Source organism: Bacillus sp. ES1-5 (genome assembly GCF_022487605.1).
Classification (GTDB): Bacteria; Bacillota; Bacilli; order Bacillales; family Bacillaceae_G; genus Bacillus_A; species Bacillus_A wiedmannii.
The window spans coordinates 246,999-477,684 of sequence record NZ_JAKVPU010000003.1 but is presented as its reverse complement, the minus strand read 5'-3'; the positions used below and the strand labels follow the sequence as shown (position 1 = coordinate 477,684).

239 protein-coding genes, 7 pseudogenes, 3 riboswitches and 1 other annotated feature (2 of these 250 only partly in view) are annotated in these 230,686 nt (G+C 35.0%); of the genes and pseudogenes, 72 read left to right on the top strand and 174 right to left on the bottom strand.

Translation table 11 applies throughout. The features are described 5' to 3' along the window. The 8 genes from MKO96_RS14700 to MKO96_RS14665 all read right to left on the bottom strand — a co-directional run. On the bottom strand, nt 1-291 hold the 5' portion of the coding sequence (locus MKO96_RS14700; RefSeq protein WP_240587892.1) for a DinB family protein. The gene continues 213 nt to the left of window position 1, outside the view; the window shows 291 of its 504 coding nt (coding positions 1-291); it begins with the start codon at nt 289-291; the stop codon falls past the left edge of the window. A gap of 362 nt (nt 292-653) precedes the next feature. Further along, nucleotides 654-2,030: a sensor histidine kinase gene (locus tag MKO96_RS14695; RefSeq protein WP_240587891.1), complete on the bottom strand. Its 1,377-nt coding sequence runs from the start codon at nt 2,028-2,030 to the stop codon at nt 654-656. Between the two features lies 1 nt (nt 2,031). Then, nucleotides 2,032-2,703: a response regulator transcription factor gene (locus MKO96_RS14690; protein WP_240587890.1), complete on the bottom strand. Its 672-nt coding sequence runs from the start codon at nt 2,701-2,703 to the stop codon at nt 2,032-2,034. Nucleotides 2,704-2,862: 159 nt separating this feature from the next. Then, nucleotides 2,863-3,702, bottom strand: a complete 840-nt coding sequence (locus tag MKO96_RS14685; protein WP_000747488.1) for a YitT family protein — start codon at nt 3,700-3,702, stop codon at nt 2,863-2,865. Nucleotides 3,703-4,207: 505 nt separating this feature from the next. Beyond that, complete coding sequence (locus tag MKO96_RS14680) at nt 4,208-5,563, bottom strand: MFS transporter (RefSeq protein WP_240587921.1); 1,356 nt, start codon at nt 5,561-5,563, stop codon at nt 4,208-4,210. A 40-nt stretch (nt 5,564-5,603) separates the two neighbouring features. Further along, a complete protein-coding gene (locus MKO96_RS14675; protein ID WP_098109942.1) occupies nt 5,604-6,296 on the bottom strand; it encodes a LutC/YkgG family protein in 693 nt (230 codons plus the stop codon). A 1-nt stretch (nt 6,297) separates the two neighbouring features. Further along, entirely contained in the window at nt 6,298-7,710 is a 1,413-nt protein-coding gene (locus MKO96_RS14670; protein ID WP_240587889.1) for a LutB/LldF family L-lactate oxidation iron-sulfur protein, read from the bottom strand. Further along, nucleotides 7,707-8,435, bottom strand: a complete 729-nt coding sequence (locus MKO96_RS14665; RefSeq protein WP_240587888.1) for a (Fe-S)-binding protein — start codon at nt 8,433-8,435, stop codon at nt 7,707-7,709. The genes MKO96_RS14670 and MKO96_RS14665 overlap by 4 nt, the downstream gene beginning before the upstream one ends. Nucleotides 8,436-8,618: 183 nt before the next feature. Between MKO96_RS14665 and MKO96_RS14660 the strand changes: the two genes are divergently transcribed. After that, nucleotides 8,619-9,491, top strand: a complete 873-nt coding sequence (locus MKO96_RS14660) for a LysR family transcriptional regulator (protein ID WP_240587887.1) — start codon at nt 8,619-8,621, stop codon at nt 9,489-9,491. A 345-nt stretch (nt 9,492-9,836) separates the two neighbouring features. Here MKO96_RS14660 and MKO96_RS14655 read toward each other — a convergent pair whose 3' ends face one another. Beyond that, nucleotides 9,837-10,106 (bottom strand): 2TM domain-containing protein, encoded by a 270-nt coding sequence (locus MKO96_RS14655; protein WP_240587886.1) that lies wholly within the window; start codon nt 10,104-10,106, stop codon nt 9,837-9,839. 275 nt (nt 10,107-10,381) lie between these two features. On the opposite strand from MKO96_RS14655, the gene MKO96_RS14650 reads away from it, so the two are divergent. Then, nucleotides 10,382-10,636 (top strand): SunI/YnzG family protein, encoded by a 255-nt coding sequence (locus tag MKO96_RS14650; RefSeq protein WP_240587885.1) that lies wholly within the window; start codon nt 10,382-10,384, stop codon nt 10,634-10,636. Nucleotides 10,637-10,830: 194 nt separating this feature from the next. Here MKO96_RS14650 and MKO96_RS14645 read toward each other — a convergent pair whose 3' ends face one another. Further along, complete coding sequence (locus MKO96_RS14645) at nt 10,831-11,472, bottom strand: hypothetical protein (protein ID WP_240587884.1); 642 nt, start codon at nt 11,470-11,472, stop codon at nt 10,831-10,833. A 467-nt stretch (nt 11,473-11,939) separates the two neighbouring features. Between MKO96_RS14645 and MKO96_RS14640 the strand changes: the two genes are divergently transcribed. From MKO96_RS14640 to MKO96_RS14630, 3 genes are all read left to right on the top strand, one after another. After that, a complete protein-coding gene (locus tag MKO96_RS14640; RefSeq protein ID WP_240587883.1) occupies nt 11,940-12,587 on the top strand; it encodes a hypothetical protein in 648 nt (215 codons plus the stop codon). A gap of 614 nt (nt 12,588-13,201) precedes the next feature. Continuing rightward, nucleotides 13,202-14,233, top strand: coding sequence for a S66 family peptidase (locus tag MKO96_RS14635; RefSeq protein ID WP_240587882.1), 1,032 nt, complete (start codon nt 13,202-13,204; stop codon nt 14,231-14,233). A 44-nt stretch (nt 14,234-14,277) separates the two neighbouring features. Next, a complete protein-coding gene (locus tag MKO96_RS14630) occupies nt 14,278-14,673 on the top strand; it encodes a DUF3224 domain-containing protein (protein ID WP_000454078.1) in 396 nt (131 codons plus the stop codon). A gap of 232 nt (nt 14,674-14,905) precedes the next feature. On the opposite strand, the gene MKO96_RS14625 is transcribed toward MKO96_RS14630, so the two are convergent. The 7 genes from MKO96_RS14625 to MKO96_RS14595 form a co-directional block, all read right to left on the bottom strand. Continuing rightward, nucleotides 14,906-15,283 (bottom strand): hotdog family protein, encoded by a 378-nt coding sequence (locus MKO96_RS14625; protein ID WP_240587881.1) that lies wholly within the window; start codon nt 15,281-15,283, stop codon nt 14,906-14,908. Between the two features lie 86 nt (nt 15,284-15,369). Further along, on the bottom strand, nt 15,370-16,617 hold the full coding sequence (locus MKO96_RS14620) for a DUF1015 domain-containing protein (RefSeq protein ID WP_240587880.1): 1,248 nt from the start codon (nt 16,615-16,617) through the stop codon (nt 15,370-15,372). A 15-nt stretch (nt 16,618-16,632) separates the two neighbouring features. Further along, nucleotides 16,633-17,805, bottom strand: coding sequence for a 3-phosphoglycerate dehydrogenase family protein (locus tag MKO96_RS14615; protein ID WP_240587879.1), 1,173 nt, complete (start codon nt 17,803-17,805; stop codon nt 16,633-16,635). A 12-nt stretch (nt 17,806-17,817) separates the two neighbouring features. Next, nucleotides 17,818-18,900, bottom strand: a complete 1,083-nt coding sequence (serC, locus tag MKO96_RS14610) for a 3-phosphoserine/phosphohydroxythreonine transaminase (protein ID WP_240587878.1) — start codon at nt 18,898-18,900, stop codon at nt 17,818-17,820. A gap of 211 nt (nt 18,901-19,111) precedes the next feature. Beyond that, nucleotides 19,112-19,303 (bottom strand): DUF378 domain-containing protein, encoded by a 192-nt coding sequence (locus MKO96_RS14605; RefSeq protein ID WP_000670802.1) that lies wholly within the window; start codon nt 19,301-19,303, stop codon nt 19,112-19,114. Between the two features lie 89 nt (nt 19,304-19,392). Beyond that, nucleotides 19,393-20,460 (bottom strand): glycoside hydrolase family 113, encoded by a 1,068-nt coding sequence (locus MKO96_RS14600; protein WP_240587877.1) that lies wholly within the window; start codon nt 20,458-20,460, stop codon nt 19,393-19,395. Nucleotides 20,461-20,862: 402 nt separating this feature from the next. Next, a complete protein-coding gene (locus tag MKO96_RS14595; protein WP_240587876.1) occupies nt 20,863-21,750 on the bottom strand; it encodes a CPBP family intramembrane glutamic endopeptidase in 888 nt (295 codons plus the stop codon). A 359-nt stretch (nt 21,751-22,109) separates the two neighbouring features. Here MKO96_RS14595 and MKO96_RS14590 point away from each other — a divergent pair, with 359 nt between their 5' ends. The 3 genes from MKO96_RS14590 (at nt 22,110) to MKO96_RS14580 (ending at nt 26,136) form a co-directional block, all read left to right on the top strand. Next, nucleotides 22,110-23,447, top strand: a complete 1,338-nt coding sequence (locus tag MKO96_RS14590; protein ID WP_240587875.1) for an erythromycin esterase family protein — start codon at nt 22,110-22,112, stop codon at nt 23,445-23,447. 204 nt (nt 23,448-23,651) lie between these two features. Then, entirely contained in the window at nt 23,652-24,230 is a 579-nt protein-coding gene (locus tag MKO96_RS14585) for a sensor domain-containing protein (protein ID WP_240587874.1), read from the top strand. A 115-nt stretch (nt 24,231-24,345) separates the two neighbouring features. Continuing rightward, nucleotides 24,346-26,136: a response regulator gene (locus MKO96_RS14580; RefSeq protein ID WP_240587873.1), complete on the top strand. Its 1,791-nt coding sequence runs from the start codon at nt 24,346-24,348 to the stop codon at nt 26,134-26,136. Nucleotides 26,137-26,395: 259 nt separating this feature from the next. Here MKO96_RS14580 and MKO96_RS14575 read toward each other — a convergent pair whose 3' ends face one another. From MKO96_RS14575 to MKO96_RS14560, 5 genes are all read right to left on the bottom strand, one after another. Beyond that, on the bottom strand, nt 26,396-28,786 hold the full coding sequence (locus MKO96_RS14575; RefSeq protein ID WP_240587872.1) for a penicillin acylase family protein: 2,391 nt from the start codon (nt 28,784-28,786) through the stop codon (nt 26,396-26,398). Between the two features lie 79 nt (nt 28,787-28,865). Continuing rightward, nucleotides 28,866-29,627: a DnaD domain-containing protein gene (locus MKO96_RS14570; protein WP_240587871.1), complete on the bottom strand. Its 762-nt coding sequence runs from the start codon at nt 29,625-29,627 to the stop codon at nt 28,866-28,868. 309 nt (nt 29,628-29,936) lie between these two features. Then, nucleotides 29,937-31,712 (bottom strand): S-layer homology domain-containing protein, encoded by a 1,776-nt coding sequence (locus MKO96_RS14565; RefSeq protein WP_240587870.1) that lies wholly within the window; start codon nt 31,710-31,712, stop codon nt 29,937-29,939. Between the two features lie 79 nt (nt 31,713-31,791). Next, entirely contained in the window at nt 31,792-31,923 is a 132-nt protein-coding gene (locus MKO96_RS29385; RefSeq protein WP_276314177.1) for a hypothetical protein, read from the bottom strand. A 143-nt stretch (nt 31,924-32,066) separates the two neighbouring features. After that, nucleotides 32,067-32,525 (bottom strand): hypothetical protein, encoded by a 459-nt coding sequence (locus MKO96_RS14560; protein WP_240587869.1) that lies wholly within the window; start codon nt 32,523-32,525, stop codon nt 32,067-32,069. 334 nt (nt 32,526-32,859) lie between these two features. Here MKO96_RS14560 and MKO96_RS14555 point away from each other — a divergent pair, with 334 nt between their 5' ends. Beyond that, the gene (locus MKO96_RS14555) at nt 32,860-33,567 is read left to right on the top strand and encodes a DNA alkylation repair protein (RefSeq protein ID WP_240587868.1); all 708 of its coding nucleotides are present in this window, start codon (nt 32,860-32,862) and stop codon (nt 33,565-33,567) included. Nucleotides 33,568-33,645: 78 nt separating this feature from the next. On the opposite strand, the gene MKO96_RS14550 is transcribed toward MKO96_RS14555, so the two are convergent. Continuing rightward, nucleotides 33,646-33,978 carry a DUF3895 domain-containing protein gene (locus MKO96_RS14550; protein WP_240587867.1) on the bottom strand — a complete coding sequence of 111 codons (333 nt, stop codon included), beginning with the start codon at nt 33,976-33,978 and terminating at the stop codon, nt 33,646-33,648. A 338-nt stretch (nt 33,979-34,316) separates the two neighbouring features. On the opposite strand from MKO96_RS14550, the gene MKO96_RS14545 reads away from it, so the two are divergent. Further along, nucleotides 34,317-35,399 carry an S-layer homology domain-containing protein gene (locus tag MKO96_RS14545; protein WP_240587866.1) on the top strand — a complete coding sequence of 361 codons (1,083 nt, stop codon included), beginning with the start codon at nt 34,317-34,319 and terminating at the stop codon, nt 35,397-35,399. A gap of 132 nt (nt 35,400-35,531) precedes the next feature. Here the strand turns inward: MKO96_RS14545 and MKO96_RS14540 are convergent, their stop codons facing one another. Then, nucleotides 35,532-35,990, bottom strand: a complete 459-nt coding sequence (locus tag MKO96_RS14540; protein ID WP_240587865.1) for a VOC family protein — start codon at nt 35,988-35,990, stop codon at nt 35,532-35,534. A gap of 330 nt (nt 35,991-36,320) precedes the next feature. Between MKO96_RS14540 and MKO96_RS14535 the strand changes: the two genes are divergently transcribed. Next, the gene (locus MKO96_RS14535; protein ID WP_000323211.1) at nt 36,321-36,728 is read left to right on the top strand and encodes a DUF4279 domain-containing protein; all 408 of its coding nucleotides are present in this window, start codon (nt 36,321-36,323) and stop codon (nt 36,726-36,728) included. A gap of 104 nt (nt 36,729-36,832) precedes the next feature. On the opposite strand, the gene MKO96_RS14530 is transcribed toward MKO96_RS14535, so the two are convergent. The 4 genes from MKO96_RS14530 to phaZ all read right to left on the bottom strand — a co-directional run bounded on the left by MKO96_RS14530 (nt 36,833) and on the right by phaZ (nt 39,532). Then, a complete protein-coding gene (locus MKO96_RS14530) occupies nt 36,833-37,033 on the bottom strand; it encodes an NETI motif-containing protein (protein WP_000166302.1) in 201 nt (66 codons plus the stop codon). Beyond that, a complete protein-coding gene (locus MKO96_RS14525; protein ID WP_000062792.1) occupies nt 37,017-38,213 on the bottom strand; it encodes an MFS transporter in 1,197 nt (398 codons plus the stop codon). Before MKO96_RS14525 ends, MKO96_RS14530 begins: the two co-directional genes overlap by 17 nt. Nucleotides 38,214-38,325: 112 nt before the next feature. Next, nucleotides 38,326-38,553 carry a hypothetical protein gene (locus MKO96_RS14520; protein ID WP_016091774.1) on the bottom strand — a complete coding sequence of 76 codons (228 nt, stop codon included), beginning with the start codon at nt 38,551-38,553 and terminating at the stop codon, nt 38,326-38,328. 67 nt (nt 38,554-38,620) lie between these two features. Beyond that, complete coding sequence (phaZ, locus tag MKO96_RS14515) at nt 38,621-39,532, bottom strand: intracellular short-chain-length polyhydroxyalkanoate depolymerase (protein ID WP_240587864.1); 912 nt, start codon at nt 39,530-39,532, stop codon at nt 38,621-38,623. Nucleotides 39,533-39,706: 174 nt separating this feature from the next. Between phaZ and MKO96_RS14510 the strand changes: the two genes are divergently transcribed. The 3 genes from MKO96_RS14510 (at nt 39,707) to MKO96_RS14500 (ending at nt 42,698) form a co-directional block, all read left to right on the top strand. Further along, nucleotides 39,707-40,123, top strand: a complete 417-nt coding sequence (locus MKO96_RS14510) for a MarR family winged helix-turn-helix transcriptional regulator (RefSeq protein ID WP_064475837.1) — start codon at nt 39,707-39,709, stop codon at nt 40,121-40,123. Nucleotides 40,124-40,138: 15 nt separating this feature from the next. Continuing rightward, a complete protein-coding gene (locus MKO96_RS14505) occupies nt 40,139-41,338 on the top strand; it encodes an MFS transporter (RefSeq protein WP_240587863.1) in 1,200 nt (399 codons plus the stop codon). A gap of 100 nt (nt 41,339-41,438) precedes the next feature. Then, a complete protein-coding gene (locus MKO96_RS14500; RefSeq protein WP_240587862.1) occupies nt 41,439-42,698 on the top strand; it encodes a serine hydrolase domain-containing protein in 1,260 nt (419 codons plus the stop codon). Between the two features lie 54 nt (nt 42,699-42,752). Here the strand turns inward: MKO96_RS14500 and MKO96_RS14495 are convergent, their stop codons facing one another. The 3 genes from MKO96_RS14495 to MKO96_RS14485 are packed head-to-tail and all read right to left on the bottom strand — an operon-like array spanning nt 42,753 to nt 44,679. Next, entirely contained in the window at nt 42,753-43,541 is a 789-nt protein-coding gene (locus MKO96_RS14495; RefSeq protein WP_240587861.1) for an ABC transporter permease subunit, read from the bottom strand. Then, nucleotides 43,538-44,443 (bottom strand): ABC transporter ATP-binding protein, encoded by a 906-nt coding sequence (locus tag MKO96_RS14490; protein ID WP_240587860.1) that lies wholly within the window; start codon nt 44,441-44,443, stop codon nt 43,538-43,540. Before MKO96_RS14490 ends, MKO96_RS14495 begins: the two co-directional genes overlap by 4 nt. Continuing rightward, entirely contained in the window at nt 44,440-44,679 is a 240-nt protein-coding gene (locus tag MKO96_RS14485; RefSeq protein ID WP_240587859.1) for a PLD nuclease N-terminal domain-containing protein, read from the bottom strand. Before MKO96_RS14485 ends, MKO96_RS14490 begins: the two co-directional genes overlap by 4 nt. A 121-nt stretch (nt 44,680-44,800) precedes the next feature. On the opposite strand from MKO96_RS14485, the gene MKO96_RS14480 reads away from it, so the two are divergent. Next, nucleotides 44,801-45,346 (top strand): transcriptional regulator, encoded by a 546-nt coding sequence (locus MKO96_RS14480; protein WP_240587858.1) that lies wholly within the window; start codon nt 44,801-44,803, stop codon nt 45,344-45,346. Nucleotides 45,347-45,438: 92 nt separating this feature from the next. On the opposite strand, the gene MKO96_RS14475 is transcribed toward MKO96_RS14480, so the two are convergent. After that, the gene (locus MKO96_RS14475) at nt 45,439-45,876 is read right to left on the bottom strand and encodes a hypothetical protein (protein ID WP_483298324.1); all 438 of its coding nucleotides are present in this window, start codon (nt 45,874-45,876) and stop codon (nt 45,439-45,441) included. 483 nt (nt 45,877-46,359) lie between these two features. Here MKO96_RS14475 and MKO96_RS14470 point away from each other — a divergent pair, with 483 nt between their 5' ends. After that, entirely contained in the window at nt 46,360-47,706 is a 1,347-nt protein-coding gene (locus MKO96_RS14470; RefSeq protein ID WP_240587856.1) for a short-chain fatty acid transporter, read from the top strand. A 28-nt stretch (nt 47,707-47,734) separates the two neighbouring features. Here the strand turns inward: MKO96_RS14470 and MKO96_RS14465 are convergent, their stop codons facing one another. From MKO96_RS14465 to MKO96_RS14450, 4 genes are all read right to left on the bottom strand, one after another. Beyond that, the gene (locus MKO96_RS14465) at nt 47,735-48,100 is read right to left on the bottom strand and encodes a group-specific protein (protein WP_240587855.1); all 366 of its coding nucleotides are present in this window, start codon (nt 48,098-48,100) and stop codon (nt 47,735-47,737) included. Then, nucleotides 48,097-48,672 carry an NAD(P)H-dependent oxidoreductase gene (locus MKO96_RS14460; protein ID WP_240587854.1) on the bottom strand — a complete coding sequence of 192 codons (576 nt, stop codon included), beginning with the start codon at nt 48,670-48,672 and terminating at the stop codon, nt 48,097-48,099. Before MKO96_RS14460 ends, MKO96_RS14465 begins: the two co-directional genes overlap by 4 nt. Nucleotides 48,673-48,695: 23 nt before the next feature. After that, nucleotides 48,696-49,085, bottom strand: a complete 390-nt coding sequence (locus tag MKO96_RS14455; protein WP_240587853.1) for an SWIM zinc finger family protein — start codon at nt 49,083-49,085, stop codon at nt 48,696-48,698. A gap of 252 nt (nt 49,086-49,337) precedes the next feature. Beyond that, a complete protein-coding gene (locus tag MKO96_RS14450) occupies nt 49,338-49,655 on the bottom strand; it encodes a hypothetical protein (protein WP_002096439.1) in 318 nt (105 codons plus the stop codon). A gap of 40 nt (nt 49,656-49,695) precedes the next feature. Beyond that, a riboswitch (SAM riboswitch) is annotated at nt 49,696-49,794 on the bottom strand. A gap of 122 nt (nt 49,795-49,916) precedes the next feature. Here MKO96_RS14450 and MKO96_RS14445 point away from each other — a divergent pair. Then, nucleotides 49,917-50,108, top strand: coding sequence for a hypothetical protein (locus tag MKO96_RS14445; RefSeq protein ID WP_000545003.1), 192 nt, complete (start codon nt 49,917-49,919; stop codon nt 50,106-50,108). Between the two features lie 32 nt (nt 50,109-50,140). Here MKO96_RS14445 and MKO96_RS14440 read toward each other — a convergent pair whose 3' ends face one another. From MKO96_RS14440 to rraA, 7 genes are all read right to left on the bottom strand, one after another. Beyond that, nucleotides 50,141-50,863, bottom strand: a complete 723-nt coding sequence (locus MKO96_RS14440) for a YwiC-like family protein (protein WP_240587852.1) — start codon at nt 50,861-50,863, stop codon at nt 50,141-50,143. Nucleotides 50,864-51,047: 184 nt separating this feature from the next. Next, a complete protein-coding gene (locus tag MKO96_RS14435; RefSeq protein WP_240587851.1) occupies nt 51,048-51,749 on the bottom strand; it encodes an ECF transporter S component in 702 nt (233 codons plus the stop codon). Further along, a complete protein-coding gene (locus MKO96_RS14430) occupies nt 51,722-53,383 on the bottom strand; it encodes an ABC transporter ATP-binding protein (protein WP_240587850.1) in 1,662 nt (553 codons plus the stop codon). The genes MKO96_RS14435 and MKO96_RS14430 overlap by 28 nt, the downstream gene beginning before the upstream one ends. Beyond that, nucleotides 53,356-54,234, bottom strand: a complete 879-nt coding sequence (locus tag MKO96_RS14425; RefSeq protein WP_240587849.1) for an energy-coupling factor transporter transmembrane component T — start codon at nt 54,232-54,234, stop codon at nt 53,356-53,358. The genes MKO96_RS14430 and MKO96_RS14425 overlap by 28 nt, the downstream gene beginning before the upstream one ends. A 22-nt stretch (nt 54,235-54,256) precedes the next feature. Continuing rightward, entirely contained in the window at nt 54,257-55,069 is an 813-nt protein-coding gene (locus MKO96_RS14420; RefSeq protein WP_240587848.1) for a DUF4430 domain-containing protein, read from the bottom strand. 57 nt (nt 55,070-55,126) lie between these two features. Then, nucleotides 55,127-56,923, bottom strand: a complete 1,797-nt coding sequence (locus MKO96_RS14415) for a DUF4430 domain-containing protein (RefSeq protein ID WP_240587847.1) — start codon at nt 56,921-56,923, stop codon at nt 55,127-55,129. Between the two features lie 338 nt (nt 56,924-57,261). Then, nucleotides 57,262-57,741 (bottom strand): ribonuclease E activity regulator RraA, encoded by a 480-nt coding sequence (gene rraA, locus MKO96_RS14410; protein WP_240587846.1) that lies wholly within the window; start codon nt 57,739-57,741, stop codon nt 57,262-57,264. Nucleotides 57,742-57,942: 201 nt separating this feature from the next. Here rraA and MKO96_RS14405 point away from each other — a divergent pair, with 201 nt between their 5' ends. Continuing rightward, the gene (locus MKO96_RS14405) at nt 57,943-59,373 is read left to right on the top strand and encodes a YfcC family protein (RefSeq protein WP_087981252.1); all 1,431 of its coding nucleotides are present in this window, start codon (nt 57,943-57,945) and stop codon (nt 59,371-59,373) included. Nucleotides 59,374-59,515: 142 nt separating this feature from the next. Here MKO96_RS14405 and MKO96_RS14400 read toward each other — a convergent pair whose 3' ends face one another. The 6 genes from MKO96_RS14400 to MKO96_RS14375 all read right to left on the bottom strand — a co-directional run bounded on the left by MKO96_RS14400 (nt 59,516) and on the right by MKO96_RS14375 (nt 65,803). Beyond that, complete coding sequence (locus tag MKO96_RS14400) at nt 59,516-60,343, bottom strand: endonuclease I family protein (protein WP_087981253.1); 828 nt, start codon at nt 60,341-60,343, stop codon at nt 59,516-59,518. Between the two features lie 388 nt (nt 60,344-60,731). Further along, nucleotides 60,732-61,088, bottom strand: coding sequence for a hypothetical protein (locus MKO96_RS14395; protein ID WP_016129918.1), 357 nt, complete (start codon nt 61,086-61,088; stop codon nt 60,732-60,734). 212 nt (nt 61,089-61,300) lie between these two features. Beyond that, nucleotides 61,301-62,179: a 5'-methylthioadenosine/S-adenosylhomocysteine nucleosidase gene (locus tag MKO96_RS14390; protein ID WP_240587845.1), complete on the bottom strand. Its 879-nt coding sequence runs from the start codon at nt 62,177-62,179 to the stop codon at nt 61,301-61,303. 165 nt (nt 62,180-62,344) lie between these two features. After that, a riboswitch (purine riboswitch) is annotated at nt 62,345-62,448 on the bottom strand. A 218-nt stretch (nt 62,449-62,666) separates the two neighbouring features. Beyond that, entirely contained in the window at nt 62,667-63,650 is a 984-nt protein-coding gene (locus MKO96_RS14385) for an alpha/beta hydrolase family protein (RefSeq protein ID WP_240587844.1), read from the bottom strand. Nucleotides 63,651-63,665: 15 nt separating this feature from the next. Continuing rightward, nucleotides 63,666-64,790, bottom strand: coding sequence for a helix-turn-helix domain-containing protein (locus tag MKO96_RS14380; RefSeq protein WP_240587843.1), 1,125 nt, complete (start codon nt 64,788-64,790; stop codon nt 63,666-63,668). Between the two features lie 497 nt (nt 64,791-65,287). Beyond that, complete coding sequence (locus MKO96_RS14375) at nt 65,288-65,803, bottom strand: LysR family transcriptional regulator substrate-binding protein (protein WP_240587842.1); 516 nt, start codon at nt 65,801-65,803, stop codon at nt 65,288-65,290. Between the two features lie 227 nt (nt 65,804-66,030). Here MKO96_RS14375 and MKO96_RS14370 point away from each other — a divergent pair, with 227 nt between their 5' ends. Then, complete coding sequence (locus MKO96_RS14370; protein ID WP_240587841.1) at nt 66,031-67,479, top strand: serine hydrolase domain-containing protein; 1,449 nt, start codon at nt 66,031-66,033, stop codon at nt 67,477-67,479. Between the two features lie 809 nt (nt 67,480-68,288). On the opposite strand, the gene ybaK is transcribed toward MKO96_RS14370, so the two are convergent. Then, nucleotides 68,289-68,765 carry a Cys-tRNA(Pro) deacylase gene (gene ybaK / locus MKO96_RS14365; RefSeq protein ID WP_000710865.1) on the bottom strand — a complete coding sequence of 159 codons (477 nt, stop codon included), beginning with the start codon at nt 68,763-68,765 and terminating at the stop codon, nt 68,289-68,291. Between the two features lie 339 nt (nt 68,766-69,104). On the opposite strand from ybaK, the gene MKO96_RS14360 reads away from it, so the two are divergent. Both MKO96_RS14360 and MKO96_RS14355 read left to right on the top strand, forming a co-directional pair. After that, the gene (locus MKO96_RS14360) at nt 69,105-70,382 is read left to right on the top strand and encodes a histidine--tRNA ligase (RefSeq protein ID WP_240587840.1); all 1,278 of its coding nucleotides are present in this window, start codon (nt 69,105-69,107) and stop codon (nt 70,380-70,382) included. Nucleotides 70,383-70,544: 162 nt separating this feature from the next. Continuing rightward, on the top strand, nt 70,545-70,853 hold the full coding sequence (locus MKO96_RS14355) for a hypothetical protein (RefSeq protein ID WP_240587839.1): 309 nt from the start codon (nt 70,545-70,547) through the stop codon (nt 70,851-70,853). A 121-nt stretch (nt 70,854-70,974) separates the two neighbouring features. Here the strand turns inward: MKO96_RS14355 and MKO96_RS14350 are convergent, their stop codons facing one another. After that, nucleotides 70,975-71,355 carry a winged helix-turn-helix transcriptional regulator gene (locus tag MKO96_RS14350; RefSeq protein ID WP_000340656.1) on the bottom strand — a complete coding sequence of 127 codons (381 nt, stop codon included), beginning with the start codon at nt 71,353-71,355 and terminating at the stop codon, nt 70,975-70,977. 129 nt (nt 71,356-71,484) lie between these two features. Here MKO96_RS14350 and MKO96_RS14345 point away from each other — a divergent pair, with 129 nt between their 5' ends. Both MKO96_RS14345 and MKO96_RS14340 read left to right on the top strand, forming a co-directional pair. Continuing rightward, the gene (locus MKO96_RS14345) at nt 71,485-72,168 is read left to right on the top strand and encodes an NAD(P)H-dependent oxidoreductase (RefSeq protein WP_240587838.1); all 684 of its coding nucleotides are present in this window, start codon (nt 71,485-71,487) and stop codon (nt 72,166-72,168) included. 155 nt (nt 72,169-72,323) lie between these two features. After that, nucleotides 72,324-72,605: a DUF1292 domain-containing protein gene (locus MKO96_RS14340; protein ID WP_002008111.1), complete on the top strand. Its 282-nt coding sequence runs from the start codon at nt 72,324-72,326 to the stop codon at nt 72,603-72,605. A 50-nt stretch (nt 72,606-72,655) separates the two neighbouring features. Here the strand turns inward: MKO96_RS14340 and MKO96_RS14335 are convergent, their stop codons facing one another. After that, on the bottom strand, nt 72,656-73,714 hold the full coding sequence (locus tag MKO96_RS14335) for a pyruvate kinase (RefSeq protein ID WP_240587837.1): 1,059 nt from the start codon (nt 73,712-73,714) through the stop codon (nt 72,656-72,658). A gap of 281 nt (nt 73,715-73,995) precedes the next feature. On the opposite strand from MKO96_RS14335, the gene MKO96_RS14330 reads away from it, so the two are divergent. Continuing rightward, on the top strand, nt 73,996-74,472 hold the full coding sequence (locus MKO96_RS14330) for a XoxI protein (protein ID WP_240587836.1): 477 nt from the start codon (nt 73,996-73,998) through the stop codon (nt 74,470-74,472). A 71-nt stretch (nt 74,473-74,543) separates the two neighbouring features. Further along, on the top strand, nt 74,544-75,476 hold the full coding sequence (locus MKO96_RS14325) for a hypothetical protein (protein WP_240587835.1): 933 nt from the start codon (nt 74,544-74,546) through the stop codon (nt 75,474-75,476). 50 nt (nt 75,477-75,526) lie between these two features. On the opposite strand, the gene MKO96_RS14320 is transcribed toward MKO96_RS14325, so the two are convergent. From MKO96_RS14320 to MKO96_RS14300, 5 genes are all read right to left on the bottom strand, one after another. Further along, nucleotides 75,527-76,237 carry a hypothetical protein gene (locus MKO96_RS14320; RefSeq protein WP_240587834.1) on the bottom strand — a complete coding sequence of 237 codons (711 nt, stop codon included), beginning with the start codon at nt 76,235-76,237 and terminating at the stop codon, nt 75,527-75,529. Between the two features lie 338 nt (nt 76,238-76,575). Further along, entirely contained in the window at nt 76,576-77,334 is a 759-nt protein-coding gene (locus MKO96_RS14315) for an SDR family oxidoreductase (protein ID WP_240587833.1), read from the bottom strand. A 56-nt stretch (nt 77,335-77,390) separates the two neighbouring features. After that, complete coding sequence (locus tag MKO96_RS14310; RefSeq protein WP_240587832.1) at nt 77,391-79,049, bottom strand: putative ABC transporter permease subunit; 1,659 nt, start codon at nt 79,047-79,049, stop codon at nt 77,391-77,393. Continuing rightward, nucleotides 79,042-79,767, bottom strand: coding sequence for an ABC transporter ATP-binding protein (locus MKO96_RS14305; RefSeq protein WP_046957932.1), 726 nt, complete (start codon nt 79,765-79,767; stop codon nt 79,042-79,044). Before MKO96_RS14305 ends, MKO96_RS14310 begins: the two co-directional genes overlap by 8 nt. 89 nt (nt 79,768-79,856) lie before the next feature. Beyond that, nucleotides 79,857-80,051 (bottom strand): hypothetical protein, encoded by a 195-nt coding sequence (locus MKO96_RS14300; protein ID WP_000958866.1) that lies wholly within the window; start codon nt 80,049-80,051, stop codon nt 79,857-79,859. A gap of 179 nt (nt 80,052-80,230) precedes the next feature. On the opposite strand from MKO96_RS14300, the gene MKO96_RS14295 reads away from it, so the two are divergent. Together MKO96_RS14295 and MKO96_RS14290 are read left to right on the top strand one after the other, a co-directional pair. Beyond that, nucleotides 80,231-80,590, top strand: a complete 360-nt coding sequence (locus MKO96_RS14295) for a DUF3796 domain-containing protein (protein ID WP_088047139.1) — start codon at nt 80,231-80,233, stop codon at nt 80,588-80,590. Then, nucleotides 80,578-80,778, top strand: coding sequence for a helix-turn-helix transcriptional regulator (locus tag MKO96_RS14290; protein WP_061678929.1), 201 nt, complete (start codon nt 80,578-80,580; stop codon nt 80,776-80,778). Before MKO96_RS14295 ends, MKO96_RS14290 begins: the two co-directional genes overlap by 13 nt. A gap of 68 nt (nt 80,779-80,846) precedes the next feature. On the opposite strand, the gene MKO96_RS14285 is transcribed toward MKO96_RS14290, so the two are convergent. Both MKO96_RS14285 and MKO96_RS14280 read right to left on the bottom strand, forming a co-directional pair. Then, nucleotides 80,847-81,809 (bottom strand): tubby C-terminal domain-like protein, encoded by a 963-nt coding sequence (locus tag MKO96_RS14285; protein ID WP_240587831.1) that lies wholly within the window; start codon nt 81,807-81,809, stop codon nt 80,847-80,849. A gap of 152 nt (nt 81,810-81,961) precedes the next feature. Then, complete coding sequence (locus MKO96_RS14280; protein WP_240587830.1) at nt 81,962-82,672, bottom strand: YjjG family noncanonical pyrimidine nucleotidase; 711 nt, start codon at nt 82,670-82,672, stop codon at nt 81,962-81,964. Nucleotides 82,673-82,992: 320 nt separating this feature from the next. Between MKO96_RS14280 and MKO96_RS14275 the strand changes: the two genes are divergently transcribed. Then, nucleotides 82,993-83,418 carry a DUF1648 domain-containing protein gene (locus tag MKO96_RS14275; protein WP_276314176.1) on the top strand — a complete coding sequence of 142 codons (426 nt, stop codon included), beginning with the start codon at nt 82,993-82,995 and terminating at the stop codon, nt 83,416-83,418. 38 nt (nt 83,419-83,456) lie between these two features. Here MKO96_RS14275 and MKO96_RS14270 read toward each other — a convergent pair whose 3' ends face one another. Both MKO96_RS14270 and MKO96_RS14265 read right to left on the bottom strand, forming a co-directional pair. Next, nucleotides 83,457-84,479: a tyrosine-protein phosphatase gene (locus MKO96_RS14270; protein ID WP_240587829.1), complete on the bottom strand. Its 1,023-nt coding sequence runs from the start codon at nt 84,477-84,479 to the stop codon at nt 83,457-83,459. Nucleotides 84,480-84,654: 175 nt separating this feature from the next. Further along, a complete protein-coding gene (locus MKO96_RS14265) occupies nt 84,655-85,377 on the bottom strand; it encodes a GNAT family N-acetyltransferase (protein WP_240587828.1) in 723 nt (240 codons plus the stop codon). Nucleotides 85,378-85,500: 123 nt separating this feature from the next. Here MKO96_RS14265 and MKO96_RS14260 point away from each other — a divergent pair, with 123 nt between their 5' ends. Together MKO96_RS14260 and MKO96_RS14255 are read left to right on the top strand one after the other, a co-directional pair. Continuing rightward, nucleotides 85,501-86,340 carry a DUF2785 domain-containing protein gene (locus MKO96_RS14260; protein WP_240587827.1) on the top strand — a complete coding sequence of 280 codons (840 nt, stop codon included), beginning with the start codon at nt 85,501-85,503 and terminating at the stop codon, nt 86,338-86,340. Between the two features lie 17 nt (nt 86,341-86,357). Further along, nucleotides 86,358-86,819 (top strand): NUDIX hydrolase, encoded by a 462-nt coding sequence (locus tag MKO96_RS14255; RefSeq protein WP_240587826.1) that lies wholly within the window; start codon nt 86,358-86,360, stop codon nt 86,817-86,819. Between the two features lie 122 nt (nt 86,820-86,941). Here the strand turns inward: MKO96_RS14255 and MKO96_RS14250 are convergent, their stop codons facing one another. The 6 genes from MKO96_RS14250 to MKO96_RS14225 all read right to left on the bottom strand — a co-directional run bounded on the left by MKO96_RS14250 (nt 86,942) and on the right by MKO96_RS14225 (nt 91,963). Next, nucleotides 86,942-87,196, bottom strand: a complete 255-nt coding sequence (locus MKO96_RS14250; protein WP_240587825.1) for a YbeF family protein — start codon at nt 87,194-87,196, stop codon at nt 86,942-86,944. A gap of 97 nt (nt 87,197-87,293) precedes the next feature. Further along, nucleotides 87,294-87,674, bottom strand: coding sequence for a VOC family protein (locus MKO96_RS14245; protein WP_240587824.1), 381 nt, complete (start codon nt 87,672-87,674; stop codon nt 87,294-87,296). 61 nt (nt 87,675-87,735) lie between these two features. After that, nucleotides 87,736-88,764 carry an ROK family transcriptional regulator gene (locus MKO96_RS14240; protein ID WP_240587823.1) on the bottom strand — a complete coding sequence of 343 codons (1,029 nt, stop codon included), beginning with the start codon at nt 88,762-88,764 and terminating at the stop codon, nt 87,736-87,738. A 123-nt stretch (nt 88,765-88,887) separates the two neighbouring features. Next, nucleotides 88,888-90,081: an MFS transporter gene (locus MKO96_RS14235; RefSeq protein WP_240587822.1), complete on the bottom strand. Its 1,194-nt coding sequence runs from the start codon at nt 90,079-90,081 to the stop codon at nt 88,888-88,890. A gap of 69 nt (nt 90,082-90,150) precedes the next feature. Then, nucleotides 90,151-90,714, bottom strand: a complete 564-nt coding sequence (locus MKO96_RS14230; RefSeq protein WP_240587821.1) for a maltose acetyltransferase domain-containing protein — start codon at nt 90,712-90,714, stop codon at nt 90,151-90,153. Nucleotides 90,715-90,925: 211 nt separating this feature from the next. Next, nucleotides 90,926-91,963: a tryptophan--tRNA ligase gene (locus tag MKO96_RS14225; protein WP_240587820.1), complete on the bottom strand. Its 1,038-nt coding sequence runs from the start codon at nt 91,961-91,963 to the stop codon at nt 90,926-90,928. A gap of 5 nt (nt 91,964-91,968) precedes the next feature. Then, nucleotides 91,969-92,177 (bottom strand) — a binding site (T-box leader). Between the two features lie 152 nt (nt 92,178-92,329). Between MKO96_RS14225 and MKO96_RS14220 the strand changes: the two genes are divergently transcribed. After that, nucleotides 92,330-92,644, top strand: coding sequence for a hypothetical protein (locus tag MKO96_RS14220; RefSeq protein WP_088064057.1), 315 nt, complete (start codon nt 92,330-92,332; stop codon nt 92,642-92,644). A gap of 73 nt (nt 92,645-92,717) precedes the next feature. Here the strand turns inward: MKO96_RS14220 and MKO96_RS14215 are convergent, their stop codons facing one another. Both MKO96_RS14215 and MKO96_RS14210 read right to left on the bottom strand, forming a co-directional pair. Then, complete coding sequence (locus tag MKO96_RS14215; protein ID WP_000416918.1) at nt 92,718-93,839, bottom strand: AI-2E family transporter; 1,122 nt, start codon at nt 93,837-93,839, stop codon at nt 92,718-92,720. Nucleotides 93,840-93,902: 63 nt separating this feature from the next. Then, nucleotides 93,903-94,151: a GlsB/YeaQ/YmgE family stress response membrane protein gene (locus MKO96_RS14210; RefSeq protein WP_000539721.1), complete on the bottom strand. Its 249-nt coding sequence runs from the start codon at nt 94,149-94,151 to the stop codon at nt 93,903-93,905. A 137-nt stretch (nt 94,152-94,288) separates the two neighbouring features. Between MKO96_RS14210 and MKO96_RS14205 the strand changes: the two genes are divergently transcribed. Together MKO96_RS14205 and MKO96_RS14200 are read left to right on the top strand one after the other, a co-directional pair. After that, nucleotides 94,289-94,750: a GNAT family N-acetyltransferase gene (locus MKO96_RS14205; RefSeq protein ID WP_240587819.1), complete on the top strand. Its 462-nt coding sequence runs from the start codon at nt 94,289-94,291 to the stop codon at nt 94,748-94,750. A 38-nt stretch (nt 94,751-94,788) separates the two neighbouring features. Next, nucleotides 94,789-94,931: riboswitch (cyclic di-AMP (ydaO/yuaA leader) on the top strand. Nucleotides 94,932-95,027: 96 nt separating this feature from the next. Continuing rightward, nucleotides 95,028-95,171, top strand: a complete 144-nt coding sequence (locus MKO96_RS14200) for a hypothetical protein (RefSeq protein WP_000945246.1) — start codon at nt 95,028-95,030, stop codon at nt 95,169-95,171. Between the two features lie 54 nt (nt 95,172-95,225). Here MKO96_RS14200 and MKO96_RS14195 read toward each other — a convergent pair whose 3' ends face one another. The 4 genes from MKO96_RS14195 to MKO96_RS14180 form a co-directional block, all read right to left on the bottom strand. Further along, entirely contained in the window at nt 95,226-97,739 is a 2,514-nt protein-coding gene (locus MKO96_RS14195) for a BC_3345 family exosporium-associated protein (RefSeq protein WP_240587818.1), read from the bottom strand. 23 nt (nt 97,740-97,762) lie between these two features. Further along, nucleotides 97,763-100,270 carry a collagen-like protein gene (locus tag MKO96_RS14190; RefSeq protein ID WP_240587817.1) on the bottom strand — a complete coding sequence of 836 codons (2,508 nt, stop codon included), beginning with the start codon at nt 100,268-100,270 and terminating at the stop codon, nt 97,763-97,765. Between the two features lie 147 nt (nt 100,271-100,417). Next, nucleotides 100,418-101,173, bottom strand: a complete 756-nt coding sequence (locus MKO96_RS14185; protein ID WP_240587816.1) for a class I SAM-dependent methyltransferase — start codon at nt 101,171-101,173, stop codon at nt 100,418-100,420. A 41-nt stretch (nt 101,174-101,214) separates the two neighbouring features. Beyond that, the gene (locus MKO96_RS14180; protein ID WP_240587815.1) at nt 101,215-101,757 is read right to left on the bottom strand and encodes a CGNR zinc finger domain-containing protein; all 543 of its coding nucleotides are present in this window, start codon (nt 101,755-101,757) and stop codon (nt 101,215-101,217) included. Between the two features lie 112 nt (nt 101,758-101,869). Between MKO96_RS14180 and MKO96_RS14175 the strand changes: the two genes are divergently transcribed. Further along, a complete protein-coding gene (locus tag MKO96_RS14175) occupies nt 101,870-103,066 on the top strand; it encodes an MDR family MFS transporter (RefSeq protein WP_240587814.1) in 1,197 nt (398 codons plus the stop codon). Between the two features lie 82 nt (nt 103,067-103,148). On the opposite strand, the gene MKO96_RS14170 is transcribed toward MKO96_RS14175, so the two are convergent. Further along, on the bottom strand, nt 103,149-104,063 hold the full coding sequence (locus tag MKO96_RS14170) for a tetratricopeptide repeat protein (RefSeq protein WP_240587813.1): 915 nt from the start codon (nt 104,061-104,063) through the stop codon (nt 103,149-103,151). A gap of 298 nt (nt 104,064-104,361) precedes the next feature. On the opposite strand from MKO96_RS14170, the gene MKO96_RS14165 reads away from it, so the two are divergent. After that, nucleotides 104,362-104,742: a hypothetical protein gene (locus tag MKO96_RS14165; protein WP_240587812.1), complete on the top strand. Its 381-nt coding sequence runs from the start codon at nt 104,362-104,364 to the stop codon at nt 104,740-104,742. A 75-nt stretch (nt 104,743-104,817) separates the two neighbouring features. Then, a complete protein-coding gene (locus MKO96_RS14160; RefSeq protein ID WP_240587811.1) occupies nt 104,818-105,045 on the top strand; it encodes a DUF3923 family protein in 228 nt (75 codons plus the stop codon). 95 nt (nt 105,046-105,140) lie between these two features. Here MKO96_RS14160 and MKO96_RS14155 read toward each other — a convergent pair whose 3' ends face one another. The 4 genes from MKO96_RS14155 to MKO96_RS14140 all read right to left on the bottom strand — a co-directional run bounded on the left by MKO96_RS14155 (nt 105,141) and on the right by MKO96_RS14140 (nt 108,212). After that, the gene (locus MKO96_RS14155; RefSeq protein WP_000938441.1) at nt 105,141-105,689 is read right to left on the bottom strand and encodes a DUF2179 domain-containing protein; all 549 of its coding nucleotides are present in this window, start codon (nt 105,687-105,689) and stop codon (nt 105,141-105,143) included. 200 nt (nt 105,690-105,889) lie between these two features. Then, nucleotides 105,890-106,303: an ATP synthase subunit I gene (locus tag MKO96_RS14150; RefSeq protein ID WP_046957915.1), complete on the bottom strand. Its 414-nt coding sequence runs from the start codon at nt 106,301-106,303 to the stop codon at nt 105,890-105,892. A gap of 52 nt (nt 106,304-106,355) precedes the next feature. Next, entirely contained in the window at nt 106,356-107,684 is a 1,329-nt protein-coding gene (locus MKO96_RS14145) for a hemolysin family protein (RefSeq protein WP_240587810.1), read from the bottom strand. A 120-nt stretch (nt 107,685-107,804) separates the two neighbouring features. After that, complete coding sequence (locus MKO96_RS14140; RefSeq protein WP_087958918.1) at nt 107,805-108,212, bottom strand: MerR family transcriptional regulator; 408 nt, start codon at nt 108,210-108,212, stop codon at nt 107,805-107,807. 262 nt (nt 108,213-108,474) lie between these two features. On the opposite strand from MKO96_RS14140, the gene MKO96_RS14135 reads away from it, so the two are divergent. The 5 genes from MKO96_RS14135 to MKO96_RS14115 all read left to right on the top strand — a co-directional run bounded on the left by MKO96_RS14135 (nt 108,475) and on the right by MKO96_RS14115 (nt 113,342). After that, nucleotides 108,475-109,248, top strand: a complete 774-nt coding sequence (locus tag MKO96_RS14135) for a glycosyltransferase family 2 protein (RefSeq protein ID WP_240587809.1) — start codon at nt 108,475-108,477, stop codon at nt 109,246-109,248. A gap of 113 nt (nt 109,249-109,361) precedes the next feature. Continuing rightward, the gene (gene rfbF, locus MKO96_RS14130; protein ID WP_240587808.1) at nt 109,362-110,129 is read left to right on the top strand and encodes a glucose-1-phosphate cytidylyltransferase; all 768 of its coding nucleotides are present in this window, start codon (nt 109,362-109,364) and stop codon (nt 110,127-110,129) included. 1 nt (nt 110,130) lies between these two features. Continuing rightward, a complete protein-coding gene (gene rfbG, locus MKO96_RS14125) occupies nt 110,131-111,186 on the top strand; it encodes a CDP-glucose 4,6-dehydratase (RefSeq protein ID WP_240587807.1) in 1,056 nt (351 codons plus the stop codon). A 12-nt stretch (nt 111,187-111,198) separates the two neighbouring features. Next, the gene (locus tag MKO96_RS14120) at nt 111,199-112,422 is read left to right on the top strand and encodes a methyltransferase domain-containing protein (RefSeq protein WP_240587806.1); all 1,224 of its coding nucleotides are present in this window, start codon (nt 111,199-111,201) and stop codon (nt 112,420-112,422) included. Further along, entirely contained in the window at nt 112,419-113,342 is a 924-nt protein-coding gene (locus tag MKO96_RS14115; protein WP_240587805.1) for an NAD-dependent epimerase/dehydratase family protein, read from the top strand. Before MKO96_RS14120 ends, MKO96_RS14115 begins: the two co-directional genes overlap by 4 nt. On the opposite strand, the gene MKO96_RS14110 is transcribed toward MKO96_RS14115, so the two are convergent. After that, on the bottom strand, nt 113,311-114,096 hold the full coding sequence (locus MKO96_RS14110; protein WP_240587919.1) for a glycosyltransferase family 2 protein: 786 nt from the start codon (nt 114,094-114,096) through the stop codon (nt 113,311-113,313). The genes MKO96_RS14115 and MKO96_RS14110 overlap by 32 nt on opposite strands. Before the next feature lie 332 nt (nt 114,097-114,428). Here MKO96_RS14110 and MKO96_RS14105 point away from each other — a divergent pair, with 332 nt between their 5' ends. Continuing rightward, entirely contained in the window at nt 114,429-115,313 is an 885-nt protein-coding gene (locus tag MKO96_RS14105; protein ID WP_240587804.1) for a DMT family transporter, read from the top strand. Nucleotides 115,314-115,358: 45 nt separating this feature from the next. Here MKO96_RS14105 and MKO96_RS14100 read toward each other — a convergent pair whose 3' ends face one another. Next, nucleotides 115,359-116,180, bottom strand: coding sequence for a pentapeptide repeat-containing protein (locus tag MKO96_RS14100; protein ID WP_240587803.1), 822 nt, complete (start codon nt 116,178-116,180; stop codon nt 115,359-115,361). 195 nt (nt 116,181-116,375) lie between these two features. On the opposite strand from MKO96_RS14100, the gene MKO96_RS14095 reads away from it, so the two are divergent. Further along, complete coding sequence (locus MKO96_RS14095) at nt 116,376-116,549, top strand: DUF1272 domain-containing protein (RefSeq protein ID WP_098705094.1); 174 nt, start codon at nt 116,376-116,378, stop codon at nt 116,547-116,549. A gap of 71 nt (nt 116,550-116,620) precedes the next feature. On the opposite strand, the gene MKO96_RS14090 is transcribed toward MKO96_RS14095, so the two are convergent. From MKO96_RS14090 to MKO96_RS14050, 9 genes are all read right to left on the bottom strand, one after another. Beyond that, the gene (locus MKO96_RS14090) at nt 116,621-117,688 is read right to left on the bottom strand and encodes a lactonase family protein (protein WP_098953991.1); all 1,068 of its coding nucleotides are present in this window, start codon (nt 117,686-117,688) and stop codon (nt 116,621-116,623) included. A gap of 128 nt (nt 117,689-117,816) precedes the next feature. Further along, nucleotides 117,817-119,358: a gluconokinase gene (gene gntK, locus MKO96_RS14085; RefSeq protein WP_240587802.1), complete on the bottom strand. Its 1,542-nt coding sequence runs from the start codon at nt 119,356-119,358 to the stop codon at nt 117,817-117,819. A gap of 264 nt (nt 119,359-119,622) precedes the next feature. Next, nucleotides 119,623-120,291 carry a fructose-6-phosphate aldolase gene (fsa, locus tag MKO96_RS14080; RefSeq protein WP_240587801.1) on the bottom strand — a complete coding sequence of 223 codons (669 nt, stop codon included), beginning with the start codon at nt 120,289-120,291 and terminating at the stop codon, nt 119,623-119,625. Nucleotides 120,292-120,342: 51 nt separating this feature from the next. After that, nucleotides 120,343-121,236, bottom strand: a complete 894-nt coding sequence (gene gnd / locus MKO96_RS14075; protein WP_240587800.1) for a phosphogluconate dehydrogenase (NAD(+)-dependent, decarboxylating) — start codon at nt 121,234-121,236, stop codon at nt 120,343-120,345. 112 nt (nt 121,237-121,348) lie between these two features. After that, a complete protein-coding gene (gene tkt / locus MKO96_RS14070; protein ID WP_240587799.1) occupies nt 121,349-123,343 on the bottom strand; it encodes a transketolase in 1,995 nt (664 codons plus the stop codon). A 39-nt stretch (nt 123,344-123,382) separates the two neighbouring features. Then, nucleotides 123,383-124,867, bottom strand: a complete 1,485-nt coding sequence (gene zwf / locus MKO96_RS14065; protein WP_240587798.1) for a glucose-6-phosphate dehydrogenase — start codon at nt 124,865-124,867, stop codon at nt 123,383-123,385. 348 nt (nt 124,868-125,215) lie between these two features. Next, a complete protein-coding gene (locus tag MKO96_RS14060) occupies nt 125,216-125,764 on the bottom strand; it encodes a glucose-6-phosphate dehydrogenase (protein WP_226545143.1) in 549 nt (182 codons plus the stop codon). 89 nt (nt 125,765-125,853) lie between these two features. Then, nucleotides 125,854-126,807 (bottom strand): NADP-dependent oxidoreductase, encoded by a 954-nt coding sequence (locus MKO96_RS14055; RefSeq protein ID WP_240587797.1) that lies wholly within the window; start codon nt 126,805-126,807, stop codon nt 125,854-125,856. A 13-nt stretch (nt 126,808-126,820) separates the two neighbouring features. Continuing rightward, nucleotides 126,821-127,774 (bottom strand): LLM class oxidoreductase, encoded by a 954-nt coding sequence (locus MKO96_RS14050; protein ID WP_088097106.1) that lies wholly within the window; start codon nt 127,772-127,774, stop codon nt 126,821-126,823. A 329-nt stretch (nt 127,775-128,103) separates the two neighbouring features. On the opposite strand from MKO96_RS14050, the gene MKO96_RS14045 reads away from it, so the two are divergent. Then, on the top strand, nt 128,104-129,099 hold the full coding sequence (locus MKO96_RS14045) for a zinc-dependent alcohol dehydrogenase family protein (RefSeq protein ID WP_240587796.1): 996 nt from the start codon (nt 128,104-128,106) through the stop codon (nt 129,097-129,099). A gap of 210 nt (nt 129,100-129,309) precedes the next feature. Here MKO96_RS14045 and MKO96_RS14040 read toward each other — a convergent pair whose 3' ends face one another. The 12 genes and pseudogenes from MKO96_RS14040 to spxA all read right to left on the bottom strand — a co-directional run bounded on the left by MKO96_RS14040 (nt 129,310) and on the right by spxA (nt 139,928). Then, complete coding sequence (locus tag MKO96_RS14040) at nt 129,310-129,909, bottom strand: nitroreductase family protein (RefSeq protein WP_240587795.1); 600 nt, start codon at nt 129,907-129,909, stop codon at nt 129,310-129,312. Between the two features lie 373 nt (nt 129,910-130,282). After that, the gene (locus MKO96_RS14035; RefSeq protein WP_240587794.1) at nt 130,283-131,356 is read right to left on the bottom strand and encodes a WD40/YVTN/BNR-like repeat-containing protein; all 1,074 of its coding nucleotides are present in this window, start codon (nt 131,354-131,356) and stop codon (nt 130,283-130,285) included. A gap of 404 nt (nt 131,357-131,760) precedes the next feature. Next, complete coding sequence (locus tag MKO96_RS14030; RefSeq protein WP_240587793.1) at nt 131,761-132,600, bottom strand: aldo/keto reductase; 840 nt, start codon at nt 132,598-132,600, stop codon at nt 131,761-131,763. 15 nt (nt 132,601-132,615) lie between these two features. Beyond that, nucleotides 132,616-133,830 (bottom strand): MFS transporter, encoded by a 1,215-nt coding sequence (locus MKO96_RS14025; RefSeq protein WP_240587792.1) that lies wholly within the window; start codon nt 133,828-133,830, stop codon nt 132,616-132,618. Between the two features lie 635 nt (nt 133,831-134,465). Continuing rightward, nucleotides 134,466-134,942, bottom strand: a complete 477-nt coding sequence (locus tag MKO96_RS14020; RefSeq protein WP_240587791.1) for a heme-degrading domain-containing protein — start codon at nt 134,940-134,942, stop codon at nt 134,466-134,468. Nucleotides 134,943-135,185: 243 nt separating this feature from the next. After that, nucleotides 135,186-135,608 (bottom strand): STAS/SEC14 domain-containing protein, encoded by a 423-nt coding sequence (locus tag MKO96_RS14015; protein ID WP_240587918.1) that lies wholly within the window; start codon nt 135,606-135,608, stop codon nt 135,186-135,188. Between the two features lie 112 nt (nt 135,609-135,720). Beyond that, a complete protein-coding gene (locus MKO96_RS14010; RefSeq protein WP_240587790.1) occupies nt 135,721-137,040 on the bottom strand; it encodes an aromatic amino acid transport family protein in 1,320 nt (439 codons plus the stop codon). A gap of 1,055 nt (nt 137,041-138,095) precedes the next feature. Further along, nucleotides 138,096-138,194 (bottom strand): annotated as a pseudogene (locus MKO96_RS29595) (DUF3888 domain-containing protein); the annotation flags it as partial. Nucleotides 138,195-138,281: 87 nt separating this feature from the next. Continuing rightward, nucleotides 138,282-138,617: an IDEAL domain-containing protein gene (locus tag MKO96_RS14000; RefSeq protein WP_240587789.1), complete on the bottom strand. Its 336-nt coding sequence runs from the start codon at nt 138,615-138,617 to the stop codon at nt 138,282-138,284. Nucleotides 138,618-138,742: 125 nt separating this feature from the next. After that, entirely contained in the window at nt 138,743-139,156 is a 414-nt protein-coding gene (gene saiR, locus MKO96_RS13995) for an Rrf2-family transcriptional regulator SaiR (protein WP_240587788.1), read from the bottom strand. A 194-nt stretch (nt 139,157-139,350) separates the two neighbouring features. Beyond that, the gene (locus MKO96_RS13990; protein WP_240587787.1) at nt 139,351-139,485 is read right to left on the bottom strand and encodes a BA3454 family stress response protein; all 135 of its coding nucleotides are present in this window, start codon (nt 139,483-139,485) and stop codon (nt 139,351-139,353) included. A 47-nt stretch (nt 139,486-139,532) separates the two neighbouring features. Next, nucleotides 139,533-139,928, bottom strand: a complete 396-nt coding sequence (gene spxA, locus MKO96_RS13985) for a transcriptional regulator SpxA (RefSeq protein ID WP_088097117.1) — start codon at nt 139,926-139,928, stop codon at nt 139,533-139,535. A 571-nt stretch (nt 139,929-140,499) separates the two neighbouring features. Between spxA and MKO96_RS13980 the strand changes: the two genes are divergently transcribed. Beyond that, nucleotides 140,500-140,844: a winged helix-turn-helix transcriptional regulator gene (locus tag MKO96_RS13980; RefSeq protein WP_240587786.1), complete on the top strand. Its 345-nt coding sequence runs from the start codon at nt 140,500-140,502 to the stop codon at nt 140,842-140,844. Between the two features lie 64 nt (nt 140,845-140,908). Here MKO96_RS13980 and MKO96_RS13975 read toward each other — a convergent pair whose 3' ends face one another. The 5 genes from MKO96_RS13975 to MKO96_RS13955 form a co-directional block, all read right to left on the bottom strand. Further along, complete coding sequence (locus MKO96_RS13975) at nt 140,909-141,646, bottom strand: GntR family transcriptional regulator (protein WP_240587785.1); 738 nt, start codon at nt 141,644-141,646, stop codon at nt 140,909-140,911. A 32-nt stretch (nt 141,647-141,678) separates the two neighbouring features. Further along, nucleotides 141,679-142,740 (bottom strand): oxidoreductase, encoded by a 1,062-nt coding sequence (locus MKO96_RS13970; RefSeq protein WP_240587784.1) that lies wholly within the window; start codon nt 142,738-142,740, stop codon nt 141,679-141,681. A gap of 216 nt (nt 142,741-142,956) precedes the next feature. Further along, entirely contained in the window at nt 142,957-144,129 is a 1,173-nt protein-coding gene (locus MKO96_RS13965; RefSeq protein ID WP_240587783.1) for a cyclopropane-fatty-acyl-phospholipid synthase, read from the bottom strand. A gap of 321 nt (nt 144,130-144,450) precedes the next feature. Beyond that, complete coding sequence (locus tag MKO96_RS13960) at nt 144,451-144,777, bottom strand: winged helix-turn-helix transcriptional regulator (RefSeq protein WP_000816333.1); 327 nt, start codon at nt 144,775-144,777, stop codon at nt 144,451-144,453. 195 nt (nt 144,778-144,972) lie between these two features. Further along, nucleotides 144,973-145,317, bottom strand: coding sequence for a winged helix-turn-helix transcriptional regulator (locus MKO96_RS13955; RefSeq protein ID WP_071771906.1), 345 nt, complete (start codon nt 145,315-145,317; stop codon nt 144,973-144,975). A gap of 549 nt (nt 145,318-145,866) precedes the next feature. On the opposite strand from MKO96_RS13955, the gene MKO96_RS13950 reads away from it, so the two are divergent. Both MKO96_RS13950 and MKO96_RS13945 read left to right on the top strand, forming a co-directional pair. Further along, on the top strand, nt 145,867-146,877 hold the full coding sequence (locus MKO96_RS13950) for an aldo/keto reductase (RefSeq protein WP_240587782.1): 1,011 nt from the start codon (nt 145,867-145,869) through the stop codon (nt 146,875-146,877). A 79-nt stretch (nt 146,878-146,956) separates the two neighbouring features. Beyond that, complete coding sequence (locus MKO96_RS13945; RefSeq protein ID WP_240587781.1) at nt 146,957-147,373, top strand: SRPBCC family protein; 417 nt, start codon at nt 146,957-146,959, stop codon at nt 147,371-147,373. A 205-nt stretch (nt 147,374-147,578) separates the two neighbouring features. Here the strand turns inward: MKO96_RS13945 and MKO96_RS13940 are convergent, their stop codons facing one another. From MKO96_RS13940 to MKO96_RS13930, 3 genes are read right to left on the bottom strand one after another with little or no spacing between them, the layout of a single operon-like run. Then, entirely contained in the window at nt 147,579-148,403 is an 825-nt protein-coding gene (locus tag MKO96_RS13940) for an MBL fold metallo-hydrolase (protein WP_240587780.1), read from the bottom strand. A gap of 28 nt (nt 148,404-148,431) precedes the next feature. Continuing rightward, nucleotides 148,432-148,989 (bottom strand): DUF7010 family protein, encoded by a 558-nt coding sequence (locus MKO96_RS13935; protein ID WP_240587779.1) that lies wholly within the window; start codon nt 148,987-148,989, stop codon nt 148,432-148,434. A gap of 27 nt (nt 148,990-149,016) precedes the next feature. Beyond that, on the bottom strand, nt 149,017-149,865 hold the full coding sequence (locus tag MKO96_RS13930) for a phosphotransferase (RefSeq protein ID WP_240587778.1): 849 nt from the start codon (nt 149,863-149,865) through the stop codon (nt 149,017-149,019). 175 nt (nt 149,866-150,040) lie between these two features. Between MKO96_RS13930 and MKO96_RS13925 the strand changes: the two genes are divergently transcribed. Further along, the gene (locus MKO96_RS13925) at nt 150,041-150,250 is read left to right on the top strand and encodes a hypothetical protein (RefSeq protein ID WP_240587777.1); all 210 of its coding nucleotides are present in this window, start codon (nt 150,041-150,043) and stop codon (nt 150,248-150,250) included. A gap of 31 nt (nt 150,251-150,281) precedes the next feature. Here MKO96_RS13925 and MKO96_RS13920 read toward each other — a convergent pair whose 3' ends face one another. From MKO96_RS13920 to MKO96_RS13905, 4 genes are all read right to left on the bottom strand, one after another. Continuing rightward, complete coding sequence (locus tag MKO96_RS13920; RefSeq protein ID WP_240587776.1) at nt 150,282-151,058, bottom strand: GNAT family N-acetyltransferase; 777 nt, start codon at nt 151,056-151,058, stop codon at nt 150,282-150,284. Between the two features lie 43 nt (nt 151,059-151,101). After that, nucleotides 151,102-151,665, bottom strand: coding sequence for a GNAT family N-acetyltransferase (locus tag MKO96_RS13915; RefSeq protein ID WP_240587775.1), 564 nt, complete (start codon nt 151,663-151,665; stop codon nt 151,102-151,104). Nucleotides 151,666-151,809: 144 nt separating this feature from the next. After that, nucleotides 151,810-153,312, bottom strand: coding sequence for a class I adenylate-forming enzyme family protein (locus MKO96_RS13910; protein WP_139326462.1), 1,503 nt, complete (start codon nt 153,310-153,312; stop codon nt 151,810-151,812). 133 nt (nt 153,313-153,445) lie between these two features. Continuing rightward, nucleotides 153,446-153,979, bottom strand: coding sequence for an NAD(P)H-dependent oxidoreductase (locus tag MKO96_RS13905; protein WP_240587774.1), 534 nt, complete (start codon nt 153,977-153,979; stop codon nt 153,446-153,448). 124 nt (nt 153,980-154,103) lie between these two features. Between MKO96_RS13905 and MKO96_RS13900 the strand changes: the two genes are divergently transcribed. Next, the gene (locus MKO96_RS13900; RefSeq protein WP_001072996.1) at nt 154,104-154,427 is read left to right on the top strand and encodes a winged helix-turn-helix transcriptional regulator; all 324 of its coding nucleotides are present in this window, start codon (nt 154,104-154,106) and stop codon (nt 154,425-154,427) included. A 247-nt stretch (nt 154,428-154,674) separates the two neighbouring features. On the opposite strand, the gene MKO96_RS13895 is transcribed toward MKO96_RS13900, so the two are convergent. The 4 genes from MKO96_RS13895 to MKO96_RS13880 all read right to left on the bottom strand — a co-directional run bounded on the left by MKO96_RS13895 (nt 154,675) and on the right by MKO96_RS13880 (nt 157,465). Further along, complete coding sequence (locus MKO96_RS13895) at nt 154,675-154,938, bottom strand: ArsR/SmtB family transcription factor (protein WP_048546570.1); 264 nt, start codon at nt 154,936-154,938, stop codon at nt 154,675-154,677. 175 nt (nt 154,939-155,113) lie between these two features. Beyond that, nucleotides 155,114-156,463 carry an anti-sigma factor domain-containing protein gene (locus MKO96_RS13890; protein ID WP_276314175.1) on the bottom strand — a complete coding sequence of 450 codons (1,350 nt, stop codon included), beginning with the start codon at nt 156,461-156,463 and terminating at the stop codon, nt 155,114-155,116. Beyond that, on the bottom strand, nt 156,456-157,178 hold the full coding sequence (sigI, locus tag MKO96_RS13885) for an RNA polymerase sigma factor SigI (protein ID WP_087981345.1): 723 nt from the start codon (nt 157,176-157,178) through the stop codon (nt 156,456-156,458). The genes MKO96_RS13890 and sigI overlap by 8 nt, the downstream gene beginning before the upstream one ends. 20 nt (nt 157,179-157,198) lie before the next feature. Beyond that, a complete protein-coding gene (locus tag MKO96_RS13880; RefSeq protein ID WP_087981346.1) occupies nt 157,199-157,465 on the bottom strand; it encodes a hypothetical protein in 267 nt (88 codons plus the stop codon). 215 nt (nt 157,466-157,680) lie between these two features. On the opposite strand from MKO96_RS13880, the gene MKO96_RS13875 reads away from it, so the two are divergent. Continuing rightward, complete coding sequence (locus tag MKO96_RS13875) at nt 157,681-157,887, top strand: hypothetical protein (protein WP_000834521.1); 207 nt, start codon at nt 157,681-157,683, stop codon at nt 157,885-157,887. A gap of 68 nt (nt 157,888-157,955) precedes the next feature. On the opposite strand, the pseudogene MKO96_RS13870 reads toward MKO96_RS13875, so the two are convergent. Beyond that, a pseudogene (locus MKO96_RS13870) lies at nt 157,956-158,232 on the bottom strand (hypothetical protein). Nucleotides 158,233-158,790: 558 nt separating this feature from the next. Between MKO96_RS13870 and MKO96_RS13865 the strand changes: the two are divergent. Further along, entirely contained in the window at nt 158,791-159,087 is a 297-nt protein-coding gene (locus tag MKO96_RS13865) for a hypothetical protein (RefSeq protein WP_240587772.1), read from the top strand. Nucleotides 159,088-159,922: 835 nt separating this feature from the next. Here the strand turns inward: MKO96_RS13865 and MKO96_RS13860 are convergent. Then, on the bottom strand, nt 159,923-160,666 hold the full coding sequence (locus tag MKO96_RS13860; RefSeq protein ID WP_240587917.1) for a M15 family metallopeptidase: 744 nt from the start codon (nt 160,664-160,666) through the stop codon (nt 159,923-159,925). A 244-nt stretch (nt 160,667-160,910) separates the two neighbouring features. On the opposite strand from MKO96_RS13860, the gene MKO96_RS13855 reads away from it, so the two are divergent. Beyond that, a complete protein-coding gene (locus MKO96_RS13855; protein WP_240587771.1) occupies nt 160,911-161,165 on the top strand; it encodes a SunI/YnzG family protein in 255 nt (84 codons plus the stop codon). A 396-nt stretch (nt 161,166-161,561) separates the two neighbouring features. Here the strand turns inward: MKO96_RS13855 and MKO96_RS13850 are convergent, their stop codons facing one another. The 4 genes from MKO96_RS13850 to MKO96_RS13835 form a co-directional block, all read right to left on the bottom strand. Further along, nucleotides 161,562-161,885 carry a hypothetical protein gene (locus MKO96_RS13850; protein WP_240587770.1) on the bottom strand — a complete coding sequence of 108 codons (324 nt, stop codon included), beginning with the start codon at nt 161,883-161,885 and terminating at the stop codon, nt 161,562-161,564. Between the two features lie 65 nt (nt 161,886-161,950). Then, nucleotides 161,951-162,496: a hypothetical protein gene (locus tag MKO96_RS13845; RefSeq protein ID WP_240587769.1), complete on the bottom strand. Its 546-nt coding sequence runs from the start codon at nt 162,494-162,496 to the stop codon at nt 161,951-161,953. Between the two features lie 14 nt (nt 162,497-162,510). Beyond that, entirely contained in the window at nt 162,511-164,673 is a 2,163-nt protein-coding gene (locus MKO96_RS13840) for a colicin E3/pyocin S6 family cytotoxin (protein ID WP_240587768.1), read from the bottom strand. 244 nt (nt 164,674-164,917) lie between these two features. Continuing rightward, on the bottom strand, nt 164,918-165,343 hold the full coding sequence (locus MKO96_RS13835; protein ID WP_240587767.1) for a DUF4879 domain-containing protein: 426 nt from the start codon (nt 165,341-165,343) through the stop codon (nt 164,918-164,920). Between the two features lie 290 nt (nt 165,344-165,633). On the opposite strand from MKO96_RS13835, the pseudogene MKO96_RS13830 reads away from it, so the two are divergent. The 4 genes and pseudogenes from MKO96_RS13830 to MKO96_RS13815 form a co-directional block, all read left to right on the top strand. Continuing rightward, nucleotides 165,634-166,539: pseudogene (locus MKO96_RS13830) on the top strand (tetratricopeptide repeat protein); the annotation flags it as partial. Beyond that, nucleotides 166,536-166,676, top strand: coding sequence for a hypothetical protein (locus tag MKO96_RS13825; RefSeq protein WP_240587766.1), 141 nt, complete (start codon nt 166,536-166,538; stop codon nt 166,674-166,676). The pseudogene MKO96_RS13830 and the gene MKO96_RS13825, both read left to right, overlap by 4 nt. A gap of 417 nt (nt 166,677-167,093) precedes the next feature. Further along, complete coding sequence (locus MKO96_RS13820; RefSeq protein ID WP_142307837.1) at nt 167,094-167,585, top strand: hypothetical protein; 492 nt, start codon at nt 167,094-167,096, stop codon at nt 167,583-167,585. Nucleotides 167,586-167,712: 127 nt separating this feature from the next. Continuing rightward, nucleotides 167,713-168,645 carry a hypothetical protein gene (locus MKO96_RS13815; protein WP_240587765.1) on the top strand — a complete coding sequence of 311 codons (933 nt, stop codon included), beginning with the start codon at nt 167,713-167,715 and terminating at the stop codon, nt 168,643-168,645. 42 nt (nt 168,646-168,687) lie between these two features. On the opposite strand, the gene MKO96_RS29380 is transcribed toward MKO96_RS13815, so the two are convergent. The 14 genes from MKO96_RS29380 to MKO96_RS13750 form a co-directional block, all read right to left on the bottom strand. After that, nucleotides 168,688-168,816, bottom strand: coding sequence for a hypothetical protein (locus tag MKO96_RS29380; RefSeq protein ID WP_276314174.1), 129 nt, complete (start codon nt 168,814-168,816; stop codon nt 168,688-168,690). 348 nt (nt 168,817-169,164) lie between these two features. Further along, entirely contained in the window at nt 169,165-169,815 is a 651-nt protein-coding gene (locus tag MKO96_RS13810) for a hypothetical protein (RefSeq protein ID WP_240587764.1), read from the bottom strand. A gap of 12 nt (nt 169,816-169,827) precedes the next feature. Then, on the bottom strand, nt 169,828-170,496 hold the full coding sequence (gene cysE, locus MKO96_RS13805; protein WP_240587763.1) for a serine O-acetyltransferase: 669 nt from the start codon (nt 170,494-170,496) through the stop codon (nt 169,828-169,830). Nucleotides 170,497-170,671: 175 nt separating this feature from the next. Then, on the bottom strand, nt 170,672-171,826 hold the full coding sequence (locus MKO96_RS13800; protein WP_240587762.1) for an MFS transporter: 1,155 nt from the start codon (nt 171,824-171,826) through the stop codon (nt 170,672-170,674). 1 nt (nt 171,827) lies between these two features. Then, a complete protein-coding gene (locus tag MKO96_RS13795) occupies nt 171,828-173,072 on the bottom strand; it encodes an ATP-grasp domain-containing protein (protein WP_240587761.1) in 1,245 nt (414 codons plus the stop codon). 121 nt (nt 173,073-173,193) lie between these two features. Beyond that, nucleotides 173,194-174,474 (bottom strand): diaminobutyrate--2-oxoglutarate transaminase, encoded by a 1,281-nt coding sequence (gene ectB / locus MKO96_RS13790; protein ID WP_240587760.1) that lies wholly within the window; start codon nt 174,472-174,474, stop codon nt 173,194-173,196. Between the two features lie 32 nt (nt 174,475-174,506). Next, nucleotides 174,507-174,977 carry a hypothetical protein gene (locus tag MKO96_RS13785; RefSeq protein ID WP_240587759.1) on the bottom strand — a complete coding sequence of 157 codons (471 nt, stop codon included), beginning with the start codon at nt 174,975-174,977 and terminating at the stop codon, nt 174,507-174,509. 17 nt (nt 174,978-174,994) lie between these two features. Further along, complete coding sequence (locus MKO96_RS13780; protein WP_240587758.1) at nt 174,995-175,492, bottom strand: GNAT family N-acetyltransferase; 498 nt, start codon at nt 175,490-175,492, stop codon at nt 174,995-174,997. Nucleotides 175,493-175,509: 17 nt separating this feature from the next. Continuing rightward, a complete protein-coding gene (locus MKO96_RS13775; RefSeq protein WP_240587757.1) occupies nt 175,510-176,676 on the bottom strand; it encodes an NAD(P)/FAD-dependent oxidoreductase in 1,167 nt (388 codons plus the stop codon). A gap of 27 nt (nt 176,677-176,703) precedes the next feature. Continuing rightward, a complete protein-coding gene (locus tag MKO96_RS13770; RefSeq protein ID WP_240587756.1) occupies nt 176,704-178,032 on the bottom strand; it encodes a SidA/IucD/PvdA family monooxygenase in 1,329 nt (442 codons plus the stop codon). Between the two features lie 24 nt (nt 178,033-178,056). Then, complete coding sequence (locus MKO96_RS13765) at nt 178,057-179,082, bottom strand: branched-chain amino acid ABC transporter substrate-binding protein (RefSeq protein WP_240587755.1); 1,026 nt, start codon at nt 179,080-179,082, stop codon at nt 178,057-178,059. After that, the gene (locus MKO96_RS13760; protein ID WP_240587754.1) at nt 179,082-180,746 is read right to left on the bottom strand and encodes a methionine--tRNA ligase; all 1,665 of its coding nucleotides are present in this window, start codon (nt 180,744-180,746) and stop codon (nt 179,082-179,084) included. The genes MKO96_RS13765 and MKO96_RS13760 overlap by 1 nt, the downstream gene beginning before the upstream one ends. Nucleotides 180,747-180,765: 19 nt before the next feature. Next, nucleotides 180,766-181,131, bottom strand: coding sequence for a cupin domain-containing protein (locus tag MKO96_RS13755; protein WP_240587753.1), 366 nt, complete (start codon nt 181,129-181,131; stop codon nt 180,766-180,768). Nucleotides 181,132-181,279: 148 nt separating this feature from the next. Next, nucleotides 181,280-181,960, bottom strand: a complete 681-nt coding sequence (locus MKO96_RS13750) for a winged helix-turn-helix domain-containing protein (RefSeq protein WP_240587752.1) — start codon at nt 181,958-181,960, stop codon at nt 181,280-181,282. A gap of 136 nt (nt 181,961-182,096) precedes the next feature. Here MKO96_RS13750 and MKO96_RS13745 point away from each other — a divergent pair, with 136 nt between their 5' ends. Then, complete coding sequence (locus MKO96_RS13745) at nt 182,097-182,543, top strand: Lrp/AsnC family transcriptional regulator (protein ID WP_098190300.1); 447 nt, start codon at nt 182,097-182,099, stop codon at nt 182,541-182,543. Nucleotides 182,544-182,823: 280 nt separating this feature from the next. Continuing rightward, on the top strand, nt 182,824-184,131 hold the full coding sequence (locus MKO96_RS13740) for an APC family permease (RefSeq protein ID WP_240587751.1): 1,308 nt from the start codon (nt 182,824-182,826) through the stop codon (nt 184,129-184,131). A gap of 589 nt (nt 184,132-184,720) precedes the next feature. On the opposite strand, the gene MKO96_RS13735 is transcribed toward MKO96_RS13740, so the two are convergent. From MKO96_RS13735 to MKO96_RS13715, 5 genes are all read right to left on the bottom strand, one after another. Next, the gene (locus MKO96_RS13735) at nt 184,721-184,999 is read right to left on the bottom strand and encodes a transcriptional regulator (protein WP_240587750.1); all 279 of its coding nucleotides are present in this window, start codon (nt 184,997-184,999) and stop codon (nt 184,721-184,723) included. A gap of 83 nt (nt 185,000-185,082) precedes the next feature. After that, on the bottom strand, nt 185,083-185,511 hold the full coding sequence (locus MKO96_RS13730; protein ID WP_240587749.1) for a disulfide oxidoreductase: 429 nt from the start codon (nt 185,509-185,511) through the stop codon (nt 185,083-185,085). 76 nt (nt 185,512-185,587) lie between these two features. Then, complete coding sequence (locus MKO96_RS13725) at nt 185,588-185,875, bottom strand: hypothetical protein (RefSeq protein WP_000081048.1); 288 nt, start codon at nt 185,873-185,875, stop codon at nt 185,588-185,590. Between the two features lie 76 nt (nt 185,876-185,951). Next, nucleotides 185,952-186,152, bottom strand: a complete 201-nt coding sequence (locus MKO96_RS13720) for a hypothetical protein (RefSeq protein ID WP_240587748.1) — start codon at nt 186,150-186,152, stop codon at nt 185,952-185,954. 33 nt (nt 186,153-186,185) lie between these two features. Then, the gene (locus MKO96_RS13715; RefSeq protein WP_240587747.1) at nt 186,186-186,830 is read right to left on the bottom strand and encodes a thermonuclease family protein; all 645 of its coding nucleotides are present in this window, start codon (nt 186,828-186,830) and stop codon (nt 186,186-186,188) included. A 560-nt stretch (nt 186,831-187,390) separates the two neighbouring features. Between MKO96_RS13715 and MKO96_RS13710 the strand changes: the two genes are divergently transcribed. Next, nucleotides 187,391-188,290 (top strand): peptide arginase family protein, encoded by a 900-nt coding sequence (locus MKO96_RS13710; protein WP_240587746.1) that lies wholly within the window; start codon nt 187,391-187,393, stop codon nt 188,288-188,290. A 285-nt stretch (nt 188,291-188,575) separates the two neighbouring features. Here MKO96_RS13710 and MKO96_RS13705 read toward each other — a convergent pair whose 3' ends face one another. Then, complete coding sequence (locus MKO96_RS13705) at nt 188,576-191,857, bottom strand: VaFE repeat-containing surface-anchored protein (protein WP_240587745.1); 3,282 nt, start codon at nt 191,855-191,857, stop codon at nt 188,576-188,578. A 1,032-nt stretch (nt 191,858-192,889) separates the two neighbouring features. Between MKO96_RS13705 and MKO96_RS13700 the strand changes: the two genes are divergently transcribed. Continuing rightward, the gene (locus tag MKO96_RS13700) at nt 192,890-194,146 is read left to right on the top strand and encodes an ATP-binding protein (RefSeq protein WP_000512663.1); all 1,257 of its coding nucleotides are present in this window, start codon (nt 192,890-192,892) and stop codon (nt 194,144-194,146) included. 399 nt (nt 194,147-194,545) lie between these two features. On the opposite strand, the gene MKO96_RS13695 is transcribed toward MKO96_RS13700, so the two are convergent. From MKO96_RS13695 to MKO96_RS13675, 5 genes and pseudogenes are all read right to left on the bottom strand, one after another. After that, a complete protein-coding gene (locus MKO96_RS13695; protein WP_000193667.1) occupies nt 194,546-195,526 on the bottom strand; it encodes an alpha/beta hydrolase in 981 nt (326 codons plus the stop codon). A gap of 180 nt (nt 195,527-195,706) precedes the next feature. After that, on the bottom strand, nt 195,707-197,074 hold the full coding sequence (locus tag MKO96_RS13690) for a sensor histidine kinase (RefSeq protein WP_000621315.1): 1,368 nt from the start codon (nt 197,072-197,074) through the stop codon (nt 195,707-195,709). Continuing rightward, nucleotides 197,071-197,745, bottom strand: a complete 675-nt coding sequence (locus MKO96_RS13685; protein WP_001142154.1) for a response regulator transcription factor — start codon at nt 197,743-197,745, stop codon at nt 197,071-197,073. The genes MKO96_RS13690 and MKO96_RS13685 overlap by 4 nt, the downstream gene beginning before the upstream one ends. Nucleotides 197,746-198,131: 386 nt before the next feature. Continuing rightward, nucleotides 198,132-198,377: pseudogene (locus MKO96_RS13680) on the bottom strand (GNAT family N-acetyltransferase); the annotation flags it as partial. Between the two features lie 147 nt (nt 198,378-198,524). Continuing rightward, nucleotides 198,525-199,412 (bottom strand): annotated as a pseudogene (locus MKO96_RS13675) (LysR family transcriptional regulator). A 142-nt stretch (nt 199,413-199,554) separates the two neighbouring features. On the opposite strand from MKO96_RS13675, the pseudogene MKO96_RS13670 reads away from it, so the two are divergent. Continuing rightward, a pseudogene (locus MKO96_RS13670) lies at nt 199,555-200,314 on the top strand (NAD-dependent epimerase/dehydratase family protein). A gap of 1,049 nt (nt 200,315-201,363) precedes the next feature. On the opposite strand, the gene MKO96_RS13665 reads toward MKO96_RS13670, so the two are convergent. The 3 genes from MKO96_RS13665 to MKO96_RS13655 form a co-directional block, all read right to left on the bottom strand. Next, nucleotides 201,364-202,302 carry an alpha/beta hydrolase gene (locus MKO96_RS13665; RefSeq protein ID WP_098209180.1) on the bottom strand — a complete coding sequence of 313 codons (939 nt, stop codon included), beginning with the start codon at nt 202,300-202,302 and terminating at the stop codon, nt 201,364-201,366. A 51-nt stretch (nt 202,303-202,353) separates the two neighbouring features. After that, nucleotides 202,354-203,427, bottom strand: a complete 1,074-nt coding sequence (locus MKO96_RS13660; RefSeq protein ID WP_240587744.1) for an LLM class flavin-dependent oxidoreductase — start codon at nt 203,425-203,427, stop codon at nt 202,354-202,356. A gap of 100 nt (nt 203,428-203,527) precedes the next feature. Continuing rightward, nucleotides 203,528-204,787 (bottom strand): MFS transporter, encoded by a 1,260-nt coding sequence (locus tag MKO96_RS13655; RefSeq protein ID WP_240587743.1) that lies wholly within the window; start codon nt 204,785-204,787, stop codon nt 203,528-203,530. Between the two features lie 275 nt (nt 204,788-205,062). Between MKO96_RS13655 and MKO96_RS13650 the strand changes: the two genes are divergently transcribed. After that, nucleotides 205,063-205,644: a TetR/AcrR family transcriptional regulator gene (locus MKO96_RS13650; protein ID WP_000124675.1), complete on the top strand. Its 582-nt coding sequence runs from the start codon at nt 205,063-205,065 to the stop codon at nt 205,642-205,644. A 75-nt stretch (nt 205,645-205,719) separates the two neighbouring features. On the opposite strand, the gene MKO96_RS13645 is transcribed toward MKO96_RS13650, so the two are convergent. The 4 genes from MKO96_RS13645 to MKO96_RS13630 all read right to left on the bottom strand — a co-directional run bounded on the left by MKO96_RS13645 (nt 205,720) and on the right by MKO96_RS13630 (nt 207,518). Beyond that, the gene (locus MKO96_RS13645) at nt 205,720-205,878 is read right to left on the bottom strand and encodes a hypothetical protein (RefSeq protein ID WP_000549711.1); all 159 of its coding nucleotides are present in this window, start codon (nt 205,876-205,878) and stop codon (nt 205,720-205,722) included. A 59-nt stretch (nt 205,879-205,937) separates the two neighbouring features. Beyond that, complete coding sequence (locus MKO96_RS13640; protein ID WP_064057410.1) at nt 205,938-206,570, bottom strand: LysE family translocator; 633 nt, start codon at nt 206,568-206,570, stop codon at nt 205,938-205,940. A gap of 65 nt (nt 206,571-206,635) precedes the next feature. Continuing rightward, entirely contained in the window at nt 206,636-206,893 is a 258-nt protein-coding gene (locus tag MKO96_RS13635) for a DUF3963 domain-containing protein (protein WP_098209178.1), read from the bottom strand. A gap of 145 nt (nt 206,894-207,038) precedes the next feature. Further along, nucleotides 207,039-207,518 carry a GyrI-like domain-containing protein gene (locus MKO96_RS13630; RefSeq protein WP_240587742.1) on the bottom strand — a complete coding sequence of 160 codons (480 nt, stop codon included), beginning with the start codon at nt 207,516-207,518 and terminating at the stop codon, nt 207,039-207,041. 110 nt (nt 207,519-207,628) lie between these two features. Between MKO96_RS13630 and MKO96_RS13625 the strand changes: the two genes are divergently transcribed. Then, nucleotides 207,629-208,588: a helix-turn-helix transcriptional regulator gene (locus MKO96_RS13625; protein ID WP_098057276.1), complete on the top strand. Its 960-nt coding sequence runs from the start codon at nt 207,629-207,631 to the stop codon at nt 208,586-208,588. 147 nt (nt 208,589-208,735) lie between these two features. On the opposite strand, the gene MKO96_RS13620 is transcribed toward MKO96_RS13625, so the two are convergent. From MKO96_RS13620 to bla2, 6 genes are all read right to left on the bottom strand, one after another. Then, nucleotides 208,736-209,485 (bottom strand): ABC transporter permease, encoded by a 750-nt coding sequence (locus MKO96_RS13620; protein WP_240587741.1) that lies wholly within the window; start codon nt 209,483-209,485, stop codon nt 208,736-208,738. Next, the gene (locus MKO96_RS13615) at nt 209,486-210,247 is read right to left on the bottom strand and encodes an ABC transporter ATP-binding protein (protein WP_240587740.1); all 762 of its coding nucleotides are present in this window, start codon (nt 210,245-210,247) and stop codon (nt 209,486-209,488) included. A 155-nt stretch (nt 210,248-210,402) separates the two neighbouring features. After that, nucleotides 210,403-210,744, bottom strand: coding sequence for a DUF1048 domain-containing protein (locus MKO96_RS13610; RefSeq protein WP_000891990.1), 342 nt, complete (start codon nt 210,742-210,744; stop codon nt 210,403-210,405). Between the two features lie 75 nt (nt 210,745-210,819). Beyond that, the gene (locus MKO96_RS13605; protein WP_000429486.1) at nt 210,820-211,140 is read right to left on the bottom strand and encodes a PadR family transcriptional regulator; all 321 of its coding nucleotides are present in this window, start codon (nt 211,138-211,140) and stop codon (nt 210,820-210,822) included. Between the two features lie 474 nt (nt 211,141-211,614). Next, nucleotides 211,615-212,901 (bottom strand): hydroxylamine reductase, encoded by a 1,287-nt coding sequence (gene hcp, locus MKO96_RS13600; RefSeq protein ID WP_240587739.1) that lies wholly within the window; start codon nt 212,899-212,901, stop codon nt 211,615-211,617. Nucleotides 212,902-213,544: 643 nt separating this feature from the next. Then, the gene (bla2, locus tag MKO96_RS13595; RefSeq protein WP_240587738.1) at nt 213,545-214,315 is read right to left on the bottom strand and encodes a BcII family subclass B1 metallo-beta-lactamase; all 771 of its coding nucleotides are present in this window, start codon (nt 214,313-214,315) and stop codon (nt 213,545-213,547) included. A gap of 196 nt (nt 214,316-214,511) precedes the next feature. On the opposite strand from bla2, the gene MKO96_RS13590 reads away from it, so the two are divergent. Then, nucleotides 214,512-214,802, top strand: a complete 291-nt coding sequence (locus MKO96_RS13590; RefSeq protein WP_240587737.1) for a DUF3784 domain-containing protein — start codon at nt 214,512-214,514, stop codon at nt 214,800-214,802. A 28-nt stretch (nt 214,803-214,830) separates the two neighbouring features. Here MKO96_RS13590 and MKO96_RS13585 read toward each other — a convergent pair whose 3' ends face one another. Next, nucleotides 214,831-215,112, bottom strand: a complete 282-nt coding sequence (locus MKO96_RS13585; protein WP_240587736.1) for a hypothetical protein — start codon at nt 215,110-215,112, stop codon at nt 214,831-214,833. Nucleotides 215,113-215,245: 133 nt separating this feature from the next. Between MKO96_RS13585 and MKO96_RS13580 the strand changes: the two genes are divergently transcribed. Together MKO96_RS13580 and MKO96_RS13575 are read left to right on the top strand one after the other, a co-directional pair. After that, nucleotides 215,246-215,440, top strand: a complete 195-nt coding sequence (locus tag MKO96_RS13580; RefSeq protein WP_240587735.1) for a hypothetical protein — start codon at nt 215,246-215,248, stop codon at nt 215,438-215,440. A gap of 262 nt (nt 215,441-215,702) precedes the next feature. Further along, nucleotides 215,703-216,740 carry a serine hydrolase domain-containing protein gene (locus tag MKO96_RS13575; protein WP_240587734.1) on the top strand — a complete coding sequence of 346 codons (1,038 nt, stop codon included), beginning with the start codon at nt 215,703-215,705 and terminating at the stop codon, nt 216,738-216,740. Between the two features lie 36 nt (nt 216,741-216,776). On the opposite strand, the gene MKO96_RS13570 is transcribed toward MKO96_RS13575, so the two are convergent. From MKO96_RS13570 to yeiL, 4 genes are all read right to left on the bottom strand, one after another. Beyond that, on the bottom strand, nt 216,777-217,025 hold the full coding sequence (locus tag MKO96_RS13570) for a hypothetical protein (RefSeq protein ID WP_000666939.1): 249 nt from the start codon (nt 217,023-217,025) through the stop codon (nt 216,777-216,779). Between the two features lie 297 nt (nt 217,026-217,322). Continuing rightward, nucleotides 217,323-218,351 (bottom strand): flavin-containing monooxygenase, encoded by a 1,029-nt coding sequence (locus MKO96_RS13565; protein WP_240587733.1) that lies wholly within the window; start codon nt 218,349-218,351, stop codon nt 217,323-217,325. 204 nt (nt 218,352-218,555) lie between these two features. Continuing rightward, nucleotides 218,556-218,909, bottom strand: coding sequence for a glyoxalase superfamily protein (locus MKO96_RS13560; RefSeq protein WP_240587732.1), 354 nt, complete (start codon nt 218,907-218,909; stop codon nt 218,556-218,558). A 12-nt stretch (nt 218,910-218,921) separates the two neighbouring features. After that, the gene (gene yeiL, locus MKO96_RS13555; protein WP_240587731.1) at nt 218,922-219,614 is read right to left on the bottom strand and encodes a transcriptional regulator YeiL; all 693 of its coding nucleotides are present in this window, start codon (nt 219,612-219,614) and stop codon (nt 218,922-218,924) included. Nucleotides 219,615-219,723: 109 nt separating this feature from the next. Here yeiL and MKO96_RS13550 point away from each other — a divergent pair, with 109 nt between their 5' ends. From MKO96_RS13550 to MKO96_RS13540, 3 genes are all read left to right on the top strand, one after another. Then, entirely contained in the window at nt 219,724-220,170 is a 447-nt protein-coding gene (locus MKO96_RS13550; RefSeq protein ID WP_140157144.1) for a DMT family transporter, read from the top strand. Between the two features lie 13 nt (nt 220,171-220,183). Then, entirely contained in the window at nt 220,184-220,648 is a 465-nt protein-coding gene (locus MKO96_RS13545) for a DMT family transporter (protein WP_046954674.1), read from the top strand. Nucleotides 220,649-220,737: 89 nt separating this feature from the next. After that, complete coding sequence (locus MKO96_RS13540; RefSeq protein WP_240587915.1) at nt 220,738-221,232, top strand: hypothetical protein; 495 nt, start codon at nt 220,738-220,740, stop codon at nt 221,230-221,232. Nucleotides 221,233-221,272: 40 nt separating this feature from the next. Here the strand turns inward: MKO96_RS13540 and aiiA are convergent, their stop codons facing one another. From aiiA to MKO96_RS13520, 4 genes are all read right to left on the bottom strand, one after another. Then, entirely contained in the window at nt 221,273-222,025 is a 753-nt protein-coding gene (gene aiiA, locus MKO96_RS13535) for a quorum-quenching N-acyl homoserine lactonase AiiA (protein WP_240587730.1), read from the bottom strand. A 336-nt stretch (nt 222,026-222,361) separates the two neighbouring features. Then, nucleotides 222,362-223,228 (bottom strand): DUF4097 family beta strand repeat-containing protein, encoded by an 867-nt coding sequence (locus tag MKO96_RS13530; protein WP_240587729.1) that lies wholly within the window; start codon nt 223,226-223,228, stop codon nt 222,362-222,364. Continuing rightward, a complete protein-coding gene (locus MKO96_RS13525) occupies nt 223,218-223,781 on the bottom strand; it encodes an HAAS signaling domain-containing protein (RefSeq protein ID WP_087981378.1) in 564 nt (187 codons plus the stop codon). The genes MKO96_RS13530 and MKO96_RS13525 overlap by 11 nt, the downstream gene beginning before the upstream one ends. Then, nucleotides 223,768-224,097: a PadR family transcriptional regulator gene (locus MKO96_RS13520; protein ID WP_073515771.1), complete on the bottom strand. Its 330-nt coding sequence runs from the start codon at nt 224,095-224,097 to the stop codon at nt 223,768-223,770. Before MKO96_RS13520 ends, MKO96_RS13525 begins: the two co-directional genes overlap by 14 nt. 308 nt (nt 224,098-224,405) lie before the next feature. Here MKO96_RS13520 and MKO96_RS13515 point away from each other — a divergent pair, with 308 nt between their 5' ends. Then, nucleotides 224,406-225,425, top strand: coding sequence for a zinc-binding alcohol dehydrogenase family protein (locus MKO96_RS13515; protein ID WP_240587728.1), 1,020 nt, complete (start codon nt 224,406-224,408; stop codon nt 225,423-225,425). 47 nt (nt 225,426-225,472) lie between these two features. On the opposite strand, the gene MKO96_RS13510 is transcribed toward MKO96_RS13515, so the two are convergent. The 3 genes and pseudogenes from MKO96_RS13510 to MKO96_RS13500 form a co-directional block, all read right to left on the bottom strand. Next, nucleotides 225,473-226,864 (bottom strand): amino acid permease, encoded by a 1,392-nt coding sequence (locus MKO96_RS13510; protein WP_001284400.1) that lies wholly within the window; start codon nt 226,862-226,864, stop codon nt 225,473-225,475. A 534-nt stretch (nt 226,865-227,398) separates the two neighbouring features. Next, nucleotides 227,399-227,617 (bottom strand): annotated as a pseudogene (locus tag MKO96_RS13505) (hypothetical protein); the annotation flags it as partial. 67 nt (nt 227,618-227,684) lie between these two features. Beyond that, nucleotides 227,685-228,884: a multidrug effflux MFS transporter gene (locus tag MKO96_RS13500; protein WP_240587727.1), complete on the bottom strand. Its 1,200-nt coding sequence runs from the start codon at nt 228,882-228,884 to the stop codon at nt 227,685-227,687. Between the two features lie 366 nt (nt 228,885-229,250). Here MKO96_RS13500 and MKO96_RS13495 point away from each other — a divergent pair, with 366 nt between their 5' ends. Together MKO96_RS13495 and MKO96_RS13490 are read left to right on the top strand one after the other, a co-directional pair. Beyond that, complete coding sequence (locus MKO96_RS13495) at nt 229,251-229,802, top strand: DUF5823 family protein (protein ID WP_240587726.1); 552 nt, start codon at nt 229,251-229,253, stop codon at nt 229,800-229,802. A 106-nt stretch (nt 229,803-229,908) separates the two neighbouring features. Next, on the top strand, nt 229,909-230,337 hold the full coding sequence (locus MKO96_RS13490) for a cytidine deaminase (RefSeq protein ID WP_240587725.1): 429 nt from the start codon (nt 229,909-229,911) through the stop codon (nt 230,335-230,337). 110 nt (nt 230,338-230,447) lie between these two features. Here the strand turns inward: MKO96_RS13490 and bshB2 are convergent, their stop codons facing one another. Next, a protein-coding gene (gene bshB2, locus MKO96_RS13485; RefSeq protein ID WP_240587724.1) for a bacillithiol biosynthesis deacetylase BshB2 crosses the window boundary here: on the bottom strand, nt 230,448-230,686 show its final stretch. 424 nt of this gene lie beyond the right edge of the window; only the last 239 of its 663 coding nucleotides appear in the window; its start codon lies off the right edge, out of view; its stop codon occupies nt 230,448-230,450.

Sequence of the window (230,686 nt, the reverse complement as noted above, 5' to 3'; positions counted from 1 at the left end):
TCGTTCGGATAAGTCTTGAAATATTTCTTTCATTTCCTCAATATTTTTCGTTTCCACCTGTTCTCTCAATTGGTTTGTAGACACCATTGCTTCATTCATACTTTTACCTAAGATAATGTCAAACCATGCGTAATCTGTAAGATAAATGTGCGACAACACCTTTGATACCGAAGAAAAACCACTCTGAATTTCCTTATGATAAATGTCCTGTGGTAGTTCTTTTAAACGATCAATTATCACTCCATTTGCCCATACGTGGTATTTGTACATTATTAATGCGGGGTGTGTCATATTAAAGTCCCTCATTTCTAATAGTTTTTTCGTATTAAAACAATTGATGCCTAGATAAATAATTTATCTATAAATTCTGTTGTTCAATTTATTTATTATTCCATTTCATTTATAATATTCCTTCCTAAACTAATCTGACCTGTTACCATAAGTACATTCCTTCACACCCCCTATTTATTCACATGGATATCCAAATTAATCACAAATTGTTATTCAAGGATATGGCCCAATTGTGGAATAGAATGAATCACATTTTTTCAAACAACTTTTTGTCACTTTACACATAAGCAAAAATATATCAGCGATCTCCCGAAACAAAATGACAAAAAAGAAGAGGCAGTTTCAAAAACAGCCTCTTCCATCTATTTCGGAAGTTCCACCTGAACAGTAGTCCCTTCCCCTTTCGTACTATACACTGAAACGTTTCCATTATGCAGTTCAACAATCTTCTGCACGATTGATAATCCTAAGCCACTACCTTCAACGTTTCTTGCCCTTGCCGTATCTACTTTATAAAAACGATCAAATATACGATCCATTTCTTCTTTTTCCATACCGATTCCGTTATCAGATATCGAGATTATAACGCTAGATTCTAACTCTTCGACAAAAAACTCAATAGTCCCACCATCGTTTGAAAACTTAATACTATTCGTGAAAACATTACTCCATACTTGATGAAGTAGGTTTTCATCACCTTTTATAGTGATATCCGGCACATCAAATTCAACGGCGATATCTTTTTCCCGCCATTTCCACTCGAGCATAAAAATGACGTCTTTAATTTGTTTCTGCAAATTAAATTCTTTTATTTGCAACACTTTCTCTTCTTTATCTAATGAAGCAAGCGTAAGTAACTGTTTACATAAACTAGACATTCGCTTACTTTCGCCCTCAATAATTTGTAAGTAATGATTTCTTTCTTCTTCACTCATCTTTTCTGTTTGCAACGTCTTCGAAAAACCTTGTATAGAAGAAAGCGGCGACTGGAATTCATGTGAAACGTTTGAAACGAATTCTTGTCTCATTTCATCTAGTTCTTTTATACTTTTCGTCATCTTTTGGAAGCTTGTAGATAACGTTCCTATTTCATCTTTTCGTTTTACGTCTAATTCAATTTCATATTCACCACTCGCAATTTTTTGCGTAGCCTTCGTAAATTTACGAATTGGGCGAACGATATAACCTGCTGCAATCGCTATAAAAATAATACTTAATAACACGATAAACCCAAGTAAAACCGCTAAGAAAATTCGCATCTCGCCAAATTGGTTCTGAATGTCAGGACGAATAAATAATGCGTACTGTTTATCACCGTGTTTTACCGGTACACCGACACTATTAATTAATTCGTTATCGAAAAATCCTGTAATAAAGAGACGCGTTGGATACGTAGAAACACCATTAAACGTTTCCCCTTGCAACACTTTACGGACGGTATCATCACTTATCGTCGTCTTACGAAACGCATTACCGATACGCTTTCCATTCTTTTGATCATCGACAATATAAATTTCATATCCTAACTTTGCGATAGAATGTAAATACGCCTCTTGATTTTCTTCGCTTTGCTTTTCATATAACGATTTTACTTCTTCAGCATACTTTAAAATCTTTTCGCTGTTATACGGTTTTAACTTCACTTGATAATATACGTTCGTTAATAAAAAACCGATAATACTACTAAGCAACATAATACCGACTGTCATAAAAACAAATCTAGAATATAGTGATTTCATTTTATTTCAACTCCAACTTATACCCGAGTCCGCGCACTGTCGTAATTTGAAAATCATCCGTTCGTTTTGAAAAACGATCTCTTAGTCTCTTTACATGAACGTCAACCGTTCGTTCGTCCCCTTCAAAATCCATTCCCCATACTAGCTCAATTAATTCTTCTCTTGAAAATGTTCTTCCAGGATAACTAGCAAGTTGTGATAATAACTCAAATTCCTTTAAAGGAAGCAAAATTGTTTGACCGCTACACTTTACCTCGACACCTTTACGATCAATTGTCGTTCCGTGGAGTGTAATAATGTCAGCACTCAGCATTTGATAACGACGTAATAAGGCTTTCATACGGAAAATGACTTCAGCTGGCTCAAATGGTTTTACAATATAATCATCCGTACCAGAAATAAATCCTTTTTCTTTATCGACTAACTGATCTTTCGCCGTTAATAAAATAACTGGTATATCATGGTACTTCCGTATTTCTTCACATAGCGTATAGCCATCAACGAACGGCATCATAATGTCTACTATCGCAAGATGAATGTTTTCCTTCTCTAATACTTCTTGCGCTACCTTTCCATCTTCCGCCTCAAAAACTTTAAACCCCTCTTTTTGTAAATGGTAATGCAACAATTCTCTAATATGTTTATCATCATCAGCTAATAAAATATGTATCATCTTCGTTAAACCCTCTCTTGTTCATCCTTCTACATTTCTTACATTAAGAAACAATTGGATTTTTTGCAAGAAAAAGAAAAAGAATCTATTTTGAAAAAAGATGATTCAAAATAGATTCTTACGTTTTAGTATTAAGATTATTTTAATGTAAAGTAATTTCTATGCTTTAGAAATATCAACGAATCCTTCTCCAAATACGTCACGAACATCGTGTATAGCGATGAACGCAGCCGGATCTGTAGTTTGAACAATCCTCTTTAGCTTCACTACTTCTTGCTTATTAATAACAACATAAAGAATTTCCTTCGGCGTTTTCGTGTAATAACCATGACCTGAGTACACCGTAACCCCTCTGCCCATTAAGGTAGTCACCTTCCCAGCAATTTCATTTGGGTTATCAGAAATAATCGTAATAGCCTTCTTCGGATTTAAACCTTCAATTACAAACTCCATCACTTTCGTTGCTACATATAGCATAATAATTGTTATCATCAGTTTTTCTGCACCAATGATGAAATAAGATGAAAACGCAACAATTAAATCGAAGAACAGTAAACCATAGCTAATGCTCCATCCTAAATATTTATGCGTCATCCTTGCTAAGATGGTAGTACCTGCTGTTGTTCCGCCAACGCGAATAATAAGACCAATCCCGCACCCAATAAATATTCCTCCGAAAATGGCATTTACAAGCATTTCATCCGAAGCAATCGTCCAGCCTTCTGTTAAATGAAGAAATAGCGAGTTCGTAACTACAGCGATAATCGTATAAATTGTTGTAATCTTATTTAAAAATTTATAACCAGCTATTAACAAAATCGCATTTAAAATTAAGTTAACTAAGCCTGGTGACCATTCAAATAAATAATACGTAATAATCGTGATACCAGTTACTCCACCCTCACCAAACTCGTTCGGGATAACAAACAAATTGACACCTAACGCAAAAAGAAATGCACCAATAATAATAAAAATAATGTCTGTCGTTCTTTTTTTCATACAGTACCTCACTTCTTATGTAAATATTTATTCTGTCATAAACTCTCACCATTATATCGTGGAATATTCAAATCGAACAGTGGTTTATTTTTATTTTAATATAGGGTAATAAATCAACTTTATCCTATATCCACATGTAATTAAAAAAAGATAACAACTGTATTTATTATGTACTGCAAATAAAGTTTTGATTTCACATGCAATTCACGCTAAAAAATGAATAGGAACACTCTCACTCGCACAAACTTCGAATACAAAACAAATAGGCGAAGCTATAGAATAAACTTCGCAGCAAGCATTTGATTACAGAGATTTATATGAAATTTTATACCTCCGTATGTTGTCGATTTTCTTTCGTTGATCATTTCACTTTATTTCTCCCGGGGGAATGAAAAAAACTCCATTAAATTTGCATACTTAGTATGCAAATTCAGGAGTTTTTTCATATACCGCTATTCGAATTCACTTCAAATGCATTCAACTCATTTTGTATACCTTACTTTACTCATTCAAAATTAGCTCGAGGTTCCTCTAGCCTCTTTTTACTTCTCCAGTTAAATAAGCTTTCAGTCTTCGTTTGCTGTCCTGGTTTCACAAACAACATTGCCCCCATTGCAATAGCGGCCAAAATGGCAGCTACGATAAACATAGAAGGATAGCCATAACTTACAACTAAGTATCCAGTTAATGTTGGGGCTAAGATTGTCGCAATATTAGCGATGAAATGCATAATTCCACTATATGTTCCTGCGTAAGCAGGAGCAGCTGTATCGACAATAATTGCCCAAAATAATGAACTTGGTAAAAAAGCACACGCATTTCCAAGCGACATAAGCGCTAATACAGCTACATAATTGTTCATCGCTGGAATGAAACTAAAACAAATCGCTGTAAGTAATAAAGCAATAATTGGTAACCCTGTTCTAGCTAAACGAAGATTCCCTGTTTTATGTAAAATACGATCAGATAGCTTCGCACCTAGTGGTAATGTGATACAAGCTCCAAGCCAAGGAATCATTCCAAGATACCAAAGGGAAGATAATTGAAAATGGAATACATCTTGCAAATATTTCGGTGTCCAAGTTAATATTAAAAAATTGATATATTGGAAGCAAAAATATGCTATCGTAACCATAACGAATGTCGGAACTTTAAAAAAGGAGTACCATGGCTCTTTTTGAATTTCTTTCTCTGCTTTTACTGATTGAAGCACACCTTCCGTACTTCGTATTTCAGCTAGTTCTTCTTTTGTCACTCGCGGATGATCCTCAGGCATATTCGTAAAAGTAAAATACCAAATAATCGCCCATACAATCCCTATTGTACCAAGGATAAAAAACATGATTTTCCAACTTGTAAAAGATAGTAAGAAGACTGCTACAGGTGCAGTTAATACTGCCCCTAACGGAACACCGACAAAACCAAGGGATGTTAGAAAAGCTCTTTCTTTTGGAGCTGCCCAGTTTGCTGCTGTCTTATTCGAAACCGCGAAAGATGGCCCTTCTGTTAATCCAAATAAAACGCGGAAGATAGCAAATCCTATTAAAGCAGACCCTCCAAAAACAGCAATCCCTATTTCTCCAGCAAAAGCAGTCGCAATTTCAAAAATAGACCAAGCGGTTGCTGCTACGATCCATACAAATTTCGGTCCTTTTTTATCTGAAAAAATACCTCCTAATAAAGAACCGATCATGTAACCGTAACCAAAATACCCTAATATAGCTCCCCACTCCTTCGGGTCAAAGCCATATTCTTTTATAATGAAGGACTGCGCATAAGCGATGGCCCCTCGATCAATATAATTCACCATCGTAATAAATGTGAGCATCGTAAAGACATAATAACGAAATTTATTCTTCATCAAAATCCCCACTCCCCCTCGTATTCTTTTGTTTTTCTCTCTAATCCTTTAATAGAATGACATGGACCTTTCCAGGACCATGAACTCCAAAAGCTAATTCCATCTCAATATCACCTGTCCGGCTAGGCCCAGTGATAAAATTGATACAGGCAGGTAATCCGTTCGAAACTTGTTCGTGAATTCTAGTTACTCCTTCTGTTAAACGTCTACAAATTGTATGTTCTGAGAGAACCGCTACATAAACTGCTGGCAAAACGCTAACTAAACGTCCGCGTCCGCCACCATTCCATAAAACAACGGTTCCAGTCTCAGCGAGTCCCATTTCGGCATATGTAATTCCCATATCTACTTGCGCTGCGTAATCCCGTAGTTCTCTTTCCCCTTCTTTACTTTGCCAAATTCGATGAGAAACGAAATTTCCTATTAAATGCTTTCCTATTTCAAGTTGATGTAATCTATCATCATCCCAATACACCGCAGATTGAACATTAAATTTATGTACAACATACTGAAGTGCACTCCCTATTTCTGAACGGTGTATATGACTTACTTCTGTATGTAACGTATACAAGTTTGCAATAAACTGCTCTATTAAACTTTCGTGATCTATCTCATTAGAAAAGTGCCTAAGCGGATTGTTTTTCCACCTGGGAGGAGTGACTCCCGAGCGACGTTCTCGGTTTAATTTCCGTGCGATATTGTTTAAAAAAGACTCTTGTACATCCGTATTCATATTATGAATCCCTCTTTTCTTTTTTCCACCAATCACGGAATGATTGTTTCGCAGGTTTTGGAAAATCTCTACTTTCTGTCCACCCTTTTAATGGGCCTGGTCCATTCGCAATATAGCCATCTTTTGCAAATATCGATAAGCCTGTATGTGCCAGTTTAATTGCTTTCTCATAAACGAATGGATGACTAGCCATAAACGTAAAACCTTTAAAGGCCAGTTGCTCAAATTTCGTTATAAACCCTTGTTCCACCACATCTTTACGATGCTCAATGAGAAGATCATGTAATGGAATTTTCACGGGGCAAACATCTGTACACGCTCCGCACAAACTTGATGCAAAAGGTAATTCTTTTAAATCTTCATATCCTTCTAATAAAGGCGCTAGTACTGCCCCAATTGGCCCGCTATAAACACTTCCATAAGCATGGCCCCCAATATTACGATACACAGGACAAACATTTACACAAGCTCCGCACCTTATGCACTTTAATACTTCTTCATAAGCAGTTCCTAAAATATCAGAACGGCCATTATCTAGAATAATTAAATGAAATTCTTCAGGTCCATCCATATCTTCATGTAAACGTGCCCCATTAATTCCAGTTACATAAGATGTAATCTTTTGGCCTGTAGCACTTCTTGTTAACATTGAAACGACTACATCAAGATCTTTCCACGTGGGAACAAGGCGTTCCATCCCCATAATAACAATATGAACTTTTGGCAATGTCGTAGTAAGGCGAGCATTTCCTTCATTACTTATAAGAACAACTGATCCAGATTCCGCTACCGCAAAGTTACAACCAGAAATACCAATATCAGCTTCTAAAAACTCTTTACGCAATTTCTCCCTTCCAAATTGTAGCAATTGATTCGTATCAACTGGTATCTTTCTTCCTGCTTCCTTAGAAAAAAGCTCTGCTACTTGTTCCTTCGTCTTATGAATAGCCGGGGCGATTAAATGGGATGGAGCTTCTCCAGCTAGTTGAATAATATACTCTCCAAGATCAGACTCTACTACTTTCACCCCTATCTCTTCTAAGCTTTTATTAAGGTGTATTTCTTCTGAAACCATGGACTTTGACTTAATTACTGATTTCGCTCCTTTTTTTCTTGCGATTTCAGAAACGTACGATACGGCACCTTCTGCTTTGAAAGCGAAATGAACATGTCCCCCATTTTTTCGAACATTTGTAGCTAATTGTTCCAAATAACTATCTAAATTTTCAATTGTATGCATTCGAATTTCAGATGCTGCCTCACGCCATTCTTCCATATTCCCTAATTCCTGTGTAGCTTGTTCTCGTCCCATCCGAAGCCGATCTTGTGTAAACGGAACCGCGCTTCTCATCTGCGGATCGTGCAACGCTTTATCTACTCTGTTCAAAAAAGCTTGTTCCCTCGCCACACTCATTTATTCAGCCCCTTCGCCAGTACTTCTGCCACATGTAACACTTGAATATTTTTATTTTTTCTACGCAATCTTCCTCCAATATTCATAAGACATCCCATATCTGCTCCGATTAAGAGATTTGCTTCTGTCGCCTCAATATGTTTTATTTTTTCATCGACCATCGTTTCAGAAATCGAGCTCATTTTTACTGCAAAAGTACCCCCAAACCCGCAGCAATCTTGGCAATATGGTAATTCTTTTACGTCTAGACCTTTTACTTGCGATAATAACTGAAGTGGTTCCTCTATGATCCCGAACGCACGACTCATATGACAAGATTGATGGAAAACAGCTTTCTCAACAAACTTAGATTTCAAATCACTTTTTCCAAGTACATTTACTAAAAAATCCGTCAACTCATACGTTCTATCTGCTAAATGAACCGCTTTTTCATACCATTCACTATCATCTTTAAACATCTCTTTATAATAATGATGGACCATACTAGCACAAGAACCTGAAGGAGTCACAATATATTCACTATGTTCAAATGCTTTGATCATTTGCTTTGCTGCTAGTTTTGCTTCTTCTTGATATCCGCTATTGTAAGCTGGTTGCCCACAACAAGTCTGTCCTTCAGGAAAATCTAGTTCCACTCCACATTGCTTCATAATTTCTACGACACTCTTACCTACTTGAGGAAAAAACACATCTGATAAACAAGTAATGAATAACGAAACTTTCATAAAAATCCCCCCTCAAAGCGATACAATCTATTTTCAAGTTATTACTTTGCTAAATTAAATTTTAAATTTTTAGAATTTTCTATTTTTAAAACTTTTTGTTTATGATATCATGTTGAATATTATATGAAAACTATCTATAAGGTTGTTTTTGTATACAAAAATGGTATAGAAAGGGACTTTGACATGGATATAAGAAAACTTCGTTACTTTATTGTAATTGCTGAGGAAAAACAACTAACTCGTGCTGCCCACCGACTTCATATGGCACAGCCACCTCTAAGTAGACAACTATCGCTACTAGAACAAGAATTATCAGTAAGCTTATTTGAAAGAAACGGTCGAAATATGCATTTGACTGAAGAAGGAAAAATTTTATATACGAAAGCCAAAAACATTATTCAACAATTAGAAGAAACCATTACGGAGATTAAAGATACCGGTGAAGGGCTAAGAGGCAATCTATCTATTGGAGCATTTCATTCTTGCATTCCTTTTCTCTCTGAAAAAATCCGCTATTTTCAAGATAACTATCCAAATGTGAACTTAAAAATATGGGAAGGTGGCCCTTTATACTTAAGTGAGCAATTAGAAAATCGGTATATCGAACTTGCTATCTTGCGTACACCTTTTAATAAAGATGTTTTTTCTAGTATATGTTTATCAAAAGAACCTTTCGTATTAGTCATGCCTGCTAAATGGGAACTATATCATTCTCACCTCCCAATCCCTCTAACCGAATTAAGCCATATTCCCCTTTTACTTTTACATAAAGATAAAGAAAATAGCTATCATCAGCTCGTCATCGATGAATGCAAGCACCTTGGTATAACATTAAATATAGCATGTGAATGTCCTGATTCAGCATTTATTCTTATGCTTATCATGACTGGAATCGGCGCCTCAATCTTGCCGAAAAGTGCTGTATCTCATATCCCGCAAGAATTTATAAAAATAGTAGATTTAATAGATTTCCCTTATGAGTCTGAATCATCAATTATATGGCTGAAAGATCGGAAACTTTCAAAAAGAGCTCAACGATTTATAGCATGTACATGAATAAAACTTAGAAGTGTAGCGATAGATCTCTTCGCTTCTCCATCGCTATTACCTCGTTTATAAAATTATTTCTTCTATTATTATCAGTGAGCATGTTATATTAGCCGCTTATGTGAATACGGGAATGGCTCATTAATCCTTCTAAACAAAAAAACAAAGACGCGAAGTCATAGAAGAGGCTTCGCATCTTTGTTTTTTTAAAGAGATTTATATGAATGGAAATCCTCCGTCAGGTCTTTACCACGAGCGTCACACCTTACTGCTTTGTATCCCATTTTTCTAAACAGACGTAGAACAATACCCCATCCTCAGTATTATTTTGAAAATCGAATGATCAAAATAGATTTACTTATCTTTCTCCATATATTCTTTAATCTTTCGTTCTTCCCACTCTTTTCCGAATATCCCGAATGGAAAAGTTGTCAAACCATGTATAACGATACCGATCCCCCAACCTCCAAGTGGATATAAAAACCATAATTTACTTGAATCAGAGCTTATATTTATAAAAAAAAGCATTAAGTTAACTAGTATATATACCGCTAAATGAATATAAAACGCTTTTAAATTCTCCACTCTTTTTTTAGCTCGTAAATAATTCTCATCTCGCTCCATATATAAACACCTCTTTCATTATTGTATTTTTTAAATTCGCTCCGATCTAAACATCATATTCTAATCGGAAATCCCTTATTCTCAAAAATTCACACAATAAAAAAGATCGTCTTCATTGCAGAAAGATTGCAGATGCCAGTGGATACCCTCTTTTGTTCGTGGTACGATACCTTGTGAAAAAAATTGAAAAATCAAATTTCATAATAGAAATAAAACCTTTAAATCTGTATAATAAAATTAATAGTGACATTTTAATACAGAAAGGTTTTGGTAACATGCTAGGTATCGATGTCAAAAAAACAGATGAAGAATTAATTATTTCATGGCAACTAGCTAAGGTTCAAATCCCATTAAGTGAAATTATTGAAGTTACAGAAGATGAAACCTATGCTGGTGTAGAAGAAAAAAACGTAATCCGCATTGGAACAGCATACGCTACAACAGATCGGATTTTAATCAAAACAGTAAAACAAAATTTTTTATTATTTACAACGAATAGAGTCGCAATTTTGAATAAAATCAATGCATAAGCAGTACGATAAAACACTTGTCTGAATAGTTTTATCTAATTCAACTGTATACCCGAATTTTTAAAATTATTATAGATACAATGATGTACTTTAATCCCGAATATAAAATAAACAAAAAAGTACCCATCAAATAATCATACACATGATCATTTGATGGGTACTGCATGATACATTTGTTATTTACAGAAGTCTAATTAAGACCAAATCCAAACATCATCATTATTTTCAACGTCGCTCTTTACCTTATGAACTTTTTCAATGTTGTCCGTTGTGTTCCAGTTAATAGAACTTCCGCCCCATCCTACATACTTCATATCAATTTTTACTTTCTCACCCGTATGAAATACTTGTCCCTTCGTTAAGAAAACATCAATAATATCTTTTTTCCCGTTTAGCGATGGATACTCAACTACGACATATTTAGTAGAACCGTCTCCCCCATATTCCATCGTTCCTATTTTTGATACTTCCCCAATTACATAATCAGGTGAGCCATCTTCGTTCATGTGCATGCCCAACTTATTTGTTGTATTTTCAACTGCAGTTGCAACCATATATTCTGTAAAATTACGCATCATAGATCCAGTTGCTTTAACTTCATCTCCTACTTTCACATTTGAAAATGAATCCATATATATACTAACAGGTTCTTCGTATTGCTTAGATTTTACGACAATTACACCGTTATCTACTTCTACTACTCGTCCTTCTAATGTTGAGAAATTCGATTCTATAGAAGCAGCACTCGCTTTTGTTAGTTCTAACCCTGGTAAATTCGTTCCTGATAATGCTGCGATCCCTAAAGCACCTGCTAAAATTAATTTTTTCATACCCATTATGAAACATCTCCATTCATGATGATTTTATTTTTGATTGGATACGACCAACCTGTAATCATTATAGTTACAGGTTATAAAAAATAGCAACCATCTTTCTTATGTAATGTTGCATACTGTGATTTTTAAATATACAGCAAGAGGACTACATTCTCGAATTATAATAGTTAATTTATTTCAAAGCTAAAATAACCTTATAAGCACGGTATAAAAAAATTAAGAGTTGCTTTCAGTCCTAAAGTTAGCGAATAGCTTTATAAAAACTCACTCAAAATCTATTCAACGAATTGAAAAATGAACCATGTCGAATTTTATTTTTATAAAATTCAAATTTCAAGGAGGTTTTACAAAATATTACACAGAATTATTCGTATATCGTAATATAATTGGAAATTTTTTACGATTAATTTCATTTTATCTACCACGTTTAGACAAAATGAAAAACATAACAAAAGGAGAGATATAGATTGAAAAGAAAAATTAGTACAGCTGTTGTAGGTTTATCGGTACTTAGCTTTGGTCTTTTTGGTGTAAATATTGGGGATGGCGGCGTTGTAAAAGCTGAGCACGGTGAAACTTTTGCTCCGAAATTAGAAAGCCATGGGGACCACGGTGGCGCTCCTGCTTTCAATGTTGGCGATACTCCTGCTCCGAAATCAGTAAGCATTGGGGATGGCGGCGGCGCTCCTGCTTATGATCATGGCAGACCTCCTATTTCATCATATAATAAAGGGGATACTCCTGCTCCGAAATTAGATTCACATGGAGATTCATGGGCTCCTGCTTATAATAGAGGCGACGGTGGGGGGGCTCCTGCCTACACGAATACTCATGGAGAAGGAATGGCTCCTAAAAAAGAGAGTCACGCTGACTTCTTTGCTCCTACGTTAGAAACGCATGGTCATACTGGTGCCCCTGCTTTAAATGGTGGGGATACTCCTGCTCCGAATTTAGATTCACGTGGCGATACTGGCGGCGCTCCTAAACTTGAAGGGCACGAACATTTCCCTACTCCTAAACAAGAAGGGCATACACATTTCCCTGCTCCAAAAGTTGAATCTCATGGCAATACTGGCGGCGCTCCTGCTAATTCTGAGCATGGTACAGGTATTTAAGTTACCAAAATTGAAATCTATTTTGTTTACCATTTTCATATATTTACAAGGAAACCATTTGATGTAACGAATATTATGTATATACATGATTTCTACCGTGATACACTCTACCCGAGAGAAATTTCCAATACATATGTGGTTTTCAATTCTAAAAAATACACCTAGTAATTAGGTGTATTTTTATTTTACCTCTCTATCTAATAATTAAAGAATACTCCCCTAAAAATCCCAACAAAAAAACCGAAGAAACTACCTATACTTCAGACACTTAAAGTACCACGAACGTTGCGATTTTTAGTGACACTCCGCATCCAATCTCACTTTCATCCCAAGTGCCTAAAGGCGATAGCTTTCTTGTTCAGGAAAAGCTGTAACCTTTCCATTCATGATGATGTTATTTTTCGGATTGAATACGACCAACTTATAATCATTACAGTTACAGATTGCAGAAAATAGCAACCCTCTTTCTCATGCAATTCAACACTAAGACTGAATTCTTGAATACCAGCAGGTAAACGGATTGATGATGAAGAAAATAATGTGATGCATCATATTTTTCAAAGCTACAGTTTGTATAGTCGTAGTCCATTACATTATGTAGGAGCGGAGTTAACATGTTAATAAAACCAAACAGGTTACAAGCAGGAGATATCGTGGCGACAGTAAGTCCTTCATGGGGCGGTGCAGGTGATTCTGAAATAAGATGGCGATATGAGCAAGGAGTAAAAAGATTAGAAGAAGTTTTTGGTCTTACGGTTATTCCCATGCCAAATAGCTTAAAAGGTAGCGAATACCTTTATAACAACCCAGAGGCTCGTGCGGAAGATTTAATGACAGCATTTAAAGATACGCGCGTGAAAGCAATTATTGCGAATATTGGCGGTGAAGATAGCATTCGCTTACTTCCCTATATAGATTTTAATGTAATACGTGAAAACCCGAAAATTTTTATGGGATACTCTGACGTTACCGTTTCACATTTGTTTTGTCATAAAGCAGGAATTTCCTCTTTTTACGGTCCAGCAATTTTAACTGATTTTGCTGAAAATGTAGAGATGAATCCTTATACAATTGAAATGGTAAATCGGACTCTCTTTTCAAATGAGACAATTGGCGAGATTCAACCAGCTCATGAATGGACGAGTGAGCGTTTAGAATGGATAGAGGTAAATAAAGATACAAGGCGTACGATGAAACAAAACAATGGCTATGAGGTACTTCAAGGCTCTACTACCGTGCAAGGACGCTTAATTGGTGGTTGTATAGAAGTATTGGAATTTGCAAAAGGAACGGAACTTTGGCCTGAGAAAAAACATTGGGAGGATAGCATTCTCTTCTTTGAAACTTCTGAAGATCATCCAGAACCAAGCTATATAAAGTATTGGTTACGAAATTATGCAGCGCAAGGCATTCTTCAAAAAGCAAAGGGTATCATCTTTGGTAAACCAAAAGACGAAATGTATTATGAAGAATATAAACATGAAATATTGCAAGTTATGAAAGAACATAACTTAGAAGATTTGCCGATTCTTTATAATTTAAATTTTGGTCATACCGAGCCGAAGTTTATTTTACCTTACGGTGCGATGGCAGAAATTGATTGTGAAAATGGGTCTTTCTCTATTTTAGAGAGTGGCGTGGAATAAAGGAAAACTTTAAATAAGTATCTAATTGGAGGGAGATTACGTGTATGGAAGTAACATTTACAGTAAGTAAATGGGATGAAAAACTAATTGATGATACTAGAAAAGATTTCCCTATTAATATTGCTCATGTTGAATATGATATTGATGGTGAATTAAAAGGAAAAGCTTTTGTTGAATACTTATTATATTATTTAGACTCAAATATAAATGATGGTCATTTAGCTACTGCTAAAATTTCTGGATTTTTACACTTTGAAGGAATTTATAAGGGGCAACAAGGGACATTTACAGCTATAGAGCAAGGAATATTTGATAAAGGAAATTTAGATTCCCCAGGAACAATTATTAAAGCTACCGGTAACTTAGAAAATCTGCGAGGGTCCTATCATTATCAGTTTACAGGTCAAACCAGTAAACTAATTTTAGAATTTGAATTTTAGCAAAATACCTTATAATGTAGTTGAAAGGACATTTCTTGTAATACTAGGAATGTCCTTTTTTGTTGACGAGCTTATTCAACTATTCTTCTATTAGTTAAGAAAAGAACAGAGTATATTACATAACGTCTTATTATCAGTATTCAACGATGCATAAAATTTTCGTTATTGTGGAATTAAAAATCTAAGCTCGAGAGGCATGTGGCTCCCACCTATTCATTACTTTTCCTACTAACTAAAGAATAATCCCAGAAAAACTCCCCTTCATAACTTCTTTTTCAAGTTGATTCCTACATATAAACATCGCAATAATTTTTGTGCGATTTTTTTCATCGGGTTCAAATTGTTCAATGGTTACGTCACAACGAATCGTATCACCACTAAAGACAGGACGTATAAATTCAAAATCCATCTTGCGAGCTAGTACGTTATAATCACCGCCAATTTTTGTAGGCAATGTTGATGTTAACAGTCCTTGTACAACAAATCTCCCCTGCTCATCTGGTGTCACATGATGAACGCCTTCATCTTTCGATACTTCTGTAAATAACGCAACATCTTCTTTTGTAAACGTTCGTTCAAAGGTGATTTTTTCGCCTACTTGCAATTTCATCCATCCCCCTCCTCAAAAACACTTTTAAAATAAGAAAAACCGAAACTAAAAGTCATTTCGGTTTTTCAAACTAATGAAGTCTATATTTACTTTAAAGAATGTACAAACAACCCACTGCGCAGTTTTGGTTCAAACCACGTTGATTTTGGCGGCATAACTTCTCCAGCGTCTGCGATTGATAATAAAGCTTCCATTGATGTCGGATATAATGAAAACGCTGCTTTATATTCACCGCTCTTTACAAGGCGTTCTAGTTCTTCTAATCCGCGAATTCCTCCTACAAAATCGATACGTGAATCAGATCGCGGATCATGTATTTCAAGCACTTGGCTTAATAAATGATCTTGCAGAATAGATACATCTAAACCTTTAACGAGATCATTCGCATCAAACGTTTCCTCTTTCACTGTAAGCTTATACCACTTCTCGTTTACATACATTCCAAATGTTTTCGGCTCATTTGGTTTATACGGAGACACAGATGCTTCTTCTACATAAAAGTATTGTGCAATTTGCTTTAAAAACTGTTCTTCTGATAAGCCGTTTAAGTCTTTTACAACTCGGTTATAGTCCCAAATGGATAATTCATCGTGAGGGAATAATACAGATAGGAAGAAATTAAACTCTTCTTCTCCTGTGTAATTCGGATATTGTTCTCTTCGCATTAGTCCTACTTTTGCCGCTGATGCAGAGCGGTGATGCCCATCTGCAATGTACAAGTTAGGAATATCTTCAAATGCGTTTACTAAAGTAGCCATTACTTCTTCATCAACTATTTTCCAGGCAACATGCTCCACGCCATCTTCTGCTGTAAATGTATAGATTGGTGCATGTTCTTCTTTCCAGCTAGCAATGAAACGCTTTATCTCTTCTTTTGTACGATACGTTAAAAAGATAGGACCTGTATTTGCGTCACACACATCTACGTGACGAATGCGATCTAGTTCTTTTTCATGACGCGTTCTTTCATGTTTTTTAATTGTATCATCTTCATACTCATCAATCGATGTACAAACGACAAGGCCTGACTGCGTTCTTCCTTGCATAGTCAGTTCATAAATGTATAACGCTGGCTCTTCGTCTTGAATGAACACTTCTTCTCGTATAAATCGATTTAAATTTTCACCCGCTTTTTCATATACACGATCATCATACGGTGAAAGTGCCGGGTCTAAATCAATTTCTGCTTTATCAACGTGTAAGAAAGAATGCGGATTCCCTTTTACAACCTCTCTTGCTTCTTCACTATTTAATACGTCATACGGTAAAGCTGCAACTTCCGCTGCTTTTTCTTCTACTGGACGAATGGCCCGAAACGGTCGGATTTTTGCCAAGTTTTCCTCACTCCTTTACACAATCATTCGAACGGCTACAACACCTGTAATTTTGCTTATATTTTCCACTATATTCTCTTTTATTATATCATCAATTCCGTTATCAATATCAATCATTGTGTATGCCCAAGAATGTTTACTACGATTAATCATATCCGCAATATTAATATGATGTTCTGCTAAACATCCTGTAATTTGTCCTACCATGTTCGGAACGTTTTGATGCATGATTGTAATACGTTTCTTTCCGATATACGGCAGTTCTACGTTTGGATAGTTTACTGAATTACGAATATTTCCCGTCTCTAAATATTCACGTAATTGACGTGCTGCCATGACCGCACAATTTTCTTCTGATTCAGACGTAGATGCACCAAGGTGAGGCGTCGCTGTTACATTTTTCATCTTTATAACATTCTCATTCGGGAAGTCTGTTACGTAATGCGCAATAACCTCTTCTTCTAACGCTTTTTGAAGAACTTTTTCATCTACAAGTTCTCCTCTAGAGAAATTGAATAAACGCATACCTTTTTTCATTTTCTCTACAGCGTGTTCACCAATAATCCCCTTCGTTTGATTCGTAAGAGGAATATGAAGTGTAATATAATCACATGTTGCGAAAATTTCATCTAAACTAAATGCTCTTTGCACTTGCGTAGAAAGACGCCATGCTGTTTCAACTGAAATGTAAGGATCATATCCGATGACGTCCATCCCTAAAGCTAACGCATCGTTCGCAACTAAAGCACCGATTGCGCCAAGGCCAATTACACCTAAACGTTTCCCTGCAATTTCTGATCCGACAAATTGTTTCTTCCCTGATTCAACAAGCTGCGGTACTTCTTCACCTTCTAAATTTTTCGTCCAGCTTACACCGTTAATAATGTTACGTGAAGACATAATAAGGCTGGCGATAATAAGTTCCTTTACTGCATTGGCATTCGCTCCTGGTGTATTAAATACTACAATCCCTTTTTCTGTACATCGCTCGACAGGAATATTATTTACACCAGCACCAGCTCTTGCAATCGCCTTTAAGTCTTTTGAAAAATCCTCTTGTTGTAAAGAATAGCTGCGAAGTAAAATACCATCTGGGTGATCCATTCTATCCCCTACTTCATAACGCTCTCCATCAAGTACTTGCAAACCCTTTTCCGCAATTTGATTTAACGTTTGAACACGAAACATAACCCCATCTCCCTATCTATTCTCAAGTTCAAATTCCTTCATATAATTTACTAATTGCTGTACACCGTGTACTGGCATCGCATTGTAAATACTAGCGCGCATACCGCCGACTGAGCGATGTCCTTTTAACGTAACAAGGCCGCGTTCTTTCGTTTTTTGTAAAAACTCATTGTTCAGCTCTTCTGATGGTGTTGTAAACGGAATGTTCATAAGTGATCGATACGTAGGATCAACTGGTGAAGTAAACAATTTTGATTCATCTAAGAAATTGTAAAGAAGTGAAGATTTCATTCTATTCTGTTCTTCAATCGCAGATACCCCGCCTTGCTCTTTCAACCACTCTAGTACAAGTTTCGTTACGTAAATACTAAAGGATGGCGGTGTATTATATAAGGAGTTATTTTTGCTGTAAGTTTCATAGTTTAACATCGTAGGACAAGAGCGATCTGCTCCCCCAATTAAATCTCTTTTTATAATAGCAATCGTTAAGCCCGCTGGCCCTAAATTCTTTTGCGCTCCCGCATATATAAGGCCAAACTTCGAAACATCATATTGTTCTGATAAAATATTTGAGGACATATCCGCAACGAGCGGTACTTTATCTAAATGTGGAATGTCCACATATTTCGTACCCTCAATTGTATTATTCGTTGTAATATGTATATAATCTAGTTTTTCATCATTTGGTAAACCATCCAGTTTAGGAATCGTAGTAAACTTCTCTTTTTCAGAAGAAGCAAGCACTTGTACTTCCCCTACTTTTTCAGCTTCTTGCATCGCCTTTTTAGACCATGAGCCAGTTAATACGTACCCTGCTTTTTTATACGTATTCATTACATTTAACGGTATCATAGAGAATTGTAATGACGCACCGCCTTGTAAAAACAGTACTTCATACTCATCAGGAATGTTCATTAATTCACGAAGTAGGTTACTCGCTTCATCTATAATACTTTGAAAATAAGAAGATCGATGACTCATTTCCATAATAGACATGCCTGTCCCGTTATAATTTACAAGCTCCTTTTGCACTTTCTCTAAAACCGGCAAAGGGAGTATTGATGGTCCAGCTGAAAAATTATATACTCTCTCCATCACCCTGAAAACCTCCCTATTTCTTATTTTTATTAATTTTTAAACTTTCTGAATTATAACCCGAAATATAATACGTGGTCAATTTGTTTTCTATTATTACGGCGCAAGTCGCAATGGAATCGCTTGCATGTGCAAACTTTTTTTTATAAACATACAAAAAAGTGTTAAGTACATAATCGTACTTAACACTCTAGTAGTAAAAGAATGATAGCTAATTGTTCGTAAAGAACCGATCAAAAATTTGATAAATAGCAGAAAGACCAAAGAGCCAATAAATAGTGTCCACAAGCGCCGGCATAGAACCAAACCATTTCTCAACTACATTGTAATCTAACGCTACAAATAACCAATTCAAACCGCCAAGAATCACCAAAATTACTGTAAGGTAAGACAAAAATTTCATTCTGATTGCCCCCTAGGTGATAAGATGGTGAAAGGCCTTTCACTAGAAATATATGTGGTAAAATTCAAAACTTACCTATTTAATAAAAATTATTTTCGGTACCAGCCGTTAATAACTGCCTCTGCTTCTTTACTATGTATTTGATACGCATGCGTACTATTATGGGAGCCAATAAACCAAATAGAAAAACCTTTAAAATACGGTTTCGTTTCTAATACTTCTCGGTAAGCACGCCATCCGTTTCGTTGTACATCTTTTGAAAACACATTTGAAATATCTGGATTCCACGGATTTTGTAATCCAAGTTCACGCGCCGGAACGTTAAATCCACCAAAATAAACGGGCTTTCCTGTTGCTTTATGTAATTGCTCCAACTGCTGCACAACATTTTGCCCACGATTATACACTGTCGTCGCAAATAAACTTTTCTTTACTTCTTCATATGTTGGATTTCTTTTTCCTGAAACTTCAAACCAACTATCGATACTTACAATATCCACCTTTTTTAAATACGGACGATTGATTTTCTCTTTAAACTTCGCTTCATACGAAGGATCAAAGCTTGCTGTTAACCACCAATTCATTTGATACAAAACATTTCCTTTATACTGCTTACGAACAAAATCAATCGTATCGCTCCAGTATCCTTCTGCATATTCCATATTCACGAAATTAGAGGCAATCTTGAGTCCATACACATTGTATTTACTTGTAATCGAATGAAAGATGTCTTGTAGAATAACCGTTTTCCAATTCCAAAAGAAATCATTAATATTACTCGGATTCCATTCCGTTTCCCCAACATTTCCTTGCTGAATATACGGGAACGGTTCCACGATAACTTGAATATTACGCTTTAATAATTCTTGAATTAAAATAATAGCCTGTTTCTTTTGTGCTTGATTAATTACCATGTTCGTAGAAGTCACGTTCGGAATATCAACTTGAATCGGTACATTTACTGTATTTAAATTTAAGCGATTCACATCTGCTAATACTTTCGATACATTTCCAACTTCCCATACCGTTACGTTTCCTGACTTTATCTTTCCTGATTGAACAGTATTCACATCTGCCTGTATATTTCCTTGGAAACAAAAAGAAAACAACATCATACACACTCCTAAAAAACTTACTAAACTCTTATTTTTCCTCACAACTTTCCTCCTATAATTTTTGGCATTCTTGCTTATTCTATACAACGTTTCACATATATTCCATAAAAAGAAGAGTGGGATTTTCATCCATAAAAATGCTATTCATCCTTTATTCACACCTTATTCATACTAACCTCCTAAAAATAGTAAGTTAAATAAAAAAGGAGCGTATTTCCGCTCCTTTTTTATCTTTTCACAATTGAAGTTATTGAATTTTTTCTGATAACCTAACCAAATCTATTTTTTCGTATAAATAAATTTTTATACTCATAAATGTATCAAAAATTTTTATCTATACTCGTTTTTTGTTTGTATTACTTTTATATTTACTTCATTTGTATTACTTTCATGTCTTTGAACACTCATGATCGCACCCCCATTATATTTGTATATAACATCCGTCTAATTATGATATTTGGTAAAATTCACTATTCGAGACGTAATTATTGCAGTAATTAAGATAATAATAGCGGTTATCAAGCCAGATTCTCCAATCCAAATCTCAGTTTGATATCCTGTACTTGCACGTGCGAAAGGTCCTTGTATAATGGCATTCCAAGTGGTATGGATGATAACCGAAGGCCAAACGCTACCTGTGATAAGTCGTAAATAAGCTGTAATATAACTGAATGGCACAATACAAAAATAGATGCCAAGCACTGAAAGTAGGACAGATGATCCCTCTACATATAGACCAGCAATAACAATTGGAACATGCCACGTTGCCCAAATCAATCCACTAATAAGGATGGGCCGCGAAAACTCTGCATCGACTAACCTTGTGAGCATATAACCTCGCCAACCCATTTCTTCTCCCAAAACTGGGATTAAGTTAAGCAAACTTCCTAAAATGCCGCTCAATACTACTAGATAAATGAAACTGAATGGTTCCAGTAGATACTGAAGTCCAAGTATTTTGTAGATTGGTTCTAACATACCACCTTCGGGATGCTGAAACCTCGCAATTCCGCTCAACCAGGCGATAGAATAAGTAATTCCACATATTATCATAGGTATTAACAGAGCAAGACCAATCCCCTTCCATATCTTTAAGTTACCGAGACTAAAAGATACATCTTTAAATCCTTCTTTCAATATTATGCGAGTCAAAATAGAAGAAATTGCTGGGGTAAACATATATACCACAATAAGCGGCATACTTTTAGTAACCATTACTACTACATTTAGGATAATAGAAGTAATTGTTAAGATACTTAGAAAGAGTTGAAGTCCTATTTTAGCACGTTGGATTTTATCTTTATTGTGGAACGATTTTGCGTGTAATATCATTGTAATCCGCCCTTCCCCTTTAATTCACTTGTTTATCGAATTTACTTCTTGTCATTTCCACGGACACAACTTAGAATAAAAATATTTTGGCATACAGATCATTCATCTTTAAAATCCCTCCCAAACTCATAATCTAGTCTTACTTGCGACTCATCAATGTAATTATTATTTATAAGTTGTCATAGCCGATAGTACAAAAGTGTAATGATTAACCTATGACTTGTGTCAATTTAACCTCATGACAATATGTAACTAGAAAATATGATATGGAATAGATAACAATTGAATTAAGGCAATTGATTCGTGCAAGTACATGAATCAATCTTGCTTTTAAAAATAATTCAATTGAGGTGGCAAAGATGAATAAGAAAAGAATGATTGCAATGGTTAGTACAGCTTTATTAGTCACAGGATGTGTGGAGGTAGGAAACGCTCAAACAGTAGCAGTCGAAAATTCAGGTCAATCAGTCCAAAAAAATATAATTAAATCAATACAATCACAGGCTTACCCATTAAAAACGATAGAGCCATCAAAAACATTTGAGGATTTAAAACCACTTAAGAAAATGATTGGGAGCGCACAATATGTAGCATTAGGAGAGAATACTCATGGAAGCTCTGAAATTTTCACTATGAAGTTTCGCCTTGTGAAATATTTGGTTACTGAGATGGGTTTTACAAATTTCACAATGGAAGAAGATTGGGGAAATGGCTTAAAGCTAAATGAATATATCCAAACAGGAAAAGGAAACCCTAGGGATTTTTTAAACTTGTTATATCCTACTGATGAAATTATAGCCATGATTGAGTGGATGAAAGATTATAATGCTGATCCATCCAATAAAAAAAAGATCCAATTTATTGGGCTCGACTTAAAGGAATTGGACCAAGGTTGCTTTAATAAAGTAATTGATTATGTAAGGCTGCATCGACCAGATTTGCTGGCAGAAGTAGAAGAAAATTATAAAGAATTGTCGGCTTTTAATGGAAGTACACAGGAATATATGGACCTTACTCCTGAAATAAAAGAAAAGTTCAAAGCAAACGCTGAGAGAGTAGCTCGATTACTAAAAGATGAGAATAAGCAAGCCAACACAGAAATAGTTTCACCCGAGTACATCTGGGCGAAAGCAACGGCAAGTGCAATAGAGAAATTTACTACAATGCTAATTCCTAACGACTATCCAAGTATGTTAAAGCTACATGAGCAATACTTGGCCGATCATGCAATGTGGGCACAAGAGACATTGGGTGGTAAAACGATGGTATGGGGACACAATATTCATATAGCTAAAGGAATTATCGATGAGAAATTATACCCTTATGTTGCGGGGCAATTTTTGAAGGAACGTTTAGACAATAATTATGTCACAATTGGCAGTACAACTACGGAGGGGAATTTCACCTTATACAGCGAATATGATCCTTCCACTGGAGGTAAGATTACAACTCGCGCAATCCCACAAAATGTAAATAGCTTTAATTATACTCTCGGGAAAGTACCATATAACATGTTTTTATTGGATAACCGTCACCTTAAAGGACAAGCAGAGAAATGGGTTAAATCAAAAAGACCATTACTAAGTATAGGGGGACAAATCTTCCCGAACGAATCGGCATACTTTGATAAGTCATTGCTTGAGCAATTTGATATTATTTTTCATATTCGAAAAACAAGTCCATCTCATATTAAATAAAAGTACAAAACAATCCCGTTCTTGCAGATGCAAAAACGGGATTGTTTTGTGGAGGATTAATAAAAGCATCTTTTTTAACCAGAAGTAGGCTGCTCTCCCCTTTTTAACATCATTTAGAACTGTCATATGACACTTTTACACTAGTGAGAATGACAAAAAAAGCAGTATGATTCGGTTATTACATAGATAGGAGCGATGAACTTTATGAAATCAAGATTCATACAGAATGGTTATTTTTTATTGCTAACTTTCGTTACAGGATTGTTTTATTTTTGTTTTTATCTAATAGCTCTGCTATTTAGTTTAACCCTTTCATTTACTGTTGTTGGAATTCCATTAATTATGCGTGTACTACAGACTACCACACCCTTTATCCAATTCGAGCGCATACAGACGAAAATCTATACAGATATTTCGACCGACTCTTACGATAGAAGTATAACAATGGATACATCGAACTGGGCTCAGGCGAAATTAGTGCTTACAGATCGTCGCACTTGGTCTGCTGTCTATTGGTTAATGCAGAAATTTGCGATTGGCATTATTAGTCTCATTAGTGCAACCATTTTTTATGTAATGCCACTTATGTTGCTGTTGGCACCACTACTATATCGATACATCGAAATGAACATTATATTCATACAGATAGATACTTTTTCCAAGTCACTCTTTGTAATGTTTATAGGTATAGTATTTACCGCCATAAGTATTAGAATAGTAGATGGTTTGACAAAGAAAATTGGAGGCTATACACGTAGTATGATTCGGCAACTAAATCAATAGAAATTTGCAGTCTGTGAGTAGTATCGCAGTTTAAAAATAAAAAGTATAATAAGGCAGGAAGGATTAAATTATAATATAGGAAGTAAAACGGTAGGCTATTTAGGGGGTAAATGACTTGTTTGATATGGTTAAATATTGGTTTTGGTATGATTGGATTATGTTAGGAATCCGTCTACTTGCTAGTGTGTCTATCATTCTAGCTACATTAAATTTTCAGGATGGTTTAACATTACCACTTTGGATTATTATTCTTTGGGAAATTATTGCCTTCTCTGTTCCATGGGTAGCCTTACTATTCAATTATAAATATTATTTATTCACAGAAATATTGCTTTATGGTGGACTATGTATATATTTAACCTCTTTATTTCCAGAGGCTTACAATATTTTTCTTATATCAGTGTTTCTTATTGCAGCAAATAGTAAGCATTTGTCCTATTATTGGACAGCTCCAATAACAGTTTTTATAACAACTGGAATTTTCTATGCGGTTGCGCCAAGTAATAGCTATTGGGTTATGGTCATCTATTATGGATTCGCTTATGTAATGGGGTTCGCCTTTCATTTATTAATCGTCAATCATAAGCAAAATGAAGCAATTCGTAAACAAAACGCAGTACTTGAGCAGTATATGTCTCAGATTGAACGCATTACACTGGCAGAGGAACGAAACAGACTGTCGAATGAGCTTCATGATACAGTTGGTCACGCTTATACTTCTATTATTATGGGGATGGAAACGTTGCGCACCGAACTTGCTACTGAAATGGGTATACAAAGGCTAGATTCTCTGCTTGAAATGGGACGTACTACAAGCATCGAAGACGTGAGAGGTTACCTACATCAAATGGATTCTCCGTGTCAATCGCCTTCCTTGATTCAATCTCTACAAAATCTTGGAGCCGAATTTCAGGAGCATGCTCAGGTAAATGTAAGTTTTCGGGCATACGGAGAGGAATATGAATTATCTCGGCAAGCGAAGATAGCGTTCATTCGCTGCTTACAAGAATCTCTTACAAATGCAGTACGTCATGGTCAAGGGACTGAAATTATAGTTACATTGCAGTTTGAACAACAATATACGAGATTAGAAGTTCAAGATAATGGAAAAGGAAATGTAGAATGGCAAGAAGGCTTTGGAATGAATGCGATGAAAGAGCGGGCAATGAATTTGCAAGGTCAATTGTCTGTATATACAAAGCCAGATGAAGGAATGCTTGTTACATGTACCATACCACGACAAACTGAAATAAAAGATGGACTTATTCGTTTGTTAATTGTAGACGACCAGCCATTTGTTCGGGAAACTTTGAGGACACTACTCGATAGATATGAAGATTTAAATGTAGTCGGTTTGGCTGAGGATGGCAATCAAGCCATCGATTTGTGTGGGCGCCTTCAACCCCATGTTATACTTATGGATTTAGATATGCAACACATGGATGGAGTCGAAGCAACCAAAAAGATTAAGCAACAATGGCCACATATCCGCGTATTGATTTTTACAACGTTTCAGGATACCGAACAGGCATTGGAATCACTTCGCAACGGTGCGGATGGTTTTTTACTCAAATCTATTGAAACGTTGGAACTAGCTAATACGATTCGACTTATTCACAAAGGTGGGACACTGATTGATCAGGGAATGTCTCACAAAATATTTGAGAAGTTTGATGAGAAAAAAGAGACACCTCAATCAAAAGCAACTGCTTATGAGCTAACAGCTAGGGAGATAGAAATATTGCAGCTAGTAGCAAAAGGACTTCGATACACTACCATAGCATCAAGGTTATATTTATCGAATGGTACGGTCAGAAATTATGCTTCCACGGCTTATACAAAGCTAGGAGTCCGTAACAAAGAAGAAGCTGTTCAAAAGGCTCTAGAAATTGGAATTATTGAATAACAAAATATTTTGCGGTGTATAAAAAGGAGTAACAAAGAAACAGAATGCTTTGTGTAATTTCTTTTGTAACAGAGTAAATAAGGCCCGTTATCGTATAAGTAAATGTTAAAACACTTACTGTTTTGTAATAATAAAATCATTTAATCTTATTCTCTAAAACACAAAAGCCTACTATCCACTTAACTAATAGTAGGCTTTTAAAATTATTTAAGGATTGGTTTATGTTCTAATTTATAAGTTTTCATCAGTAGAAATATTATCACTTCGGCTGTAAAGTTAACACTTTCCCCTCTATTCCATCCATATTCAGTGAAGTCGTATGATACGTTCCATTTACCCAATCATCTATTTGATCATGATACCAATCGCTTCTAAAATGTCCTGATTGTCCTGGCCCTACGATATGATAACCGTTCGACATATCTTTCGTATCAATGACGAATCGCCAAGAAGCTCCGTGATTTACAATACCGTTATCTCCGTAACTCGCTGCTTGAACGGTAACTTGGCTTCCGCCGATTGGAATTGGTTTTTCACGATTAAATGCAAGTAGTGCTAGCATACTAGACGATTTTGAAATTGGATGTGTGAACGCCAGTTGATGGTAATCGCCCCACTTCCACTCCGCAACATCAGGGCCATATTCCTTCTGTAGTTTCTTCATTACATTTTCGTACGATGTATGCACAACTTTCGTGAAGCCTCCGTACTTCGTAAACCAAGCGCTATTTTCTCCCGCTACTTCTTTTCGAATCAATTCATCAACAACTTGTGACTTCCCTTCAAATAACTCCATCACATCTTTCGGTATTTCTTTTGAAAATAACGTATTCGAAATCTCTTTCATTAACAAATGGAATATTAATGGTGCCGCTTCATCTTTACTATCGTAAAAATTCCACTTCGTTAATTGTTTTACGCCTTTTTTTTCTACTTCATTTAAAGATGCTTTATTTAACTCTTTTAACAATATAGGAGTAAATTCTTTCCCGTATAAATTTTTTTGATCCATCTGTAACTCTTCTAAATCTTTCACCGTATACTTTTCTTTCTCTTGTAAAAATTCTTGAATACGCATTTGCCTATATGGCTGTGCCCACGTATTACTAATATGGTACGGATAATTATCATCCACAATTTTATTATTTGCAGTTGAAATAAACCCTTGTTTTGGATTTATTACTTTTGGAAGTTGATCATATGGGATATACCCTTCCCATTCATATTCATCTGTCCACCCTGGCACTGGCAAACTCCCATCACCTTTTTTACGCACTGGTATATTTCCATTCGCTTTATAAGCAATTGTGCCGTCGTTTGATGCAAACACAAAGTTTTGAGTTGGTGTATGAAAATCTTGAAGTGCCGTTTCAAACTCATTCCAGTCCTTTGCTTTATTCATATTTAATACAGCCTTTAGCTCAGCTGACGGTTCCAATGCAGTCCATTTCAAAGCAAATACTGTTTTCGTTTTCTCTTTCCCTTTATCCGCAAACTCTGAAATAACTGGACCATGCCTCGTAACTGTAACGTTATACGGTATTGTTTTCCCGCCTTTTACTTTAATAGACTCGTCCACAACAGTAGCTTTTTCCCACTTATCGTTATACAGAAATTCATTTTCATTATTAGGATTTCTCTTTTCAATATATAGATCTTGTACATCAGGACCTGTATTCGTAACGCCCCATGCTATTTTGTCATTGTGACCTAATATAACACCTGGCACTCCCGCGAAAATAACGCCACTCACATGTAAATCTTTCGTTTCAAGTTTCGATTGATACCAAATAGAAGGCGTCGCAAGAGATAAATGAGGATCATCCGCTAAAATCGGCTTACCAGACGCACTCTTCTCACCACTTATAACCCAGTTATTACTACCATTAAACTCTGGTCGAATGATCGCTTTTGCAAAACTTTGTGCTACATTCACATTTGTATTTTCCAATTCAGCTAGCAATCTAGGCGCATCTTTCGGATATGTAGGAAATAGTTCATTTGCTTGCTCTTTCGGTAGATTTTTCAGCGCCCAATAACGAAATGCCTGACCGTGCCAATGTCCGCCTAAATCAAACGCCATATACTTGCCAATTGTTAAAGAATCTACAATTGACCACTCAGCCGGCTCATAACCTAATATAGTAAACTCGACCGGCAATTTCTTTTCCTCTTTTGCCTCACGTATAAAAGCATTCACCCCATTAGCAAATGATTGCAGGGCATATTTCGCTTCTCCATCATATTGACTAACAGACGCTTCGGCTGCTCGCCGTAAACCAAGCGTTCGAAACAACTTATCTCGATCAACAGCTGCTTCCCCTACAACTTCACTCAGCATACCAGAAGCTTGCCTTCTACTTAAATCCATTTGGAACAAACGATCTTGCGCTTGTACATACCCTTGCGAAAAATATAAATCATGTGCATTTTCCGCTTTAATATGCGGTACCCCTTTACTATCTCGCTTCACCATAACAGCATGTTGTAAATCCTCTAGCTTTATCGCCCCATCTATCTTTGGCACAGAACTAAGCGTATATATGTTCAAAAAAATCACTGTACAAATAACTAACAAAAGAACGCTACTACTAGACCAAATAAAAATTCTTTTTCCCCTATTTCGTTTCTTTTTTATGACGACTTCCATACAATCCCTCCTCTCTCAATCTATTCGCTTCTATTGTGAAAGAACCTTTTAGAAAAGAAGAAATCATTACTTGCTCATGCTATGGATCATACAAACTGAATACTTCTCTCTTACGCACTATTTCCTTTCCCTTATTGAAGCTTACTCGTCCTTTCTTACACCAATTCTTCAAAATCCCCTTTACATAAGCAAGTGTCCCCTTATTATTTTCAAACGCAATTTTAAGTGCCTCTAGTACTTTATCTCCTGAAACTCTTGGCATCCATTCCTTTAATTCCTTCGTGATATATGGAGATAGACTACTAATGTTTTGTTCGTAAAATTTATAAACTTCACTATGCGGAGTGGCATCCTCTACTCTTTCTACCTCTTCCTTCTCTTGAATAATTACTTGTTGTGAATTACTACTAACCTCTTCCTCTGGCATACCAAAATACTGAAGTAATAATGGAATCTTGCATTCTTCTTCAAGACATTTACGCAAAAACTTATGTAGGAACTCTTTACTTTTCACCATTTTCAGCTCACGTAATACACATTTCTCTATGTTCGTATTAAAAATAGGATTATAGTGTAACCAATTTATAATGAATAACTCTTTCGTTTCCGCATCATATAAAATCTTCCCGTATTCCACAAACCGGTTCAATAACTTCTCAACAGTCTCCATACTGTAACCAGTTTCAAGCTCTGCCAAACGCTTCGGTAATATGTAAATACCACATTGCTTCGTTTTCGTACCAGTTAACAAATATATATAAAAATAACGCTCCTCTGGGGTTAAATCTAATATGAATTCATCTTGCCAAAAGTTCACCTGCACATTACGGTACACCGCCATTTATTTACCTCCTCCTTTTATTCATAAATAGACAGAATTCAATCCTTCAATATACATATAGGAATGAGGGCTTTGTTTTTGCATTTGAATTCAAATTTTTTTAACTACTACAACGACGGTTTTATGTTTTCGCGCTTTTTTGTTCTTGTAGTTGTTTTTGTTTTTGTTTTTGTTTTTGTTTTTGTTTTTTCTTAGTGATTTATTACTTGGTAGGTGCTTATGAGGGGCTTGGAAGGGGCTTAATAGGGGCTAAAATAAAGAGGAGCTATTCCCAAATTTTCATTTTGGATAGCTCCTTTACCATTCTTTCTATTTTTGACTTGCATCTAACATCTTCACTAAAAAGGCAGCTGCCTCACCACGAGTTGTTGTACCTTTAGGATTAAACTCATTATTTCCAACACCAGTAACTACCTGTAAGCTGTATAATCGTTGAACAGGCTGTTTGTATGTGATTAAATGTTGATCAGTAAATGGTAATGCGACTAATTCACCTGTAACACCTTTATACTGTAATGCTCTGTCAATCATGATAGATGCTTCTTCACGAGTAATTGATGCGTTAGGATCAAAAACCCCTCCACCACGACCGCTAATAATTCCTGCACTTGCACTACGTTTAATACCGCTATGAAGTGATGGATGCGCTTCGTTAATATCTACAAATGACTTATTTCCTTCTGGTAGTTTAAGAGCATTTGAGATTAATGTCGCAAACTCAGCTCTCGTTACATTACGATAAGGCGCAAATACACCATTTCCTTCACCATGCATAATACCTAGGCTGTTCAGTTTACGAATATGCCCTTCAAACCATTTACCTGTAATGTCATCTTTTGGTTTTGGCACTTCTTTATTTGGCACATTGTAGTTTATCTTAATCCAGCTTGGGTTATAGAAAATCCATTCATCGTTACCTACTTTATACCAACCGTTTTTAACTGCTAACACTTTGTAACGGTCTCCTTTTGAAGCTTTACGAACAATACGATGCTCAAGGTCCGCACCACTACGTACGTTTATGCCGTCACCATTTACTACAAGCTCCATGTTAGGTTCAGCTGGATTATATTCATTTGAATCAAATAGCTCATTTCTTTCTTGTAAAGGCGAATCGATTTGTGCGTTAACATTTGCATACCATTGAATACCTTGTACGAAGCCAGTCCAATTGCCACGAGAAATTAAAATGTCAGGACAGTTTTTTCCGCTCCATTGTTGATGCCTATAAATGTGATCCGCGCTAATTCCTTCTTTGTTCATTAAATAGCCTGCAAGCCGCTTTGCATTCTCTAACGCTTTATTGTAATCACCATCTTGGTTAACTGAAATTTCAATACCGATAGATTCTCTATTTCCTGAACCATCACCATCTCCTGCATGCCAGCCATTTTCGTTTGTTGGTAAGTGCTGATAAATTTGTTTATCATCTACAGTAAAATGCCATGAAGCTGTTCGGAACGTACCTTCCGTTGCTTGTTTATACAAATATTTCGCATGATTTTCAGCATTCGCACCACGAGCTGTGTTTGCAGTCTCATGAATTGTAATATAACGTGCTTTCATCGGATTGGCAGGGCGAATATCAGGATTTCCCGCTGGAACAATCCATTCTACAAACGGGACACCTGCAAGTGTTCCATATTTCTTTGTAGTCATCGACGCACTATATTGAATAGCTCTTGGCTTTTCAACCGGCTTCATTTCGCGAGTAGAACCATCATTTCGACCGTCTACATGTTCAAAAGCCCTTTCAATGTTTGAAATAGCTTCATTTTCCGCTACTTGACCTCTTTTAGCTTCTTTCATTTTATGTAACTCTTCTGTTTCATCATATTTATGTTTATATTCTTCTAGAAGAATTTTCTCATTCTCTGATACTTCCGCTTCATTAATTTGCATGTAATCTGGAGTTTCTAGATTGAAATTAGAATAACTTAACCCGCTCGTTCCACGCTCCCCTTGCGCGATACGAAGTTGATCAGTTTGAGGGTTTTTTAACTCTTCTGCTGATATTGCTAAAGGGGCGCTCCCTAACATTACTAAACTTGTTGATAGTGCGATTACCTGTTTTTTAATATTCATTGTTGTATGAAATACCTACACAGTTCGTGTAAGTATCCTAACCTCCCTTTATTTTCTCATGAGTAATACTATGAATCTACTATGTATGTATAAAACTATGTTTATTCCACCCTTTTATAAATACTTTCACTTTATCCCCAGCAGGTGAATTATAGTTTCTATAAAATCCCTTAACAGACATTATTTTATAACCAATTGCAATTGCCGTCAAAAGCACTTATCCTCCTTACACACTACTACTTTTTAAAATAAATCAACTGCATTTTCATATAAAAAATGCAGTTGATTCCAAGCTTTTATGTATGCAATTCATCATTTTATAATAATAGATCCTATACTATCGAAATACATCAATTACAAATTCCCTTTAACGTTTTCGACAATCTCACTTATCGTATTCCGATCAAACTTATCACTAATTTCGTATGGCTCACGATCTCCTACAAATTGTACGCCTACGATATCGCTGCGGTCCTTACCATACTGCACTTCAATAATAGATCCACGCTCTATTTGTTTCCAAACGAGACCTGCTTCATCCTTATTATCTAAAACAATACAATCCTCAATATTTTCGTCAATCCCAATTAACTTGTTATCATCCATATATCCAACCTCGTACTGTTGACGTTCTTTCGCTTTTCCGCTTACTACTATACCTTTGCTTCCATATGAGTAATCCGTATAGTCCTTTTTCTCCGATTGTACCGCTTTCGGCTCTTGTGCTTTAGTTTTTTCATCGTTCCCACAACCCATAATTAAACTGATTGGCATCACCGTAGTTAGTAACACTCTAGTAAATTTCTTTATCATTTAGAATCGACCTCACATATTTAATATAAAACCCCATTTATTACCTTATTAAAGGATAACATGATACTACAGCAAACGCGTCAAAGAGAAAGCATTATTTACATCCCCTCACTATGCGGAGAGTCATACATCCATATTGTTTCTCCCCCCTTTTATCTTCATGTTGTATCTTCACAACAATAAATAACTAACTGATTTATCGATGAATTACACAAAGTAGACATCCTACTCACATAAGACTTAAAATTGAGAAGGATGGAAGACATGATAAAAAATATAGGCTAGATGTTCGCAGGTAAAATGGTCTTTATATTAAGGAAGGAAGTGCACAGCAATGGATTTTAAAACAGTTATGCAAGAGCTTGAGGCCTTAGGCAAAGAAAGAACGAAAAAAATATACATATCTAACGGTGCGCACGAGCCAGTTTTCGGCGTAGCCACAGGTGCTATGAAACCAATCGCTAAAAAAATAAAATTAAATCAAGAGTTAGCTGAAGAACTTTATGCGACAGGCAACTACGATGCTATGTACTTTGCAGGCATTATTGCGGATCCAAAAGCTATGAGTGAATCGGATTTTAATCGTTGGATGGATGGGGCGTATTTTTATATGCTATCTGATTATGTAGTAGCAGTAACGTTATCAGAATCAAATATTGCACAAGATGTTGCTGATACATGGATTGCAAGTGGGGACGAGCTTAGAATGTCTGCAGGCTGGAGTTGCTACTGCTGGCTTTTAGGAAATCGCAAAGACAATGAGTTTTCTGAAAGTAAAATTTCCGATATGCTTAAAATGTTGAAAACGACAATCCATGATTCGCCAGAACGAACTAAATCCGCTATGAATAATTTCCTAAACACTGTAGCAATTTCATATGTGCCACTACACGAAAAGGCAGTCGAGATTGCAAAAGAAGTTGGTATAGTAGAAATTAAACGTGACAACAAAAAAAGCAGTTTGTTAAATGCTACAGAGAGTATTCAGAAAGAACTTGATAGAGGAAGACTTGGTTTCAAACGTAAGTATGTTAGATGTTAGATTATCAAAAAAGGTGTCAATCTAAGTAAGATTGACACCTTTTTGATAAGAAAAATGAATGAACTCCCCCTGTACACCTTATCCGTTAAAAACTTCTTCTTTCAATTTATAAACCCTATCTCTTTTCTCATCACTTTTGACAAAGATAAGCTTTCCTTCCTTAACAAAACCTTCTAATAGTAAGCATACTTGTCCATATGCTTTCGGCTTATTCGTTGTGAATCTTTCATCTGATATTTTGCCAGATCGTATTAATTGTTCACATAGCTCAAACGCACTTATTTCTTCAGAATCCACTAATTCCAATATATCTTTTTGTAATGGCGATAAAGGTTCTGGTATATCAGCTACCTCCACCTTTTCTGGTTTGTTTTCTTCTTCAAATAAATCTTCGAATGAAATTTGATTCATACTTCTTTTCCTTTCTAACGATTGATTTGTATAACATGAACTGAACACTATAGCGTAGTTATTATTATGTATTACTTACCTTTTTTCATAAATCTCAAACTCATGTACATCGTTTCATATAGTATATTTTGATTATACCAAATATACGTTCTGTTTTCTATCACAGATTTGAAAAATAGAACGTTTTACTGTATCTACCATTATTAAATAAAGATGAATTTTTATCCACATTACGGAAATTAATGTAAAATATTCACTATTTATATGTTACAATTACGATGTATATGTGTAATACGTATATTTAATAAAGTTAAATTAAACTGGGGAGGCTTTCTCAAATGAGCAAGAAAACAAGCAAAGCTAAAAAATTTTTCGGATTCGTAATCACCGCAGCACTAGCAACTACAACTATGGTAGGTACAGTAAATGCACAAACAACTACGAATAGCTATAAGGTAGCTAGCAATGCGAACACTGTATTTACAGATGTACCAAAGGACCACTGGTCAAAAGATGCTATCGATTACTTAGCGTCAGCAGGAATTTATAAGGGATACGGAAATGGGAAATTTGGTTTTGGAGACAATGTTACTAGAGGACAGGTAGCTTCTTTAGTCAATCGACATTTAGGCTTAATAGCAGACGATAAACAGGCGAATATGTTTAGTGACATTACAAATCATATGTTTGAAAAGGATATTAAAGCCATTGCGCAAGCTGGAATTATGACAGGTGATGGATCAGGTACATTTCGTCCGGATGATGTATTAACTCGATATGAAATGGCAGTAATACTACAAAAAGCATTTCATTTAGAATCAAAAGGACAAGAGAAATTTAAAGATGTACCAAAAGTTCATTGGGCCTATGAAGCTGTAAATGCAGTGCGTAGTAATCGTATAGCACAAGGTGACGAGTCAGGTAATTTTAATGGAAACATGATTGTGAAGCGTGAGCAGTATGCACAATTTTTCTATAATGCAATAGCAAAGAACAGATCTTATAATTTCAACATTAATTCAAAAGAAGAACTGAAACAAATGTTAACAACAGCTTTACAGAATGGGACGTTTGGTCCATTTAAATTAAATGCGCTGGGTAAAGATATATCTGAGGTAAAAAAAGAATATGGAGCGCCTGATGTTTTAAAGCAAGCACCATGTACAGAATGTGATGCACCTAATACAGCAGTATACGGAGATTATAATATTGACATGTACCCTTCGGACGCTAGATATATATGGGTAAAAATGGACATCACTATCAATGAATTAAAAGAGTGGTTTGGTGAACCAGATGAAATTGGAGCGGATATGACTAGTGAAGGCTTTATATATAATCGAGGAAGCTATTCTCTTTATTTCAGCTTCTCTGATGGTTATATTCAACGCGCTGAAATATCTAAAACTGAAGATCGTTAATACGTTACAAGCCATATAAAATATGTAAAGCATACTAAAATCCTTCAAGAACACTCTTATTCTTGAGGGATTTTATTTTGTTCCTATCTATTTTGCATAATATAAATCTATTAAACTCCCACTGATTAAACTTTATTTCTCTTGGTGTTCTGCATCCCATTCACTTAAATACGTTGCATATTCTAATTCATCTGGGTCATCATATAACATAGAAATAAACTCTAATTTATTCCCATCACAATCTAGAAAGTATATGCTTGCAGCTGGCATCCACCTTTGGACAATTGGTTCTCGATTTCCTTTCCCCTGACTCCCTACTACCTCTATTCCTCGCTCCTCTAACCACAATTTAGAAGTCTTCAAAAACTCTACATCTACACGAAAAGCGAAGTGTTTCGTCTCAAAATTTTCATTACTATGTACTTCCCATAACCCGAGCATTTGCTCTTTACTTTCTCCTACCCAAAAGAATGCAACTCGTCTTTTCGATAATTTTTTTGCTACTGTTAAGCCTAACTTATTTTGATAGAAATCTATTGCCTTTTCTAAATTTCTTACATGTAAATGAGTTTCATATATGCTTTGTATCATTATGTATTCCTCCCTCCCGTACATTACGATTTTTTCAAATATATTTTGTTTTTATCATACAAATAAATACATTTGAAATCATCCTACTTTTGTATCATTGTTCTTTCCTACAAAGGTATACATAGTCCAGCTTTCTCATTCATGTCCCGGCGCCGAAATTCAATAAAGTAAAACTTCATTGTTAGCTCTCACCTACTTTCCTCCCATTAGAAGTTTTACTGCCCACAAATAGCAGGATAAAAACGCTATTTACATTTACAAATTTTTATAATGTAATAAGATTAATATCTTAATAATAGAGGAGGAACCATTCTGGATAAAACCAAAGTTATGGCTTATTTTAGTGTAACGGGTGATACATTCCCTGTTGAAGCAATTACCGACACCCTAAGTATCGAGCCTACAAGAACTTATAAAAAAGGGGATGTTGTTGCAAGACGTGATAATCCGAATCTTGTATCCACCAAAACCATATATAGAAAAGAGACGGATTGGACTTTCAGCACTGGATACCAAGAATCCTACGATATAAATAATCAGTTGCATATTATTCTAAAATCCCTTGAAGGAAAAACAGAACAATTAAAACATCTCAAGAAAAAATATAGTTTAGAGTTTCTTTTTATGATAGTGATTCAAGTGGAGAATAACGAATCACCCGCGATGTATTTACAAAAAAACATTATTGATTTTGCTAGTTCCATTCAAGCAGAAATTCATTTTGATCTATATATTTAATATAAATAAAAACGCTATTGATATTGAAATCAACAGCGTTTTTTTATGTGACTCTATGTTTTATCTTGCTTGTACCCAAAAGCAAATTCTTTTTATATAACTTCTTACTTCAATTTTCCCTCAAAAACAATTTTCCTACCGCACGGTTCCACTTCTGTTTTGCCGTCTTTCTTCACTTCATGAAAGATTGGTTCTTCCATGCGACGAGATGGTGCATAGCCTTCTTGTTCCATACGTGCTAAGCAGTCTGTAATTGTTTCGTTTTCGAGTACTTCAAATTTTTTCTTATTAGGTTGTTTTGTCATGCCCTAACCTACTTTCTATTTTTCTTGATGCGAATTGATTCTTCATGTAGATCATATATACCATTGCGAGAATTCCTATTATAATCATAACCGCAATAAAAAAGCTTGTATACTGTATTTTTTCTATAAATACGCCTCCTAATACAGGTCCCAGTATACTTCCTAAACTAAAGGCGATTCCAGATAATATATTACCTGCTGGCAATAAATGTCTCGGTAATAAATCTGTCATAAATCCAAGACCTAATGAGAAGCACGATCCAATGACCATACCCGCTAACAACATACAGGCAAAGACGATCCAGTAATATTGATCAAATACGGCTGCCAGCAAGAAAATGCCCGTACTTATGCTGAACGTCCACGTTAAAATACGGTCCCTTCCGTATTTATCACTCAATATCCCGAGCGGAATTTGTGTAATAATGCCCCCAACTGCAAATGCTGGTAATAAGAAGGATACTTCTGAAACAGACCATCCTTTACGAAGCGCGTATACTGGTAAGTTACTGTTTAACATTGCTTCCAGTACGCCATATGCAAGTGGTCCCAGTAGCGCAATCCATCCTAATCCAACAACTTGTTTATAACGAGAAAATGATGATTCGCTCTTCACTTCTCTTTCATCTTGCGCTGGGAATGCATTTTTCGTTGGAAGTAATAGGAGCCAACCTATTAAACAAAGTATAGTAGATATAATAAACGGCGTTGCAAGACCATACTGCACAGTGCTTGCTAAATACGGACCAACAGCAAAACCAATTCCGAAGAATACACCGTATATCGATACTTGTCTACCTATTTTACTTGGGTCTGATGTTGTCGTAATCCATGTTTGTGTTCCGACATGAAGCATATGATCTCCGACTCCAACTAGAAATCTAAGTACGAACCATACCCAAAATGAAAAGGTTTGTGTAAAAAAGAATAATGAAATAATAACGAGAAACCCACCAATAACGATAATTGGCTTCATTCCAAACTTTTGCATCGGTTTTTCAAGAAACGGTGAAATAACTAATATCCCAATGTATAATGCCGTTGCATGAATACCGTTAATACTTGAACTAACCCCTTCTTGTTCAAAAATCATTGCAATGGCCGGTAAGAGCATCCCTTGTGACAAACCCGAGATTGCTACAATCCCAACCATAATCCAAAAAGTAAAACGCATTGACATCCCTTTCCCTCTCCTTCTCACGCTGTCCACCTTTCATTATAAACTGTTTCTTCAAATGCGTGTACGAATATTCGCAATAAGAAGAAGCTAAAAGAATAAATCTTTTAGCTTCTTATCCTTCCCAAACTTGTGCTTTCACATTGTAATGAAAGTGCTTGAAATATGGATTTTCATAAAATGATGGTCCATATAAGTAGTGGTGTGCATGAGCTATTGGTGGCTGCTGTAGTTGTAATGGAACTATAGCTGGTGAAACTTGCATATACATCGGATCTATCATTATTTTTGTATATATATGATGATCATATGGTGAATAAGCGATTAAGGATGGTTTATGCATTGACTCTCTCCCCTTATACATACAAATGTTATAGTATATGCAACACTTCTCATTTCGGGGATTCTTTTTATTCTAACCAATCTTCTACATGTTTTATAAATACATCTAAACAATCAATAAACGGCGAATGACCGCAATCCTCTAACACTTTTAACTCTGCATTCGGCAAATGTTTTGCTAATTCCTCACCGACTACTTGCGGTACGACGTAATCTCTGTCACCTTGTATGACAAGTGTTGGAGCTTTAATATGATGAATTTGCTTATTTCCCTCTACAACTCCGTTATGTTCATCCGAAATATTAAATGTAATGAGCGCATAATTCACATCTACGAAATTACGCTGCGTCAACATATCGTCTAAATACTTTTCATAACGATCCGGTTCCGGTTGATTATGTGTATATATTAATAGATTCCATACTGTACGGTAATATAATTTATTCATATTTTTTATCGCATCTAGCACTGGAGCAATTTGTACGGGATCTTGCGCGATTTCTTCTTTCGTCTTTACTAAATTTGATACGATTGGTTGCCCGTTAATATCTTTTTTAAAAATTGGATATCCCTTCATGCCTACTGATTCTACTAAAATCAACTTTTCGACTAACGTTGGATGATTCGCTGTAAATTGCATCGCAACACCACCGCCCATTGACCAACCCATTAATGAAAATTTCTCTAGTTTTAATTGATTGATAAATAGTTTTACATCTCCTGCAAAGTCTTGTAATGAATCTATCGATTTATTATATGTTGATTGTCCAAATCCTCTTAAATCAAGAGCGTAAATATGGTATTGATCTTGCAACTTTTCAATAACTAAATCCCAGTGTTGTGACGATGTCATGTTCCCGTGAATGAGTACAAGAATTTCTGTATTTTGCCTTCCAACTTCCTGATACGCAATCGTTTCTCCGTTTGATAGTGAAACAAACTCCATTGTTGCAGGCTTAATCATCACAAGTTCCCCCATTCAATTTAATAGAAAGAAAATTCTTTACTTACTTAAAGAATAACATACAGAATATACGTTCTCAACATAAAGCCTATCCAAAATTATTACATAAATCAACATGTCTATTACTAGACAATTATAATAAAAAAGTATATAGTTAGCTAGGTAACTAATTTGAAAGGATCTAACTATATGGACGAAAAACAACATTTTTTTCACATTGTCAGCCAGACTTCTCGAAAATTCACAAAGAAATTTAATGAACGCGTATCTCCAACTGGGTTATTTAGTGCGCAATGGGCTGTTATTTTCCGCATTAATCAAACCGGTTCTTGTACGCAAACAGAATTGTGCCAGTACTTAAATGTTGAATCACCAACGATGACTCGTACGTTAACACGTATGGAAACGATGGGCTGGATTATTCGTACAGAAGGAAAAGATCGTCGTGAGAAGCTCATTTCTTTATCAGAAACAGCGATAAAAATGATTCCGGTATGGCAAGAAGAAGTTGATACTTTCGAAGAAAAAACACTAGAAGATATTAACGAAGATGATTTACATCAAGCATTTGAAGTGTTACAAAAAATCATTAAAAATTTAGATTAAATTGGAGGGATGACGATGCAAAGTGAGAAACTTTGGACGAAGGATTTCCTCGGAACTTGTTTTAGTAGTCTATTTCTCTTCTTAACATTCTATATGCTTATGACTACTCTACCTGTCTATGTAATAGACGGCCTAAAAGGGAAACCTGAGGAAATTGGTTTAGTTGCAACTGTTTTTCTTATTTCATCTGTTTTATGTAGACCATTTACAGGAAAATGGCTCGATGAATTAGGAAGAAAGAAAATTTTATTTATTTCACTTTCATTATTTTTAGCTGCTACTGTTATGTATTTCGGTGCGCAAAGTTTATTTTTATTACTTGCCCTTCGCTTCTTACATGGTATTGGATTCGGAATGGCAACAACAGCAACTGGTACGATTGTAACCGATGTTGCGCCAGCTCATAGACGAGGCGAAGCACTTGCATATTTCGGCGTATTCATGAGTTTGCCGATGGTAATTGGTCCTTTTTTAGGTTTAACAATTATTTCTCATTTTTCATTTACTGTACTATTTATCGTTTGTTCCGTATTTTCATTGCTTGCATTTTTATTAGGATTACTTGTAAATATTCCACATGAAGTACCAGTGAGCAAACAAAAACGAGAAAAAATGAAGTGGAAGGACTTACTTGAACCGTCCTCTATTCCGATTGCTCTGACAGGATTTGTTTTAGCCTTTTCTTATAGTGGCATTTTATCCTTTATTCCTATTTATGCAAAAGAGCTCGGCTTAGGAGAAGTTGCTAGTTACTTCTTTGTTTTATACGCACTTGTCGTTGTAATTTCTCGTCCATTTACAGGAAAGATTTTTGATCGCTTCGGTGAAAATGTACTTGTTTACCCAGCTATCATTATTTTCACAATTGGTATGTTCATTTTAAGCCAAGCGCAAACTCCATTTTGGTTCCTTGGCGCAGGTATGTTAATCGGTTTAGGTTACGGAACATTAATTCCAAGCTTTCAAACGATTGCGATCTCTGCCGCTGCAAACCATCGACGTGGTTCTGCGACAGCTACGTACTTCTCATTCTTTGATAGTGGTCTCGGTTTTGGTTCTTTCATTTTAGGTATCATCGCAGCGAAATCGAGTTACCATAATATGTATTTTATCGCAGCTATTATCGTTGCTTTCACTTTACTACTCTATTATGGATTACACGGACGAAAACAAAAATTCAAGAAACAACATACAGACGGAAAAGTTTCCGCTTAACATGAATAAGGAAAGTAAACTTCCCCGTTTACTTTCCTTATTTTGTATTTCTTTCAATAGACGCGTATACTAATAGTAGAAATAAAAAGGAGGGACCGATATGAAACTTAAAAAATCTCCCCTACTCTTACTCATAATCACATTTATATTTGTAATTACAGGGCTCGGTTTTACATACTTCAAACATAATAAAACAATCCCATCAAAAAATAACGTGACGAAGAAAAATTGGTTAGATGATCCTTACTTACGTTGGTCGTATACACATATGAAAGAATTCACTTTAATTAACGAGGTGAAAAATAACCCGGATCAAGTATCCCACTTCTCTACCGCATTGCAAAACTTAGACGATTTTGCTGTGGAGCGTAGATTTGGAAATACAACTCCTCTAAAAAAACTTTTAGACGATAACAAAACGGATGCTTTTGTCGTGGTACACAATGGACAACTTGTATATGAACGATATTTCAATGAATATAACGAGAGTGAACCTCATGGCATGGCGTCATTAGCAAAGGTCTTTACCGGGGCAATTATACAATCTCTCGCTGAAGAAAATCGTATTGACTTAGAAAAAACAGCTGACGCATATATAAAAGAATTAAAAAATACACCGTTCGGTAATGCCACACTTCAACAATTATTGGACATGCAAGTTTCTGTAGAATATCCTACTCACGGATATGAACATCCAGCGTTAGAAAATCAAGATGCACAACTATATTTAGCTAGCAATATTTTACCACGCGGTAAAAACTACGACGGCCCGATGAAAATTTATGATATGTTACGAGAAGCAGAAGAAACTGTACCGCCTGGTTCCGATTTTTCTTACGATAACGGATCAGCCGAAACACTCGCTTGGGTTATTCGAACGATCACTGGTAAATCATTAGCTGAAAATGTTAGCGAAAGAATTTGGTCTCAAATTGGTATGGAAGAAAATGCTTATTACGTCACCGATGAAACAAAAGTTGAACAAGCAAGCGCTGGGTTAAATGCAACTGCTAGAGATATGGCTAGATTTGGGCAATTACTATTAAACAACGGGGAATATAACGGAAAACAAATTCTCCCTTCTTCTATTACTGAAGATATAAAAAATGTCCAAGAAGGTGAACTTGCAGTTGGCCCTGGAGCTTCCATTTCTTATCATAATCAATGGTGGATTCCGCACAATGAACAAGATGCTTTTGAAGTGTTAGGTAGTTACGGACAAACACTTTACATCGACCCGAAAGCAAATATGGTCATTGTCCACTTCTCTTCTAACGCTACACCAAGTAATGAAATACATTCAGTTTACTCCAATATGTATATTGATATTGCACATCATTTAGAGAAGCTTCCACAGTAGTGGAAGCTTCTTCTTATTGCGGTGTTTTATTTGAAACCATTACCCTCATCAAGATTATTCATAATGCAACTTTTTATTAGCAATCCAATAATACGTTACGAAAAGTATTAATAAAATCCAAACTATAGTTAGTAATCCATTGATTATTGCGTTTAAATTTACTACCCCTGTGACTAACGTTTCCATCGCATACTTACTCATACTGGCTGGATTAAGCTGATCCATTATTGGATTCAAACCGACGATTACTCTACAGGCTAAAAGGAAAACAATTGAAATTAATGCAATCATACCTTGACTGTGAAAAATAGCACTTATCATTGTTGTGAAAGATACGATAAAAAGAACCCAAATTAGATAAAATAGTAATCCAGTAATTAGGTGTGCAAATGGAACGGCAGTAAAAAGAAAATTTACATATAGATAAGAAGTAACATATCCAATTGTTACACTACACGCTACCATTAAATAGTTTGACACTATTTTCCCACCTACATATGAAGTAACAGTAACCGGCCTTGTCAAAATAAAAGCCAACATACCATTGGCTTTATCTGTTTGAATTGCACCCATCATAGAAATCACTAGAATCATAAGTCCAAGCTGATCAAACTGAGATCCTAAAGTACTCGCTAATACTTCGCCTCCTTTTTGTGCTGTCATACTTGGATCAATGGTAATTCCCTGTCCTCCACCTAACGCTTCTATAATTGATGGTAAATAATGAGTTACTATCGGCTGTGTTGCGCCTAAAAATATAAAAACAATTGGTAGCCAAATGATCTTAAAATCACGTAACATTTGAACACATTCTTTTTTTATCAATACCATTGAATTATTCATTTTTGCACCACCAATTTCAAGAAAATTTCTTCTAAAGTATCGTTGCTCATTTCAAATTTAACGATGTCCACTTTATGTTCGAGTGCATTTTGTAATAACATATTTTTATTTATTTCGATACTTTGAACCTTCACTTTGATTTTAAGCCCAACCACTTCTACGTCCTTCACATACGGTAATTTTTTTACAACTTCAATCCACTTTTGATCTTTAGTTGTGATTTCAATAATTAATTTATTTTCACTATTACGATGTAAAAGTTCCGTAATCGTTGTATCTTCTATTTTTGTTCCATCTTTTATAATGACAAATCGTTCACAGATTTCTTCTGCATCGCTTAATATGTGGGTTGATAATAAAATGGTCGTATCTTTTTTTATCTCTTCAATCAGATTCAATACTTCTCGCCGGCCGATCGGATCTAATGCGGATACCGGTTCATCCATGACAATAAGCGAAGGTTTATGCAATAATGCTTGTGCAATACCAAGTCTTTGTTTCATTCCCCCAGAAAAGGTACTAATCTTTTCATTTTCTTCGCCCCTTAGTCCAACTTTCTCCAACATTTTTGGAATCGACTTTGACAATTCTTCTTTTTTCAATCCCGAAAGTTGGCCCATAAACGTAAGCGTTTCTCTCGCTGTCATCCAATGAAAAAAATTAGGATATTGAGGTAGATAACCAATTTCTCTTTTCATTTTTGATATTTTTATCCCATTCAATAAAACTTCACCAGCAGTTGGATTAGTAATATCCGAAATTACTTTTATTAATGTGGATTTCCCTGCTCCGTTTGGTCCAATTAATCCGACGCATTCCCCCGCTTGCAGTTCCATCGAGAAATTATTGACAGCAATTTTTCCTTTAAATGATTTTGTTACATTTTTAATCTCTAATTTCATAATTTCTCACTGTCCTTTCTTCCTATAACAAAGTACAAAATAGGTCCCAATATATTAACGAAAAGAATAATTAACGTCCATACAAGTACATTTTTTCTTGTTTTTCTATTTCGATATAAATCAATGAATGCAATGAAAACTAAAAGTGCTCCCACTGCAATAACTGGCAATATAATGGGTAGAAAAGCCATAATATCAATGTCTTTAAGATCATTCCATCCATAATGTAGTTGCATTATTGTCATTCCTCCCTAATTTCATTCTCATTATTGATAATGATAAAACATAAGCGAATGAATTGCAATCCTTATTCTCATTATTTATAATGAAAATAAATAATGAATAAGGTGATATATAGTGAGTAATAAAGTTGAAATTTTAATGCATCCCGTAAGAATGAAAATTTGCCAAGTGTTAATGAGAAATAAGGAAGATGGGCTAACACCATTAGAAATGGTAAAAATCATTAAAAATGTACCACAAGCAACACTATATAGACAGCTACAAACTATGGTTGATTCTGGTATCGTCCATGTAATTAAAGAAAAAAAGGTAAAATCTGTTTCTGAAAAATATTACGCAATAAATGAAGAAGATGCAAAAATTGAAGGAAGTGAATGGAAAGGCTTATCTGATGATGAAAAGTTAAACTACATTTCCTATTACCAGTTATCACTTATGACACAATATCAAAGTTACCTTAAGAAATTAGAGGAACAAAACAGTCAAGAAGATAAGGCTACTTTTTCTGTAGTAGAATTAAAGCTAGATAAGGAACACTTTGGAAAGTTTCAAAATGAACTTAACGAATTAATGATTAAATACTACAATAGCCAAAGTAAAGAAGACGAAATAGAGGCTCCGGTTCGGACTGTCGCTATTACAATTATTCCAGAAACGTGAACTACATACCCCCATTTTGCCTGTCTAACTTAGTGCATTCTTCTAAATAAAAGTGAGCTATTTAACACTAACATGTTAAATAGCTCACTTTTTCAATCTAAATTAATACTTTTAATAAAATCAAAATGATTTTCATCAGCTAATTTATCGATATAACCCGTTATATACAAATTCGCTTTAGTCACTTCTGTATTCTTAAATTCAGAATAAAAATCAGGAGAAAATGATACTTCCAAAACAACACTATCCCCAGGTTTAATATTTAAAGTATTACCTTTAGCTAACACTTTAAATGGATTAGTTGTTTGACCAGATTTTGTTGGGGATTTAGGAAATGAAAACATAACATTATTTTGCGCAATAACATAATCGGTATTATTCGTCATTTTTATTTTATAAGATATTTCAGTGTTCGTATTTGTATTTTTAGAAAGTAATTCATACACTATTCCCTTTTCAATATCTGCTTGTTTAAAAGTATTATTATTTTTACTAGAACAAGCACTCAAAACAACTAACAAAACGAATATGAGGATTCCACACTTTTTTTTTCATTGATCTATTCCCCCCTTAGTACACACTAAATTCTCTTTATATTGTCTTGTGATTTGTAACTAAAGAATTCGGAAAAGATGAAATACTTAACATAGCAATCGTTAAAGAAGATCCAATAAACAATTTCGTTTTGTTCATTACAACACCCCTTTTATTTTTGCTAAAACTAAGAATGTTAACCATTATTTTACAAGGCGTATTATGTGAAGGCAATATTTATTTTGAATCTCCCTTTTATTTTTGGATGTAAAAGTTCGATGTTGACGTATCATAGTAGCATGCTCGCTTAATTTAACAGTAAAAGTTTACAGGCTCTTATTTTCTCTATCAAACTTATTATAATAGCCTATCTATAAATGAAAACCACCTTAAATATCTGAATTTTCTATATATTAAAGGATATTACTTAAACAACCTCGAATAATTGTAATAAATATGCATAAGGAGGTTGATCTATTTTGTTTCGTTCTTTTACAAATGGTTGCGTCGCCTTAGTGCAACGTTTCTTGCCAGAGCCATTTATTTTATCATGTTTATTAACTGTTTTTGTTATCTTCTTCGGCATGTTTGCAACGCACCAAACGCCTGTCCAAATGATCACTCATTGGGGTAATGGAATTTGGGGACTCCTCGCCTTTTCTATGCAAATGGCTCTTGTACTTGTGACAGGATCTGCTTTAGCAAACGCGCCTCTTATTAAAAAAGGATTAACGAAAGCTGCAAAACTACCGAAAACGAATGGACAAGGTATTATTGCTATTTCAATCGTAAGTTTACTAGGAGCATACATAAATTGGGGATTTGGTATTGTTGTATCTGTTTTATATGCAAAAGAAGTGGCAAGGCAGCTTGAAGGATTAGATTATAGACTAGCCATTGCTTCTTCTTACTCTGGATTTCTCATTTGGCATGCGGGGCTTTCTGCTTCTATTCCTCTTACGTTAGCAACTGGCGGTGAAACGTTAATTAAAACGACAGCTGGAAGTATTAAAGAAGCGATTCCAATAACAGAAACGCTATTCTCACCATACGCACTTGTACCAGTTATTATTTTTCTCGTTACGATGCCTCTCATTAATAAAGCGATGCATCCAGATGAAAAACATACGATAACGGTAGATCCTAGCGTATTTCATGAAGAAGCTGCCGCTCAAGAAGTAGGGAACAATACGTTCGCTGAAAAAATGGAAAATAGTATCATTATTACACTTTGCGTTGGATTGTTAGGTCTCATTTATATTTTCAATTACTTTTATACGAAAGGTTTTAACCTTACGCTAGACATCGTTATTTTTATGTTATTAATTGCTGGACTTATTTTTCACCGTACTCCGATTCAATATATTCGCGCTTTTTCGGACTCTACGAAAAGTGCTTCTGGTATTTTACTTCAATTTCCGTTTTACGCAGGAATTATGGGGATGATGATTGGAGCAAATAGTGAAGGTCTTTCACTTGGAGGAGCTATTTCGAATTTCTTTATTAGCATTTCAAACGAAACGACTTTCCCGCTCTTTACTTTTTTAAGTGCTGGCATCGTTAATATTTTCGTTCCATCTGGTGGCGGTCAATGGGCTGTGCAAGCACCCATTATGATTCCAGCTGGCGCTGAACTTGGTGTACCTGCCGCAAAAACAGCAATGGCAATTGCGTGGGGCGATGCTTGGACGAATTTGATTCAACCATTCTGGGCATTACCGGCATTAGCGATAGCTGGTTTAGGCGCCCGTGATATTATGGGATTTTGCGTTGTTAACTTATTATATGCAGGATTTATCATTAGTCTATGTTTCTTATTTATCTAAACGAAAAGCTAGTTTTATACTAGCTTTTTTACACAATAAATCTTTTATTTCCCACGCAATTTATAACCATTTCCCACTCTATCTCCGTAAGATGTAACGCCTCAAATGCAAAAAAATCTTCACATACTTTTTCAATTAAATGTGGATTTTTCTTAAGGAAATTCCACTGTAACGCTTTAGGAAGAAAATATGTTTCATATTCTTTACTTCCTCTTACTACCTCATCAACTTCTCTTTCACAAATCCCTCTTATTAAATAATCATTTCTTAATTGAATCGTCATTTGTTGAAACGTTTCACTGCATTTCTTCAATTGAACTAAGTGATTAATATATGTACGAAAAAGTTCGTTATCATACTGGCAACAATTTATAATACGTTCCATTTCATTCATAACGTACGAGCCTTTTCTTCTATTTGTAATAACCACTTTTCCCGCTTCTCTACTTTACTCGTTTTCACAGATTGAAAAACAGACCGTTTTATATCGCGAATGCCGCAAAAACGTAACACACCTCGCTTCATCATAATCCAATCTGCTGATCGATATAATAACGCGACGTACCATAATGGCGAGTCTAACGTATTAATTACCCATGCCTTCTTACCTTTCAATAAGCCTTTCGGCAAGGCTCCTTCATATTTATAAGCAAATCCAGCTACGAAAATGCGATCAATAAACCCTTTTAAAATAGCAGGCATCCCCCACCACCATATCGGATATATAAAGAGAAGCGTATCCGCTTCTTCCACTAACGTTCTGTACCGAGCTGTTTCTTCTTCATTTACTAAATCACGTCTTTTCTTCTCTTCATTAAATACAAGGACTGGATCAAATTGTTCCTTATATAAATCAAGTACCGTAACCGAATGATTAGTTTCTTGTAATCCTTTTTGCACATGCTTTAATATCGCTGCGTTAAAACTGGAAGGACTAGGATGAGCGTATACAATTAGTACATTCATTACAAAACAACTCCCTCTATAAGTTAAAGTTTCCCCTTCTTTAACATCTTCTCTACAATTTGCACGTTTTTCGAACTTTGCAATAAACGATTTAATACTGTAAGTAACTCTTCCTTTTCTAAATCTTTCAGTTTCTCTTTAACCGTACTTTCACCAGCACCTTGAATATCATAAACGACCGCCGCCATATGCTTGCAATAATTTTCATATGGACACTCGCAGCTACTTTCTGTAAAATTTTCAAGATCAATAACTACTTCATAGTTTCCTGCATTTCCAGTAACAAAAGCAAATATTTTCTTTTCTTGTATTTCAACATCTTCTACATGTCCTTCTTCATAATATTCATAACCTTTATCCATAATGTACTTAGGAATCCATTTCGTTATATCATTTAGTAAGTAAGCGTACATAACAACACCTCTTCCTTTAATTCCCTTTTGACTTCCAAAACCCTGCATGTTATTCTAATAACTGTCAAATAGCAAGTCTATATGACAAAACGACTGACACCTATTCGGCGGAGGTGTCTCTTTTCATTTGCAGCCGATATGAAGTGCCTCTTTCAGGCACATTCAATCTTTGACACTACACACTCAACACCATTCCCTTGTATCAGGCTGCTTAAGCAGTCTTTTACTCTACATACTTCAAAAAAAGAGAGCTTAGCTCCCTTTTCCCGCCTTATAAAATACCCCTTTTTCAGTATAGAGATATTCATCAGCTAATGTAATTTTCCCATCCAGTTTCAGTTCATCTAATAGTCTTGATAAATAAAATTGATGTAACATCTTTTTCGTGAATTTTCCTTCATGATGCGAAACGATATGTTCTTGAATATCTAACAATGATATTGGCTTATCTTGCTCTATCATATATTCATAAACTGTACTACGCAGTTTTACGTATTTTTCGAGTGTCACAGTACTTCGCAACCCCTTTCTTCTTAATATAAATTTTCGTAATCGGTTTTTTTGCAACAAAAAAACCTCTCCGATAAGAAGAAGTTACGTATATATCTTCGTCTTATCTCCCAGAACAAATATGTTCTGCTGGAATTAGCACCTGCATCGCGGTTGCTGGGTTTCATCGGGCCAGTCCCTCCACCTCTCTGGATAAGAAAATATTCACTTAAATCCTACTATACGTAATTTCGTTTTAATTGTCAAATAAATATAACAAATTATATTTTGTTCCTTACTGTTCATACTATACATATATGAATATGCAAGGAGGATTATGAAATGCACGAAAATGCTCGCGGATATGTCCAAAATTCTTTTCAATCATTACAAGAAGCAAAACATTGTTTAGAAGAAGCGCTACAGACTGTTGAAAAAGATTTTAATCGCGCTCGTATTGAACAATCACTTTATGCGATCGAACAAGCTATTCAACGCTGTGATTACACAGTTCATATTTTAGAACAAGATTGAAAAAGCTTCCCATCATAAGGTGGGAAGCTTTTTCAAATGGCATACTTCATAATTATTACCGTTATGATTAAAAAATATACAGAATTAGCAATTTCTAAAACCCCTACTTTTATAATAGAAATTTTTTTGCCATACAACATAATTGCTCGAATGACACTCGGTATAAAAATAAGAGAACACCACGGATTCATAGAAAATACAATGATTGTTAATAGGATATGATACCCCCATGATATAAGACGATACTTCGGGTTATTTTTCTCGCGAATCATCGTTTTTACATAAAATGTACTTCCTAAAAAATATAAAAATGAAATAAGCGCAATAAATAATGCTGTTTTATCTATAAGTTTCATTGAAAAATAATAACTAACTAAACCACCAATACAAAAAATAATAATCGCACTTATGTCATTTAGTAATGCTCTTTCATTTTTTTGACGAGCGTAATACATATTTACTATAAATAATGGAATTATTACTACTACGAATAAAAGAATGCGCCATTCATATAATAGAGAAATCATTCCAAATACGAACGCGATGATAAAATATACAATTGCTGCATGTAAAAACTCTTTTTTTCGTCTTTGCTTTATGTACGTAAGAAATGGATACGTAGCTAAATAGATAAAGAACCAAGCTAAAAACAATGGAATATGATAAATAGTAGGTTTCCCAAGTATGACACTTAATAGAAATGGTATAACGAGCATGGCCCATGCACCATGTTGCTTCGGAATAACTAACTTCATTAACTATACACCTCCCTTTTGAAAATAGTTCTCACCTACTATTATACAAATAATTTTATATAATAACGGATATATATTGAATCTATTTTTTGACAATAAAAAATGCTCCTTACAATATGTAAGAAGCATGAAAGAGGCAAACGAATATGTAAGTCGCGACCCTACCTTATATGAGTATGCTTTTCTATGCCATGTTATGCTTATCTAATATGCCATATTTCTTTTTAAATCTTGTAAGAATCGTAATCCAAGACGTACTAAATAATAGTAAGAAAACAACATTCGAAATCGCATGGCTCAAATCGAAATAAAAACTTGCGATATAATACGAAATGACAGCTTCCCACGTTGCCTCACGTATGAAACCGAGAAGCCCCCAAAAGTTCATAATCCAGCCAAATAAAAATCCAACAAATAATCCGTATAGGAGTCTTCCCCATAGCTTTTTCATTAAAAATGTATTACGTAATAATCCAGCTATAAAACCAATCATACCCCACGAAAACATTTGCCACGGCGTCCACGGACCTTGTCCTAAAAAGATATTAGATACGATAGCCGCTGTTGCACCAATCATAAAACCAGTTTCACTCCCAAACACAATTGCAGAAACGATAATGACAAATGAAGTCGGTTGTACACTTGGTAAAATAGAAAATGGTACACGGCTAACTGCTGCAATTGCCGCTAACACAGCAACGAGAACAATTTCACGTGAAACAAACGCCTTTCTTTCAAAGCGGATATAGAACGGTAACATAATAACAACTAATAAAAACAAACTACTTAACATGTAATAACCGTCCATGATAAGTGTAGTAAAGAGTAATGTGCCTATTATTACTGCAAAAATACATATTATGAATGCAACATATCGTTTGGACACGCTTCGTACACATCCTCCCACGTTAATGCATATGGCAACTCTTTTCGAATGAATCGATTAATAGATGTTGTATAAAAGAAGTTTCCACTAAAAAATTCCTTCGGTGCATCATTCATAATAACTGCTCCGTCAAATAACATCATGCATTGATCAACGTATTTCGCTGCAAACTCAATATCATGCGTTGCCATTACAATTGTTGTACCTTCTTTTTGTAGCTTTCTAAATAGCTCTCCTACTCTTTCTTTTTTCCACGGATCTAATCCCTTTGTCGGTTCATCGAGTAATAATAACGTCGGCTTTGATAATAACGTTGTACATAACGCAAGTAGTTGTTGCTCTCCTCCGCTACAATCGTGCGGATGGCGTTCTTTAAGCGAATGTAACCAAAACTGTTTTAGCATATCTTCTGCTATTTTTTTTCCTTGTTCTCCGTATAATTCACGTGCACGTTCATACACTTCTTCCCACACTGTATCAAATGTAAAATGATAATACGGATGTTGTGATACATACCCGATCCTTTTAAATCGTTCTTTCGAATCAATTTTATGTATCACTTTCCCATTCCACTTTACTTTCCCTCTTCTTGCTTTTTGCAATCCCGCTAAAATCGTTAACAGTGTAGATTTACCTGTACCATTTTTCCCAACGAGTGCTACCCATTTTCCTTTTTCAATCGATACTGTTAAATCTCGTAAAATAAGTGGACTATTTTTTTCATATTGAAAAGATATATACTCTGCATTTAAAATGACTTCTCGCCTTTCACTTTGTGCTATTGGCTCATTCACATATGATATATCTGAAAAGTTATTCAGTTTCATTTGTGCTTCTCGCACTGTAAACGGAATATCTTCTGCGTTCCATTCTAAAAACAATCTTGGAATTTGCGGAATAAATGGACGGAACTTTTCAACTTCCCACATGTTCGCTATAACCGTTTTAGGACTGCCATCATAAACGATTTGGCCATTATTCATACAAATAACGCGCGTAGCAAGTGGTATCACCTCATCTAAACGATGTTCACTTAAAACGATCGTAATGCCAAGTTCTTCGTTAATACGTTTTAACAATCCTAAAAATTCTTTCGCAGCAATTGGATCTAATTGCGCCGTCGGTTCATCTAATAATAATAATTTCGGCTGCATAACTAATACCGCAGCTAAATTGACGAGCTGCTTTTGCCCGCCAGATAACGTATGAACAGATTGATGCAATAAATCTTGAAATCCTAAGAAGCTAATAAGCTCTGCTATTCGTTTTTGAATAATCTGTGATGGTAACCCGATATTTTCTAAAGAAAATGCTAATTCTTGAATTACCGTATCCATTACGAGCTGATTTTCTGGATTTTGAAATACCATACCAATTTCTTGTGCAGATAATAAATCAGGTACTTCCTCTAATAAAACGTCATCATAAAAAATTTCTCCTGAACGTGTCCCAATTGGAAGTAATTCCTTTTTAAAATGTTTTAATAAAGTCGTCTTCCCAGAGCCTGATCCGCCGGCAAGTGCAATAAACTCTCCTTTTTGAATAGAAAGAGAAATATGCTGTAACGCATATTCGTTTTCATCAGCATATACAAATGATAAATTGTTTATTTCTGCATGCGCCACCATATCCATTCCCTTCCTTCCATTATAATTGGTAAACTAATAAACATCGTAAGTACGACAAACATCACTCCATCGTATTGCTGAAATAGAATAGATTCGACTTTCGGATAAATGATTAACTTTCCCCCGCCATACGTACTACATATAATAGCAATGATAAGTAGAATACTTAAATAACTGAGCGTATACCAATCTCGTCTTTCCATTCTATACCGAATATATGTCGTACGCTTCGTTACACCAAATCCACGAGCTTGCATAGAATCTGCTGTTTGCAGCGCATCTTCTAACGAACAAATTAATAATACTTGCAGCAATTTCATACCATTTTTCACCCGTTCTACAATTGAACCTGCATCTACTTGTACACCTTTCGTTTTTTGGACGAGTGTTATTTTCTGTAATCGCCTCATAAATAAAGGAACAAACCGCACTGTAATCATCGTTAACAATGCTACTTTCGGTGAAATTCTAGAAAACAAATATAAAAATTTATGACTTGAAATAATATCATTATACGAAGCAAACGTAAACATAATCGCAACTAGTAATAGCCCCATTACTACTCCAAACATAATCGCCTCAAGCTTAATACGGCTATCACCTAACCAAAATAATGTAGTTCGCCCTCTATGCGTTAATAACGAATTAAATAAAATGACCATAAAAAAGAAAACGATTGTGCTCGGTAACATCTTTCTAATCTTTTCGCTATTCCCTTGCATCACATTGATTATAACGATTAATAGAATTGCTCCAATTAAAAAAAGAGGATGAAGACACATCATACATAGTATCATCACCCCGATATAATAGAAAAAATTCACAAAAGGATGTAAAGAAGAAAAACTTATTTTCATAGTCCTTTACCGAATGCCTTTCTTATTTTAATACATACACCCACTCGATTGTATCTCCTGGTTTAACTGTTACTACACCTGCACTATGGTTTGGAAACGCACCGTTCACACGATATTTCCATCCACTAGTAGCTGTAATATCTTTTTCATATAAATCATTAATCCCTTTTACATAAATATCGCCTTTAGATCCATTCGCATCCACATCTAATCCTGTACTCGTTAGCACACTATAAACAGTATCGCCTTCTTGTACATCAACCTTTTTCGCACCTAATAAGTATCCTTCATTACCTTTTACTGAGATAGTGACTTGTTTTGCTTGCGGTTTAGGTATTACTGGGTCTGGTTTTGGTGGGTCTGGTTTTGGAACGGTCGGAGTCGGTATCGTTTTCTCCTCTTTATTCGGATCAACCTTCTGCTCCTGCTTCGGTGTTTCTTTCGGCTGATTCACAACCTTCGCTTCTTCTTTTACTTCCTGCGCTTTTGGCTGTTTCTTTTCTTCTTGTGCTTTTTGTTGTTCTGGTTGTTTATTAACAGCAGGCTGTTCCTGAGGTTTTTCTTCTTTCTTTACTTCCTGTTGTGCCTGTGGCTTTTCTTCTTTCGGCTTCTCTTCTACTTTTTGTTCTTGTTTCTCTTTCTGCTCTTCTTGCTGCTTTTGCTCTTGTTCAGCTGGTTTTTCTTCCGGTTTCGCTTCATCTTTTTTCTCTTCTTGTTTTGCTACCTCTTCTTGCTTTGGTTCTACTTTCTTCTCAGGCTTTACAGCTGCCTCTTCACACCCGGCAAGTAGCCCAAGTGAAAGCATGAAAGAAATAAACCACTTCATCTTATTCATGTTGTCTCTCACCTTTCATATTAAAAATTAGGAGCAAATGATTGCTCCTAATTTTTGTTAAGCTGCTTTACGTCTCCATAATACATATGCAGCAGCAATACATAATACACCCATACCTACTTCTGTAGCTGCACTATGAGAAGATGCTCCTGTTTTTGGTAACGTGCTACCGTTTCCAGATTTTTTATTTTTAACTGTTTCGTTATCGACAACAACTTTTAGCGTGTCATCTTTCGTTTCCTGTTGTACTTGTTTTTGTTCTTGTGGTTGTTCAATAACTTCTTTTTCTACTACAACATTTTCTGAATCCACATTTGGTTTCTTATCGATTTCAGGAACAGATACATTTGACCAATCATAAATCGATTTTCCAACATTTTCAAACTGAAGTAAAGCTAAGAATGCTTGCTCTGTAGCCATTCCGCTACCGTTTTGATCGCTTGGTAACCATTTGAATTCACCATTTGGAAGTTGGTATGATAGTAGATTTTGCATTGCCTTATGTAGACGATTTTGATCTACATCTTTCACAAGTGATAATCCAATAATTGCTTGCGCAACACTATTAGAATTTTCTTGTCCATCAGCAGAGAAACCACCATTTTCTAACTGTTCTTTATATAAATAAGCAACAGCTTTCTCTACAGCTGGCTTCACATCTGGTCGATCTTGATAAGGAGCTAATGCCGATAAAACCATACCTGTTACATCAACGCTACTAGCACTGTCTTTACTGCTTGCACTATCGTAAGTCCAGCCGCCATCTGTATGCTGTGCGTTTAAAAGTGCATCTACTAAAGCAACTCGATTCCATTTTGAATTCACTGGAACTTCATATTTCTTCGTATCAAATGCAAGTAAAGCAAATGTATAACCTGTAACAGAATTCACTTTATCTGATTCGTACAATTTTTGAACTAAATTATGTTCGCCTACCTTTGTAGGGTCTGCATGCATTGCATTCATCATAATAATTGTTCTAGCTAAATCTGTCGCTGAAAAACGATTAATGCGCTTTTCTACTTTTTCAGTTACAGACTTAATATAATTTAATTTCGCCTCAATTGGTATGTTCTTTCCAGAACGAGAAAGTCCTAAAGCTACCCAATCACTTTCAATTCCATCTTGTAACATCTTTTCAGACGTCTTAGAGATCGCTTCATTTACTTGCGCTGCTGGAATTTGAATGTTCTCTTGCTTTGGTTGTTCTACCTTTTCATCATTTGTTTTTGGTTCTTCTGGTTTTTCTTGTTTTGGATCATCTGTTTTTGGTTCTTCTGGTTTTTCTTGTTTTGAATCATCCGTTTTTGGTTCTTCTGGTTTTTCTTGTTTTGGATCATCCGTTTTTGGTTCTTCTGGTTTTTCTTGTTTTGGATCATCTGTCTTTGGTTCTTCTACAGTTTTACAAGTACCAAATTTATCTAATGTTTGCTGTAATGTTTCCTGGCTCATATTGCTCCAGTCTGCAACAAAACGAAAGACAACAACATCTCCAGCATTTAATTTATAACTATCTGCTCCAACTTCTGCAGATTTATCATTTACATCATACAACCAGCCACTTGTGTCCCCAGCCATTAAACCGTCAATGCCTTTAACATACGTTCCAAAAGACATCGTCTCTGCTGTTACTTTGTCCCCCATGACTTTTTGCAACAAACTTAAAGCTGTTTCCCCATCTGTAATTTGCTCTTCTTTCGGACATAACATAATGCCCTTTTGTGATTCACCAATAATTGCAAGTTTTGCTGTATTTCCTTCAGCAAACGTAATATGTACTGTATTCGCAAAAGAAACAAATACAAGTGTAACTGCCATTAACGACGTAAGCAGCCATTTTTTCAACATTGCCATCCCAAAATTTCCTCCCTTACTACTATTTACACAAAAAAAGGCCCTTCAAGGGCGTGCAATTGACACTCTTTTTTTGTAAGTGTCGAACAAACTGCGCAACACCTCCGACCCGCATCATTCGCGGCTATATTTGTATAGGAAAAATAATTTTGTTTATGAACGTATCATTGTGATACCATTCACTTTTCTAGGCACAACTTACTTCCATTTCAGTTATCGTAAAACGATAAACCTATACATTCTGTTAATTATAAATTTCTGTATTATTTTACTATTGACAAAGAATTTTGTCCATGCTTTATCGGATTTATTTTCTAAGAATAGTAACTTATTAACTCTTAACTATGTAAACTCTTTTTACTAATAATGACGCCATCTTCATCCACATACACATATTCATTCGGATTCCATTCTACTTGTCCAAATTGCAATGAAATATCCCGCTCTCCTTTTCCTTCCTTTACACTTCTATTTGGCATCGTTCCTAACGCTAAAATACCAATATTAATATTCTTTAGTTCACTAGAATCACGAACATATCCATATACAATAATTCCTGCCAGCTTTCTCTCCTCAGCAATAGCTGCCAAATTATCACCAAGTAACGCACAATTCGTAGACGCTCCTCCATCAACAACTAATACCGTTCCTTCTGGTAATGTTTGCAATCCCTCTTTCACTAGTACATTATCATCCTTTACTTTTACCGTTGCAATTTTCCCGTGGAATTGTTCTTTCTTCCCAAAAGACCGAAAAGACTGACGACATATTTGTAATTCATTCTCAAACTCATCACATAGATCCGTAGTTTTCCACATCTTTTTCCCCTCTTTTCCTTATTCTTTCTATATAACATATTCTTTGATTATTTTCGTTTCCCTGTCTAACGTTGCAAGAATTTGTATGTGCAGGAAAAGCATAGAAAAACTATTGCCTTAAGAAGCCACCTTTATTATAATCTATTTCACAGATAAAATTCAGAATATTTAAAATTAACAAAGTGAAAAAGGAGGGTTTTTATGCAATTACATACCGAGGTAAAAAAGCAGCCGAGTAAACGAAAGTTTAAAATGCCTGACGCGTACGTACTACTATTTTTTATTGCCTTACTTTGTGCCATTGCTACATACTTCGTTCCTGCTGGAGAATTTAAAAGAGTTACAAACGGTACTGTTACAACGACAATACCAGGAAGCTATCATTCTGTTCCACAATCGCCGGTAGGGTTTGTTTCTTTTTTTACCGCTATTGAAAAAGGGATGACACTTGCTGCTCCTATCATCTTCTTAATTTTATTTACAGGTGGAGCCATTGCAATTCTTGAAAAAACAGGTGCTCTTGACGGTTTAATCTATCATGTGATTAACAAATTTCGAAATCAGCAATTCCTTTTCATTTGCATTGTCGCTGCGCTCTTTTCTATTCTCGGCACGACTGGCATTATCGTTAACTCAGTTATCGGCTTTATCCCCATCGGCATCATCGTTGCACGCACATTAAAATGGGACGCTATCGTCGGCGTAGCAATTATTTATTTAGGCACTTATGCTGGTTTTAATGCTACTATATTATCTCCCTCACCTTTAGGCATTTCACAAAAGATCGCAGAACTTCCAATGTTTTCAGGGATTGGTTTACGTACGGCAATCTATATCTCTTTTTTAATTGCCACCATTTTATATATTAATTGGTATATAAAACGCTTAAAAAAATCGAATAAAGGCAGCATACTCGGAGATAACTGGTTTCCAAGTAACGCTCTTTCAAGTGAGAAAGATACAGAGAAAACAGAAGTTCCTTGGACAATACGTCATAAATTAATTTTACTCGTTTCAGCTTTATCCTTAATTGTATTTTTAATAGGCGCTTTCCGTCTACATTGGACAGACGCCGAAATGACCGCTACTTTTATTTTCATAGCAATTACAGCTGGAATAATAGGTGGCATGAAAGCGAACGATATCGCTTCTACTTTTCTAGCAGGCTGCCAAAATCTCATATATGGTGCTTTAATCGTCGGAATGGCTCGGTGTATTTCAGTCATTTTAGAACAAGGGAAATTACTTGATACAATCGTTAATCAACTCGCACAGTCTCTCGAAGGACATAGCCCTGTATTTGGCGTTCTCGGCATGTATGTAAGTAGTGCCGCATTACATTTCCTCATTTCATCCGGGACAGGTGAATCTGTTATTTTCATTCCGATATTGGCTCCATTAGCCGATTTCATGCACATTACACGCCAAGTCACAGTACAGGCTGTTATGCTTGGAGAAGGTGTAGTGAACTGCCTCAACCCAACTTCCGGTGTTTTAATGGGTGTTCTCGCAGCGAGCGGCATTTCTTACGGAAAATGGATTCGATTTATGGCTCCACTTGCATTCATTTGGTTTATCATTGGACTTATTTTTCTTATTATTGGCGTGAATATTGAATGGGGACCTTATTAAAAGACTCATATTATACTTAACTTGATAAAATAGCTATTCTATTATCCAATCCTATAAAAATTATTTATTCTAGTATAGATATAAATAGGGATTGATCATAGTGATCAATCCCTTCTCTCAAAGTAAAATACCTTTAAGTATTTTAGTTCCAAATTTTATTTACCCATTCCGGATGATCAATAAAAGGATTACGATTATGTTGATATTTCGTAAAAATCACTTCATTACGCTTTCGCTCTAAATCATCTACCGGGTCTTGTTCATTCCATTTTAGTAAAACGGATAGTTTGCCCATGTATGGATCTTTATTGTTATTCACCTTTTCATTTAATTCTAAGTCTATTTCCCCATTGTCTCCTTCATAACGAACAGCCATATAAAATAGCATTCTAGCGATATCTCCTTTTACACTATCACGAGGTTCCCAAGAATCACTATCATATTTACATTCTGTCGCTTCCGAATGATTCACACCACCATTATCAAAATCCAGATTTCCACGTGAGCTATTTACAGATACATCCGTCGCTCTTAAATGATGCAAATCAGTTCCAGCTCCTGCAGTCGTTCCAAAATTACCGTGAGATTTTGCCCAAACATGCTCTCGGTTCCAATTATCAACTCCTGAACCATTCGTAAGTTTCCCTTGCGAACGCCCAGTATATAAGAGTATCACATTGTTTTTATTATTTGGATCTTCATCAGTATCTCTTAGTGCTTCCCAAACCGCACTGTATGATAACTTTGTATGATCATCAATAATATTATGAAGTTCCTTCTTTAATTCTAAACCCGTTTTTCCTATTGCATTATTATAATATGTATCATCATAGCTTTTTACAGTAATCTCTTGTGGTGATGCAGAAGCTACTTCACCGTGTATGATATTTGTGAATGATAGAGATGCAGTACCTAAAATAAAAAATGAAGATAGTGTAACCATAGCAAGCTTTGTATTTCGAAACTTCATATACCCATTTCCCCTTTAACATATAATTTGAAGCTATTAACTAAAAAGTGCTTTCTAACCCCAAAAAACTTTTAGAAAGCCATACCCACCCTTTTCTTTTTATTTAATACAAAAACTCTATTGAGTCTGTATCATTTCCACACTTTTGGTTTATCTACTTTTCAAGGAATATCCTTCTCTAGTAAAAATTATTAAAATATTCCTTACAATTAAAAAGTAGTTTAATGTTAACTCATAAATTCCAATTTTTTTATGCAATTATGCATATTTGATAAATCGACTTTTCCTTTTTCTATAACTGTCTTTATTTTTTGTGTAAAACCCTTCTTCCTCTGAAGAATAAGTACAAAAATAGATTGGATACCATGTAGGCACCAATCTATTTTAATTAAAGAAACTGTGTCAATTCTGAGTTCACAACACGTTGTGCAGTAATGATAACACTTTCAGCTGTTAGTCCATAAACACTATATAGTCCACCAGGTTGATTAGGAACAATTTGAACTTCATATTCAAATGCTTGTCCAAAAGCAGGATGAACTAAACTTAGAGTTGCAAAAGTAGAAGCATTAGAATTCACATTGAAGTTTATCTGTTCAATTAATGCTAATGAACCGTCAAGTCTAAAAACTCTAGCTACTCCAGTAAGTGGGCCCGCAGTACGGTTAAGGATCTTCACCCTAACTCTATTTGCATTAGCAGGTTGATTTCCTACGTTTTCAATTGGTCCTGTAGTAAGAGCCATATAACATCACCTCCATTATATTATTATGATATTCAACAATACACATTGATGTTATAGTTTAATTACCCAATTTATTTTAAATAAAAAAGCTTGTTTCTTATATTTTTTATAAGAAACAAGCTTTTCTTTTTCAACTACCATTCCTAAGACAAGTTTATCCGTCTCAAAAACATTTACAGTTACTTGACGTTTATGCTGGGACAGAACTACTACTATTTACTTTGCATTGAATCTATATATTTTTTAACTACTTCATATACATATTCTTGATTTGCCGCTGCTGTATTTGGATTGTATTTTCCGCCGTTTGTTTTATTGTTAGATAATACTCGAATCCCTAAAAATGGTACGTCATAAGCTTTAGCAATTTGCGCTGCTGCAGCACCTTCCATTTCTTCTACAGATGTACCGTATTTTGTATGGAACCACTTAATTCTATCTACTTCATTATTCCAAAGGTCTGCTGAACCAATCGTACCTTCAACTACTTTACCTTTTGTATATGTATCTTTTACCGCATTCGCTGCTGCCAGTAACCCCTTATCTCCTTCATAGTATCTGATTTTCTCAGCATTTGGATCTTCTCCTGCACTTCCTTCAGAAGCCATTAAGTCCATAGAAATCCATTTTGTCGGCTCAATTCCTTGATTCTCATCCATATTTGTTGTTTTTAATGAACCTATGTTTGCTACTTGTTTTCCTAAAACAATATCAAATACGTTTAAATTTGGATCGTGTCCACCCGATGTTCCTTGGTTAATAATCGCCTTAGGCTTATATTTTTCAATAGCCACTGCTGTAGCGGCTGCTGTATTTTCCATTCCTTTACCTGTTTTCGCAACGATTACAGGATAATTGTCGACAGTTCCTTTATAAAATGTAAAAGTTCCAGACTTTTCTTCTTTCACATTTTTTAACCTTTTTGCAAACTTCTCAGCCTCTATCGGCATTGGCCCTTGAATTAAAATAGGTTGTTGATTACTTTTTGCCTCAACTTGTTTTGGACCCGCATTACATCCCGCAAGTATTGAGGATGATAATGCAATAGTAGTTACTAGGGCAGCACATTTTTTCAACATATTCTTCTTCATAAATAATCTCTCCTCTTTCTCTTGTTGTTTTCTATACTCGATGCTTTTAGTCCAAACAAAAAAGTTCTAGAAATTGTAGAAGAATCTCTACTTTCTAGAACTACGGTAGTCAAAGTTAATTAAGCACATGCAAAATTATAGATCGGTAGCGCACATTACATAGAGCGACCGAATACTTTAACCCGTAGTCCAGTTCTTTCATTGGGAACTAGGTAGAAACGCTCGGACCATATTACCGAGTATATACGAGTGGTGATGTGTAAAATTATTATATTGGTAATATATCAAACCTTTAGTGTACACGCAATCTAAATATGAACATTTTTAACAAAAATCATTTTTAATGTTCGTTTTTAAAAGGTTAATCAATCTAATTAACCTTTACAAAATGAAAAACACCATAAAAAAACTTATAATCCGAATACCAAACTAAATCCACCTACAACAACCGAGCTTTTACAAGCAATTAAGCTTTCTCACATCCGCCTTATATTGAGCTGGAAGTCTTTTCCCCCTCGTATTGCGAGATAAAACGCGCATCCATCCAATTCACAATTATTTCTTCCAACTCTGGATGAAGTGGCTTATCCGCACTTTCCACATAAATCTTTTTAAATTCTAACGCTTTAAAATCACCTTCAAAATATTTTAAGGTATGATCCATATTTTTTATTGCATACACTTCAGAGTCACCTTGCACATAATCACCAATTCTCTTCGCTTTTTCAGGATTTGCCTGAAAGTCTTTATCACCAGCAATCGCTAACACTGGGCACGTTACTTTCATTAAATCTTTATAAATGTCATGCTGAAAATGCTCTCTAAACCATTTTGCGTTCATTGGCTTAAAACCAATTTTTACAATATCTTTTTTTGAGTTTATCATTTTCTCTGTTGCTTTTTGCGCCTGCTTTTCTCCTCGTTTCTCAATATTGAGCAGACGCATTAACTTTCCTTTTATTCCTTTTTGCTCTTTTAACTCCTTATAAATAATCTCTCTTTGTCTTTTCGTAGCCTCTTCTAATGATTCCGCAGCTCCTGTAAGAAGTATGAGTCCATTAACTGGTGTTCTTGCGTTTACTACAGTCGCTAACATACACCCTTCACTATGACCAACTAAAATGATATTTTCCGGATCAACAAATGGTTGTTCTTTTAAATACGTAATAACAGCTTCTACATCGGATACTAAATCCCACATCCCAACTTTCATAAATTCACCCCTACTTGCTCCAACACCACGTTTATCAAAACGTAATGTAACTACTCCGAGATTTGTAATTAGATGTGCCAAGTCTTTATACATATTCCCTTTCATATTCAGTGGCATTATCGTTCCATCACGATCAACTTCCCCAGATCCAGCAATAATGACAACAGCCGCATACTTCCCGTCGGATTTCGGTTTAGTAATTGTTCCTTGCAAAGTAAATTCACTATTTATCGCTACTTCATATTCATCAAAGATCATCCTTTTGCCCTCCCTCTATTCTTTTATACCCAATTTAAATTTCAAACTCGCTATAATATTTTTATACTCTAGTAAATCTTTCATCGATGCGAAAATCGGGTTCTCTGCAATGCCTTGTAACATACTCCGCTTTATAATCTCTTCATTTCTAACCGTTTTAGCGCCGAGCGGAAATTCTGCAAACCATCCATCAATCGCATCAAAATAGGAATCGCCGTGTAAATGTAAACTATTTACTGTGAAACTAGCCGCACAAACTGTTGCGTATTTCTGCAACATTTCTAATGCTCTTTCAAAATTTCCTTGCATGCAATATACTTGTGCAGCAGCATAGTATACTTTTAAAGTCATATTGGGATGTAATGTTTCTATTTCATATATATCTATTAACATAAAAGCTCTATTTAAAATTAACTCTACCTTTTCAGCGTTTGAAGCATTTACTACTACATAATTCGGTATTGTCGCAACGAATTGTATTAAATGTTGGTACATACTAATTTGCATAATTTCATTCGCCTTTTCAGTATTTCCGAGCATTTGATACGCCTGTGCGATTAGATCTTCCTCTGGAAAGTTAGGACGAATCGTTTCACCAAGTAATTGAAGCACCTCATTTGGTTTATTGAGTATAAGATAGCAAGTTGCTTGAAACGTTACCGCCTCTTTCACAAGAGAAACATCATCACTTTCTTCCTGCACCCTGCTAAAAAGAGACATTGCCTCTTCTAAAATTTCAATTCTTTTATCCGTATCCTCTGTTAACATATGGTGGTTTATAAAAAGTAGTCCCACTTGAAGTAATAACGGAAAACAAGAATAATATTTTTTGATTATTTCTCTGCACTCTATCATTACTTCATCAAACGGTTCTTCACTAAAAGCTTCCGCTAGTCTATGATATAAATTTTTAATATCTTCCTGTTCCATTTGCGGTGTATAACAGATTAGTTCATCTATACTTATATTAAAGTACGATGCTAACAGTGGTAAAAATGTAATATCCGGATAACTCTGCCCCGTCTCCCATTTGGAAACAGATGCCTTTGTAATACCTATATACGCCGCTAACTCTTCCTGCGTAATCCCCTTTTCTTTTCTCTTATCCGCAATTATTTTATGAATATTTATCTCCTTCACATCATCACCTCATACTTTTATTATATGCTTTTATTTCACACAACATATGGATTTGAAGTCGACTTTCGTTAACAAAATCAACTGTTAGGAAACATGTCTCTAAAATCAAAGGCAGGAACATATTTGATATGTTCCTGCCTTTTTATTGTGGGTTACCAATACATAGCCATCTAGCTAAGATTTTGAAGTACTGCAAAATCAAAAATTTCATCTCACCACAGTTTTCTATGGGAATCCAGTGAACAGTTTATTTACATAATTCTCGTTCTCAGAAGTACAGTTTTAAAAGTAATTTATCCATAGTGATATTAAAATTACTACTAACAGGGGTAGCACCACATCGCTATCAAGCTAAGAAAAGCAAATACCCCCAAAACGAAAAAACAAGCTGTTTTCTGTCATAAACACACGGAATTTTCAACCTAGGGGTGCTATAAAATTCTTAACTTGTTAGGCAGGTGGCGATATCTCAAAGATAAATTAGTAGGTGTGAGTCTCTAAGTAGCCATTTGTTTTTTTAAAAAACTAATAAATGATTTCTTTAGTAGATTATCTTTTTGATTAGCCAACATAAAAACTCGAATCGGTCGGTGTATTGGCATCCCTTTTACATTCAATATTTTAATTTTTTCGGATTTAGGGTCGTTATCAATGATGAATTTAGACATAACTGCAACGCCTAAATTGTTTGATACTGCAATTTTAATTGCTTCTGATTGATTCATTTCAATGATATATTTAGGTTGAAAATTGTATGTTTCACACCATTTTTCAAAATGATTGCTTGTGTTAGCCCCTTCTTCTCGGATAATGAATCGATGTTTTTTTAATTCATGAAAATCAATAAAATTACTTATTTTAGCTAATGGATGGTTTGTACTTACAATTAAAACTAGCGTATCATGACCAATGATTTCAGAATTTAATTTATCGTTTTGTATGTATAGTGATAATAAAGTTATTGAATTTTGATTAAAAAAGATAAGAGCCTTACTACATTCTATATGCAGCAAGGCTCTTTAAAGTTGTTTCAAATTATATCCATCTGCTTATGTAATGCTTAAAAAATGGATAATAAAGTTGTTTACTTCTTATTGAACTAACGCCCCCGTTAGTTCAAGTGTAACTCTTCACAATTATTTGATATTATATAGATAAATAGAAAGATAAATTAGAATTTGGTTTATAGTTATAAAAATAAGTTATTTACACCCTTATAATTCTTCAAAAAGGAGAGTGTATGAAAAAAACTATTGTTTTTGTATTAACGATATTTATATTATTCTCAGGATTTGCAACACAAAGTTATGCGTTGTCAGATTCGAAATCTGTGGCAATACAAGCATTGCTAGATGATGCCTGTCGTACGTCAGGTGTGCCTGGAATGTCACTCTCAATACTTGCTGATGGTGAAGTGTTCTACTTTTCTTCTGGGTATGCAGATCTTGAAAAGGGACTGTCTGCAAGTGAAAATACACTCTATGAGTTGGCCTCGGTGAGTAAAGCTTTTACTGGTATGGGGATTTTGCTATTGGAAGAGCAAGGGCTGCTATCAATGACTGACCCTATCCAAAAATATTTACCTTGGTTTACGTTAAAGTATCAAGGTAAACCTGTTGATATGCAAAACCTTACACTAAATAACTTTCTTCACCATACCAGCGGCCTAACAAATATTAGACATCTTCAAAATATTCCACAAGGTAATACGCCTGATATGTTGCTAAAGACTGTGGAAACGCTGGTAGATGTAGAACTGGCGTTCTCTCCCGGTGAACAATATAACTATGGAACCGTTAATTATGACGTATTGGGTTTGGTTATTGAGATTGTATCACGACAAAGCTATGAAAATTTTATGAAGGAACAGGTATTTCTACCCTTAGGTCTTCACCAGACGTATGTTTATAAAGAAGATGCTCAAGCCACTGGACAGTTAGCGCAGGGCTACCGTTCTTCCTTTTTTATAACAACTCCATTTAACGCTCCGGATTATGCTGGGAATAAACCTGCCGGCTATATCATTTCTAATACAAAAGATATGGCGCGTTGGATGGGCATACAGATGGGTATCGTGCAGGGCATACCCGAAATATTTCACAGGGCCATCGAAAAATCACATAGGGGTGATATGTCTGTTTCGGCTGTCAATGATATGTATTATGCGGCAGGTTGGTCGGTAAACGCCGAACAAACGTTTATAGCACACACTGGGGGTAATCCAAATTTTAGTACCGAAGTAGCCATACTGCCAAATGAAAGAACAGCCATCTGCTTACTGAGCAACGGCGCAAATACCAATATAAACCTGGTACTAAAAGTTAAAAATATATTAAACGGCAATCTAACTCAGTCATATGAGATAAGCGGCACACAGCTTTTGGACATCATTTTGTCGTCTACCACAATTATTCTTTGCCTATTAGCCGTTCTGTTATTTTTCTTAGGATTAAGAAAAAGGAAAACGAATGAGCAGCAGCCAATGACAAAAAAGAGAACAATCGTAACAATTATTTGCCTAATCGCTACGATTGCCCAGTGTATAATGTTTTTTGCCTTCGATTGGTCAACGATACTTATTTGGCAAACATATAGTGTTCTTACAGCTTTAATTTCGTCAACATTATTAACAGCAAGCATTACTTGGTTTGTATATACTCACCGATTAGATGCCTCGGTCCGAAAATAAGTATAATGTTAAGTAAATAAATCTTAATTTATCGATATCCTAGTTAAACCCATTTGCTATTTCTTCCACTAACCTGCCTCGTTAGTAGAAGAAGGATTTTTTAACAACTATATTATTTGTTTAATGACTTTATTGTAAATTAAACAACTTTATTATCATTACATTGGAAGAAGAAAAAATAACAAAAAACAATAGTCTTCTAGATCCTGTTTCTCAACATTCTAGTAAAAGAGCTACTTTATTAGCTCTTTTTTATTGTAGAAAGATTGTATACCGTATTCACGTTTGGTTAACATAACATCTTATTATTGGTAGAAAAAAAGGCTGATTTCTACTTTTACAAGGAATCCGCCTTTTTCTTATTCTATGACTCTATTCATTTCTTATACATTCCTATCCTGGCGTGAGTTTCAGGGTTCTTGTTTGTTACTGGATTAGCCGAAAAACTGTATAAAATCGTGCATACTCTTAGTATGGGGTTTTTCAAAAATACTGGCCCCCCCCAATATGTGCTTTCTTATGGGTATTTCTTGAACCCTCATTCCCCCCTCCCATCCTTTGTCTATCTTTAAGAGTAACTCAGCGTGTTTATTTACAGTTCTTGCAACGAGGCATTGTACTCCTCCTATAGCCAAACAAACGATTCAAATTACACATCCATATTTTTTTGATCAAACTACAAATGCAATCTTTTTTCATTTCATTCATTATGTAAATAAAACAGGATAATCCGCCATCATAATGGACTAATTATCCTATAAATCTTTATCTAAGTTTAATAAAACTAGAACTTCTTTCCCTATGTATCATTACTTCGTTACCTCACCAAACTGCGCTCTCGTTACTTTCGCTAAGTCATCCACTTTCAGCTCAATTTGGATACCGATTTTCCCGCCGCTTACAATGATCGTTTCAAGCGATTGAGCACTCTCATCAATACATGTAGAAAATAACTTCTTCATTCCGACTGGTGAACAACCGCCGCGAATGTATCCTGACACTTTCGTAATATCTTTTACAGGAATCATTTCAATTTTCTTTTCACCAACTGATTTTGCCGCAGCTTTTAAATTCAGTTCCTCATCTACCGGGATAATAAACACATGATAATTTTTACTATTCCCTTGAGCGATTAACGTTTTATATACTTCTCTCACTTCTCGTCCAATTTTCTCAGCTACTGATACGCCATCAATTTTCCCATCGTCTGGATCATATGACATCATCGAATATTCAATTTTTTCTTTATCTAATATTCGCATCGCATTAGTCTTATCTTTTTTCATAGTGGTCTCCTTAAACGGTTATTTCATATTATTAAGTTTTATTATACACCCTTTTCCATTTCTCCTACATAACTTCACGTATATTTCAAAACTAAAAATATTGATAATTCAAAAATCATCTGATATAATTTGGAAAAACTTATGTTAAGGAGAGATTTGTCATGCGAAATATTAATACTTCTTTCCAACTTCATCATCATACGTAACGCCGTGTATCCGAAGAAAATTTTTCTTCGTGGGTACAGGGCTTTTCCTGTTGACCCACGAAGCGTTCATAAAGCTATGTGGGTATTTTTATACCTGCATAGCTTTTTTTAATTTAAAAAAGGAGTGATTATGATGGAAATGAAAAACGTAAAAGGAACGAAAGATTATTTACCAGAGGAACAAGTGCTGCGAAATACAATTAAAAGAGCGTGTGAAGATACGTTTGAACGATACGGATGTAAACCGTTAGAAACACCAACGTTAAATATGTATGAGCTTATGTCTTACAAGTACGGCGGTGGCGATGAAATTTTAAAAGAAATATATACGCTTCAAGATCAAGGAAAACGTGACCTTTCCTTACGCTACGATTTAACAATTCCATTCGCAAAAGTCGTGGCAATGAATCCGAACATCCGCCTCCCTTTTAAACGGTATGAAATTGGAAAAGTATTTCGAGATGGACCAATTAAACAAGGGAGATTTCGTGAGTTCATTCAATGTGACGTTGATATTGTCGGTGTAGAATCAGTCATGGCAGAAGCGGAACTTATGAGTATGGCGTTTGAACTGTTCCGAACGTTAAACTTAGAAGTAACGATCCAATATAATAACCGAAAATTATTAAACGGTATACTCGAGTCCATTAACATCCCTACTGAACGAACGAGTGACGTCATTTTATCATTAGACAAAATCGAAAAGATTGGGATTGATGGTGTACGAAAAGATGTATTAGAGCGCGGAATTTCTGAAGAAATGGCTGATACGATATGTAATACCGTTTTATCTTGTCTAGAGCTTACAATTGCTGACTTTAAAGAAGCTTTCAATACTCCACTCGTTGCCGAAGGAGTAAACGAATTACAACAATTACAACAATATTTAATCGCCCTTGGAATAAATGAGAATGCTATATTCAATCCATTTTTAGCACGAGGACTTACAATGTACACAGGCACCGTATATGAAATCTTTCTAAAAGACGGCTCAATTACATCTAGCATCGGTAGCGGCGGTCGATACGATAATATTATTGGAGCATTCCGTGGTGATAATATGAACTATCCAACTGTCGGTATTTCATTCGGTTTAGACGTTATTTATACAGCACTATCACAGAATGAAACGATATCATCTACAGCGGATGTATTTATCATCCCACTCGGGACAGAATTACAATGCTTACAAATTGCCCAGCAATTACGTTCTACCACTTCCTTAAAAGTCGAACTTGAACTAGCAGGACGCAAATTAAAACGCGCCCTTAATTATGCAAATAAAGAGAATATCCCTTATGTGCTTATTATTGGGGAAGAAGAACTTAGTACAGAAACCGCTATGCTGCGGAATATGAAAGAAGGTAGTGAGATGAAAGTCTCCCTTTCTTCTTTAAGTAGTTATTTATAATACGAACCACCCTCGTTTGGGTGGTTTTTCTATTTTATAGATAACGAAACAATTAGTTTACATAAAATAATTATATTCTACTAAAAACCACAAGTATTCAATATCCAATTATCTATTATTTTTGGTAATATATAGATACGAATTATTTTAGGAGGATTTACTTTGAAAACTTACATACAAGCACTAAAGTGGGCCACAGGGATCTATCATCTTTTATTGATTCCTTTTTGTTATTTATTTCTAAATCATGCTAACCTATATGGGATACCTTTACTAGTGATTGCTTTACATATCACTACCATTTTATTGGCTAAAAAAGAAGGCATGAATACGTACCCTCATTATATCGGTATTATCGTTACTCTAGTTGCCTTCTTTCCTTATATAGAAATCGTTCTACATATTATAGCGGCCGTTTTCCTTTTATTAGATGCAATTTCCACTACTAAAAAGAAAGTTTTTGATTCATAGCAAAATCAATAGCACATCCCAAGAATAGATTCACATGCATTTTAATGACAACCAAAATTTTAGAAAGTAAAAAATAAAAGGTGTCTTCACCTATGGAAAACACCTTTTATTTCTCCAACTCTTAACTATTATTTTTCGTATTCCTACTCTCCAAAACTTTCTCCATATTATGAGTTGCCCACTCCATCATTAATAGAATCATTGGACGTAGTGATTCACCAAGCTCAGTTAATGAATATTCTACTTTTGGCGGCACTTCACGGTATACTTCACGATGTATAATGCCATCTGCTTCAAGTTCTCTAAGCTGAAGCGTTAACATTCTTTGTGTGATATTAGGTTTTAATCTTTTTAATTCATTAAATCTCTTTGTACCATCTAATAAATGATACAAAATAACCCCTTTCCATTTTCCGCCAATAACCTCAACCATAGCTTCCACTGGACAAGAATATTTATTTAAAAATGGGTAATTTATATTATTTTCGTTTGAACAATCCATAATAAATCCCTTCCCTTATCAATAGTATCTTTTTTGATACTATAACACATAAATGTGCGTACTTGTATCTATGTTACTTTAAAAATATAATTTACTTACAAAAATAAATTAACGAAAAGAGGAACTTTTATGACAAATACAAAACAAATTACAAAAGAGAAAATTATGGAGGCCTTTCATTTCAGACATGCATGTAAAGAGTTCGATCCTATGCACAAAATTTCAGAAGAGGATTTTAATTTCATTTTAGAAACAGGCAGATTTTCTCCTTCTTCTTTTGGTTATGAACCTTGGAAATTTATTGTCGTGCAAAATAAAGAATTAAGAGAAAAACTACAACCGTATTCATGGGGCGCTGGTGGGCAACTTGCAACAGCAAGTCACTTTGTCATTGTTCTTTCAAGAAACATTAAAGATATGCATTATGATGCAGAGTATATTAAATATATGATGAACGATATTATTGGATTGCCTGAAGACACTCAAAAAATTAGATATGAATTCTTCAAAAAGTTCCAGGAAACAGATTTTAACTTATTACAATCCGATCGTGCTGTATTTGATTGGGCATCTAAGCAATCTTATATTGCTTTAGGTAATATGATGACGAGTGCAGCTCAAATTGGCATTGATTCTTGTCCAATAGAAGGATTTGATAAAGAGAAAGTAGATTCTTTACTTCGTCAAGAAGACATTATAAAAGACGATAATCTTGAAGTGTCTGTTATGGTTGCCTTTGGTTACCGTAAAGAAGATCCAAAGCGTGATAAAACAAGACAAACTATGGATACAATTGTTGAATGGATTAAGTAATATAACACTCACAAATGAAACTCCTTCTAGCTAAATACTTATTCTATTGAAAAATCAGTTGTTTTTCTAATGTATGAAATTGATTTTTCATGGAAAGATATGTTAGTATGTATACAGTTTGAGCGCTCTATTTTTTAGAGTCGAACAGGAGGAGAATGGATATGTCTGATATTGAAGTTGGCGAAGTGTTTACTCTCAGTGATGAGAATAATGAGGATCAGGAAGTAGAAGTACTTGGAGCGATGGATGTCGAAGGCGCAGAATATATTGCAGTTGCCTTCGTAGAAGACATTCAAACAGAATCTGAGGAAGACATTGATATTTTCTTTTTAAAAGTAGAAGAAGATAATGAGTTTTCATACATTGAAAATGATGAAGAGTTTGATAAAGTATCTGCTGCTTTTGATAAAATTTTGGACGAGCAAGAGCAAGAATAATATGAATGAAAAACACGAGGGTGGATGCATATCCGCCCTCTTTTTATTTATCACTCATCCAAAGACTTATGCAGCAATTCCAGTACATCTTTCATTACAAAAGGACCGTCTTTTTTCACATGCTCAGCGAATTCAGAAACGAGACGTAATGTTTGTACACTTTCAATCGGATGCTCGCCTGATGCACTTTCAGCGGAAAGCATAACAGCATTCGTTCCGTCCAGTACAGCTTGAAACACATCAGTTACCTCAGCCCTTGTTGGAATAGAATGATCTACCATTGATTGAAGCATTTGTGTCGCTGTAATAACATATGTATTCGTTCGATTACATTCCTGAATCATCATTTTCTGCAAGAGCGGAATAAATTGATACGGCAACTCTACTCCTAAATCGCCCCTTGCAATCATAATTCCGTCTGCTTCTTTACATATATCTTGAAAATTCTCGATTGCTTCCATCGTTTCTATTTTGGCAATTACATTAGGTGAAGTTTCTTTGTACTGTTGTATAAAATCTCGTATTTCTTTTATATGACTAGGTTTTCTTACGAAAGAACATGCGATAAAATCAACATCCTCTTCTAGAAGAAACTGAATGTCTTTTTTATCTTTCTCTGTAATAGCTGGTAAACTAACGATTGCCCCTGGTAAGTTCACCCCTTTATGAGATGAGATATTACCACCTGTTTTCACCTTTGTTTCTATTTTTTCCGTACTTACCTTTTCAACGATTAACTCAACTTCGCCATCATTAATTAAAATTCTACTGCCAACTTTCACATCATTCGCGATTCCTTCATAATCCACACTTGCTTCCTTATTACTCCCTGTAACTGGCTGCGTATGCAAAGTAAAAGAATCTCCAACCTGAAGTGTAATTTGTTCTCCTTTTATTTCACCTAACCTTATTTTAGGACCTTGTACATCGCCTAAAATTTTAATAGAATCATCTAACGATTTTACTAAACGAATAATATCTTTATGACTTTCATGCGTGCCATGTGATAAATTCAACCGCACTATTTTCATACCATTGTTTATTAACTGCGCTAACGTTTCTTTATTATTACTTGCTGGCCCAATTGTACAAACTCGATCGATTGTCATTTTTATCACTATCCTTTTTAGATAAGTTTCCCACATAACCTTAAAAATAACAGAGATCATGAAATGAATAGATTTAAATTTACACGAATTTCATAAAGTTAAACCTGTTTCCCTTGCTGTCTAAGCATTAGAAGAGATATTCGATTTTTTACAAATGAAGAAATGTTGAATCAAAAGTAAAAGGTAAGTTAAGTATGGGACAAGTTATTGAGAGTTTCAAAATTTTCATATATTGTATGAATTGAGTTCGAACTCAAAAATTTAAAAAGGTGGGAAAATTAGTGAATATGAAAAAATCTTTAGCGGTGACAACTTTAGGGTTAGCGGTTTTAGGTTTTGGTTTTACTAATAACGCAAGTGCCTCAGAGGTGGGTGCTGCAGACAAGCAGCCTGTTTTAGTTGACTATGATACAGTTCAATCAGCAAAAACATCTACTGTTCCTAGTTTGGTTGTTGCAGCTGCACCTAAGAATGACTCTAACATTAGCGTGTATACTCCCTTTTTCGGTAACCCATATGCAGTTGCTAAATCGAAATCAACTACGACCGAAGACTATATTTATGCAAAAGCAAGAACTTTCAATGGCGATGGCTCAATAGTGAATACGAAAAGTAATAGTGCGAAAAAATCAACTTATGTAAGTGCTACAGCGACCAACACAAGTGTTTATTATGGAGATGATTATGCTATTGGTAATCATACCTATAAATTAAATGGTTATAATGATGTGAATCACGAAACAAAAGCTTCCTGGTAAGAAAGAGAAAAAAGATATGCATCTTGCATATCTTTTTTCTCTTATATTTTAAATATATTGAGGTGCTATTTATGAAACAAATGTATATTATTATCAGTGTTATACTTATTTCATTAATTATCATTTATGTTTTATTCCCTACTTCAATCATACAACCACATACATCTCCTAAAGAAAATAAGCGAGAGCAACAAACCAATACTATTTCTTACGGATTGAAGAATACTAAAGGTGAACATATTAACAATGGTAGTGAAATTACTATGGAGAATAATAAAATAAATGTATCGTTATCATTCATACATAATGTTGATGAAGACCGAAAATATGGATTAATTGTCCTAGAAGATTACGAACAAAAACCTTTTAAAATAGAAGAAGCTGCTAATGAAATATTACACTATTCTTTTGATATGAAACCAAATAGTTCAATTACTACGAGAATCACTTTACACACTTCTCCTAATGCAAGTGAATTAACCTTTTTAATAATTAAAAAACCTGAATATAAATTAAAAGATAATGACTTAAATAAAGCGGTTATATTAGAAGAGATTTTAAGTATGCGATACTCCATAAATTCCTCTCAGGAGAGACGCAAAAAAATAAAACTCACCTTTATACAACCAAATACTATTTTAAAAGATGGTCTTTATGAACCATTATTTGTTACGAACAATGAAGAAAAATTACAAACTGTCTTCTCTGAAAAAGAAGGCAGACAATTAACCTTATCAAACGGTAATGAAACAAAAGATGAAATGACTTACGCAATCGTGGCATTTAAAGATTGGGAACAAGTTGAAATATGTAATGATAAAAAAATCGTTTATACTGCGGTCGCACCTGAAACGAGACAAATTTTCAATTTCACATTGCCTTCAGTGGATCAGGAAAGTAATTTTCAGCTCGTCGCTTTTCCATTTCCTTATAAAACTAGCGAAGAAGATTATGTCAGTCAACAAGCATTCGGTTCATTTCGTATCGTAATTGAAAATAAATAGACTTTTACAAAAAATACAAAAAAGCCTACTTCCACAGTAGGCTTTTGAAACTACGAAAGTTTCGTTATTAGCTGATTTAAATCTTTTTTCGTTTTCGTCGTTAATGATTTCATTTTATTAATATCTATCTTTTCTTTCTCCGCTCCTACAATTAACGGATACATACTTTGTCCAATTGTTTTATATTCAGCTGGGTGAGATGCTTCTAACTCTTTCTCGATTACATCCCACTTTTCATTAATTTGTTTTCCAAGTTTATTTACTGTTTCTAATTTAGGATTTGCAGCTAATTGCTTGTCTAAACTTTCAATTAATGCAGCAACTTCTTTAACATTTGTTTTCACAGCTACGCTTTTCTTCGGATCTTTCGTTGTTTTTCCGTTTGAGTTTGTACTTGTACTTTGATCTGTCGTTTTTCCGCTAGTCGTTTCGTCATTCGTTTTTCCTGTCGTCTCTTTTTCTTTTGTTTTCACATTCTCATTTTGAGATGATGTTTTACCGTTACTTTCTGTTCCTGATGATTCTTTCGTATTTTTTGCATCTTTATCTGTTTTTTCATTTGAAGAAGTATTTGTATCTTTTTCAGTATCTTTCGTTGTTTTTGACGTCTCATCTACACTTGTCGTTTTTGCTTCTCCTTCATTTTGCGCTGTTACTTGTTCTTTCTTTTCTGTCTCTTTCTCTGCTGAAGGACTACAAGCTGCCATAGTAAGCATTGTACCAATTGTTATCGATGCGATAGCGACCTTTTTCATTTTCATATAAATCCCCCTATGTTTACTTTATTTATCCTCCCCTTTACGATTCGATTTCCCCTTAAAAAATCCCTTTTCATACGAATTACCATCTTTCCGACAGTAATCTTCATAATAATACGTACAAAAACTGATAAACGAATTTGAATATTCGAGTTTCTTCTACTTCATTTTTCTTCTCTCTAGCAAAAGAAAAAGAGTATATTGTCACATGAAGAATTACTATCTTCATATGACGATATACTCTCCTATCAAATTTTTATCTTTCTTGACATTTTATTTACACAAAAAAATAAAATTTTCTTTTATTTTTTTGTTTCTCAACAATTGTTAACATAATATATTTATGAGTAACCACCGTTCGAATGAATGACTTGCCCAGTAATCCATTTTGCTTCTTCACTTACTAAAAAAGAAATTAAGCGCGCTGCATCCGCTGGTTCTCCTACTTTAACTTGTGGGAACTTCCATACTAAATGATGCTTCAGCTCCTCTGTTATCCACCCTGTATTCGTCGGCCCTGGATCAACAGCATTTACTGTAATCCCCTTCTCCATCGCAACTGGTGCTACTGATTTTGTAAATGCTTCAATTGCTCCTTTCGTCGCTACGTATGCTAGTTCATCAGGCATCGGCCCTAATGACTGCCCTGAAGTAAGATTAATAATACTGCCACTCGTTTTCAGTGCATAATGTTTTATAAATAATGAGCTTAATAACATAGTAGCGCGAACATTCACTGTATAATGTTTATCTAACTGTTCTACATTTAATTCTTCAATTCTCGTATGAGTTGCATACGCTGCATTATTAATTAAAATAGATGGATCACCTAAACGTTCTGAGACCATATAAAACAAACGATTTGGCGAATACGACTGCGATAAATTGATTTCTGCCATTTCACATCGAACACCTAAACTTTCAATCTCCTCTTTCAACAAAAAGGGTTCTTTGTCATGCATTCCCCAAGGCATCGCTTTATCATACTGAGACCAGTACGTGAAAAAAATGTCTATCCCTTCTTGAGCAAGCACCTTGCATACAGCTGCACCAATTCCATTCAGACGAGTTGCCCCTGTTACAATTGCTATTTTCTTCACCTTTTCTCCTCCATCTATGGATAAATCCCCTGCACGAATACAGAGGATCTATCTTTTTATTCAATATTTGCCAATATGCGTTCTGCACCTAATTTCAAAATTTTAATGAAGATATAATTTACGATCGTAAACATTACAAATAAAACGATAAACATAACCCATAGTCCTACTTGAAGGAAGAAGTATAATAGACTTACTCCCGCTACAATAACTAAAGCTATAAAAATATTAGCTAAAAAATTCCACAAAGTTGTATATCGGCTCTTAAATAATTTCTGCTCTGTATCCCAATGTATATCTGCAGTTTGTGCATCCCAGCGTGTACCGATTAAATTAATTAACAATAACCCGTTCGCACTTAGTAAAAACCAAAGTATCATGAAAACAGGAGAAATTCCCGCTACAACTGCCATCGTAATACCGAATACTGCTAAAATAATTACATTAATTAACCAAGCAGTGATCGCTTTCGCAAAAAAGATGTCTGAAGCTTTTACTGGTAAATATCGATTCACAAACCAAGAGCTTCCATCACGTGAAAATGATGTTGTTGCGATAACGTTACTTCCCATTAAAAATAACGATGCACAAAGCCCTACACCAATCGCCAATCCTGCTGATTCTGGGTTATCAATATACCCTGTAATCCACTTTAAATTCCCATCTTGCACGAATAAAACAAAGAATAACATAATCGGCATAACAAAAGTTTGTACGATACAATTTAAGAAAAATTGTGGTGTACGGAATAACGTTTTAAATTCTTTTTTCACATACGCTTTTAAATGTGAACTTTGAACCGTTGATTTTTGTAAACCTTCTGCTGAAATGACCTCTTTTTTTGCTGTACTCGTTGAAAGTCCAATAACCCCTTTTAAATATGTACGCTCTGCAATGTAATAAAACAACACAAAAAATACAAATGAAATAAGTGCAAAGATGATTACGTATAAAGGACCCTTCCAATTTGCATTTTCTACTAATGCCACTGCTCCAAAATATGTAGTTGGAAAATAATTTGTCATTTGTACTAGAAGTGAAGATTCGTTGTTCGCAAGATAATTCGTAAGTGCATCTTCAGAAAACGAACTTTTATTTTTCCACTGTAAAAATACATTAATTCCTACAATAAATAGTATACTTACGATTCCAATAAATATATTGCCTCGATCTTTATTTTTCGCTATATTTGTATACCTCATAATAACTGTCATCAGTAACGAAGCTAACACTAACGGCACAATCGGGAAAAGTAAGTAAATAAAAATCATGTATATGTAATATGTAATAAATGCGCCACTTTTTAACCCGTACGTAATAAAGATTGGTAGTAAAATAAATGAACTCATTACGTATTGTGTAATTAATACCGTTAAAAATTTTGCCGAAATAATCTGCGCTGGTTTCAATGGTAACGGCAATAACATTTCAATGTCATTACTATAGTAAAATACAGTTAAAATGTTCGTTATACTCATTAAAAATACCCATATACTCGCAATCGCAAGTCCCATTGCGATAATCATTCCTGGATCTTGCCCCAAATGTTTCATACCTTCATACATTCCGTGCGTCATCGAACCAAATATTAAAAAGCCGACAAATAGAATGGCTGCAAATGAAAAGACATACGCCCATCGCTTCTTCTTATCTGTTATGAAATCTGCATAATTTAATTTCAATAATACTTTCGTTAACGTCCAAATTTTACTCATTGCCCGTCATCTCCAAGAACATTTTTTCAAGTGATTCATTGGATTTAAAATGATCTCTCATTTCACCTAAATTCCCTTTAAACTGAAGATTTCCCTTATTAATAATCGCGACGCGGTCACATATTTTTTCTGCTACCTCTAATACGTGTGTAGAGAAAAATACAATCTTTCCTTTATCCGCATGTTCTCTCATCATTTCTTTTAAAATATATGCGGATTTCGGATCAAGCCCCGTTAACGGTTCATCTAAAATCCATACATCTGGCTCATGCACGAGCACACCAATAATAACGATTTTTTGTCTCATACCGTGCGAGTAACTTTGAATTTGATCAGATAATGCGTTATAAAGATCAAATTTCTTCGCTAAAGACTCGATTCGTTCTTGGCGTACTTCTTTCGGCACTTCATACATATCTGCCATAAAGTTTAAATATTCAATTCCCTTTAACCGCAAAAACATATCTGGGCTATCTGGAACATAACCAAACGTCTTTTTCGCTTCCATCGGATTTTTCATAATATCTTTACCGTTAATCGTAATCGTCCCTTTGTCCACTCCATGAATACCAGTAATCATCTTAATTGTCGTTGATTTACCCGCACCATTCGGTCCTAAAAATCCAAAAATTTCTCCGCTAGGCACAGATAAACTTAAATCTTTTACTGCATAAGTAGACCCATTATAACTTTTTGACACATTCGTAATTTCAATCATTCCATCCAATCCTTTCCTTAATTACCAAATAACTATATCAATATTATAGCATACTTCTATTTTTAGATTTTTATATTTTTTCAGTTTTTTTATCCCTTAAAATAAATATACACGCCTAATCCAACGATTAAAACGACAGCTAGTAAAATATAGATCATCGTCAGCCGTTTAATATTCCCTTTTGTCGCTTTACTATAATTCGCATCACCATTCCGCCCAATTAACACCGTTGCCACTACAGTAATCACTACAAGTAATACAACGATCATGATCCAAGTTAGCATTCCTTCCTCCCCCTTCTTACAACCATTTTACAATATTATCCTCCTTATTTCGCATTATATTTCCTCTTTTTACTATTATTATGAAAAGAATTGGAAAACTATTATTACTATACATTTCTATATGTGATATATTTATAACATAACGTGATTTATTTCTAACATCGAAAGGAGAATCTATCGTGAAAACAACTTGGATAAAATATTTAGGATTTCTCGGTTTCTTCGGTTTCCTCGGCTTTTTTTATGAAAAAGGGTTGTTTACTATGTTCTGTTTCTTCTCCTTTTTCACAACGTATAGAACGGTTCAACATGATGAACTATTTGAACAAATCGTCAATAAATCGTGCCGTAACGCCTTTATCGTTACATTACTAACTACCGCTGTCATTATGTTTATTGAAATGTTATTTCCAAACCCTACACTACAAGAGATTGATATCGCTCTTATTTTCAGCACACTCATTCTTACGTTCGGCTTCTCTATGTTCTTTTACGATAAACCAGTTGATGAATTGGAAGATGCACCATGGCGTTCGTAACGAAAATAAAAGAATACCGCGCCAAATCGAACATGACACAAGAAGATTTAGCGAAAACTGTTGGTGTACGCCGTGAAACAATTAGCCATCTCGAAAAAGGAAAATATAACCCTTCCTTACAGCTTGCTCACGATATTGCGAAGGCACTTCATAGTACAATTGATGAGATTTTTATTTTCGAGGATTAATTGAAGACAAAAAATCATATAAAAATACCGGCATTCTTTCCATGAAGAATACCGGTACTTCTCATTTATCACCCATACAAAACAGCATGAAATACGCCTAACAGTAAGTATTGATCCTCTATATAATCTTCATCATATACATCCATCTCGATATAATACATATCTTCCTCAAGACGAATATTCCAGTCTGCGATTACATAGCCGTTTCGTAATAACTTTCCAAGCCCAATTGAAGTTTTGTGAACAACATATTCTTCTGTCTTATATGTAAAAGTAAATAAGAAATTTGCATCTAATAACTTCCCATCACATACAAGTATTTCATGCTCTGCATCATTATGATCGATGTACGTTACTAAAATCCTTCTTTGACGCTGCCTACTTACATCCTTTGCAATGACGCGAATATTGTCCTTACTATCCTTTATTTCATAAATGATATTACTACCGACTTTCGGAATAAAGTCTAGCACTTTCATCAACGTATTTTTATAATAGCCCCGTACTGCGCCTACTCCTTCGCTTCCATTGTAAACCTCTATTGAAGTCGTATCCGCTTTACTATCACACAGTCGTTTGTAAGAAAGCTGCATCATTCGCTCTCCTCTTAAGTACTGATCAAACGTCACAGGATATTCTATCGCGCGCAGCTCCTTATTGAGTTCATTCAAATAACGTTGAACGCTCTCAACTAATGCCGCAGTGGATATACGTTCCTGAAGTTCAAATAGCTGCCAACTGGAAGAAACTCTCCACTGATCTTCCTCTTCATAGAAGAATCCGAGAATTACCTCCTCACGGTCACTCGTTTCATAATTCAATTTTTCTTTCTGCCCATGTTGCACTTGTTCCATCCACTGTCCTAAATAAATACCAAGCTCTGCAACCTTCATGCATGACTTCTGAAAAAGTACGCGGTCACTCACACGAATCGTTAAATCCCCTTCAATAAATCCATTTGCATAAGCGGCATACCGTGGCTCATCCTTCTGTGGAATAGCCTTGTCTAACTCAAATAAAAACGTTAACATCTTTCACTCACCTCTAGTTATTACAGCGATCGTACCTATAAATTGAACGCAACTCAAATTATAGGTACGATTTTTCCAATATATCTACCGTAACTCAAAATACATTAACTATTCGACAAAGAATATCGACTTATCGAAAAATATCAACACGATTAAAATGAAACTACCTTTTCTTCCGCCACTTCCACAATTTCTAAAATTTGTAGCAGGCTCTCCACTTCATAAGTCGGCTTAACATCTGTCTTATTTTCTTTCAAACTTGGATTATACCAACACGTATCAATGCCGTAATCTTCTCCGCCTTTCATATCAGAAGTTAAGGAATCTCCAACCATTAGTACGCTTGATTTATCCGTAATCCCAAACTTTTCAAACGCATAATCAAAAATCTCACGTGCTGGTTTTTGATGGCCGACTTCTTCTGAAATAATAATATGTTCAAAGAAGTTACTTAAAGGTGAATTTCCGATTCTAGATTGTTGCACCTTCGTATATCCATTCGTAATAATACCTAGCTTGCAATCTTGTAGATTTTCACATAATTGCACTGCACCTTCTATAAGATGTACTTCTTTTCCTAAGTTTTCAAGGTATCTATCACTAAATTGCTGCGCATCTACTTCTATATGATGAAGGGCAAATAATTGTCTAAATCGATCTACTGCTAATTCACTTAGCGTAATCATTTTATTTTCTAAATCTCTCCATAATCCATTACTAATCTTTTTATAACTTGCAAGATAATCATCATACCCAGTAGGCATCCCGAACTGTACAAACGCGTTATGTAATGCGTTTCTTTCCGTTTCAGGAAAATCTAATAATGTATCATCTACGTCGAATAATATAACTTTATATTTCATAATGCTCTCCTCAACTAGTACGTTATTTACAACTTGTATTTTCTCATTAATCGTCTCTTAAGTCGAACTTTTTCCCTTTACGAATCGTAGATGTACAGCAATCTTAAAGTTGTTTAAGGTACACGAGTCATGTTATTCAAAAATAATTAATTGTGAAAATACTATAAATTTGAGATAATTTAGATAATGAATCCGATTTTTCAAAAAGGTAATACAGGAATAGAAAGGGGCGGAAAGACATAGTAAATTCATGGGGAAGGCCCAAAATACAAATCCCAAAAACAAAAAGTGAATGGGCTGGAGATATCATTGGATATTCATTGTTCTTTGGATCAATCATTTTTTTGATTATCATTTGGGGAAGATTACCCGAGGAAGTACCCACACATTATAACGCATATGGGGCTGTAGATCGCTGGGGATCAAAGTGGCAACTTTTGCTTCTACCAGGAATTGGGTCATTTATACTCCTATTAATGCAAACTTTAGAAAAGTTTCCAGAAGTTCATAACTACCCACAAAGACTGAATGAATCAAATGCTAAAGAGTTTTATTTAAATAGTAGAAAAATGCTTAATCAATTAAAAAATGTCTGTTTACTTATTTTTGCTTTCATCCAATTTGAAACCATTTCAATCGCTTTAAATTGGAGCGGCGGTTTTGGAAAATTATTTTTACCGATATTGTTAATTGGTACAGTTATTCCAATTGTAATAGGAATCATTAGGCAACGAAAAATTTCATAATAGAAACAGGAGGCTAATCCAATTAGCCTCCCTCCTCATTATTTATCTTCTAGCAATAACACTTTCATTTCCTCTAACGACTCTTTCGTAAAGCCAAGTGCTTTTTCAGCATACGATTCAACTGAACCGTATTGCTTTTTCACTTCATCAATCGCAGCTTGTAAATATTCAGCACGCGCTTCAAACATTGCACCTAATATTGCTCTACTTTCATCGTTTTGAAGTTTTGCACCTAAAAAGGCCATCATTTTTTCATTTAACTTTTCACGGAAACCGTTACTTAGTAAATAGTCTTCCATTACTGTTTTTTCCGGTACACCTAGTAAAAGTAATAATAGTGCTGATCCGAATCCAGTACGGTCTTTTCCAGCTGTACAGTGGTTTACTAACGGTAAGTTTTCTGGGTTTTGCGCTAGTTTTAAGAAGCTCACGAATGCTTCATTACCACTTACGAAATCTTGATTCATTTTCACAAGATACTCGCCTGGTTTCCCTAACATAGAAAGGTCACCAACTTGGAAAAATTCATTTATGTTCAAGTCTTTCGCCAAGTCTTGCATAACTGGTAAGCACACTTGACGAGCACCCGTAATCTCTGGATTCGGCTTATGCTTCACTTCAAAGTCTGTACGGTAGTCACAAATTAACTTTAAGCCAGACTTTTGTAAATAGTCTATATCCCACTCTGTTAGTCCTGCTAATTCTTCAGAACGGTACAACTTGCCCCATTTTACTTTACGGCCTTCAGTCGTTTCATATCCTCCCATATCACGGAAGTTAAACGCGCCTTGTAATGGCAATCTACGCTCAGCTACTGTCACTGCTTGTCCATTACTTCCTACTAGTCTAAAATATGGACGCTCATTTTCACTCGGGTTTTGAACTGTACATGATGATTCTCCATTTACAGTTGTAAGTAATTCTCCCGTTTCTTCAATATGATCTGGTGAAGTACTCCAGTAAATGCGAACTTCTTCTATATTATTTTCCCACTTTATATATAACGTATTGTCTTCATTTCTTTCTACAGTTGCTTGTAACCAATTTCTTTGCTGCTCCATTCTTTCACCAACGCTTTCTTATATAATCGGATCTTTCTTTATTGTATTATAGAAATATCTATTTTGTCGTTCTCATTTTACTTTTTATCTTACAAATAGGCAAAAAGTTCTTTTACTTGTTCAAAATTTGTACACGGATTCCCGTTAAACAAGTTCAAGGACCTTTTTCCTCCTTCTAAACCTTCCTCACATATCGCTCAGTACAACTAAGCAGCTGACATCCATTTTTTTCAAAAACATCCTTCATCCACTCATTTTGTACATTTGTCTCGCCAATATAATAAGATGCGCCTATTTCTTTTAAGACAAACATTGCCCCTGTAAAGAACGCTGCTTCATACCCTTTATTTCGCATATTTGGAGCAACTGCGAAATACATTAGTTTTCCTTCTTCTAACGTACCTCTTTCAATATGCGGGATTACAATTCCTATCGGCTCTTCATCGACACTCGCTGTTAAACAATGCTCTTTCCATTGCTCACCAATTTCTTGTAACATCATATGTACAAAGTGATCATAATCGATTTGTTCTCCCGTCACTTCATTCCACAGTGAATAAAAAGCGTCTTCGTCTATCTCTTCAATCAACTTAAAATCAATGTCACTTTCTACATCTTCTACTTCGTATATATCTTTAAACACAATCATGTTTTCAGAAGCATATTCAAATGAATACGTTTCGAAACATTTCTTATACACATCATAATTTGGGCTTTTTGAAGAAATTTCAAAATGTAAGTTTTCTATTCCCTCTTTTTCAGCCTCAGCAACGCAATATTGTATTATTCCCTTTAATTTCTCTTCTGTAAAAGGCTCTGCATTATTTTCTTTTATTATTATAGAAGAAGCATTTCTTCTTATTTTAAAATGTTTTTCTAACTGTTCTATAGTCATCATATACTTCCCTCATCTATGTCATACTCGAATTTCTACTTGTTCTCCTTGCATGAGCAGGATTGTCCTTGAATATATAGAATACTAGAAAACATTGCATCTTTAAAGTGCGGAGGAGGTTCTCCATTGGATATTACAGCATTGCAACAACAGTTAGAGCTTATACAACAAAATGACTATACGCAACTGCAACATATAAATTTGAATGAGTTAACGCTCAATATGCTTCAGTATATCGGAACAACTGATAGTTACGTTCGTTACCAACTTATATATAAATGTTTTGCACATTTCATTCACCATGAATTCCTTATGGATGATCAACTGAAATTACTTCTACAAACTTGTTTAAGTGATGCGTATTTATATTATGACATTTACTCCCCACATACAGATGGGGTTTTCACACGTTCTTACACTGTTTCGTTACTTGCATTAATACTCCAATTCGCTAACTCGCACTACTTTTTTACAGAAGAGGATATCGAAGAAATAAAAAACAAACTCATTACATACACAAACTTAGAAACAGATTTTCGAGGCTATATTGAAAATAAAGGATGGGCTCATTGTCTTGCCCACGTATCTGATGCCTTTACTGAAATTGTTCACAATTCCTATACGACCTTTGAGTGGTATGAAGAATTAATTCATTGTTTATTAAATAAAATTTTTATCCCATCGGATCTATTTCATAATAATGAAGATGAACGAATTGTTACACCGTTACTATCGATGCTATATCATGATTTTCCGCAAGATGAGTTAATTTCAATTATTTATAAAAAAATAAAAAGGCTTCCTCAAATTAGAAAACGCCTTTCGCTTAATGAGTATTGTATATTATGTGCCAACATTAAAACCTTTTTACGCACATTATTTTTCAGAACGAAAGATGATCATAACTTAGCCTATACAGCACGTAAAACAGAAAGAATGTTAAAAGAACTTCCTAACTATTATTAAAAGCAAGGAGAAATAACATGGGTTATATTGAAGACATGAGAAATTTAGTAGGAAATCATCCACTTATTTTAATCGGTTCACACGCCATTATATTAAATGAGAACAATGAAATATTACTGCAGCTCCGTACAGATTTTAACCGTTGGGGTATTATTGGCGGAGCCTTAGAATATAACGAAACGTTAGAAGACGCTTTAAAGCGAGAAGTATATGAGGAAACTGGACTTTTCATCAAAAATCCAGAACTATTCCGTACATACTCAGGACCAGATTTCTTTCAAATCTATCCAAACGGCGATCAAGTACACGGTGTACTCGTTGTTTATATTTGCCGCGAATTCCATGGTGAACTTATATGTGATCAAACTGAGTCAAAAGAATTACGCTTCTTTCCGCTTGATGAGTTACCTATTACTCTTCATCCAGTTATTGAACGTATTATTAGGGAGTTTCAGCACTCCAATTCATACGTGAAATAGAATGGCTCTTCCTTTCATTTTAAATAGAAATAAAACAACCTCATTTCCCGCCATGATAACGCGAAATGAGGTTGTTATCTTTCACCGTAAATCCCTATTTCCCCCAAAAATAATTTGATGATTTAACGTTCTCTTCCTACAACTTTATATCCCTTTACAAAAAGTATAGTTATATAAGAAATAATGAATGAAAAAATAGTATACATACCAACCCAAAAGAAAAATGCTGGATTATACACTGTAATATTTAACATAAGAAAAATAAGAAATGTTACCATTGGCATCACATAAAATGCACCTAATTTATATGTCCCAGCTATTGAAAAAATACAAATAAGCAATGGATATATACAGAAAATAAAAATGAATTCACTCACTGTTATGTCCCCCTTTCTGAAGAAATAATAGGTTTCTCGTAAACATTGGGGGGAACAACAAAGTTTTATTTTTTATCAGTTATTAATAAATATAATGTTAGATTGTTATCTCAATCTGGTTTCCTTCAAGGTCACTTACTACACTTTCATAGTAACCATCCCCTGTAGTACGCGGGCCGTTTAACACAGGATATCCTGCTTCTCTTAATGTATTGGTTAATTCATTCACTTTTTCTTTACTACCTACAGAAAAAGCAATATGCGCATATCCCATTGTTTGTGTTTGTGTATTATCGTCTATCCCTACTTGCCTCATAAGTTCTAGACGTGCTCCACCTTCAAAAGTTATAAAATAAGATTCAAACTGCTTTTTCGGATTGTGATATAAGCTATTTTCTTCACCACCAAAGTACTGTTTATAAAAGTCACGCATACCTTCTAAATCATTCACCCAAATTGCTACATGTTCAATTTTCATAATCGACACCTTTTCTTTTATGTTATTCAACTGACAATTGGATGCTTCATTGCCAGTACATTTAATTTTCTTTATTTGTTCTCGTGATCATAAGATCAAGTCCAAGGCTTTTTAACCCAAATAAATAATCTTCTTTCCAATTACTCACTGTTATTTTCGGAATATGTTCTGCTGGAATGTACTGCGGACAACTTTTTACAATTTGCTCTATTACGAATTGATTCACTTCATCATCGCAGAAGATAAAGGCATGAGGGTTAATAATTGCTATACATGTAGCTATTAAACGAGTAATAGCATCTATATTATATTCCTCTGGATTATTCGAATCTCCACTTCTCAAAGCTTGTAAGAAATTTTTATTATCGTATTGCGGAACGAAAGATATCTCTCCTGAGAAAAAGGTGCTTCCTCGTACTACATCTCCATTTATCATAATACCTGCACCTGGACCATTTTGACCTGAATACAAATATACAAGAGAGGAATTGTCATAGTTTCCAGTGCTTTTATAATAACCAAGCACTGCGGCATTCATATCGTTTTCTATTACTACAGGTATTGAAAACAGATCCTCCAAATGACTTTTCAAATTGAAATTTTGGAACTTTTCATAACCAGGTATATAAAAAATACGACCATTATCAACCGAACCGGGCACACCAATTGATATAGAGTTTATTTTCGGGAATGTAGCGATAAGACTTTCAATATGTTTAGATAATAGATTTATGCCAGTATCTATTAATACACTTGAAGTACTTCCTTGTTCTTTTACTTCCCCTAAACAATTAAAAATGGTATAGTTTGTTTCATTTTTCTCTAAGAATATCGCTAATCCTAACATATATTCCGGATTATACGCATATCGTTTCGCTCTTCTTCCGCCACTTGAATCATCTAAACCAACTAAAGTGACTTCACCATCTTGTTTCATATTTTCTATAAATTTACTTATCGTTGGAAAACTAATTTCTAATGTATTACTAAGCTCAACTTTCGTCGCACTGCCTTGCTCTAGAAGAGCTGTACGAATGCCGCGCAGGATCGTCTCTTTAATCGATTTTTGAGTAACAAATTGTTCACTCAAATCGCTCACCACCTTAATCAACATACTTATTAAACCCTTTTAATAAGTTGCGTTGACAATATATCATACATCATTTTCTAAAGCAATAGAGATGATATATTTCCGCTGGCATGCACACTTTACTTAGCTCGATTTATTCTCTCTCGTAACAGACGATACAATTCCAGACAAAAGAACAAATAATAAAACCGCTAGCAAGGCATTGCGTATTCCGAATACTTCTCCAAGTATCCCTAAAAATGGTGGTCCGACTAAAAAGGTTGTATAACCAATGATAGAAACTGCAGCAACATTAGAAGTCGCATTTTCACGGTCATCTCCAGCAGCTGACAGACCAATTGGGAAACCTATCGCTGCACCAATCCCCCACAGTACTACACCAAATGCTAGAAAATACGAATTACTCCCAAATATTACGATTGAAATTCCTAGAATCGCTATCATAATAGTAGCACGTACGACAGCGACACGACCGAATCGATCAAGGAAATAGCTGCTACACATACGAGCTAATGTCATTGCTAATACAAAAATTGTGTACATAATAGAACCTGCCACTATACTTTGCTCATGTCCATCTACCATCACGATAGGTAGCCAATCATTTGCACTACCTTCTGCAAATGCCATCCCGAGTACAAAAAGACCAATTAAAAGCACCTTTTTTTCCATACGTAAGGTCGTATGCTTCTCTCTCCTTTTGTTCCGCGATTTCTCCTTCTTTCCTGTTCCATGCGGAAGAAAACGATACACCATACATACAAGTAATACAAACACGAACGAAATCGCAAGAAACTGATACAGAATCGGGATGTGAAGCGACGCTGCGACAGAACCACTGAGCGCGCCTACTAAAGTTCCTACACTAAAAAAGCCATGGAATTTCGGAAGAAGAGTTGTTCCTAATTTCTGCTCAATGGAAGAACCTTCTACATTCAATGCGACTTCCGCCAATCCGTAGCCTATCCCAAATACTAGTAAGCTACTAAAAGCCCCCATACTAGAAACAAAATAAATATTTATACCTAAACAAATCAATCCAACAATCATAAAAAACATACTGCCTATAATAACGTCTCTAGCTCCCTTACAGTCAATGAAGCGGCTTGCACTCAGTAAACCAATTATTGAACCGACAGATAGTCCGAACAAAATCCAGCCCATTTCTGCATTTGACACTGCTAAAATATCTCGCATTGCTGCTGTTCTTGAAATCCATGTAGCAAACGCGACACCTGGCAAAGCAAATAAGAGAAAAAGAGCGTTTCGAGAGGCCAGTAATGTCTTTGTATCATTCTCCGCACTATATTTCTCCATATGAAACACCTTTCACATTGTCTATACCATACGACACCAGTTTATTCATGTATCCGTAAAAAACGATTTCTATAAGTCTATCGTTTTAATAACTTTGGCTGGATTACCTCCAACTACTACATTATTAGGTACATCTTTTGTCACAACTGCTCCTGATGCAATCACAGCGTTGTCTCCAATTGAAATACCAGGGTTAATAATAGCTCCACCGCCAACCCAAACATTGTTACCAATCTTTACAGGCTTCCCATATTCTTTGCCCGAATTCCGCTCTATCGGATGCAACGGATGCGTAGCAGTGTAAATGTGAACACCAGGTGCAAACATACAATTATCACCGATTCGCACTTCACAAACGTCTAAAATCACACAATTGAAATTTGCGAAAAAGCTCTTTCCAACATGGATATTGTAGCCGTAATCACAACGAAAATCAGGATTAATTTGGGATTTCCCATCAGCTGAAGAACCTAAAAGCTGATTTAACAAAGTAAAACGTTGTTCATCTCCTGTCTCCATCGCCTCGTTATAAAGACGTGTTAAACGTTTTGCCTTCACCCTATCAGCCACCAATTCTTCGTCATCCGCAATATACATTTCTCCTGCCACCATCTTTTCTTTCTCCGTTTTCATACAATCCTCTCCTTTATTATCGATTGAGCCCTACTTATTAAACGTCTTTAATAAGTGACTTGAATTATACTTATTAAACACATTTAATAAGTACCCCTATATTAGCATACTTTTTCATATATGCAACTCATAAGTTTCGAAAGGACATGTAAACTCCTTATTTTACGTATCGATATGACGAATAATTTATATAGAAAAAACGAGAGAACGCTCAGCGTCCCCTCTCAAATCCAATCCGTTTTTTTATTTCCGCTAAATTTACCTTCGCGATTTCTCTTGCCCGCTCAGCACCTTTTTCTAATGCTTCATATAATAAATTTGGCTCATTCATATACATAGCATATTTCTCCCGAGGTGCAGCTAACTTACGATTTACAACGCGGAATAACTCTTTTTTCACATCGCCCCATCCAATGCCAGTTTCATACTTTTCACGCATCGACTGTATTTCATCTTCCTTCGCAAATTCTTTATATATCATAAATAATGTTTCTAATTCTTTCGGTTCATTTGGAAGTGAAGAATCTGTTTTGATTTTAAATATTAACTTTCGTAGTTTTTCTTGCTCCGCAAATAACGGAATCACATTCCCGTAACTTTTACTCATCTTTCTTCCATCAAGTCCTGGTAATATTGCTCCTTCTTCTTGTATGACATACTCCGGAAGCGTAAATGTCATGCCGAATGTATGATTAAAATACGTCGCAATATCACGCGCAATTTCGATATGCTGAATTTGGTCTTTTCCAACGGGCACATGAGTAGCTTGAAATAATAATATGTCAGCTGCCATTAAAATCGGATACGTATATAATCCCATATTCACTCCCGTGTCGACCTCTAACCCCGCTTCTTTATTTTGCTCTACCTTCGCTTTATACGCATGGGCACGGTTCATAAGCCCTTTCGGAGTTAGGCAAGCTAATATCCAAGCTAATTCTAGAATCTCCGGCACTTCTGTTTGTCGGTAAAAAATAACATCTTCTCCAAGTCCGAGTGCTAACCAAGTAGCTGCTACCTCTTTCGTATAACTACTAAACTGAATTGGATCATGTACAGCATTTAATGCATGATAATCTGCTATAAAGTACAATGCTTTTCCTTCATCCTTCTTTGACATTTGCAATGCAGGTTTAATCGCACCAATATAATTTCCTAAATGAGGATAACCTGTCGGCTTAATTCCTGTTAACATTATTTTTTCGCTCACCCTAACTCCTCCTTCCTTAAAATAAAAAGAGCCCCTCATCCTATAAAAAGGACGAGAGACTCCCGCGGTACCACCTTAATTAGCTATCATTAATAGCTCACTTCAACTTCTTAACGTGAAGTAACCGTCTTTACCTACTCATTTCAGTTAGAAGCTCCAGAGCCCATTCCATATTCATCCCTTACTGATTTCCACCACATATCAGCTCTCTGAAAAGTTTTGAATATGTACTCTTCTCTTTCATTGCTTTTCGTTATTTTTTACAGTTTATCACATTTCTCGTTCTCTCAAAACTGAATTTTCTATTTTTATTAAGTTTTAACAATAGTTATTACCAATTTATTCCGAAAGATATATAATCTATATATATAGAATCGATTTTTAATACAAAAACGAGGTGATGTCATGGGTTGGTTTACTAAAAAGAATGATACGTTTAAGATTGATGTATTTAAGAACGATGATAATAGTCACGATGATACTTTAGGGGTAATTATACATTTCACACCTATCGCTATATATTTATACACCTGCGATGAGTACATAGAAACATTTGACGGTGCGCTCACTTTTGAAAATGAGAACGGAAATCAAGTAGAAATCGGGGGTACTTTCATTTCTCTTGAAGTAGATGCTAATTTTCGCATGGACGATTTAATATTTGATTACAAACTAAAGGAAAGCAATCTACCTATCATTGAATTAAAAGCCTACGCATAAGGTTTATTTGTTTACTGCAACAAGAATATAAATAAAAAAGAGCTAAAACAGTTTTATCTGTTTTAGCTCTTTTTTACGTATTCAACTTAACAAATCTATAACTATGCGTTACTAACACTTTTAATATTGCATATCCTGGAATTGCTAAAATAATCCCCATAATTCCAAATAAATTTCCGGCAGTTAAAATAATAAAAATGATAGTAATTGGGTGAATGTCTAGCTTTTTTCCCATAACTTGCGGAGAAATAAATTTACCTTCTGCTAATTGTACGACCATCATTACGATAATTACTTTTAACACCATTGATGGCGAGTCAATAAATGCGATAATTAATGCTGGTGTAATTGCAATGATTGGTCCTACGTACGGAACGATATTTACAATCATTGCTAAAATAGCGAGTAATACCGCATATTTAATACCAATAATAAGGTAACCGATTAATAACATAATACCGATAAACAAGCTAACGATAATTTGCCCTCTAATATACGAGCTAATCGCATAATGCATATCATCTAGTATTCTCATCGCTGCTGGGTGTCTTTGTTCTGAAATAAACTTTAAAAAGTGGTTCGGTAATTGTTCACCATCTTTTAAAAGATAGAACAATATAAATGGAACCATTACAAACGTTAAAACGACCTCTGTAACAGTACTTAAAAATCCAGTTACATTTCCAGTTACTGACGATAACGACTTCGTGAAATCAACTGTGTAGTCTTTTACCATACTCGCTACATCAATATTTAAATTCTCCTGAATTTTCCCTAGTAAATTACTTTCCCCGAATCTACGTGCCGCTCGCTCAATTTCATGACCGAAATACGGTAAGTTATCTATTAATGCATCAATTTGATCTTTAATAATCGGGATTACTGTTACAACTAAAAACACAAATAATCCTAGTACTATTATATATATAGAAGCGATTGATACGATTCTTGAAACACCTTTCTTTTCTAAAAGTGAAACGAATGGATGCAATATATAAAATAGCACACCCGCTAATAATACCGGGAAGAAAATTGTTTTTAAAAAGACGATAAACGGAGTAAAAACAAAAGAAATTTTCGTTAGCAGTAATATGTTAATGAACAATAACGCAAATCCAAGTAACACCGCTAAATAATTTTGTTCTCTAAAAAACTTTTTCAACTTATCTCTTTTTCTTATATTTACTTTTTCCAATGAAACCACCTCTTCGAATGATGAAAAGCCCTTATTCAGGGCTTTTCGTCATAATCTATATCTTTATTTTCTTGCAGCTTTCACTACAAATGATACAATAAGAATTAACACGATTGCTCCTAATAATGCTGGCACGACATGAATCCCACCAAATGATGGCCCGAAAGATCCAAATAATCTACCACCTAACGAAGCACCTAATAAACCTGCGATAATATTTCCGAACATACCACCTGGAAAATTTTTACCCGTTATAGAACCTGCAATTGCACCTATAATAGCACCAACTATTAATGTGATAATCCATCCCATCTTTAGTCCTCCATTTCTATTATAGTGTATTTCTTTTTAATACTAAATTATTATGTAACTATTATAATTATTATATCCAATAAAGAAAAATCTTGTCAAATCTATGAAAATAAAGCCTACAAGGAGGTTTTTACCCAGTGATTCAAAAATTAATAACAACTTCTCACAAAACCGCTACTTCTATTTTAAGTATTCAAATACCTGCTTATGAAATTGAAGCACAATACATAAATAGTACAGCTATCCCTCGCCTTTATGATACTATAGCCGATATTCGATTATGTGATGAAATTTTCTACGGCTATTTTTATGAAGATACACTTGCTGGGTTTATTTCTTTTAAATTGGATGAAGAGGAAGTTGATATTCATCGTCTAGTAGTATCCCCCGATCATTTTCATAAAGGAATCGCCACAAAACTACTACTTTATGTATTTGACATGTTCTCCCCTTCACAAACATATATTGTACAAACAGGGAAAGAAAATACACCTGCTCTGTCTTTATATAAAAAGCATGGCTTTATTAAAATAAATGATATTATATTACCCGATGGAGTGGTTTTAACCTCACTTGAAAAATCAGAAAAAATTAAATAGTTTGACTCATCAATTTATTTATGTTATCTTTTACTTTATAATACCTTTTGCTGAGTCCAATTTTTGGAGCGGGGGAACCATTTTTGTAGCTATGCTACTTGGGGCGAATCTTTTTTAAGTAGGGAAACTCTCACTTCCCGAGTCCGACAGCTAACCTCGTAAGCGTAATGGGAGAGGAAGGTGCTTTTTGCCTATGTTACACAGTGTACCTCCTTAATTATAAATATGGGATCGATACCAATAGACACCTATATTTATAGAAAAGGAGACATGTATAATGTTACGTTTATCTGATCACGCAATAAAAATGATGGAGCAAAGACTTCGACTCGAACAACACCGCACATATCAAGCAAATAAAGTTGTAGATAACTTACATCACAAATACTTCTTTCAGCATATTTTTCAACCGAAAAGATAAAGAGAAAAACACAAGGTGTGTCTATACAGACATTCCTTGTGTTTTTTATATTCCTTATAATATTCTCACTACATTTAAACTTGCCGTAATCGCGCCTGCTATAGTGGTTACATGCCCTACACCTAACGGACCATTTTGTAGTACTAATGTTGAATTAGCACTCGTTACATTCACAAGAAGTGTATTTGAAATGGCTGGCTCGATTACTACAGTTGCTGTCGTTACGTTTTGTATAAAACTCCCTGTTAGTTGAGCTCCATTTAATAGTAATCTGACAGATACTGTCTCATTCCCAGCATTTGCATCCCCTTGGAAATAGTAGCTTACTAAATATATTCCTGGCGTGGATACTGTAACAGTTGTAGCACTAGTTAAAGATACACCAGTTCCATATACAGTGGATCCCGAATTAATTGGAATGTTGGCATTTGCTGCAATTGTACTTGTTGAGGTAGAGAAGAAATAGCCGCCACCTGTTGATATTGCAGATGATCCAGTTGCACCTGTTAAGCCGGTTGGACCCGTGGCACCGGTTGGGCCTGTTACTCCCGTTCCCCCTGTTGCTCCAGTTATTCCTTGTATGCCTTGTATTCCTGTCGGTCCTGTTGCACCAGTCGCTCCAGTTGCTCCGGTTGCTCCAGTTGCTCCAGTCACACCTTGTGGACCTTGAATTCCTTGGATTCCTTGTGGGCCTGTTATTCCAGTAACTCCAGTTGCTCCCGTCGGACCCGTTATCCCCTGTGGACCTTGGATTCCTTGGATTCCTTGTGGACCTGTTACTCCCGTAGGGCCGGTCGCCCCTGTTAGACCGGTTGCCCCTTGCGGACCCTGAATTCCTTGGATTCCTTGTGGACCTGTTACTCCCGTAGGGCCGGTTGCCCCTGTTAGACCGGTTGCCCCTGTTGATCCGGTTATTCCTTGGATTCCTTGAGGTCCAGTTGGGCCCGCCTGCCCAATCGGACCTTGAATTCCTTGCAGACCTTGAATTCCCTGTGGACCTGTTGGACCTTGTATCCCTTGTATTCCCTGAATTCCTTGCGGGCCTGTCGCACCGGTTGGACCTGTTGGACCCCCTGGACCTTGCACTCCTTGTATTCCAGTCGCACCGGTTGGACCTATACCTCCTTGTGGTCCCTGAATTCCTTGGATTCCTTGAGGGCCAGTTGGACCTGTTATACCACTTATCCCTTGCACTCCTTGTAAACCTTGAGGGCCGGTTGGACCGAGTGGACCTTGGATTCCTTGCAGACCTTGTAAGCCTGTTGGTCCAATTGCTCCCATTACTCCTTGCTCACCTTGTATTCCTTGTATTCCTTGCGGGCCTGCCTGCCCAATTGGACCTTGTGCCCCTTGCACTCCTTGTTGACCTGCCTGACCAGTTGCTCCTATCAGTCCTTGTACTCCTTGTAACCCCTGTAATCCGGTTGGACCGGTTACTCCCATTACTCCTTGCGGACCTTGAATACCTTGGTCACCCGTTGGACCAGTTGCCCCCATTGGTCCCTGTACTCCTTGCAAACCTGTTAAACCAGTTACCCCTGTCGGTCCCTGTATTCCTTGCACTCCTTGGATTCCAGTCGCTCCTGTTGCTCCGGTCGATCCAGTTGCCCCTGTTGCTCCAGTCGGACCCGTTGGACCTCCCGGTGATCCTGCTGGACCGGTTGGACCGGTTGGACCTCCTGGCGGACCGGTTGGACCCGTTGCTCCGGTTGGACCCGTTGCAGATCCAGTTGGACCTGTTACTCCCGCCTGACCTGTCGAGCCTGTTGGACCTGGATCTCCTTGCAAGCCAGTTGCCCCTGTTGGTCCTATTACACCTTGCACTCCTTGAATTCCTTGAGAGCCGGTTGGACCGGTTAGCCCCATCTCACCCTGTGGACCTTGTAAACCTTGAACACCAGTTGCCCCGGTTGGTCCCATTGGCCCTTGTTCCCCTTGTATCCCTTGAGAACCTGTTGGACCGGTTGGACCGATTTCACCTTGAATGCCTTGTATTCCCGTTACACCTTGTAAACCACTACTCCCTAAATTCCCTTGAACACCTTGTATACCCGTATTTCCTGTCGGGCCGGTCGGACCTATTTCACCTTGCACTCCTTGTATACCTTGTATTCCGGTTGGACCGGTTGGACCGATTTCACCTTGCATACCTTGTATTCCTTGTATTCCGGTTGGACCGATTTCTCCCATTGGCCCAGGTATACCTTGTATCCCTTGAATTCCAGTTGGGCCAGTCGGACCTCGTTCGCCTTGAATACCTTGAACACCTTGTATTCCTTGCGGACCTTGTTCTCCCATCGGTCCTTGACTACCTTGAGACCCTTGCGGTCCTGTTAAACCGGTTGGACCGGTTGGACCAATTTCTCCCTGTACCCCTTGCACTCCTTGAATTCCTGTTGGACCCGTTGGACCGATTGGACCTTGTACGCCCTGTATTCCTTGCGGGCCAGTCGGTCCACCTAAAGAACCTGTCGGACCCGTTGGACCAGTCGGTCCCGTAATACCTGACGCCGGAAAAGGAATAGGTGCTTGAAACTTACTACACTTATCTTGATCCCTCACAAGCATCTCCCCCCGTTATAACTAACGTATCAAACTATTTTTAATACATTTAAACTAGCTGTTATCACACCAGATAATGTCGTTACATGCCCAATAGCTAATGGGCCATTTTGTAAAGATAAAGTAGCATTTGAAGAAGCAACATTAATGACCATCGTATTAGAAATTGCTGGTTCTAATACAAAAGTACCTCCTGTAACATAAAAAATAAAACTCCCTGTGACTTGTGTTCCATTTAACGTCAGCCTCACTGAAATCGTTTCATTCCCCCCATTCGGATCACCTTGAAAATAATAGCTGACTAAATATATTCCCGGCGTACTTAACGTTACAGTTGTTGCATTTGTTAAACTGACATCAGAACCAAAAACTGTAGACCCGGAATTAATTGGTATTAATGCATTCGCTGCAATTGCACTCGTTGAAGTAGAAAAGAAATAACCGCCACCGCTAGGTAAACCAGTCGCTCCTGTTGCACCTATTATTCCTAAGGAACCTATAGCCCCTATACTACCAGTTGCGCCTGTTGGTCCCACAACTCCAATCGACCCTTGACTACCTTGCGCTCCGGCTGGCCCTACACTACCGCTAACCCCTGTCATTCCACTTACTCCAGTTGGACCTTGCAAACCTTGAACTCCTTGTATGCCTTGTATTCCTTGTGGACCCGTTGCACCTGTATTGCCTGTCGTTCCCGTTATTCCCTGTATTCCCGTAATCCCTTGAACACCTTGCAAACCTTGTGGTCCAGTTCCCCCGGTTGCTCCAGTAGCTCCAGTTTCACCCGTTGCACCAGTAATTCCAACATTTCCTTGTGGGCCTTGGGGTCCTTGACTACCTTGTGCCCCTTGGACTCCTTGAGGGCCAGTTATACCGACTTCCCCTGTATTCCCTTGGGGACCTCTAATTCCTTGTGCACCTGTCGGACCTGTTATTCCTTGTATTCCTTGCATACCTTGAGAGCCTTGCGCTCCTGTTGGACCTACTATACCTTGTATTCCTTGAGGGCCTTGCAAACCAATAGCTCCAGTCGGCCCTATTATTCCTTGCACTCCTTGAGGACCTTGTGCACCTTGCGGACCTGTCAATCCCGTTGTCCCTTGTATCCCTTGAACTCCTTGTATTCCTTGTACTCCAGCTGCCCCTGTTTCTCCTCGGATTCCTTGTGCACCTTGTATGCCTTGTGCTCCTGCTGGACCGGTTGCTCCTTGGATTCCTTGTGCACCTTGAACTCCTGCCGCTCCTGTTGTGCCTGTGGGACCTAGTATCCCTTGTAACCCTTGTATGCCTTGTGCTCCTGTTGGCCCCGTTATCCCTTGTATTCCTTGCACACCTTTAGAACCTTCTGCACCAGTTGGACCGATTTCCCCCTGCGGACCTTGTATTCCTTGAGGACCTTCTACACCGGTTGCTCCTGTTATTCCTTGGTTACCTTGAGAACCTTGTGCTCCTTGTACGCCAGCTACACCAACTACACCTTGAGAACCTTGTGCTCCCCTTACACCTTGAGCACCAGTGGGACCAGTTATACCTTGTAACCCTTGCGCTCCTATTGCACCAGTTCCCCCGGTTACACCCTGTGCACCAGTTGCGCCCGTTGGACCTGTTGGCCCCCCAGGCGGACCGGGTGGACCCGATGGACCAGTCACTCCACTAGATGGACCAATTGGACCGGTTGTTCCCGTCGGAGCACCCGGAGGTCCTTCTGGTCCTTGCATACCAACACTTCCAGTTGCTCCTGTTATCCCTCGTACTCCTTTTGCTCCTTGAAAACCTGTGGATCCGTTTGTTCCTTGTATTCCTTGAACACCTTGTGGACCTTGAGGACCTATTACACCTGTTATCCCCTTTATTCCACTTATACCTTGAGGTCCTTGTATTCCAGGAGAACCAGTTGGGCCAGTTACACCTTGTATCCCTTGATCGCCTTGGTGTCCTTGTTCTCCAGTAATTCCTTGTATTCCTGGTTGGCCTTCTTCTCCTTGTATACCTGTAGTTCCATTCTCTCCTTGTATTCCTTGCGCTCCTTGGAGACCTTGAGGGCCTGTTACACCTGTAATACCAGCTTCACCTACCACGCCTTGCATTCCTTGGGCTCCCGTTTGTCCTCGTTCGCCTATTTCTCCTTGTATTCCTTGGGCGCCTTGTATACCTTGACTACCGGCAGGACCAATTACTCCTTGTATCCCTTCTAATCCTTGTACTCCAATATCACCTGTTGGACCTTGGTTTCCAATTAACCCTTGAGGACCTTGTAAGCCAACTGGACCAGTTACACCTCGCTCTCCAGTATCACCAATGACACCTTGTATTCCTTGAGCTCCTGTTGTCCCTCGTGGACCTTGTATTCCCTCGATACCTTGAGGACCTTGTGGACCAGTTGCTCCTCTAGGTCCAGTGATTCCCGGAGGCCCGACCGGACCTTCATGCCCTCCAGTTGGACCAGTTGGGCCACTATTACCAGTAGGGCCAGTTGCTCCTATAAGTGGAAGAGGCAGTGCCACTCCAAATTTTTTGCACTTTCTATGATGACGCACAACAATCCCCCTTCCCCAAAATAATTACATCTTTTATATGAAATGCATTTTTATAAGAAAAGTACACACCTGACCTCATTTTTTAAAAAATAAAGAAGCCTATCATTTCATTCATTTGAAATGATAGGCTTCTTTTTATAAAATAATTTACTTCCTCGCCTTAATAATAAAAGTAGTTGGCACCATTCTAGCTTTATATAAAGAATAATATTTCGTAGACGGCTCAGCTGTTTCTTCATCAAATATACGAGACGGTTCAGGCTCTTCAATCCTCTCAATTGTAAAACCAACTCTATTTAACTCATTTATGTATGTACTCATTTTTCGTTTATACAATGTCGCTTGTACATCCTCCCCTTTAAATGTTTCAAACGTAATAGGAGTTTCTTCATGATAAGAGGACTTTAAAAGGATTTCTTCTGTACCATACTGTAAGTTTGCATATACGGGATGCTCCCAGCTAAAAATAAAACTTCCTCCTGGCTTTACATATGAATAAATCAGTTCCAACGTTTTTCTTAAATTCGAAGTCCAACCTAATGCATAAATGGAGTATACAATATCAAAATACCCTTTCGGAATATCTCCTTCCTCTTCCATTGCTCCGCATACTAACTTTGGATTCCAACACTTTAACGTTTCATTCGCTGTTTTAATTTGTTCACTTGAAAGATCAAGCCCCCATACGTCCTCTGCCCCATGTTCCGCCATATATCGCAACGAATGCCCACTTCCACATCCAATATCAAGAACCTTTTTATCTCTAATTGAATCAAACAAATGAATCTCATCTTCAGACGCTGTATACGGACCATATTTCGGTAAACAATCCACTTGAAAGAAGTATGGTGCAACTGTATCCCAGCACTTTTTATTTAAAGCTAACATTTGTGTACTTTCCATACGCTTCATTCCCCCATCCTATTTTCTTCCCCTAATATTAATTACACATCATAACCCGATCTCCCTTTTCTCTTCGCTCGGTAGTTTTTTACTTTTGCAATTGTACCGCACGCTCTTCCTCCTTCTTCTCCAGCGTACATACCGCACCATCTTTTACTTCCATTTCGCGAATGATCATAAAATACCCAGCGGCAATCTGGACATGCTTTTAACCTTCCCCACAAATTTTCTTGAATCGCCATTAACACAATGCTTAATACTTTTGTATATACATTCTCTTCATGCACAGGCCCATATGTAATACCTTTCATATCTTCCTTTATCTGTACATGAAAAGGGTATTTCTCTAACCACTTTTGCAATGATTTTCCACCTTCAATTGCCACCCGAATATCTTCTCGAAAACTTTTTAATTCCTCTATCGTATGAAATGGAAGCTCTTCATGAAAATATTCTTTCACAAAAAGCTTTATATCCTCTTCTGTTTGCAGCATATCAATTGGCTCTCTCGTATCGTTTGGTATTTTCCATGTATTTAAAAATTCCCGAATATATTCTAGTTCATTTGGTGCATTTTGATTCAATTCCATCCACCTTCTTCTCAAAATTTACTTTTTTCTGACTTTATGTATAATTATAATATAAAATAGTTAACCATCAATTAATTTTACTGGTTACATAATTAGGAGGAGTTCTATGAAAAGTTTCTCAATACCGATACGTTTCATGCTTATTTCTTCATTTTTTATGTCTTTTGGGTATTTTGCAGTATACGCATTTTTAGCTATTTATCTATTAACCTTTCTCCATTTTTCAGCTGTTCAAGTAGGAACGGTGTTGACGGTTATGACAATCACATCACGAGTTATCCCATTATTTTCAGGATTAATTGCTGAAAAAATCGGCTATATCATTATGATGGTAGCCGGATTATTTTTAAGAGGAATCGGATTTATCGCTTTAGGAATATGCTCTGATTTCCATACAATTTCCATTTCTTCTGCACTTATCGGTTTTGGAACTGCATTTTACGAACCTGCTGCTCGCGCCATATTCGGCTCACAACCAGCTCATATGAGAAAAAATTTATTTACATATTTAAACCTTAGTTTTAATTGTGGTGCAATAATCGGACCAATTGCAGGAGGTTTTTTACTCTTACTCAATCCAATCTATGCTTTCTCCCTAACAGGATCTCTTATGCTGTTATTCGCTTTTATCTTTTACTTACTTAAAAATCACTTCCAAGTCAATACTGAAAACACGTCTATTACATTAGGAATACAGGCCATCTTACAAAACAAGTCTTTTCTTCTGTTTTCATTTATCATGATTTTCTTCTATATTATGTTTACTCAGCTTACTGTCGCACTTCCACTTCATATGAAAAACATTAGTAATAGCAACCAGCTCGCTGCATTAGTTATTACGATAAATGCAATAACTGGCGTTATATTTATGGTACTATTCCGAAAAATTTTTCACAAATACAACACACTTTCGATTATTAAATACGGTGTTTTATTAATGAGTATTTCCTTTTTACTCATTCCTTTATTTCAACACCCATATTGGCTATTTATTTGTGTAATTTTATTTACAATCGGTGAAACACTCGTATTACCTAACGCTGATATCGCTATTTCAAATTACAGTAGCGAATCATATACAGCTACTTACTTCGGATTTTATCAACTATCACTCGCATTTGGTTTTATCATCGGTAATTATACCGGTACATCTTTTACATCCAACTTGAATGGAATGTATACACCATGGCTTATTTTCGGCGGAATGGGACTTATTGGTTTTATTTCTCTTCATATCTTAAATATTAAACAAGGGGGCTCTAAAGAAGATATATATCTATGTAATGATACGAAACATCTTTAACACATTACAATTGAGATGGTACCTTTAGAAAAGCAACCTATAATAAAAAGATTCGACCATCATATTTGACAGTCAAATCTTTTTATTTTTCATATTCAAGATGATTATGTCTTTTACAACCAAATAAATAGCAACCCCCTAAATGATAAGTTTCAAATTCTAACCCTGGAACATATCCAGATTTGATACGTTCTATCATTGTTTTATAACAATTATTCTCTTCTGTATATTCCTCAATTAACTCTGTCTTATCTTTTTCTGTCCAGTTTTCTTCTACTTCTTCATTTTGAACATCTTCTATTTCTGCTGTTTTCGCTTCGATAGATTCCCGTATAACTTCATTTATACGCGTGAAATTATTAGCTTTATATAGTGCATAAACAAACCTACCAATCCAATTGGGACTTTTCCAAACTTCTTTGTATCCCTTTTCGAAACATTGAATGGCTTCGTTATAGCAATTCAACTCAACATATAAATCTGCTACATGAATTTCTCCTACAAAATCATCAGCTTTCCTGTTAAAAGCATCTAACTTCTCTTTCGCTTCTGTCGTTCGCCCTAAATCAATTAAACATTTTACATAGCTATACATTATATAGTCCGAATCCCTTGCAACTCGCAAGAAAAATTCCGAAGCTTTTTCTAACTCTCCAAGGTTATAATGCGCTACAGCTACATTGTGAAATGCTTCACCCGATGGTTGCATCGAAATAGACTTTTGTAATACTTCTTTCGCTTCTTCCCACTTTTTTTGTTTTATGTAAATGTCCCCTAAGATGTTATAAGGAAAGTACGAGGAAGGATTCAACTTAATAACTTCTTTTATTAATTCAAGAGCTTTATCATCATTCTCTTCCTCATAAAAGTACATCCAAGCAAGATTATTGAGAGATTGTACACCTCTAGATTCATGTACTGCTTGTTGAAACAGTGCCATTGCTTCCTCATATTCATTTTGTTCAAACATTTCAATTGCCTTCTCGTTAATATTCAAGTAACTACCTCCGAAGCGAATGAATTCATTTATCTCCTATCATCATTTTAATATGCAAAAATTGTAATTTCCATAAAAAAATTTCTTTCACCTGGCTACATTTCGATTGAAATAGAAGCTAAAATACACGAATTTACAACAATAAGTAAACTTTTCAGTCTCCCTTAAACTGGATATACAGCCTGTTTTATTTTACATATTATGGTACAATCAAAATGAGTATTAGCTAAATATTTACGCTCCACACTAGCAGTCTAACAATGCCAAAATCAAAAATCACTTGAAAACGGGGGATGTTATGAAAAAGAAGTTACTTACTCTTCTATTCACCGGAATCATATTATCAGGATGTTCAACTATAGCAGAAAACTCTTTAGAAACCGGAAACGGCAGTATGAAATTATTAACACCAACGATTACAACAAAAGATAATGAATTAGAAATTAAGACTGAAGGTATTGATGAAAATAAACTAACTTTTATTTATGTTGCCAATAAAAAAGTATTGGAACAAAAAATAAAGAATGGTGAACCTTACAAACTTAACATTAAAGATATTGAACACGCTCATAGGACAGATTACAAACCAAGAGTTCAACTTTTGCAAACGAAAGATGATACTCAAGATGGAGACATGGTAACCTTTAAACAAGTTAGATATACAGTTAAAAAAAATTAATTTTATAGGTATTTCATTATAAATGTACCGAACGAAAATTCACTTTTAACAAAGGGTAAATGTAAGGGTGCTAGCATGAAAAGAAGATGGATTTATTGGTGGATTGGTAACATATTTTGGATTATAGCTTTCGGGATATTGGCAGCTATCATTTGGCTAAGAGAGGTTGATGGGACCGGTGTTACTCAAACACCTGAGCTGAAATTAATAGCCTTTATCGTTTTATTAATTGCATTTATATTACCAATAATTATTCAAGTTGTATGGTTACTTGTTAATCTGAGAAATAGCAGAAAAAAATAATACATAAAAAAGAGAGGAATCTTTTTCAAACTAGATTCCTCTCTTTTTATTTTGGGATTATGCCGTGCTTTTAAAGCTGCACTACTCCCTTTTCTTTATGATGCATGTTCATCTTTCTTCTTCATTAACGCTCTTTTCTTCATCGCCTTCGTTAAATATCCGCCTTTAAATGAACGGATTTCATAAGAAGACATAAACGCTTTTGGTGCAATTTCATTAATAATTTCTAACAGTTCTTTTTCTCTAGAACGCTTTGCAACGATATCTAAGCGATAACGTATTGAATTAATTCCTTCGCCTTCAAATACTGTAACACCAAATCCTGAGTGACGTAGTTCATCTACTAATTCATTACAACGGTCTAGCAAACTAACTTGATACGTAATATATCCAATTGCTAATTTATTCTCTATATAACCGCCTAATAATAGTCCCGTACTAAAGCCAATGACATAGGCAACGATGTTCATCCAATTTGATAAATCTTGAAACACAATACCTAAACTGACAATGTAAATAGCTCCTTCTAACAATCCAACACCAGCAGCGGATCTTGTTTGATTCTTTACAAGCAAAATCGTACGGATTGTCAAAATTGGAACGTAAATAATTTGAAGCACAAAAATAAGTAACGCTTGTAACATTGGTATCCACCTCTTTCAAAAAGTCTTTTGTCATAATAACATACATAACCTTTAGAAATCGATGGGTTTTTAAATTTTTTTACATTATTTTTCATACTATTGAAAAACGTAAAAAAGAAGCGTATTATATTTGTCGCAAATTTGATTCCTTCCATTAGCTCGCTTAAATACAAAAAAGGAACCCCATTAGGCCCCTTTCATCATAGCTCTATGTTTTTCGAAGCATGTTCCCTTTGCTTCTCTTCCTCTTTCACTAACTGCATATTTGCATAAGCTAAATTTGCAATCATTAAAAAGTGACCACCTAAAATGCCTGTACCAAATGCCCACATTTCCATTTCATGCTCGATTTCATACATGATGATAGCTCCTAAAATGGCTGCTGCAAATCGGTTTAGAACTCCTAATCCAGGAGCCTTTTCTTTCATTACGATACTTTTCCCAAGTTTCTCCACTCTGCGAGCTAATAACCAAAGGCAATATGCACTTACAGCTAATCCGATACCAAACCCTGTTACTTGTTTTCCAAACGGAGTAATCGTCCACATTAGTAGTAAACCACTAAAGATCGCATACAATTGTAATCGATATACACGTAAGGCTGCTTGAATCAAAATATCCGCTCCTAATTTCGCATTTTTTATACTTTAGAAAAAAAGCAGCAACTTACACAGTTGCTGCTTTCTCTTCTTCTTGCTCTTGTTCCATTTTACGAATTTCAACACGTTTAATTTGGTAAGCGTCTTTTTCTAACACTTTAAATTCATAACCTTCCGCCTCAACATGTTGTCCTTCTTCAATTTCATGATTTTGCATCATAATCCAGCCACCGATTGTATCCACATCATCTTCTTCAATGTGTAATCCAAACAAATCTTTTACCTCTGAGATAAGCACTTTTCCATCAACGATTTTATGGTGCTCATTCACATGCTGAATTGGTGGTGCTTCATCTTCATCATATTCGTCACGAATTTCGCCGACGATTTCCTCCAAGATATCTTCAAGCGTTACAATTCCTGCTGTTCCCCCGTACTCATCATATAAAACAGCCATCGGAATTCGCTTCTTCTGCATTTGAAGTAGTAAATCGTGAATTGGAGTCGTTTCCATCACTTCAATAATCGGACGCATATACGAGCGAATGGATGATAAATCTTTTTGATCTTCGGTCATATATCGAATAAAGAAATCTTTTACGTTGACCATACCGATAATATCATCTTTATCTTCTCCAAAAATCGGATAACGTGTGTATCGCTCATTTTGGATTACTTTCATATGTTCTTCTACTGAATCTTCCAGGTAGAAACCAATGATTTCTGTTCGCGGTACCATAATTTCTTTTGCAATACGATTATCAAATTCAAAAATGTTATTTACATACTTGTATTCAGCTTGATTAATTTCGCCACTTTCATAGCTATCTGAAAGGATAAGACGTAATTCTTCTTCTGTATGAGCTACTTCATGTTCTGAGGCTGGTTTTAAACCGAATAAACCAGTTATCACACGCGCTGAACCGTTCAATACCCAAATAAATGGATACATGATTTTATAGAACATCATTAACGGAGTTGCCAATAATAGCGTTACTTTTTCAGCCTTTTGAATTGCCAGCGTTTTCGGAGCTAATTCTCCTACTACAACGTGTAAATACGTCATTAGCATAAAAGCAAGACCAAATGTTAACACTGATGAGATAGAAGGGTTTAAGTTCCATTTCTCAAATAACGGGTGTAGTAACTTTTCAATTGTCGGTTCACCTAACCAACCTAATCCCATAGCTGTAACTGTAATACCTAATTGACAAGCAGATAAATATTCATCTAAATTTGTTGTTACTTTTTTCGCTGCTAAAGCACCGCGTTTTCCTTCCGCAACAAGCTGATCGATACGACTTGAACGTACTTTTACAATCGCAAACTCTGCTGCTACGAAAAATCCAGTAAATGCGATTAAAATCGCAACCATGACTAAATTAAATATTTCCAATGAATCCCCCTAGTTTAAAAAACTAAGGTGTCCACCTCCTGTATACTATAATGTTTTCTTATTTGTTCATTAGAAAACATAGCCCGATACAAAAATTAAAGAGGTCGGATTTCACTTTTTCTATAATAATAGAGCAAGTGTCTGTATTAAAGCTGTCGTTTGACCAGATAAAGATTTCGATATTTTTTCACGTTGTGAATCAGTCAATCCATCTAAAAGCGGCTTTAACTCCGTTAATTCTGCTTCTAATCGATGAATATGGTCTGTCACTTCATTCACATGTTTCGAAACGTGTTCATTGATACCGAGCAGCTTCTTCTTCTCCTCGATTTTCTCTTTAATCTCACAAAGCGGCATATGCATTTCTTTGCACTTCTCAATAAATTGTAATGTCTCAAATGCTGTTTCATCGTAATATCGATAATTAGATTGAGATCGCTCCGCTTTTAAGATTCCTAGATTCGTATAATAATCAATCGTGCGTTTCGACACGTGAGCCATGAGAGCCAACTGTCCGATTCGATACACCTTCCCAACGATCTTCCCCCCTTGTTTATATTAATACCATCATACAATACATAAACTGTACAGTCAAACGTGACGGTTTATTATTCATAATTTATACAAAATTCCAAGATCCACCCTATTATTATTCCATACAAGTAATCTACACTTATACAATAAAATTATTAAACTATTACTTAATCACTACATTGTCTGCACCTTTTAACCTTTCTTATTTAAAAACATATCCTACTAATAATGATTGCTTGTATAGGAGATGATTAACATGAGAAAGACACTCATTTCTCATTTTTATAACGAAGAATACTTACTTCCATGGTGGCTTATGCATCACACAAAAATATTCGATCACGGTATTTTAATTAATAGAGGTTCTACAGATCGTTCAGTTGAAATTTGCAAATTATTTGCTCCCCACTGGGAAGTACGAGATTCAAGATTCCTTGAATTCGATCCCACTAATACTGACATTGAAGTAATGGAAATTGAAAGAGAAGTTTCAGGTTGGAAGATGGTATTAAATACTACAGAATTTCTTTGTTGTAATAATGTAGAAGAATTTTTCTCATCACTTCATACGTTAGGGCAAAATATGTATGCAATTAGAATGATTGTTATGATTGATAAGCATGATTACAATTATTCAAAACTAAGATATTCCATTCCTTTAGTAGAACAACGATATCACGGGCTCTTTCCTTATAAACCAGAAATCGGATGTGCCTGGAGATTTATACACAACCATATTGATGGCGCATATTTACCAGGCAGACATTTTACACGTTACCAACCTATCGTTTATAACTCCCCTTCATTCATTTTAAAATTTTATTTTAGCCCTTGGAACGAACATACAAGGGCAAGAAAATTACAAATTACACCCACCCTCTCAAAAAAGGGCGTTCGATCGGGACTTCAAATACAATATGGTCGGTCCTCTGAAGAACTCGAAGCTCGATTTTTAATGTTAACTAATTCAACACAGGATCTACGTAATCATCCTGAATATCAACAATTATTCCCTAAATTCAAACCTTAATATTTCTCATCCTATCATGCTCCACACATTTTTACGCACTTAGTCAAAAACAAAACCATTTGCATACAATATGAATACTGTATATATTATATTTTTTATTTTAGGAGGAAAAAATGAAAGCTGTTATTCTTGCTGGTGGATACGGGACTCGGATTGGGGAAGAAACACATTTAAAACCGAAACCTATGATTGAAATTGGAACGAAACCTATTCTATGGCACATTATGAGTTTGTATAGCCATTACGGAATTACTGAGTTTATTATTTGCTTAGGCTATAAAGGATATGCCATTAAAGAATTCTTTCTAAATTACAACTTACACATGTCCGATTTCACGATAAATTTAAGCGACAATACGATTACTAACCATTCTCATCGTATAGAACCGTGGAAAGTGACACTGATCGATACCGGTCTAAATACCGAAACAGGTGGACGAGTTAAAAAAATACAAAATTACATCGGGGACGAACCTTTCTGCCTCACTTATGGCGATGGATTAAGTAATGTAAATATAAACGAACTCATTGCATTTCATAAAAACCACGGCAAAACAGCTACTGTTACTGCCGTACAGCCTCCGGGTAGATTCGGTTCTCTCGTATTAGATAAACAGTCTGTCACATCTTTTCAAGAGAAGCCATTAGGTGATGGTGGGTGGGTTAACGGTGGATTTTCCGTTTTAAATCCTGATATTTTTAATTACATTAGTGGAGATAAATCTGTTTTTGAAACAAACACTTTAGTTCAGTTAGTAAACAAAAACGAATTGGCAGCATTTCAACATACTGGTTTTTGGCATCCAATGGATACATTGCGCGATAAAAATAAATTAGTCGAGCTATGGGAAAGTAATAATGCTCCGTGGAAGGTTTGGTAATATGGCTTCATCATCTTTTTGGAATAAGAAAAAAGTATTTATTACAGGACATACCGGCTTTAAAGGCTCGTGGTTCACCCTTTTTTTAACTTCATTAGGTGCAGAAGTAATCGGGTACTCCTCTCAACTCCCCTCAAATCCTAGCCTTTTTGAACAAGGTAACGTAGCAAAAGAGTGCACATCAATTAACGGCGACATTACAGATTACGATTCTTTATTCCGTGCCCTGAAACAACATACCCCGGACATACTATTTCATTTAGCAGCCCAGCCGATCGTCACCATTTCATACAAAAATCCTATCGAAACATTTAAAACGAATGTTTTAGGTACTGTTCACGTATTAGAAGCCGCAAAACATATAGAAAGTATACGTAGTATCATTAATGTTACAAGTGATAAATGCTATGAAAATGACGGGAGCGGTAACCGAGCATTCGTGGAAAGTGACCGGTTAGGAGGTTTCGATCCTTATAGTGCTAGTAAAGCTTGCGCTGAACTAGTTGCAACATCCTATCAAAAATCATTCTTCCGCACTAATACTCAGAAACTTGCCTCAGTAAGAGCAGGTAACGTCATCGGCGGTGGTGATTGGGCAGAAGACCGATTATTCCCGGATATAATCCGTGCATATTTAAAAGACGGTACATTAAATATTAGAAACAAAAACGCTATTCGTCCGTGGCAACACGTATTAGATCCTTTACACGGCTATATTCTTTTAGCTGAGAAGCTTTGGAAAGATGCCGAATATGCAGCAGCGTGGAATTTCGGTCCGGTGAATGAACCTAACAGAACCGTTCATGATGTCATTCAATCTATAATGAAATTATGGAATCAACCACTAACAATCCTTTCTCCTCATACAAACACTCCTTATGAATCATCTATTTTAACACTTGATAGTACAAAAGCAGTAAATAAACTCAGTTGGACACCTAAGTTATCAACAGATCATTCTATCGCTTGGACTGTTGATTGGTACAAAAAATATACATCTGGTGAAAATATGGAATCTTTCACGCGACAACAAATCGATGCATTCAAAAATTTATAAGGGGGCTATAAAATGGAACAGAAAAAATGCCGTTTTTGCCACTCATTACTAACAAATACTTTTTTAGATTTAGGAGTTTCCCCTCTCGCTAACTCATTTGTAGCTCCTGAAAACTCATATAAAATGGAACCATTTTATCCGCTGCACACATTTGTTTGTAACTCTTGTTTACTTGTACAATTAGATGAGTTTGAATCTCCGCACAATATTTTTCATGACTATTTATACTTCAGTTCTTACTCATCAAGCTGGCTACTACACGCTAAGCAATATGTAGAAATGGCGATTAAGCGTTTTAACTTAACAAACCATTCGAAAGTGATTGAAATCGCGAGTAACGACGGGTACTTATTACAATACTTTCAAAAAGAAAATATCGAAACGTTAGGAATTGAACCAGCAAAAAATGTAGCAGAAATCGCTATCGAAAAAGGAATTCCTACTGAAGTGAATTTTTTCAGCAATGACTTAGCAAAAAAATTACCGCAAGCAGATTTAATCGTCGCAAATAACGTATTGGCACACGTCCCGAACTTGCATGATTTTGTTGCTGGTTTAAAAACGTTATTAAAACAAGATGGCACGATAACAATTGAATTTCCTCACTTATTAAACCTCATATCCTTTAAACAGTTTGATACTATATACCATGAGCACTTCTCCTATTTCTCACTTATAAGTCTTCAAAAAATTTTAGCTCATCATCATTTACAAATTGTCGATGCAGAAGAACTTGCAACGCACGGTGGTTCCTTGCGTATTTTTGTAAACCATCACAGTGACTCCTCCACTATCCCTGCCAGTGTTACAAATATAATCCAAGAAGAAATAGATCACGGGCTAGATACATTAGATTGCTATCTCCTTTTTTCTAAACGCATCGAACAATTGAAAATAAATATTTTAAATTTTTTTATCGAAGTAAAAGCTTTAAACAAACAAATTATCGGTTACGGTGCTCCTGCTAAAGGAAACACCCTTTTAAATTATTGCGGGATAGGAAAAGAATTTCTAGCTTATACAGTAGATAAAAACCCTCACAAGCAAAATCTCCTTCTACCAGGCACCCGCATTCCAATAAAATCTCCAGAAGAAATTAAACGTACAAAACCCGATTACATCCTCATACTTCCTTGGAATTTAAAAGATGAAATTATGAAAGAATGCTCTTTCATTCGTGAATGGGGCGGCAAATTTTTAGTAACGATTCCAGAAATTGAGGTGATTGAGCCATGAAAAAAATCCTTGTAACAGGAGGTAGTGGATGGATTGGTAAATATATTGTAAATTCTCTTATACAAAGGGGCTATGAAATACACGCCACTTACAATACAAATAAGCCTTCTCACCTTTCTTGCCATTGGCATAAAGTAAATTTACTTTGCGATGAAGAAGTAAAAAAACTCATTTACGACATGAAGCCTAGTCATCTCATTCATTTAGCTTGGGAAGCCGTACCACCAGCTTGTTATGTATCTAATAATAATTACTATTGGCTTACATCCAGCATCTCATTAATTCAACACTTCACAACATGCGGCGGAAAGCGCGTCGTTGTTGCAGGTACTGGCGCAGAATATGAATGGTTTAACGGCGTACTATTTGAAGATTCACCACTTCTTTCCTATAAAAACCCATATTCATTATGTAAAAATGCACTACACTCCTGGCTACAAACGTACGCTGAGCAAACAGGCCTCAGCATGTGTTGGAGCCGCATTTTTCACATGTATGGCCCTCACGAACAAGGGAATCGGCTCGTTTCTAACATTATCACTTCCTTATTACAAAATGAGGAAGCACTATGTACACATGGAAAACAATCAAGAGATTTCCTCCATGTGAGCGATGTCGCTGATGCTCTCGTAACAGTATTAGAACATGGCGTTACAGGCACAATCAATATCGCTTCTGGTCAATCTGTACAAATTAAAGAATTAGCTTCTATCATTGCTAAAAAGATAGGAAAAGAACATTTAATAAAACTAGGTGCGATTCCTTTCTCTACAGATGAACCTTTATTCGTCGGCGTTAATGTAGAGCGTTTAAAAACTGAAGTAAACTGGAAACCAACATACAATCTTAATACCGGAATCGAAGAAACAATTTTATGGTGGGAATCATTTATAAAAAAGCATAACGATACGCATCACTAAAACGTAAATCCTTCGTCCCACTTGCTAAATCCTTATACCATTCTTCTAATTTTTCAGGTGTAATAATATGATGCGTACCCATTCCCCCTTGCTTACTAGCTTCAGAAAGAGTCGGACCAATTTGTAATTTCCTCTTTCTCATCGCATCGTTCCAAGGGCTAAAACCAAACCATGCAATACACGCAAGTGGCGGATAAACCATAGATTCATGTGCAGATAAATGCCTTCCAACCGTATAACTTCCATGCTCATGATTATGAATAAATCTACCTCTTCTCCATAACGCCCAATCTTCTGGTAAATAACCGTGAAATCGCTGTTTTAATAAAGAAGTTCCGTATTTAAGCTTCGGATAATTGTAGTTAGGATGATCAACCATAATTAACCCTTCCAGCCAATACATCCTCCCCCCCAATTCATTCAGTGATTTCCAAAACTGATTTTTATCTTGTACACAAAGAAACTCAGTCGTATTTAAAATCATTTTCCATCCTTTTACTTCTTGTTCCACCCTCATCACTTCATGATCTGTCGCAAATGCATCAAACTCTGGATTTACAGAATCTCGCACTTCCCAATGCGGTGCGAATTTTTTACAAATTTCAACCGAACGATCTGTTGATCCTTTATTAATTAAAATGCCATGATCAAACAGTTTCGTATGATGCATAAGCCACCATGGCAATAAATACTCTTCGTTATAAAAATGAGAAATAACGGTTGTAGTTATAACAATCTCCTCCTCTTTCTCTATTAATCTACTTTTTCATCCTACTTTTACTATACTTATCAGTTATGTAATTGGTTTCTGTTATTTTAAAAATATGTTTTTCTACCATATACTATGCTTTCTTAAACAACCACCATTTCCATTTTCTAAAGAAACATCCCAATAAACTGAAAATTAAGTTATAATATCATTATAAAATATGAAGGAGGAATGCACGCATGTACTACAACACTTCATTCGAAAACGATCAACCTGTAGGCCGTCTATAAACTAAGGCGGGCATTCAAATAACACTTAACACTATGCCTCGTCTTAGGGAACTCATAATACCCTAAAAATAGACGGAGGTACTTTACATGAAACAAACAATTTTAGGAGCTATATGTTTATCACTAGCAGCTAGTATATGGGGCGGTATGTATGTTGTTAGCAAATACGTACTCGACTTTATCCCACCATTGACACTCGTTTGGCTACGCTTTATTATCGCTTTCGTTGTTTTATATTTCATTTTGAAAATAACTGAGAAAAAGCAAAAGAAAAAAGTAACCATTCACAAAAAAGATTGGCTATTATTCGCTTGGATTGGATTTATCGGCTATTTCATTTCGATTACTTGTCAATTTATCGGGACAAAATTATCCGACGCTCATACAGGCTCTTTAGTAACATCAGCTACACCTGCATTTATGGTTATATTTGCAGCGATCATTTTAAAAGAAAAACTAACCGCTCGTAGACTGTTATCTACTATCATAGCGACAATTGGTGTCATTATCGTAATCGGATGGGATATTGAAATTGGCTCCTATTTTATCGGAACAATCATATTAGTCGGAGCCGCTATTACGTGGGCTTTACTATCCATTTATGTGAAGATTGCTTCAGCTCGATTTTCATCCTTAGTTATCACAACGTATGCCATATTCTTTTCACTCTTTTTTATTACACCTTTTATGATATGGGAACTACAAACAGCCTCTATCGGAACCGCAAATACGTACGTAATACTAGGCGTATTATATTTAGGAATCGTCTCAACGGCAGGTGCCTTTTTCCTTTGGAATAAAGGATTAGAACTAATGGATGCAAGTATCGGATCATTATTTTTCTTCTTCCAACCTATCGTTGGATCATTGCTCGGTTGGCTCTTATTAAATGAGACATTAAATAGTAACTTTTTTATTGGTGGTATTCTTATTATATGTAGTGTTTTCATTACTACTTTTGAAAAGAAATGAAAAACAGGCAGAGATTAAGAATCTCTGCCTGTTCGTATACACTCTTTATGCACTCCAATGCGATGGACGGGACAACATTTTCGGCAATTTCGTATGTGTATCCCCTTTCGCCGCGTTAACTTGAACTTGCGTCAGAAAAATACTATTTGTAAAATCTGCTCCTCGAATATCTGCATCTCGCAAATCTGCTCCGATAAGATCTGCTCCTCTTAAGTTTGCTCCATTTAAATTAGCCGCAATTAAGTAAGCCCCTCTTAAATTCGCTCCTTGCAAATCTTTCTTCTTCAAATTTGCCCCCATAAGGTCTGCTCCGCGATGACTAATTCGTTTCTTACGCGTTGCATTCATTTCCTTCCAAACTAATTCGCTCGTTTCTAAAAGAAGAATGTTTACTTCCGCTCTGTGTAATGGAACATTTATTTTCATTAACTCATCTGAACTTAAATTTGATAGGCGCTCCGTCTCTTCAATCGCTTTACTTAACTCTTTATGAATCGATTGTGTCGCCTGTAAAAGAATAGCCTCATTCAAATACCACAGTATTTCATGAAGCTGATGCATAATCGGAAAAGCATCATACATTTTTCTCGCATGCTTAGCATCTTTCCGCCAATCAATCCCGTTAAACGTAACTTGCGAAATCTTCTGCCCAGCACCGAAACACTCAAATACTGTACAACCTTTATAACCTTTTCCTCTAAGATTTTTATGTATGCTGCATTTATAATCCGACTGCAAATTAGAACATGGCTTCCCACCATCTTTATTCACCGCAAAATCTACCGATGCTGCGAATGGTAACGCCACGCAACATAGACCGAAACATTTTTCGCAGTTTGCTTTTAAATGATCATTATGATTAGTCAAAATGTATACCCCCTGTTGTCTTTTGACTATTTCATAATATTCCAACTGCACTAAATAATCAATTTTAAAATAAAATAGCATCTTTCATTTCAATTCATAACTTTATCCTGCAATTTCCTTTCAATTGAAAAAGACAGTCTCTATCTAATGAATTATAATTAAATTATAAATATTCAAATTAAAAGGAGACTTACTATGGCACTACAAATGAAAACAAACTGTCAAATTTGCGATCAATCTCTCGAACCAAATTCTGAAGCTTACATTTGCGTATATGAATGTACATTTTGTGCACCATGTACAGAAGAGAGAGAAAACGTTTGTCCAAACTGTGGCGGCGAACTAGTACGTAGACCGAAGAAGAAATAGAAAAAAGCAAAGCGATATCGCTTTGCTTTTTTACTGTTTTTAGGATATATAGAAATTCTACCAATCACAAATTAAACGTTTAAAAACTTCACACAAACAGGCTCTGGCACAACAACATCAGATTGTAACAGAGTTACCTTTCCTGTAGATTCATTTCTTGAAAATAACACAAGATTATGCGACTTTTCATTTGTAGCAACAAGGAACTTTTCAGTAGGATCTAATACAAAGTCTCTTGGCCAATTCCCTTCTGTAGATGTATGTTCAACAAATGTAAGCTCACCTGAGTTTTGATCCACACTGAAAACAGCAATACTATTATGACCGCGATTACCTGCATATACAAAGCGGCCGTCAGAAGAAATATGAATAGCACTTCCTTGACTATTGTCATCAAATTCTTTCGGAACGGTAGAAATATACTGCAACTCTGTAAAGGATCCTTCTTCCGAATTATATGATAATACAATAACTTCCGAGCTAAGTTCAGTCATGACATAAGCATGTTTTCCGTTCGGGTGAAAAGCAATATGTCTCGGACCACTTCCTGGATTTACAGATAAACTATTCACTTCTTTTAATACACTATCTTTTATTTCATACGTAATTAATTTATCTATCCCTAAATCAACACCCACCACATATTTTTCATCAGGAGTATATCCCGCGTAATGTGCATGTGGTTTTTCTTGTCTTTCTTTATTCGGACCTGAACCTTCATGCATCATAATAGATGCGGCAGGATTTACAGTTCCATTTTCTTCATTTACTACGAAAGACTCAATCGTTCCTTTATGATAATTCGCTGTAACTACCGTATGATTTCCACTATCAACACTCACATGACAAGGAGAAGCACCTTCTACTACCTGTCTGTTTTCTGCTTTTAGCTCTCCAGTTTTACTATCAATCGAATAAGCAGCTACACCACCAGATTCGCCTTCCTTAACAACAGAATAGAGATATTCATTATTTTTGCTTATCGTTACATATGTAGGGTTATCCAGCTTGGCCGCAAGTGTTACATTACTAATTTTCTTTGCTTCCGTGTCTAACGTAAACTTATATATTCCTTCACTATTTTCTTTCGTGTACGTTCCAACATATCCAATAAACTCTTTGTTATCCGCCATTTTCATAACCCTTTCCCTATAGTTTTTGTTCATCATATTTTTTACAGAACAACCGTGAACTATTTTTTGAAAGAACATCTTAAAAAACTTGAGTACCTCTTTATAAGTTACCATATTTTCCTGCCAAATAGCCTCTAAATCCACTTTTTTTGAAAAGCGGCTATACTCTCATATTCTTCTTCCAGATGACGGGCCAAACGAATATAGATTGGTGTTAAATCTTTATATTTTTCTACACTTTCCATGTTTGGCTCATGATGAAAATCTGCACCTACCATTTCAGAAACTACGCATAATGTATCTATTTCACCTAAACTATATAAACCGAGGATTGCAGCTCCTAAGCAAGAGCTTTCAAAACTTTCCGGAACATATACATCTTGATGAAAAATATCTGCCATCATCTGTCTCCAAAGTTCCGACCTTGCAAAACCACCTGTCGCTTGAATTTTTTTCGGTTCGCCAATTAGTTCTTTTAACGCAAGAAGAACTGTATACAAGTTATAAATGATTCCCTCTAAAACAGCACGTATCAGATGCTCTTTCTTATGATGTAGCCCAAGCCCAAAGAAAGATCCCCGCGCATTCGCATTCCATAAAGGTGCTCTTTCACCGGCTAAATACGGATGAAATAATAAACCATCAGATCCAGGATTCACTTTTGCTGCTATTTCCGTAAGCACTTCATATGGATCTTTTCCTAAACGCTGCGCATGCTCAACTTCTAACGTACATAATTGATCGCGAACCCACCTAAAAATCATACCACCATTATTAACCGGTCCTCCAATTACCCAAAGATCCTCAGTTAAGGCATAACAAAAAATTCTACCTTTTGGATCTGTTACAGGACGATTTATTACAGCACGTATCGCACCGCTTGTACCAATTGTAACAGCCACAACACCAGGATCAATTGCATTTACACCTAAATTGGATAGTACTCCGTCACTCGCTCCTACTATAAAAGGAGTAGAAACAAGTACATTCATCTCATTTGCAAGTTCTTTATCTAATCCTATTAAGCTGTGCGTCGTTGGAACAAGTTTAGAAAGCTTTTCATCTGTAATTCCCGCAACATGTAAAGCTTCTTCATCCCATTTTAAAGACTTCAAATTAAACATTCCTGTTGCTGATGCTATAGAATAATCAATTACATATTCCTTAAATAACTTATAGAAAACATACTCTTTAATAGAGATGAATTTATAGCTCTTTGCAAACAACTCAGCATGTTCATTCTTAAGCCAAACTAATTTCGAAAGTGGTGACATAGGGTGGATTGGTGTTCCAGTACGAAGGTAAATTTCATGACCATTCATATCATTCTTTATTTTTTCTGCCCAGCTTGCGCTTCTATTATCTGCCCAAGTGATACATCTCGTTAACGGCTTCCCTGCTTCGTCTACAGCAATGACACTATGCATTGCCGAACTAAAAGAAACACAAAGAATATCAACTGGCTGCACATTACTTGATTGTATAGTTTCTTTAATCGTATGTATGACCGCTTGAAAAATCTCTTCTGGATCTTGTTCTGCTGTTTCTGGTGCGGGAGAATATAAAGGGTATTCAATCCCATGACTTGTAATAACTGATCCATCAATCGAAAACAAAACTGATTTTGTACTAGTTGTTCCAATATCTACACCGATCATATATTTCGAGTTCACCATGTAACCCCTTTCAAATTATTCCTATAACAAAAGAGCACTCTGATTTTGATTTATACAAAAAAGACTCTCCCTTATGAGAGCTACGTTTTAATAAACTATACTCTCATAAGGAGGTCCTTCTCATAACCATTGTGCTATTCTGAGTTCCTTTTCATATTGCTGCTTTCACGTAATAAGATGCCAAACTCGAGATTAAGTTTATAGGATGAAGTTACATAGAGATTGGCCCTCTCATGAAAAAGAAATCGATGAAACTTTACTTCATTATAACTTAGGCGCTTTCGCCCAATCCGCAGCAAACTTTTCAATACCTTGATCTGTTAATGGATGCATAGCAAGTTGCTCAATTACTTTATAAGGAATTGTTGCAATGTGAGCACCTGCCATCGCTACACGCGTTACATGATCTGGGTGTCTGACAGAAGCCGCAATAATTTGTGTATCTAATTGATGAATATCGAATAGTTCAGCAATTTTAGCAACTAATAATACGCCATCTTCAGAAATATCATCTAAACGTCCTAAAAATGGAGAAACATACGTTGCACCTGCTCGAGCAGCTAATAGAGCTTGGTTCACAGTGAAAATAAGTGTAACGTTCGTTTTCACACCTTTTTCAGTAAGATAGCGACAAGCTTCTAATCCCGCTAGCGTCATCGGAAGTTTTATTGTAACTTTTTCATCGCCACCGTTAATTTTAATCAGTTCCTCTGCTTGAGAAATCATTTCTTCAGCTGTAACAGCATCTGGCGTTACTTCTGCCGAAACAGATTCAACTTTAGGCACTGCCTGACAAATTTCTGCAATACGGTCTTCAAACTTAATGCCCTCTTTTGCTACTAAAGAAGGATTCGTTGTAACACCAGCTAAAACTCCAAGTTTATATGCTTTTTTTATGTCCTCAAGATTTGCAGTATCAATAAAAAACTTCATGATTTATTCCCTCCATTTTTTAAACGTCAATGAGTTAAATTTTTAAGATGTTTATTTCTTTTCTACAGCATGTCCGCCAAATTCATTGCGCAGAGCTGCTACTACTTTTCCTGTAAATGTATCATTGTCTAATGAGCGATAGCGCATTAATAACGACATTGCGATAACAGGAGTTGCTGCTTGAAGATCTAATGCTGTTTCTACTGTCCATTTCCCTTCACCAGAAGAATGCATAACGCCCTTAATTTCATCCAGTTTGGCATCTTTAGAAAATGCATTTTCAGTTAATTCCATTAACCAAGAGCGAATTACTGAACCGTTGTTCCATACTTTTGATACTTTTTCATAATCGTAGTCAAATTCACTTTTCTCTAAAATCTCAAATCCTTCACCAATAGCAGCCATCATACCGTATTCAATTCCGTTATGAACCATTTTTAAGAAGTGACCACTACCAGCTTTTCCAGCATATAAGTACCCATTTTCTACAGCAGTATCACGGAAGATAGGTTCAACGATGTCCCAAGCTTCTTGATCTCCTCCGATCATGTAACAAGCACCATTACGAGCACCTTCCATTCCGCCAGAAGTTCCTGCATCCATAAAGTGAATACCATCTTTCTTTAATTGCTCATATCGGCGAATAGACTCTTTATAATGTGAATTACCCGCTTCAATTAAAATATCTCCTTTTGATAAAAGTGGTGTAACCTCATCAATAACAGAATCAACAACAGCGTGCGGAACCATTACCCAAAGAATTCTTGGTGATTGTAATGATTGAACAAGTTCGTTTAAACTAGATGTACCTGTAGCACCGTACTCTTTCATCTCTTCCACCGCACTCGTATTTAAATCAAATGCAGCTACTTCATGTTTATGATCCATTAAATTTTTCCCTAAATTTAATCCCATTTTACCTAAACCAATTAATCCTACTTGCATAATATAATTCCTCCTCAAATCATCTTTTATTAAAAATTCATATCACTACAATCTGGAATACCTTTCAGCACTGATAAATTGATATGTACAGAAAGGCATTCACAGTCATAGCTTAAGAATTCAATACATTTTTTGTAATTTGAACAACATTTTCTGTCGTAAATCCAAATAGATTCATGACTTCAGCCCCAGTTCCTGAAGCTCCAAATGTTTCAATCGATAATATTTTTCCTTCTTGTCCTACATAACGTTCCCAACCGAGAGATACACCCATCTCAAGAGATACTCGCTTCGTTACAGAAGACGCAAGAACTGATTCTTTATATTCTTTCGATTGGCGATCGAATAGCTCCCAGCTTGGCATTGCAACAATACGAACAGAGACATTGTCTTCTTCTAGTTTCGCTTTTGCACTAGCAGCTAAAGAAACTTCAGAACCTGTCGCAATTAAAATTACATCCGGATTTTCATTCGTTTGTGTTAATACGTAAGCTCCTTTAGAAAGATTCTCTATGTTCGCTTTCGTTTCATGAAACACCGGTAAATTTTGACGACTAAGTACTAAAACGACTGGACCATCCGTTTGCTGTAAAGCATACGCCCAAGCACTCGCTGTTTCATTTGCATCTGATGGGCGGATAACTGTTAAACCAGGAATTGCCCGAAGAGCTGCCAATTGTTCAATTGGTTCATGCGTTGGACCATCTTCTCCTACAGCGATCGAATCATGTGTAAATACGTAAGTAACAGGTAACTTTTGCAATGCAGCCAGTCGAATAGATGGACGAAGGTAATCGTTAAATACAAAGAATGTACTTACGAAAGGTTTTACTCCTCCATGAAGTGCTAGTCCATTCGCTGCCGCGCCCATTGCATGTTCACGTACACCGAAGTATATATTTCGGCCAGCATACGATTCTACCGCATACACTGCTTCACCTTTTATATCTGTCATCGTAGAATGTGAAAGATCTGCACTTCCACCGAAAATAGAAGGAATCGATTTCACATAATGGTTAATAGCTTCCCCACTTGCAACGCGAGTGGAAATCGTTTTATCAGTATCGAAGGATAAAATGTCTTTCGCTTCGATTAAAACCTCACCAGTAATCGCTTTTTCTAATTCATCTGCTAGTGCAGGGTTCGACTCTCTGTATAAGTTGAACTGCTCATTCCATTCGTTCTCTTTTTCAATACCTTTTTGTTTCAAATCATTAAAATGAGCGGTTACTTCTTCGGGCACAAAGAAGTCTTCCTCATAATGCCAACCATACACTTGTTTTGTCGCTGTCGCTTCTTCTACTCCAAGCGGATTACCATGTGCTTTGTTCGTTCCAGCAACTTTTGGACTTCCATAACCTATAATGGTTCTAATTTCTATAAGAGTAGGTTGATCCGTATTGTCTTTCGCTAATTGAATAGCTTTAGTAATAGCCTCAACATCATTTCCATCCTCAACTCTTACATATTGCCAATGTGCTGATTCTACCCTTTTCTGAATATCTTCAGAAAAAGCAATGTTTAATTCTCCATCAAGTGAAATTTCATTTGAATCATACAGTACAATTAATTTGCCAAGTTTCATATGCCCTGCCATTGACATCGCTTCATAAGCGACACCCTCCATTAAGTCACCGTCTCCAACTAAAGCGTACGTATTGTGATCTATAATAGAGTGACCATCCTTATTAAACTTCGCTGCTAAATGCGCTTCTGCCATTGCCATTCCGACAGCATTTGCAATCCCTTGTCCTAACGGTCCTGTAGTCGCTTCAACTCCAGAAGTGTGACCAAACTCAGGATGTCCTGGTGTTTTGCTATTTAACTTTCTGAAGCTTTTCAAGTCATCAATCGAAACGTCATATCCAGCTAAATGAAGTAAGCTATATAGTAGGCTCGATCCATGTCCCGCCGATAAAACGAATCGATCACGGTTAAACCATTTTGGATGATTAGGATTGTGATTCAAATGATTCGCCCATAATGCATAAGCCATCGGTGCTGCTCCCATCGGAAGACCTGGATGACCTGAATTTGCCGCATTAATAGCATCAATTGATAACGTACGAAGTGTATTCACTGCTAATTGATTTATGTTTTGTGTCATAGTAATCGTCCCCCTAAATACCTTCATTAAAAAAAGTACTTATTTTTCCGTTTCTTGATCTAACCACCATTTAAATCCACTCTCTTGCAATAATTCATTAGACGCATCTGGACCATATGAACCAGACTCATATTCATGAAGTGGTAATAAGTTCTCCTCAAATGCTTCAAGAATTGGTTGTACCCATTCCCATGAAAGTTCAACTTCTCTCCAATGTGCAAAGAATGTAGCATCTCCACTCACAGCATCATGAATGAGTCTTTCATACGCTTCAGGTACTCCCACATCCGCTTGCTCGCAAGTAAAGTTAATACGCATCGGTTCAATCTCTCCATTTTTCAATGGATTTTTACTATTTAACTGTAATGAAACATTTTCACCTGGGCTAATTTCAATTATTAATAAGTTAGGTTCTGCATTTGGGTTATTATCTTGATATTGCTGTTTTAACGTATTTTTAAATTCGATTACAATACGAGTAGACTTTTCTTTCATTCTTTTACCTGTTCGTATATAGAAGGGAACATCAGTCCAAAATGGATTATCGATCCACAAGCGAGCAGTAACAAATGTGTCTATGTTAGAAGCAGGATTTACTCCAGGCTCCTCTTTATACGCTACAACTTGCCCACCTTTTATCTCTCCTGAAGAGTATTGGCCGCGAATGATATGCTTCTGAACGTCTTCTTTTTTCACTTTACGAAGCGTCTCCATTACCTTTCGCTTTTCCTCTCGAATTTCACATGCGTTAATTTTTTCCGGCAGATTCATAGCAGTCATCATTAATATTTGTAACATGTGATTTTGAACCATATCACGAATGGCTCCGGCGTGATCATAATATCCGGCTCTTTCTTCAACCCCAACCGTTTCACTTGCTGTAATTTGTACATTTGCTATATGTTCTTTGTTCCAAATCGATTGGAGAACAGGATTTGCAAATTCTAGTGCTTCAAGGTTTTGAATCATCGGTTTACCTAAATAATGATCAATACGGTATATCTCGTCTTCTTCAAACGTGCGACTAAGCTTATCATTAAGCTCACGAGCAGATGTAAGGTCGTGCCCAAACGGTTTCTCAATCATTAGGCGTTTCCATCCATCCGTTTTATCAAGTCCGCTTTCCTTAATATTTAAAGCAATGGTCTCGAAAAATTCAGGTGCAACGGAAAGATAGAACATTCTATTACCTTTTATATGTAGTTCCTCTTCCCTTTCACGAACGACTTGTAATAATCTCTCATAGTCTTCCGGCTTACTCACATCTAATGGACAATAACGAAAATTATCTAAAAAACCTTCGAGTTCTGTAGTACCTTCTTCTCTATGACGGGAAAACGTCTCTATTGATTCTTTTATTCTTTTTTGAAAATCTATATGAGATACTTCACGTCTTCCAAGCCCAATAACGGATATTTGCTTTGGAAGCTTTTGATCTCTATATAAGTTATATAGTGCGGGGTAAATTTTACGTTTCGCTAAGTCCCCTGTCGCTCCAAATAAAACAAAGGTCATTGATTCCAATTTTAGTCCCCCTCTTGTTGTATAATCCTGGTCAATATATTAGAAATGAATTGTACAGAAGCCCATGTTTTATAAAAAACAAAGAGTTATCAAATTCCAATTCTTTTTTATACCTTTCGCTTTCTAATTGTCCCCAATATTAATAGTGCCAATTCAAAGCATTTCTACCACAACTTACTTATTTATCGAACTTAACAAACTAATATATATCCAATTACTTTTAGTAATCAAATAACCTTACGTCTAGTATATTAACTATATAAATTACTATCGTCAATAAAAATGTCTCGAAATAAAGATTCTTTATTTCACAATATTTTTTTGTGTATTCCTAGTTACCATTCATTTTCAAAGATAATGATCAATACAATAAATATCAGCTTTATAAAAACTTTTAATTACCTTCGTATTTAACTCACGAGCAGATTTTACATTATGACCAAAAGGCTTTTCTATAATGAGACGGTTTAATCCTTTTGTAGCCCACAATCCACTCTCTTTAATATTTAAAGCAATCACATCAAATACTTCTGGTACAACAGATAGATAAAACATACGGTTTTCAGGAATGTTTAATTCTGTTTCACGCTTTTTTACTAGGCTCAGTAAATCTTGATAGCCCACTATATTCGCTGTATCTAATTGACAATAACGAAATGTGCTAATAAATTCTTCTACTCCTGATTCGTCATCAGTAGATATTCTAGAAAATGTAGCAAGGGATTGTTCTACCTTTGTTTGAAATTCCACATCTGACATTACCTTTCTGCCAATACCGATAATCGAAATAGATTGTGGTATATTTTGATTACTAAATAGTTTATATAAAGCAGGATAAATTTTGCGTTTCGCTAAATCTCCTGTCGCTCCGAATAAAAGAAATGTCATTGAATCCATTTGTTCTCTCCCTTTTAAAACAATTGCTAGAATAGAATATATAAGCTCATTCGCTACTTAGCATAATACTGTCTCTACAACCTCATACTTTACCAATGTTTCTTCAATACAATTTTGCCAAGAGCACGTTCTGACTCACTTATGTGGTGCGCTTTTTTTACACCTTCTACATGTAAAGGCAACACATGCGTTACAACAGGTTTAATCTTCCCGCCCTCAATTAATTCTGTAATAAGAGAAAGTTCATATCCGTTAGGTTCAGTAAATATATGTTCACTCTCAATATTTTTCTCTCTTGATATTTCAGTTTGCGAAATTTCCATACCTTTCGGACCATAAATAGACGCTAACTTTCCATTTGGTGCAAGCACTTTATAACTATCCTTTAGTACATCCTCGCCTAACACATCAAATACAATATTGTAATTATGCAGAAGTAAAGAAAAGTCTTCTGTTTTGTAATCAATGACAGTATCAGCGCCTAGATCCTTTACAAACTGCATGTTTTTCGTACTAGTTGTAGTTGCAACATGTGCGCCGAAACTTTTCGCTAATTGAATAGCAAACGTACCAATCCCGCCAGATCCAGCATGAATTAAAACCTTATTACCTTTTTGAACATTTGCGAACTTCACTAAACTTTGCCAACTTGTCAAACCTACTAGAGGGATTGATGCAGCTTCTTCAAAAGATAGATTTCTCGGTTTTTTCGCCACATACTTCTCATTTACAGCCACGTACTCTGCATAAGTGCCGTTTCGTTCAATATCCGGACGACTATATACTTCATCCCCCACTTTACATGCTGTTACGTTTGGCCCTATACCAGCAACTACACCTGCAACATCCCATCCTAAAACGAGCGGGAAGTTATAAGTAATTACGTCTTGAAGTAAACCTTCACGTATTTTCCAATCTACAGGATTTACACCAGCTGCATAAACTTCAATCAGTACATCGTTGTCTCCCAATAGCGGTGTCTGCATTTCAATCTCTTGTAGTACACTTGTATCTCCATATTGCATAAGTCCTATCGCTTTCATTCTTTCCACTCCTTTACAATGCTGGGAAATGAGGTAGTACTTCTTCTCCTAGCTCATCCAATACTTCGTCAGCTGGACGTTGACCATCAAATAGAGCAAGGAATAAATGATTCACACCAATACTTTTATATATATCAAGTAATTCAATTAGTGCCTTACGCCCTGTACGGTAACCTAAACGTATCGGTGTAGGACGTTCATTTGGATCTTCAGATAAGTCTAAATGCATCGGTTGTATAAATGGTTTGAATACATCTGGATGATAATCCTCTACTCGTTCTCTCCATTGTCCAATTGCTGCAGCCTGATGTACCGGACTACGTGGATAATACATCCATCCATCTCCATGTTCAGCGAACCAGTCCATATTTTGCTGACTAAAACCTGTGATAAAGGTTGGAACACGTTTAGACGGTTTTGGAACTAAATTTGCACCATGCACTTCTCCTAATGTCGACTCAATTGTTGGGAAGTTTTTATACAAAATCTCTTCCAGGTAAGCAAACGCTTCTCTAAACTTTTCACCTCTTGTTTCATGACTAACACCTAACGCTTTAAAATCAGCACGTCGGTCACCGGATGAAACGCCGAGCATAATTCTTTCTGGAAACAGTTGATCTAATGTCGCAATTTCTTTCGCCACACGCAATGGATGGCGAAGTGACAATACGGTTGCCGACGTTCCAAATGCGATTTTCTCTGTTTTACTTGCTAAATACGTTAAATAAATCATCATATCGTAAATTTGACCTGTTGCAGGATCGCCAAAATCAGGGTCTTGCAGCAATACATCGCGAAGCCATACACCTGTAAAACCATATTGTTCTGCTTTTTGCACTAACTCTACTTGTTTTTCCATCGTTGGAGCATGAAACTGATAATTTTCAATCGGAATGTGAACTCCTAATGTAAGTTGATCTTTCGCAAACATACGATTATATCCAAAATGGTTCGCAAACTTTTCCATGTGTTTCACTCACTCTCCTTCATTCATATAAATCTATAGTTTTCTTTACTTTTTATATTTCTTCTCAAAATTCATGAGCAGTACTGTAACACCACATTGTTGCCGATTGTAATCGTTATAACTTTCTTTGTGCTACGAGTGTTATTATAAATCGGTCATAACATGAATAACAGTACGTACTTTAAAGTGATGTAGGCACTTTTAAGTACCTATACTAAGTGAGTAATAATAAAGTGAAACTTTAATCAGCCCTTACTAACCAAATTCAAAATATTATACTTATTTTCCGTACTTTGCTATGCTATAACCACAAACAGGAGGTATACACAATGAAAGCACAAATTATCCATTCTTTTGGGGATTCATCTGTATTTCAATTAGAAGAAGTTTCAAAACCGAAACTTTTACCAGGTCATGTTCTAATCCATGTAAAAGCAACAAGTGTAAATCCAATCGATACAAAAATGCGTAGTGGTGCCGTTTCAGCAGTCGCTCCTGAGTTTCCAGCTATATTACACGGAGATGTAGCTGGTATTGTCATTGAAGTAGGAGAAGGTGTTTCGAAATTCAAATCTGGGGATGAAGTATACGGATGTGCCGGAGGTTTTAAAGAAACTGGAGGTGCACTTGCAGAATTTATGCTTGCTGATGCACGACTGATTGCTCACAAACCTAACAATTTAACAATGGAAGAAGCAGCTGTCTTGCCATTAGTTGCAATTACAGCTTGGGAATCTTTATTTGATCGTGCAAATATTAAACCTGGTCAAAATGTACTCATTCACGGAGCTACTGGTGGTGTAGGTCACGTAGCCATCCAATTAGCTAAATGGGCAGGTGCTAAAGTTTTTACAACAACTTCTCAGCAAAACAAAATGGAAATAGCCCATCGTCTAGGAGCCGATATAGCTATTAATTATAAAGAAAAATCTGTTCAAGAATATGTGCAAAAACATACGAATGGAAACGGATTTGAAGTTATATTTGATACGGTAGGTGGCCAAAATCTCGATCATTCTTTTGAAGCTGCTGCAGTCAATGGAACTGTCGTAACAATTGCAGCTCGTTCAACCCATGACCTCTCTCCTTTACACGCAAAAGGACTTACTCTGCACGTTACTTTTATGGCGTTAAAAATATTACATACAGATAAACGTGGCGCTTGCGGGGAAATTTTAACTAAACTAACTCAAATAGTAGAAGAAGGAAAACTTCGTCCATTGCTAGATTCGAAAACTTTTACTTTTGATGAAGTTACACAAGCACATGAGTATTTGGAGTCGAATAAAGCAATAGGTAAAATAGTGTTAAAAAACGCTTGGTAACTATAACTCGATACTAAAAATAATGATTCATTCGTGCTGTTTAGCTTAATGCGTAGATTAATTGTACAAATGTTAAACAAGGCGATCAAAAATGATCGCCTTGTTCTTTTTAAAAATATAATAGTGTTTTTCCGAATTTCATCAATAGCATATCCCTAACCCTAGAGCGATAACTCTACTATAGCTAGACCGTATTATTACATTTGAATATTACTTATGAAATTTCACACGCTCTTCAAGCGGTTGGAATTCTTTTTCACCTGGTGCAGCTGTTGGATTACCAAATGGCATTTGTGCAATTAGTTTCCAATTAGCAGGGGCATTCCATTCTTGTTTTACCTCATCGTCAATTAGTGGATTATAATGTTGTAAAGATGCCCCTAATCCCTCTGCTTCTAGACCTGCCCACACGACTAATTGGTGCATACCTGATGCTTGGTGTGACCAAATTGGGAAGTTTTCAGCATATGCAGCAAATTTTTCTTGAAGCGATTTAACGATAGCCTCATCTTCAAAGAATAGTACTGTTCCATAACCAGCTTTAAAAGAATCCATTTTTTGTTGCGTTCCTGAAAAATCTCCATCTCCAACTACTTTTCTTAATGTTTCAGTTGTAATATCCCATAATTTATTATGAGCTTCACCAAATAATACAACTAATCGCGCAGTTTGAGAATTGAAAGCGGATGGAGTATATTTCACAGCAAACTCCACGATTTCTTTAATTTTTTCATCCGATACTTGTACCTCTTTATTAATCCCATAGTAAGTACGTCTTTCTTTTAGTGCAGTATAGAAATCTTTTGTCATAATTCAATTCCTCCTGAGTTTTAATATTCTTCAAAATGATATATCTCGAAGATAATATGCGTTTAAATGAGTCCATTTTTGAATCATTGAACTTCATAACACCCATTGCCAATCACTCTGAATCTATACACACCGCTTCCTTCAGTTGCCCTAAAAAAGCCTTATAACACTATTGATAAAATCTAGTGATCATTCGGTACTATTTTACCCATTCTCTATTCATGTATCCTGCTTGTTTCATATTTACACAAATATAACTTTAACCGACAAAAAGCCAGGTAGCATGAATAACGCATCACCTGGATTTTTACATTTTAAATTTAAATTCAACTAAATATTACTAATGAACTGTAGTAGAAACTATACTCGTCACTTATTTAATAATTAACATCTCATAAGGATGTTGTTCCATAAATCTATTCTCCCAAGGAATCTCTAATGATGTCCAATTTGAACCACCGTCTACTGACTGATAAACTCCTTTATTGCTAAATAGATAGAACGTTCCATCACCTGTTGCCTTTAATACTGGTATGATTGTTCCTTTAGGAGTTGGTAAACCTGCACTCATTTCTGCCCAAGGCTGATCTTTTTCTTTCTTATAAATAAATGATTCACAATTTCCATTACTGTAATCATGCGCTACGTGTGGATTTGAAGATGTCGCGATAATAATATTTTCTGGATCATTTGGGTTAACTGCCATTTGATATGCGTAATGATGCTTTAGCCCACTACACATATAGTTCCAAGTCTTACCTCCATTATTGCTCTCCGCATATTCTTGACCTGGTTCTTTCAAGAATGAATCACCTAACACCCCGTATAAACGATTTGGAGCATTGCGATGTGATTTAAGAATGTGAATATCTTGAGGATAGTTCCCCTCTTTTTCCTCAGTCCACGTCATACCGCCATCTACACTTTTAATTAATCCCCCAACCTCAATCGTTGTATAAATAGTTTCTGGATTATTAGCATCAATTTCAATGTGTTTTACATGGTGTGTATATGTTCGTTGAGGAAAGAACCATGATGAATACGATGGCATTTGTCGATAATCAGTTAGCAGCTCAAAACTGTCTCCCCCATTTTTAGATACAAACATTGCGCTCGGTTCAGTTCCTACATATACGATTCCGTTACCGTCATCACCCTTCGCTGGAGATACAGAAACTGCTGTAACAGCTTTCATATGAATAGCATTGGCTGGGAACACTTCACCAAAAGAAGGCAACGTACCAATCGCTTCCCATGAACTTCCTCCATCTTCGCTTCTCCATAATCCCCTATCAAAAGTACCACAATACATTCTTTCTTGGTCGTATGGATCAGAAGCTAACGCAACTGGATTAGCACCTACAAACTGCGATTGGACGCTCCATGTTGAGTCTTTTTTTTCTGCAATTACAAGTTCTCTATCAAACGCTAATACGAATTTTTCCATAACTAAAATCTCCTCGTTTCATAAATTCCCTACTATATTATTTAAATTTTGAACATTACCAGTTAAGAAATAGTTTTTATATGCTATAGCATATAAAGGATAAATTATATAATAAATATGTGATAATAACTTACCTTATATAATTTGTTAACTTCACATCAGTACGATGAACAGGATGTCCTGTTAAATCATATAAGTCTATATGCCACCTCCAAATAAATTACAATATACATGCTATAGCATACATAATATAGAATGCATTATTTTATGTCAAACTTTATACTATTTTAAAATCAGTTTTCCACATAGCCTAAAACAATCCAAAAATCATAAACAGAAACACTTTATTGAATAGAAACTATAAAAAAAGAGCGCAATTTTTTGCACTCTTTTACTCATTTCTATTAGAAATCAAAGTTATCAGGATCTGGACCAACGCGATGATTTTGATTTAACGCATCGATTTTTTCCATATCTTCTTTCGTTAATTCAAAGTTAAACACATCAGCGTTTGCAATAATACGGTGTTCTTTCGTTGATTTTGGAATTGTGATTACTCCATTTTGAAGATCCCAACGTAAAATAACTTGCGCTGTTGTTTTACCGTATTTCTCAGCAATTGCTTGTAATGTTTCGTTATCTAATAACTGACCTTGCATAAGTGGTGACCATGCTTCCATTTGAATACCTTGTTCTTTACAGAAAGCTTGTAATTCTTTTTGCGTTAAACGAGGGTGGTATTCTACTTGGTTAATCATTGGTTTAATTTCTGCATCTTTCATTACATCTTGTAAGTGATGAATTTGGAAGTTACTTACGCCAATTGCACGTACACGCTTTTCTTTATAAAGTGTTTCTAACGCTCTCCACGTATCTTTATATTTCCCTTCTACAGGCCAGTGAACAAGATACAAGTCTAAATAATCTAGTTTTAATTTTTTTAAACTCTCTTCATATGCAGCGATTGTTTCTTCATATCCTTGATCTGCGTTCCATACTTTTGAAGTGATAAATAATTCTTCTCTTGAAATCCCAGTCGCTTCAATACCTGCACGGATTCCTTCACCTACAGCTGTTTCATTTCCGTAAATCGCCGCTGTATCGATGCTACGGTATCCTGCTTTAATTGCTACTTTAATCGCTTCTACAAGTTCTGGTCCTTCTTCTACCTTAAATACACCTAAACCAAACCAAGGCATTTCTAAACCGTTATGCAATTTTGTTTTACTTTGTAAGTTTTTCATTTTATTTTCTCTCCTTTATTTTGCTTGATCTCTTTTTTCTAATGTCATACTCCATGCTGTTAAAACAACAGCACCTACTACCATAATGCCGCCTACCCAAGCCGTATGAATTAACCCTAACGAATTCGTTACAATACCACCTAAATAAGCACCAAGAGCAATCCCAGCATTAAACGCCGCAATATTAATTGCCGATGCAACATCGACAGCACTCGGTACAAATCGTTCAGCTAACATTACGACATATACTTGTAACCCTGGGACATTCATAAATGCGAATAGTCCCATGAAAATAATTGTGATTAACCCAGCTACCTTAAATGGTGCTGTAAATGTTAAAACAAATAATATAATCGCTTGAATAAAGAACATGTAAAATAGCGCTCGAATTGGATTATGATTCGATAATTTTCCGCCAATCACATTCCCTATCGCAATGGCGATTCCATACACTAATAAAATGATAGTAACCGTATTAGCTTTAAATCCTGTTACTTCTTGTAATAACGGAGATAAATACGTAAATGTTACGAATGTTCCCCCATATCCTAATGCAGTAATGACGAAAACTAGTAACAGTCTTCCGTTCGTAATCAATTTAAACTGATCACGGAATGATACAGACGTACCTTTTTTCATATTAGATGGAATGAGAATACTATTTGCGATTAAGGCAATAATTCCAATTACCACAATTGCTAAAAATGATGTTCTCCAGCCAAATTGTTGACCAATAAATGTTCCAATTGGTGCCCCTGTAATAGTTGCAACTGTTACACCAGTAAACATAATGGCAATCGCGCTAGCACGCTTATTTTCTGGTACGAGTGCCGCAGCAATCGTTGAACCAATTGACATAAACACGCCATGCGAAAGTGCAGAAACAATTCGCGCAATAAGTAATACAGTGAAGCTTGTTGCTACCGCTGCGATTCCGTTACCAATAATGAAAATAATCATAATCCACATTAATAACGTTTTTCGTGACATATTAGCTGTTAATGACGTTAATACTGGAGCACCAAACGCTACGCCTAACGCATATAAAGAAACTGTTAAACCAGCTGTTGTAACCGACACATGTAAGTCTTCTGAAATAGATGGTAATAAACCGACACTAACAAATTCAGTTGTCCCAATCCCGAACGCACTAATTGCTAGCGCTAATAACGCAAATATACTTCTTCGATTCGTCCGAACTTCTGAAGACGACACTGTATATGAATTCAATTGAGTTTCCCCTCTTCCCTATAATTCCTATCATAATAGTGCGATAAAAAGGCCCTTTTATCTTTCAAAAAATATATTTAATCTCTACAAACGCTATTATGAGCGGTTTCATTCTCTTTTTAGTACCGTAAAACTTGTCTCTCTCTTACATGTACTATTATGAAATATATTTAACATAATGAATAGTACGCACTTTAAAGTGCTGTAGGTACTAAAAAGTAACATAGTTAATTACTAGTACCATAAAGCTTGTTTCCCTCTCACATGTGCTATTATGAATGATATTTAACATATTAAAAAGTACGTACTTTAAAGTACTATAGGTACTAAAAAGTAACATTTATATAACCTAGCTTATTTTGCTCAAAAGTTGAAATCTACATTCCATGAAGAAGGCTTTCAAATGAAGGAATACCCTTTTCCCGTAGAGGCAACTTTAGAGGACATTGCTTAAAAATGTAAAGGACCATGTTCATTACCGCAGACAAATAATAAAAAGGCAAAAACGAACAGAAATATGTTCATTTTTGCCTTTTTTATTTAATAATTAAAATGTACGACTTTTGGAAAGGAAATCTGCATTAACTCCCGTTACACCACTTTGCCCACTAAAGTTAATTATTTATTCACTACAACTATTGGTTTAAATGATTTTTAACTGCCCTTATTACCAATTCGTGATCTTCTTCTGGTGGTAATCCTGAAACTGTTATCATTCCAATAACCCCTACATCTTTTATTTGAACAGGAACGCAGCCACCAAACGCAGCATAATCCGACCTATTTAAAAGATATTTTTCATTATATGGAACACCCGTTATTTCACTTTGTATTTGCATATAATACGAGCTATGATTATGCAAAGAAACAACTCGTTTTTTACGCTCAATCCATTGCGTATTTTCCGCAGTTGTCCCTGTCATCTTGAAATGAAATAGTTGCACACCATTTTTCGCTATATCAACAGCAATCAATTTCCCTTCCTTTTTCGCTGTTTCAACGATAAATAAACCTATTTGCAGTGCATCTTCATTTGTAAACGAGGAAAATTGAAGTGTTTCCTCCTCTATTAAAATTTGTTTACTGATTTCATTCAAATTTGAAGTACTCATATGTTTATCCATCCCCCTTACTCACTTTATGCCACATTGATATTTTTGAATTTCTGTGACTCTATCGTACGAGCTTTCTACTGTAAAGCGTATACTCTTCTTCCTGGTGCTATTATGAATTATATTTAACGCATTAAAAATGTATGTCCTCTAATGCTAAACATTTCGTATAGAAGTTTTCTTCCGGATACTACTTACAAGCATAAAAAACCAGTTGCTTAAGCAACTGGTTCACTAAAAGTTTTATATAGGATATCCATTCAACCAAAGGAATGCTTCTTCATAATCATCGAAAAATTTTACAGATTCTTTTGTATTGGACTGTTGTAAATAATTCAGTATCTCCCCTTCTTCAAGGAGAAAAGCAATTGCCTTACTGTGATTCAAAATCGTTTCATTGAAAAACTTCTCTTTCCATGCTTTTTGAACAGAAAAATGATCTGGTATGTATCCTTTTCTATCGACCAGCAATTTGTATTTCCGTCCCTCGGAAATGAATTGCTGACAAACCTGCTCGAAGCCATTAAACCATTCATAAACATCATCTGTTTTAATCTTGCCTATAAGACGAGTAACAATTATATCTCCGGAAAAATTTGTACTAATATTCAGTTTACTCATTCTAAAATCATCTCCCTTAGTTACAATTATGTGTGAATCCCTCATAAAATCAATAAGATCAAACTGTAACGCATTAAAAAGGGACAGACTCTCCAAACGGAGAAGTCTGTCCCAAAATCGTTCTATTTTATTTTACATTAGAACTAACAATCGTGAATTAGAATAATGACTTAATACTTGCTAAAACAGTAAGTACACCTACAATAATAACAAATACGTTACTCATTTTCCCTTTGTACTTAGCTAATACCGGTACTTTTTGAATCGCATACATCGGTAATAAACATAAGATAGCAGCAACTAATGGACCGCTAAGTGAATCAATAATTCCAAGAATACTTGGATTTGCATAAGCAACATACCAGCATGTTAATACGACAAAAGTAAGGATTATTGTCTTAATTGTTTTTTCTTCTATATCTTTTCCACGTGTTTTACCAAACTTCATAATCACGTCACGCATTACCTCATATGCTCCGATATAGTGGCCAAGGAAAGACTTTGTAATAGCCACAAAAGCAATGATAGGAGCTGCAATAGTGATTACAGGCGAATTAAGCTCATTAGCAAGATATGAAAGGATTGATAAGTTCTGCTCTTTTGCCATTTTTAAATCCTCTGGAGTTAAGCTTAATGTACTACTCCAAACGAAGAACATAACTACAGCGAATGTCATGATATAACAAACTTTTTGTATTTGCGCACATTTAGCATCAGTAGCTTCTATTCCATACGTAGCTCTCTGTTTCACAACAAATGATGAAATCATAGGTGAATGATTAAATGAGAATACGATGATTGGTAGAATCAACAGTATCGTTCCAAAATATCCTGTTCCTGTTGAAGTATTAGAAACAGCTGAAAAGCTAAGCATTGACGTATTCCACTGTGGAATTAAAGATATTGCGATAAAAAGTAGAGAAGCTATGAAAGGATACACTAGCATACTCATGATCTTTACAGTAATATCTTGACCAAAATTCAGTATAGCGATAAGACCAAGAACTAATACAAGTGATAAAATAGCCCTTGGAGGCTCTGGCATGTGCAATTGATGCACGATAAAACTACTTGCAGTATTTGTAAGCGCAACCGAATACATTAGTACGATTGTATAAATTGAACCGAAATATACGATGTTAAAAATGATACTTGCTTTATTTCCGAAATACTCTCTAATTGTACCTGTGATCCCCTCATCAGCAGAATTAGAAGCGTATATCATTTTAGCAAGTGCCCTATGTGAGTAATACATAACTGGATATGCAAGCAATGTAATTAGTAGTAATGATAATAAACCACCTGAACCTGCATTAATCGGTAAAAAGAGCACCCCTGCTCCAATTGCAGTTCCAAATAGGCTCAATGCCCATGTAGTATCCTGCTTATGCCACTTTTTCGGATCTGCATATTGCTCATTTTTTAGTGCGATATTTTCAGCTTGAACTTCTATTTTCTTTGCAGTATTCCCGTTCATATAATAACTCCCCCTTGTATCTATTCCTGTGTCTCTCTTTATAACCAACAAATATTTCCTTTTTCGGAAAATGAATTCCTTACAAGTTGCCCCACATTGTATGTCCTTCATCATAATGAATCCAAATTGAAACATTCGCTAGTTAGCGTCCTAACATAAATGTTAGCGTTCACAAAAAAGTTTACTCGTACTACCCGCTCTTTATATAAAGACCGCTTAAGAGAACAATATTGAATAGACTTCATAAATACGTTGCAACATTTCTAATAACAATGTATTACTTTAATGGTTTCTCTTACTTACTTGTAACAGTAATTTTAGATAAACCGGCCTCTCTTCATTTATGAGGCATTTCTTTCTCAATTCTAAACATCACTTTCATAACTTCGGCAGCATTTATGGTATTGATTACACAAGCCACTGAAGCACTTTACATACATTTCGCCTCTAATCACACACCTTTCTTACTAGTAATCGCATTTTTATATTTTCTCCAGAGATAATAAAATTTCTCTCGACGCACTCATTATAACGTGTATATTTATAAAATTAATATTTTTATATTTTCAGAAATATTAATTGGATATAATTTTACATGGATAATATTTTACAGTTAGCATGTAACCCTTGTTCCTATCACTTATAACGGAATTAATCAGCATAAAATACAGTAAAATATTGTTTATTTAAGCTACTCATTTTAAAAATATTTATATTTTTCTTTATCGAAAAATTTTATTTCAATTTAAAAAAGATATTCTACTAAATAATTAACGTGGTTAAAAAGAAATATCTTTTTAAATGTATAAACCAATTTTTAGGATATATATTATAGACAGTGCATTCATATACATTTCTTCAACTTGATAGCAACGAAAGAACCTCTAACATTTTGCTAAATGAAAAAAACAAAATAAGCTGGCCCATATGGACAGCTTATCTACAAAATGATTGTTATTAGGATGTGCAAACAACTCACTTCCATGTCATCTTAATTCAAGTTTTTTTAACTCTTCTTCAGAAATATCCCTATGTTTGTAATGAATCGTTTTTATATCATTTCCTTTATTTTCTTTTTTTACAATTGCTTGAGCGGAAATACAGGGTAATAAAAAACTCAGAAAACATATGATGCTAATTATTTTTATTTTCATACCATCAATCACCTCTTTTATTAAAATGCAACAAAAGAGATGATATTATTGCACAATCCAACCTATTAAAAGTAACTAATGTATGCTTTAAAATCCCCCATTAACTAACTCTTTTATCGAGTTCAGTTTTGCAGAAAGCTCAATAAACCATTCTTCATCCCCTGTTAATAATGCAAGATCTATAAGATAAAGGATTTGCTCCTTATTGATTACCTTTGATTCAGGGAGTTTGTTAACGTGTTTACTAAAGAGTAAAATCGCTTCGTTTACTGTGTACTTGTCGTCACGTTTCACAATGCTAACTGTAACTACATCTTCCACTTCATCAAGTGATACAATGTAACCAACTATGAATTCACCTTCATTTGATATTCCACGAACCCAATCTCCCTCTTTTAAAACATGATTATTATTTGACACCATACTTTTTCACCTTCTTATAAATATTTTTTGTAACGATAAAAAATATATAAAAACGAAATTAAACTGTAATATTTTTCATTACACTTATTTTTTAAGAACTCACGGCTACATAATAATTAAGCCGCTTAACGTTCTTGATTGATAAGATCAACAACTTCTTTCATTGTATAATTCTTTAAATATTCACCTAGATGTTCTTCCGCACCTAAGAAAATAGCAAAAAGAACTTTTCGCATATTCGAGCCTACAATACACTGGTCATTTGACTCTGGACATTTAGGTTGCAGAGCACCTTCTGAAGTTATTTGATAAATATTCCAAAGATTAATTTCACTTAAATCTCGGGCAAAAATAAAACCTCCACCAGTTCCCTCTTTTGATTGTATAAACTTATGTTTTTTTAACAAACTTAGCACTTTGCGAATACGTACTGGATGAACACCTGCACTTTCTGAAATGGCACTACTTGTTGACATCCGGTCTGGCTGTAAAGCTAAATAAGTTAAACTGTGAATGGCCAAGGTAAAGTCACTGTTCATTGTTTTCCTCCTACGATAAAAAATATGATTTCTCGCTTAGTAACATACTGTAGCCATAAATATTACAGATAGGTTAGTCAAACGTTAAAATATATAAGAATCATGCTTAGCATGAAAAATTAAATCCCTTTATATTCTATCAGAACTCCCCTATATCTCCTAACTTCATTTCGCTTTTTAAGTTGCAAATAAATTTAAACAGTCCACTGTTTTTTAACTTGTTCTTCTGCCAATTGTTTAATTTTTGTCCACACCGTATCTTTGCTTACAATAACATTTGTTTGATAATTTCTATCGTTATAATTAACTGTTACGCATACTTCTATCATTTTCTGTTTCCTCCTTTCAAAAAATTTCTCTTTCATACTATTACTTATTAATTAGCCAACTTTTGCAGTTCAATATTTAAGAATGTTCGAACGCTACGTGGTAAAAATTTACGAATTTCTTCATCATTAAAACCAATCTGTAATCTTTTCTCGTCCAGCATAATTGGGCGACGCAACATTAGCGGATGCTCAATTATTAATTTATAAAATTCATTCAGCGAAAGCTCATCTATATTTATATTTAAGTCTTGAAAAGTTTTGGATCTAGTTGAAATTATTTCAGTAGCACCCTCTTCAGTTAAACGAAGAATGGATTTAAGTTCATCCACTGTCATAGAATTGGATACGATATTTTTTTCAGTATAATCAATTTGATTCTCCTCCAGCCATGCTTTCGCTTTTCGGCATGAACTACAGCTTGCTGTTGTATATAAAACCACCATATTTCACTCACTCCTTTAATGTTCTTTGTGAAACTTCTATTTTAAATATCGGTCATTTAAATGTATTAAAAAAAATTACAGTTCAGAATCAAATTCACGTAATGTTAGTTATTCAGCAATGTTTCATTTATCTCTATTATTCATGCTACATTTTACAGACGATAACAACTCACTTTTAAAAATCTTACTGTAATTTTAAACTTTACAGTTCAATTAATCAACTGTTAAGTCTTGGATTAATTTTATTAACACACCAAATCGTTCTCATGTAAAATTCCCCATAGCATAAAGGCTCCTTTAAAGCACATTTCACTCATTTCTTGCTTACAAGTGCTATTATGGATTATATTCAACCTAATAAAAAGTACGCACTTTAAAGTATTATAGGTACTAAAAAGTAACGTATAAACTTTCTAGTGCAGTTCTGCTTATTTCTCTCTTACATCGGTTAGTATGAACGATATTTAGCACAATAAATAGTACACCCTTTAAAGTATTATAAGCACTAAAAAGAAATAATTTTAGTATGTGAATCCAAAACTATAATCTAAATTTATCAAAGGAGTTTTTTATGAAAACATACAATATTCCTGTCGAAGCGACTTTAGAAGTTATTGGTGGAAAGTGGAAAGTTGTTATCCTTTGTCATTTAAAAAAAGGAACAAAAAGAACGAGCGAATTAAAACGTTTAATGCCTGGTATTACACAAAAAATGTTAACACAGCAATTACGTGAACTGGAAGAAGATGATGTAATCCAAAGAAAAGTATATGACCAAGTGCCACCGAAAGTAGAGTATTCTTTAACTAATTACGGTTCGTCTTTAGGAGCCATACTCGATTCCCTCTGCAGTTGGGGGGAAGTTCATCTTGAAAAAAACGGGAACACATCCATGCTTATTACAGCTGATGAATAATAACTGTTCCTACTATATTGAAAACAGAAAATAGGTTGAGGCAATACTTGCCCCAACCTATTTTTTATGTCTCTTTATAATTTTTTGCCGTAATGACTGTTTCAAATTCAAAGGTTTCCGGCAGATGATCAGCGTAAGAGTACTCGAAGGTGCGTCCGTCCGTTAAATAGGCTACCTGTTCGACTCGCATTAGGAAATCCTGATGTGTTAAGTTCATAAACTGTTTTTCCCTACCATCTGGACGAACTCCTTTGACCCTGACAACGGATGTCCCTACTTCAAGACCTAGTTTATTTTGAATGTGTGAATATATCGACTCCTCTAAAACAGAAACCTCAACACCCGGTATGACCGAAATAGGCATCCATGTATGCTCCATAATCGTCGGGATACTGTGAATGATGCGGAGGCGAATGATTTTATATACAAAATCCCCTACTGAAATGCCCAATTTTTCAGCAATGATTTCCTCGGCTCCGACAATCGTAAACTCGATAATTTTACTTTCTACCTCGCTGCCATAAACAGCTTTTGTACCTGTTAAAGTTTGAATCATCCGTGCCTTTTCCTGCTGACGCCAATCTTGAACGACTGTTCCACTTCCGCGCCGACGGATGATGTATCCGTCTCTAACTAACAAATCCAGCGCTTTTTTAATAGTAAGGGCTGAAACGCCAAATTCTTCAGCAAGGATGGGACTGCTTGGAATTTTTTCGTTAATTTTATATTCACCGTCTAAAATTTGCTGTTTAATTTTTTGGTAAATGCCGAGGTATTTTACTTGTGTTGATCCGCTTGCCATTTCCATACCTCCTTTATACTGTATTCCCTCTTCTATTCATTCAAGTTTAAAGCCTCAAGTTTGTAAACTGAAGGTGATGGAGCAGCAAATCCGTTTTCTAAGATTTCAATATTCGTTACCGCTTCTTCGTCTTTCACAAGTTTTGGTGCACCATTTACAATTGTTTCATACGCTGCATCATAGAAACGACCGTAATCACCAAGCGGCGTTTTAATTTGTTTTTCAATCCAATCACCGTTTGCATTTCGATATTTAGCAATTCCATAGTACATCGGAGAATCTTCACCAAATCCTGAACTCTCAGGCATGATACCCGCTTTCAAATCATTCTCTTGCTGATCTTCACCGTATTTAATAAACGATCCATTTGTTCCATGAACGATAAAGCGTGGATAATCTTTCGCTACAATATGGTTCGTTTTTAGTTTAATTTTCAGCTGATTTCCGTAATGTAGACCAACATCGAAATAGTTATCAACCGCACCTTCCACTTCATTATTACGAATATCATATGTCAACGTATCAGGACGGCCAAATAGTGAAATCATACGGTCCATCGTATGAATACCTAAACTATAAAATGAACCTTCTTCTTTTGGACCTTCGTGAGTGATTGAACCAGGACGGAAGTAATCAATATGTGATTCAACCTCAACGATATCACCAAGGAATCCTTGTTCCACAACTTGCTTAACTGCTAAGAAATCACCATCAAAACGACGGTTTTGATAAGGCATAACTACTACACCTTTCTCTCGTCCTAAAGCTAATAATTCTTTCGCATGTTCTACTGTATCGCAAAATGGTTTTTCAACGATAACCGATTTCCCAGCAAGTATAACTTTTTTTGCTAATTCGTAATGCGTATGTGCTGGCGTACAGACCGTCACCACTTGAATTTCTTTATCATTCAACAATTCATTCAAATCAGTAGTGAAACTAACACCTTTTTCCTCATATGGAGCCGCTAATTCTTCATTAATTTGGCGAGCAAAAATCGTTTTTACTTTTATATTTTCACGTGTATTTACATAAGGTAAATGATAGCGGTTAGCTGATTTTCCAAATCCAATAAAGCCCATTGTTAATGTCATATTCTTCAACTTCCTTACTCATAAAATTCTGTTTCTATTTTATTATATATTTTTATTATTAAAAGTATATAGTTTTTAATTTGAAATTATATATTAAAAAAGTCGAGATAGAAATCATTTTCTGGTTCCCATCTCGACTTTAAATTATAGACTTTTGTCCTACCATCATTTTATTTACACTCGATGAATAGTAGAGAGCTACTTGGCTACACGCTCTTATTCATACATATAAGAACGTGTCATCGGAATTGCATCGTTAATGCCTTTTGTAAATACAAATTGATGTAAATCAATATTACCTGTAAAGAACGAAGCTGCACATGCATTTAAATATAAGCGCCACATACGAATGAATCTCTCATCTTTCGTTTTGCGAACTTCCTCCAGTACGTTTTCAAAATTTTGAGCCCAATGTTGTAATGTTTTCCCGTAATGTCTACGTAAGCTTTCCACATCAACAATGAAAAATTGTTCGTTTGTCATGTTCGTGATTAATTCGTTAACAGCAGGAACATATCCACCAGGGAATATATACTTTTCAATCCAACCATTCGTAGCACCACCATTGGCTGGAGAAGTAATACAATGAAGTAGAGAAATCCCACCGTCATTTAGTAGTGTATTCACTGTTTCAAAGTATTGCGTAACGTTGTCTTTTCCTACATGTTCAATCATACCTACACTAACAATTTTATCAAATTTACGATTCTTAATATCGCGGTAATCAAGTAAAGATACTTCAACTAAATCCGTAAGTCCCTCTTGTTTAATTCGCTCAGAAGTCTTAGTATATTGTTCCTCACTTAACGTTACGCCCATAGCCTTCACACCGTACCGCTTAGCGGCAGCTGTAATGAGCTCACCCCACCCGCAACCAATGTCTAATAACGTATCACCTTTTTGAAGGTTCAACTTTTTCAAAATATGATTCACTTTATTATGCTGGGCTGTCATTAAAGAATCTTGCTCATTTTGGAAATATGCACAAGAATATGTCATTGTTTCATCAAGCCACAATTTATAGAAATCGTTCCCAATATCGTAATGGTGAGCAATATCATCTTTATTTTTTTGTTTCGAGAAATTCCATTTACTTTTGAAATATTGCAACTTACTATCACCTAAAAAGCTATCCTGCCTTCTATAAATAGATTGAATTGCTTTTTCAAGATTCCCCTCTATTTCAAGGTCCCCATTCATATATGCTTCACCGAAGGCAATAGAAGGATCCTTAGCTATCTCTTTTTTTGAAAGCGGCTTATGGAATGTTACATGAAATTGAGGTTCCCCTTCGCCATATTGTATTGTTTCTCCATTCCAAAGTGTAATTTGAACTGGATCTGAAAAAAGATTTTTAAGTATTTTTTTATAAAAAAGTTCTTCAACCATATAGACATCTCCTACTAAAGAAATTGAACAAAAAACTATACTAGTTAATAAGTCTTTTTGAACATAGCTTAAAATCATTACGACTTCTTGCTACGAGTGTCATTATAAAACGGTTATATTATGAAGCATAGTACGTACTTTAAAGTGATGAAGGCACTTTTAAGTACCTATTAAAGTTTTAATCAATTATTCATCACGGCTAAAACAGCTGCTGATATGGTATAAATCCTTACTTTTCACCGTAGTAACTTTCTATAGTTTTATACTGAAAAAACACCACCTCTTCATTGGGTGGTGTTTTCAATATTACATATAGAGATTTCACTTAACTTTACTATTTTTTCTATCTATGCATCGTTCTCCCCATACGGTCAATTGATTTAATACATTTTGCAAAGACCACCCATAATCAGTTAAGGAGTATTCTACTCGGGGTGGAATTTCTTTATAGATTTCACGTGTAATCACACCATCATCTTCCAGCTCACGTAATTGTTGCGTTAACATTCTAACAGAAATTTCAGGAATTAGACGCTGCAACTCACTCGTTCGCTTCGTTCCTTTCGTTAAGTGACATAAAATGACGACCTTCCACTTTCCCCCGATAATTTCTAAAGTTGCTTCTATCGGTATATTATACTGTTTCACTTAATCTCCCTCCTTTTTTCTAAATTTCTTCTCTATTGTTACGTAAAAACAACTAATTTTCTATACGGCACATTTTAGTTCCTACAGCACAAAAAAGTACCTATATTACCAAAAAGTAATTATGCCGCTTCCCCCCTCTATATACATGACAAATCAAAAGAAAAAACGAGCGTATTATCGCTCGTTTTTTCTTCTTTATTCAGCTGCTGTTATAAGCATAGACGTGTTACCATTCTTTTCAAGATGATTTTCTCCCCAGTTACAAAGAGAATCAAGTATAGCATCTAAAGAATGACCGTAATCCGTTAAAGAATACTCTACTTTTGGCGGCACTTGATTATACACTTTTCTCTCGATTACACCATCTTCTTCTAATTCACGTAATTGCTGCGTTAACATCTTTTGTGTAATACCAGACATTAATTGTTTTAATTCGCACGTTCTCTTTTTGTCTTTCTTTAAATGACAAAGGATAACGACTTTCCACTTTCCACCGATAACCTCTAAAGTCGCCTCTACAGGAATATTGTATGTTTTCATATAAAAATCTCCTTTAATAAAGTGAAACTTTAATCAGTGGGGGGTGATCCTCCACTGATTATTAGCCCGCACCAATCGGGCCTTTACGGGCAGTTGATCCCCACCTAACTTCTTTGCTTTCACTGAATTTTGAGGTGGGGATCTTACGGCCCGTTAATGCGGGATAATGTTATAAGGTAATTAAGCTAAAGATTGAAATATTACTTTTAAGTATCTATAGCACCTTAAAGTACGTACTTTTTATTGTATTAAACATGTTTCATAATAGCATACGTAAACAGCAAATGAGTAGTACGGCACCAAGAAGTACCTGTATTACTTTTTAGTATCTATATCACTTTAAAGTACGTACTTTTCAATATGTAAAATACATTTCATAATAGCATTTGTAAGAGTTGAGGGAGTCATGCAGTATTAGAAATTACATTTTAGTACCCGTACTTTAAAGTGAGTATTTTTATCATGCATTTTGTCAGACAACGAAATGCTATATATTGATTTTCAAAATCACTAATCAATTTTCAAATACATTTTAGGAGGATATCTTTAATGAATAAATTACTAAAAGAAAAAATCGGTTTTGGTACAGCACCACTAGGAAATATGTACCGTAATATCCCAGAAGAAGAAGCAATCGCTACAGTGGATGCTGCTTGGGAGAATGGCGTTCGTTACTTTGATACAGCTCCACTTTACGGTTCTGGTTTAGCAGAAATTCGTCTTGGTGAAGCACTATCAAAAAGAAATCGTGATGATTACTTTTTAAGCACAAAAGTAGGTCGAACGATTTCCGATGAACTGGAAGATCCATCTGCACGTGATTTAGGTGAAAAAGGCGGCCTTTTCGAATTTGGTCGTAAAAATAAAATGATCAATGACTATAGCGCAGATGCAACTCTTCGTTCTATCGAGCAAAGTTTGAAACGTTTAAAAACAGATCGTCTAGACTTTGTTTTCATTCATGATTTAGCACAAGACTTTTATGGTGATGAGTGGATTTCACAATTTGAAACTGCTCGAACAGGAGCATTCCGTGCGCTCACACGTTTACGTGAAGAAGGAGTCATTAAAGGCTGGGGGCTTGGAGTAAACAAAGTAGAATCAATTGAACTTATGCTTGATTTAGAAGAAGCGAAACCAAATATATCCTTACTAGCTGGTCGTTATTCATTATTAGATCACGAGCGCGCATTGCAACGAGTAATGCCTGCTGCTGTAAAGCATAATATGGATATTGTTGTTGGTGGCCCATATAGCTCAGGTATTCTTGCTGGAGGCGCTCACTTCGAATATCAAAAAGCATCACCAGAAATCATTTCAAAAGTTGAGAAAATCAAAGCTCTTGCAAATCGTCACGAAATCAGCATTAAAGCTGCTGCATTACAATTTTCACTAGCGAATCCAGCAGTTGCTGCCGTTGTTCCTGGTGCAAGTAAACCGGAACGCATTGTAGAAGACCAAAATGCCTTAAACACAGTAATTCCAGCAGCATTTTGGGAAGAAATGCGCGAACAAAAACTAGTAGCCCCTAATGCACCACTACCTATCAAAGTAAAATAATTTGAAACCTTAATCAGTGGGGTCATCCCCCACTGATTATTTGCTCGCAAATATCGAGATAAAAAGGAGCGTAATGAACATGGCACATACTACTACATCGATGGAAATTTTCGGTTCACCTGAACAAGTATGGCAATTAATCGGAGGTTTCAACTCCCTTCCAGACTGGTTACCTTATATACCTAGCAGTAAATTAACTGAAGGTGGTCGTGTACGTCACCTAGCTAATCCAGATGGTGATACGATTATAGAACGCTTAGAAGTATTCAATGAGAAAGAACGCTACTACACGTATTCAATCATGAATGCACCATTCCCAGTCACTAATTATTTATCTACAATCCAGGTGAAAGAAGGTACTGAAAGTAGCACATCGTTAGTAGAGTGGTCTGGTACGTTCACTCCTGTTGAGGTTAGTGATGAAGAGGCAATTAATCTGTTTCATGGCATCTACAGCGATGGACTGAAAGCATTGCAACAAGCATTTCTAGACTGACTACTAAAAACAATGAAAAGCAAAGTGATATCGCTTTGCTTTTTTCTATCTGCTCTTTTTGGGGGCATGAAATTATATCGATGATTTTTCAAATATATCGATCACAACTTGAAATATTTCAAGGATTTTTTCATTATATCGACGTTATTTCAATACTATAAAAACAGCAAAGCATCCAGTGCTTTGCTGCTTATCAAATTACTTTTCACGTACGAAATAACTTTCCTTCTACCGCCTTAATATATCTTTCAGCAGAACGTTCCACTGCCTCATTTGCATTCTCTTTCACTACTCCGTGAAACGCATTATATAAACGATTAAATTGTAATGGCTTCACTCGATTCGCCATTTCCTCCACTTTTCTCGCCGGTAATGGAATTAAGTTCGGATAGCTGTACATGAAACTCACCCACTGCTGATCCGCTACAACTTGAATAATATCACCTGTTAATAAAATACCTTTCCCAACATTTCCTTCTTCCCAATGTAAGACAGAACCGCCGCTAAAATGGCCTCCGAGACGATGAATAGTAATTCCGTCCGCTAATTGTAAAGACTCGCCAGACCAATAAATAATACGACTACTCGGGCGTACTACCCACTCTTTATCGTCTTCATGTATATAAATTGGTACATCAAACGTTTCTGCCCATTCTACTTGCGTTGAATAATAATGAGGATGAGACAGTGCAATCGCATCTAACCCGCCCCACTCTTTTATCTTCTTAATTATCGTTTCATCTAAATAAGTAATACAATCCCATAATAAACAATAGGAATCCGTTTTTATAACAAATGCGGTTTGACCGATCGCAAATTTAGGTTTTGTCGTAATGCTATAAAGTCCATGCTCTTCTTCTATTATTTCATTTTTATATGTATCACTCGTTCGCAAGTTTTCTAAAGTCGTCCAAGACTGCCCTTTCGGATTCACATATTGTCTCTCCTCATCACAAATAACACAACTTATCGGTTCTTCCACACTCGCTGCATACTGTACGCCGCACGTTGTACAAACGAAATTTTTCATAATAATTCCCCCTATCTCTATATCTTTATTAAGCTGATTTTTGTTGATAATAATCTACTTTTTTATTTTCAATTAATAAACTTATAAAAGTAAGTAAATAGACAACTGTAACTGACAACGGAATTACAGTAAATCCTTTTTCTGCAAAAAGAATCCCGCAAACTGACGTTACGAATACAGTCCCTACTGACAATAAACCATAACTTTTGCTTTCATAAATCCATACGTACGGGATAAAATGAACACCTATTAACATCGCTACTACAAAAGGTAACCACTCTGGAATTTGAAAATACGCAAATAATACAAGCGGAATATTCAATACATTTATTCCGCCAATTAATCCTGCCAAAACCCCTAACGGATTTCCTTTCGCAAACATATCAATTTTCAATATAGCAGCTATCATTAAACCGAAAGGAAACACACAGCCCATACCAATTATATACACCCACACAACTTGTTTTTCAGAAAGAACAAAGCCCGTTATACTCATAACTACCCAAAATAAAATGCCAGCTAATATAATTGGTAAGCCTCTCTTCGTTTTTCTTGCTAAATCCTTTTTCGCTTCTGAAACATTCATCTCACTCTCTCCCCAAAAATATTTGTACTATAGAGTCATCTCAGCCTCGCTCATCCAATAACGCCAAGCTGTTAAGTAATCTTCTAAATCTTTCGGGTGGTGTCTTAAACATGTATCTATACGCAAATATAATCCTATGACTATTTCTTCATATAAATCACGGTCTTTTTTATGAAATACACACTGTTTCATCACATAATCAATTACTTCTTTCGTTAAATCTTCTGGAGTTGAACAGAACGCATAAATTAAGTCATATAAGGGATCTCCTAAAACCGGTAAAGGATCAATTACACCGTGCAGCTTATTTTCTTGAAATATAAAATTATGAAATCCAAGATCACCATGCAATAAAAATGGCTGATTTATTCCAGTCCCCCTATTTGGATTATTTGCTAACTTAAGAACTGTTCTATACTCTTCTTCACTTATGTAACATCTTACATTTTCATAAGCTTCCATCACATTTGTAGTTAAAAATTCCTTCCAAGATTGGACCGGACTTTCTTTCCATCCCCAGCCATTCGCCTTTGGAATTATCTCATACTTATTGATAACTTCCTTCACAAGTTTGCAAAGTACATCCCGTTTATGACCAGGTTTACACGAAGTTGTGCCCTCAAGGAATGAGTAAACAATATATCGATTAAAAGAATCCTTATATAAAAGCTTTGGAAACGAATCGTTACCTTTATAAACCTGAAGGAAATAAGATTCTTCACGTATCACTTCCGCTTCATTCAGCTTTACAACATATGCTTCGCCCAACAAATATACTGTACTTGTCGTTCCTCCGTTCAACACTTTTATGCTATTTGGATAATGTGAAATCACGTTCTCCTTAACTAGTTGTGCAGCAATTATTGAAATGTCCATTCCCTCACCCTTCAATTCCGAAGATTCCCTCAATTCAAAAGACAACTTTACTATCATTTGACAAACAAATGGCAAATCCCTTCCAAAATCTTAATATAACAAAAATTCATTTACTTTTATATTTCAAAAATAAGGAAATACTAACAACAACGTTACATACATATAGGAGGACAATATGAAACCTGAATTTTTAAAAGCTGTACATGATGCCATCGGAAATTTCGAACATATTCATATAGAAGAAAGTGGTGCAGATAGTTTAATTATTCATCATGATGATGCCCAGCAATTAAAACAAGTTGCTGAAACGTTAGAAAATAATAATTTCCGCTCTGCTTTAAGAACAACGGGAAATGCTTCTTATATTGAAGTGTTGAATAGATAAGAAGAAGTCTTGGCAAAATGCCAGGCTTTTTCTAATTTTTTGTAAAGTTTTTACAATAAAGCTCTAGCTCCGTTTTCAACGAACAATTATTTCTCCAAAATATTCTCTGCATCTTTTCATTTGAAGTATGTGTGCCTCCGATATAATAAGTAGCCCCCATTTCCTTTAACATATGTAAAGATTGAAGATGCAGTTGGGAAGCAATTCCTTTCCCGCGATAATCAGACATTACCCCGAAATAAAATAACCGTCCTTCACTTTCTGTTCCAGTTTCTATATGCGGTATGGACATACCAATCGGCTCATTTTTATCATAAAAAACAATACATGACTTTTCCCAGCCCTTACCTAACTCTGTTTGCACGGAATAAAAATGCTCATCGATAGTTAAAATTGAAGTTTGATTCCCTGAACCCGACATACATTGTTCCCAAATATATTTAAATTCTTTTTCCGATAACGTTCCTTCTGCTATTGATCGATATGTATATTGTCTTTCAAGCTCCTCTATATTGTTCAATTCTCTACATACTTCTATCTTTGCGGCATATAAAGAAAAACCTGCATGAAGTAACACTCTCACACTTGAGTTATAACTACTAAACCTTTTGTTTAATACAATACTCGCTCTTTTTAATTCCCAGTTAAAACAAACTTCTTCAAATCTACTTATCTTTTCTTTATACGCTTGTACGTTATACAAAACATCTTCTTCTGTTTCTTCAATTGTTACTGCATTTGGTAAGCCATTTAATACTTTTTTGGAAGGGCCGAATAAGTTTTTGATGACTGTAAGATCGTACTTCACCACTGCACCTCCAATCTACAATTTCTATCCGTAATAACCACTCTCATATATCCATCTCCTTATTTTTAAAATAAATAAGAAAATCCATCCACTTACCATTCTCTAATGAAAACGCCTCTCTCTTGCATTCAAAAGAAAAACCTGCTCTTTCCGCAAGACGAACGGATGGCTCATTATCAACACGTATATGTAATTCAATTCTATGAAAATGAAGACTGTTAAAGAATAACGATAGCGCAGCTTTCACACTTTCCATGCCATATCCATTTTTCCAGTATTGATTATGTATGGAATACCCCATCATCGCCCATTGATAATCCATACGTAAAATTTTTATCAGCTCTAGCTTTCCAATATTAGCTCCGTCTTCTTTACGAAAAATACCTAATACATACATCTCATCTCGATGTGCTGCTTCATCAAATCCTCTAATCCATTCCGTGAACCATTCTTTTGTTGATAATGCCATAACTTGATAACCATCGTCATATTTATACTGCGATGGTAACCTCTTATGAAATCCATCGAACCAACTTTCATAATCATCATTTTGGAACGGACGAATCATAAGTCTCTCTGTCTCTATTTGTAATAGCGGCAGCTTCATTTATATCTCTTCCTTTAATTAATGATTGAATATTCTTTATTATCTTACAAGAAATACAAAATCTAGTAAATTATTATGTTCTTTACAAGCAAAAATCCAGTCATGCTCACTGCATAACTGGATTCCTCATCATCTAATCGCTTATTATTTTACAAGTACATCTTCCCTTAATTCCCTCTTCAACACTTTCCCTAAAGCATTTTTCGGTAATTTGTCCATAAATACAACTTCCGGTATTTTATAACTTGCTAGTTTTTCTTTACAATGCTGTATAATTTCTTCTTCTGTTAAAGACGTTTGCATATCTTTTACAATGTACGCTGTCGGAACCTCGCCCCAAAAGTCATCCGGAACCCCAACTACTGCAACTTCTAAAACACCATGTATTTCATGAATAACATCTTCTACTTGATCTGGATATACGTTGTCACCACCGCGTATGATAACGTCTTTATATCTTCCCATAATATGTAGGAATCCGTCGTCATCTATCATGCCAGCATCGCCCATGTTAAACCAGTTATCTTTCACTACCTTCTTTGTCGCCTTTTCATTATTCCAATAACCTTTAAACATGTATGGGCTTCTTACATGAATCTCGCCAACTTCATTTATTCTTAGTTCATCACCTGTTTCTGGATGAACAATTTTCAGCTCTACATGTTTCAAAGTTTTCCCTACAGAAGACATTTTTTCTTTTCCCATCATTGGATGCCATGAAGTTACAACCCAACCTTCTGTACTCCCATATCCTTGCACCATATATATTCCTTTTTCCATATATTTTTGAATGAGTGTTTCTGGCACTTTTGTACCACCACTCTGTGCTACTTTAAAAGTTGAAATGTTACGTTCTTTTTTATTTAGCTCATCAAGCATGTAGCTATAAACAGCTGGGAACGCCAGCATCGTAGTAATCTTCTCTTCTTCAACCTTATCCCAAATAAGGGTAGGGTTTGAATCAGCTAAAAAGATCATCGTAACACCATGATAAATGCAATTTAAAATAGAAAGCACCCCACTCATATGAAATAATGGATGCACGGATAAAAAGCGTTCACCCGCTGGAAATTCTCTTTGTCCTGCAATCTCAGCAAAATAATGATGTAAGTTTTTATGTCCAATCACACATGCTTTTGCCTGTCCAGTCGTTCCTGAAGTAAATAAGTAAATCGCATCATCATCTTCATGAACTTCTACGTTCGGTTCTGTACTTGGCTGTTCTTGTAATGTTAATTCAAATGAACCAAAACCTTCTTCTGTCGTTTCAATTACATAAGGAATTTCTTTAATAGCATCAATCTTTAATAAAACTTCATGAAATTCTTCATCAATAACTAACACTTTTAATTTTGCTTCTTTTACAATCGTTTCTAATTCATAAGCAGTAAGCTGATGATTTAGCGGAATACATACAGCTCCAATTTTCAAACTCGCCATCATAACACTTGGAAACGGATGATTATTTTTGCATAGTATTCCAATCCGATCCCCTCTTTGTACACCGTTATGTAACAAATTGTGTGCAAGCTGATTTACTCGTTCGTTATACTGCTGAAACGAATACCTTTTCTCTCCCCCTACAAGCGCTTCCAAATTTGGTGATTGCATTGCTCTTTTTTGTAATAATTTTTGCATCGTTCTCAAGTAAAACTCCCCTTTATATATGTTAGATTTTTTATTTTACCAGATTAACTATTAATTTACTAAAGATTACACTTAGTGAATATAAATCCAATAAAAATAGCCATTTACTTAACAAGTAAATGGCTATTTCCTCTTATATATTAGAATACTCCTTATTCATCACATATCGGACATACTCAGGTGCACTTTTATCAATCTCTTCATCACTTAATTTATATTCGGCACCGTATAAATAAAATGAAGGTATAAATTTCATGTCTGTATATAAGCATGTAGCTTGAAATGGTTTCGTTAACTCATCCATCGTAATTCCGCTATTGTTATAGTCTTTTTCTAATCCACCTATAGAAATTGCCAAACCAAATTCTTTCCCCTTCACTTTATCCCCGTTTGATCCGTAAGCAAATCCATATGTTAATACATCGTCAAACCATTTTTTCAATAATGGTGGTGAGCTGTACCAGTAGAGGGGGAATTGAAATATATATCGGTCGTGTTCTACTAACAGCCTTTGTTCCTCTTCCACATTAAACTCCCAATTCGGTGCCACTTTATATAATTCATGCACCGTAATTTCATCTGAATATTTCTCAAGTTCTTCAATCCATCTTTTATTAATTTTTGATTTTTCAATATCAGGATGTGCTACAATTACAAGTGTTTTCATCCGTTTCCATCCCCTTTATAAATTAATCAATCCTTTACGTATTAGTATGAATGAGTCACATATAATTGAAAAGTACGTACTTTAAAGTACTATAGGAACCTTAAAGTACCTGTGGAGGTGTTATATGAATCAAAATGAAGACTGCCCAATTGCAACGACACTCGATGTAATCGGCGGGAAATGGAAAGTTCATATTTTATGTGTTTTGATGGATGGAAAAATGCGAACAAATGAAATCCGACGAGAAATCCCAAACATTACGCAAAAAGTTCTTACACAACAACTTCGGCAACTTGAAGCTGATGGGATTATCCATCGTACTGTATATCAAGAAGTACCACCAAAGGTTGAGTACACAATAAGCGAATACGGGAAATCTTTAATGCAAATTATGGATGAACTATGCGAATGGGGAAAAGATCATCAAATCAAAAGATTACATGACTAAAAAAATCACCAAATTCTTTACATACTAGTGGGAACGGCACATCACTATCAAGCTAACAAAGAGACCCTAATAAGAAAACTTTCAATTTTATAGTCCCTTTAAAATTTAGCTTGATAGTGATACGGCAAGACCCAAATAAAGAAGTGTATGAAACAAATTAAAAACAACTACAGATACAACTAATGTTAATAAGAAAATTATAGTCTCTGAATGGCTTACTTCATTTTGAAGTCTAAACAGTCACCCTTTAAGCCAAGCTTAATAATATCGCTTTTGTACGATTATCCGTTACTTCATAATAAATTTCTAACCCTTTCCGAGTACCTGTAACAACCTTTGTAGCTTTTAGTTTAGATAAATGTTGACTAATTGTACTTTGAGGCATTTGTAATGTTTCATACATTGTCGTTACGTTAATAGGGCCTTTTGCAAGCATTATTTTTACTAATGATAAACGGACAGGATGTGCTAATACCTTTAATACTTCAGTGATTTCTTCATACATTTTCATATTTTTTCTCTCCTTTTATATAACTATTAATGATATCCATATATATAATTCGAAAGGATATACGATTTTATGTCCGTCATTTTAAAAAAATATTAAAAAATCTCTTCCGACAGAGGGAATCCTCCCAATTCTATAGATTTTTCTTTCACTCTATATTATGTGATAGGAACTTTCCTTACTGAGACCCTCTTCCGTTGTTCCCTTGATCATTTCCATTATTCCCTTGCGATCCTCTTCCGTTGTTTCCTTGACCATTCCCATTATTTCCTTGCGATTCTCTTCCGTTGTTCCCTTGCTGATTTCCACTATTCCCCTGCGATCCTCTTCCGTTGTTTCCTTGACCATTCCCGTTATTCCCTTGCGATCCTCTTCCATTGTTCCCTTGACCATTTCCATTATTCCCTTGCGATTCTCTTCCGTTGTTTCCTTGCTGATTTCCATTATTCCCTTGAGACCCTCTGCCGTTGTTCTCTTGCTGGTGCCCATTATTCCCTTGCGATTCTCTTCCGTTGTTTCCTTGCTGATTTCCACTATTCCCTTGCGATTCTCTTCCGTTGTTTCCTTGCTGATTTCCACTATTCCCTTGCGATCCTCTTCCGTTGTTCTCTTGCTGGTGCCCATTATTCCCTTGTGATCCTCTTCCGTTGTTCTCTTGCTGGTGCCCATTATTCCCTTGAGACCCTCTGCCGTTGTTCTCCTGCTGATTCCTATTATTTTCCTTTATTTGCTTCGGTTGTTGTTCCTTAGATTGCTCTTGTTCTATATACTCTTTCTTCTCGTTGCTTTCTTCTTTTACAGGAGATACGTCCGATGATGCATCAGAAGACGACTTTTGTTGTTCTTGATTAGACGGCGTTTCAGATGGAACAAGCAATTTTTTCTTCTCATTCTCTTGTTTTATATAAACGCCCGTTCCAACTCCTGCTTTCTCAGCATCTTCCCGCATTTGCATCGTACTGCTTTGATATTCGACTGTAACATGTTTTATCTCATATTCTTTCTTTAATTCCTGCATAGCCTTTTCCAACTGTGGTTCTAGCGACTTGTCCTTTGCAATAGCCGTTAGCATGACTTGCTTATCATTGGTTAAGTACTTATCCTCTTGACTCTGCTTTATAATAATACGTATTACGTCTTGCAGATGTTTATTTTCCCACCTGTTCATTTCTTGTAAAATACGCCTTCCATCATCATTACAAGCCCGCAAATCTATAACACGAAGATCCTCCGTTACGCTCGCCTCTATACTTGGATTTATATCAACTGAGACATAAGCAAATACTTTTTCTTCTGGTTGATTATAGAAAAACAGCAATACGCATAGAAAACCAGCAACAATTACTGTTGTAGGCTTTAAGAAAGGTGGTATGGAAAAACGCGGCGCTCTTTGTTCTTGTTTGTTAAACGAGATTTCCTCTCCTATCATGTATGGGTGCGCTTTTCTTTTAAATGTAATAAACTCTCCATTTGGAGTTAAAACAACTACGTTATGCTTTTTTATATCCATCACAATTCCTTTATTCATCATGCTTTTCCCCTCTTATATAATCAAGAATGTATGTATAGTTGTTTGCAAAAATAATACACATTGCAATAATGTATTTTCTATGTCGTTCCAACGTTTTACGACTTACCCTAACAAGTGGTTCAATATGTTTTAGGGGTAATTTTTTCTTTCGGAACAACTCTTCCATCATTTCCTCTTCTTTTATAATAATCTTCACAATTTCTATTAGATGTTCACGCGTATCACGATGCTTAGGAGATTCTTTAGCAAGCTCTGAAAATGTGATTTTAAACTCAGCTAACACACTTTGAAAATGAAGAATTTCCTCCTTGCGGTTACTATTTTCCATCTCTTTCATATACTCCGTAAGCGACACTTGCATTTCTAACATTTCCTCTTGCTCATCTTCTTTTAAAAAGACAAAGTTATGCTTAGACTCCTTGCGTATATAGTCAATTACATCTCTTTTTATAAGAAGGTCAGCAAACGCTAGAAAAGATTTCCCTTTTTTATATGAATACTGTTCAATTGCTTCGTTAAACGCAAACAGTCCAATACTATATTCATCATCCTGTTCTGTAATATATCGGCGACAGACAGACGATATTGATTTTTTAATAAAAGGCTGATACTGTACGATAAATGCTTCCTTATCTCCTCCATTGTTTTGTATGTCACATACGATATCTTCTATTTTCGGTTTTCTTAGGATCTTCATTACTAAACTCAACACTAGTAATCTCCCAGCCTCCTTCAAATAGCAAAAAGGCCACTAAACAAGTGACCATTCAACCACATTTTGTTAGTACTTTTCTTTTGGTTTGTCCTCTTGCTGTTGCTCATATTTTTCGAGGCCGATTTTTTTATATGACTATTTTTTCCACTTGTACTAAAGTGACGTCTGTATTTTGTACTGCTTTCTTGTTTTCTTTTGCAATGCCACTTGCTCTTTTCTATTTTAGCTGCAATCTTTGAATAACTCTTCGCTATATTTTTGGTAATTTTAGCTTTTTCTTTCATTTATTCTCTTCTACTTATATATATTCGAAAGAACAAATAATTTTATGGGGGTCAAAAAATTTTTTTTATAAAATAGTTATTTTTTCAAAAATAAAAACCATCAATTGGAAGAAACTCGTTATAACTCCTCCTTATGGTAATTCCTTTGTAAACCTTTTTATTTAAATGTATAATTGTATCAAAAGTCTAAAATTTCAGAATCGGAGGACGGCGTCATGAAAAGTTTTGGTACGTTAGTAATCTCTACCGTCATTTCAGCAGGCTTAGTGTATTATAATATCGATTCCTTTTATAATAAATTTACATCCGGGAATACATATTACTGGGTAAACGGTATTCTAGCTGCTGGATTCCTTATATCCTTAATTATCAACATAAAAGATATCATCAAGAAAAACTACACAACTTCTGAATCAAATTAAGGAGCCTATTATGGTTCCTTTTTCTATGCAAAATAAAAAAACAGCTGTTAAGCTACTTTGAATTCTTCTTATCCCCAAATGAAATGATATATATTCTCCCGTTACACGTTCATTAATTCCAGCGATCATAGCGAATCTCATTAAGTCCGCCCCTTGAAGAAAATACACCGAGATCGTAACTGGTACTTGTGACCACATGAATTGATAAAGCTCATTCACTCTCTGATTCGTCGAAACGATTAAATCATTTACAGGTCCATGATTCCATGCAGAGGTTTGAACCGAAGTGAACGGAAGGTCTTTCCCATTAACCACTATTCTTACCACACTTTGAGTTATGTCCATAACAATCCCATCCACCATTACAGAATTTAGACCTGTTTCTATACTCATATTCTTGATTAATAATAAATGTTTAAGGCAAACCCCTATTTTCATTTCTACTCAAGAACAATTTATTTAATAAAATAAAAAAGCAGCGCATTCGCTACTTTAAAATGTCCATTTTGTTCAAATTCACGTTTAATGTGTACTAATTTATGTTTTTTCTTCTAAATAGACCAACGATATATTATAATCCTCTATATACCCAAGGAGGTTTACCATGCTTAATTTTCATAAAACATTCCCCATCTTAGGATTCTTTTGGTTTTTATACGGTTTCATTGGCCTCATCTTTTTATTACTATTCCTTAGCGTGTCGTAACAGCGCTTATAAATATATGTTTAATGTATAATTTCTATATAACAAAGAAAAAAGCATCCATGTCCCATTGTTATTCCTCGCTTTCTATTAAAAGGATTATTTTGTTAAAAAATTGATTCTTCTTTATAACCTCTATCTTTTTCTTTTATTTCCCATTAAAATTGAGTAAAACTATTTTGAAAACATAGGAGAAAGCTATGAAGCATAACCTCAATCTATGGTCCTTTATATGCTCTTTGATTTGCGTTGGACTATTCCGTTTATATTTTGAAATTCCACTTGAATTATTCAATTTTTTCACGGATTCATTACACATTCACCCTTTATTTATATTACTAGTTTTAACAATAGGAACTTTTTTTTCTGGCATTATAGGATTTTCTAAGATGAATAATTGGATTGCGATGCTTAGGAGTGTAGCAACAGTCTTACTAACATTGTTATTATCAGTGTTTTTAACACTAACTTTGATTGTGGGTTATGCATTAAGTTAAACGTAGTTTTTTATGAGTAAAACTCAATATTCCGTCAATAATATAGATGACATTAGATTTTTCTCCTTGTTCCCCCTTGGAGATGAGCAGTTAGTTTTTGCTAACTGCTCTTATATTTATAACAAAGATAAGATTCTTTAGAATGATTCTTCTTTATTTTTCAATATAAGGAGCCTTGGATTTTCATTAAAACTCCTGTAGTATATGAACAAAGAGTAAGGTAAGAGTTACTCTTTGCCATTTTAGGAAAGGTTCTGTTGGAAACAGCGGAACCTTTTTTCGTGATTTAAAGGTACTAAGACAAAAATGAAATATTTACCATGAAGGTAGTTGTTAAATATTTTACGCTTATACAGTATAATGGGATAGTTATTGTGTATTGGCATTAAGAGGAGCATCCTGATTAAGCGCTTCTCTTTTTTTATAAAATAGCTCCAAATTACTTGGACACATTTACCAGTTTATTCAACACAAATATCATGTTAAAATCCCTTGTGAATACGACATAACTCAACTTGGTGAAGCTCTGTAATATTTTCTGTAGGGCTTCTTTTTTTACAAGCAGTTATTTCATTAAGCTGACTACCTTGTTGTGCAAAATAACGATTTTGTTCACTTTTTTGATACATTTATAAAACATTCATATGTTATCTTCAGTAAGTTCTATTTCCTTTATAATATTGTGTGAAGTATACCAACGAACGAAGCCTAAAAAACTCTAATGAAGTGATGAAAAAAACCTAATTTCTCTACAAAACATTGAGAAATTAGGTTTTTTAATAGAAAAAGTAGCATTCACAAACAATGAATACAGTTTAACTCTTCAATTCTATTTTCACAGATTCATATATTCTTCTAAAGTCAGTTTTTCCTTATATATATTTTCAGCAATATCTCCTACATAGCGAATATGCCAAGGTTCATATGCATAACCCGTAATACTTTCTTTCCCCTTAGGATAACGAATGATAAACCCTGCACGATGCGCGTTTTCTTTCAGCCATTTTCCCTCCTTCGTATTCGCAAAGGATAGCTCTAGTTCATTGTTCGCACTTTTAGAAGAAACATCCATCGTTAACCCTGTTTGATGTTCGCTATGCCCCGGCTTTGCAGAGAAGCGATCCGTATGCTCTTGCCCTTTCTTTTTAACATTGTTGGCATACAGACCTTTTTGATACTCATAGGAACGAAATCCTGAAACAGCATTCAACTGGATCCCATCTTGCTTAGCTAAAAGGAATAGTTTTTCTAATGCTTCCGCTGCTTCTTTACGAAGATGACTCTTTTCTACCGTTCCACTAAATGAGAACGGTACATTTGGTACAACTAAATCCTCTGGTATATAGTCTTCGGGTAAACCATATTCCTTATTTACTACAGCCTGTACACTAGCAAAAGAACTTGCTATCTTATTTGAGGTCCCATTTTGCTTACTATTTTTTTCTTTATTTATGGAGTTTTCACTAGTTTCATGGTTTGTCTTATATGGTTCTTTACCAATAGATATATTGGTGTAAATGATAAAGGTACCTAACATTACTACTATACAAGTTAAGGTTCCTACTAATTTAAGTCTCATCATTCATTTCCTTCCTGCAACTCCTACTGTTACTCATTCATCATACTTCAACCATATCAAATCCATATTAATTCCCTGTGAACTTTTCTTCATAACGTATTCCTTAATAGATTGATAGTATATCTTCCCTTTCTTTTAGCACCCTTAAAATATCAGCTCTATTCATACATGTAGAAAAATAATCTAAAAATTTATATAATAAGATAAAAAGTGTATTATTCAATTATAGAAAGGTCTTGGTATAATGCTAGGTATTGATGTCAAAAAAACAAAAGAAGAGTTAATTATTTCATGGCAATTTGCCGAGATCACGATTCCATTACGTGATGTGATTGAGGTTACCGAAGATGCTACCTATGCGGGTGTTGAAGAACCAAGTGCAATCCGTATCGGAACAGCATATGGGACAACTGATCGTATATTAATTAGAACTGTAAAACAAAATTATGTATTATTTACTACAAACAAAGTGTCGATTTTAAAAACTATTCTTGCTTAAATATGGTCATATAAATCGACTCAAACAAAGTTCGAATAAAGCAAAGGAGAGAAGTCATAGAAATTTCCTTATTTTATTAAATTCATTAATATAGCTGATAACACTTTTGAATTCTGCAAAACGAAAATCATTATCTTGGTCACTTTTTTCTATATTTGAGGGTAACATGTAATTGATGCTGCAGAAATTGGGATGCAAAATTGCATCTTTAATTCAGATATATTGATGTATAATGAAGGTGAACTGTTCAACATTTTTCTTTTAAGTTAGTATGTCAAAACCTAACTACCTAAAGAACTCAGGTAAACGTATGTTATGTCATTTTAAGAAATACAAAAGGCGCCCTTGTAAGGGCGCCTTTTGTATTTCTTAAAATATATTCTAATATTTTATGTTTTAGAGTTCCTCTATTTGAATCGTAAAATGTGGTTTAAATTTCACTTCAATTGTTTTGTCTCCTACGCCACCTTGGACATACAATGAATCATTGCAGGTATAGATTCGTTTAGCCGAATCCATATTGGCTTTAAATATACAATTATTTTCATAAAATATTTTTAATTCAACAGTTTCCTCGTAATAACACATAATCATTACTAATTCAAATCCCAGTTTGTCTATTTTATTATATCTATATGCACCTGCACCAGGAATAAAATAATCTTCTGGTTCACTCTCGAAAATTTCCAATAATTCGTATTCATCATATTTAATATTCAACTTGAGTATTCCTAACTTATTTTATAGGTAGCGTATTTATAGTTTCCTATATGAAGCAGTGACTATTATTCTGGACATAAATCAAGCACATCATGAAACATAGCATATTCTACAGTCACCTGAGGGCCAAAAATTGTTACCCCCTCTGGGAATTTGAAATCTATTAAAACCTCATTTACTTCTGCATAGGATAGTTGTTTGTAATTCTTCGATGTTAAAGATTGAATAACTTGTTGGTCAAATTCCAATTGTTGACTCGTATAGGGCTGTGTGTCATATCCATCTAAAGTGGACATGAGTGACGTATCGCCAGGGCAGTCAACTGTAAATTCATATTGTAAGTAAAATACAGGTGCCAATTTTGAAATTAATAAAGTACTGCTGTAGTCAATATTTAAATTCTCTTTTTTATATGCTTTAAAATCGAATACATATTTTTCTGCTGGCCAAATATCATCAATGTTGACAGGTGTTGTTTGAATGTGTGCATTATGAGTAAATACAGTTAATTCTTTAGGTAATTCAATTTTATTTTCACATCTAAGTAAATATTCATTTACAGCTCCATTTACATAAAAATGTTGTATTGCTTTTCTTACTAATTCATTCATAAATGAATCCTTTCTTAACCCATTTTCAAATCATGTCCCCCAGATTTGTCCGCAGGTTTTGTTGAGTTTAAATTAAAGTCTACTTCTCCCTGATGTTTCCCTTTTTTATTAAGTACTTCAAATCTACCATGTTGTGTATCTAAAGCATAAAGATTATTTGATTTTGAATCAACATATACGTCCCTTTTATTAACTCTGCTCAGCTTAGAGTCTTTTTTCCAACCATTTTGCTCTGCAATACCTTTTGAGGCTATTTTTATTTCAGCAGCTTTTTCATTTATATTTAGTTTTGCGATTTTTTTATCAAAGGCTGCTACATCGAAAGTACCATTCGCTCCTGTTTTTGTTACATTACCGAGATTCTTAGCATTTTTCTCAAGATCGGACAGTTTACCAAATGTACGGCCAATTACTTTTGTTGTACCAGCAGTAACTCCAGATAGAGTTCCCCATACAAATTCGCTTGGACCATATTTTTCATGAGTAAACATATCTTCGCCCGTAAAGAGTTGGATACCTTGTTTTACTTCTCCGATTCCAGGAGAAATATCAAGCATGAATGAAGTTTGTTCAGCTGAACGTTTTTGTTCTTCCAAATACTCCTGCATCTTTTCAGGTGGCACACCAAAATCACGTAAAGTGTCTTTTAGTCCATCCATATTCCCCATTTTTTTTGCGGCTGCTGGTATATCAATTTTGTAACTTGCAATTTTATTAGCAGTACCTAAAAGATTATTCGTCGCGTCGATACCTGACATAATATCTGTGTGAAGCGTTGGGAAAGCTTGTTGTGCTTCTTTAATATGCGTAGAAACACTTCTTGTTAAATCTTCGGCCATTAATGCTTGCTTATGTAGCGACTTAGCTGCCGTATCAACTGACTTAGCAAATTTATCTACACTTTTATTAAAAGTGTGTAAATCTTTAGCCATTGATTTGTATGCAGGTATTCTACCCTTAAAATCTTCACGCCAATCTTTAATCTCTGTTGCAGTATCTTTTAATCCGTCAGCTTGTTTTCGGAGCTCTTCTTGTGGTAAGGAATTTATGAATTTTTCTATGGGTTCAATATATGCTTCTCCTACTTCTACTGGAAAACCATTATACATGTTAAGTGACGCTGCAATTACATCCATGTATTCTGCACTGTATTCTGCTAATTGTTTTTTTGTTTCTGGTAACAGATTTTTAGCAGCCTGTACATTGTTAATAATATCGCCAGAATCCTTATTAGCTTTATCTAAAACCATAATACTATCTTTTAATAGCATGAATTTATGGATTTTACTAAAATCATTTTCCATCATTTGCAGATTCGTGAGGATTGACTGATATTTTACTTGAACATTTGGATCAGCTTCCTTTGCGTTTATGTTATCAACAAAGCTCTTAATGTGTGATCCTTTTAATGTTGTTAGGAATTGATTCATGCTGTGTGCCAATTCACTTGATTCGAGAACAGCCGTATCAATATTTTTCGCTTGATTGGCATCAGCTAATCGTTTTGAGTGTATTTGAATTAATTCTAGACCGAATTTTAAATCGTCTACACCTTGACTAATCTCGTCCATTTTATCCGATAAAGATTGGTCAAAAACAACTACAAATAGTTTCTTTACAACGTATGTCTTACCGTTATAATTTACTCTAAACCATAAGGGACCATCTTCCCCCACTACTTCAAGAGTTTCATCGTCTCCAATTTGAATAGGATTATATCCTCTTAAAACTGTTCTTGAACCGTATATGTTATGATCAAAAGATTTTATTTTCACCCATCCTTTGACCATTTTTCCTGTTCTGTCGAATTGAAACTTTTTACCTTTGTAGGTTACATCACCTTTTTGAATTGCCCCTTCGTCATTTGCGAAGTACCAATGCGTTGCCTGCGGAAACCATCCTTTTTGGGCGGCACCAGTTGTTCTATCAAAGTAATAGTCCTTCCCGTCAATGGTATTCCATCCCACTGATAGATTTCCATTTTTATCGAAGAGATACGTTTCATCTCCCAATCGTAATAGCCCAGTACGTTTCACGCCTGGTTTATCATAATAATATTTCTTTTCTCCTTCTACAACCCAGCCAGTCGTATTACCTGTCTCGGCAAATGCATATGAGGGTGCAACTGCAGAAATTAGTAAAAATAATGATAAGAGCAATGTTGCAAGCTTCTTCATATATATCAACTCCTCTTCTATTAATCACAAAGAATTATTATATTCCTATAAAAAAATATTAATAGCGTATATGCAAAATTGCATATGTGGATAAGTATCGATTTTATTTTCATGAAGGCATTGATGGCTATTGACATAAAAATAAGAGCCATTCTCTTAAGGAAGGCTCTTATCTCTCATATAAATGGATTCAATTTTATAAATTGAATCTCACTTGTCATACTCCTACAACTTTATAGACAACTTATTTGATATAGATTGAAGTTCGCATTGTATTAAATGGAGCGTTAATAGATGTTTTTTGGTATTCAAATGTTCCTTGCTGATGCCCAGAAGCATCCCACTTATAATACCAACCAACAATTGGTTTTCCACCAATTATAGTAGAGCCAATACTTTTCACATTAAAACCATCCATTCTCGCAAATGGATTTTGACCATATCCCATTTCCTTTGTAGTAATATATAAGTATTTCCCCCCGTGATCACGTGTTGTGCTAAAACTGTTTGGATTGATCGTTTCTACTCCACCTTGCTCAGACTCTACTTGTACGACATTTAGTGAAGTAAGTGGTGCTGCAGGTCCGGCAGAAGCTTCTGTTGCCATTCCTAATCCGAAAAACGCAGTGATTGCTAAAGATGAAATACCAAGTGCTGCTTTTTTAAACATAAAAACATTCCCTTCCATCTATTGTTTTCTCTTTCACTGCAAATATAATCCTATTACCTTTATATGTATATAGTTTGAAACTGTAGAAAAATTAATAAGAATATTCTATCTTATATTTCTGCAGTTATTCGACATCAAATTACTTATTTACATGGTAAAACAAAATCTCTATTAAAAACCCCTTAATTATCGCTATCATTAACTTCTCAACTAAAAATAGCCCTTTAACTTAGACTATCTGTGAATTGTAAACCTAAAAATCTAATAAGCTTCCACTTTAGTAGAGATAAATTATTGATAGTTTAAGTATTGGAAAAGATAGTTTTGATAAGGTTGAATCATTAGAGGTGCCTGCAGATCAGTTTTTATCGTACTACTACCATTTCTTTAAAGCTATTCATTCAAATATTACAGGTAATTTTACAAGTGCAAAAGAACATTACAACAAAGCTGAGGAACTATTAAACCATATTCCGGATGAAGTTGAACATGCAGAATTTTATTTCAAACTATCCACTTTCCATTATCATATCTACAAGCCATTGGCGGCTATCAAAGAAGCTACTAAGGCAAAAGAGATTTTTAAAAAACATGCAGGATATGACACTACTATTGCGTTATGTGATAATTTAATTGGTTTGGCTTGTACGCACTTAAAACAATTTGAGGAAGCTGAAGAACACTTTATTACAGCTATTAATACATTTAAAAAATCAGGTGAAGAAAAATTTATTACGTTTGTTCGTCACAACTTAGGATTAATGTATGCTGGCCAAAATTTATCTGAATTAGCAATACGCTACTTATCTGAAGTAATACATGAACTCCCTAAAGATTATAAAGCAATCTTTATTAAGGCTAGAGAGCATATGAAAATAGGAGATTTAGAGGAAACTTCTAACCTTATAGATAAAGGATTAGAAGTTTGTAGAGAACTTAAAAATGAAGAGTACGAACACCACTTTTTAATTTTAGAAAAATTAAATCAAAAAGTAACTGCTGACGAATTAGAAAAGACAATTAAAACAGGAATCTCTTATTTTGAGAGAGAAAACCTACATGAGTACGTACAAGAATACGCTAAAAAATTAGCGGTTTTATTCCATCAAGAAAATAACAGTTCAAAAGCAAGTGACTATTTTTATCTTAGCCATCAAGCCGAAGAAAAAAACTTTGAGAAGGAGGCTTTAAAATGAGAAAAGTAATTTTTAGCTTAATTGGGATTACAGCTGCATTCACATTTATATTAAATTCTAGCCACGTAACGGATACACAAAAGGCGCTTAGCGAGGATAAAATTGTACAATATGCTCACGGTCATACTGGCGGATGATAAATAAACAAAGGTCTTCACTTCATTGTGAGGACTTTTATTTTTTATAAGAATCCCTATATGCTTCTTTGTGAAAAAACGCATTAAGCATCATTGTTTCGTTCTTACTATATTTTATCTTTCATTTCTTCTATTACTCCTTATTACCGAAGAATTACTCTTCTTTGTTTCCCTATGTTCCTATGGAATCCATTTAATGATGGGGTTATACACGAAAGAAAAGATAATCTTTTTTATTATTAATAATTATAAGAGAGTAATAGTTAACAAAAAAATATATCCTTTCCAAAACTGAATAAACCAATGTTTTCCATCACATCATAATATTCCACTTACAGGAAAAATATTCCAAAAATTATTAATAGATTGTATTATGTAATAGAACCTATTACTACTTTAAAAGGAGATGGAGAAATTATGAAAAATGTATTAAGAAAATTAAGAGTATCCTCACTTGCTCTAACATTAGGCGTTGTTTCGTTTGGTGTAATATCACCAAATGCGAGTGCGGAAGAGTTAGTGTATCGTGTTGGAGACACTATCTATGATAACCGTGAGGTAGAAGACAAAACAACGATACAAGAGAGTTTGAATCCTTTAGAGAATGCTCCAGGTCTAGCGGCAAAACCTACTGTTAATTCAAAAGTATCAAGATATTTAGTCCCACCACTTATAAGTGCAACAGCAACATCCTCGGCTACATTGAAACAAAATAAAATTGTAGCTAAAGCAAGAGCATATAACGATCTAGGTGGGCTTATGGGGACAAAAACAGATTCTACTAATAATTCAACTTATGCAGGTGCAACAGTAAGTACAGGTATTAAATATATTTCTAGAGCTATTGGTAATCATACGTATGAAAAATCCGGATATGTAACTGTTAACCATGAAACAAAAACTTCATAAAACAACTAACTTATGTGACATAAAAATATAATATTAATTCATAAATAAAAAAAGGTTGATCTAATATTCAAGTGTACAATGATTATTAGATTAATCTTTTTATACTGATGAATAGTAAGGAGCGATTATGAAAAAGAGTTGGATTCTATTTATTTTAGTTTTTATATGTATTATTTCTATTATTGTTTTTGCTGTTCTTAATAATAAAGAAAATTCAAATTCAAATGAAACATCTACTGAAGAGCAACTCACAAAAGGATCTAATCGCTTGGGGTATGGAATGATGGGGAAAGAAAATAAAATAATAGATAACGGGAGTGTATTAAAAGATATATCCGACGGGAAAATTGACTCAAAGATTACTTTTAAAAATTATATTGACAAAGATCGGAAATATAAAATCCTTGTAATGAATAATTTTCAACAAGTTCCATTTGAAGCAAATAAAAACAAAGATGAAAGTCATACTTTTCTTGCTAAAGCTAATACAACTGTAGATACAAACATTTCCAACAAAGTAGATGACAATATAAATGAAGTGGCATATTTAATCATTAAAGATCCAGATCTCTTGGTAGAAAAATTAGATTTAGATAAAGCAGGAGCAGTGCAGCAAGTATTACCTTTGCGGTATAGTTTAGAAAATAAAACACCTCCTTATTATCAGTACGAGAGTATTGCACCCTTAAAAACAAGCGATAAACAACCAATTGATAATGTTTTTATTAGCGAAACAGAAGATGAATTAATTGCTTTGATGTCTGCAAAAAGTGGGCAAGAGGTTTATTTAACTGTAGGAAATCCCACTGATGAGGCTATGGATTATGCCTTAGTATCCTTTTTAGATTGGGAACAAGTACCACTGATTAATGAAGAATTAGTGCTGTATGTAACTGTTAACCCTAATGAGAAAAAAGTATTTCAATTAAAATTACCAGAGTCAGACAAAAAGAAAAATTATCAAGTGCTAGCATTTCCGTTTCCATATAAAACAAGTTATGAAAATTTTGAATCACATTCAGTTGAAGGGACTTTTAGAACTGTAATTCAACCAAAATGAAATAGGGGTACTTGGCATAGCTACCCCTATTTCATATATTTTTTATTTTCCATTATCATTTTCATCATCTATAGAAATTGTCAAAGAATTCAATGTCGTAGTATTTTCTGGATTTATAATTATTGTCTCCCTACCTATTAATTCAACCATTTTACGATAATCTTTTTCCATTTTATATTTTCTCTCCCATCCTTGGATCGTATCAATTCTGTATTTTTCATTTTTAAAACAATAGAAGAAAAAATTTTGAGAAGAAGACTTTAAAATGAAAAAAGTAATTTTTAGCATAATTGGGATTACAGCTGCATTTACATTCATATTTTAATTTAGCATGTAACCGATACTCAAAAAGTACTTAGCAAGGATACAATTGTACAATATGTTCACGATCATACTGGTGGCTGATAAATAAACAAAAGCCCTCACGTTAATTAATGTAAGGACTTTTGTTTATTTATCTAGTGCTCTATAGACCTATCGAACCAAAAGAACCAGTTATTATAAAAAATATTTTATGATCTATAAGGTACTTTCCGTTACTCTTTCCATTATTTTTGCTAATTCATTGTTTTTACTTATCGCAAAATTCATTCCACTAATTCTAATTTTATAAGATTGAAGATCATTAATTGAGTTTTTGTTTAGATTTTCATAACTGGAATCCACATTAATATTAAATGAAATTGGAAAAACATTTAAACTGGATTCCATGTTATCTATTACAAAAATAACATGATAGCTATAGCTAGTTTTGTAAGATAATTTTTCATGATAAAAAACATACGAATTTTTTTCTTGATTAGCAAGATTTAAAAATACGTTTGAAATTACACTTTCTAGCTTAGATTGTAATAAAAAATCATCTTCAAACATCTCACAATTACTTTTAACGATATCCACGATATTATTTATTGCACAGGTAGTATTAATCTCATTATATTCTACCCTTTGGTTAATCGTATTTAAAATATTTCCTCCCGGAATTTCAGTAATTAAATCCTTTAATTGGTCGAACTCAAGATTAAGCGTTTGCAGGCTTAATGATTTTTGTAGATGTTGAGTTATATTAAGAGCCTGATTCAAATGAACTTGTGGTAATCTGTATATTTCTAAGAAATTTATAGCATTATACGAAGGAATTTCCAAATTAATAATTCTTTTATTATACATTTTTATATCTCCTCAACTTTCATTTGAAGTGACTAATATTTCAGTCTTTTCTCTTTTCAAAATTTGTATTTCTTTTTTCAAATCTTCTATTTCCATCTTTAAAGATTTATTAGAATCTAAAATTTCTTCCAACAATTTTTGAGGTTGTAAATTATTTGTTCTTTTGCCATTATGAATAACAATCTGTCCTGGCACTCCTACAACTGTCGAATTGCTAGGAACATCTTTCAAAACGACCGCACCGGCCCCTACTTTAGAATATTCACCTATATTGATAGCACCTAATACTTTCGCCCCGCTAGAAATAATGCAATTGTCTCCGATATTCGGATGTCTTTTACCACTTTCTTTGCCTGTACCACCTAGAGTCACGCCTTGAAATAATGTCACATCATTTCCAATTTCACATGTTTCCCCAACAACGACACCAACTCCATGGTCAATAAACAATCTCCTTCCAATTTTAGCACCTGGATGGATTTCTATACCAGTTAAGAATTTAGATAGCTGTGAAATGATTCTAGCTGTTAATAAAAAATTTTTCATCCAAAAAAAATGGCTAATCCGATATAGCCAAATTGCATGTACTCCTGAATAACAAAGGAGTACTTCTATTTTATTTTTCACTGCAGGATCAGAATTTAACACACACATAATGTCTTCATTAATTTTTTTAAACATATATCCCCTTCCTTTAAGAGCACTTTTGGAAGTATGTAATAATCATAATATGAAAACTACTTAGATTATCCATTAAGTAGTTTTCACATTAAACAAATTCAATCAGTAAAATTAAATTATTTATTCTTATTCCCTTTGTAATTGCATATAAGTAATGAAATTACCTTTAGAATAATCAGCAGTTAATTTCATTCTCCTTTTCTGAAGCTATAACATTTTTATTTTGTTCATACTTTATTCCAAATAATAAAAATGCCGCCATTAAAAAAGCTAATATAAATGGGCTCAACCATGTATAAGAAATATTTATTCTTGAAATAAACAATACACACGCTAGAATAGGCAAAGCACAAGCATTTGCTCTAGAAACCATCTGCCCTACCTCTGCACTTGTGTAGTTATTCGCCATAACACTTCTAGTAATGATCCTTAATCCACCAAAACCAAAACCTAAAAATGCTAAAGCAATGCCAAAACCTATAATTCCTAAATTAATGAAATTCCAAATTAATAAACCAATCACTATACTAATACATGACAGTATAATTTTATACATATCTGATGCTATTTTAATAGTTGATAAAAAGATTCCTATTAAAACCATTCCCACACTAATAAAAGCGTCCAAAATTCCAACATCCATCATTTTTCCATTTTGAATACTAACCTGAACCGGAAGCATAAAATTTATTCCACCCAAGACTGGCCAAATTAATGCTAAAGATAAAAAAAGTAAAGGGTTAAACGTTTTTAATTTTACAGTATCAGACTTTACAATCTCTTCCACGGTTCCTTTTTGCAAAAATGCGATGAAACCAAAAACAAAAAATATTACTGAAACCACAACGTAAAAATTACTATACCCTAGTTTATTTATTACAAAAGGAGCACAAATTGGTCCAATCATTAACGCAACCTGATTAACTGTCATAGAAATAGAACTAAACCTAGTTACTTGTAATTCATTATATTTTTTTGCTAAATTAGCAAACCACATTTCCCAACTTGACTCTAGTAGAAAGAAAAAAATCCAAGCAACGAAATTTATCATAACTACACTAGAATTAATTTGATAATAATTCGACAATAATAAACAACAGAAAACGACTCCGATTAATCCTACACCTGTTATTTTTGATCCAGCATACTTATTTAAAGCTTTTTTTGCAAATATAGGTACAAATATTGCGGGTACAAAAGAAACTATCGTAGCCATTGCTAATGATGCGAAATTATCATTACCATCAGTCGCTAGTTTCCAGTTTATCGCTAATAAAAGAGCACCGCATATGAATCTATATAAACCTGATAATATAACGTATAAATACATACTAACATTCCTCTACTTCAAAAATTTCTTCAGATAATACTTTTGTCATCTCTAATGGTTTATCAGTTTTTGTTTCGAATAAATTTTGCCATGTATACTCCACGGTTCCTTCTCTTGAAAGACAGAAGATAGGGTCAGCTGATACTTTTCCAACATGGGCTTGTATTTCCAATGAATGTACTTCTTCAGGTAAATTATCAGTATTTTTAATTTCTTTAATAATACCTGATGGTGCCTTTAAGAATGCTATAGCTGCACTTTGAGTTGGCTCCAATTTTTCAATATGCATAAATGGATTTTCGTTTAAATAGCAACTAACATGTAGACTGTATGGATTAATTCCGTATGCTCTTTCAATTTGATCCATAATCCCATCGCCCCCTGGTCTTGCAGCAGCTTCAATTACCCAAAATTCATTATCCTTTATTTTAATTTCTACATGGGCTAATCCAAATTCAATATCTAAAGCCCTACAAGCTTCACATGCTAGCTCACGTAATTCCTCATCATTTACTCTATGACTAGGAACCAAATGGGCCATTTCTGAGAACCAAGGCTCTGGTGATAAATACTTTTCGGTGACAGTTAATACCTGGTACTGTTTATCAAAACAAACTACCTCTACAGAAACTTCATCTCTACTATCTATATATTTTTCAACTAAATATTTATCTCCTTCTACCCCAAATATTTCACCATATTCCTCTAAAACTTTTTGTGATTCTTTAAATGCCTGAATTGCTTCATTCTCAGTACGCGCTAAATACACCCCTGCACTTCCTCCAAAATCATAAGGTTTAATGACAACAGGAAGTCCTAAATCATTTACAGCCAATTGCAACTCACTTTCATCTTGAATTAAGTGGAAAGGAGCGGTATTTACGCTATGCTCGAAAAACGACTTTTTCATCGCGAATTTATTCCTTGCTAAATTTACTGTATTTGAATTTAAATGTCTTAAACCCAATTGCTGATTCACTTCGTTAGCTGCCTTCAAAGTCCAATCATTCAAAGGAACAATTACTCTAGGTGTCCAGCCTTTTTCTTTATATTCATTTATAACCTTTAACAATTTCATAGAATCTTGCGGATCTGCTTCAATACAATTATCAAAATATCTATTATATTTAGTCTTAGCATTTGAATCAGCTGTCCAAACGGGTAAATGACTTATAGACTTAGCCCCAGCTAGTGAACGTTCTCTTAAAAATTGGTCTGCTCCTAATAATAAAATATACTCTTTCATCATTAACACCCCTATTATTTAAGTAATTTTTTCGTCATTACTCATACATGGTTTATTATCTTTACAAATAAAATCCTTTACTAAATAAGAAAAGGATTTTATTTGTAAAGTTTATATCATTTTAAAATTCTAAATTTAAAATACATTCTTTTATACTAGACTCTAAAATTGAAATACCTTCTGTAATGCCTTCAATATCAATAATTAAAGGCGGTAATAATTTTATAACTTCATCACTTGGTCCAGATGTCTCAATTATTAAACCTTTTTCAAACGCCTTTTTTGATATTTCTTTTGCTAAATTAGGAGTTAAGCAAGCTATTCCTTGCATTAAGCCTCTTCCCTTTAACACACCATTAATTTCAGGATATTCTGAAATTATACGAGATAAATGTTTTTCAATGTAATCAGCTTTATCTCTTAGTTCTAGTGCGAATTTTTGATCTTTCCAGTATTCTAACCCTTCCATTGCAGCAACAAAGGCAAGGTTGTTTCCTCTAAAAGTTCCATTATGTTCGCCTGGGCTCCATCTATCATGTTCTGGCTTAATTAATGTTAAAGCCATTGGTAGCCCAAAGCCACCTATAGACTTAGATAAGCAAATGACATCTGGGCTTATTTCAGCTGGTTCAAAACTAAAAAATGTACCTGTTCTTCCACACCCCGCCTGGATATCATCTACTATTAAAAGAATTCCGTATTCTTTACAAAGACGCTCAATTTCTTTTAGCCAAGAAAAACTCGCCACGTTCAGTCCGCCTTCTCCTTGCACGGTTTCCAAAATAATTGCAGCAGGTAAATCCACTCCACTTCCGGTATCTTCAAGAAATTTTTCTAAATAACGGATGGATTCTTGCCCTTGAATATACTGATCATAAGGCATTATAGTAACATTATTTAAAGGAACCCCTGCACCTTTACGTTTTGATGCATTACCTGTAAGGGAAAGCGAGCCAAGTGTCATTCCATGAAAAGCATTACTAAAACTAATAACATTGGTTCTCCCAGTAACTTTACGTGCAATCTTCAATGCGCTTTCTACTGAGTTCGTTCCAGTTGGTCCAGGGAACATAATCTTGTATTCATAATTTCTTGGGCTGAGAATTATATCATTAAATTTCTCTAAAAATAGCCCTCTTGCCATTGTTCCCATGTCAAGGCTATGTACTATACCATCACTATTTAAATAATCAATAATAGCATTTTTCATACGAGGGTTATTATGACCGTAATTTAGCGTTCCAGCACCTGAGAAAAAGTCAATATACTCCCGATCTTCTATATCTCTTAGTTTATATCCTTTGGAACTTTTGAAAACTGTAGGAAAGTTCCTACTATAACTTCTGACTTGAGATTCTAACTCGTCAAAAGTTTTTATGGATATATTTTTTACACCTTCCATGATTAACACCCTTTCAAATATATTGGTACATTTTAGATCCATCCATTAAAACGACAGTTTAAGTATGCATGGAAGTTTGCTACACTTCCTTCTAATAAAACATGATTAATCCATGCATTCTTTTCAAACCATAATACTTGTAATTCCCACACACACATTCCGCCACCTTTTGGAGATAAATACTCTAATAAGCCATAATTATCTTTAGGGCAAGAATATATATGAGAACTCAACATATTTTCGTTAAACCACCAGTTTATTAATAAAAATTCTGCTTCACGCGCTTCATGTACAATGATAATACCGATTTTATAAACCGTATTTTCTAAAGTGACTCCATCAATTTTTTTTATAGTCTCTTGCTTAGCTATATTAACTAAAGAAGGAGAGATTTTAGAATCATCAAGAGCAATTGTATACACCTTAAAATACCAGCCATCATGTTCCCAAACTTCAGAAAACTTAACGCATCTTTTTTTATATTTCTCACTAAATTTGATCATTTTCTGCATTCCAGAAATTATTTGTTCTGCGAATATTCTTGTTTTAGTGAAAACGTATACTCATAAACATCTTCGGTTTTCTTATATCCTATAGATTCATACAGTGACTGTGCCGGATAGTTATTTACAGCTGTCTGTAAAACTAATTCTTTTGCCTTTGTTTTTACAGAATAATTTTTAGCCTTCTCCATTAGAGCTTTGGCAACACCATTTTTTCTATATTTTGAATCCACGTATAAATCATTTAAGATCCACAGCCTTTGCATCGATACAGAAGAAAATGAAGGGTATAACTGTACAAATCCAGCACCCGTATATTTACCATTTTCGTCTTTAAATATAGCTACAAAAATAACGGAATCTTCTTTTTCAAATCGCTCTTTTAAAAAATCACGACTCTGTTCTACGTTCGAAAGTTGCTTATAAAAAACTCTATATTTATCAAAAAGATCTGTTACTGTTTCTAAATCATTAAGTGTGGCTTGAAAAACTTCGATATTAATATTTTTTTCCATAAGATCCTCTCCTTACTTTACATATATGTGTATGTTTTTTGTGGAACGATGAGATTATCTTCTTCAAATCGATGTAATCTAAGCTTGCTTAGACAAGCATCCTCGGTTCCTTCCAATATTTCTTTTGCTACCGATTTCCCAATAGCAGGAGCGATTTTAAATCCCCCTCCGCTAAATCCAGTAGCAATATAAATACCGTCTATTCCCTGGATATCTCCAATAACAGGATGTTTATCAGGCGTATATGCATCAAATCCATACCTACCGCCTAAAGGCTTAAATTCATTGTTAAATATACGTTTATTAATTGTCTCATAGGCTAATTGAACATCATCTATATCCAACATATTTTTCTCAGCACTATACATTTGCTTTCCATTATTCGATGAAACACCTACCAAGATTTCTTTTGAGTTAAGTGGTCGGAAATAACAACCATAAACATCATCAATATAGGTCATTAAAGAAGTGGTGGATAAATTATTTTCACACCTAAAAAAATTTATGCCTATATTTTTCCATTCTATAGGAGAGGGTACATTGATTAAATCTAAAAATCTTGATGTCCAAGCACCACTGCAAATAATAACTTTCTCTGCATTTATATTCCCAATATTAGTCGTGACACCACATATTTTGGAGTTTTTCATTTTAAAACCTGTTACTTTAGTACCTTCCATTACTTTTAACCCATTATTTTTTGCTTTATTAATAAATCCTAAAGTCGCTAAATTTGGATTACCATATCCACTAAGGGGTTCATGTGCTACTATGGAAACCCCTTCCATGGATACATTGGGCTGCATTTTTTGAAGTTCTTGCGGCTTTATTAAATTTATTGGTATACCTATTTTGTTTAATTCATTTGTATTTTCCACTAAGTTATTTTTTCGTTCTTCCCCAACCAATAAAGCAAAACCTGTTTTATTAAAACCACAGCTTCCGCCTATAGTCTCTTCCCAATTTGAAAAAGTTTCATAACTTTCCCATGCCAGTTTTGCTTGAATACTGTGTGTATGGCTCATCCTAATTAGTCCACCAGACATTTTAGTTGCCCCAATGCCTGGTGGTCGATCTTGTTCACACAAAACGACATCTTTTTGACCGGATACAGTAAGGTAGTGAGCTATACTAGCTCCAATTATTCCCCCACCAATTATCACTATTTCTGTATTAATTTCCATCTGTTCACCTCAAATTGTATGAGTAACTTATACATGTAATAATTCTTGATTAGCTTTTTTAGATTCTTGCACATGATCAAAAATATGTTTTGCTTTTAATGCCATCATGCTAAATGATGTAGCATCACTAATACCGTGAGTACGTTCTGTGATTCCATTTGCATATACCCCAACGTTAAACTGATTTGTTGTGGCAATTTCATAATCCCTTGAAATATCAATATCTCCATCCTTATGTAATTCAAGGTAATTTAAAATGCTATCTAGTGGTCTAGGAATTTTTTCTTCTGTAAACCCTGTGCAAACGACAATACCATCGACATTGATAGACAACTCTTCTTTTGTATAGTTATCCTTTAAATGTAATTCGTAACCATTCTCTACATCTTTTACATCGAGAATTTCTTGGCATCTCATCACATGTATTTTGTTAATACCTTCGATACTTTGCTCATACACTTTCCAATATAAATCTGTACTTACATGAGGACCTACAGCTGAATAATTAGTTGCTTTCATTTGTTCATCAAATAATTTTTGGCGTTCTTCTTTTGTAAGACCATAAAAATAATCTACAAATTCTGGATGATAGACTTCATTACTGAATTGCCCTAAATCATATGTCTTAAAACCTAAATTTCTATTAATAGAATATACATCCGCTTCCGGGAATTTATTTGAGATACTTAAAATAACTTCAATAGCATTTTGGCCTGAACCAATAACTGCAAAATTTGGTTTGTCTTCTGCTTTAAAGTTTTCAATTTTCTTTTTGAAAAAGTGTGGGTGGAATACTTTTTCCCCCATAAATGGTTTGTATTGTTCTGGAATATATGGAGTTCTACCTGTATTTACTGTGATGTTTTTAGCCTTAAACTTTTTAACCTCGTTAGAAACAACATCTTTTGTAATTACTTCCACCAAATCAATATTTCCTTCAGCATCTTTTATAGGGTTGATTTCAATTACGTTTTGTTGATATATAACGTATTGATTTAATTGTTGTGCAACCCAAGAAATATAATCATTCCATTCAATGCGTCCAGGTGTTAAACCTAGTAAACCAAATTGAAATAAACGTCCTTTCTCTTTCAAATAATTGGCAAAAGTATATTTACTTCTAGGATTATATGGAGTTACAAGATCGCGAAAGAAATGATGCTGTATATGAGCTCTAGGTAAAAGCATATTTCCCTGCCATGTTGAATCATTTGCTTTTTCTAAAAATAATGCTTTTATTGATTTTTCTTCATTTAAGCCTTCATTGTGATCATCAATTGCCACTCCAAGTGCAATTCCTGCTGGTCCAAACCCAATTCCAATTAGATCGTAAATTTCTTCTGAATAATTTATCATTTTTCTTACCTCCAACATAATTTTTTATTTAATTGGTACAAAAATTTCATTTTTTAAATTCCATAATGATATCGGTTGATTTTTTAGTTCATGGTTTGAATCGAATTTTACATTCCCAATTATGGTTTCAAACTCGTTTTCAGCTATTACATCCAGTAAGTCTACGTTCTCCAATCTATTTTTCATAATAGATTGTAAAAGTAATTGAACAGATGCATAAGTAGACGCTGCATAGAATCCAGGCTTCGATCCTACAATAGATTCATATTCATCTATAAATTGGATAGATGTATCGTTTAAAGGAATTGGTGATGGCCCAACAGCCCAAATATTCCCTTCTGTACTATTCACATTATCAGTAAATTCTTTTACTATGACATCATCTCCAAAAACAAATGACATTTCTCTCATATTTTTTCTAAACGAATTCATAAAATGCACTGCATCGTGGCATCTTCCTGAAAATATTATTAAATTAGGATTAAATCCCAATATTTGTTCAACTAAAGTTATCACGTCATTATGTTCTTTCCAGTGCATAACCATGGCATCAATTTTTTTAATTTTTATCGTTTCTTTATATATTGATTCAATGTGGTTCATACCATAAAAGCTGCTATCACTTATAAAAGCTATTCGATTAGCTTTTATAATGTTTATAGATACGTTTGCAATTAATTTACTAGATTCGTCATCAGTTGCGCACATTCTAAAAACATTTTTTTGCTTTGTAAGCATCGAATTTGTAGCAGCTGGAAGAATTAATGGAACATTTTTTTCCATATAAATTGTCGATGCCTTTAATGCGCAAATACTACTAAAATGACCCACTACGCCTTCTACTTTTTGAGATAGGAAATCACGTGCTACTTCAGGAGCGATTTCTGCTTTTGCTTGATCATCACCCCAAACCACTTCTGCTTTGACTGAATTGTTTAAATTCCAGTGGTCCACCGCGATTTTTACACCGTTGTAGAATTGTGGAGTTTGCGCAGTTCTTATGCCACTTAATGCACCCGCTGCACCAAATTTAATTGCATCTACTACCACTATTTAACAACTCCCTTTTTGTATGCTGATAATTTCTCAAACACACCTTGTGGTACTTTTGCAAAGAATGGTTCTAAGGGTTTTTTCGGTAATATCTGAGTTTTATTCTTTAAATCTGTCCAAAGGTAGATTTTTCTTTCCTCAATATTTTTCTCTCCAAGAATATCCATTATTTTAACTGAAAACTCTGTCATTATAGGCGATGCAATAACAGCCAACAATCTAACTACCTTCAAATTTTCTTTAATCATTGCTAAATTAGATTCATGAACAGTTCTATCAAAGCGCCAGTAGCTATCCATAGCTTCTCTAGCTAGTTCTAAAATTAAGCTAGTAATTTTTTGTAACGAGAAATTTTCTGCGTCATAATAAACTGATATTTGCTCAAGGCAATTGATTGCCTTTTTTTCTAAATTAGTAGCAGGATTATCGAAGATTGAATCTATTGATGTAATTCCTAAACTTGCCGCCTCATTAAATAAACTTTGTAACCAATTATTCCACGCATCAGCTAAATCCTTATTTACGAATTGTTTGAAATCATCCAAATTAAAATTCATCTCTGTGCTTTCTGGTGCAGTTGAAGCAAGATATAATCGTACCGCATCAGAGTTTACTAAATTAAAAATATCATTACCCCAAATAGCATGATTGCGACTAGTTGAAATTTTTTCACCATCTAAACCATAAAATTTATTTGTCACAACTGTATCAGGAGCATTATATTTCCCATGTGCTTTTAGCATAGCTGGATAAAAAACTCCATGTGAAAAAGTACAATCATACCCTACAAAAGCAATCCATTTTGTATCTTCAGATTGCCAATATTCCTTCCATTTATCTTTATAGGGTTGCAATGAAGACCAGTCCATCGTGGCACTAATGTATCCAGCAGGACCGCCATACCAAGTGTCTAATATATGATTTTCTCTATTTTCTAAAGGTACTTTTATGCCCCATTTTGATTTTCGAGTAACAGGTGCATCAATTTTTTTATCTAAAATCTTTTCGCAAAGTTCTTTTGCGTCAGGGCGCCAATTTTTGTGTTCATAATATTTTTCTAAGGCCTCTTTATGTTGTGATAGAGGAAAATATGCTCTATCTTCTATGTATAAGTTCAATTCATTTTTACAAGTGTGACATTTCGCATCCAATAACATACCTGCCTCTTGAGGTTGTCCGCAACTTTCGCAATAGTTTGCGTCCGAAGGACTACCACAATAATGACAATTTCCTCTTGCATAAGCCTCGTATTCGAATTTTTCGCACTTTTCACAATAAAAAGTAGTGACATTCATAAATTCAATTTGATTATTTTTATATAAATCTAAAAAGATTTCCTGCATTACTTGAGGATGCATTGGGATATCTTTTGATCCTGGAAAATGATCTGGTAACATATGAGCTATCCTAAGCGTTTCTTTCATCTCGTTCGTATAAAATGTAGAAATATCTTCTGGTGTTTTATTAGTTTCTAAAGCCTTTCTTTCAACATAATCTTGATAATCATCACCGTAGGATATATAAAGAACATCATTTTCTAACATGCGTTGAATTCTTGAGAAAACATCTGCCCCTAAAAATGGACCAGCTAAATGGCCAATATGCAAGTTACCATTTGAAGTTGGAGGGGCTGCTGTTACTAAATATTTTTTTTTATCCATTTACTTCTCTCCTCATTATTCAAATTTGATATTCCATTTCATTTTCATTATTTTCCGGTTGCCCATCCCACCAAAGACTGACAAACTCTAACGGTTCTTCACCAATATTTGTAATACAGTGTTCTGTAAATGGAGTGAAATATATAACATCTCCCGTAATTACTTCTCTAGTTTTTTCATCTCCTCGCGCTAACCCTTTTCCTTTTACAATAATAAAAACTTCTTTTTCGTCATGATTATGTGGGGCTGAAGTTTGTCCTGGTTGCAATACACACCATGCTCCGCCAAAAGGTGGATCTACAACATCTTTCCATGGAAAATTTCTTTGTGCATAAAGATCGTACTCAAACTTTAGATTTTCTCTATCTAATGTTTTTACATGCATAACAATTACCTCCTTTTTACTTATATTCTATTTATTAACATATCTTTCATTTTTAATTTATCACTGCAAAACTATAAAAACTATGTAATCATCGTGTATTGTGCGTGTATTTTTAGTAGAAGCTCTTCTTTTAAAAAAATTAACCTCATTAAATTTTATTAGTTTTCAAATAATATCCAGCACCATTTTCATGTATTAATAACTTAGGATTTTTTCCATCATCCCCAATTTTTTTTCTGATTTTACTTATATACTGTCTAACCCGTTCTTTTTCTGTTCTTTCATCCCAAACATTATTTAATAACTCTTCAGTTGTAAAAATCCTTTCTTTGTTCTCTGCAAATAGAGAAAATAATCTATATTCTTTTTCTGGAAGAGAAATCGACTTTCCATTTTTCATAATTTTCCACCCTTTCACATCAAAAATAATTCCATTATCAATAATAATTTTTTCATGTTTCATTTCTTTAGAGGTTCCTATTAATTCGCTAAAAGTCGATAATTTTTCTATATATACTGATGGAGGGTCTACCACGAAAACATCACAGCCAGATTTTATAAGAGAAGCTTTCATATTTTGTGATATTTCTAGCACCAAAATCATTATTTTAGTCTTAGGTGTTTTACTTTTATACTTTACACAAAAATCCATTTCCTCATTTGTAGGATAAGGTAGATCAAAGATTACACCATCTAAAAATTTTCTCCCACAATATAATTCAGCATCTCTTGCTTCTCTTCCATATAAAATCTCATTTTCATGAACATTAAGTAATTTGTGTGCACTTTTGAAATTCTCATTATTTTTACTGATTATTAATAGGTTCATTTTTAAAATCCTTTCCAGTTATAAAATTAAATTATTATTAATAGATTTGGATATTTTTTTTTATGTGTTATGATAATTGAACGAAATTGGTTTTTAAATTATTACTCAGCATATTTTAGTGAGGGGTTGGTTCAAATTGGATAAAATAGACAGAAAAATAATTGAATTTTTACAAATTGATGGTCGTATGACCGTACTACAGCTTTCTAAAGAATTAAATTTAAGTAGACCAGCAATAAATGAAAGAATCAAAAAATTACAAGAAAACAATGTAATTCAGGGTTTTACTACAAAAATATCACCGGAAGCAATAGGTAAAGAAATTATCGTGATGATTGAAGTAAATAATGTTAAAGTAGAATGCCATAAATTTGAAGAATTGATACAAGATGAGTACGACATTGTTGAGTGTCATAGAATAACAGGTCAAAGTAGTTATATCATGAAAGCTATTGTCCCTAATATGAAACGTGTCAGAGAATTAATTGATCGTCTAATACCTTTCGCTCAACTAAATACTTCAGTTGTTTTATCCTCCCCAATTCAAGATAGATTATTGCTCCCCGATGAAACAACAAACTAAATATTTCAATTCTAAAAGGATTTCATATAAAAATGAAGTCCTTTTTCCATATTCACATTACATATTGTACCATTTTAAACTGAATAACCTTCTTTACGACTGTGTGTTTTTGGTAATTAAAAGTTGAAAAACATTAATCTGTCTTTTCTGAAAATAAACTAAAGTAATTATTTTTTACGTTTCGCCTACTAAAATAATACAATATAACTTATATACTTTCAATAATGAATAGATTTTTTAACAAACACATACTATAATGTAACAAAGAGGAGGGAGTAATATGAAAAATGGAGGAAATCAAACAATATCAACTTCAAAAGGCATTTCATTGTATGTCGGAGCTGTGCTAGGATCTGGCATATTAATATTACCTGGTATTACGGGAGGAATAGCAGGACCGAATGCGATTATACCTTGGATTATTATGGTGATACTGAGTATCCCCCTTGCTTGTACTTTCGCCTTTTTATCCATTCAATACCCAAGTGCTGGAGGGATTTCAACCTTTGCCACAAACGCTTTCGGTCGATACGTCGGTGTAATTTCTGGTTGGTTTTTCTTTGTTGCCGGAAGTTTTGGGCAGATTATAGTTTCATTAACTGGTGGAGTTTATATATCTTACGCCTTTAATTTACCCTATTTTTCCTCCTATTTAATCGCGCTGTTATTATTAATTATCGCTATTTTAGGGAATTATTTCGGATTACATACTAGTAGTAAACTTCAACTGATAATTGCAAGTCTCACATTTTTTATATTAGTAATTACAATCATACTTTCCATTCCTTATATTAAGCTTGAGTCGTTAACCTGGTCTTTAAGTAAAGAAAGCATTGTTCCTATTGGTAAATCTATGATGTTAATATTTTGGTCATTTTTTGGCTGGGAAGCAATATCTAGTCTTGCTCCGGAGTTTAAAAGCCCTCAAAAAAGAAATATATTAATGTCAACATGGGGAGCTATTATTATAACTGGAATTATTTACATTGGGATTGCTTTATCAGTAATTGGTACTCAGTCTTATATTCTCGGAACAAGTGAGGCTGCTCAATCTATCAATAATGCATCTTTAGCTGCAGTTATAAAAAAGGTAATGGGTACTAATGGGGCATGGATCATAGGAATTTTAGCCTTTACTATCTGTCTAGGCACCATTAACGCTTTTATAGCGAGTATAAGCCGCTTAGGGTATTCTTTAGCTCATAACAAAACTGCTCCACAATGGTTAGATAACTATGATGAAGAACGCTCAACTCCAAAACGCGCTGTAATACTTGTTGGAGGGATTGCGATTGCAGGGTTAGCTTTTAGTTATTTTTTCAATATAAGTTTAGAAAAATTGGTGTTCATTCCTAATTCATTAGCAATTGCAACTTATGTTATAGGAACTGCTTCTGGTATCAAATTAATTTCATCAAAACTAGGGAAAATCTCAGCAGCTATCTCTTGCTTCTTATGTATGATCGCATATCCTTTTATAGGCACTTCAATTACACTACCTATTTTATTATTGATTACATGCATTATTTATATATCCTGGAGAGATAAAAAAGAAATGCAAATTTCAGCAGAAAAATATGATTTTTAAATTATTTTAATGGAGGGACATTTATGAATAACAGGAAAAATTCAGTAATTAAATCTCATAAAACATGGAAATATTACTTCCACGAAATAGTTAGAGCAATAATTTTTTATAAATGAGTACTACCACTATAGCCTTATAAGTTTCATGCTTTTAATTAATTTACCGTTTAAGTTATTTTTCTAAAAATTTCCCTATTTCAATAAATTTAATGATCTTAAAAAGTAAAAAACTAATTAAATTTATATTTTAATTTTTAAAAAGAAGTGTTATTTAATTTCTAATGCGCAAACAAGCATAAACCTGTTCTAAATTTAGAACAGGTTTATGCTTGTTTAATTTTAAAAAAATATAACAATAAAATCTTGTAAAACTCTAAACTTTATTTAAAATAACAATCTTTAATGGAAATCAAGCCAACGATTTGATGGACATCCACGATATTTTCATTAATTCAATAATTCGGTTTTTATAATGTGTAACATATAGTAATTTTATTAATTGTGTTTCATTACGGATATTATGAATTCCTAGTTTTTTCACGCTTTTAATCCAGTGGATGAGCTAACTATTATCTGTTTATTCTCTTATTCTATAAACCTAGCACACTAACAATCTGACATGCTTTAGAATTTGCAACATGATAGTACATCTCTAATCCTCTTCTTTCAGAACGCAAGATTTTCCCGCGCATTTTAGATAAAGATTGAGGGACATCTAATAACTCTGTTAATTGTGTTACATTACAAATTTTACGGTGTTCTAGCTCCTTCACAATTTGTAACCTAACTGGATGGGCCATAATCTTTAATAATTCTACATTCGCCTCTGGGATTTTGTACATTTCATTACTTGCTTGAATAGTTTTCATTTAAATATCTCCTTTTATAATTTCGTTTTATTTTAATTATCTATTTTAAGTATGTTGTGTTTACTTGATTACATTCATAACCACTATATTGTTTGTTCTTTTGTCTCTCTATCAGATTCAATATATAGAAGTATTATGATGGCTAAAAATCCAATAAAAGATAGCATAGGTATTGAGATGAAACCGAATAAATTCAAGTAATCCTCTGTACAAGAAACTCCTACTGAACAAGTCTTCATCTCACTAATAGGAAACGCTTGAATTGTAATTTGATATACAGATAACATTAAACCCATACACGCAAATGGAAATGCATACGTGCTGACATGCGGATCTCTTCTATACATTCCTATCCCCAATATTAATACTAATGGATACATGGCCATTCTTTGGTACCAGCACAAATCACATGGCGGCAGCTTCATCCATTCACTAAAAAACAAACTAATTAACATTGCACTAGTAGCTATCGTCCAAGCAAATGCAATGTGGTACTTACGAATCCATTCCATTTTATGTTGTCCTCACACGAGTTTAGTTGCATTGAAGGTTTTATAATAAGGATGTGATATTATCTCAATTATCTATTTAGAATGTCACTAACTTATTTCCGTATTTGGAATAACCGGTTTCAATGGATAGTATCCAATCATTTAGATCTTCCCAGTCATACCCCTTATCTTTCAACTCTGGTGGAAAGCAATTCTCAAAATCGTCACGCATTCCATACATGGTTTCTAATGCTTTTTCTAGTGGACCGAATCTATATACAATATGTGTTTTCACTCGTTTGTTTTTCTTTTCTGCTACAGCCAAATATACATATCGTCTTTCCTTTGCTAAAACAAACTTCAAGAACCCTGGCATTTGACTCATCTAAAACATTCCCCTTTCGGTTTTCCTTACCCTTTTCTTATGTATACGAGTAAGGAAAACAAGCGCTTTTGCCGTATTAATTTAAGAGATGTTTCATTTTTTTGTTTTGAAAATATAAGAACACACTCATCATGACAATATTTATTGCACCAGCTGCAGCTCCAATTTTTGATATAACATATACATATTCATTACCGCTAAATGGAAATAGACTCAAAAAAATAAAGAAAGTAGAAATAAAAAAAGATAAGAGCATGTTTCTCTGGTTCCCATTCATTCATGAAACCTCCTTTTAGAATAAGTATTGATATTAAGCTGCATCATTACGGTTATAATGCCGATTCTTTTCATCTACAAATCCTTTAATGCTCCACACACCAGCCTTTAATTCTCTTGCTTCTTTTTCTGCTTCTAGCATTTCAGGTAGAAATGTAGTATTAGGTCTAGAAATATAGGCTATTATCCCATAACCAGACTTGACCATTAATTCATTAATATGTATTCCGTTACAAAATACGTAAGCCAATTTCCTACCGTATTTGTCTTCTTTTTGTCCCCGATCATAAACCAAAGTTACACTTTTCCCTTCTAGCTGTTTCTTTAAAAAGGAAGAGGCTTCTTTTCCCATCTTTTGTGGTGGGATTTTTTGAGATACAGACTCAGGGGTATCCAATAACAGTAACCTTACCGTCTGTTTCTGCCCCTTTACGTTCACGTCTATCGTATCTCCGTCCTTTATATGTAATACCTTCCCTTTAACAGTCTCTAAGCCTTTTATTTTCCCCTTATAAGCTTCTGAAATATCAACAATACCTTTCCCTTCCACGTGCTGTTGTATCCCGTTTTGTACTGCTTGGGCAGGTCTTGAATCATTTTTTGTTTGCGTCGAATTGCTACATGCTGCCATTTGAAATACGAATGATGTTATACAAATAGCCTTAATCCATATTTTCATATCGAAATTTCTTCCTCCTAATCAAAATACGTAAATAGCTGTATCTAATAAACAAATGGGCTCTCTATTGTATTTACTTCTCGATTATTACAACATAGGCAAAACTGTATCCATTTTGGATAATCATTATAAAGTGCTCTAAATGAGCGTTTCTTACAATTCGGACATATTGACACTATGTTTTTTTCATTCTCTTCCTGACTTTTCAATTTTTCAAAAGAAACATTAGTAGATACTATACTAGTGGTACACAATATATATCCCCCTTTTGAGCCTTGAAATCTCAAAACAAATAAAAAAGGACACACCTATGGCATATGTATGCGTAGGTGTGTCCTTTTGCAATATGATTTTTTAGTATTAGATTACTTATATCATATCATCTATTGTGTTTACACTCCACTTCTGCATTATTTAATATAATAATCTTAGCATTAATTAATACAATCTAATATGATTCCTATGTTACAATCTAGTGAGATTATACAGTGGAAATTAATCACTGTTTGGGTTTGTTCAGCTATAAAAGAAAAATAGAATGAAGTAATGGAGGTATCTATATGTTTAAACATGAAACTATTAACAATAAAGATATTTATATCGTCGATGATCATCATCATGCACTTGAACCATGGGCTATTTATCGAAAAGAATCTCACGAAGCACCTATATTAGTAACTCTTGACCATCACACAGATCGCCTTAATGCATTCCTTAAATATTGTTATTGGCAATATAAAGGGGAAAATGATGAGAATGATCGCAAAAGAGAAGAATGTAGAGAAATACAAGTGCAGCATATTGATTATAATGACATGCATACGGTTAAATCTGCAATAAATAACTTAAGATTTGACGAACATATAGATACAGCAATAAAATCAAATATTATAAAAAACGCCTTTATAATAAATTATCAAGAATCCAATGATATCCCAAGCACTTTTAAAGATCAAAAGAGAGTCGAATCAATACAATCTTATGAAGCTATGTTAGCTCATATCAAAGGGATAGAATTTGAAGTCGAGGCTGAAGAGGGTTACCCTATTCCTGAGGATGGAATGTACATTATTGGTGCTAAATGTTGGGTCGGGGAAACAGAAAATCATCCAGCTCCTCATAATAATGATTGTATTAAACCACACTACGATCAAGCGATTGAATCAATATATTTAGAGGATAAACTAGATACAATTAATAAAATGATGCCAGATTTTGTGATGGATCATCAATTCACAAAAGATTATATTCTTGATATAGATTTAGACTATTTTCATACCTTGAAGTCAATTCAACCTGAAAGCTATGATATTTTTTATAATCTAATTAGAAATGCTAAGATAATAACGATTGCAACAGAGGCAGATTGTGTTGCAATGGGTAAATATGAGGGTGAAAAAATCGATAGCAAATTATTATTGACTAAATTACTAGATCATATCACAAAAGCATTGAGCTAAATAAATTTTAATACATATTTATTAAAAACTATAGAAAGGCTTCCATACACGGAAGCCTTTCTTGTTATTTATGTTTCCTAATTACAAGGTCTGTTTGTAAATCTAACTCCCTGTCTCCAATTAATCTATATTGTAACATTTCACATTAAGAATGTGGCCTTTTTTACACTGTCTACTTAATGGGGATAAAACCAGATTTGGGCTCTTTTATAATAAAGTTAAAATACATTTAAATCATAAAAATAAGCACATCCTGTAAAAACAGATGTGCTTATTTTTTAATTTTTATGCATTTTTACGTTTTAGGAAAATCACTCCACCAACAATTAACAATAATGCACCTGCAGCCATAGAGATCCAACTTGTAAGGTCAGCGCCTGTTTGCGGTAACCATCCAATTTTAGATTGAATTTCTTTCTTAGGTTGTGGTTGCTCTTTTACTTGCTCTTTAGGTTGCTCTGATGTTGAAGTATTTTTATCTGGATTCGGCTGTTCTGGTTTTGGTTGTTCCGGTTTTACTTCTTTAAATTTCACCGTTTGACCCTTATCTTCGATGTCAACGTGAATAGCAACCAAGACATTATCTTGATACAATTCTTCAAACACTACCACTTCTTTACCTTGTAATGCAGATGCATTAAATGTGAAATCGATTGTGATAGAACCATTTTTTTCTTTTGCAGTAAACTTAGATTCTGCTGTTACTTCTTTACCATCAACTAATAATGGTTTGTTTGTTGCTTTATCCATTAGTTTACCTTTTACAACGTACTCTTTACCCACGATTAAGTCTTTGTATTCCACTTTATCTTGGATTGTTACAGATTTAGAAGCATCTAACTCTTTAGAACCATCAGCTTTGTTTGTAGCTGTTGTTTTAATGGAAGGCTCTACAAATCGAACTGTTTGACCTACATCGTTAATATCAGCGTGAGTTGCAATTACTTGACCTTCATGCAATAAGTCTTCAAACACAACTACTTCTCTTCCTTGCTGTTCAGCACCAACGAAAGTAAAGTCTAATGTTACAAAACCATTCTTTTCTTTTGCAATGAACTTAGTCTCTGCTGTTATTTCTTTACCATCAATTAATAATGGTTTGTTAATAGCTTTGTTCATTAATTTACCTTTTACAGTGTACTCTTTACCTACAACTAAGTTAGTATACTCTACTTTATCTTGAATAGTGATAGAATCCTTTGAATGAATCTCTTTTCCACCATCAGCTTTGTTTGTAGCAGTTGTTTTTACTGATGGCTTAACGAACTTAACTGTTTGACCTTTATCATTGATATCAGCATGTGTAGTAACAACTTTTCCGTCTTTCAGTAACTCTTCGAATACTACTATTTCTTTTTCTTCTAAACCAGTTGCATCAAAAGTGAAATCTAGTGTAATAGAACCATTTGCTTCTTTTGGTGTAAACTTAGTTTCAGCAGTTACTTCTTTACCATTTACAACTAATAGTTTATTAGTCTCTTTATCCATTAATTTACCTTTTAAAGTGTACTCTTTACCTACTTGTAGGTCTTTGTATTCCACTTTATCTTGGATTGTTACAGACTTAGAAGTGTGCATTTCTTTTGTACCATCGGTTTTATCAGTAGCTGTTGTTTTTACTGATGGAATCTTTTCATCTTTGACAATATGTTTAATGATTTGACCATTCTCTTTGATCTCAAAAGAGAATATTTCTTCATTCAATACATAACCTTTTGGTGCAACAGTTTCTTTATATGTGTATTTTCCAAATGGTAACTTTTCAAACTTCGCGATACCTTTATCGTCTGTTTTCCCTTTAACTACTTCTTTTCCTGCTTCATTATAAATAGTAAACTCTGCATTCGGAAGCTTATTGTTTCCATCAGCTACATCAACTTTTGTAATTTCCAGATCACCTTTGATAAGATGATTAACTGCTAATAGCTCAATAATTTTTCCGTGTTCCTTTATTTCGAACACAATTGGTTCTGTAATAAGAACGTAACCATTTGGAGAAGCCTTTTCTACAAATGAATATTTACCATACGCTAAATCTTTGACGTTAACTTCACCATTTTTATCTGTCTTATATTCCCCAATTACTTTCCCGCTTGCATCTTTTAGCTCGAATACTGCACCTTCTAATTTTTTACTGATATCTTCATTATCTACTTTTAGTAATTTCACACTACCTTTCACTTCTGTATTTTCCACTGTAAAAGTAAGTGTTTTATTGTGCTCTTTAATTTCAAAAGGATACTTTGTTTTATTTCCAATATATCCATTAGGTGTTTTTGTCTCTAAGAAATAATATTTACCATACGTAAGACCATCAACATTTGCAATTCCATTTTCTTTTGTTACTACTTTTTTCACTTCTTTTCCATCTTCAGTAAAGACCGTGAATGCAACATTAGGTAACATCTTACCTGAATCACTAAGTTTTTTTATTTCGATGTTACCTTTTACTTTGTTGTTTACTACTTGAACAGCTCCTATTTCCCCTGTCTTAACTTCAATAGTTTGTGGTTTATCACCTGAAACATAACCTGTTGGTGCTTTAATTTCTTTTACTGTGTAGGTACCAATTGGTAGGTTATTTAATTCTGCAGTACCATCAGCACCCGTCGTGATTTTTCCAACTGATTCATTATTTGCATTAAAGACTTCAAATACTGCACCAGCTAATATTTCTCCATCTTCCCCAACCTTTTTAATTTTTAAAGAACCAGAAGCTTCCCAATTTACTGCAAGGTCACTACTAAGCTTTTCCTCATTTCTTTCTAGTAGCACTGTAGCATTCTGAACAGTATCAGTACCGCGATAAGTAATTGCTTGAACTTTAGTTAAATTTGCAGCAACACTTAGATTAAATTCACCTGTTTTTGTATCTTTAGGAATTTGGATACGGAATTTTTCCCCAAGTAAAAGCTGATCTTTCACTTCTCCATTTTCACTAACAATTTTAACTCCATTAGGTGCATTTTTCGCTACTACTTTATAAGAACCACTCTTAGCATTTGTTTGTACTGTGTATAGGTTTGTTTCAAAAAACTCACCCTTTAATTCTGCCTTTTGCTTTTCAGCAGGAATCACATTCATAAAAATATCTTGAGTATCTTCACTTGTATTTGCAGCATTAATAATTGTCTTAGCCGCTTTTTCAACATTTTTATTTTCATGCTTTAATTCATTTACATCAAGTTGACCTAATGCATTCCAAACCGCAAGCTGAGTTGCATAATGTGCTTCATTCTTATTAGCTACTCCCAGTTGTTCTATACTTTTTTGTGGGAAACCATTTAATAGAACCCTATATACTACATTATCTGTTTTCCCCATTTCAGGAAGATCTTCACCATTTGGTGATTTTAAACCTAGAGTTAAACAATAAGCAATTTGACCGCTTGAATTTTTGATAATTTCAGTTCGGATATTCTTTCCTAAACTGTTGCTATAACTCCAGTTCATTGAATACTTTTCATGCGTCATAACCTCCGCATTTGCCTTCGGTAGAAACACATTAAAGAATAATGCTAGTACTGATAATAATGCAAAAACTCTTTTAACAACTCTTCTCCCCAATTTTAAAACCTCCCTAGATAAAATGAATCTGATGTATTATTCAAATATTTAAAATAATCACAACAAAGATATTTCATATTATAAGACATAAAGTTACAAATATTATATTATTTTTACAAATTATTTATTTTCTCAACATCCCCTATAAATTATGATATTAAAACATTTCAATTCACAAAAGTAACAATATTAGGATACCTTAACAAAATAAGAAACTTGGTAAGATACTAGACTAACGGTAGTTGGAGTACGGAAACGATTCTTGGCATGAAGGACCACTACAAAGACATTTTAATATGTAAACAGATATTTTCAGATTGAATATATGTATTAATAATGAATTTTTATTGCATTTACACCTGCAATGTTTATATAAAAGATAGTAAATTATGTTTTTATAGGATTTTTTCTATTAGTTTACTGGAAATTTGCATTATTATGTGACAATAAATATCATTGTATTTAATATAAAATGATAAAAAAAAAGATACGTAGATAATTATTTGAATTTTAAATTAATTAATTAGTTATACTAAAATTAGTATTTAAAATATTAGTAAAAAAGTAACAACGTTATTACGAAGTTCGAATATTGGTCTAAGTACCCTAGCATCTCAATGATAACCTCTGGAATACTTTTACGTTTTTAAATAAATTAAAATAACAAAAAAATAATAATTTTTAATTTTTTCTTTGTAATTTAATAAGTTACATGTTAATATGGCGAAGGTTATAAAATGAATTTCGCCATACACAATGTTTTTTCGGAATATTCACTCCAGAGAAACGTAACTATTTCTGTAATTTGCTTCATCTTTTACCTATACAAGGGCTACTTTCAATTTTTTTATTCATAAGTAAAAGTAACTTTTTATTTCTATCTTCCTCATCGATTTTAATATAAATGGTAAAAAAGCACTTTTTCAAGTGCCCTTCCTTTTCTTTTTTAAAGATAGAAAATCTAATAAAACCAAACACCTAGATTAAACACATACATAATCCTACTTACAAACTCGCAGAGAGGCATAAACTATGGGAATTCCTACACTATTATTAAATACATTTATTATTATTATTTGTATCCTTAGTTACCAAGTATTTTGGCTAGAACATAAAGAAAAAATGGCATGTAATAATATATTAATTTCTGTACTTTCCTCCATTGCAATTATTTTTTGTATGACTTTTCCTTTTCATTTACACGCTGGGTTCATTTATGATTTACGTTTTATTCCCATTATATTAGTTTTTCTATATGGAAATACAAAGAGCATTATTTGTATTGGAGTTTTATATCTTTCTTATAGATTTTACTTAGGTGGAAGCGGAGTCTTCCCATCATTTATTATCTTTACTATTATTTCTGTTATTACAATCATGTTTCGTTACTTGTCACCTACTTATTTCAAGGAAAAGAAGATATTATTAAGTATTCTACTTATTTTGATATGTACAACTTCCCTTTCTATCTGCGGTATTGTAACACAAATAAATACAGGTGGTAAAATTGACTCTACTCTCATCGAATTTTTATTCAATTATATAATCATAAATGTTTTAACAGTATTATTATCAGTTTATTTAATAGAAGGAATGATCGAGAAATATAAAATAAAAGAAAGAATGCAAAGAGCAGAAAAATTTTATATAGCTAGCGAACTAGCTGCATCGATCGCGCATGAAATTCATAATCCACTGACCACGGTACATGGATTCACTCAATTACTAAATGAAGATGAGAGTGCTAAGATGTCTCAAGATAAGTACTTAGAAATTATGTTACTTGAAATGCAGCAAATACAATCTACTATTAATAACTATTTATCTTTAACCAAACCACAAAACATTATAAAAGAAGAACTAGATATTAATTACATATTAAATCAAGTGAAAGATAATATTTCACCACTCGCTCTTTCATATAATGTTGAAATAAAACAGCATATTACAACAGATTCCCTTTACATAAATGCTAATCCTGAAAAATTAAAAATATGTCTAACCAACATCATACAAAATGGAATTGAGGCTATGAAAAATGGTGGCGTATTACAAATAAATATACAAAAAATAAAAGATAATATTGTAATTGATATTATTGATACAGGAATAGGAATGTCTTCCCAACAAATAAAACGTATTGCCTTGCCATTTTATTCAACAAAAGAAAAAGGTACTGGGCTTGGTACTATGATTGCGTACAGTATTATTAAAGAATTAAACGGAGATATAGAGATAGAAAGTGAACTAGGAAAAGGAACACACTTTTCTATCACTATCCCCTGCTAATATAGTAGAAGATTTATTTAAATGATATTATTTTGTAGCTAATATAACCATATAAAAAGAAGACGTAACTATTCGTCCTCTTTTTATATGGTTCTGGTGCAAAAATGTTAGTTAGAAACATAGAGTAGCAATTTCCTTTTCATTTCTATTTTATGAAGCTAAGCCAAACAATTTATGAATAAATTCTTTCTCGCTTTGTACAGATTTGTCCGGTAAAACAAGTGGTTCTGGTGCAAAAATAAAATACATATGAAAATGAAACCCAATGGCTTTCAGGCGAAAGTATAATCTTGGTTTGGAAATATACAACTGTTTGGACATAAAAAAGACCATCGAAATGATGGTCTTGCAGACTGTAGACAAATGCATAAAATAACGAATGAACCTTTCTCTGAACACTTACTTTACTTCTTTCATAAATAGTCTAACGTTTTCAGCGATTTCTTTGAATTTGGTATGGTGTAAATAATGTGATCCATCCATGGTTACTACTTTTCCATGCAACGAGTCTTTGATCTGCCCTTCATGCAGAGGTATCCATCCTGCTACATCTTCATTATTCGCTTGTACAAAGAGAAGAAGTGGAAGATATTTAGGGAAGATTAAACCTTGAGCCCCTTTAAAATTAGACGAAATGTGGTCCATCTCATTCAAGGTTGTGTCATTATACATGTTTTTATTCGAAATCATTTTCATTTGCTCTACGGTTTTTTCATCAAATGCCAGTCCAGCATAGGGGTCAGCACTGATTTTCATAGCCAATCTTAAGAGGCCTGATTTTTTGAGATATGCAAACGTTTTTAATGGGAAATTGATATCCATACCCGGTTGTGTTGCAACACTGCTATCGATTCCGACAAATGCAGTCACCTCGTTTGGATATTTGTTCACATAATCAATTCCATAAATACCTGTAATGGAGTGGCCCATGAGCATGTATTTGTTAATATTAAGCTGCTGTAGAGCTTCATGAACTTCACTTACCATATTCTCCGTGGTTCGCTCTTTTACAGTTTCATCACTTAATCCATAACCGAAAGGCTCTACCGCAACAACTTTGTAAAATGGAGATAATTCATCGATAAGAAGCTTAAAATCAAGCCCTGGAGTAGCTGTTCCATAACCAGGCAGGAGCACGATCGTTTCCTCGCCCTCGCCTTGAATTAACACATTCATGTTTTTCCCGTCTACAGATACGTGCTGCCCGTAGGGCACTATTCGTTTTTGCTCCGAATGACTACTCATCACATTTACGATATAAACAATACCTAAAAAAAGTACAATGGCTAGAACGATTGCTCCTATGATTTTAAGTAAGATGTTTCGCACTTTCTTTATTTTCATTCCACTCAGCCTTTTCTTTTCCTCTTGTTGTGTCACTGTCATCTTCTCCTGTCCTGATCTGTTTGCCTTCCTTCATGTGCCTGTAATGAAAACTTAACCAATGAAGATGTACTCACCATGACGACAATATGAACTGAATATGAACTGCAAAAAAAATGCTACGATTCATATGCAAGTAAGCTTGCATATGAATCGTAGCATAGAGAATGAATCTAACTAATCTGTTGGTGTAGTGATTGGCAAGGTGACAATGAAGGTCGTTCCTTGACCAAGTTCACTTTTCACTCGGATGTCACCTTGATGAAGCGACACGATTTGTTTAACGATAGCGAGTCCCATACCACTTCCGTCATACTTACGACTGTGGGAACGATCGGCCTTAAAAAAACGCTCGAATATACGCTTCTGGTCGTCAAGGTGAATACCAATACCAGTGTCGGATATTAGGATTGTCACGTTTTTGATATCTTGTTTGATGCTTACGTTAATCACGCCGGCATCCTCGGAAAATTTGATGCTATTTCTGAGGATATTCGTCCATACCTGATTTAACAGATCATGATCAGCCGTTACTTTAACTGTCTGTAAATCAAGCTCGAAATGTATATCGCGAGCAGACCATTGTGGCTGGAGCGCCACAATTATCCGTCGGATTTGTTCATCGAGGCTGAGCGTGACGAGCCGCAGTTGCTTTGACTGCGATTCAAGAAAACTCAGCTTTAGCAGGTTATCGCTCATTTTGGACATCCTTTTCGCTTCAGCGATGATAATATCAAGATAACGGCTTCGTTCGTATTCTGAGAGGTCAACTTGCTTAAGCACTAGAGCATAACCGGATATCGAAGTGAGCGGAGACTGAACCTCGTGCGACACGTTCGTTACGAATTCCCTGCGCATCTGCTCAAGTTGCTGCAGATCGTGCATCATTTCTTCGAAGCTGCGAGCCAAAGTACCCAGCTCACTCGTTTGCTTAATATTCAACTTGACGTTGAAATCTCCAGATGCTATCCGCCTGGTCGCTTTTGTCAGCTTTTTTATCGGTCTTACCAGGAATACAGAGGCAACTAGAATCAATAAGCTTCCTGCAATCAACGAACATGTTGCAAAGACCAATGCCCACTTTGTGACAAAAGAGGCTGAAGGAGGGGCGAGCGCTTCCAAAAATATCGCTTTCGTTCCCATCTCCGTTTTCAACGGCAACCCTAAGAGGACCGTGGCAATACCATTAGGAGTGTCCTGAACAACACCTCCATCTAATACTTTCTTTAGTTGCTCCATCGTCACAGGCGCAGGTTTGTGTCCGTGAAGTTTACCGTAAGACTTGAACTGACCCGTTGCTTCGTAAATTCGAATATAATAAGAATCGAGCTGCTTCATTTCACTTACGAACAAGTCCGCTTCACGTAACGGAAAGGTCTTGTAAATCCGGACGATGTCTTGGCCAAAGTTACGTGAGTTGATTTGAGCGTTTTCGTTCAATTTATCTTCGAATATCCAAGTTGACACAAAAAAAGAAATGGTCGTGCCCCCGATGATGGAGACTAAAAATGTCAGGACAACACGTATATATAAGGATCTGATCATTCATAAACCTCAAGCCGATACCCAAGCCCGCGCACCGTTTCGATCCGAAAATCGGGTGTTGTCGCGAACCGTTCACGCAGCCGTTTAATATGTACGTCTACCGTTCGATCATCTCCGGCGTAATCGATACCCCAAATCTGATCGATCAACTGCACGCGCGTATAGACTTGTCCGGGTGTTCCAGCGAGCTTATACAGCAATTCGAACTCCTTTAGCGGCAACGTAAGCGACTCCGTCCCTTTCATCACCTTATAGGTCTGTCGATCAAGGATGACGTTCCCTAAATGAATCGTCTGCGTGGAGCCAATCTTGTATCGTTTGAGTAGTGCCCTAACACGAACCGTCAACTCTAACGGATCGAATGGTTTGGTTAAATAATCGTCCGTCCCAAGTTCGAAACCTTTCACTTTCTCCCATGTTTCTCCTCTCGCAGTCAGCATAAGTAAAGGTAGATCAGGATTGGCTCTTCGGAGCTCCTTACTTAACGTCCAACCATCCATAATCGGCATCATAATGTCAAGTACGACAAGATCGACATTCGTTGAGATGTAGACGGCCAGTGCTTCCTTGCCATCCGCTGCTTCAGCTGTTGCGAATCCGTCGTTGCGTAGAAATAAACAGACGAGTTCGCGAATGTTCGCATCGTCGTCAGCAACTAGTATAGTAGGCATCGGTTCCCTCTTTTCCCTGTTTTCCACCGCATTATTTCAAGCAATCATTATACTATAAATTAACACGTATGTTGATTAGCCAAAGTAATACAGTTTCTTGATTTATCGACCTGTAGAATTCAAGTGTTTCTTTCAAACTAATTTGCCACTCAATTGACAAGGCTTCACAAAGAAACAGGCGTGTGAAACCTGCAAATGACAAGCATTTATTTTGTCTTTTGGCCTTGTGCACGAAGAAATTTCAGCAAAGCATAGGCAATTATAGCTGTGAATAACTGATTGAACAACGCATTGGATGTTGTGCCAAACAATACGGAAACGTTCAAATTCAGCTAAATCCAGCGGAAAAATGATTCAATTGCCCAGCGCTATTTGTACATGGCGGCGATTCCTTCGGACAGATAGATTGGTAGAACACATATTCCCCAAACTACTCCAGTAATTACAGCATCTAAAATAACACGTCCCATATCCACTAATTATTTTTCATCAAATGCGTAAATGGCGTATCAATTTTGATTGCACATTCGTTCCAAATCATTACTTGTTAATTTAAGTGAATTCCACCATAAAGATTCATATAGGTTTAGTAATTAGTCAAAGTTATTAGGGTGTTCCGTCGTGTAATTTATATATTACTATATAATTACCTCTTGATTTTTTTATATTATAGTTCTACATTAACACATAATATATAACTTTTTCTCATTGCTTCTTGAACTAATCTGCTCCGTTCAAGAAGAACCCTATCAGTTTAAATAACTCAGATTTCGGAAAAATTAAATCAATTCAAATGATACCCACCTTTTAGTAATCTCAGAAAATTTCTTAGTCGCGAATGAGGTTGGTTTTCTTATAGCTAATCCAATAGTTCGATAGCTATCACTTTCAAGTGGAATGGCTGCAAAAGAAATTTTTGATGTCGGTATAATCATTTCTGGCAATATACTAATTCCTAGATTATTCTCCACCATGGAGATCACTGAGTATTCATTCATATTTTCGAATCGAATATTGGGGCTAACTTTATTCTCCCTAAATATTTTTTGAATATCACCATAACACTGATATGTTGGCATAATAAAAGGTATATTTTCTATTTGTTGCATTGATACTTGGTTTTCCTTACATAATGGGGATTGGTTAGATACAACACATAAAAGTCGATCCCTCTTCAATTGTACGATTTCAAAGGATTTTTCAAATGATTCAAAGTAAGTATCATTATTAATAAATCCACAATCTAATCTCCCGTTTTGTAACCAATTCTCAACTTCAGCATAGTTTCCTTCCAGTAATTCGATTTCAATATTTGGAAACTTTTCCTCCATTTTTTTAAGAATACCAGGAATCTAATTTTTAGAAATACTCGAAAAAACCCCCACTCTTACTGTTCCTTTTTGGAACCCATTGATAGCGGCTACTTCCTGCTTCATCATGTTGTTATAGTATAAAATTTTCCGAACGGTAATTAAAAGCTCCTCTGCATTTTTGGTCAATGTTAAAGTAGAGTGATTACGAATAAATAAAGGAAAGGAAAACTCTTTTTCCAAACTGCTAATTGCATGACTTACAGCAGATTGGGTGAAACCTAACACTTCTGCAGCTTTTGTAAAACTATTGAGTTCTGCCACTTTGTTAAATATTTCATATTTTGTTAAAGTCACTATGGTCCTCCTCATGAATTTTATTCATGTCTCCATTATATTTCTTCGTTTTATTTAATGCCATTACCAACATACAATAAGTGCATGCTCTATTATATGACCTTTGACAAGGGATGTATTTTTTATGGAAGGATGAAGTGAAATGCAAAAAATTTTAAGTTACAGGTGCTGCAGGTAAGATTGGCCAAGACGTTACAAGGTTCCTAGATAAGCAAGGGAATTACCAGTTACGGCTAGCAGATATTAACTTATCTGCTTTAGAAACTTTTAAAGATATAAATCATGAAATCATATATTTAGATGTTTCTGATTTAGCTGCTTGTCAAGAATTTACGAAAGGTATAGATATAGTTATACACTTGGCAGGTAATCCTTCGCCAAATGCTGATTTTTATGGCTCCTTATTAGAAAATCATATAAAGGGAACCTATAATATTTTTAGAGCTGCTAATGATAATAATGTATCCAAAGTAATTGTTGCTTCCAGTGCTCAAACAATTGAAAGCTATCCTTTGGATTATCAACCACATGCTTATTCACCCACGAGACCTAAAAATATGTACGGGGTAAGTAAGTGTTTTGCAGAGGCTGTTGCTTCTTATTTTGCTTATGAAGAAGGGTTACAAAGTCTTGCTATTCGTATAGGTGCATATGATGATTATAATCCATATGGTAAACCACTAACAGCTAGAGATATGAGTGCATACTTAAGCCCAGAAGATTTTATGGACCTTCTCTTAAAGTCGATGACGGCAAAGAACTTACCTCCATTTTCAATTTTACATGGTGTATCTAACAACAGGTTTAAACGAATTGATATTGAAGGAACAAGAAAGTTAGTTGGTTATAGCCCAAGTTCTGATGCTTTTGTACTAAGTGGTATTAAGTTCTTTGATTCTTGATAAAGGCATATCTAGAAAAGAGATTATATTATTGTTATTTAGCTTTTATTTGTTCTATTTTCAATAGATACAGTTTATACAATCGCAATATTAAAATCCCCTTAGATAAGGCACACTATTCTTCTGTCTCATTTGTGGAACAACTCTATTGTCACCACTAGTTCCACAGATGTTCTTTTCCTTTTCAGCATAATGGGGTAGCACCATCAAAATGCGAATTTCGTACGCTAAGCAAAATTTCATAAGAACAAGCCGATTTCCGGTACTCTAAGAGAATAATTAGCTTTTTACTGTTAAGTTGTTTGTAGTGATTTTAGGGAGTCTAATGATGCAATTTCTTTTATACTAAATCGGTATTTTCCTAGAATATTAATGTGTTCCCATTCTAATGGAGAAATATATTTCAATAATTCTTCATTAAGACGGGAATTAAATAACTCAACTTTCGCACCTATAAAATAAGCAGGGAGATTTAGCTATATTGAATTTAGAGTCTATCAATTGTGTACTGTACAACTTGAGTAAAATGAAAAACACCTCGATCCTTGGTATAGTGAGATTACCTAGAAATCACTACCACAGAAGAGGTGCCTTAACTACGATAGCTCAAAACAACCATTATCATCAACTACCAAAAGAACTTAATTCTATTTTTTCCGAGCTTGAAATGAAGATCCAGCTAAGGATGCAGTCTATCGCTTCTTATAAACGGTGCCAATGTTCAATTGGCGCCCTTTCCTGCTGCTGTTTAGTATGAATGCGATTAAAAAAGTAACTCGACTTATGAAAAAAAACGCTCCAAAGTGTTGATTGTGCTTATCATCGTAACTGCAGTAAAAAAGTTGAATTGCTAGCACACTATTTTGAAACCTTGGTTAACTATTCCACCTTTGAAATATTTCCTGTTTTTAATCAATGAGTAAGGGGCAAAATTTAAAGTATATGGTGGCACTATTTGTACTTCTTTCTGTAATCTCTACTCATCGAATAAATTTAGAGCTATCACTCATGCCTTCAGTTGAACACCCCGATGAATGAACTAAGATAAGTTATGGATGAAGCGCCCGTGCCATCGCATCAAAATAATTCTGACTGGCACGCTGACTCACTTCGGCTTCAGGCACAAGTACTTCAAAGCAATGGAAGCAGCCGGGGTAGAGATGAAATTCAACATCTACTCCTGCTTGTGCAAGTCGTGTTACATATTCAATAATTTCATCTCGGAATAAATCGAGTTGACCTACACATGTATAAGTTGGCGGTAGTCCTGCTAAGTTGTCTGCTCTCGAAGGTACGGCATAGGGAGATGGTTCGTTAGTATCGTTCTTCTTTCCCAAGTACATATTCCAAGCCGTTAAATTGTTTGATCTATTCCATGTTGCATTGTCTTCTATAATCTCATAGCTTGATGGTGTTATGTTGTGGCTATCAAGCATCGGATACAGCGGCATCTGAAAAATAATAGATGGACCTCCTTTATCACGAGTCATTAATGCAAGCGCTGCTGTTAGTCCACCGCCTCCACTTGCACCGGCAATCGCAACTCGATTCACATCAATTCCAAGCGAGTCTGCCTCATTTGTCATCCAAACCAAGCCTGCATAACAATCTTCAATAGCCGCTGGATAAGGATGTTCGGGCGCAAGTCGATAATCGACAGACACAACAACGCATTCAGCAGTCTGAACAAAGCGTTCACACAAAACATCGTCCATATCAGGGTGGCCCATTACGTATCCACCACCGTGAATCCACAGCATAGCTGGAAGTTTATCAAGATTCTTCTCAACGGGTTCGTAAATTTTAACTAACATCTCGCCGGCTGCGCCAGGAATCATTCGCTTGGTCATGTGTACAAGCTCTGATTTTTCCAAATGTGGATTCGACAAGAGACTTCGACTCGCCTCTAAATCCCCCTCTAATTGAAAGCCTGGAAATTGTGAGAAAGCCTGTTTTAATTCTGGTAATACTCGACTGTCAATTTTCATATAAATTCCTCCAGTTAAATAATGAGACTTGATGCAATCCTTATGGAATAATTAACGGAATAGATGTGTCTCCTGTTCTCCTTCAGCTTCCCATTTGGCAATTTCCTCTCTTACACGAGGGGCAACTTCTGTTCCAAGCAATTCTATGGCACGCATGACTTGATCATGTGGCATGGTACTTAATGGTACATACATCATAAAGCGTGTAATCCCTACATGCTTACGAAGATGGATGATTTTTTCGGCGACTGTATCTGGATCACCGACATACAATGCCCCTTCAAAACTTCGTGCAGCATCAAAGCTGGAACGATCATAATAAGGCCAACCCCGCTCTTTACCAAGTTTATTCATGCCTGCCTGAGTGGACGGGAAAAATGTATCTGCTGCCAATTCCGTATTCTCTCCAACAAATCCAATCGAATGAGATCCCACCTGAAGTTTTGATACATCATGACCAGCGTGAGCCGCCGCTTTCTTATATAGCTGTACAATTCGTGCAAAGTGCATTGGGCTACCACCAATAATCGCCAGCATAAGTGGTAATCCCAGAAAACCGGCACGGATAGCAGACTCCTGATTTCCACCGCTACCAACCCATATCGGTAAAGGATTTTGAACAGGTCTTGGATACACACCTAAATTATTGATTGCTGGTCGATGTCCGCCTTCCCAAGTCACTTTTTCGGACTGACGTATTTTGAGAAGTAGGTCCAAATGTTCTTCAAACAGTTCATCATAGTCCTTCAATTCATAACCAAACAGTGGAAAAGATTCGATAAAGGAACCACGCCCCGCCATAATCTCTGCACGTCCATTTGAAATGCCATCCAGTGTGGAGAAATCCTGAAAAACACGCACAGGATCAGCTGAAGAAAGCACGGTTACTGCACTCGCAAGCCGTATCTTTTTCGTTTGTGGTGCCGCCGCTGATAGAACCATCGCTGGAGAGGATGCTGCATAATCCTCCCTATGGTGCTCACCAACACCAAACACATCAAGTCCTACTTGATCAGCAAGAACGATTTCTTCAACAACCTCACGCAATCGCTGTGCGTGACTTATCACTTCACCACTATGAACATCTGGTTTCGTTTCTACAAAAGACGTAATACCTATTTCCATTTGTCATCTCTCCTAGTCTAATTAGATTTTAAGTCAAAAAAATTAATCATTTCCTTTATGGAAGTAACATGTTTCTCATATTGGCTAACACACGTTTATTTCATAAAATCTTAACTCGTCTGGTCATAGCCCAAAAAAGAAGAGCGAAAGCACTGACAGAGGACCCGAGTAAGGAAACCCCTCCCCAACCAAAGTGTGCGTATATTTGAGTCGAAGCAATTGAACCACCAGCACTGCCGATAGAATAAAAAACCATATATCCAGCAGTAAGTCGACTCCGTGCTTCTGTATGCAATGGAAGAATCATGGTTTGATTCGTGACATGTATTGCTTGTACGGCCAAATCAAGTAGAATTATCCCTATCACTAATGCGATTAATGACTGCTCCATATAGCTGATGAACAACCATGAAATCAATAATAGAGCTAAAGCAATGCCTGTCGTTCGTTGTCCGTAACCTTGATCGGCCAATTTCCCTGCCCGTGCCGCAGCTAAGGCTCCAGCCACACCTACAAGACCGAATGCACCAATTGCACTATGAGATAGAGCAATTGGCGGTGTACTAAGTGGCAGTACTAGTGAAGTCCACAAAATGCTGAAATCAGCAAAAATCAGCATGGCTAGAACGGAGCGAACGCGTAACGTTCGTTCTTGAATAAACAAAGCAAGCATCGATCTAATCAACTGAGGGTAGGATAGCGATTTTACCTCGCGTTCAACATTGGGCAACATCTTTATAAACATAAAAACCATCAAAAGCATGAGCGCTGCAGAAAATAGATATACAGAACGCCATCCCGTAACATCTGTTAATATACCAGCAAAAGTGCGTGCGAGAAGTATGCCAATAACTATCCCACTTGTTACAATGCCAACGACACGTCCTCTTTCTGTAGGGGAGGCGATGGTCGCTGCAAACGCCACGAGAGTCTGTGTCACAACTGCAAGCAGACCCACCAAAGCCATACCTGCGAAAAGTACCATGCTAGAGGAAGCAGTACCAACTATAACCAGAGCTGTTGTAGATAATAGCATCTGGCCGACAATTAGACGTCGCTGGTTTAACAAATCTCCAAGCGGTACGAGTAGTAGTAAGCCCAATCCATAAAAAATTTGTGTAATGGTAATAACAACACCAATAATGGAATGGTTAATACTAAACTCATAAGATAGTTGATCAAGCAACGGCTGTGCAAAATAAATATTGGCAACAGACATTCCACAGGCAGTCGCAAACAATAATACCAAAGCGTGAGACATGGATGGCTGTTGATTCAAACTAGGTTTTGTTATGGAAGATTTATGACTTATCTTAGTGTAGAATGGCTCATCTTCTATATTTGTCTCTGTATTGCACATACCTTAACCTCCAATCACATTAGATTTTTAATAATAACATACCGTTCAGTACGATATGTTATTGGTAAATATAACTTAGCCTTATTCATGATGTCAACGATTTTTTTGCACTAAAGTTAATATTGCATTAAATGAATGGAGCTTGATTTGACAGGAAGAATGGCTAATTATATAATAATTACATACTGTTTGGTAATAAAAACAACAATTGTAATTACCTACACAACTATCCTAAAACAATTAATAAAATCAAAGTTTGAGGAGGAGAATTCTTAATGGCAAGAACCCGTGAATTTGATGAGGATCAAGTTTTAGATGCAGCAATGCAGTTATTTTGGGAGAAGGGATATGAGGCTACCTCATTAAGTGATCTTACTTCTAGAATGGGCATTCAACGCCCTAGTATTTATTCGACTTTTGGAGATAAGAAAGAATTGTTTGAAGCCGCACTTCGCAGGTATACAATGTCTCGGGCCTCTGATATACGAAATAGACTTCAAAGTCACTCCTCTGTAAAAGAGGCATTTTCTATTTTCTTTGCCGATGTCGTCAATGAAGAATACGCAGGGGATCTTAGTAAAGGTTGTTTTTGTATCAATACAATGGTTGAATTAGCACCTCATGATGAGAGATTTGAAATTTTGACCAGAGAACATCAAATGTACCTCGCCGTCATTTTTCAGGAGACGATCGAACGAGGTATCCAATCAGGTGAGCTGGAAGTCAACACAGATGCAAAGTCTTTGGCACAGGCACTGATTGTAGCGTTAATCGGTCTAACGGTTATGATGAAATCTCGTCCCCAACGTTCATTTGTCGACAATGTAATAGCAGCGACGCTCACATTACTTAAGTGATATGAAAGTACGAAAACTATACCTTAAACATCTGGACTTTAATATCTAATTAAAAAAATGCAAACAAAACGACCTTTAATCAGTCGTTTTGTTTGCATTTCCTTTTTCTAAAACCACAGAAAAGATAAGTACTATAGTTAACAGCATAATAAACCTTACTTCACTTCCATCACTTACAAAAAATGAATACAAAGTATAAATTAAAATTAATATTCCATAAATAACTTTGTGCAATGAACTCCCCCCTTTTCATCCTACCCCTAAAATAAAAAATTTTAATTTTTTAGATAACATTACTGTCGACGTTCAAAAGCAAGACGTATAGCAAGACCCGTTAAGACACTTGCCATAAGCCAACGTTGCACTCGTAACCACGTTGGGCGTGCGCCAAACCATGTAGCAATTTTACTTGCTGTAAACACAATTAGAAGGTTGACTATAAAACTAACAGTGATTTGCGTAAGGCCTAAAATTGCACCTTGTAGAAGCAACGATCCCTTTTCAGGATTTTCAAATTGAGGTAAAAGTGACACATACAAAATAGCAATCTTTGGATTTAGAAGATTAGTCATAAGTCCCATCAGAAATAATTTTCGTGGTGGCTCATTAGACATAGTACGAGGTTCCATAATAGATGTAGCACCAGGTTTTATCGAATTCCAGGCGAGCCAAAGCAAGTAAGCAGCACCTGCCCACTTGACTGCTTCGTAGACAGCGGGTACTGCAAGGAATAAAACTGTAAGTCCGAACATTGTTGCGATTATATAAATTACAAATCCGAGCATAATGCCCAAGAGAGAAATAAATCCTGCCATACGCCCTTGCGTAATGGAACGAGAAATGAGATAAATCATATTAGGCCCTGGTGAACAAACCATGCTAAGCGAAACAATTGCAAAAGCTAACAAAGTACTAAAGCTAACCATAACCCTTCCCCCTTTATGTTACATAAAATTTCCTATTGTACATTTTATCATGATTAAGGAGAGATTTAAAAATAACCTATCCATAGCGATACTAAAGCAACTACTAACAAAGCAAAACAAATTGTGATATTTCGAACCCACTTTTGTATATCATCAAAATACCTTTCTATAAATATAGCGTTAATATAAACGATAAGAAATAGAACAACGAAAGTAAAGGAACCCAATTTATCGTTAAATTTTTCATTGGTATATGTGCTTACATGAAGGAATAGAAAAACAAACGCTACTATAAATAGCTCAAATATCCTTTTTTTATTCACCCTGCCACCCCTTACAAAAATTACCTTTTATTCCATTTTACCAGAACATAATGTGTAGCAGCTTATGAATAATTTATTTATGTCAAAAAGGCTAACAATTTAATATTGTTAGCCTCTACTTTCCATATTCGTACCTTTTATCACTTTACTTCCTAACAACTGGAATCCACATTTCACCAAATACTAAGCCGTCTCTCTTTCCCATCTTAACCGTTGTATTCGGCCCACCAACATAAGCAAAATCCGTTGCTTCTCGTAAAGCTTGACCGAAGGCGATGCCAGTAAGCTTATTACTTAGCTCTTCAGCCGTTTTGTCTTCCCCTTTCACTACTAAGTATTCTCCCTTCGGAAACTGAATCACTCTAGATTCTTCTTCTATTTGTACTTCTGTCATGACACCAGCATAATACATCATCTTATTATTCACCGCTTCGCTCACAGAAAAAATATATTCATTTGTAGCCAAAGCTTTTAAAGTAGCCAGCCTTCCATCTTGTTTAACAGCCGCCCAAAAGTCTTCTTTTTCTTTATTTATTCCAACAAAGTCTGTATAGTCACTCTTAATTTCAGTTCCAATTCCTAACACAATAAAGCTATCTTTTTCTTCAATCGTATAATTTTTCATATTCAAAACCTTCCTTTTTTTAAAATGAATCAAATGATTTATCTTTTCATCTGATGAGTTTATAATATCTTTAAATCATGTCAAAAATTGATACTGTTTAGGAGACTCCAATGAAAAAAGTTGAACGGATTAATACAATTATGCGGTATATCAACAATCGCTCCCACTTTACAATTACTGAAATCATACGAGAGTTTAACATATCACGATCGACAGCTATTAGAGACATTAGAGAAATTGAAGCTATGGGCATGCCACTTGTCGCTGAAGTTGGAAGAACTGGTGGATATTTTGTCATGCACAATTCTATCCTGCCCGTTGTTCGCTTTACTGATAATGAAGTCAAAGCTCTTTTTATTGCCTTTATGGCTACAAGAAATCAACAACTTCCCTATCTAAAGAGTCGCCAATCTTTAGCCGAAAAACTACTAGGACTCATCTCAGAAACCCAGCAAGATGACCTCGTTCTTTTAAATCAACTCTTGCTTTTTGAAGGGACTAACCCACATAATCCCGATCTACTTGAGCTTTCTGACCTACCCCACCCTATGTTAGAAAAACTCATCCAAAGCCTTCTTTTGGATAGACATTTATTGATTACTGTCAAAGAAGAAGAAATCAAGTCTTATCCAATATATCTATTACACCTTTATCAAGAAAAAAGCCATTGGATCATTGAAGGGTTTGACTTAATAGAAGAACAGAAGATGATGTTTCCTGTCGATGACCTCATCAATATCAAACCGTACACGACGAAAAAAATGCTAAACAAGAAAAAGATTTTAGAAAAATTAAGTAAGAAAGACGAAATGATCAATCTTGTACTTGAATTTGGTCCGAAAGCAATTTTTCAGTTCAAAAAATACCACCCTTTCAAAGTTTCAATATCTTATACAAATCCTTACCAATCCACAGCCATTTTAAAAACTTTTATCGATGTTAACAATCCCGATGAAGTGACAGAGATAACAAATTGGCTACTTTTCCTAGGGAAAGATATTATAATTAGAGAAATGCCTGAAGAAGTATTAAACGATTTACAAGAGCGGTTATGTTTATATTCTCCATAAGCAATGATCAATTAAACCCAAAAATATTGAGTTTAATTCGTTACCAGTTGTCCATATTTTTTACCATGAGAGCACAATAAATAATAAAAGCACGGAAAACCTCCCGTGCTTTTTCAAATATATATAATTTCGGATGACTTAATTCACTTACCCTAACTGACGTTTAAATGCTTTGCTAGCGAAAAAGTAAGAGATGATCATGATACCTACGCACCAAGCGAGTGCAGCCCAAATATCGTTGCCAACAGTCCCTTCATATAATAGGGCGCGAATCGCATTCACGATTGAAGTTACAGGCTGATTCTCAGCGAACGCACGAACAATTTTAGGCATCGTTTCAGTAGGTACGAAGGCTGAGCTAATAAATGGAAGAAAAATTAGCGGGTACGAGTAAGCTGTCGCCCCTTCCATAGACTTCGCTTTCAGCCCTGGAATGATAGCTAGCCATGTTAGCGCTAACGTAAACATACCCAGTATTCCCGCTACCGCAAGCCAATCTAGCATATTTGCACTAGAACGAAAGCCCATTAAGAGCGCGACAAGAATAACCACCACGATAGTAAGTACATTAGCAACAAGAGAAGTTAAAACGTGAGCCCACAATATCGATGAGCGCTTAATAGGCATCGTAATGAAACGTGCCATCAGCCCACTCTTTACATCCGTAAATAATCGTACAGAAGTGTAAGCCACACCGGATGCGATAGCCATTAACAAAATTCCCGGCAATAAATAATTAACGTAGTTATCCGTTCCAGTCTTTATAGCCCCGCCAAATACGTAAACAAACAATAACATCATCATAATCGGTGTAATTGCTACTGTAATAATTGTATCCGGACTACGCATAATATTACGCATTAAACGCCCTAGTAATACCCCTGTTTTGTTTTTCATTTACATCTCCTCCTTTTTACCGATAATCGCAAGAAAAATTTCTTCCAACGTCGGCTGCTTCTCGATATACTCTACTTTTGCTGGCGGGAACATCTCTTTCAGTTCTGTAAGAGTACCTGTCGTAATGATTTTTCCGCCATGCAAAATAGCGATACGGTCCGCCAGTTGTTCTGCTTCCTCCAAGTACTGAGTCGTGAGCAAGATCGTTGTGCCGCTGCCGGCAAGTTCCTTGACAGTATCCCACACTTCGATCCGCGCTTCCGGATCAAGTCCAGTCGTTGGTTCGTCTAGAAAAATAACTGCTGGCGCCCCGATCAAACTCATCGCGATATCAAGTCGGCGCTTCATCCCGCCTGAATACTGGTCTGCCCTCTGGTTGGCCGCATCAGTCAGGCTAAATCTTGCAAGTAGATTATCAGCAACTTGAGTGGGATTGGAAACACCACGTAACTTAGCAATCATTATCAAGTTTTCCCTTCCAGTAAGCATGCCGTCTAAAGCTGCGAACTGTCCTGTCAAACTGATGCTTTGACGAACATGATCTGATTGACGCTGAATATCAAATCCGCAAATACTTACTTCACCATCATCTTGTTTCATTAGCGTTGAAAGGATGTTGACCGTTGTCGTCTTTCCCGCTCCATTCGATCCTAGCAGCGCAAAAATTTCGCCACGCTGCACATCAAAATCCACTCCCTTTAAGACTTCTTTATCTTTAAAAGATTTTTTTAACCCTTTTATAGAAATCGCTGCATTGCTCATACTTTTTCCCCCTTATTAAAATAGGTTACCTATAACCTCTATTTAGTATCACTGATAATCTGTATTACTTAGTACTGGTTTAAAAATATAACTGAATAGCGATGGCGGCAATTCACATTTGTAACCAGCTAATCAGTCGGTATTACGTATTGCATTTATTTTTTTCTCAATTTCTTCATAATACTTTCATTCAAATCTTCACGATACTTAGAGACATACGTTTTAGCGTTTGCCACTAGTTCATCAGCAAAGGATGCTACGTCTTCCCCAGTAATGTCAAGCACTTGTCTGCCTTCCGCTGCACCAGCTTCAAACAAATCGATTAATTCATACTGTATGTGCAGCATATCCATCCCATTACCCGCTGAGAAATTCCACATGTAGTTTTGAATTTTCTTAAACACAAACTGATAATCCTCTGGCAGTGCTCCAACACGTGCCATCATCATTTTGTACTCTTTTTTATCACCGATTAATTTTTTAAACATTTCCAACATCTTATTTTCCTCCTTTTTTATAAAGCAGAACAAAAAACTCTGCAAATATGAGCCGGAACATTTTATATTATGAGGCTAGTTTGACTTCAAGACGTTAATTTTTGAAGATACAAAATCCCATTTTTTCCAAAACAGTTCAAGCTCCTGACGACCATCCTCATTTAATGAATAAAACTTACGAGGCGGCCCCATATCTGATGGCTTCTTTTCAATATTTACAAGCTTTTTCTTTTCTAATCGTACGAGGATAGTATAAACCGTCCCTTCCACAACTTCGGTAAACCCTAGATCATTCAGGTGGCGGGTAATCTCATAGCCATACGTTTCACGGCGACTAATGATTTCCAGCACACACCCTTCCAGTGAACCTTTTAGCATTTCAGTTAAATTTTCCATGTCCTGATCCTCCTTTACCCCCTATTCTGTCTGACTTATATTCAGTATCACAGAGTACTAAGGCGAATTTTTACTGAATAGCTTTTGAGTAAAACCACACTATTCAGTATTACTTATTACAACTACATTGTATGACTAAGTAGCTATAGATGTCAACTGATTTTCAAATTTTTTCTAAAATCCGCTATTACCTCTTGTTTACTGAAAACATTTTGAAAACAACACTACTCAGTATCACCTATTACCTCTACATTGTATGACTGAGTAGTTGTAAATGTCAACACGATTTTTATATTTTTCTAAAATCAACTATTACCTATCAGTTACAGCCCATTTTCTTTTTAAAGAAATTTCGCCACATACCTATACCTATCCGGCCAAGAAAAGAAAATACCCCAAAATAAATATTCTACATTTTTGTTTTGGGGTGCTATAGGTTAGCTCTTCTTCTTAATAAGACAAATCATCCTTTTGTTACGATAACATCATTTCCATATCTTCCGCTGCAGTTGTAATTAGTTTTAAACCGAATGTTTCTTGTAATACATCAAGCACGCCAGGTGAAATAAATTCAGGCGCCTTTGGACCGATGCGAATATCTTGAATACCAAGACTAAATAGCCCAAGTAAAATGGCAACCGCTTTTTGTTCAAACCATGATAGAACAATACTAACTGGTAATTCGTTCACTTCACATTGGAAAGCATCTGCTAAAGCAACTGCTATTTTCACTGTAGAAATTGAATTATTGCATTGTCCTAAGTCAATGTAACGCGGAATCTCTGTACCAGGCACAACACCATAACTCACATCATTAAAGCGGAATTTCCCGCAAGAAGTTGTTAAAATAACTGTTTCTGGCGGAAGCGACGTTGCTAATTCACGATAATATTCTCCACCTTTTCCCGGAGCATCACAACCTGCGATGATAAAGAAACGCTTAATCTTTCCTTCCTTTACTGCATTAATAATTTCCGGAGCTAATGATAATACTGTATTATGATGAAACCCTGTTACTAACTGTTCATCCGACTCCATATGTACTTCTGGAAGTTCTAGCGCTTTTTGAATCAACGGTGCAAAATCATCATTTTCAATTTTTTGTACACCCTCTAAACCTGCAATATCATATGAAAAAAATCGATCAGAGTATGATCCTTTAATTGGCATAACACAGTTCGTTGTCGCTAATATAGCACCTGTAAATTTTTCAAAAAGACGTCGTTGATCATACCATGCCTTACCAATATTTCCTTTTAAATGTTTATATTTTTTCAGCTGCGGATAACCGTGTGCTGGTAACATTTCAGAATGCGTATAAATATTAATTTCTTTTCCTTCTGTTTGCTTTAATAACTCTTCTAACGCAAATAAATTATGACCAGTAACTACAATTGCTTTACCTTCTACATGGTTTTGTGTAATTTGAACAGGCTCTGGAACACCAAAGTGATTCGTATGCGCCTCATCTAACAACTCCATTACTCGTAAAGCCGATTTCCCTACTTTCATAGCCATATCAATATGTTCTTGTTCATTAAAGTTGGAATTTGTTAATGTCATATACAGTGCTTCTTGCGTCGTAGCATCTACAAATGCATCAGTATACCCTAGCTGAGCAGCATGCGTACGATAAGCAGCAATTCCTTTTAAGCCAAACACAATTGTATCTTGTAAACTTGCAATTGTTTCATTTTTACCGCAAACACCCATCACTTTACATCCACCTGTTGGCGTTTGTTCACATTGATAACAAAACATTATCATCCCACCCTCTCCCAATCATTCCTTACAAATCAAGCATAATACCCATTAGGAAAAAAGGATGTGATATCAATCACAATACTAAGTATAAATTTGTGACAGTTCATATTGTTGACATAATATTTTTATTGACACCAAAAAACATTACATAATCATATTGTTCAGGTTTTCAAATATCTAAACTATTGCTGAATCACATATTTAACTGAAAGAATAGCGTTTTTTCATTTTGAAGAACTATCAATTTTTTGATTAAGGATTTTATGAAAAATCACTTTATTTACAATACATTTACACTATCTTTACAATGTTTACATTATTTATATGATATATTTATATAGAATCTACTTAAGAAATTTCATGTACATTGTTATCTTTATAATCTCTGATCTGATTGATAAGAGATTATGTTATATTTTCATACCAGGGGTGAATTAGGATGACTGAAACTTTAAAAACACTTATAATGCTTGATGTTACTTACGTTGTTATAGCAATTATGACGGTACTGGTATTTGTATACTTGGAATTAAAATCTCAGTAACGTATGCAGGCATAATTGATAGCTTCGTATTTAAATATAGTTAGAAGAAAGCGAGGAGAAAATTGTTTCTCCTCGCTTTTATATTCCCATAATTTTTTATTTCAACAAATCCAATGTATGTAAAAGTAATCCTCTGTCCCCTACTTCTCCATGACCAGGCACTACTGTATTTATGTTTCCATATCGCTTCAGCATATTCTCAATCGATGTAGACCATTCATTTACATAAGCATCAGCGACGTTTCCTAAATCTTTAGCGGACGCAGATTTCACTAAACAGCCTCCAGCTAAAATGTTATATTGCGGTAACCATACGACGATATTATCTTCTGTATGTCCTTTCCCTGGATAGAACGTTTCTACTTTCATATTTCCAAACTTCAAATTTGTGATACTTTGTAAATCTCCAAGTGGTTCTTCATATCCATTTTTCTTTGCTAGTTCTGCAGTTAGTGCTGTACTATGCGCTTTAATGCCTCTTTCTTTCAACGTTTTTATTCCGCCAATTCGATCAGCGTGCGCATGTGTAATAATGACATCCGTTACGCGCTTCTTAAATTTCTTTTCTACCATCTCTATTAATTCCTTCGTTAACTTATCATCCCAAGAAGAATCGACAAGCACTAACCCTTTAGAAGTAGTAAGAACTAGACCATTCGAAGGAACTGCTTCTCCGTTAAAATAACCTAATTCCGTATGAACCCACACATGCTTGTTTAACTGAGAAATTGAAATAGTTCCTGTCTCATTTTTTATTACTTTTTTCTCTAACTTTTGTTCCGCTTTCACAGAAGAAATTGCACTAACAAATTGAGTTGTTCCTAGTAAACTAACACATACCCCTAATTTTAATAATGTATTTTTCATTTTCTCCACCCTTTCTTTCAAACGAAATAGTTATTACCTATAATAGACAATTCCTCTCAAATGTTTGTTCCATCTTTTCTTACATACTTTTCATACCATTAATAAAAAGTGCACAAAATTTTGTGCGCTTTAATTTTGTTAAACGTTAACATTCATACTATAATTTATTTATAGCCCTTTAACGGAGGTGTTTTCAATGACTCTCTTCGCTTCCCCATCATTATTCATACTAGCAATCATTTCATTTGCACTAGCTTATTTCATCGGAGTTAAGCAATACACTTGGCTCTTATCAGGATTCAACGAACGCCGTGTGCCAGATAAAATGAAGTTATCAAAAATAGTGGGTCTTTATAATTTAATTGCCGGTGTTATCGCCACAAGTGGTAGTGTCTTCATTACTCCTAATGCAAAAATTGTATTTCCTATCATTATAGTTGGCCACGTTATAATCGCTGCTTATGTAAATACACGCATGGTGCAATGAAAAAAGATCACCCAATGGATGATCTTTTTTATAATTTATCGACATATTGCTTTGCTTCTAGTATGGAAAACCCAAAAGCCTCTCTTACTCTCTTAATTGCTGTAACTGTTTTTCCTTCTTCTAAGAGCTGACGCAATTCTTTATTAATTTCAGGTTCTCTATCTACAATTCCCATTTCTTTCGAAATTAACTGTAATCTATCTTCCATCCTCTTTAAACGTGCATCCGTTTTCTTTTCAATTTTATTTAATTTTTCAGCAATATAAATAAATCCAAAGATTGCTATCGGTATGATCATCCAAAATTCCATGACTATTCCTCCTCATTAGCTTTCATTTGTTTTATTTCACTAACTTATGTAAATTTTACCACAGGACACATTTAATGTATAATAGTAATATACAACACTGTTGATAAAACCTTTTATTTTAGGGGGACACTTTATGAATAGATTTTTTAAGACGTTACTACTATTTGTAGTTCTTTCAATTGCACTACATTTATTATTTGATATCGTTGGCTGGCTTGTTTTCAATGCGCCAATTAAAAACAAAGTAAGCATTATTTCCTTTATAACAGCCTCATGGCTAATGTACATGTACCGAGATAAATTTTTTAAAGCATTCACTTCGAATTAACTAAAAGAACTTCATCGATAAAGTGAAACTTTAATCAGTGGGGTTTTCTTCATCCCCCACTGATTATTAGTTGAACCAATCGGACTTTTATGGGCAGTTGATCCCCCACCTAAATTCTTTGCTTTCGCTGAATTTTGAGGTGGGGGTCTTACTGCCCATTAAAGCGGGATAAAAGATGAAGTTTTTTCTTTTTCTCTCATTCTCTCTATTAACTACCGTATAATAGAACTAACATTCTGTCTTTTATAAGAAAGGAGTCACTATGAACTTAAAAAGTCACATTATATACGAGAAAATGAACCAATATTCCGTTGCAGGTTTAAGCCTTGCCGTTATACGTGATGGCAAACTAGACGAAACGATTGCTTTCGGAACACTTGAATCTGGAACAACTAGAACTGTCACTACGAATTCCATATTCAATTCTTGTTCTATCAGCAAGTTCATCACTGCAATGCTCGTACTAACGCTATCAGATCAGGAAATCGTGCATTTAGATGAAGACGTAAATGATAGACTCACATCTTGGAACATACCTACCAATCTATTTACCTCACAGAACAAAGTCACGTTGCGAAATTTATTAAGCCACCAATCTGGAATTATTGACCCTCCTAATAGTTTTGAACATTATACACTTGCACAAGGACGACCAAACATGTCTGAAATCCTTGCCGGTAAAACATCATATTGTCCAGTACCGATAGAAATAACTTATAAACCAGAAAGCGAATTTCACTACTCTGATGCAAACTTTTGTATTATTGAACTACTACTTGAAGATATAACTGGAAAACCATTCAATCTTTTACTTGAAGAATATATCTTTCAGCCGCTACAACTGAAAAATAGCATGCTATTCTCTACTAAAGATATAAATAAAATGGAGGCCTTTGCTTGTGGGCATAATAAAGATGGCACCATTACAAATGAGAAGTATCCATTTTATCCATTCGCAGCTTCTTCAGGTATTTGGACAACACCAACTGACTTATCAACTTTAGTTATTGAAATCATTCATTCCTTGCAAGGACAGAGCAAACTAAAACTTTCTCAAAAATTAGTACAAGACATGATTTCTCCTCAAGGTTGCTCAAAATGGACTGGGTTAGGTGTGTTTCTAGATGATTCGAATAAAGACTTACAAATGGATTCACTTGGATGGGGCGTTGGGTTTCAATGTATGATGGTATGCTATCCATACCAAGGTAATGGTGCTGTTATTATGACGAATGCTGACTTAGGTGTTCATCAAATGGAAGGGATTATTGGTGACGTTTTAAAAACGTTATCCTTATAATGAAAAGAAAGAAGCTGTTCCTTCCAGCTTCTTTCTTTATATTACATTTTTCGCAACAATTTTTATATGTTCTGGTGCGATAATCTCCGTTATACTTTCTTGGAAATCTTCCTGCAACATTTCTTCAATATGTTCTAGCTGCACTTCAACATGTGTGCATTCTAAATTATGTATATTTAATAATGCATAATGATCTTTTTTCTTTACTACTAAATATTGATTTTCCTCTGTTACAAGTATAGAACCTAATCGTACTCCTAGTAGGCGTTGATCATCAAACTTCACAATCATTTCCTCCTTCATTAATCAAAAACGTGATTACTATGTAATAAAATAACATTTTAGGTAATCTATTATTTATAAACTATATCACAATTTATTAAAATATAAATATCATATTTCCTTTTACTAAAAGTCCCTATTCTTTTATATATTTCGATACAAAAAACTTTCTCAACATAAAATTAGAATTTTCAGTTTTTATTCTCATGAAAATCTATTATAATAAAGTTAATAAATGTTTGACCTCTCCTAATTCATGTACATATGGATGATCAGTAGTTGTTGCTACTGATCTATTTTTTAAATTTCAGAAAGTATATACGCTGCATCCTTTCCTACACCACAAATAAGTGCAGATCCCCTTTGAGATTGCCACGGCAAACCGATATAATATAATCCTTTTACTGGACTTATTCCTCTTACATGATTAGGAAATCCATTCTCATTCACTGCCTTTTCTAGTTCAATCCAGTTATAGTTCTGAATAAAACCAGTTGACCATATAATGCTTTCTGCACTATACGTGCCACCATTTTGAAACATAATATTATTTTCTGATGCACTAACCACTTTTTCCTCTAGTTTAATTGCACCATTACGAATAAGTTCTTTCCCTTCAAAACCAAAAATAGGATCCTTTCTCTTCTGAAACCATTTTCCCCTCTTAGTATTTACTTCGGCGTACAATAAACCCAATTTTTCTAGCCAATTAAAAATGCTTTTCCTAAAAAGATGTAACGGTAAAAATGTTAAAGGATGACCGATAGACATTGTAACTTCATGAGTTTTTGCAAGTTCTACTGCGATTTGCATTCCTGAATTCCCGCCACCTACTACTAGTACTTTTCTCTTAGGAATTTGTGATGGTGATTTATATTGTGATGAATGTATTTGAAAGATATGTGATGAAAGATGTTGTGAAAATGAGGGGATGTACGGTTGCTGAAAACCACCTGTTGCGATAACAACCTTTTTTGCTTGTAAAGTTTCTGTAGGAGTATGTAATTCGAATATCTCTTTTTCTTTCTTTATTTTTAAAACTTCGGTTTGCAATTGGATCGGTAATTTAAAGTACCTTGCATATTCTTCTAAATACGTTGCCATTTCATCTTTACATGGAAATCCCTTTCCTTCTCCTTTTACTATCATACCTGGTAAGTTACTATATTCCCTCGGTGTGAAGAGCTGTAAAGAATCATATCTGTTTCTCCATGAATCACCAACTCTGTTTCCTGCCTCAAGTAATAAAAAATTATAACCTTTTTGCTTCAAGTAATATCCCATTGCTAATCCAGCTTGACCCGCCCCGACGATAATTGCATCTAACATCCTTTTCCTCCTTCTCATTTCACATGAATATATGATCATTTGTTCATATGTTTTATCATACGATTTATTTTTCAATAATTCAATCTGTTTAACAAAATGAAAAAGAGCAGTTCACTACTTTATGAACTACTCTTCATTCCATTCATTCAACACGTAATTACACTACTCAATTTAGGAAAACTTGTATATGAATCCCTTCCATTTCTACAATTTTTCCTCATAAAATATAATTCTATTTGAAAACGGATCAATCACAGTTAATTCCATTGTATCCCACGGTGTGCTCTCTATATCAGGTTTTGAATAAGCATAATCCTTACTTGATAAAATAGCATAATAACTTTTTAAATCCTCCATTTTCACACGAATCGCACCGCCTGGCGAAGAATCCCCATGGTGTTCTGATAAATGTATGGCAGCATCATGTAACGAAATTTGTATATATAATGGCATATGTTCCTCATACCGATGTTCCCAATCCATTTTAAACCCTAAAAAATCTATGTAAAATAGCTTTGCTTTTTCAACATCAAAAATTCTAAATATAGGTGTAATCATTATAATCTCCTCCTATTTATAAACATCTGCCGCCAATTCCCTCAAAACATCCACATTTACTACTTCGAAGCAACCATTGTTCTTTTTTATTATCTCTTTATCACAAAAAATATTTAATGTACGTAATAGATGACGATAACTCGTTCCTAACAATTCCGCTGTTTCCGTTAAATTTCCACTAAATACAATTCGATTTCCGTGCTGCACCGCTCGTTCCCCTGCTGCTAACATGTAGCTCGCAAGTCGATTTTCAAGTGGGTACAGTAAATTAATGGTACTATTTTTAGAAAGTCGATTTAATTTATGTGCTAACGAACCGCAAATACATCGTAAAAATTTCGCATCATGAAATAGCTGGTTTCTCACTTTCCCTAATGGCAAACCAACACAATATGAATCTGCCATTACTTGTACGTTTGAAGCAGTCTTTTGAGAATGAATTAACTCCACATCTCCTAACAGCTGCAAACTATCATAAAAACATAGCAATACAGATTTCCCGTTACTTAATGTATTAAACGCTTTCGCTTTTCCTTCAACGAAGAAAAATAAATAATCTATCTCTTCATTTTCTCTACAAATAAACTCATTCTTTTTAAAAAATATGAGTTCCATATATGGTTTCATATCATTACTAAAAAAGGAGTCAATATTATTTTGTTTCATATACGCTGCTAATTTAATAGAATTACATATTTTCTTCATAGTTCCCCCGCCTTTACAACTACTCCCCATTGTAATTAAAATTTTCTTTCTCCACTATGACATATGTCATAGTAATACACAATTTCAGCATGATACAGTCATTACAAATATGAAATACAAAGGGGATATTACATTGTATAACTTTCTTTCTGTCTTTATTGGTGTGCTCATCGCCGTTATGCTTCCATTGAATGGAATTTTATCTGAGTTAATTGGCAAGTATACAGCGAGCGTTGTCATTCACCTTGTCGGTTTAATTGCAGTTATCTTCATTTTAATCATAAACAAAAATAAAATTCATTTTGATAAAAGCATTCCACTTTTTTTATATAGCGCTGGTGCGATTGGAGTATTCACTGTTCTTTTTAATAATATAAGTTTCTCCGTCCTTGGTGCCTCTATTACGATCGCATTAAGTTTACTCGGTCAATCTATCGCTTCCATCGTTATTGACCATTTCGGCTTATTAGGAATGAAAGTTGCAAAGTTTGAAAAGAAAAAACTAATTGGATTATGTTTTATCTCTTCCGGAATTATAATCATGACAATTTATTAATGGGGGCAAGAAAATGTTATATATTACGATCGCTATTTTAGCTGGTGTTTCTATCGTTGTTGCTAGAATTATTAACGCGAATTTAGCAGCGAAAATTGGAAATTGGGAAGGTACGTTTTTTAATTATATTACTGGATTATTTTTCTCTATGTTATTTTTAATTTTCAGTTCAGATTCAATGTACATTCCTAGTCATACGTTGCAATCTATTCCTATCGCTGTTTACTTAGGCGGATTAGTAGGCGTTATCGTCATCTCATTATCGAACTATATTACGCCTAAAATATCAGCATTTTATTTAACGTTACTCATCTTTATCGGACAATTATTTGCGGGGACTATCATTGATTTCATCTTGTCACACGAACTCTCTATGGGAAAGGTTGTCGGTGGCATTTTCGTACTAATCGGACTCACTTACAATTTACTCGTAGATCGCCCTGTTAAAACTGTGCAGAATAACCAAGTCCAACTATAATACTTTACGCTTCCCTATCATATATTAATAGAAAAGCTCTTCATACGAAGTGATAGAGAGGAGAATATTCTATTAAAAAAATCATTTTACTGCTAGGTAGTGCATTGATTATTTTTGGAATCGCATGGTTTTTCAACTCTGGGAAATCTATTCAAGATTTCTATACAGCAAATAAACCAAAGAAAAAAGCTACTATCATTTCAACTCAAAGAGACCCAAATGAGCCCCCTATCTTTTTAGGAAAACAGAAAATAAAAGATATACATGTCGAGTCAATTAAAACAAAAAAGGATATCTTTCTCACAAAAACAGATGAATTAAAAACGTTCATTAACAGTATGGATACCGCAAAAAAAGGAAAATTAACATTAGATGAAGAAGGATCAGATTTAATAGACTGTGATATGTGGATTACTTTTGAGGATGGAACTTATAAAAAATATTTCATTTGGGTAGTTGATCATCACAGTAGTGAAGTAATGATCGCTCAGCAAGATACTCCTGATGATGTAAACCTTACGTACTATCAATTAAATAAAGATAGTTCTAAAAAAGTTTATAACTTATTTAAAAAAATCATTTAAACGAAAAAGTCATGAGCAAGTGAGCTCATGACTTTTTGCACTATATATATTCAGGGAACACTTTACATCCCTTTTCCTGCTCTATATCATGCCCAAAGAAAACAATTGGCTTCTCTTTTATCACAACTTCTTTTAAACGTTTAATTGAAGATAACGCTACTTCTGGATCAAATCCAGAAAATGGCACTTCATTTTCAAAATTCTCTTTCGTATACGCTGCATCAATCGTTAATAATACAGGTCCGGATTTTTCTGTCTCAATTAATAGCGATTGATGCCCTGGAGTATGGCCTGGTGTATGCAATAATTGAACTCCTGGTACGACTTCATAATCGCCTTCAATAATTTTATAATTTAAATTCGGCAATATACATTCTTTCAAATATTCTTCGCTATGCTGCGCCGCCTCATATTCAGCACGCTGTACAATGATTGGTGTATTTATAAAAGCGCCATTTCCTCCTGCATGATCAAAATGCAAGTGAGAACTAATAATATAAAGAAGGTCTTCCAGCTCATAACCAACCCGTTTTAAAATATTCACGATTCTATCTTCTTCAGTCATTTTCGGTAAAACCTGCCCTTCGACAAATGTACCGTTAAAAAGACCTTCATTATTAACTGCACTTTCTGGCATACCTGTATCTACTAAAATAGGTCCTTCTTCAGTCTCCAAAAGATAACACCAAACTGGTAAGTCTAATAATTCTCCTGGTGTTAATGTACTATTAACAGAAGAACGATCTAACATACAACGACCTGCTGGGACGAAATAAAGCTTCTTTACTGTCATTATGTATCCACCTTTACATTTAATTTTGGATAAAGTTCACAGTAAAAAATTCCTCCTGTTAGAAATAAACTCCTTCTCTTCTTTCAATGTTTCAACTATTATTTTTGAGTCATTCACAAATTCTCCTTACATTATTAATTTCTATTCGTTATTTTCCTAAAAATCGAGAGCAAGAAAACAACTGTTTGTATTTTAAAATATGAAAAGGATACCCCCTTAAACGAATGTTACATATAAAAGAACCGACTACCTATATATCGAGAAAAGGAGTCGGTTCTTTTATTATTTATTATTACTCTTTATGTGCGGCGAGCTGAGATTATAAAAGGTAATATGCTATTGGTTTTTCACTGTAATATTTCCGTTATGTGTGTTTAATTTAATTACATTTTCTCCCTTTCCAATAACCGTATTCCCGTTATATTTATTCAGGATATTCGCGCTGCCGTTGTCGACAGAAACATTAAATTGAACATTAGTTGGTTCTTTTTCGGTTTCAATATTAATTTTTCCATTGTGAGTCGTAAAATTGAGATTTCGATCCAGTTCATTCGTTTTTAGAGTAAGACTTCCATTTTTAGTTTGCCCTTCTATTTCACCTTCTACATGGTCTAGCATTATTCGTCCGTTGTTCGATTTCACATGAATATTTTGTGCCAATACATCTTTGAAATCCATAATTCCATTGTTTGTTTCTGCGATAATTTTTGGCGAATTGATTTCTCTTAATTCAACACGTCCATTGCTTGTATTGATATTAAAATGTGTTGCGTTTAGTTTTTTAGCAGCAACGTAGCCATTATTATTGGAAACTTTTAATGAATCATACTGTTTTTCGGGTAGATATACATTTAATGTTAATGGTGCCAATACTTCAGAAATATTAAAGTTGAACCAACTCTGTTGCTTTTCTTTGTAAGAAATGAGAAGCGTTGAATCTTTCTCATCCGTTGCTAATGTTCTTTTTACGTTAGGATTAATCCCGCCATCTAATTTCACTTTCACGTTACTATCTGTCGTAGGATTGATGTTAACACGAACGTTATTCGTATCGATAATGATGCTTGACACATTATTATTGTTAATGACCTTTTCTTCTGAAATTGGTACTGCAGCAATTGAACGATATGTGAATAAACTTCCGATAATACCAATAATAAAAATAATACCTGCAATGATTGAAAGACTCTTTTTATTTATCATGCTTCAAACCACCTTTTACTAATGCTATATTGAACTTTAAATAACGAACAAATCCATTCTTTGCTAGCTTCGTTAAAAATAACATAGCAATAACAATGAAATATCCAAGTCCACAAAGTGCTAAAGAAACGAAAAGATTAAATAACAAGAATGTATTTGGATGTATAATAGTATCAACTAAAACAAGTAATGGTGTGCCTAAAAATGAAATACCTAGAACCCATCCTGAAAAAATCAATGCCGCTAATGTAATTGCAGGTCCAAGCACGATTAACAAATTGAAAAAACCTAATCCAATTACTGCCCAAATTGCCCGGAAAACATTTCCTGTTGTCGCACTTGTTGTTACTTTCTCAATATGATAATCTGCTAATAATTCTTTGGCGATTTGAGATGGAGAACCTAATGAGGCTGCAATTTCTTCTTCGCTTTTCCCTTCCTCTAATCCGAAAGTAAAATGTTCTTCATAATCTTTTAAAATATCTTCACGCTCTTTATCAGATAACCTTTTTAGAGATACATTTAATTGTTGTAAAAATTTATCTTTCGTCATTACGTACACCTTCTTTAATTAATTGATTGACACCTTGTGAAAACTCATTCCATTCCTCCAAAAGTTGATACAAATACGTTCTACCTTTATCCGTCAGTGTATAGTACTTTCTTGAAGGCCCTTCTGAAGACTCCTGTAAATACGTTGTAAAATATTCTTCCTTAGTTAGCCTTCGAAGAAGAGGATAAACAGATCCTTCTGATATTTCAATTTGATTGGATATACTTCGAACTAATTCATATCCATAACGGTCTTGCTTATCAAGTAAGACAAGAACACAAAGTTCTAAAACTCCTTTTTTAAATTGTACATTCAATATTCATTCACCCTATTCTAATTGAAATCCACTACTGTTTATTGTTCAGTACTGTTTTATAATAAGTAACTACAAGTATAATATAACAGTTAGTATTGTTCAATGCAAGGTACACTGGAAAAATAAGTATACCTTTCATCCGACGCTTATAAAATCAAAACGGTGGATGGTCCTCTCCAGTTGCAAAGTTCAAAATAAAGCTGAAACAAGTCTTTTACAAAATGGAAAGAACTCAACTTTTTTACATAATGACACTTTACCTACTATAATAAAGGAGAATGACTCTTACTTTAATGGAGGGAATAGAAATGAAAGCAATTGGTTTATATGAATACTTACCTATTGAAGAAGAAAACAGTTTAATTGATATTGAAGTTGAAAGACCTGTTGCTACAGGAAGAGATATACTCGTTAAAATTAACGCTATTTCCGTTAATCCAGTTGATACAAAAGTTCGCTCTCCGAAAGATAAAAAAGAAGATGTAGCGAAAATACTTGGCTGGGATGCTAGTGGTGTTGTCGTGCAAACAGGCGAAGGTTGTACGTTATTTAAAGAAGGCGACGAAGTGTTTTACGCTGGGAGCATTACGAGACAAGGTACATATAGTGAATATCATTTAGTTGATGAAAGAATCGTCGGTAAGAAACCAAAAACGTTAAGTGATGCTGAATCTGCAGCACTTCCGTTAACAGCTATTACAGCTTGGGAAGGTTTATTCGAACGTTTGGGAATTGATTATAATAAGAAAGATACAAATACATTTAAAAACATTTTAATTATCGGTGGAGCTGGTGGTGTAGGTTCAATTGCAATTCAACTTGCGAAATGGGCTGGACTGAATGTAATCACAACTGCATCTCGTAATGAAACGATACACTGGGTTGAAAAATTCGGTGCCGATTATATCGTTAACCATCACCAACCTTTACAAGATCAAATATTAGAATTCGGGATAAAAGATGTAGATTATATTTTCTGCTTAAACAATACAGATCAACATTGGCAAGCAATATGTGACCTCATTAAACCACAAGGAAAAATTTGCTCTATCGTAGAAAATGAGCACCCTCTTGAAATGGGTATTTTAAAAAGTAAAAGTGCTACACTCGTTTGGGAGTTTATGTTCACAAAAGCGATGTATGAAACTGGCGATATGATTACACAGCACGAACTATTAAATAAAGTAAGCGAACTATTAGATGAAGGCATTTTAAAGACTACTTTAAATGAAACATTCACACCAATTAATGCTGAAAACGTAAAAAAAGTACATGCACTACTTGAAAGTGGGCGTACAATTGGAAAAATCGTTTTAGAGAAATTTTAATAACAAAAAGTCCGATTTCTAAATAAGAAATCGGACTTTTTTCACCTTTATTTACTTGAAATCTCTTGATCATTTTGAACGTCTAACGGAGGTCGTTTCCCTATTCCGAAAGCATAGAAACTAATTGTTACGATAGCTAAGAAAACAATACCTACAACTAGTGAAATGCGCGTATCATCGTTAAACCACATTCCGATTAATACCATAATTAAAAAGGCAATTGTTAAATAGTTTGTAACAGGAGCAAATGGCATTTTGAACGGATGATCTTTCATCTCTGCCCCTTTTGCTTTTCTAAAATTAATTTGACTAATTAAAATGACGAACCATGGTACCATACCAGGAAGTACACTCGCACTATATACATATACGAATAAGTTTTTCGGTGCAATATAACTTAATACCACACCAACCGCTAAACCGATAATTACGCCAACTGTACCGAATAAAGGTACACCATTTCCAGAAAGTTTTGTGAAATATTTCGGTGCTTGTCCATTTACACCTAACGTATAAAGCATACGACCCGCACTATAAATACCACTATTACAACCAGACATTGCCGCTGTAATAACAACGAAGTTAATAAGTCCAGCTGCTGCCGTAATACCAACCTTCGCAAAAGTTGCTACGAACGGACTACCAATTGTACTTAATTGATCCCATGGATACACAGTTACAATAACGAAAATAGCACCGATATAGAATATTAAAATACGCCAAATTGTACTTTGAATCGCTCTTGTAAGTGTCTTCTTCGGATTTTTCGCTTCACCAGCAGTAATACCGATTAATTCCACACCTTGGTATGCACCAACTACAAGTGATAATGCAAAGAAGAATCCTGAAAAACCACCTGTAAAGAAACCGCCATTTGACCAAAGATTAGATATTCCAATCGCTTCTCCGCCGTTACCAATTCCAAAGAAAATAAGTCCAAATCCTGCAATAATCATTAATAGAATCGTAACGATTTTAATCATCGCAAACCAAAATTCAAATTCACCAAATGACTTAACAGAAATTAAGTTAGCTGCGCCAAGAATAACCATTGCGATTACACCTGGTATCCAAGCTGGTAATTCCGGGAACCAATATTTCATATATGCTCCAACCGCAATAATTTCTGACATCCCAACGATAACCCACTGGAACCAGTTACTCCACGCTGTCATATAACCAGCTAGCGGATGAATATACTTATGACCGAACGTCGCAAATGAACCTGTACTCGGCTCCATATACAACATTTCACCCATCGCACGCATAATGAAGAAGATAAAAATACCTGCAATTGCATAAGCAAGCATTACTGACGGACCTGTCCATTTAATCGTGCTGGCCGACCCCATAAACAAACCAACACCAATCGTTCCGCCTAAAGCGATCATTTGAATATGACGTGCTTCTAAGCCCCTTTTCAATTCCTTGTTTGCCACTTCACTTCCCCCTCTTAGATGATTCATAGCCGCATTTTAATACAAGATGCTTTCCCCTAATTCCTTTCGGCCCTGAAAATGATGAAGCAAACGTCATTTTAGACTAACTTTAAAGCTATCCTAAAATCGTTTTTGGCCTCTTACAAAATTCTCAAAACCTTTCATCTTCCAATATTCTATAAATCTTAAAATTACTTACCTTATATTAATTCATTTATCTGAAAAGTTCAATTATTTTTTCGGTAAATCATTATACATAGTCTGATTAATTTTTAACTAAATTAACAATAAAATACATCTATTCAATATGATTCCGGCATGAATATTATTACAATATAAATAACCGAGGAGAGTATTTCTTCCTCGGTTTCATACTGTATATACTTCACTAATTATAGTTTGTACTGTAATTGCTTACACATGCAATTAACGCACCACGCAGAAATTTAATATATTAATAGAACTACAAAGTCACTAACCTCTACATCTCTTATTTATTTCATTACCACAGCTAAAAATTTTCTATCCCATCTCCTACTTTAAGAAAAATATAACTACACTTAAAACAATCAACAATACACCAGAAAACGGAGAACTTTCCTCTTCAGCTTTTACTTTTTCCTTAATAATATCTTTCATTTTTGTCTTTATATCATCTGGGCATTTTCTAAATAAAATATTAGTTGTATGTAATGGTCTATTCAATATTCGAATTTTAACAGGTGTTCCTAATAAATATATATTATTTTTATACATTAAGTATTTTCATAAAACATAAAAGAGTCTCATTAAAAAATGAGACTCTTTTACCATTTCATATTTAAATCATTTTTGAAGTTTGTTTACCTAAAATAAACACTTTAGTAAACACCATCATGATAACTACTATAACCAGAAAATAAAGTGGCATCACGAGTAACGAGCCCGTATGCAGCTGGCTCATCCCCCAAATTGTCATCGTTACGATTACATAGTAGCCTAAGCTAAACAATGCTCCTGCTGTACCAATAACATCTTGAAAATCTACTAACGCTAAACTTAAACAGTTAGGCAACGCTATCCCAATTCCTAATAGCAATATAAACATCGCTACTAAAAATACAATCATATATATTATATTCGGATTTAATCCAACAAACGTAATAACTGATAAAAGGATAGCTCCCCCCGTCATTACGAGACAACCGATATATATAATCTTCTCTGGTTTATACGTGGCAAGCAATCGTTTCGAAACTTTTGCTCCAATAATAGAAGCAGAAGCAACAACAATGCCTAAAAATCCATACATACTAGGCGATAACTGAAAGTATTCAATAAAGATAAACGGCGCTTCTGCATAATAGCTAAATAAAACACCATTCGCTCCTCCAATTAATAACCCATATGTTACTACTTTCGGATTTGTAATTAACCTCTTCAAGACTGAAAGCACATTTATTTTATTCGTTACTGAGTCCGTTTTTGTTTCCGGAAGAGAAACAAACGTATACAGAAAAATCCCGATACTCATAACTACTAAACTTAAAAATACTGTTTTAAATCCAAACATTTGATCAAGAACGCCACCAATTAATGGTCCTATCGCTGGTGTAAAAGCAATGACTGCCGAAATTTGAGCAAACATAACATGGCGTTTATGCCCTTCTACACTTTCACGTAGAATCGTTTGTGTAACAACAGAGCCAGCACTTGCTCCAAACGCTTGAATAAAACGACTTAACAATAAAACTTCAATGGAACTTGAAATAAAGCATAAGAAACTCCCAACGCCATATACGACAATTCCAAGTAACATCGCACGGCGACGACCAATTATATCTGATAACCATCCAATAAAAAATACACCTAAAGCAAATCCAGCGAAATACACACTAAGAGTTAACTGTACCTCATTATTACTTACATGTAGCGCCTGTGAAATGTCAGGTAAAGACGGTGTGTAAATCGTTTCACTAATTTGCGGAAATGCGACAAGAATGATCATTAACAAAAGTGATGGTACTGAGACTTTTTTCATTTTTCATACCCTCCTATAACTTTGAAAATCTCAGAAATAAAAAGACTTTCCTAAGCTACGGAACAGGAGGGGCCATTATAGAAATTCGATCATAAAACAACAAAGAAAACACCTCAATTACGTATGTTAATACTTATAGGAGGGTAATATTAACATTGATTTTTTAAATATACTTTTTCAATTATATTACATATTGCGTTTCTTTTTCTAGTGTTGGGCCTTAGAGTATTTGTTAAAAAGATAACTTGATGCCACCACCTTTTTATGGAATAATTAGGAATAGTTTGAATTGATAGTTCTAATTATTAAACGATAGACTAGCATATTTCTAATTTCACAAAGCTTACAAACAGGAGGCCTTTCGTAATGATTGAAATTTTAAAGACAGTAATAAATTTCCTGATTGCTCTTTTCTCAGGAGAATTACCAATTGTATATTATGTGTGGATTATTACCCTATTCCTAATTCAAATAAGCCAATCTACTCTGAATTATAAACTCTTTAACAAGAAAGATAATTTCAGCACTTATACATCGGAAGGATTACTTGCTTTTATTATTTTATTATTTGGAGGTATGTTAGTATCTAAGTTACTTGCTTACATAATAGACGATCCTACTATTAGTATGACACATGTAACACATTATTTTATTTCTCTTATTATATTAACTATATTTGTCGTCATAAGCTGTCTTAAAGATTTTATAGAAACATCTATCAAAAATAAAAATGTGTCTCTTTTTAGCTTTTTCGTAGTTTCCTTAATAACAAGTATACTTTCATTCAAGTTTTTATCACCTTTAATCGAAGGTTCTTTTTCTCTTTCTAAACCTTTTATAACCACTTTAATCATTCTTGTAACTATATCAATTCCTCTATTAATTGCCTTAGAGGAAAAGTATGCAGATGAAAAGTAATTCTTGCATTTATAGTTTGAAATTGAGTGTCTATTCTTTTTTAACGGTATTACTAAAAAAATAACAGTCATTGAATCGAAAATTAAGCAGAAATGAGGACATACAATTGAGCATTGAACAACAATTATATGATGAAGTGAAAAGTTTAATTGACCAAAGATATCCACATAATTGGGGCGGAGCTGCAGCAATCCGTGTAGAAGATGGATCCATTTATACAAGTGTGGCCCCTGACGTAATAAACGCTTCAACAGAACTTTGTATGGAAACAGGTGCAATTTTAGAAGCGCATAAATTTCATAAGAAAGTTACACATTCTATTTGTCTTGCAAGGGAAAATGAGCATTCTGAATTAAAAGTGTTATCTCCTTGTGGTGTATGCCAAGAACGTTTATTTTATTGGGGACCCGAAGTACTATGCGCCATTACAAATTCTAAACAAGATATCATTTTTAAACCGTTAAAAGAGTTACAACCATACCATTGGAGCGAAGCATATCATGATGAATTCGCAAAAGAATGGAGTACGAGGTAAAGTAAAGGTTGCTCGCAATTAGCGGAGAATAAAAACTATTCACTAAAAAAGCACCGTCACAAATGACGGTGCTTTTTCTATGTAAGAGCTACTAGAAGTTTCCTTCTAGCCTACTCCCATTTATAAATCCAAAATTGTTCAAGTTGCAGCCATTTTAACGTTGCTGCATCTTTATTTTTGATTTTTGCATGTGTTTCTTCTAGCATCGCTTCTGTTTGGGAACGATGCGCTCCTAGTGCAGCTAATTTATGCTCGAATACTTCACTAATATTATTTACAACATCCGGCTCACCTAATACAGCTTCGCGATTTCTCGTAATCGCAACTGCATGAATGACTGGACGTTCTT

What these genes read in the sequence shown, in the direction of transcription:
- MKO96_RS14695 (WP_240587891.1), bottom strand. Translation starts at nt 2,030, where the DNA reads ATGAAATCACTATATTCTAGATTTGTTTTTATGACAGTCGGTATTATG.
- MKO96_RS14690 (WP_240587890.1), bottom strand. Translation starts at nt 2,703, where the DNA reads ATGATACATATTTTATTAGCTGATGATGATAAACATATTAGAGAATTG.
- MKO96_RS14685 (WP_000747488.1), bottom strand. Translation starts at nt 3,702, where the DNA reads ATGAAAAAAAGAACGACAGACATTATTTTTATTATTATTGGTGCATTT.
- MKO96_RS14680 (WP_240587921.1), bottom strand. Translation starts at nt 5,563, where the DNA reads ATGAAGAATAAATTTCGTTATTATGTCTTTACGATGCTCACATTTATT.
- MKO96_RS14675 (WP_098109942.1), bottom strand. Translation starts at nt 6,296, where the DNA reads ATGAATACGGATGTACAAGAGTCTTTTTTAAACAATATCGCACGGAAA.
- MKO96_RS14670 (WP_240587889.1), bottom strand. Translation starts at nt 7,710, where the DNA reads ATGAGTGTGGCGAGGGAACAAGCTTTTTTGAACAGAGTAGATAAAGCG.
- MKO96_RS14665 (WP_240587888.1), bottom strand. Translation starts at nt 8,435, where the DNA reads ATGAAAGTTTCGTTATTCATTACTTGTTTATCAGATGTGTTTTTTCCT.
- MKO96_RS14660 (WP_240587887.1), top strand. Translation starts at nt 8,619, where the DNA reads ATGGATATAAGAAAACTTCGTTACTTTATTGTAATTGCTGAGGAAAAA.
- MKO96_RS14655 (WP_240587886.1), bottom strand. Translation starts at nt 10,106, where the DNA reads ATGGAGCGAGATGAGAATTATTTACGAGCTAAAAAAAGAGTGGAGAAT.
- MKO96_RS14650 (WP_240587885.1), top strand. Translation starts at nt 10,382, where the DNA reads ATGCTAGGTATCGATGTCAAAAAAACAGATGAAGAATTAATTATTTCA.
- MKO96_RS14645 (WP_240587884.1), bottom strand. Translation starts at nt 11,472, where the DNA reads ATGGGTATGAAAAAATTAATTTTAGCAGGTGCTTTAGGGATCGCAGCA.
- MKO96_RS14635 (WP_240587882.1), top strand. Translation starts at nt 13,202, where the DNA reads ATGTTAATAAAACCAAACAGGTTACAAGCAGGAGATATCGTGGCGACA.
- MKO96_RS14630 (WP_000454078.1), top strand. Translation starts at nt 14,278, where the DNA reads ATGGAAGTAACATTTACAGTAAGTAAATGGGATGAAAAACTAATTGAT.
- MKO96_RS14625 (WP_240587881.1), bottom strand. Translation starts at nt 15,283, where the DNA reads ATGAAATTGCAAGTAGGCGAAAAAATCACCTTTGAACGAACGTTTACA.
- MKO96_RS14615 (WP_240587879.1), bottom strand. Translation starts at nt 17,805, where the DNA reads ATGTTTCGTGTTCAAACGTTAAATCAAATTGCGGAAAAGGGTTTGCAA.
- serC (WP_240587878.1), bottom strand. Translation starts at nt 18,900, where the DNA reads ATGGAGAGAGTATATAATTTTTCAGCTGGACCATCAATACTCCCTTTG.
- MKO96_RS14605 (WP_000670802.1), bottom strand. Translation starts at nt 19,303, where the DNA reads ATGAAATTTTTGTCTTACCTTACAGTAATTTTGGTGATTCTTGGCGGT.
- MKO96_RS14595 (WP_240587876.1), bottom strand. Translation starts at nt 21,750, where the DNA reads ATGATATTACACGCAAAATCGTTCCACAATAAAGATAAAATCCAACGT.
- MKO96_RS14590 (WP_240587875.1), top strand. Translation starts at nt 22,110, where the DNA reads ATGAATAAGAAAAGAATGATTGCAATGGTTAGTACAGCTTTATTAGTC.
- MKO96_RS14585 (WP_240587874.1), top strand. Translation starts at nt 23,652, where the DNA reads ATGAAATCAAGATTCATACAGAATGGTTATTTTTTATTGCTAACTTTC.
- MKO96_RS14575 (WP_240587872.1), bottom strand. Translation starts at nt 28,786, where the DNA reads ATGGAAGTCGTCATAAAAAAGAAACGAAATAGGGGAAAAAGAATTTTT.
- MKO96_RS14570 (WP_240587871.1), bottom strand. Translation starts at nt 29,627, where the DNA reads ATGGCGGTGTACCGTAATGTGCAGGTGAACTTTTGGCAAGATGAATTC.
- MKO96_RS14565 (WP_240587870.1), bottom strand. Translation starts at nt 31,712, where the DNA reads ATGAATATTAAAAAACAGGTAATCGCACTATCAACAAGTTTAGTAATG.
- MKO96_RS14560 (WP_240587869.1), bottom strand. Translation starts at nt 32,525, where the DNA reads ATGATAAAGAAATTTACTAGAGTGTTACTAACTACGGTGATGCCAATC.
- MKO96_RS14555 (WP_240587868.1), top strand. Translation starts at nt 32,860, where the DNA reads ATGGATTTTAAAACAGTTATGCAAGAGCTTGAGGCCTTAGGCAAAGAA.
- MKO96_RS14550 (WP_240587867.1), bottom strand. Translation starts at nt 33,978, where the DNA reads ATGAATCAAATTTCATTCGAAGATTTATTTGAAGAAGAAAACAAACCA.
- MKO96_RS14545 (WP_240587866.1), top strand. Translation starts at nt 34,317, where the DNA reads ATGAGCAAGAAAACAAGCAAAGCTAAAAAATTTTTCGGATTCGTAATC.
- MKO96_RS14540 (WP_240587865.1), bottom strand. Translation starts at nt 35,990, where the DNA reads ATGATACAAAGCATATATGAAACTCATTTACATGTAAGAAATTTAGAA.
- MKO96_RS14535 (WP_000323211.1), top strand. Translation starts at nt 36,321, where the DNA reads ATGGCTTATTTTAGTGTAACGGGTGATACATTCCCTGTTGAAGCAATT.
- MKO96_RS14530 (WP_000166302.1), bottom strand. Translation starts at nt 37,033, where the DNA reads ATGACAAAACAACCTAATAAGAAAAAATTTGAAGTACTCGAAAACGAA.
- MKO96_RS14525 (WP_000062792.1), bottom strand. Translation starts at nt 38,213, where the DNA reads ATGTCAATGCGTTTTACTTTTTGGATTATGGTTGGGATTGTAGCAATC.
- MKO96_RS14520 (WP_016091774.1), bottom strand. Translation starts at nt 38,553, where the DNA reads ATGCATAAACCATCCTTAATCGCTTATTCACCATATGATCATCATATA.
- phaZ (WP_240587864.1), bottom strand. Translation starts at nt 39,532, where the DNA reads ATGGGGGAACTTGTGATGATTAAGCCTGCAACAATGGAGTTTGTTTCA.
- MKO96_RS14510 (WP_064475837.1), top strand. Translation starts at nt 39,707, where the DNA reads ATGGACGAAAAACAACATTTTTTTCACATTGTCAGCCAGACTTCTCGA.
- MKO96_RS14505 (WP_240587863.1), top strand. Translation starts at nt 40,139, where the DNA reads ATGCAAAGTGAGAAACTTTGGACGAAGGATTTCCTCGGAACTTGTTTT.
- MKO96_RS14500 (WP_240587862.1), top strand. Translation starts at nt 41,439, where the DNA reads ATGAAACTTAAAAAATCTCCCCTACTCTTACTCATAATCACATTTATA.
- MKO96_RS14495 (WP_240587861.1), bottom strand. Translation starts at nt 43,541, where the DNA reads ATGAATAATTCAATGGTATTGATAAAAAAAGAATGTGTTCAAATGTTA.
- MKO96_RS14490 (WP_240587860.1), bottom strand. Translation starts at nt 44,443, where the DNA reads ATGAAATTAGAGATTAAAAATGTAACAAAATCATTTAAAGGAAAAATT.
- MKO96_RS14485 (WP_240587859.1), bottom strand. Translation starts at nt 44,679, where the DNA reads ATGCAACTACATTATGGATGGAATGATCTTAAAGACATTGATATTATG.
- MKO96_RS14465 (WP_240587855.1), bottom strand. Translation starts at nt 48,100, where the DNA reads ATGAATGAAATGGAACGTATTATAAATTGTTGCCAGTATGATAACGAA.
- MKO96_RS14460 (WP_240587854.1), bottom strand. Translation starts at nt 48,672, where the DNA reads ATGAATGTACTAATTGTATACGCTCATCCTAGTCCTTCCAGTTTTAAC.
- MKO96_RS14455 (WP_240587853.1), bottom strand. Translation starts at nt 49,085, where the DNA reads ATGTACGCTTACTTACTAAATGATATAACGAAATGGATTCCTAAGTAC.
- MKO96_RS14445 (WP_000545003.1), top strand. Translation starts at nt 49,917, where the DNA reads ATGCACGAAAATGCTCGCGGATATGTCCAAAATTCTTTTCAATCATTA.
- MKO96_RS14440 (WP_240587852.1), bottom strand. Translation starts at nt 50,863, where the DNA reads ATGAAGTTAGTTATTCCGAAGCAACATGGTGCATGGGCCATGCTCGTT.
- MKO96_RS14430 (WP_240587850.1), bottom strand. Translation starts at nt 53,383, where the DNA reads ATGGATATGGTGGCGCATGCAGAAATAAACAATTTATCATTTGTATAT.
- MKO96_RS14425 (WP_240587849.1), bottom strand. Translation starts at nt 54,234, where the DNA reads ATGAAAATAAGTTTTTCTTCTTTACATCCTTTTGTGAATTTTTTCTAT.
- MKO96_RS14420 (WP_240587848.1), bottom strand. Translation starts at nt 55,069, where the DNA reads ATGAATAAGATGAAGTGGTTTATTTCTTTCATGCTTTCACTTGGGCTA.
- MKO96_RS14415 (WP_240587847.1), bottom strand. Translation starts at nt 56,923, where the DNA reads ATGGCAATGTTGAAAAAATGGCTGCTTACGTCGTTAATGGCAGTTACA.
- rraA (WP_240587846.1), bottom strand. Translation starts at nt 57,741, where the DNA reads ATGTGGAAAACTACGGATCTATGTGATGAGTTTGAGAATGAATTACAA.
- MKO96_RS14405 (WP_087981252.1), top strand. Translation starts at nt 57,943, where the DNA reads ATGCAATTACATACCGAGGTAAAAAAGCAGCCGAGTAAACGAAAGTTT.
- MKO96_RS14400 (WP_087981253.1), bottom strand. Translation starts at nt 60,343, where the DNA reads ATGAAGTTTCGAAATACAAAGCTTGCTATGGTTACACTATCTTCATTT.
- MKO96_RS14395 (WP_016129918.1), bottom strand. Translation starts at nt 61,088, where the DNA reads ATGGCTCTTACTACAGGACCAATTGAAAACGTAGGAAATCAACCTGCT.
- MKO96_RS14390 (WP_240587845.1), bottom strand. Translation starts at nt 62,179, where the DNA reads ATGAAGAAGAATATGTTGAAAAAATGTGCTGCCCTAGTAACTACTATT.
- MKO96_RS14385 (WP_240587844.1), bottom strand. Translation starts at nt 63,650, where the DNA reads ATGATCTTTGATGAATATGAAGTAGCGATAAATAGTGAATTTACTTTG.
- MKO96_RS14370 (WP_240587841.1), top strand. Translation starts at nt 66,031, where the DNA reads ATGAAAAAAACTATTGTTTTTGTATTAACGATATTTATATTATTCTCA.
- ybaK (WP_000710865.1), bottom strand. Translation starts at nt 68,765, where the DNA reads ATGAAAAAAGATAAGACTAATGCGATGCGAATATTAGATAAAGAAAAA.
- MKO96_RS14360 (WP_240587840.1), top strand. Translation starts at nt 69,105, where the DNA reads ATGGAAATGAAAAACGTAAAAGGAACGAAAGATTATTTACCAGAGGAA.
- MKO96_RS14350 (WP_000340656.1), bottom strand. Translation starts at nt 71,355, where the DNA reads ATGGATTGTTCAAACGAAAATAATATAAATTACCCATTTTTAAATAAA.
- MKO96_RS14345 (WP_240587838.1), top strand. Translation starts at nt 71,485, where the DNA reads ATGACAAATACAAAACAAATTACAAAAGAGAAAATTATGGAGGCCTTT.
- MKO96_RS14340 (WP_002008111.1), top strand. Translation starts at nt 72,324, where the DNA reads ATGGATATGTCTGATATTGAAGTTGGCGAAGTGTTTACTCTCAGTGAT.
- MKO96_RS14335 (WP_240587837.1), bottom strand. Translation starts at nt 73,714, where the DNA reads ATGACAATCGATCGAGTTTGTACAATTGGGCCAGCAAGTAATAATAAA.
- MKO96_RS14325 (WP_240587835.1), top strand. Translation starts at nt 74,544, where the DNA reads ATGAAACAAATGTATATTATTATCAGTGTTATACTTATTTCATTAATT.
- MKO96_RS14320 (WP_240587834.1), bottom strand. Translation starts at nt 76,237, where the DNA reads ATGAAAATGAAAAAGGTCGCTATCGCATCGATAACAATTGGTACAATG.
- MKO96_RS14310 (WP_240587832.1), bottom strand. Translation starts at nt 79,049, where the DNA reads ATGAGTAAAATTTGGACGTTAACGAAAGTATTATTGAAATTAAATTAT.
- MKO96_RS14305 (WP_046957932.1), bottom strand. Translation starts at nt 79,767, where the DNA reads ATGATTGAAATTACGAATGTGTCAAAAAGTTATAATGGGTCTACTTAT.
- MKO96_RS14300 (WP_000958866.1), bottom strand. Translation starts at nt 80,051, where the DNA reads ATGCTAACTTGGATCATGATCGTTGTATTACTTGTAGTGATTACTGTA.
- MKO96_RS14290 (WP_061678929.1), top strand. Translation starts at nt 80,578, where the DNA reads ATGGCGTTCGTAACGAAAATAAAAGAATACCGCGCCAAATCGAACATG.
- MKO96_RS14285 (WP_240587831.1), bottom strand. Translation starts at nt 81,809, where the DNA reads ATGTTAACGTTTTTATTTGAGTTAGACAAGGCTATTCCACAGAAGGAT.
- MKO96_RS14280 (WP_240587830.1), bottom strand. Translation starts at nt 82,672, where the DNA reads ATGAAATATAAAGTTATATTATTCGACGTAGATGATACATTATTAGAT.
- MKO96_RS14270 (WP_240587829.1), bottom strand. Translation starts at nt 84,479, where the DNA reads ATGGAGCAGCAAAGAAATTGGTTACAAGCAACTGTAGAAAGAAATGAA.
- MKO96_RS14265 (WP_240587828.1), bottom strand. Translation starts at nt 85,377, where the DNA reads ATGATGACTATAGAACAGTTAGAAAAACATTTTAAAATAAGAAGAAAT.
- MKO96_RS14255 (WP_240587826.1), top strand. Translation starts at nt 86,358, where the DNA reads ATGGGTTATATTGAAGACATGAGAAATTTAGTAGGAAATCATCCACTT.
- MKO96_RS14245 (WP_240587824.1), bottom strand. Translation starts at nt 87,674, where the DNA reads ATGAAAATTGAACATGTAGCAATTTGGGTGAATGATTTAGAAGGTATG.
- MKO96_RS14235 (WP_240587822.1), bottom strand. Translation starts at nt 90,081, where the DNA reads ATGGAGAAATATAGTGCGGAGAATGATACAAAGACATTACTGGCCTCT.
- MKO96_RS14230 (WP_240587821.1), bottom strand. Translation starts at nt 90,714, where the DNA reads ATGAAAACGGAGAAAGAAAAGATGGTGGCAGGAGAAATGTATATTGCG.
- MKO96_RS14225 (WP_240587820.1), bottom strand. Translation starts at nt 91,963, where the DNA reads ATGAGGGGCTCTTTTTATTTTAAGGAAGGAGGAGTTAGGGTGAGCGAA.
- MKO96_RS14220 (WP_088064057.1), top strand. Translation starts at nt 92,330, where the DNA reads ATGGGTTGGTTTACTAAAAAGAATGATACGTTTAAGATTGATGTATTT.
- MKO96_RS14210 (WP_000539721.1), bottom strand. Translation starts at nt 94,151, where the DNA reads ATGGGATGGATTATCACATTAATAGTTGGTGCTATTATAGGTGCAATT.
- MKO96_RS14200 (WP_000945246.1), top strand. Translation starts at nt 95,028, where the DNA reads ATGTTACGTTTATCTGATCACGCAATAAAAATGATGGAGCAAAGACTT.
- MKO96_RS14195 (WP_240587818.1), bottom strand. Translation starts at nt 97,739, where the DNA reads ATGCTTGTGAGGGATCAAGATAAGTGTAGTAAGTTTCAAGCACCTATT.
- MKO96_RS14185 (WP_240587816.1), bottom strand. Translation starts at nt 101,173, where the DNA reads ATGGAAAGTACACAAATGTTAGCTTTAAATAAAAAGTGCTGGGATACA.
- MKO96_RS14175 (WP_240587814.1), top strand. Translation starts at nt 101,870, where the DNA reads ATGAAAAGTTTCTCAATACCGATACGTTTCATGCTTATTTCTTCATTT.
- MKO96_RS14165 (WP_240587812.1), top strand. Translation starts at nt 104,362, where the DNA reads ATGAAAAAGAAGTTACTTACTCTTCTATTCACCGGAATCATATTATCA.
- MKO96_RS14160 (WP_240587811.1), top strand. Translation starts at nt 104,818, where the DNA reads ATGAAAAGAAGATGGATTTATTGGTGGATTGGTAACATATTTTGGATT.
- MKO96_RS14155 (WP_000938441.1), bottom strand. Translation starts at nt 105,689, where the DNA reads ATGTTACAAGCGTTACTTATTTTTGTGCTTCAAATTATTTACGTTCCA.
- MKO96_RS14135 (WP_240587809.1), top strand. Translation starts at nt 108,475, where the DNA reads ATGAGAAAGACACTCATTTCTCATTTTTATAACGAAGAATACTTACTT.
- rfbF (WP_240587808.1), top strand. Translation starts at nt 109,362, where the DNA reads ATGAAAGCTGTTATTCTTGCTGGTGGATACGGGACTCGGATTGGGGAA.
- rfbG (WP_240587807.1), top strand. Translation starts at nt 110,131, where the DNA reads ATGGCTTCATCATCTTTTTGGAATAAGAAAAAAGTATTTATTACAGGA.
- MKO96_RS14120 (WP_240587806.1), top strand. Translation starts at nt 111,199, where the DNA reads ATGGAACAGAAAAAATGCCGTTTTTGCCACTCATTACTAACAAATACT.
- MKO96_RS14115 (WP_240587805.1), top strand. Translation starts at nt 112,419, where the DNA reads ATGAAAAAAATCCTTGTAACAGGAGGTAGTGGATGGATTGGTAAATAT.
- MKO96_RS14105 (WP_240587804.1), top strand. Translation starts at nt 114,429, where the DNA reads ATGAAACAAACAATTTTAGGAGCTATATGTTTATCACTAGCAGCTAGT.
- MKO96_RS14095 (WP_098705094.1), top strand. Translation starts at nt 116,376, where the DNA reads ATGGCACTACAAATGAAAACAAACTGTCAAATTTGCGATCAATCTCTC.
- MKO96_RS14090 (WP_098953991.1), bottom strand. Translation starts at nt 117,688, where the DNA reads ATGAAAATGGCGGATAACAAAGAGTTTATTGGATATGTTGGAACGTAC.
- gntK (WP_240587802.1), bottom strand. Translation starts at nt 119,358, where the DNA reads ATGGTGAACTCGAAATATATGATCGGTGTAGATATTGGAACAACTAGT.
- fsa (WP_240587801.1), bottom strand. Translation starts at nt 120,291, where the DNA reads ATGAAGTTTTTTATTGATACTGCAAATCTTGAGGACATAAAAAAAGCA.
- gnd (WP_240587800.1), bottom strand. Translation starts at nt 121,236, where the DNA reads ATGCAAGTAGGATTAATTGGTTTAGGTAAAATGGGATTAAATTTAGGG.
- tkt (WP_240587799.1), bottom strand. Translation starts at nt 123,343, where the DNA reads ATGACACAAAACATAAATCAATTAGCAGTGAATACACTTCGTACGTTA.
- MKO96_RS14060 (WP_226545143.1), bottom strand. Translation starts at nt 125,764, where the DNA reads ATGGATTCAATGACATTTCTTTTATTCGGAGCGACAGGAGATTTAGCG.
- MKO96_RS14055 (WP_240587797.1), bottom strand. Translation starts at nt 126,807, where the DNA reads ATGAAAGCGATAGGACTTATGCAATATGGAGATACAAGTGTACTACAA.
- MKO96_RS14050 (WP_088097106.1), bottom strand. Translation starts at nt 127,774, where the DNA reads ATGGAAAAGTTTGCGAACCATTTTGGATATAATCGTATGTTTGCGAAA.
- MKO96_RS14045 (WP_240587796.1), top strand. Translation starts at nt 128,104, where the DNA reads ATGAAAGCACAAATTATCCATTCTTTTGGGGATTCATCTGTATTTCAA.
- MKO96_RS14040 (WP_240587795.1), bottom strand. Translation starts at nt 129,909, where the DNA reads ATGACAAAAGATTTCTATACTGCACTAAAAGAAAGACGTACTTACTAT.
- MKO96_RS14035 (WP_240587794.1), bottom strand. Translation starts at nt 131,356, where the DNA reads ATGGAAAAATTCGTATTAGCGTTTGATAGAGAACTTGTAATTGCAGAA.
- MKO96_RS14030 (WP_240587793.1), bottom strand. Translation starts at nt 132,600, where the DNA reads ATGAAAAACTTACAAAGTAAAACAAAATTGCATAACGGTTTAGAAATG.
- MKO96_RS14020 (WP_240587791.1), bottom strand. Translation starts at nt 134,942, where the DNA reads ATGAGTACTTCAAATTTGAATGAAATCAGTAAACAAATTTTAATAGAG.
- MKO96_RS14015 (WP_240587918.1), bottom strand. Translation starts at nt 135,608, where the DNA reads ATGAGGGATTCACACATAATTGTAACTAAGGGAGATGATTTTAGAATG.
- MKO96_RS14010 (WP_240587790.1), bottom strand. Translation starts at nt 137,040, where the DNA reads ATGAACGGGAATACTGCAAAGAAAATAGAAGTTCAAGCTGAAAATATC.
- MKO96_RS14000 (WP_240587789.1), bottom strand. Translation starts at nt 138,617, where the DNA reads ATGGTGTCAAATAATAATCATGTTTTAAAAGAGGGAGATTGGGTTCGT.
- saiR (WP_240587788.1), bottom strand. Translation starts at nt 139,156, where the DNA reads ATGAACAGTGACTTTACCTTGGCCATTCACAGTTTAACTTATTTAGCT.
- MKO96_RS13990 (WP_240587787.1), bottom strand. Translation starts at nt 139,485, where the DNA reads ATGATAGAAGTATGCGTAACAGTTAATTATAACGATAGAAATTATCAA.
- spxA (WP_088097117.1), bottom strand. Translation starts at nt 139,928, where the DNA reads ATGGTGGTTTTATATACAACAGCAAGCTGTAGTTCATGCCGAAAAGCG.
- MKO96_RS13980 (WP_240587786.1), top strand. Translation starts at nt 140,500, where the DNA reads ATGAAAACATACAATATTCCTGTCGAAGCGACTTTAGAAGTTATTGGT.
- MKO96_RS13975 (WP_240587785.1), bottom strand. Translation starts at nt 141,646, where the DNA reads ATGGCAAGCGGATCAACACAAGTAAAATACCTCGGCATTTACCAAAAA.
- MKO96_RS13970 (WP_240587784.1), bottom strand. Translation starts at nt 142,740, where the DNA reads ATGACATTAACAATGGGCTTTATTGGATTTGGAAAATCAGCTAACCGC.
- MKO96_RS13965 (WP_240587783.1), bottom strand. Translation starts at nt 144,129, where the DNA reads ATGGTTGAAGAACTTTTTTATAAAAAAATACTTAAAAATCTTTTTTCA.
- MKO96_RS13955 (WP_071771906.1), bottom strand. Translation starts at nt 145,317, where the DNA reads ATGAAAACATACAATATTCCTGTAGAGGCGACTTTAGAGGTTATCGGT.
- MKO96_RS13950 (WP_240587782.1), top strand. Translation starts at nt 145,867, where the DNA reads ATGAATAAATTACTAAAAGAAAAAATCGGTTTTGGTACAGCACCACTA.
- MKO96_RS13945 (WP_240587781.1), top strand. Translation starts at nt 146,957, where the DNA reads ATGGCACATACTACTACATCGATGGAAATTTTCGGTTCACCTGAACAA.
- MKO96_RS13940 (WP_240587780.1), bottom strand. Translation starts at nt 148,403, where the DNA reads ATGAAAAATTTCGTTTGTACAACGTGCGGCGTACAGTATGCAGCGAGT.
- MKO96_RS13935 (WP_240587779.1), bottom strand. Translation starts at nt 148,989, where the DNA reads ATGAATGTTTCAGAAGCGAAAAAGGATTTAGCAAGAAAAACGAAGAGA.
- MKO96_RS13930 (WP_240587778.1), bottom strand. Translation starts at nt 149,865, where the DNA reads ATGGACATTTCAATAATTGCTGCACAACTAGTTAAGGAGAACGTGATT.
- MKO96_RS13925 (WP_240587777.1), top strand. Translation starts at nt 150,041, where the DNA reads ATGAAACCTGAATTTTTAAAAGCTGTACATGATGCCATCGGAAATTTC.
- MKO96_RS13915 (WP_240587775.1), bottom strand. Translation starts at nt 151,665, where the DNA reads ATGAAGCTGCCGCTATTACAAATAGAGACAGAGAGACTTATGATTCGT.
- MKO96_RS13905 (WP_240587774.1), bottom strand. Translation starts at nt 153,979, where the DNA reads ATGAAAACACTTGTAATTGTAGCACATCCTGATATTGAAAAATCAAAA.
- MKO96_RS13900 (WP_001072996.1), top strand. Translation starts at nt 154,104, where the DNA reads ATGAATCAAAATGAAGACTGCCCAATTGCAACGACACTCGATGTAATC.
- MKO96_RS13895 (WP_048546570.1), bottom strand. Translation starts at nt 154,938, where the DNA reads ATGAAAATGTATGAAGAAATCACTGAAGTATTAAAGGTATTAGCACAT.
- MKO96_RS13890 (WP_276314175.1), bottom strand. Translation starts at nt 156,463, where the DNA reads ATGAATAAAGGAATTGTGATGGATATAAAAAAGCATAACGTAGTTGTT.
- MKO96_RS13880 (WP_087981346.1), bottom strand. Translation starts at nt 157,465, where the DNA reads ATGAAAGAAAAAGCTAAAATTACCAAAAATATAGCGAAGAGTTATTCA.
- MKO96_RS13875 (WP_000834521.1), top strand. Translation starts at nt 157,681, where the DNA reads ATGAAAAGTTTTGGTACGTTAGTAATCTCTACCGTCATTTCAGCAGGC.
- MKO96_RS13865 (WP_240587772.1), top strand. Translation starts at nt 158,791, where the DNA reads ATGAAGCATAACCTCAATCTATGGTCCTTTATATGCTCTTTGATTTGC.
- MKO96_RS13860 (WP_240587917.1), bottom strand. Translation starts at nt 160,666, where the DNA reads ATGAGACTTAAATTAGTAGGAACCTTAACTTGTATAGTAGTAATGTTA.
- MKO96_RS13855 (WP_240587771.1), top strand. Translation starts at nt 160,911, where the DNA reads ATGCTAGGTATTGATGTCAAAAAAACAAAAGAAGAGTTAATTATTTCA.
- MKO96_RS13845 (WP_240587769.1), bottom strand. Translation starts at nt 162,496, where the DNA reads ATGAATGAATTAGTAAGAAAAGCAATACAACATTTTTATGTAAATGGA.
- MKO96_RS13840 (WP_240587768.1), bottom strand. Translation starts at nt 164,673, where the DNA reads ATGAAGAAGCTTGCAACATTGCTCTTATCATTATTTTTACTAATTTCT.
- MKO96_RS13835 (WP_240587767.1), bottom strand. Translation starts at nt 165,343, where the DNA reads ATGTTTAAAAAAGCAGCACTTGGTATTTCATCTTTAGCAATCACTGCG.
- MKO96_RS13825 (WP_240587766.1), top strand. Translation starts at nt 166,536, where the DNA reads ATGAGAAAAGTAATTTTTAGCTTAATTGGGATTACAGCTGCATTCACA.
- MKO96_RS13820 (WP_142307837.1), top strand. Translation starts at nt 167,094, where the DNA reads ATGAAAAATGTATTAAGAAAATTAAGAGTATCCTCACTTGCTCTAACA.
- MKO96_RS13815 (WP_240587765.1), top strand. Translation starts at nt 167,713, where the DNA reads ATGAAAAAGAGTTGGATTCTATTTATTTTAGTTTTTATATGTATTATT.
- MKO96_RS29380 (WP_276314174.1), bottom strand. Translation starts at nt 168,816, where the DNA reads ATGGAAAAAGATTATCGTAAAATGGTTGAATTAATAGGTAGGGAGACA.
- MKO96_RS13810 (WP_240587764.1), bottom strand. Translation starts at nt 169,815, where the DNA reads ATGTATAATAAAAGAATTATTAATTTGGAAATTCCTTCGTATAATGCT.
- cysE (WP_240587763.1), bottom strand. Translation starts at nt 170,496, where the DNA reads ATGTTTAAAAAAATTAATGAAGACATTATGTGTGTGTTAAATTCTGAT.
- MKO96_RS13800 (WP_240587762.1), bottom strand. Translation starts at nt 171,826, where the DNA reads ATGTATTTATACGTTATATTATCAGGTTTATATAGATTCATATGCGGT.
- MKO96_RS13795 (WP_240587761.1), bottom strand. Translation starts at nt 173,072, where the DNA reads ATGAAAGAGTATATTTTATTATTAGGAGCAGACCAATTTTTAAGAGAA.
- ectB (WP_240587760.1), bottom strand. Translation starts at nt 174,474, where the DNA reads ATGGAAGGTGTAAAAAATATATCCATAAAAACTTTTGACGAGTTAGAA.
- MKO96_RS13785 (WP_240587759.1), bottom strand. Translation starts at nt 174,977, where the DNA reads ATGATCAAATTTAGTGAGAAATATAAAAAAAGATGCGTTAAGTTTTCT.
- MKO96_RS13780 (WP_240587758.1), bottom strand. Translation starts at nt 175,492, where the DNA reads ATGGAAAAAAATATTAATATCGAAGTTTTTCAAGCCACACTTAATGAT.
- MKO96_RS13775 (WP_240587757.1), bottom strand. Translation starts at nt 176,676, where the DNA reads ATGGAAATTAATACAGAAATAGTGATAATTGGTGGGGGAATAATTGGA.
- MKO96_RS13770 (WP_240587756.1), bottom strand. Translation starts at nt 178,032, where the DNA reads ATGATAAATTATTCAGAAGAAATTTACGATCTAATTGGAATTGGGTTT.
- MKO96_RS13760 (WP_240587754.1), bottom strand. Translation starts at nt 180,746, where the DNA reads ATGGATAAAAAAAAATATTTAGTAACAGCAGCCCCTCCAACTTCAAAT.
- MKO96_RS13755 (WP_240587753.1), bottom strand. Translation starts at nt 181,131, where the DNA reads ATGCATGTAAAAACATTAGATAGAGAAAATCTAAAGTTTGAGTACGAT.
- MKO96_RS13750 (WP_240587752.1), bottom strand. Translation starts at nt 181,960, where the DNA reads ATGAACCTATTAATAATCAGTAAAAATAATGAGAATTTCAAAAGTGCA.
- MKO96_RS13740 (WP_240587751.1), top strand. Translation starts at nt 182,824, where the DNA reads ATGAAAAATGGAGGAAATCAAACAATATCAACTTCAAAAGGCATTTCA.
- MKO96_RS13735 (WP_240587750.1), bottom strand. Translation starts at nt 184,999, where the DNA reads ATGAAAACTATTCAAGCAAGTAATGAAATGTACAAAATCCCAGAGGCG.
- MKO96_RS13730 (WP_240587749.1), bottom strand. Translation starts at nt 185,511, where the DNA reads ATGGAATGGATTCGTAAGTACCACATTGCATTTGCTTGGACGATAGCT.
- MKO96_RS13725 (WP_000081048.1), bottom strand. Translation starts at nt 185,875, where the DNA reads ATGAGTCAAATGCCAGGGTTCTTGAAGTTTGTTTTAGCAAAGGAAAGA.
- MKO96_RS13720 (WP_240587748.1), bottom strand. Translation starts at nt 186,152, where the DNA reads ATGAATGGGAACCAGAGAAACATGCTCTTATCTTTTTTTATTTCTACT.
- MKO96_RS13715 (WP_240587747.1), bottom strand. Translation starts at nt 186,830, where the DNA reads ATGAAAATATGGATTAAGGCTATTTGTATAACATCATTCGTATTTCAA.
- MKO96_RS13710 (WP_240587746.1), top strand. Translation starts at nt 187,391, where the DNA reads ATGTTTAAACATGAAACTATTAACAATAAAGATATTTATATCGTCGAT.
- MKO96_RS13700 (WP_000512663.1), top strand. Translation starts at nt 192,890, where the DNA reads ATGGGAATTCCTACACTATTATTAAATACATTTATTATTATTATTTGT.
- MKO96_RS13690 (WP_000621315.1), bottom strand. Translation starts at nt 197,074, where the DNA reads ATGATCAGATCCTTATATATACGTGTTGTCCTGACATTTTTAGTCTCC.
- MKO96_RS13685 (WP_001142154.1), bottom strand. Translation starts at nt 197,745, where the DNA reads ATGCCTACTATACTAGTTGCTGACGACGATGCGAACATTCGCGAACTC.
- MKO96_RS13665 (WP_098209180.1), bottom strand. Translation starts at nt 202,302, where the DNA reads ATGAAAATTGACAGTCGAGTATTACCAGAATTAAAACAGGCTTTCTCA.
- MKO96_RS13660 (WP_240587744.1), bottom strand. Translation starts at nt 203,427, where the DNA reads ATGGAAATAGGTATTACGTCTTTTGTAGAAACGAAACCAGATGTTCAT.
- MKO96_RS13655 (WP_240587743.1), bottom strand. Translation starts at nt 204,787, where the DNA reads ATGTGCAATACAGAGACAAATATAGAAGATGAGCCATTCTACACTAAG.
- MKO96_RS13650 (WP_000124675.1), top strand. Translation starts at nt 205,063, where the DNA reads ATGGCAAGAACCCGTGAATTTGATGAGGATCAAGTTTTAGATGCAGCA.
- MKO96_RS13640 (WP_064057410.1), bottom strand. Translation starts at nt 206,570, where the DNA reads ATGGTTAGCTTTAGTACTTTGTTAGCTTTTGCAATTGTTTCGCTTAGC.
- MKO96_RS13630 (WP_240587742.1), bottom strand. Translation starts at nt 207,518, where the DNA reads ATGAAAAATTATACGATTGAAGAAAAAGATAGCTTTATTGTGTTAGGA.
- MKO96_RS13625 (WP_098057276.1), top strand. Translation starts at nt 207,629, where the DNA reads ATGAAAAAAGTTGAACGGATTAATACAATTATGCGGTATATCAACAAT.
- MKO96_RS13620 (WP_240587741.1), bottom strand. Translation starts at nt 209,485, where the DNA reads ATGAAAAACAAAACAGGGGTATTACTAGGGCGTTTAATGCGTAATATT.
- MKO96_RS13615 (WP_240587740.1), bottom strand. Translation starts at nt 210,247, where the DNA reads ATGAGCAATGCAGCGATTTCTATAAAAGGGTTAAAAAAATCTTTTAAA.
- MKO96_RS13610 (WP_000891990.1), bottom strand. Translation starts at nt 210,744, where the DNA reads ATGTTGGAAATGTTTAAAAAATTAATCGGTGATAAAAAAGAGTACAAA.
- MKO96_RS13605 (WP_000429486.1), bottom strand. Translation starts at nt 211,140, where the DNA reads ATGGAAAATTTAACTGAAATGCTAAAAGGTTCACTGGAAGGGTGTGTG.
- hcp (WP_240587739.1), bottom strand. Translation starts at nt 212,901, where the DNA reads ATGTTTTGTTATCAATGTGAACAAACGCCAACAGGTGGATGTAAAGTG.
- bla2 (WP_240587738.1), bottom strand. Translation starts at nt 214,315, where the DNA reads ATGAAAAATACATTATTAAAATTAGGGGTATGTGTTAGTTTACTAGGA.
- MKO96_RS13590 (WP_240587737.1), top strand. Translation starts at nt 214,512, where the DNA reads ATGACTCTCTTCGCTTCCCCATCATTATTCATACTAGCAATCATTTCA.
- MKO96_RS13585 (WP_240587736.1), bottom strand. Translation starts at nt 215,112, where the DNA reads ATGGAATTTTGGATGATCATACCGATAGCAATCTTTGGATTTATTTAT.
- MKO96_RS13580 (WP_240587735.1), top strand. Translation starts at nt 215,246, where the DNA reads ATGAATAGATTTTTTAAGACGTTACTACTATTTGTAGTTCTTTCAATT.
- MKO96_RS13575 (WP_240587734.1), top strand. Translation starts at nt 215,703, where the DNA reads ATGAACTTAAAAAGTCACATTATATACGAGAAAATGAACCAATATTCC.
- MKO96_RS13565 (WP_240587733.1), bottom strand. Translation starts at nt 218,351, where the DNA reads ATGTTAGATGCAATTATCGTCGGGGCGGGTCAAGCTGGATTAGCAATG.
- MKO96_RS13560 (WP_240587732.1), bottom strand. Translation starts at nt 218,909, where the DNA reads ATGATTACACCTATATTTAGAATTTTTGATGTTGAAAAAGCAAAGCTA.
- yeiL (WP_240587731.1), bottom strand. Translation starts at nt 219,614, where the DNA reads ATGAAGAAAATATGTAATTCTATTAAATTAGCAGCGTATATGAAACAA.
- MKO96_RS13550 (WP_140157144.1), top strand. Translation starts at nt 219,724, where the DNA reads ATGAAATACAAAGGGGATATTACATTGTATAACTTTCTTTCTGTCTTT.
- MKO96_RS13545 (WP_046954674.1), top strand. Translation starts at nt 220,184, where the DNA reads ATGTTATATATTACGATCGCTATTTTAGCTGGTGTTTCTATCGTTGTT.
- aiiA (WP_240587730.1), bottom strand. Translation starts at nt 222,025, where the DNA reads ATGACAGTAAAGAAGCTTTATTTCGTCCCAGCAGGTCGTTGTATGTTA.
- MKO96_RS13530 (WP_240587729.1), bottom strand. Translation starts at nt 223,228, where the DNA reads ATGATAAATAAAAAGAGTCTTTCAATCATTGCAGGTATTATTTTTATT.
- MKO96_RS13525 (WP_087981378.1), bottom strand. Translation starts at nt 223,781, where the DNA reads ATGACGAAAGATAAATTTTTACAACAATTAAATGTATCTCTAAAAAGG.
- MKO96_RS13515 (WP_240587728.1), top strand. Translation starts at nt 224,406, where the DNA reads ATGAAAGCAATTGGTTTATATGAATACTTACCTATTGAAGAAGAAAAC.
- MKO96_RS13500 (WP_240587727.1), bottom strand. Translation starts at nt 228,884, where the DNA reads ATGAAAAAAGTCTCAGTACCATCACTTTTGTTAATGATCATTCTTGTC.
- MKO96_RS13495 (WP_240587726.1), top strand. Translation starts at nt 229,251, where the DNA reads ATGATTGAAATTTTAAAGACAGTAATAAATTTCCTGATTGCTCTTTTC.